The following is a 230,686-nucleotide window of genomic DNA, read 5'->3' as shown; positions in this document are numbered from 1 at the left end:
GACGCCCGCTTTTGCATCAGTTTTGCTATCTCAATGAATTCATTATAAAGAGTGCGGGAAAAGGGATCTTGGCCTGCAAAGATATATTTTCTCTCAGGCGCGCACTGATTATAGGTAGCGATAAAAACCCCATTTTTCAACAGTCCGGCACTGGCGAATAAAACAGCAATCGTGATATAGTTCACAAATCTTATGTAACGAAAAAGCTCTGTTTCATTCAGTTCGTCTGTTTTGTAGAGGATGGGTTTTATGGCAACCATTACTACCAGCATGGTTCTTCTGCGCTGGCCTTTGTTGAGTGCGGTGCTGATGTTTTTAGCCAGCACGCTGAACATCCAGTTTCGTAAATCTGACTACGCGGGCCTTGCTGTTATCAGCACGCTGTTGGGGCTGGGTGCGGCCTGCTGGTTTGCCACGGGTCTGCTTGGCATTACCCTGCTGGATATGACCGCCGTCTGGGAAAATATCAAAGTAGTGATGGTTGAGGCGATGAGCCATACGCCACCGGACTGGCCGATGGTCATTACCTGATCCCTTCTGGCATAAAAAAACCCAGACCATAGTCTGGGTTTTTTGTTTTTACGCGCTGGATATCAGAACGGAATGTCGTCGTCGAAATCCATTGGCGGTTCGTTAGATGGGGCCGGAGCCGACTGCTGCTGCGGACGAGACTGCGCGCCGCCGCTGAACTGGTTGCCGCCCTGTGGCTGCTGAGGCTGACCCCAACCGCCCTGCTGCTGGCCGCCACCTGCTGGTGCCGCGCCACCGCCCTGACGGCCACCCAGCATCTGCATGGTGCCGCCGACGTTAACCACGACTTCAGTGGTGTACTTCTCAGCGCCGGACTGATCGGTCCATTTGCGGGTACGCAGCTGGCCTTCGATATAGACCTGAGAACCTTTACGCAGATATTCACCGGCCACTTCCGCCAGTTTGCCAAACAGCACAACGCGGTGCCATTCGGTCTGCTCTTTCATCTCACCGGTCGCTTTATCACGCCAGGATTCGGAAGTAGCCAGCGTAATGTTGGCAACTGCGCCACCACTCGGCATGTAGCGTACTTCCGGGTCCTGGCCCAGATTACCGACGAGAATCACCTTGTTTACGCCTCTGCTGGCCATGTTCGTGTCTCCTGAATACGTTTCTTAATAGTGTAAACGCGCGAGTGTACCATTTCCACGCGTCAATTTGCATAGTTGCGTAGCAGGTTCAGAAATCTCCCGCGAACTCGACATTGTTACACAGCCAATCGGAAAATGCATTCCAATACTGTATATTCAAACAGGTCAAATTGTGTCATAATTAGCCGTTTCTGACAGCCGTTTGTCCTTCAAACAAACCAGGCAATCCGTGTTCCAACCGGGAAAGGTGAATGGATAAGATCGAAGTTCGGGGCGCCCGCACCCACAATCTCAAGAATATCAACCTCATAATCCCTCGCGACAAACTCATTGTCGTGACCGGGCTTTCGGGGTCAGGCAAATCCTCACTGGCTTTCGACACTTTGTATGCCGAAGGACAGCGTCGTTACGTTGAATCACTCTCTGCGTACGCGCGTCAGTTCCTGTCGCTGATGGAAAAACCGGATGTCGACCACATTGAAGGGTTGTCCCCTGCGATCTCTATTGAGCAGAAGTCCACCTCGCACAACCCGCGTTCAACGGTCGGTACCATCACCGAAATTCATGACTACCTGCGTCTGCTGTATGCCCGCGTGGGCGAGCCGCGCTGCCCGGACCACGACGTCCCGCTGGCAGCACAGACCGTGAGCCAGATGGTGGATAACGTGCTGTCGCAGCCGGAAGGCAAACGCCTGATGCTGCTGGCACCGATCATTAAAGAGCGTAAGGGCGAGCACACCAAAACGCTGGAAAACCTGGCAAGCCAGGGCTATATCCGCGCCCGTATCGACGGCGAGGTGTGTGACCTGTCCGATCCGCCAAAGCTGGAGCTGCAGAAGAAGCACACTATTGAAGTGGTGATTGACCGCTTTAAGGTGCGTGACGATCTCGCCACGCGTCTGGCGGAATCCTTCGAGACGGCGCTGGAACTCTCCGGCGGCACGGCCGTGGTCTCCGACATGGACGACCCGAAAGCGGAAGAGCTGCTCTTCTCCGCCAACTTTGCCTGCCCGATTTGCGGCTACAGCATGCGCGAGCTGGAACCGCGCCTGTTCTCGTTCAACAACCCGGCGGGCGCCTGCCCGACGTGTGACGGCCTGGGCGTTCAACAATATTTCGACCCGGACCGCGTGATCCAGAACCCGGAGCTGTCGCTGGCGGGCGGTGCCATTCGCGGCTGGGATAAGCGTAACTTCTACTACTTCCAGATGCTGAAATCTCTGGCGGAGCACTATAAGTTCGACGTGGAAGCCCCGTGGGCCAGCCTGAGCCCGAACGTGCACAAAGTGATTCTGTTCGGTTCCGGCAAAGAGAACATCGAGTTCAAGTACATGAACGATCGCGGCGATACCTCCGTGCGTCGTCACCCGTTCGAAGGGGTGCTGCACAATATGGAGCGCCGCTACAAAGAGACCGAATCCAGCGCGGTGCGCGAAGAGCTGGCGAAATTCATCAGCAACCGCTCCTGCGCCACCTGCGAGGGCACGCGTCTGCGTCGCGAAGCGCGCCACGTGTTTGTGGAAAACACGGCGCTGCCGACCATCTCAGACATGAGCATCGGCCACGCGATGGACTTCTTCAATAACCTGAAGCTGTCCGGTCAGCGCGCCAAAATTGCCGAAAAAGTGCTGAAAGAGATTGGCGACCGCCTGAAGTTCCTGGTTAACGTCGGCCTGAACTACCTGACGCTTTCCCGTTCGGCAGAGACCCTCTCCGGCGGTGAAGCCCAGCGTATCCGTCTGGCAAGCCAGATTGGCGCGGGCCTGGTGGGCGTCATGTACGTGCTGGATGAGCCGTCCATCGGCCTGCACCAGCGCGACAACGAGCGTCTGCTCGGCACCCTGGTTCACCTGCGTAACCTCGGTAACACGGTGATTGTGGTCGAGCACGATGAAGATGCGATCCGCGCGGCTGATCACGTCATCGACATCGGCCCAGGCGCTGGCGTGCACGGCGGCCAGGTCGTTGCTGAAGGTACGCTGAAAGACATTATGGCGGTGCCTGAATCCCTCACCGGCCAGTACATGAGCGGCAAGCGCAAAATTGAGGTACCGAAGCAGCGCGTAGCGGCAGATCCGGAAAAAGTGCTTAAGCTGACCGGGGCGCGAGGCAACAACCTGAAAGACGTCACCCTGACGCTGCCGGTTGGCCTGTTTACCTGTATTACCGGCGTGTCCGGTTCAGGTAAATCGACGCTGATCAACGATACCCTGTTCCCGATTGCGCAGACGGCGCTCAACGGCGCAACGCTCGCCGAACCGGCACCGTACCGCGACATTCAGGGGCTGGAGCATTTCGATAAGGTTATCGACATTGACCAGAGCCCGATTGGCCGTACTCCGCGCTCTAACCCGGCGACCTATACCGGCGTCTTTACGCCCGTACGTGAACTCTTTGCTGGCGTACCGGAATCACGTTCACGCGGGTACACGCCTGGACGTTTCAGCTTCAACGTGCGTGGCGGACGCTGTGAGGCCTGCCAGGGTGATGGCGTGATCAAGGTGGAGATGCACTTCCTGCCGGATATCTACGTGCCGTGCGACCAGTGCAAAGGCAAGCGCTATAACCGTGAAACGCTGGAGATTAAGTACAAAGGCAAGACCATTCACGAAGTGCTGGACATGACCATCGAAGAGGCGCGCGAGTTCTTTGACGCCGTCCCTGCGCTGGCGCGCAAGCTGCAGACGCTGATGGACGTCGGTCTGACCTACATTCGCCTGGGCCAGTCCGCCACAACGCTGTCAGGCGGTGAAGCGCAGCGCGTGAAGCTGGCGCGTGAGCTCTCCAAACGCGGCACCGGCCAGACGCTGTATATTCTGGATGAGCCGACCACCGGTCTGCACTTTGCCGATATTCAGCAGCTGCTTGAGGTGCTGCATCAGCTCCGCGATCAGGGCAATACCATCGTGGTCATCGAACACAACCTGGACGTGATTAAAACCGCGGACTGGATTGTCGATCTCGGCCCGGAAGGCGGTAGCGGCGGCGGTGAAATCCTCGTCTCCGGTACGCCAGAGACCGTTGCAGAGTGCGAAGCCTCGCACACTGCACGCTTCCTCAAACCGTTGCTGTAACGTCACACGGAGAGTTGCTGTCGGGTCACTTCCGGCAGCAACTCAACCGCCTGCTTATAAGATGCATCGACCAGATAGTAAATTTGCGAGCCTGGCAGCGACCCGTCAAGATAGACGGTGCTCCAGTGGGCTTTATTGAGATGCTGGCTTGGCCGGACGTCATGGTGCTGCTGGCGTAACAAATCGGCCAGTTCCGGGCTGGTTTTCAGCGACGCCGCCGGACGCCCCTCAACCTCTTTCACCATCGCAAACAGCACGTCCCCCACTTTAATCTGCGTGGCCTTCCAGTCGCTATGAACGCTCTGCTCCGCGCCCGGTTTACTCATGCAGTACTGAAGTAGCTCCGAAATTGTCATCTTTATTCCCCTTGTAGCGTGGCAATAATTTTACGCGAACCACCGTGAATGCGATGCTCTCCCAGCCAGATCCCCTGCCATGTTCCCAGCATTAGCTGCCCATTGCGTACCGGCAGCATCAGCGATACGCCCAGCAGAGAAGATTTGATGTGCGAAGGCATGTCATCGTCGCCCTCATAATCATGCTCGTAAGGTGCATTGTCCGGGACGGCCTTCAGAAAATGGTGCTCCATGTCAGACCGGACGGTGGGATCGCAATTTTCATTAAGCGTGAGAGAGGCAGACGTGTGCTGAAGCAGCAGATGCAGCAAACCCGTTTTAACCCGCGACAGGTCGCGGATCTGCCCGATGACTTCATCCGTCACCAGGTGAAATCCGCGTGGTTTAGCGCTTAAGGTCAGGGTCTGTTGATACCACATGTGCTGCTCCGTAATGAAAGATGAATCTTTCTAAGTGTGCAGCAAGAAGGCGAAAGGTAAAACCCGCCGCGACGAGATTTGCTTAAAAAAGAGTCAAACCCGCCGCCTGCGGTTTAATACTCAGAGTTCACAATGACCTCTTCGCCAAACTTTCCGGCCATCGGCAGCGGGCGATACGTCGAGTTAGAGGCGCGTAACACTCTGATCCCTCTCACACCCACATCATGCGCGGCGGTGATGTCATTATCTGAATCGCCGTAGAACACTTTGATATTTTTCTTTTCCAGCCACTGGGTTTTGGTGTTTTGACCTTCTTTGTCACCCGCAAAAATCACCGGATTCATGCTGGTCGCCGGGATGAGAAAATCATCCTGCAGCGTTTTAGAGACGGTTTCGGTTTTGGTCTCGCTGCGTCCGGTAACGAAGTAAATGCTGTCGCCGCGCTTCACGTGCATGGCGATAAGCGCGCGGGCCACCTCTTTCGGGATGCTGAATTCGTCCCAGCCGTTGTTCATTTTTTCCCAGAATTCCGGGTTCTTCAGATACGCTTCGCTGTCGGGCGAATACATTTTTTTGCCGCGCCAGAAGCCCGGGCTGGAGAAGAGAACGGTATCGTCAATGTCGAAGCCCACGGCCATTGGCGGGCGTCCCATCAGGCTGTTTTCGATTTGGGCCACGGAAACCCAGTGAATGGGAGCCTGCTCGGCAAGGATCGCGGCGGTGGTGCCGGTGTAAAGCGGCGTGGGTGCAGAAGCACGCGCCACGACAGCACTGTTAAGCGAGAACAATAAGCAGGCGGCGCTGAGCGCCAGTGTGATCTTGCGCATATTTTCCCCTGAATATTCAGTTTGTTATCGTTTTATTTTGAGCGATTGGTCAAAAAACTCTCCGACCATAACCCCAGCGGGAGATGAAGGGAAGGAGTTTTTACTTATGAGGCTGAATAAAAAGAATAAGATCACAAAGCGCAGAAGAAACGTGTAGGCCCGGTAAGCGAAGCGCCACCGGGCAATGATTGGCACCGGTGCTAACAAAGAAGCCGGGTGGCGGCTGCGCCTTACCCGGCCTACATATAACACGCAAGTAAGTGAGTGCTTACATTACAGCGGCAAACGCCTGCGCCACGCGATGAACGTTGCTGGCATTCAGGCCCGCCACGCACATACGTCCGCTGGCAATCAGGTAGACGCCGAACTCTTCACGCAGGCGATCGACCTGGGCGGCGCTGAGGCCAGTGTAGCTGAACATCCCGCGCTGCTTAAGCAGGTAGTCGAAATTGTGCCCCGGCACGGCCTCTTTCAGTACGTTAACCAGTTCCTGACGCATCGACAGAATGCGCTTGCGCATGGATTCCACTTCGGCAAGCCAGCTGGCTTTCAGCTGTTCATCACCAAGAACCGTGGCCACCACCTGCGCACCAAAGTTTGGCGGGCTGGAGTAGATGCGGCGCACCGTCGCCTTCAGCTGACCCAGCACGCGGCCGGCGGCTTCGGCGTCCTCACACACCACGGACAGGCCCCCAACGCGTTCACCGTACAGGGAGAAGATTTTAGAGAAAGAGTTACTCACCAGTACAGGGAGACCGGCGCTGGCAACGGCGCGAATCGCGTAGGCATCTTCTTCCATACCCGCGCCAAAGCCCTGATAGGCGATGTCGAGGAATGGGATCAGGTTGCGCGCCTTCAGTACCTCGATCACGGCATCCCACTGGGCATTCGTGAGGTCCGCACCGGTCGGGTTATGGCAGCACGGATGCAGCAGGACAATGCTGCGCTCCGGCAGGGTGTTCAGTTTTTCCAGCAGCGCTTCAACGCGCACGCCGTTGGTTTCGCTGTCGAACCATGGATAGGTCGCCACCTTAAAGCCTGCGCCTTCAAAAATCGCAACGTGGTTTTCCCACGTTGGGTCGCTGACCCACACGCCCGAATCCGGGAAATATTTTTTCAGGAAGTCGGCCCCCACTTTCAGCGCACCCGAGCCACCCAGCGTCTGGATAGTCGCCACGCGTTTTTGCGCCAGCACCGCGTGATCGGCGCCAAACAGCAGAGGTGCAATGGTGCTGCGGTAAGAATTTAACCCTTCCATCGGCAGGTACAGCGATGCGCCGTGTGGAGCGGCGTTCAGACGCGTTTCTGCTTCAGCTACGGCTTTCAACTGAGGAATAATGCCGTCCTCGTTGTAATACAGACCAATGCTGAGGTTCACTTTGTCGCTGCGAGGATCTTCTTTGAAACGCTCCATTAAGGAGAGAATAGGGTCGCCGGCATAGGCGTCAACTTTCTGAAACACGCGATGGTTCTCCGGAATTCGATGAGGCAGGAATTTCAACAATAAACCGGAAGCGGGAGAAGGTCGAGAGCGATATCAGCCCGGCCACGAGATATGTTGGCAAATTTGCTCTATGCGCCCAGACAACGAACCCCGTATGCGCAAAAAGGGGATCTTTCGCTGCGTTAGCTCTGCTTCATACCATGCCTGCTGTCGACGGCGAAACGCCTCGCCTTGCCGTGTGCCATCCTGCACAAAAGGAAATTCATCGCCGCAGAGTACGACCAGAGCGTAGTCTCGTTCGGCTAACGCCATGAGCTCCTGCGGTGCGCTGCCGAACTGGTCGAGCGTATAGAACAGGGTGGTTAAAGGCGAGGTATCACACACCAGGTACGGAGCGGTGCAGGCTAATTCCTCTCTGCGCACCTGCTCCCGGGCGATATGCAGCAGATCGTCCTTCTCCAGCACGCCGTTCTTCGCCTCCCAGTGTTCACGGCCAAACTCTGCAACGTACGGAACGTTCAAGGTCTGTGAGAGGGCCCGGGAAAGCGTGCTTTTGCCCGTCGATTCGCCGCCTAATAAGCAGATACGAAATACAAAGCTGCGATAAACCTCCGGGGACATCATCTGACGGTAGCGGTGAACATCAGAGCGTATGCGTGTTCCCGACGGGGCTTCCGGCCCCTGTGGCCGCTGAAGACGTATGTGTGTAACCGGCAGCCCGAAACGCTGGCTCAACACTGCGGCAAAGCCGTCACCGTAGTCTTCGGCGGTAAATACCGCCCGTGGCTGACAATGCAGAACGTCTTCACACAGCGTGGCAACGTAATGACGATGCAGATCGGCGTCAGCGTCGTTCGGTGGGGGCGGCGCAATAGCGTAAGACGCCATCACCTGCGGAGAAAGCACAAGATGGCGGCATTGTGGGAAGCGCATCTGTAGCCAGTGAAGCCGTTTTTCGGGCTCGTAACCGCGTATTTCCGGCACCGAATAGCTAATGACAAAGACCGTCTCGCACTGCTCAAGAGCCGCATTGATAAGCGCTTCATGACCTGAATGCAAAGGTGCGAATTTGCCCACAACCAGGCCGCTGGCATAACGCTTCACTGCGCGCGGATCTCCTTACGCCATTGATACAGTCCATGCCAGGCATTAAACCAAAACAGCAGATATAACCCGGCGGTCAGATGCAGGTCCCGCATCGCATACAGCGGTACCGCCAGCGTGTTGACGGCAATCCAGACGTACCAGTTTTCCAGTCGTCGTCCCATCAGCATAAACTGAGCAAGAACGCTGAATGTTAAAATGATGGAGTCCAGCCAGGGAGCCCAGGCATTGGTGTAGAGATGCAGTATCAGTCCGTACACCGCCGCCACGCTCATGGCGCAGGCCAGGAGAATAAAAAAATGCCCCGGTCTGGTACGCCGAACGGGCAATACGTCCCCGCGATTGCCTCTAAGCCAGTGCAGCCAACCGGTTATGCTCGTGATAATGAAGAAGAACTGAAGCGTAACGTCAGCGTAAAGCTGCACTGAATAAAAGACCCACGCGTAAAGCCCGCAGCCTATGATGCCAACCCACCACGTGTGGATGTTATTTCTGGCGGCCAGCCAGACGGAGAGCGCGTAGGCCAGACAGGCGGCGATTTCTGAAGGGGACATTATCCTTCCCTGGAATAAAATGTTAGTCGATGTACTTCATCGCCACCCGTGACGTCAGGCGCGTGATAAGTTCGTAAGCACTCACTTTCGTGATTTCAGCAATGCGTTCAACAGGCAAACCCTCGCCCCACAGCACTACATCGTCGCCGGGCTTATCCTGGGCTTCAGGTCCCAGATCGACGCAAATCATGTCCATCGCCACGCGGCCAACAATCTTCACCTCGCGACCGTTGACCAGAACCGGCGTACCCGACGGCGCTGCGCGCGGATAACCGTCGCCATAGCCCATCGCCACGACGCCGAGACGGGTATCGCGCTCGCTGGTCCAGGTACCGCCGTAACCCACCGGCTCACCCGCTTTGTGTTCACGCACGGCAATCAGGTTAGAAACAAGGGACATTACCGGCTTGAAGCCCAGGTCAGGTCCCCAGGGCTTGTTCTCCAGGGGCGACACGCCGTAAAGAATGATGCCCGGGCGAGCCCAGTCAAAGTGCGACTGGGGCCACAGTAAAATACCGCCGGATGCCGCCAGAGACCGCCTCCCCGGCTTGCCTTCGCAGAAGGTAGTAAAGATATCCAGCTGCCGCTCGGTCTCGCCGCACTCGGGCTCGTCGGCGCGGGCAAAGTGGCTGACAATATTCACCGGCTGGCGCACGTTTTTGCACTGGCACAAACGCTGATAAAACGCCTCCGCGTTTTCCGGTCGCACGCCCAGACGGTGCATGCCCGTATCGAGCTTCATCCACACGGTTACCGGCTCGCTCAGCTCCGCGGTTTCGAGCGCGGCGAGCTGCTCTTCGTTATGCACCGCCGTGTGAAGATGCTGGTCAGCAATGGTCGGCAGATCCGTGGCTTCGAAAAAGCCTTCCAGCAGCAAAATAGGTTGAGTAATTCCCCCCGCGCGCAGGCGGAGAGCTTCTTCAAGACGGGCGACGCCAAAGGCGTCGGCATCGGGGAGCGTTCGCGCGGTCTCAAGAAGACCGTGTCCGTAAGCGTTCGCTTTCACGACTGCAACGAGCTTGCTGGCGGGTGCCAGTTCACGCAGACGTTGCAGGTTGTGTCGCAGAGCGCGGCGGTTAATAACAACAGTTGCCGCTTGCATTTGAATTCCTTAGAAATTACTCATCATCATATTGAGGACCGGCATAGTTGTCGAAACGCGACCACTGTCCGTTAAAGGTCAGACGTACCGTCCCGATCGGGCCGTTACGTTGTTTACCAATAATAATCTCGGCGATCCCTTTCAGGTCACTGTTCTCGTGATAAACCTCATCACGGTAGATAAACATGATTAAGTCGGCATCCTGCTCGATGGAGCCGGATTCACGCAGGTCGGAGTTGACCGGACGCTTGTCGGCACGTTGTTCCAGGGAGCGGTTAAGCTGCGACAGCGCTACCACCGGCACGTGCAGCTCTTTGGCTAAGGCCTTGAGCGAGCGTGAAATCTCCGCAATTTCCAGCGTACGGTTGTCGGAAAGCGACGGGACGCGCATCAGCTGAAGGTAGTCGATCATGATAAGGCCGATGCCGCCGTGTTCACGAGCGATACGACGCGCGCGGGAACGGACTTCCGTCGGCGTCAGGCCGGAGGAGTCATCAATATAGATGTTACGTTTTTCCAGCAGAATGCCCATGGTGCCGGAGATGCGCGCCCAGTCTTCATCGTCGAGCTGGCCGGTACGGATGCGTGTCTGATCCACGCGGGACAACGACGCCAGAGAACGCATCATAATCTGCTCGGAGGGCATCTCTAGACTGAAGATGAGCACCGGCTTATCCTGCAACATCGCCGCGTTTTCCACGAGGTTCATCGCAAATGTCGTTTTACCCATCGACGGACGCGCCGCGACGATAATCAAATCCGACGGCTGCAGGCCAGCGGTTTTCTTGTTGAGATCGTCATAGCCGGTGTTTACCCCGGTCACACCGTCGTGCGGCTGCTGGAACAGCTGTTCGATACGGGCAACGGTGGCATCGAGGACATCAGCGATGTTTTTCGGGCCTTCGTCTTTGTTCGCGCGGCTTTCGGCGATTTTAAAGACGCGAGACTCGGCAAGGTCGAGCAGGTCTTCGCTGGTACGCCCCTGCGGATCGAACCCGGCTTCGGCGATCTCGTTCGCCACCGAGATCATTTCGCGGACGACGGCACGTTCGCGCACGATGTCCGCATAAGCGCTGATGTTCGCCGCACTAGGCGTATTTTTTGACAGTTCCGCCAGATAGGCAAATCCGCCGCAGCTGTCGAGTTGCCCCAGACGCTCCAGCGATTCCGCGAGCGTGATCAGGTCGATTGGGCTGCCCGACTCCTGCAGACGCGCCATTTCGGTAAAGATGTGGCGGTGCGGACGGGTGTAGAAATCTTCCGCCACGACGCGCTCGGCGACGTCGTCCCAGCGTTCGTTATCCAGCATTAAACCGCCCAACACCGACTGTTCCGCTTCAATCGAGTGCGGCGGGACTTTTAACCCTGCGACCTGGAAATCACGCTCGCGAGGTTCAGTCTGTTTGTTGAAGGGTTTGTTTCCTGCCATAGTGAATGGAGTTACCGAGATAAAGAAGTGGGTCGAAAGATTACCATATTTTTCTTACGGAGGGAGCATGGCAACGCGCATTGAATTCCAGAAACACGGTGGGCCAGACGTACTGAAAGCGGTGGAGTTCACCCCTGCCGCGCCTGGCGAAAATGAAGTTCAGGTTGAAAACAAAGCCATCGGTATAAACTACATCGACACCTATATTCGCGGCGGCCTCTACCCGCCTCCGTCAATGCCGAGCGGGCTGGGTACCGAGGCGGCCGGTATCGTCATCAACGTGGGCAGCGCGGTTAAGCATATTAAAGAAGGCGATCGCGTGGTGTATGCGCAATCTGCGCTGGGCGCTTACAGCTCCGTCCACAACGTCCCGGCGGATAAGGCCGCCCTGCTGCCCAACGCCATCTCCTTTGAGCAGGCGGCGGCCTCGTTCCTGAAGGGTTTGACCGTTTACTACCTGCTGCGCAAAACCTATGAAATTAAACCCGACGAGCAGTTCCTGTTTCACGCCGCGGCGGGTGGCGTCGGGCTTATCGCCTGTCAGTGGGCAAAAGCGCTGGGCGCGAAGCTGATCGGTACCGTGGGCAATGCGCAAAAAGCGCAGCGCGCGCTGCAGGCGGGCGCCTGGCAGGTGATTAACTACCGTGAAGAGAGCATTGTTGAACGGCTGAAAGAGATCACTAACGGCAAAAAAGTCCGCGTCGTGTATGACTCGGTAGGGAAAGACACCTGGGAAGCGTCGCTAGACTGTCTGCAGCGTCGAGGGCTGATGGTAAGTTTCGGGAATGCCTCAGGCGCCGTGACCGGCGTCAATCTCGGGATCCTGAACCAGAAAGGCTCGCTGTACGTGACGCGCCCTTCCCTGCAGGGTTATATCACCAGCCGGGAAGAACTTGAGGAAGCCAGCAACGAGCTGTTCTCGCTGATCGCCAGCGGGGTCATAAAAGTGGATGTGGCAGACGCGCAGAAATACGCGCTAACCGATGCGCAGCGCGCGCATGAGGTACTGGAGAGCCGGGCAACGCAGGGGTCGAGCCTGTTGATTCCCTGATCCCCAAAAAGAAATTGGGCTTCCCGTGGGAAGCCCTTTCTTTTTTTAGTTCGGCTGTATGTAGGGTACAGCTCGATGAATTCTTTAACGACAGCCATAGTGACAGATTCGATAAGCAAATCCTATTCTGTTCTAAGCCCCGCCGCCGGAAAAGTTACAAGTATGTGACGAACCCCTCAATACCTTAGTAACGAAAGCGGTTATTGCGCTGATAACTGGGCACTTTTGGCGCTTTAATCGCCCGAATCACCCACACCACCGCAATGGCCAGCAGTAACCACGGCAGCAGTTTGATCGTCAGGGCAAATAATCCGCCAATAAACATAACCACCGTCGCCACAACGATAGCCGCCAGAATGCCGAGCAGCGAAACGCCCGTCGCTAGCAGCATGACAAAAAAGCCAATCACAAAAAGTAGTTCCAGCATGGTGCTCTCCCACGAGTTCCCGAATAATGCAGTAAGCATTACAAAATTCATGCCAAAGCTAACATGCTGTTCTTAAAGCAAAACGCCCCGCGAGAATTCGCAGGGCGTGGTGAATTTGACGACTTTTTAGCGTAACTTATCGTTTATCCGCGACCAGATGCAGCGCGTGCTCCAGCACCTCAATATCGGCCCCGGCCTTGTGTGCGTTTTCGCTGAGATAGCGACGCCACTGGCGCGCCCCGGGGATCCCCTGGAACAGGCCGAGCATATGGCGTGTGATATGGCCGAGATACGTACCGTTACTCAACTCGCGTTCGATGTACGGGTACATCGCTCTCACCACCGCAACCGGATCGCTGTCTGCCCCTTCAACGCCAAAGATTTCGCGATCGACCGTCGCCAGAATGCCCGGGTTTTGGTACGCCTCGCGCCCGACCATGACGCCATCCATATGCGCCAGATGCGCGTTGGCCTCTTCCAGCGATTTGATGCCGCCGTTAATCGACATCGTCAGATGCGGGAAATCACGCTTCAGCTGGTACACGCGAGGGTAATCCAGCGGCGGAATTTCACGGTTCTCTTTCGGGCTCAGGCCAGAAAGCCAGGCTTTACGCGCGTGGATGATAAACATCTCGCATTCACCCTTGCCGGAAACCGTATTGATAAAATCGCACAGGAATTCGTAGCTGTCCTGGTCGTCAATGCCGATGCGGGTTTTAACCGTCACCGGAATGGAGACCACGTCGCGCATCGCCTTGATACAGTCCGCCACCAGCTGCGCGTTCCCCATCAGGCAAGCACCGAACATGCCGTTTTGCACGCGGTCGGACGGACAACCCACATTAAGGTTGATCTCGTCGTAGCCGCGCGCTTCTGCCAGCTTCGCACACTGCGCCAGCGCGGCCGGATCGCTGCCGCCCAGCTGCAGGGCAACCGGATGCTCTTCTTCGCTATAGGCCAGGTAGTCGCCCTTCCCGTGGATGATTGCGCCCGTGGTCACCATTTCGGTGTACAGCAGCGTGTGGCGGGAGAGCTGACGCAGGAAGTAGCGGCAGTGTCTGTCCGTCCAGTCGAGCATCGGCGCAATGGAAAAACGGTGTGCGGGAAAAGCAGTCTGTAATTCTGACGACATGGCGAAGTTTTAAGCATCTGGTGGAAAAGGGGCGCTACTATAGCACAAAGAAAAGCCGGAGGCGCAGCGCCTCCGGTGGACTTTAGAACGTCATGCTCAGTTGAGCCCCTGCGCCCCAGGTTTCGTCTTCGCCGTACAGCCCCATCAGGTCAACGTGAACGGTGCTAAACGGCGCGAAACCGACACCGCCGGTAAAGACATTGCTGTCGTTACCCTTCACGTCCGCGCGATAACCCGCACGCACGGCCAGCCAGCTCAGCGGCGTAACCTCGGCACCGACGCCAACGTACTGTGAGTTATCTTCGCTCTTGAAGCCTTTGGTTTCCGTCAGATCGCCATCGGCAGTCAGCGTCACCAGATCGTTGTGCCAGGCGGCCCCGGCGGTCACCAGCGGACGGATCTGGTAGGTATCTTTATAGCTCACCACTTCCCCGGTACGCCCGTTGCGGATACGGATATCTTTGGTGTCGATATCACGCGACATCAGGTTTTGTCCGCTCACGCCAACCGTCCAGTTTTCGCCGAAATCAGCCGCAATACCGGCATCAACGTTAAAGCCCGTATCGTCTGTACGGTAGCGGCTATCGTTCCACTTATTACTGTCGTAATCGTAGATTGAGGTGGTGTAGTTATAGACCCAGGTTTTTTGCAGTTTTGGCGTCACGCCCACGGATACCGGGACACCGCCGAGATCGAACTGGCGCGCAACGGCAACGCCGTAGTCGGACACAATTGCCGCCCGGCCAGAAGCCGTAGAGTTGAGGTTTTTGGTGATTTGATCCGTGCCGTTCAGGGCAGCATCCAGCGCGACACCGGCCGCTACCGCATCGCTTTTTTGAATACCGCGCAGATAATCAATGTCCTGTTGATCGATAGACGAGCTTACCCGACCATGGGCGTAGCCTTTCGCCATAAAGGCCACGGAGAGCACGTCGTTAGGGATACTCACTGCAATGCCAGCCCCTGCCGTCGCGCGTGCGGTTTTGCCCTTGAGATAGTCCAGCTCGTCGGCAAGATCTTTTGCCGCGCCCTGGAACTGGTTAATAGAACCCAGCGGATTGGTGATAATTTCAATCGGCGTAAGATTATCCACCACGTCTTTATAGTGGTTAATTTTGTCGTTGATATTATCAATCTCATCCTGAAGATTGTCTTTATCTGTGATCTGCGCGCCGACCGAAGGCAAGATAACCGTCACATCATCGTCCGGTTTTGCCTTTGCCAGCAGCGCGGGGTTGATTAACGCCCCACTGCCATAGCTGCCAGAGGCAACGCCAGTGCCACCCATTGCGTCGCTACGTGATTCTGTCCAGGTATTGGCTGCTCCCGCCTGATTTGCCATAAACAAGGAGACAGCGATACTCACCACCGAAAATTTAAAATTTTTTTTCACAGGATGCCCGTTATAGTCTGTTATGAAATAACCCCTGTCTGTTATCACCCAAACAGGAACGAACTATTGCTGTGAATAAGTAGTAAAAGACCCGCTATTTCTTTCCCTAAGTAAAATTCCCTTACGGCCTGTTATATTTTGTGACGGCCCTCAATATTTATAGAAGAGGAAATTATTTTTTCCCAGGTTTTCCATCGTGCGGTCCAAAAAACTGTGGAGGATGGTCGACCCAGCGATCTTCACGCGTGGCGGCATACACGGGGTTGAGCGGGTAGTAGATGCGGTTGTGCTTCTTGTTGGCCTCGCCAACGACCAGTAGCCGAACCTCTTCATCCGTGTTGTTGATAAAGGTATGGCAGATACCGGTTCCGGCGGGGAACCCCACGCTGTCGCCCGGTTCAAGCTTCCACAAATAGCCATTAATCCAGGCCTCCGGGTAGCCTTCGAGCACGTAGATAAACTCTTCTTCGTCGCTTTCCGCATGGGGATAAGACGTCCTGCGTCCCGGCGGCAACCGTTCATGATGAATGCCAATGCGCCCGAGCCCGAGCCTGCGAGCCAGCGGTGCACCGATAGAAAACAGCTCATCACTCCCTGGATAGGTCGAATCATCCGCACCTTCAACGTCGCGCCAGTGCCGAATACAGTCAGGTCTTTTCATTGTTTATTTCCCGGTTTGCGATGGGTCAGGTATAGCACAGACTGGCGGATCTCGGTGTTTTTACCAGAACATGATAAAGTGAGGGTTTTCCGTCCTATAACATCCGGGGTGCTACATGGATAAGTCCACAAAAGAGCTGTTAGCGCAGGCCGAAAAGCTGTGCGCGCAACGCAATGTGCGCCTGACTCCGCAGCGCCTTGAAGTATTACGTCTGATGAGCCTGCAGCAGGGTGCAATCAGCGCCTACGATCTGCTCGACCTGCTCCGCGAAAGCGAGCCGCAGGCGAAACCGCCGACGGTCTACCGCGCGCTGGATTTCCTGCTGGAACAAGGATTCGTGCATAAAGTAGAGTCCACAAACAGCTATGTGCTGTGCCATCTGTTCGATCAGCCAACGCATACATCGGCGATGTTTATCTGTGATCGCTGTGGGGTTGTGAAAGAAGAAGGCGCGGAAGGCGTGGAAGACATTATGCATTCGCTGGCCGCTAAAATGGGCTTTGCCCTGCGTCATAACGTGATTGAAGCGCACGGGCTGTGTTCAGCGTGCGTTGAAGTGGAAGCCTGTCGTCATCAGGACGCGTGCCAGCATGACCACTCTATACTCGTGAAGAAAAAGCCGCGTTAGCGACAAAAGAAAAGGCGGCTTAGAGCCGCCTCGTGGGTTATTCAGCGTTACCAGCGGTAGTCGTTACGGGTTTCCCAGTCTTTGACTTCGTTTTCCGCCTGATCTTTCGCGTAGCCGTAACGTTCCTGAATTTTACCGACAAGCTGATCGCGTTTACCTTCAATGACGGTCATATCGTCATCAGTCAGCTTACCCCACTGTTCTTTCGCTTTACCTTTGAACTGCTTCCAGTTGCCGCCGATTTCGTCTTTATTCATCATCGTGTCCTCTTAGTTAAGCGTCGGGTCGTAACGTCCGTTACGTTCTTTTCTGCTGGACGTGATAATTATTGTAGTTAAGGATTCGGCTGTTGGTTTCATATTCGGAATCTTTAACCGTCACGATATATCGTGACGCGAGGGGAACCAGGTATTGTCCCGCCAGTGGCGCCGCCAGATAAAAGCCAGCGATAACCCCCGCAGCGAGAGGAAGACGGCAAGGGCCAGCCATAAACCGTGGTTGCCAAGCCACGGTAGCGTCAACAGCGTCAGGCCAAATCCGGCCGCCGCGACAGCCATGCTGTTACGCATTTCGGCTCCGCGCGTCGCACCGATAAACATGCCGTCCAGGAGATAACACCAGACGCCGACCACCGGTAAAATCACCTGCCAGATAAGGTAATGGCCCGCCAGCTCGCGCAGTGAAGAAAGAGAGGTGAGTAACGCCACAATCTGCTCGCCAAAACAGGCATAAACCAGACCAAACGCCAGCGCGACCAGTCCCGACTGACGGCAGGCTGCCCGCCAGACATCCTGTAGCTGCCCGCTTTCGCGCGCGCCATACGCCTGCCCAGAATGCGCTTCAACCGCATAGGCAAAGCCGTCCAGCGCGTAGGCGGTAAAGGTCAGAAGCGTCATCAATACCGCGTTGACCGCGACGATTTCGGGCCCCAGCCGGGCCCCGAAAACCGTCAGCGCGCCGAAACAGAGCTGAAGAAGCAGCGAGCGCAGCATGATGTCACGGTTGAGCGCCAGCAGCTTACGGATATTCCCGCGCCAGGCGGTTTTAAGCAGCGCAAGGGAGATCCCGCGCATCGCCAGAACGCGCCAGACCATCCACAAACCAATAATAAAGGTTCCGTATTCTGCAATCGCGGTCGCCAGTGCCGCACCCTGCACGTTCATATGCAGACCCATCACCAGCCAGATATCCAGCACGATGTTGAGAAGGTTACCCACTACCAGCAAAATCACCGGTGCACGGGCGTACTGTACGCCCAGGAGCCAGCCCAGCAGAACCAGGTTAGCCAGCGAGGCGGGCGCGCTGAGCCAGCGGATTTCAAGAAAACGTCGCGCCTGCTCCAGTACCGCTTCGCTGCCGCCAACGATATGAAGCGCAAGGTCAATCAGGGGAGCGCGCAGTAAAACGATTAACGCCCCCGCGCCAAGCGCAAGTATCAGCGGCTGCACCAGCGCGCGAGCCAGACGCAGCGGATCTTTTGCGCCATAAGCCTGTGCGGTCAGTCCGGTGGTGCTCATGCGCAAAAAGAGCAGCAGCATAAACAGGAAGCTGGTTGCCGTCGCGCCAATCGCCACGCCGCCAAGATAAACAGGCGAATCAAGATGACCAATAACGGCAGTATCGACCAGACCCAGCAAGGGCACGGTGATATTGGAGAAAATCATTGGCAGAGCAAGACGCCACAATGCCTTATCGGATGCCGTCAGCAGTGACATGAAAAATACCGGGAGCAGAAAATGAATCAGGCTACAGCGGAGCCGTAGCCTGTCAGGAAGAGATTAAAGCCATTCACCGTTGCGAATAACCCCAACCGCCAGTCCTTCGATAGAGAAGTTATGTTCACGGAGATCCACCACAATCGGGGAGAACTCGTTGTTTTCAGGCAACAGCTGGACGGTGTTACCCTGCTTTTTAAGGCGCTTGACGGTGACTTCGTCATCGATGCGTGCGACCACGACCTGGCCGTTGCGCACATCCTGCGTTTTGTGAACCGCAAGCAGATCGCCGTCAAGAATACCGATGTCTTTCATCGACATACCGCTTACACGCAGCAGGAAATCAGCGCTCGGTTTGAACATGGCTGGATCGACCTGATAGTGGCCTTCAATATGCTGCTGTGCCAGTAAAGGCTCACCCGCAGCAACGCGCCCCACCAGCGGAATGCCCGTCTCTTCTTCCACCAGCAGGCGGATACCACGTGACGCGCCCGAAACAATCTCAATCACGCCCTTACGTGCCAGCGCTTTCAGGTGTTCTTCGGCAGCATTCGGAGAACGGAAGCCCAGACGCTGCGCGATTTCCGCACGCGTGGGTGGCATACCCGTCTGGCCGATATGATCCCGGATGAGATCAAACACCTCTTGCTGCCTGGTCGTTAACGCTTTCATTCCGCCCCCTGGGTGTATATACAGTTATGCTGTGAGTATATACAGTCAAAGGCGATTTTGGAACCAAAAACTGCACAAAAAACCAGGGACTTAATTATTCCTCGAGGCTCATCGGAAATGTGACCAAAGCAGCGTGACCCAGGTGATAACGGCAGTGATAATCGCCAGCAGCACGGCAGCAGAGCCCATGTCTTTTGCCCGGCCAGAGAGTTCGTGGAAATCAGAGCCGATACGGTCAACAACAGCCTCAATAGCGCTATTAAGAATTTCCACTATCATCACCAGAAGCACGGAGCCGATCAGAAGAACACGTGTTATTGCATCAACATCAAGGAAACAGGCGATAATCACCGTGATGATAGCGGCGACGCCCTCCTGGCGAAAAGCGGCTTCATTGATCCATGCGGCGCGGAAACCTTTCCAGGAATAGCCGGCGGCTTTGATGATTCGGGTTAACCCAGTGGTATTATTGGCCATTAAAAGAACCTTTTATTGGAAATAGCGTCAGTAACTATAGCTGTAGCGCGTTTCGCTACAGCCTGAAGTATGACGGGTAACAACAGAAATTTTGCGCGCTTTCTGTTATCCTTGCGGCGCAATTGCATTATTAACCAGAGGCTTTACATCGTTTATGTCCGGCTGGCCACGAATTTACTACAAATTACTTAATTTACCATTAAGCATCCTGGTAAAAAGCAAGTCTATCCCAGCAGAACCCGCGCTGGAATTGGGGCTCGATACGTCGCGTCCTATTATGTACGTTTTGCCTTATAACTCGAAGGCAGACTTACTGACGCTTCGCGCCCAGTGTCTGGCGCATGACCTACCTGATCCGCTTGAACCACTGGAAGTTGACGGCACCCTACTACCGCGCTACGTGTTCATTCACGGCGGACCTCGCGTGTTTACCTATTACACGCCAAAAGAAGAGTCCATCAAGCTGTTCCACGACTATCTCGACCTGCACCGCAGCAATCCTGATCTGGATGTGCAGATGGTGCCGGTATCGGTGATGTTTGGTCGCCGTCCAGGCCGTGAAAAAGGTGAAGAGAATCCACCGCTGCGCATGCTTAACGGCATCCAGAAGTTCTTCGCGGTCTCCTGGCTGGGACGCGACAGCTTTGTGCGCTTCTCGCCTTCCGTTTCGCTGCGCCGCATGGCGGACGAGCACGGCACCGACAAGATCATCGCGCAAAAACTGGCGCGCGTGGCGCGTATGCACTTCGCCCGTCAGCGCCTGGCGGCCGTAGGGCCTCGCCTCCCGGCGCGTCAGGACCTGTTCAACAAGCTGCTGGCCTCCAAAGCGATTGCCCGCGCCGTTGAAGACGAAGCGCGCAGCAAGAAAATTTCGCATGAGAAAGCTCAGCAGAACGCCATTGCGCTAATGGAAGAGATTGCAGCGAACTTCTCTTACGAGATGATCCGCCTTTCCGATCGTATTCTCGGCTTTACCTGGAACCGCCTCTACCAGGGCATCAACGTTCATAATGCCGAGCGCGTACGCCAGCTGGCGCACGATGGCCATGAAATTGTCTATGTTCCCTGCCACCGCAGCCACATGGACTACCTGCTTCTTTCCTATGTCCTCTATCACCAGGGGCTGGTACCGCCGCACATCGCTGCCGGTATCAACCTGAATTTCTGGCCAGCAGGTCCGATTTTCCGCCGCCTGGGCGCCTTCTTTATCCGGCGTACCTTCAAGGGCAACAAGCTCTACTCCACCGTGTTCCGCGAGTATCTGGGCGAGCTGTTCAGCCGCGGCTATTCCGTGGAGTACTTCGTGGAGGGCGGTCGTTCCCGTACCGGACGTCTGCTCGATCCTAAGACCGGCACGCTGTCGATGACCATTCAGGCCATGCTGCGCGGAGGAACCCGTCCCATCACGCTGGTGCCAATCTACATTGGCTATGAGCACGTGATGGAGGTGGGCACTTACGCCAAAGAGCTGCGCGGCGCGACCAAAGAGAAAGAGAGCCTGCCGCAGATGCTGCGCGGCCTGAGCAAGTTACGCAACCTGGGCCAGGGCTACGTGAACTTTGGCGAGCCGATGCCGCTGATGACGTATCTGAACCATCACGTTCCGGAGTGGCGCGAGTCCATCGATCCTATCGAAGCGATCCGTCCGGCCTGGCTGACGCCAACGGTGAACGGCATTGCGTCCGAGCTGATGGTGCGCATTAACAACGCCGGGGCGGCTAACGCCATGAACCTGTGCTGTACGGCGCTTCTGGCTTCGCGCCAGCGCTCGCTGACCCGTGAACAGCTGACGGAACAGCTGGATTGCTATCTGGATATGATGCGCAACGTGCCGTATTCGGTTGATTCAACCGTGCCTTCTGCGACCGCCAGTGAGCTTATCGATCACGCGCTGCAGATGAACAAGTTTGAAGTTGAAAAAGACACGATCGGCGACATCATCATTCTGCCGCGCGAGCAGGCAGTGCTGATGACGTACTACCGCAACAACATCACCCATATGCTGATGCTGCCGTCGCTCATGGCGGCCATCATCACCCAGCATCGCCGCATCTCGCGTCAGGAGCTGTTGCGTCACGTTGATACGCTCTACCCGATGCTGAAAGCGGAGCTGTTCCTGCGCTGGAGCAAAGATGAGCTGGCGGGCGAGCTGGACAAACTGACGGAAGAACTGCGTCGTCAGGGGCTGATCACCGTCACGAATGACGAGCTGCATATCAATCCGTCACGCTCCCGCACCCTGCAGCTGCTGGCGGCCGGTGCGCGCGAAACGCTGCAGCGCTACGCCATTACCTTCTGGCTGCTGAGCGCGAACCCGTCTATCAACCGCGGTACGCTGGAAAAAGAGAGCCGGACGCTGGCACAGCGCTTGTCTGTTCTGCACGGCATTAACGCGCCTGAATTCTTCGACAAAGCGGTCTTCAGTTCCCTGGTGCTGACGCTGCGTGACGAAGGCTTTATCAGCGATACGGGCGATGCCGAGCCGGAAGAGACGCTGAAGGTATACCAGATGCTGGCAGAGTTGATCACCTCTGACGTGCGTTTGACGATTGAGAGCGCCACGCAGGGCGAGTGATATGAAAAAGCCGGGCGGTGGTCTCACCTTTCCCGGCCTGGTGTTCTGCATAATAAAAAGGCCCGGTAAGCTCTAGCGCTACCGGGCCTTATTTTTAAGCCGTTTTAAATCACCGCATTTAGCTCAGCATCGTAAAGGCAATCATCCCGACAATCGCACCCGTCGTGCCGAGGATGGTTTCCATCAGCGTCCAGGTTTTCAGGGTCTGTGCTTCGGTGGCGCCGGTGAACTTACCGAACAGCCAGAAGCCTGCGTCGTTAACGTGGGAGACCACAATCGAACCGCCTGCGATACAGATAGACAGCGCGGCCATCTGCGCACCGGAGTAGTTCAGCTGTTCAATTACCGGCATCACCAGACCGACGGCGGTTAAACACGCCACGGTCGCAGAGCCCTGGATGATACGCACCGCCGCGGCCAGCACAAAGCAGGTTACCGCAATCGGCAGGCCCATTCCGGTCAGCGCTTCACCCAGAGCCGGGCCTACGCCAGAATCCACCAGCACCTGCTTGAACACGCCGCCTGCACCGATCACCAGCAGGATAATACCCGCAGGCTGCAGCGCGGCACCGCAGATCTCCATCACCCGGTCTTTCGGCATCCCCTGACGCATCGCCAGGCCGTAAATCGCCACCAGACAGGCCACCAGGATCGCCGTGAACGGGTGGCCGATGAACTCAAACCACTCGTAGGCGGAAGACCCTACCGGCACAAAGCGCGCGGCGATGGTTTTCAGCCCCACGAGAACCAGCGGCAGCAGGATCAGCGACAGGCTAAAGCCGAAGGACGGCATTTTGCCTTCGCCCAGGTGCGGCTCGGTGATGTCGTCAGGAATGTGCAGCTCAACGTAACGGCTGATGAAGTTGCCCCACAGCGGGCCGGCAATAATCATCCCCGGAATTGCCGCGCACAGGCCAATCAGAATCATCCAGCCAAAGTCAGCGTGCATCTGGGAGGCCAGCAGCATCGGCGCGGGTCCGGGCAGCAGAAACGCTGCGGCCGCCGCCACGCCCGCAAACAGCGGAATAACCAGCTTCACGAGGTTAGTGCCGGTATGGCGAGCCATGGAGAACGCCACGCTAATCAGCAGCACCACGGCGACTTCGAAGAACAGCGGCAGCGCGCAAATCAGCCCCGCCAGGCCTATCGCGTATTGCGCGCGGCTGTGGCCAAAGGATTTCAGCATTTTGACGGCAATCTGGTCGACCGCGCCCGTCTCGTGCAAAATCTTGCCAAACATCGCGCCAAGCGCGACCACAATAGCCAGGAAGCCCAGCGTGCCGCCCATCCCTTTTTCCATCGTCGCGGCGATCTTGTCGAGCGGCATACCGGAAAAGAGACCAGCACCAATAGAAACCACCATCAAAGCAACAAAGGCGTGCATACGCGCCTTCATCACCAAAAACAGCAGCAGCAATACGGAACCCACTGCTGTCAAAACTAGCGTTAATGTACTCAAAACTTACTGCCTTTTATTAATGACCTCGATGGTGCTGGCAACAACACCTTCCAGTGACTGATCGATATCAACCACTAAGACGTCTTTCTCGTCTTCACCCGGCTCCTGCAGCGCTTCGAACTGCGTCACCAGCATCTGAGTTTTGAAGAAGTGACCTTTACGCGCCTTCAGGCGACTTTCAATCACCTCGAAGTCTCCTTTCAGGTAGATGAAAGAGAGGTTCGGGTTGCCGTCACGCAGCAGGTCGCGATAGGTTTTTTTCAGCGCGGAGCAGACGATCAGAGAAACTTTATTGGTGCGCTGCATGGCGAACGCGGCGTCATTCAGCGCCTGCAACCACGGTTTGCGGTCGTCGTCGTTCAGCGGCTCGCCGGAGGCCATCTTCATGATATTGCTGCGCGGATGGAGGAAGTCACCATCCAGAAATGCAGCCTGGAGTTGATGCGCCACTTCGCTGGCCACGGCTGATTTCCCGCTACCGGAAACGCCCATCAGGACGTAGACGTGGTGATCATGATTAGTCGTGCTCAAAGGGTGTCCCTCAGTCAATTGTTACGGGTAACAGTTATCGGTAACATTGTCCTGCCGGGGCAAAAGAGAAGCAATATCCAAACGTGCGCGAAGTGAATAAGTGTGAGCTACTTCAAATTTGTCAGTTCAAATAGATCCACCCGGTGACAAGGTGAAACCTAAATCTAACATTTTTGGAGTAACCGTCTCGCCACGAATGCGCGCCAGCAGGCGTTCTGCGCCAATGCGGCCCATACGTTCACGCGGGGTCAGGACGCTCGCCAGACGCGGCTCCATCACCTGGCCGATGTCGTGGCCGTGAAAGCCGGCGATCGCCATATCATCAGGGATCTTCAGCCCCAGACGCTGACACTCAAACGCCGCGCCGACCGCAAGGTCATCGTTGGTACAGAAAATACCGTCCAGTTGCGGATACTCACGTCGCGCCTGACGCATCAGCTCAATACCCGACGTATAGGAAGAGGACTGCTCCACCATCACGCTGTAAGGGGTTAAGTTCGCGTCGAGCATCGCCTGCTCGTATCCCTTCTGTTTGATGATAGTACGTTCATCAAGTCGCGCCCCCAGATAGGCAATATGACGATGCCCGCGAGCGATAATTGCCGCCGTCATCTGACGCGCCGCTTCGAAGTTATCAAAGCCCACGGCGATGTCGAGGCACGGCGACTGGCTGTCCATCAGTTCCACCACCGGAATGCCGGCGACTTCAATCATTTTGAGCGTGCGGGCTGTGTGGGTACGTTCGGTTAAAATCAGGCCGTCAATGTTCCAGGAAAGCATCGATTCCAGACGTTCCTCTTCCAGTTCCGGCTTGTAACCGTAGTGGGCGAGCATGGTCTGGTAACCAAAAGCATCGGTGACGCTTTCAATGCCGCGCAGAACTTCGGCGAACACCTGGTTGGTTAAGGACGGCAGAAGGACGCCCACCGCGCGGCTGGTCGCATTCGAGAGAATATCGGGTGCGCGGTTGGGGATATAACCCAGTTCATCAAGGGCAGCGGCAATCTTGCCACGCAACGCCACGGAAACCTGTTCCGGGTTACGTAAAAAACGGCTGACCGTCATTTTGGTCACACCGACGCGATCGGCGACATCCTGAAGTACGGGGCGTTTCTTTTTCATCGTCCTGAGAAATCTTGAAGTGAGAGATTTTCTCAGTTTATCACGGACAAAGCCCATCCTTCCCCTGTCATAGGGAAGGATGGGCATTTATTTATGATTTATTACACCGGCGGCAGGTCAAACAGCAGAATTTCACTTTCGCTGTCGGCATGCACGGAGAGCGCCTGCTCGTCCCAGATTGCCAGACCATCGGCGGTTGTCGCTTTAGTGCCGTTGATGGACACTTCACCTTTCACCACCTGGATCCAGACGCGGCGGTTAGCGGCAATCTGATGCACAGACTGTTCATCTTTCGCCAGCGCCCAGCGGTACAACTCCATATCCTGATGCACTTTCAGGGAACCTTCACGCGCGTCCGGGGACAGTACCAGCTGTTTGCCCTGTTTCGCGTCAAAGCGGCGCTGCTCGTAGCGCGGCGTGATGCCGGTTTCTTCTGGAATGATCCAGATTTGATACAGGTGCAGTTTTTCCGTTTTGCTCGGGTTGTACTCGGAGTGACGTACCCCGGTACCCGCGCTCATAATCTGGAACTCGCCCGCCGGAACCTGCTCTTTGTTGCCCATGCTGTCCTGGTGCTCAACCGCGCCTTCCAGCACATAGGTCAGGATTTCCATGTCTTTGTGCGGGTGGGTACCAAAGCCCTGGCCTGCGTCAATCACGTCGTCATTAATCACGCGCAGTGCGGAGAAGCCCATGAAGTTCGGGTCGTAGTAGTCGGCAAACGAGAATGAATGCCATGAGTCCAGCCAGCCATGATTCGCGTGACCACGTTCGTTTGCTTTGCGTAAGTAGATCATTGTTTTCACCCTCAGTTCGTTTCGATGGAGTAAGTGTGGACGCAAACGGTCTGGGATCATAGAGGGTGAAAATTGACTCCTCTGTTCAAAAATTATGAACAAGCGCAGAGGAGCCGTTTTTGCCTATTTTGCGAGGGTTACCGTGGCAGGAGAGGCCTGTTCGAAGGCCCGCTCAAGGATTTCCAGGTTGGTCAGAACGTCAGATTCCTTGACGTAATTCGGCGTGCCGTTGGCGAGGGTCTCAAACAGCGCATCGTACACGCGGCCGTAGTCACCCGCTTCGGGTTTGAGTTCTTCCCTGACCGTCACGCCCTCGTCGTTCACATACTCCAGCACGCCAACGGAATCATCCGCCGCAAATCCCGGCTCACCGGGCATAACGTTGGCCTTCAGGCTGGTCTCCTGCTGGTCAATGCCGTACTTAATAAACGAGCCTCGGGTCCCGTGAACGATAAATTTCGGATAGTCGATTTTCACCAGATGGCTGGTCTTGACGATGGCTTTGAGGTCGCCATAAAACAGCTGCGCTTCAAAGGTATCGTCCGGGTTAGCTTTATTCCGCAGGCTGCGGATGTCATAAGTGACATGGTCCGGGCGGCCAAACAACGAGATGATCTGGTCCATGGTATGGACGCCCAAACCATAGAAGGAGCCATCCTGCGGCAGCCCGGGCTGGGTTTCCGCCACCGGGCGGTAGTAGTCGAAGTGGCTTTCAATTTCCACAATGTCGCCGAGCTTGCCGCTATCAATCGCCTTTTTCGCCGTCAGGAAGCAGCTGTCGAAGCGACGGTTCTGATACGGCGTAACGGTCAGGCCTTTGCTTTTCGCCAGCGCGAACAGTTCCTTCGCTTCGGCGATGGTCGGGGTGAAGGGCTTTTCTACCAGCACGTTTTTGCCCGCTTCCAGCGCGCGCTTCGCGTAGTCGAAGTGGCTGTCGGCGTGGGTACAGACGATGACCAGTTTAACCTGCGGGTCGCCCAGTACCTCGTCGAGATCGCTGGTGAAATGAATATGGGAATACTGCGGGGATTGCTCTTCCGGCTTCGCGCGGCGGCGATAGATATGGGCCACGTGCCAGGTATCTTTACGGTGAAGAACATACGGAAGGTGGTAACGCGTGGTGCTTTTGCCAAATCCAATAAATGCGCAATGTAGTGTCATGGCTCAGTCCTTTTTAAGGTTACTGAGTCTAACCATAACAAAAAAAAAGCCAGCGAGAAGCTGGCTAAAGTAATACTGGAAGCAATGTGAGCAATGTCGTGCTTTCAGGTTCCCGTAGCGGTCTTCCTGAATGCAGAGCAATAATAATCATTCTCATTCGCACTTGTCCAATACTTTTTGCAAAAATTAGCGGTTGACTCAAATTTTAAAGTCATTGATGTTGGAAGGGACGTTTAACTGACTGAGGAATAAGGAATGAGTGAGATAGTGATACGCCACATCGAACCCAGCGATGCAGAAGCTTTGCGTGACATCATGTCGCATCCTGATGTGTATCACGACACGCTACAGCTCCCTCATCCCTCAATGGAAATGTGGCACGAACGCGTTGCGACAAAACCAGGCCGACGCCATCTTGTTGCCTGTCTGGAACAGCGCGTTATCGGGCATATGGCGCTGGACGTGATGGAAAACCCACGTCGCAGCCACGTTGCCACATTCGGCATAAGCGTGGCTGCGGATATGCAGGGGCGCGGCGTAGGCCGCAGGCTCATGAGCGAAATGATTAACCTGTGCGACAACTGGCTGCGCATTGAACGCATAGAACTGACGGTCTTTGCCGATAACCCGGCGGCAGTCGCGCTCTATAAAAATTTTGGCTTTGAAATCGAAGGGACCGGCAGGAAATTTGCCCTGCGCAACGGCGAGTATGTGGACGCGTATTATATGGCGCGGATGAAGTAGTTTATTGCCCTCACCCTAACCCTCTCCCACAGGGGTGAGGAATCCCCAGTAATTTTTTTACCGAAAGCGATGAATGTTGCTTCAGAAAAAATTAATGGCTTACAGCGATGCCCTGGTCCGGCTGTAAATCGCCGAGGCGTTTCCGTAGGGCCGGGGCGAGGCGCAGGGATGCGCCGAGAGGGCGTGGCCTGCAGGGATGCAGGCTCATGCCCGACCCGATAGCCTGAAGGAATAAGCTGAGGGAACCCCGAAGCGGCGATTTACCGCCGGGAGCCCGGGTCGCCAGGGTGGTGGCGATTGAGCCACCCTGGCACGTTCACAGGTATTGTCGTTAAAGAGTAGCAAGGAACATAAAGTGAACGGAACAACCTCCGCAGCCGTATGTTCCCCCTCACCCCAGCCCTCTCCCTCAAGGGAGAGGGGGCCGTCAGTGCAGACATTATTTTATGGGGATCCCTCAGCCCACAGGGAGAGGGAATGAAAAACCCAGGCCGGGTAAGGCGAAGCCGCCACCCGGCAACAACACATCAATACCCCGCCGATAAATCATCCACCGACCGCGGGTCCGACGCGCCAAACAATGCCCCGTCTGGACCCACCATAATGCTCTGGGTGCTGCCCATCGCCTCTTTCACCGCTACCTTCTGCCCGCGCTGCTCCAGCAGTTTAATCGTATCCGGGCTAAAGCCCTTCTCGACGCGCAGCTCGTCCGGCAGCCACTGGTGGTGGAAACGCGGGGCGTTGGTCGCTTCGGCGACGTTCATTCCAAAGTCGATGCTGTTCACTACCATCTGCAGCACGGTAGTGATAATACGGCTACCGCCCGGGCTACCGGTCACCAGCCAGGTTTTACCGTCTTTCACCACGATAGTCGGCGACATGGACGACAGCGGGCGTTTCTTCGGCCCTACCGCATTCGCATCGCCGCCCACCAGCCCGTAGACGTTCGGCACGCCCGGCTTGGCGGAGAAGTCATCCATCTCGTTGTTCAGCAGAATGCCGCTGTTGCCCGCCACAATTCCGGTACCAAACGTGGTATTGAGCGTGTAGGTCACCGCTACCGCGTTACCGTCTTTATCCACCACCGAGAAGTGGGTGGTCTGGTTGCTTTCATATGGCGCCAGCTTGCCTGGGCGGATCTCGCTCGACTGCTTGGCCTTGTTGATATCAATCTGATCGGCAATGGATTTGGCATACGCCTTGTTGGTCAGCGCCTGCCACGGCACCTTCACGAAGTCCGGATCGCCGAGATATTCCGACCGGTCGGCGTAGGCGCGTTTTTCCGCTTCCGCCATCACCTGCATGGCATCCGCACTGCCGAAGCCGAACTTGTGCATATCGAAGTTTTCGAGAATGTTGAGGATCTGCACGATGTGAATGCCCCCGGAAGACGGCGGCGGCATGGAGAACACCTCGTAGCCGCGGTAGGTTCCGCTAATCGGCTCGCGCTCCACCGCCCTGTATTCCGCCAGATCGGCTTTGGTGATGAGCCCGCCGTTCTTTTGCATCTCTTCAGCAATCTGGTCAGCAATCGCCCCTTTGTAGAAGGCGTCCGGACCTTGCTCCGCAATCAGCTCCAGGCTTTTGGCGAGGTTCTTCTGCACCAGCCTGTCGCCCTTCTTCAGCGGCTCGCCGTCTTTCCAGAAGATCGCTTTGCTGTTTTCATGATTCGGAATGACTTCGCTGCCGTAGGTTTTGAGATCGTCCGCCAGCGCATCGTTAACCACAAAGCCGTCGCGCGCCAGCTTGATGGCAGGCTGCACCACTTTATTCAGCGGCAGGGTGCCGTATTTTTCCAGCGCCAGCGAGAAGCCTGCAACGGTGCCCGGCGTGCCGGAGGCGAGGTGCGACGTCAGAGATTTTTTGCTGTCAGGATTACCCTGATCGTCGAGGAACATATCGCGGGACGCCTGAGCAGGCGCCATCTCGCGGAAGTCGATGGCCGTCGTTTTGCCGTCTTTGGTGCGCAGCATCATAAAGCCGCCGCCGCCCAGGTTCCCCGCCTGCGGGTGCGTCACCGCCAGCGCATAGCCGACGGCGACCGCTGCATCCACCGCGTTACCGCCCTGCTTGAGAATATCGACACCCACTTTTGTTGCCAGCGCATCCACCGACGCCACCATGCCATGGGTTGCCCGCACGGGATGAAAAACATCCTCCTCCACGCCGTAAGAAACAGGAGGAGCCGCTGGCGGGTTGGCCGCCACGCTAAATGTGCCGCCGGCCATCAGCGCAGCGATCGCTACCCAGCGCAAAAACGTTGGTTTCATCATTATTGTTCTCCAGGTGAAGGGATCCATATTCCCCGCTTAAGCCTGGTTCACAACTCCTAAAAAATCATCGTCATGGTGAAATCAGGGTAAACTTAAGAGAGACCTCAAAAGGAGGAAATGACAATGAAACGCTTACTGATTCTTACGGCGCTGATCCCGTTTGCCGCGCTCGCACAGCCACTGAACACCATGAATAACCCGAACCAGCAGGGTTATGTTATCCCGAGCCAGCAGCGCATGCAGACCGAGATGATGAGCCAGCAGCAACAGCAGAAAGGGATGCTGAATCAGCAGCTGAAAACGCAGACCCAGATGCAGCAGCAGAGCCTGCAAAATCAGATGAATACCAACACGCAGCGCGTGCAGCAGGGACAGGTACGTGAACAGCCGCTGCCCAATAAAAACGGCGGGATGTTAGGCGGCATGACGTCGTCAGGCAGCGGACAGCAGCATATGCTGCCGCCGCAGTCGAACGGCAGTATGCTTAAGCCGCAGAACTAAAGTTCGGGCCGATGATGTCAATCGCATCGGTACAGATGCTGTCGACGCCCCAGCGCAGCAGCTCGGCCGCGCGCTGGGGCTTGTTGACCGTATAAACCAGAATATGCAGACCCGCCGCTTTCAACATTTTCACCCGCGCCTCATCCAGCAGCCTGTGGTTGAGATGAATAGAGACACACGCTAAGCGGGTCGTCAGCTCGCGCCAGTCTTCGCGCCACTCGTCCAGCAGCAGCCCGCGCGGCAGTTCCGGCACGGCCGCCTGTGCCGCTTCCAGGGCGTCAACTTCAAACGAGGAGAGCAGCGGCGGCGTCATGCCTTCCCACAGCTCACGCGCGGCCAGCGCGATAACCTTGCCCGTCAGCGGCCCGGTGCCGGTGGTCGGTTTGATTTCAATATTGGCCATCATGCCGTGCTGGCGACAGCGATCAGCCACTTCCGCCAGCAGCGGCAGCGGCTCGCCTTTGAATTCACCGCTGTACCAGCTTCCGGCGTCCACTTTCAGCAGATCGCGCCACGGCAGTTCACCCGCCACGCCCCAGCCGTTGCTGGTGCGCTCAAGGTTATCGTCGTGCAGCAGAAAAATTTCGCCGTCTTTCGACAGCTTGGCGTCGAACTCGATCATCGTGTGACCGTAGCGCGCGCCCGCGTCGATGGCCGCCAGGGTGTTCTCCGGCGCCAGCTTACCGCCGCCCCTGTGGGCGACGACGTGGGGATAAGGCCAGTTGCTCATACTCGTTGTCCTGTTTCACCGTCAAAGAAGTGCAGGTGATTTTCCGGCAGGTGCAGCCACAGCGTGCTGCCTGCTTTAGGGCGCTCCTGATGCGGCAGACGCACCACTATTTTTTGCTCACCCCAGCGTCCGTGCGCCAGGTTATCTGCACCCAACATCTCCAGCGTGTCCATCACCAGCGGCACGCCGCCGTCCGCCTGAGAGGTTAAACCAATATGCTCCGGGCGGATACCGAGCGTCATCTTACGCCCGGCGTAGCCACGATAGTACCAGTTGATCGGCAGTGCCATCCCGCTTTCCAGCTCAAAGTGCGTGCCCGCGCTGCTGATGCGCCCCTCCAGCAGGTTCATTGCCGGGCTGCCGATAAAGCTCGCCACAAAGCGGGTCGCCGGTTTTTCATAGACTTCCACCGGGGTGCCAATCTGCTCGGCGATGCCTTTGTTCATCACCATCACGCGCTGGGCGAGGGTCATGGCTTCGACCTGATCGTGGGTGACGTAGAGTGACGTTGTTTTCAGACGACGGTGCAGCTGCTGCAGTTCGAGCCGCATCTGCACGCGCAGCTTGGCGTCGAGGTTAGAGAGCGGCTCGTCGAACAGGAACACCGCCGGATCGCGCACGATGGCGCGCCCCATCGCCACGCGCTGGCGCTGGCCGCCGGAGAGCTCGCGCGGGCGGCGCTTCAGCAGGCCGTCCAGCTCCAGAATGCGTGCCGCCTCTTTCACGCGCTCCTCGATATGGCCTTTTCCCATGCCGCGGATTTTCAGCCCCCAGGCCATGTTCTCTTCCACGCTCATGTGCGGATAAAGCGCGTAGTTCTGGAACACCATCGAGATGCCGCGATCTTTGGGCTCCATCTCGGTAACGCGCTGGCGGTCAATCCAGATATCTCCGGACGTCACGCGCTCCAGCCCCGCCACCATGCGCAGCAGGGTGGATTTGCCGCAGCCGGACGGGCCGACCATGACGATGAATTCCCCGTCCGCCACGTCGAGCGTCAGCGGCTGAATCACCTGGGTTTTACCGTCCCAGCTTTTGGTTACTGCCTGAAGTTTTAAACCTGCCATCTTATTTCTCGCTATCGACCAGGCCGCGGACAAACGCACGCTGCATGGCTAAAACAATGACTACGGGTGGGATAAGGGTGAGCAGCATCGCCGCCATCACCTGGTTCCAGAGGGTAGTGCCTTCGCCGGTGGCGATCATGCCTTTGATGCCCGCGACGGCGGTGCCGAGGTTGACGTCCTGAATAATCAGCAGCGGCCACAGGTACTGGTTCCAGCCGTAGATAAAGGTGATCACAAACAGCGCCGCGAGGTTGGTTTTCGACAGCGGCAGCACAATGTCGCGGAAGAAGCGCATCGGCGAGGCGCCGTCGATGCGGGCGGCTTCAATCAGCTCGTCCGGCAGGGTCATAAAGAACTGGCGGAACAGGAAGGTGGCGGTCGCCGAGGCCATCAGCGGCAGGGTTAAGCCCGCGTAGCTGTCGAGCATCTTCAGGTTGGCGATCACCTCCACCGTCGGGAAGATACGCACCTCCACCGGCAGCATCAGGGTGATGAAAATCATCCAGAAGAACAGGTTACGCAGCGGAAAGCGGAACCAGACGATGGCGAACGCCGAAAGCATCGACACCGTGATTTTGCCGACGGTGATGCCAAACGCCATGATGAAGCTGTTGAGCATCATCAGCCAGAACGGCGCGCTGTTGGCCCCCACGCCCTGGGTCCAGATGGTTTTCATGTTCTCGAACAGATGGGTGCCGGGGATCAGCGTCATCGGCGTGTCGAACACCGCTTTGGTGTCCAGCGTGGCGGCGACAAACGCCACGTACAGCGGGAACAGGATGACGATAATCCCTAAAATCAGCATGGTATGGCTGAAAATCGTCAGCCCGCGACGGTTCTCGATCATTGGTAGCGCACCTTACTTTCGACATAGCGGAACTGCACCACCGTGAGGATGATAACGAGGAACATCAGCACGACCGACTGCGCGGCGGAGGCTGAAAGATCCAGACCGGCGAAGCCTTCGCGGTAGATCTTATAAATCAGCGTGGTGGTGGCCTGTACCGGGCCGCCCGCGGTGGCCGCGTCGATCACCGGGAAGGTGTCGAAGAAGGCGTACACGAGGTTGACCACCAGCAGGAAAAAACTCACCGGGGCGATCAGCGGCAGCGACAGCCTGAAGAAGCGACGAATAGGCCCTGCGCCGTCAATCGCCGCCGCTTCCACCAGCGAGCGCGGGATGGACTGCAGCGCGGCAAAAAAGAACAGGAAGTTGTAGCTGATCTGCTTCCACACAGAGGCGAACACCACCAGGAACATTGCCTGACCGCTGTTCTGGGCATGGTTCCAGTCGTAGCCCAGTTCGGCCAGGAAGTGGGTAATCAACCCGCGCCCCGGGTTAAACAGGAAGATCCACAGCACGGCGGCGACGGCGGGGGCCACGGCGTACGGCAGCAGCATCAGCGTTTGATAAATACGGCTGCCGCGCACCACGTAATCCACCAGCGCGGCAAAGAACAGCGAGGCGACAAGGCCGCTCACGGTGACCAGCGCGCTGAACTTCATCGTCGTCCAGAAGGAGTCCAGGTAGTAGCTGTCATGCCACAGGGCAGCGAAGTTATCCAGGCCAACAAACTGGCTGGAAAGCCCGAACGGATCGACGCTTTGTACCGAGTACCACAGCGCTTCGCCCGCAGGCCAGATAAAGAAGATAACGGTGATGGCCAGCTGCGGCGCGACCAGCAGGTACGGCAGCCAGCGGGAACGGAACACCGGACGGGATGATGACATGGAGATTTGGTTCCTGAACAATGCCGGGTGGCGGCTACGCCTTACCCGGCCTACATGGGGCACATCGTAGGCCCGGTAAGCAAAGCGCCACCGGGCATTTTTTTACGATTTGGTCGACTGCTCAAAGCGGCGCAGCAGCTGATTCCCGCGCTCTACCGCTGAATCCAGCGCCTGCTGTGGCGTTTTCTTCCCGGTCCACACGCTTTCCAGCTCTTCATCAACGATGGTGCGGATCTGCGGCATGTTGCCCAGGCGCAGGCCTTTGGTGAACGGCAACGGCGGCTTGTTCAGCATCTGGCGCGTCGCAATGTCCGCGCCCGGGTTCTTGCTGTAGAAGCCCTGCTCGCGGGTCAGGTCATACGCGGCTTTGGTGATCGGCAGGTAGCCGGTCTTCTGGTGCCATTCGGCCGCGTTTTCCGGCTTCGCAAGGAAGTCGAGGAACTCGGCTACGCCTTTGTAGGTGCCTTTGTCCTTGCCCTGCATCACCCACAGGCTCGCCCCGCCGATAATGGCGTTCTGCGGCGCGCCCTTCACGTCAGCGTCATACGGCATCATGCCCACGCCGTAGTTGAATTTGGCGTAGTGACGGATATCGGCCAGCGAGCCGGACGAGGCGGTGGTAATGGCGCAGTCACCGTTGTAGAACTTCTCGGTAGATTCGTCTTTACGCCCGAAGTAGCTGAAGTCGCCCTTCTTGTTGAGTTCTTCCAGCAGCGCGATGTGCTTCACCTGCTCCGGCTTGTTGAATTCCAGCACCGCATCGGTGCCGTCGAAGCCGTTGTTTTTTGTCGCAACCGGCAGGCCGTGCCAGGCGCTGAAGTTTTCAATCTGGATCCAGCCCTGCCAGCCGCTGGCGTAACCGCACTTCATCCCCGCCGCTTTCAGCTTCGCGGTGTATTCGGCCAGGTCTTGCCAGGTTTTTGGCGGCTGCTCCGGGTCTAAACCGGCTTTTTTGAAGGCATCTTTGTTGTAGTACAGCACCGGCGTAGAGCTGTTAAACGGCTGGGACAGCAGATGCCCGGTTTTGGAATCGGTGTAATAACCCGCCACGGTTGGCACGAACTGGGATTCGTCGAAGTTGATACCCGCGTCTTTGAACACTTCATATACCGGCTTAATGGCTTTGGAGGCCATCATGGTCGCGGTACCCACTTCATAAACCTGTAACAGCGCGGGTGCGTTACCGGTACGGAAGGCGGCGATGCCCGCGCTCAGGCTCTGCTCGTAGTTGCCTTTGTACACCGGCACAATTTTGTAATCCGGATGGGTGTCGTTGAAACGCTGCGCCAGGGAGTCAACTTCTTTACCCAACTCCCCTTCCATGGAATGCCAGAACGGAATGGTCGTCACAGCCATTGCGTTCGTCGCAAAAGCCAGACCCAGTGCCAGACCCAAAGCTGTGTGTCGTAACGATGTCATTGTCATCTCTCTTATTGTGCCGGATGCGCGATATCACGCGTTTTATGCTCGCGAGGTAACATGACATGCTCGAATGACAGAAAAATAACTGTTTGTTTACAGATAAGTGACAGCCAGGCGTCAGGGGGATGATGGTTGTGTGAAGGGGCTGGGTGCATGATTGGGTGCGGTCTGATGCCCTCACCCCGGCCCTCTCCCACAGGGAGAGGGAGAAAAACCTGTAGGCCCGGTAAGCGTAGCGCCACCGGGCGATACAGACGGCTCAGCCGCCCAAATACGCGCTCCGCACCGCCTCGTTCGCCAGCAGCGCGTCGCCGGTATCGGAGAGCACCACGCGGCCGTTCTCCAGCACGTAGCCACGATCGGCGAGCTTCAGGGCCTGGTTGGCGTTCTGCTCGACGAGGAAGATGGTCATCCCCTCTTTACGCAGTTGCTCAATGGTGTCGAAAATCTGCTGGATGATGATCGGCGCCAGACCGAGCGACGGTTCGTCCAGCAGCAGCAGGCGCGGCTGGCTCATCAGCGCGCGGCCAATCGCCAGCATCTGCTGCTCGCCGCCGGACATGGTGCCCGCACGCTGAATGCGGCGCTCCCACAGGCGCGGGAAGAGTTCATACACCCACTTAATGCGGGTCTGGTATTCATCGCGGTGGGCGAAGAACCCGCCCATCGCCAGGTTCTCTTCCACCGTCATGCGGGAAAACACGCGACGTCCTTCCGGAACAATCGCCACCGCCTCGCGCATAATTTTGGCCGTCTGCCAGTCGGTAATGTCTTTGCCATCAAACACAATCCGCCCGCTGCTGGCGCGCGGGTCGCCGCACAGGGTGCCGAGCAGCGTGGTTTTGCCCGCGCCGTTGGCCCCGATCAGGGTGACGATTTCACCCTGATTGATATGCAGGCTGACGTCATGCAGTGCCTGGATCTTGCCGTAGTGCGCATTGACCTTGTCGAACGTTAACATCGCTTTTTCCATCTTATGCCTCACCAAGGTATGCGCGGATCACGTCCGGGTTGTTGCGGATCTCTTCCGGCGTGCCGTTTGCCAGCGGCGTGCCCTGGTTGACCACGTAGATACGGTCAGAAATGCCCATCACCAGCTTCATGTCATGCTCAATCAGCAGAATGGTGGTGTCGTGATGGTCGCGCAGCTCGGCAATCAGCTCGTCCAGCTCTTTAGTCTCTTTCGGGTTGAGCCCTGCCGCCGGTTCGTCGAGCATAAGGATCTCCGGCTGCGTCACCATGCAGCGCACGATTTCAAGGCGACGCTGGTCGCCGTAGGCCAGGTTGCTCGCCTGACGGTTGGCGTGCTGCAGCAGGCCAATTCGGTCAAGCCAGGTGGCGGCGCGGTCGAGCGCTTCATCCTGCGCGCGGCGGAAGGCCGGGGTCTTCAGCAGGCCGGAGAACAGCCCGGTTTTCAGCTGCTGATGCTGTGCCACCAGCAGGTTCTCAATCACCGTCATCTCGCGGAACAGACGCACGTGCTGGAAGGTACGCACCACGCCCATGCGGGCAATCTGCTGGCCCGGTAATCCTTCAAGATGCTGGTCGCGCAGCATGATGGTGCCCCCCGTCGGCTTGTAGAAGCCGGTCAGGCAGTTGAAGACCGTGGTTTTCCCCGCGCCGTTCGGGCCAATCAGGGAGACAATCTCTTTCTTGTGCAGATCCAGATTCACGTTGTTGACCGCCAGCAGGCCGCCAAAGCGCATCATCAGGCCGTTAACGGATAATAATGGCTGACTCATGCCTGCTCTCCTTTCGCTTGCCCGTTCTTCAGCTTCAGCTGTGGACGGGTCATCGGCAGCAGGCCCTGCGGACGCCAGATCATCATCAGCACCATCAAACCACCCAGCATCAGCATGCTGTATTCGTTAAAGTCGCGCATCAGCTCGCGCGAGACCACCAGCAGGATGGCCGCGAGGATAACGGCAAACTGCGAGCCCATCCCGCCGAGTACCACAATCGCCAGCACGAAGGCCGATTCGGCAAAGGTGAAGGATTCCGGGCTAACGAAGCCCTGGCGCGCGGCAAACAGCGTCCCGGCGAAACCGGCAAACGCGGCGCTAATGGTGAACGCGGTCAGCTTGATGCGGGTCGGGTTCAGGCCCAGCGAGCGGCAGGCGATTTCATCTTCGCGCAGCGCTTCCCACGCGCGGCCCAGCGGCATGCGCAGCAGGCGGTTAATCACGAACAGGGTAATCACCACCAGCAGCAGCGCCACCAGATAGAGCCAAATCACGCGGTCGGACGGGTCGTATTTCACGCCGAAGAAGTTGCTGAAAGTGTCCCAGCCGCCTTCGCGGGCGGTACGGCTGAACTCCAGGCCGAAGAAGGTCGGTTTCGGGATCTGGCTGATGCCGTTCGGGCCGCCGGTCACTTCAGTATTATTCAGCAGCAGGATACGGACGATTTCGCCGAAGCCTAAGGTCACAATCGCCAGGTAGTCGCCGCGCAGGCGCAGCACCGGGAAGCCAAGCAGGAAACCGGCGGCGGCAGAGACCAGCCCCGCCAGCGGCAGGCAGGTCCAGAAGCCGAGGCCGTAATAGTGGTTCAGCAGCGCAAAGGTATAGGCGCCGATGGCGTAGAAGCCGCCGTAGCCCAGCACCAGCAGGCCGGAGAGCCCCACCACCACGTTCAGACCGAGACCGAGAATCACGTAGATCATGGTCAGGGTGGCGATATCTACGGTTCCGCGCGAGACCACAAACGGCCACGCCACGGCGGCGACCAGCAGCGCCACGAGGAACAGCTTCTGCTTAACGGTAGAACCGTCGATTGCCGGCAGGACGAATTTCGGCCCGGAGACGTTTTTCAGCGTCTTCTGGAAGAGCGGACGCAGCAGCTGGAACAGGAATACCACGGCAGTGCCGATAAACACCCACTGCCAGCGGATGTCGGGGGCGGTATCCACCACCAGCTTCGTGCCGTCCAGACCTAACTGGACGCCCATAAAGACGCCCGCCAGTACGAAGAACATGGCGGCAGAGAGCAGCGCCATTGCAAAATGCATCGGTTTCATACTTTCTCTACCTCCGGACGGCCCAGAATACCGGTAGGCATTACCAGCAGAACCAGAATCAGCAGGGCAAACGACACCACATCTTTATATTCCGTACTCAGGTACGCCGAAGAGAGCGCTTCCGCCACGCCCAGGATCAGGCCGCCGATCATCGCGCCCGGAATACTGCCAATACCGCCCAGCACCGCTGCGGTGAAGGCTTTCATCCCGGCCATAAAGCCGATGTACGGGTTGATCACGCCGTAGAACTGGCCGAGCAGGACGCCTGCGACGGCCGCCATCGCGGCGCCAATCACGAAGGTCAGGGCAATCACGCGGTCGGTGTTAATGCCGAGCAGACTCGCCATCTTCAGGTCTTCCGCGCAGGCGCGGCAGGCACGCCCCATGCGGGAGTAGCGAATGAACAGGGTCAGGGCGAGCATCGCAATAAAGGTCACCACCCAGATAACCAGCTGCATGGTGGTGATAGAGGCAGAGAAGTTTTCGCTGGCCCCCACAATCCACTGGCCGTTAAACAGGCTTGGCAGCGCCACGTCGCGCGAGCCTTCGGTCAGGCTGACGTAGTTTTGCAGGAAGATGGACATACCAATCGCGGAGATGAGCGCAATCAGGCGCTTGGAGCTGCGCACCGGCCGGTAGGCCACGCGCTCGATGCTCCAGCCGTAGGCGCTGGCAATCACAATCGCGCCGACAAACCCGGCGGCGACCAGCAGCCAGCTGCTGTCGATGCCCATCATCATCAGCGCGGCGATGATCATAAAGGAGACATAGCTACCGATCATGTAAACCTCGCCGTGGGCGAAGTTGATCATGCCGATAATGCCGTAAACCATCGTATAGCCGATGGCAATCAGCGCGTAGGTGCTTCCCAGCGTGACGCCGTTAAACATCTGCTGCAAGAAATAGAGAAACTGCTCGGACATATGCAAACCTTTTTATACCCGCCCGTCAGTCCGGGCGGTGGGATAATTATTTGGCGGCCGAGGACGAACCGTCGGCGTGCCACTTAAAGACACCAAACTCAAATCCCTTCAGATCGCCTTTCTCATCCCAGTTCAGCGGCCCAATCACGGTGTTCGCCCCGTGTGCTTTTAAATCTTTCACCAGATCCAGCGGTTCTTTGCTGCCGGTACGGTCCAGCGCGGTGGCCAGAGACTGTACGGCCGCGTAGGTGATCCAGACGTACGGACCGCTCGGATCTTTCTTCTGCGCCTTGAGCGCATCAACGATAGCCTTGTTGGCCGGATCCTGGTCATAGCGTTTTGGCATCGTCACCAGCATGCCTTCGGCAGAATCCCCGGCGATGTTTGACAGGGAGGCGTTACCCACGCCCTCAGGCCCCATAAACTGGGTTTTCAGACCGGTCGCGCGCGCCTGACGCAGCATCTGCCCCATTTCCGGGTAGTAGCCGCCGTAATAAACGAAGTCGATGTTCTCTTTTTGCAGACGGGCGATCAGCGCGGAGAAGTCTTTCTCACCGGCGGTAATGCCGTCGAAGAAGACGATGTTCGCGCCGCCTTTTTTCAGGCCGTCCTGAACGGAGCGCGCCAGGCCTTCGCCGTACTGCTGTTTGTCATGAATGATGGCAATGCGCTGCGGTTTAACCGTCTCGAGGATGTATTTCGCCGCGGTTGGACCCTGGGAGGAGTCCAGACCGGCGGTACGCATAATGTGCTGGTAGCCGCGCTGGGTCAGCTCCGGATTGGTGGCGCCCGGAGTGATCATCAGAATGCCTTCGTCTTCGTAGATATCAGAAGCGGGCTGGGTGGAGGATGAGCACAGGTGGCCGATTACGTACTGGATGCCATCGTTAACGATTTTGTTGGCGACCGCGACGGCCTGTTTAGGATCGCAGGCGTCGTCATATTCCACGCCCACCAGCTTGTCGCCTTTGATGCCGCCTTTAGCATTGATGTCTTTGATGGCCTGGCGCGCGCCGTTGAACTCCATGTCACCCCACTGGGCAACAGGGCCGGACATTGCACCCACTACCGCAACTTTAATGTCCTCCGCCATAGCGGCATGCGAGATCGACAGTGCGACCATCCCCGCGATTAACGTCTTCGCGTTCCTTTTCATCTCTGAATCCCCATTCGTGATGTCGTGTTTATATTTTGTTTTATTATGGTTAAAAAGCATTCTGTACTTTTAATGAACAACGCTATTTTTACCAGTGCCTTTAATGGTTTAGCGCAGTTTTTTATCAAAAACCAGACTAAAATCTCTATTTTTCAGGCGATTAAGCAAAGATAATATTCTGAAATCAGGCAGAGATAAACAAATAAAAGTGCAGTTTGCAGCATAAAATAACGGTACAAAGCGCCGAATAAATCACTACCATTCAGGTTAAAATTCTGCTTATTTTTCGATCCGTGTGTTTTCAAACTGCCCATTGCGTTGTCAAAAAACTAATCACCTGGCGAATGGGAATAAAAAGAGGAAGCCGCTGAGTGGATAAATTGAGTACACTGCCCTTACTCAATTTGATTTGGACAAGTAGCTAATGAAACTGACTATCGTGCGTCTGGTGACCTTTAGCGACCAGGATCATATCGACCTGGGCAAAATCTGGCCGGAATATTCCCCTTCGTCGCTTCGCGTCGATGAGACCCACCGCATTTATGCCGCGCGTTTTAACGAGCGCCTGCTGGCTGCGGTTCGCGTGACCCTGAGCGGCACAGAAGGAGCGCTGGACTCGCTGCGCGTGCGTGACGTCACCCGTCGGCGCGGCGTGGGCCAGTATTTAATTGAAGAAGTAATCCGTGAAAACCCGAGCGTGACCTCCTGGTGGATGGCAGACGTGGGCGTGGAAGACCGCGGCGTGATGGCGGCGTTTATGCAGGCGTTAGGGTTTACGGCGCAGGAGAGCGGGTGGGAGAAGCGCCAGAGTTGACGTGTGCAGCCTGATCTGTGCGGCCTGATGCCCTCTCCCACGGGGAGAGGGTGCAAACACTAAAATGGCAACCTTACGGTTGCCATTTGCGTTTATTTTGCGTCAGTAGCAGTACCGTTGGCATGCCAGTCAAACACGCCAAACTCGAAGCCCTTCAGGTCGCCCTTCGCATCCCAGGAAAGTGGCCCCATGACGGTCTCGACGGTATTCGCTTTCAGCCAGGTGGCAATCTCAGCCGGATCGGCTGACTGGTTCAGACCCGCCTGCAGAGACTGCAGCGCAGCGTAGGTCGTCCAGACGAACGCACCGCTTGGATCCTGTTTCTTCGCCTTGATGGCATCTACGATAGGTTTGTTTGCAGGCACCTGGTCGTAGTTCTTCGGCTTGGTTACCAGCAGGCCTTCCGCAGACTCACCCGCGATGTTAGACAGGGAAACGTTCGCCACACCTTCTGGCCCCATAAACTGGGTTTTCAGGCCCGCAGCACGCGCCTGACGCAGGATCTGGCCCATTTCCGGGTGATAACCGCCGTAGTAAACGAAATCAATATTCTCTTTCTTCAGGCGCGCCACCAGCGTGGAGAAGTCTTTCTCACCGGCGGTGATCCCGTCGAAGAACACGATATCAGCCTTCGCTTTTTTGAGGTTGTCCTGCACCGAACGCGCCAGGCCTTCACCGTACTGCTGCTTGTCGTGAACGATGGCGATGCGCTTCGGCTTCACTTTTTCAACAATGTATTTAGCCGCGGTTGGGCCCTGGTCAGAGTCCAGACCGGTGGTGCGCAGGGTCAGCTTATAGCCGCGCGCGGTCAGCTCCGGTGCGGTCGCTGCCGGGGTGATCATCAGAATACCTTCGTCTTCGTAGATGTCAGACGCTGGCTGAGTAGAGGAAGAGCACAGGTGACCGATAACGTATTTGATTCCGTCGTTCACCACTTTGTTCGCGACCGCGACCGCTTGTTTCGGGTCACAGGCATCATCATATTTTACGATCTGCAGCTTTTCGCCTTTGATACCGCCCTTAGCATTAATGTCTGCAACCGCCTGTTCTGCGCCGGTAAACTCCTGGTCGCCGTACTGCGCTACCGGACCGGACATTGCGCCAACAACAGCCACTTTGATGTCTGCCTGAGCCATGGTGCTGAATGCCAACGCGATACATCCTGCCAGTAACGCTTTACCCTTCATGTTCATCCTGAGATTCCCCATTATTATGGTTATTACGATTGTTGTGATGTTGTTGTGCAGCGCTTTATTTCAGTTATAGGTGTGCTGTTCGCGCTTTTTCAGCATACTCTGCTAAAACATACCCGATTTTTATTATTTTGGAATAGCTAATTTGAAATGAAAATATGATAAGCCCGGCAGGAATTTCCGCCGGGCGTGTGGCTTTAACGTGTCAGCGACGCGGAGATAATGTCCAGCGCCTGACGGAACTGCGCTTCGGGGATAGTCAGCGGATAGAGGAAACGAATAACGTTGCCGTAGACGCCGCAGCTCAGCAGCAGCAAACCTTCCTGCAACGCGCGATCCTGTACCTGCCGGGTAAATTCCGGCGAAGGGTGCCCCGTCTGCGGGTCGTTAAACTCCACCGCCACCATCGAGCCCTGCGCGCGAATATCAGCGATATACGGGCAGTGTTCCTTCGCTTTGTTCAGCACTTCCACCAGGTGATGCCCAAGGTGCGCCGAGCGCGTACAGAGATCCTCTTCATCAATCACGTCCAGCACGGCGTGCGCGGCCGCAATCGCCAGCGGGTTACCCGCGTAGGTGCCGCCCAGCCCGCCCGGTGCAGGGGCGTCCATCACCTCTGCACGGCCCGACACCGCCGAAAGCGGCATCCCACCCGCCAGGCTTTTCGCCATGGTGATAAGGTCCGGCTTCACACAGTGGTTTTCCATCGAGAACAGCTTGCCGGTGCGGGCGAAACCGCTTTGCACTTCGTCGGCAATAAGCAAAATACCGTGGGTATCGCACAGGGCGCGCAGCGCCTGCATAAAATCAGCAGGGGCGATGTTAAACCCGCCCTCTCCCTGAACCGGTTCGAGAATAATCGCCGCGACCTGGTCAGGCGCAATATCCGCCTTAAAGATGCGCTCCAGGCTCTTTAGCGCTTCCGCCGTGCTGACGCCGTGCAGTTCATTCGGGTACTGGGCGTGATACACCGAGCCGGGGAAGGGACCGAAGCCAAGCTTGTACGGCGCGACTTTGCCGGTCAGCGCCATGGTCATAAAGGTGCGGCCGTGGAACGCGCCGCCGAAGGTGATAAGGCCAGGACGTTTGGTAAAGGCGCGGGCAATTTTTACGGCGTTTTCGACCGCCTCTGCGCCCGTAGAGAAGAATGCCGTTTTCGCCGGGCCGTCAATTGGCACGCGTGCGTTGAGGCGTTCGGCAAGCGACACATAGCCTTCGTACGGCACAATCTGGTAGGCCGTATGGGTAAAGGCGTGGAGTTGTTTTTCGATAGCGGAAATGATTTTTGGATGGCGATGGCCGGTATTCAGGACCGCGATCCCCGCGGCGAAGTCGATGTACTCGTTACCCTCGACGTCCCACACCGTGGCGTTTTCGGCTTTATCGGCATAGAAGTTACACATCACGCCGATGCCGCGCGGCGTCGCCTGTAAACGCCGGTCGTGCAGTTCGTTATTTTTCACCCTGTCCCCCTGAGAAATTCACCTGCTTAGCGCATCTGTAAGTGTTTGCCAGGGGGAGGGAATTCGCCAGAGCGGGAGATAAAAAAACAAAACCCCCGAATTTGCATTCGAGGGTTATCGGGGACTTCGCGGAAATTACGCTTCGATAGCGGCGCGAAGTTTTTTCATCGCGTTCTTTTCAAGCTGACGGACACGTTCCGCAGAAACGCCGTAGCGGTCGGCCAGCTCCTGCAGCGTGGACTTGTTATCTTCGTCCAGCCAGCGGGCACGGATGATGTCCTGGCTACGCTCGTCGAGGCCTTCCATCGCAAAGGTCAGCTTGTTCGCCGCCTGGTCTTCCCAGTTATCTTCTTCAATGCCATCAGCAAAGTTAGAAGTCTTATCCTGCAGGTACAGTACCGGGGCCATCGGCTGGCTGTCGGATGCGTCGTCGTCGGAAGACATGTCAAAGGTCATGTCCTGCGCGGCCATACGGGATTCCATCTCACGAACGTCTTTGCTGGATACGCCCAGCTCGCGCGCCACCATTTCGACTTCATCCTGATTGAACCAGCCCAGACGCTGCTTGGTTTTACGCAGGTTGAAGAACAGTTTGCGTTGCGCTTTTGTCGTGGCAACTTTCACAATACGCCAGTTACGCAGCACGTATTCATGAATTTCTGCTTTGATCCAGTGCACGGCGAAAGAGACCAGTCGCACACCCACTTCCGGGTTAAAGCGACGTACAGCCTTCATCAGGCCGATGTTACCTTCCTGAATCAAGTCCGCCTGCGGCAGGCCGTAGCCCGAGTAGTTGCGAGCAACGTGAACAACAAAGCGCAGGTGAGACAGGATCAGCGTCTTAGCTGCTTCCAGATCGCCCTGGTAATGCAGCTTTTCAGCAAGCTCCTTTTCTTCCTCGGCCGTTAACATCGGCCAGGTGTTCGCAGCCCGGATGTAAGATTCCAGGTTACCAACAGGGGCTAAAGCTAAAGTTTGCATTTCTTTGGTCATTCATTCCTCTCAATGTTTCTTCTGGTCCAGGCTGTCCCCGTCAGGCAACAGCCATGCCAAAGCGTTTGAGCAACGAGATTAGCATTCACTCTTTTATCAGACAGTGATTTTATCCACAAGTTCCAGGTGCAACGGTGAATAAATTACGCACAAATTGTGACATGGAGATGATAACAGGGGAAGAGACAACAGGGACGCTTTCCCTGCAGAGCGAACATCTCGGTGCAGGGAAAGATTATATCACGCTTTTATTAGTCGGGAGTAAAGTGACGTAAATGTTGAACGGTTGCCAGCCAGGCTGCCACCCACCCAATCATTGAGCAAACCAGCAGCAGTAACAGGCACTCATCGAACCCTAAGCCGCTGATATCAAACTTCGTTCCGAAAACCTGCGCCACTTCAGTTACGGCAGACGAAAGCCGCATCACCAAAATTTCTGACAATATCAGTGAAAGAAATGCGCCGGAAAAACCGAGCAATGCACCGCCGTAGAGGAACGGTCGAAGGATGAAGCCATCCGTCGCACCAATCAGCTTCTGCACGTTGATGGTATCGCGACGGGCGAAGATGCTCAGGCGCACGCTGTTACCGATGACGAGGAAGACCGCCGCCACCATAAGCACGCCAATCATCGCCGCGACGCGTCCTACCAGCCCGGTCAGGGCCGCAAGGCGTGCGAACCAGCTGTCATCCATGCGCACTTCATCAATGCCTTTAATGCGTGTGATGCGATCGCGCAGAGTGTTAAGCGAATCGGTCCCCTGGAAATCCAGCTTCGGGATCACCACCGCCACGGCGGGCAGCGGGTTCTCTTCGAGCATATCCAGCGCACCGCCAAAGCCTGACCAGTTACGGAACTCGCCCAGCGCGTCTTCACGTGAGAGATAATTAACCTTCTCCACGCCCTGCTCGGCCTGAATTTGCCCGACCACCTGCGCCGCGGCGTTATCGTCGAGCGCTTTATCCAGATAGACCGTGATCTGCGGGGACGGATAATACTGCGAGGCCGCCTGGTTGACGTTTTTATAGACCATATAGCAGACGCTTGGCAGCGTGAGGGAGATGGCAATCACCATCACCGTCAGGAACGTCGCCAGCGGTTTGCTTTTCAGGTCCTGCAGGGCGCCGTGGAACGCGTAGCGCACCTGCTCGTTAAACACGTTGGTTTTGCGGGAGGCCGGCTTTGGCGCAGCCTTCTGGCGCTTCGGCGCATTACGATTGCCGTCACCGCCGCCCTGCGGCTTACGGAAGCGGTCAAACCGGTTCCCGAACTGCCGAATCTGGTTTATTGCATCACGCTTATTCACCGTGGCCTCCGTGCAAATGACCGTCGCTCAGGGTCAGCATGCGGTACGAACGACGGGAAATGAGCCCGATGTCGTGCGTCGCCATCAGTACGGTGACCCCCACGCGGTTAAACTCCTCAAACAGACGCAAAATCCCTTCTGACAGGGCATCGTCCAGGTTACCGGTCGGTTCATCCGCCAGCAGCACCGCAGGCTTATTCACCACCGCACGGGCAATGCCCACGCGCTGCTGTTCACCGCCGGAGAGCTGGATCGGGAAGTTCTTCGCTTTGTCCAGCAGCCCGACCTTATCCAGCGCCGCAGAGACGCGGCGGCGGATATCATCATAGCTGGCACCGGCAATAATCAGCGGAATGGCCACGTTATCGAAAACGGTGCGATCCATCAGCAGGTGGTGGTCCTGGAAAATCATGCCGATCTGACGACGCAGGAACGGCACTTCGCGGTTTTTCAGGCGGCTGATCTCATGGCCGCCGAAAAAGATTTTCCCGGCGCTTGGCCGCTCAATCCCACAGATAAGCTTGAGCAGGGTACTTTTCCCCGCGCCGGAATGGCCGGTCAGGAATGCCATCTCGCCCGGCTGCAGGTGAAATGTCACCCCCTGCAGCGCTTGTCTCCCACCGAGATAGGCCTTGCTGACGTGTTCAAAGCGAATCATTGTTAGTCCTCTCGGGCAAATAATGCCTCAATAAAGTCGTCCGCTTTAAACGGACGTAAATCCTCAATACGCTCGCCCACACCGATGTAACGGATAGGAATGCCGAACTGGTCGGCCACGGAGAAGATCACCCCGCCTTTCGCGGTACCGTCCAGTTTGGTCAGCGCGATACCCGTCAGTCCTACCGCTTCATTGAACAGCTTCGCCTGGCTGATGGCGTTCTGTCCGGTGCTGGCATCAATGGTCAGCATAATTTCATGCGGCGCGTCTTCGTCCAGCTTCTTCATGACGCGAACGATTTTCTTCAACTCTTCCATCAGGTGCGATTTGTTCTGCAAACGCCCTGCGGTATCGGCAATCAGCACGTCCACGTTTCGCGCCTTCGCCGCCTGGATGGCGTCGAAGATCACGGACGCGGAATCCGCGCCGGTATGCTGGGCAATCACCGGAATGTTGTTGCGCTGGCCCCACACCTGGAGCTGCTCAACCGCCGCCGCACGGAAGGTATCGCCCGCCGCCAGCATCACCGATTTGCCCTGCTGCTCGAACTGACGCGCCAGCTTGCCGATGGTGGTGGTTTTACCCACGCCGTTCACGCCGACCATCAGAATAACAAATGGCGTTTTGCCTTCAATATTAAGCGGTTCGTCAACTTTTGCGAGAATTTCGCCCATCTCGTCTTTCAGCAGGCCGTACAGCGCCTCGGCGTCGCGCAACTGCTTGCGGCTCGCCCCTTCGGTCAGGTTGGCGATGATCTTCCGGGTGGTTTCCACGCCGACGTCCGCAATCAGCAGCTGCTCTTCCAGCTCTTCAAACAGATCGTCGTCGATCTTCTTGCCGCGGAAAAGACTGATAAATCCGGAACCTAAGTTTTCTTTGGTTTTAAGCAGGCTGCGCTTCAGGCGGGCGAAGAAACCTTCTTTGGTCGGTTTTTCCTGTTCCTGAACGATCTCTTCTTCGGTCTGCTCTGGCTCTTCCACCGGCACGACGATAACCGCTTCTTCAGCCGCTTCCGCCGCCAGCGCCTGGGCTTCCAGCTCTTCGTCGGTCAGCTCTGGCTCAAGTGCCGCTTCTTCTTCCACCGCTTCAACAATTTCAACGGTTTCCGCCTCGGCCTGCCACTCTTCGGCAGAAACCGCGTCGGCGTTCACCTCTTCCGGCAGCGGCAGCTCTTCACGTTCGATAACGGCCTGCGGCGCTTCGGGGATCTCTTCAACCACAACCGGTTCTGGCTTGTCGCTCTCCTGAACCTGTTCAGTGATCTCAACCACCTCTTCAGCAAAGGTTTCAATCTCTTCTTTGCTGTGCGCCGTCTCTTCCGCTTCGACAACCGCGGCGGTTTCTACAGGCGTTTCAGGCTGCGACTGCTCTTCAACGGCTTGTTGCTCTTCGGTTTTCTGTTCTGTTTCTTGCTCTTTTTCACCGAAGCCCAGCCAGGAAAAGAAGCCACGTTTTTTTTGTTTTGCCATCTGCGACTACACTCCTCGCGGCGCTATATACATGGAAGCTAAAAAAATGATGAAATAGTCTAACACTTTACTTAATTGACATCACCGCCCGCAATCGCAGGCCAATTGTTAACAGAGCTTTCCTGAGATGAAGAAACCCAACCGCGCCCCGGCCGGTCAAATTCGTATTATCGGCGGTCAGTGGCGAGGCCGGAAATTACCGGTGCCGGACAGCCCCGGTTTGCGCCCTACCACCGACCGCGTGCGCGAAACGCTGTTTAACTGGCTGGCCCCGTCAATGGTAGACGCCCACTGCCTCGACTGCTTCGCCGGAAGCGGCGCACTCGGGCTGGAAGCGCTGTCGCGCTATGCCGCCAGCGCCACCCTGCTGGAGATGGAGCGCGGCGTTGCGCAGACCCTGCAGCAAAATCTGGCGACGCTGAAAGCGAGCAACGCAAAAGTCGTGAACACCAACACGCTGAGTTTTCTTGCACAGAAGGGCACGCCGCATAACGTGGTGTTTGTCGATCCGCCGTTCCGCAAGGGTCTGCTGGAAGAGACGCTTTCCCTGCTGGAGCAGAATGGCTGGCTGGCGGATGACGCATTGATTTACGTTGAAAGCGAAGTGGAAAACGGTCTGCCGCCGGTTCCCGCTCACTGGGATCTGCACCGCGAAAAAGTCGCAGGTCAGGTCGCTTATCGTCTGTATCACCGTCAGGCTCAAGGAGAATCCGATGCCGGTACTGATTAATCTGGGACGTTTGTTGATGCTGGGCGTCTGGGCGTTTTTAATTCTCAACCTGGTGCACCCGTTCCCGCGTCCGATGAATATTTTTGTTAACGTCGCGCTGATTTTCACGTCGTTCATGCACGCCCTGCAGATGGTGATGCTGAAAAACGGTCTGCCTAAAGACGGCCCGCAGATGACGGGCTGGCAGCAGCTTCGCGTCTTTATTTTCGGCGTGTTTGAACTGCTGGTGTGGATGAAAAAGTTTAAGGCGCAGGTGAAGAAGTAAGGTGCGGCCTGATGCCCTCACCCTACCCCTCTCCCACGGGGAGAGGGGACCGTTCGTGCATTATTCCGTCCTGAACCCTTCAAACCGCGATCCTTTGTAACTGAGCGTCCCTTTCTCCCCCACCGTCAGCTGATGGTACTGCAGCGCCTCCAGGCGGAAGGTCATCTCCAGGCCGCCCGTTTCCGGCTTAAAGCTCGCTTCATAGCGCATTGCTGTGCCCGCAGGCGTCACCTGCTGCTGGCGCGAGCGGCGGTCGTTGAGCGGTTTCTCACGTTTGTTCGTCACCACCACGCGCTTTTGCATCAGCGGCGCGGCATCGTTATCCGCTCTCTCGCGGCGCTGCTGCACGAAACGGAACGAAGCGGCAATGACGATAATCGCCACCACGATAATGAAAAACAGCGGCATCTTGCTCATTCTAAAATCCCATAAGATTATGCGGAAATCAGGATACCTTGCCTTCCCCGCCATTGCCAAACGCCCGCTCGCGTCACTACACTGGATCAGAAACTGATTATTCAGACTTAACAGATACAGGGAGTTAATATGCTTTGGTCATTTATCGCTGTCTGTTTTTCCGCATGGCTTTACGTCGATGCGTCGTACCGCGGTCCCACCTGGCAGCGCTGGCTGTTTAAACCCGTCACGCTACTGCTGCTCCTGCTGCTTGCCTGGCAAGCGCCGATGTTTAACGCCGTAAGCTACCTGGTCCTCGCCGGGCTGTGCGCATCTCTGATTGGCGATGCCCTGACCCTGCTGCCGCGCCAGCGTCTGCTGTATGCCGTAGGGGCATTTTTCCTGTCGCATCTGCTGTATACGATCTACTTCGCCAGCCAGATGACGCTCTCGTTCTTCTGGCCGCTGCCGCTGGTGCTGCTGGTGATTGGCGCCCTGCTGATTGCGGTGATCTGGTCACGTCTGGAAGAGATGCGGTTGCCGGTCTGCACGTTTATTGCCATGACGCTGGTGATGGTATGGCTGGCAGGTGAACTGTGGTTCTTCCGCCCAACGGCCCCGGCGATGTCCGCATTCTTCGGTGCAGCGCTGCTGTTGATCGGGAATATCGTGTGGCTGGGCAGCCACTATCGCCGCCGTTTCCGGGCGGATAACGCGATCGCCGCGGCCTGTTACTTCGCTGGGCACTTCCTGATTGTGCGTTCGCTGTATATCTAAATAACGCTTGACTCTGGAGTCGACTCCAGAGTGTATGCTTCAGTTAATGAGAAAATTATCATTAACCGGAGACTGCCATGTCGACTCCAGAAACACCCAAAAAAGTTCCTCAATTCTCGGCACTTAAGCTCAGCCCGGTTCCGTCCAAAGACGACTGCTGCTGCGAAGGCGCGTGCGAAACGCAAACTCAACCGCTTCCTGAAAGCGGCAGCCGCTACATCTGGGTGGTCAACGGTATGGACTGCGCGGCCTGCGCCCGTAAAGTTGAAAATGCGGTAAAACAGGTGCCGGGCGTCAGTCACGTACAGGTGCTGTTTGCCACCGAAAAGCTGCTGGTCAGCGCCGATAACGACGTCAGCAAACAGGTGGAAGCCGCAGTGAGCAAGGCGGGCTACAGCCTGCGCAGCGAAACCGCGCCCGCGGAAAAAACGTCATCCCTGCAAGAAAATCTGCCGCTTATCACCCTCATCATCATGATGGCCCTGAGCTGGGGGCTGGAACAGATTAACCACCCGTTCGGCAATCTGGCGTTTATCGCCACGACCCTGGTCGGTCTGTTCCCGATTGCCCGACAGGCGCTGCGTCTGATGAAAAGCGGCAGCTGGTTCGCCATCGAAACGCTGATGAGCGTGGCCGCCATCGGCGCGCTGTTTATTGGCGCAACGGCAGAAGCGGCGATGGTGCTGCTGCTGTTCTTAATCGGTGAACGCCTTGAGGGCTGGGCTGCCAGCCGCGCGCGTAAAGGGGTCAGCGCGTTAATGGCCCTGAAACCGGAAACCGCCACGCGCGTGGTAAACGGCACGCGTGAAACGGTCGCTATCAGTACGCTCCGCCCCGGCGACGTGATTGAAGTGTCCGCAGGGGGGCGTCTGCCCGCGGACGGTGAGTTGCTCACCGCCACGGCAAGCTTCGATGAAAGCGCCCTCACCGGGGAGTCCATTCCGGTAGAGCGCGCAGTGGGCGAAAAAGTGCCTGCGGGCGCCACCAGCGTCGACCGTCTGGTGCAGCTTAAGGTCCTGTCCGAACCGGGTGACAGCGCCATTGACCGCATCCTGAAGCTGATTGAAGAGGCCGAAGAACGCCGCGCGCCGGTTGAACGCTTTATCGACCGCTTCAGCCGGATCTACACGCCCGCCATTATGCTGGTTGCCCTGCTGGTTACCATCGTGCCGCCGCTGTTCTTCGGCGCGCAGTGGGAGGGCTGGATTTATAAAGGGCTGACGCTGCTGCTGATTGGCTGCCCGTGCGCGCTGGTCATCTCCACCCCGGCGGCCATTACGTCCGGGCTGGCGGCAGCGGCACGTCGCGGCGCGCTGATTAAGGGCGGCGCGGCGCTGGAGCAGCTGAGCCAGGTCCAGCAAATCGCCTTCGATAAAACCGGCACGTTGACCGTCGGCAAGCCGCAGGTGACCGGCGTTTATCCGCAGGGTATCAGTGAAAACGAACTGCTGACGCTGGCCGCCGCCGTCGAACAGGGGTCAACCCACCCGCTGGCGCAGGCGATCGTGCGTGAAGCGCAGGCGAGAGGGTTAGCGATCCCGGCGGCGACGGCGCAGCGAGCGCTGGTAGGGTCAGGGATTGAGGCCAGCGTCGAAGGCAAAAACGTGCTGATTGTCGCAGCGGGCCACGCCGCCGATCCACAGGTCGAGGCGTTAGAGAAGGCCGGACAGACGGTCGTTGCCGTCATGCAGGACGGCGTCATGAAAGGCATTCTGGCGCTGCGCGATACCCTGCGTGAGGATGCAAAAGAGGCCGTAGCGGCGCTGCATCAGCTGGGGGTGCAGGGTGTGATTTTGACCGGGGATAACCCTCGCGCGGCGGCGGCCATTGCTGGCGAACTGGGGCTTGAGTATAAAGCCGGATTGTTGCCCGCCGACAAGGTCAGCGCGGTGACGGAGTTGAACAGGCACGCCCCGCTGGCGATGGTTGGTGACGGCATTAACGATGCCCCAGCGATGAAGGCATCAACCATTGGCATCGCGATGGGCAGCGGTACCGACGTGGCGCTGGAGACCGCCGACGCGGCATTAACGCATAACCGTCTGACGGGGCTGGCGCAGACCATCGCGCTTGCGCGCGCGACGCGGGCCAATATTCGGCAGAACATCGGCATCGCGCTGGGGCTGAAGGGGATTTTCCTGGTGACCACGCTGCTGGGCATGACCGGGCTGTGGCTGGCGGTGCTGGCGGATACCGGGGCAACGGTGCTGGTTACGGCGAACGCGCTTCGGCTGCTGCGTCGCCGGTAAAAAAAAGCCCGGTGGCGCTAACACCTACCGGGCCTGCATTTTCTGCTAACGCGTAGGTCGGGTAAGGCGAAGCCGCCACCCGACTTTTTTTATAAGAAATAGCCCATCGCCAGGCCTAAAAACAGCACCAGGCCAACGTAGTTATTGTTCATAAACGCTTTAAAACAGGCGTCACGTTCGCGCTTAGCGATCAGCTTCTGCTGATAGGCAAACAGCAGTCCCGCCACCAGCACTGACCAGTAAAACTCCCAGTTCAGCCCGTTCAGGCGGCCGATCGCGACCATCAAGGCCAGCACAGCGACCTGCAGAATACCGATAATCAGCTTGTCCTGACGGCCAAAAAGGATGGCGGTTGATTTGATGCCAATCTTCAGGTCGTCGTCGCGGTCAACCATCGCGTACTGGGTGTCGTAGGCCACGGCCCAGAGAATGTTCGCCAGGAACATCAGCCAGCAGCTGAGCGGTAACGACTCGCTGACGGCGGCAAACGCCATCGGAATCGACCAGCCAAACGCCGCGCCCAGCACCACCTGCGGCAGGTGGGTGTAGCGCTTCATAAACGGGTAAACCCAGGCCAGCGCCAGCGCTGCCACGGAAAGCAGAATGGTCATGGTGTTCAGGGTTAACACCAGCAGGAAGGAGAGCAGCACCAGAACGATGAACAGCACGCGGGCTTCTTTTCCGGTGACCTGCCCGCTGGGCAACGGACGACCGGCAGTCCGTTTGACATGGCCGTCAAATTTGCGGTCGGCATAGTCATTGACCACGCAGCCCGCCGCACGCATCAGCCAGACGCCGGCAACAAACACGCCGAGGATCCACAGCGGCGGCACGCCCGGCGTTGCAACCCACAGCGCCCACAGGGTCGGCCACAGCAACAGTAGCGCGCCAATAGGTTTATCGGTACGCATTAAGCGGTGATAAGCCAACAGCTTACTCTGCGTCAGGCTCCACTCCATTTTTTCTTCCTCTTAGTACAACGGCGATGCCGGTAAAAAAAGCTCCGTCAGAATTAACGGCTTACCGCTCAGGCGAAGGCGGGAACGACGCCCCCACAGTTCGGCATCACGACCAATTTCAATAAAATCCCGGGTAAGTTCAGACGAGGTGAAGAGGTAACGCCCCAGCGGCGTTTTCCCCAGGCGCTGCAGCGCCAGCTCGGGTCCGGAAAGGGTGGACTCAGGCACCACCGTCCGCCCGGCAAGCCATGGCTCACCGTCAGCACAGAGTAAAATTTCACGCAGCCAGTAGCGTGGCTCCTGCGGCAGCAGCGGCAGCTCGCTGGCGATCTCATCGCCGGAGACAAACCCTTCCTGAATCAGGGTCACCGTAACCGTTTTACCCTGCTGCTCAAAACGTTTCGTCATGGAATCTTCCAGCAACAGCCAGTCAAGCTGCTGCGGATCAAGCGCAGGTATTTGGTCGAAATAGCGCAGCGCACGCAGTTGCGTTAGCGCGGGGTGTGACATGCCAGACTCTCCGATACATAACGTAATGGCATTGTATCGCAGAAACGCGGATTGAGGGGGGCCAAACGTTATTTAACGATCGTTATCGCAACAAGGGCGCAACAAGGCGGGAGAAATGTTCGTGGCAGCAACAGCAGAACTTGATTTTGGTTAAGTATCGCACGGATAAATTGTGAGCTAATGCGGCTCTCGGGAAGGAATATCAGGAACTTAATACATGGATGACAATAAAAATAGCCCCCCTAATCGGTCTTATCATCGTCCCATCTGGGATGACGATGGCACGTTTCATTATCAGGTTGTTGCTCAGCCAAAAGACAAAAACCACATCTCGGTTTGTCTCAAGCCCCCTTCAAAAGTGATCCCGGTGATCTTTATTCCTGGAGTGATGGGGTCAAACTTAAAAAATGAGGATGGTGAAGTCTGGCAGTTCAGTGCAACTTCGCTCGTGAAATTGCCATTAGCCAATGCAAAAAAAAGAAAACAACTGCTTGATCCAAAGACCACCGTCGTTGATGACTCCGGGGAAATTTTAAACGACGGTGCGGATGGCAAAAAATTCCCGTCCCGTCGCGCCCGCGGATGGGGAAGTGCGTTTTACATGAGCTACGGTGAGGCGCTTGACCGGCTGCAATATCTGCTCAGCGACGACGATATTCTGATGGATAATTACTTTCGGGAGACACAGTTGCAAACGGCACGGCAGCGTTTTATCGGCGTCAGAATCGGTGACGAGCCTCAGGAGCAGGTGCTAATCGAAGAAGAAGTTGCTCACGGGCACAAGTTCTTATTCCCTCTGCACGTTTTTGGTTACAACTGGCTGCAATCGAATGCGGACTCTGCGGCGTTGCTGGGCGAATATATCCGTAAGGTGCTGAGTACGTATCACGGACGCCTGGCAGTCAACAAGGTCATCCTGATCACCCATTCGATGGGCGGACTGGTCGCCCGCCATTACTCGGAAAATATGGGCGGGCAGGACTCAATCCTGGGCATCGTACACGGCGTCATGCCGGATCTCGGCTCACCTGCAGCTTATCGCCGCATGAAGATTGGTGAGCGTGGCATCACTGGAATGATTATCGGAGACAGTGCAGAAAAGCTGATGCCGGTGCTGGCACAGTCTCCCGGTCCGTTACAGCTTCTGCCGGGCATGGCTTATGGTCCGGGATGGCTGAAAATCAACAGTAAAGAGACTCAACTCTCCCTCCCGGTGGCCGATCCGTATGAGGAAATTTATCTAAACAAAACAGCGTGGTGGCGGCTATGTGAGCAGGATTTGTTGCTGGATGATACTGGCAGAGAATGGGATGCTTTTGTTAAGCGGATGAAAGACTCCGTTTATAAATTCATCGAAAAACTGAATGGACAGTACCATCCCCAGACATGGTTATTTTACGGTGCCAGCGAGAGTAACCCTTCCGATGGGTTCCTGACATGGGAAGAGCAGATCCCCCAGAGCGTTAAGGAAGCGCAGAGGTGCAGGGAAAATGCAGCTAACCCTTTTGAACTGTCCCCGTTAAGGGCTCATCAATTAATTTCATCCGCAAGCCCTGGTGATGGGACCGTGCCGACCACCTCCGTCCGCACCTACTCTTCCCGTATACAGGGCGTCATGGCGACAGATGTCGATCATGAAGGAGCTTATGCTGTCGATCCTGTCGATCGCTCCCGCTCGGTATACAGCGATCTCTCCGACGCACTGGTGTTCACGGTTCGCTCGGTGGTGAAAATTGTGCAGCAGGTTCCCGCCCCATGAAAAAAGACACATCCCCCCTGATTGTCACGCTGACGCTCCTGCTGCTGGCGGCAGGATATTACATCCATAACTATGTGACATTCGTGCATGCGCCCCCGGCGTTAACGGACAAGGAAAAACGTATGGTTAATACTCTTTTTGCCACCACCAAATCCCAGTGCGTGGGGCGCTATGTGTTTGACGTTCCGGCCTCATTCGAAAACACCCTGACTGACCGGGCACAGATTAATGAGATCCGCATCAGCAGCAAGCGGCTCTACCGTCCGGCGTTTGAGCAGCGTATCCGGTTGCGGGAACAGAAACTGAAAAACAGCGCTACCGTGGACCCTGTAGATCAGCCTTTTCTCAAGCAGGTATACAAGCTGAGTGATAATGCGATGATTTTTGACCGCAATGAAAATGAGAGTGTGGCGGGATTTGGGCGCATTCTGGAAGGCCATCTCTACGTTGACGGAGTGGCGTTTATCCTCACGCAGGAAATTACCGATTATTCTGATCCGCGCTTCGCTAAAGAGCGAGCGTTTTATCTGCGCAAGGAGGCGGGAAGACCTGACTGGATGGCGAATGATAAACCCCAGAAACTGGCAGAATTACAGGACCTCATGTCCCGGCTGAGCGGACGGTATAACGAGGATATTCCTTCCGTGCCCGGCACCTGTATTCCGCAAGGGTTTATCCGCGACGGAAACGGAAAGCCTAAGGAAGATATTACCTTTGTATATCCACATAACCCGGTCTTTTCCCTGTCGGTTTCCACTAATACTTATCTTGGCGATCCAGCGAGTATGCTGGAGCGAAGTGATGAGATTCAGCCCTACCTGGCCCGGATCAATGCGAAGACACTGCGTAAGGCAAAAACACAGATTGCAGGATTTGAGGCTGATGAATGGCTCAATACCGCTCCATCAGAAAAATCACCGGACACCCCGTCCGGGCAGCTGCTTTTTAACGTGATAGCTAATGAAAAAGTGGTCGATTTTCGGCATCCAATTATCGATGTGACATTGAGCAATCATACCCTGCCCCCCCCAGCCTACAGCGATGCTGAACTGGTGGAAATCTGGGATCGCATCATTCGTTCTTTCCGCGTCAGGGAAAATGCGTTCTGAACCGGGTATCACAACAAAAGGAAAATGTAGTGATAAAGATTGTGCAGCAGGCTCCCGCCCCATGAAAAAAGACACATCCCCTCTGATTGTCACGGTGACGCTCCTGCTGCTGGCGGCAGGATATTACATCCATAACTATGTGACATTCGTGCATGCGCCCCCGGCGTTAACGGACAAGGAAAAACGTATGGTTAATACTCTCTTTGCCACCACCAAATCCCAGTGCGTGGGGCGCTATGTGTTTGACGTTCCGGCCTCATTCGAAAACACCCTGACTGACCGGGCACAGATTAATGAGATCCGCATCAGCAGCAAGCGGCTCTACCGTCCGGCGTTTGAGCAGCGTATCCGGTTGCGGGAACAGAAACTGAAAAACAGCGCTACCGTGGACCCTGTAGATCAGCCTTTTCTCAAGCAGGTATACAAGCTGAGTGATAATGCGATGATTTTTGACCGCAATGAAAATGAGAGTGTGGCGGGGTTCGGGCGCATTCTGGAGGGCCATCTCTACGTTGACGGAGTGGCGTTTATCCTGACGCAGGAAATTATCGATTATTCTGATCCGCGCTTCGCTAAAGAGCGAGCGTTTTATCTGCGCAAGGAGGCGGGAAGACCTGACTGGATGGCGAATGATAAACCCCAAAAACTGGCAGAATTACAGGGCCTCATGTCCCGGCTCAGCGGACGGCGTGACGAGGATATTCCTTCCGTGCCCGGGACCTGCATTCCGCAAGGGTTTATCCGCGACGGAAACGGAAAGGCTAAGGAAGATATTACCTTTGTTTACCCGCATAGTTCGGTGTTTTCTTTTTCAGTCTGGAGCAATAACGCCCTCAAGGAAAGCACAACCATGCTGGAGCGCAGCGGAGAAATTCAGTCTTACATCAACAGCATAGACGGAAGCACGCTGCGAAAAGGAGAAGCACGCATTGCCGGTTTTGATGCCAGTGAATGGCTAATCACCGCCCCGCCAGACAAATCATCCGATAATTCGCCAAAACAACTAATCTTTACCGCCGTAGCCAATGAAACCAACGCTGATTTTGCACACCCCAGCCTTGATCTGACATTAAGCAATGAAATCTTACCTGAAGGAAGTGATGTCTCATCCCCACCGGCCTACAGCGATGCTGAACTGGTGGAAATCTGGGATCGCATCATTCGTTCTTTCCGCGTCAGGGAAAATGCGTTCTGAACTGATTGCCTTTGATCAGCGACAAAAAAAGTGCGCCCACTCAGGCGCACCAAACGACTAACAAATCAGCACTGTGGGGAAACGGTTACCCCTTGCCTTTTACACTGCTGATAAAGGTGGAACGGGCAGTGGTTGAACCTAAACGTTCGGCTTCATCAAGCAGTTTCAGCGCTTTATCGACATCGCCGCGCTTCACCGCCTGCTTAATGGCGTTGTTGAAGTATTCTTCGGTGTCGTTCAGTACCGGCTCAGCTTTCTTCGCCGGGGCCGGCGCTGCGGTCGCGGTCGCTGCCGGTGCGGCCGCCGTGGCAGCTGGCGCGGTATAAGCAGGTGCAGCGGTATTCCCCACGGTCACCGGGCCTGGGCCAGACGAGCCAAACAGTGGGCCAACGAGTACGCTGGAGGCGCTGTTGGTGGAAACTTTCAGTTTGATCAGGCCATCAGTGGTGTGGCGGGCAATCGGGTCCGGGATATCTGGTGCGGCATTACCTACGCCTTTGGCATAGGCCTTCGCAGGGTCAAGCAACGTGGTGGTTTGCTGCAAATCTTTTTCCGTGGTGAAAACGAGAACGTAAATTTTCTGCTGACCCAGCGCAGGCGTCAGTCGCATCACCCCTTCCAGGCGGTCCGCACTCATGACACCCGGTGCCTGATAGTTAAAGTATTCGCTCGGGAAGAACGCAGAAGGCGTCATATTTTGGTCAAGGATGAGCACATTCGGCGCAAATACGCTGGTCTGTTTATTGACTTCACTTGTGAGCGTCAACGTCAGTTCCCCAATATTTGCAGGCACACTGTATGCAACAACCGGACCACTGATACCCGGGACATTAAGCGGCTGCCCGCCCGTCGACAGCTGGGTTGTTTGGGCTTTAGATTGATCGACAGGCGTCCAGACCAGCTGTTGCAACGCAGCTGACGGAATGGCTGGCGCGGATGTTGTGTTTTGCGGAACGAAATTCACATTAGCGAGCGTTACAGCAGGCGCGCTGGCCAGTAGCCCTGCGGATAAACAAAGGGCAAGGAGAGTTTTGTTCATTTTCATTGTTATCACCTCAAAATGCACAGGTCAGCGGTAGCCAGGCAATAGCGCGCCGTCCCAAGGATTGAGGGGCTTTCGCCCCTCAGTTTGGTCATTACGTCAGATTAAGACGGGATTACCACCAGATTTCCATCTGGGCGCCGAAGGACCACTCATCGTTGTCACCACGGCTGTAGGTTGTGGCTTTGGTATCGCTTTTTGCGATGCCGTTGTCATAACCCCATTTCTCATCCCACTTCGCATAAGTTGCGAAGACACGGATCGCTGGACGAGACCAGATGCTGTTACCTGCCTGCCATTGCTGTGCAAGGGTAATTTTGTATTGGTTGTTGGTATCGTCAGTTTTCTGCGACTTAACGTTGTCGTAGCCAACTTCCAGCAAGGTGCTCATGATTGGCGTCCATTTGTACATTGGGCGCACACCCACGGTGTACCAGGTCGTACCGTTATTGTCGTCACGATCGATATCCTGATACATACCGACGTACATCAGATCCCAGCTGTCACCCAGAGAGATGGCACCATGGTCGAGAATACGTACCAGTGAGCCGTTGTTATTAATCTTGTTGTCTACAACACCAATTTCAGTGTCTTTGTCATAGTCGTTGCCGGTGAAGGAACCCTGCGGAATACCTTTGCCCTGAGTGGTCATTGCATCGGTAGCGTACTGGACAACAAACTTGTTGTAGCCTTTCAGCATGCTCTGGGTATGTTCAGCAGTGAACATCCAGCCATCTTTAGATGCGCCGTCCGCGAAGCTGTAACCGTCAGTTTTGTTAGCACGACCATAGTCAGCACCCAGTTCCAGCGTACCGCCCGGGTTGATTTCCATCTGCGCTAAACGCACATCAAAGACGTCGTTAGCGGTATCTTTGAAGTTATGATAGATATCGTTGCTGGTGAAGATGTAAGAGCCGCCAGCTTCCTGAGAACGGGTCGCGGCCAGAGACAGTTTACCGAAGCCCAGGTCGATGTTTTCAATACCCGCACCAGGACCAGAGATATCCCAGTAGTAGAAATCGATCATGTGGACGTCATGACGCTGATAGAAGCGCTTACCGGCCCAGATAGTAGATCCAGGCAACCACTCAATCAGGTTTTTACCCTGCACGTTGGCTTCACGGAACGCCGGGTCAGTGGCTTCCCAGTCGTTCTGCTGCGCCACGGAGTACGCTACGTTGGTGTCGAAGTAGAAGCTTTTATCGCCCTCTTTCCACACTTCCTGGCCCAGTTTCAATTCAGCATAGGTTTCACATTCGTTACCGAGACGGTATTTACTTTGTGCACCTGTTGCCTGGAAGCATTGTTGTTCACCGCCACTCCCCGTCCAGCCGATACCGGAACGAGCATAACCATGGAAATCCACGGCAAGTGCCTGAGCAGACATTACGCCCGCTGCGACGGCAACTGCCAGAGGAAGTTTGCGCAGAGTAATCATCATTCTATCTCCTGAGATCATTGCTTTTCTTTGAACACTTCACCTGTCGGTTTCGTGTCTTCTTTTGGGATTGCTTAAACGCCTGGCTCTTTGTGCAACCGACGACATGCAGTGCCATCCTCACGGAACAGATGGCAACGCTCTGGCGGCAAGCCGATAGCGAATTTGGCACCCTCTTCTACCAACACCACGTCATTCTGGCGGTAGACCAGGTTCTGACGGATGGCGGGGATCTGGATATGAATCTGTGTTTCGTGACCAAGCTGTTCGACGACCTGAACGTCACCTTCCAGGGTCACATCGGCGATGTGGCTCGGGAGTAAATGTTCAGGACGAATACCCAGGGACATGTTTGCCCCGACCTGTACGTTGGCGCTGTCGACCGGCAGCCAGACCTGCTGACGGTTTGGCAGCTCCACCTGTACCTGTTCAATAGCTGTCGCGGTCACTTTAACGGGCAGGAAGTTCATCTTTGGCGAGCCAATGAAGCCCGCAACAAAGCGGTCTGCCGGGTAGTGATACAGCTCCAGCGGTTTACCCACCTGCGCCACGCGACCGGCATCCAGCACCACGATTTTGTCCGCCAGGGTCATCGCTTCGACCTGATCGTGGGTGACGTAAATCATCGTGCGGCCAAGGCGTTTGTGCAGACGGGAGATTTCAATGCGCATCTGGACGCGCAGGGCGGCATCCAGGTTGGAAAGCGGTTCATCGAGCAGGAACACGCGCGGCTCGGCGACAAGGGTACGACCAATCGCCACGCGCTGACGCTGTCCACCGGAAAGCGCTTTTGGTTTACGCTCCAGCAGGTGCGCCAGCTGTAACACTTCCGCCACCTGCGTGACGCGCTGGTTAATGACCTCTTTTTTCGCGCCGGCCAGCTTCAGGCCAAAGGACATGTTCTCGGCAACGGAAAGATGGGGATAGAGTGCATAAGACTGGAACACCATGCCGACGCCACGTTCGGCAGGTGGGATGTCGTTCATTCGGGTATCACCGATCAGCAAGTCGCCGCTGGTGATGGTTTCAAGACCGGCAATCATACGCAGCAGAGTAGATTTACCACAGCCTGATGGGCCAACAAACACCACGAATTCACCTTCGTTGATGTCCAGATTGATGTCTTTCGACACCACAACGTCACCCCAGGCTTTCGTTACATTACGCAGCTGTACGCTCGCCATGCCCTTCTCCCTTCGTTACAACCTGTCACCGACAGAAACATTCAAGATAAGTTCACTATGGGGTATCCATTACTTTCCTGAATCCTCCACCCCCCGGCTTTTTTATGGGGGAGGAGGCGGGAGGATGAGAGAGCAGGCTCTGCGACCGCCGCTGGCGGGCTGAGGCGAAATTCGTGAAGCGGCCTGCAAAATTGGGTGTGTTTTTATGTGCGCCAGCACTCATAACTTAAATTTATGCAACGGAGATCACACAAACCGGGGGTGGGGCGTAGGGGTTGGGAGGATGGAAAGAGGATGTCAAATAAGGAGACTGAGTCACGTTGAACCACTGAAGTCATACCACGAGACATCACCAAAAGGATGGCAGATATGAATATCAAGACTGGCGCACGCGTTTTCGCATTGTCCGCCCTTGCAGCAATGATGATTTCCGCACCGGCGCTCGCCAAAATTGAAGAAGGCAAGCTGGTTATCTGGATTAACGGCGACAAAGGCTATAACGGCCTGGCCGAAGTGGGCAAAAAATTCGAGAAAGACACCGGTATCAAAGTTACCGTAGAGCACCCGGACAAGCTGGAAGAGAAATTCCCGCAGGTTGCCGCAACCGGCGACGGCCCGGACATTATCTTCTGGGCACATGACCGTTTCGGCGGTTACGCGCAGTCTGGTCTGCTGGCTGAAGTCACCCCGGACAAAGCGTTCCAGGACAAACTGTTCCCGTTCACCTGGGATGCCGTTCGCTATAACGGCAAACTGATTGCTTACCCAATCGCGGTTGAAGCCCTGTCCCTGATTTACAACAAAGACCTGGTACCAAACCCGCCGAAGACCTGGGAAGAGATCCCGAAACTGGATAAAGAGCTGAAGGCGAAAGGTAAATCTGCGCTGATGTTCAACCTGCAGGAACCGTACTTCACCTGGCCGCTGATTGCTGCCGACGGCGGTTACGCGTTCAAGTTTGAAAACGGCAAATACGACGTGAAAGACGTGGGCGTAGACAACGCTGGCGCGAAAGCAGGCCTGACCTTCCTGGTTGACCTCATCAAGAATAAACACATGAACGCGGATACCGATTACTCCATCGCGGAAGCGGCGTTCAACAAAGGCGAAACCGCGATGACCATCAACGGTCCGTGGGCCTGGACCAACATCGATAAGAGCAAAATCAACTACGGCGTCACGCTGCTGCCAACCTTCAACGGCAAGCCGTCTAAACCGTTCGTGGGCGTGCTGAGCGCTGGTATCAACGCCGCCAGCCCGAACAAAGAGCTGGCGAAAGAGTTCCTGGAAAACTACCTGCTGACCGATCAGGGTCTGGACGAAGTGAACAAGGACAAACCGCTGGGCGCCGTTGCGCTGAAATCCTTCCAGGATCATCTGGCGAAAGATCCACGCATCGCAGCGACCATGGATAACGCCCAGAAAGGCGAAATCATGCCGAACATCCCACAGATGGCCGCGTTCTGGTACGCCACGCGTACAGCCGTCATCAACGCCGCAAGCGGTCGTCAGACTGTCGATGCCGCGCTGAAAGATGCTCAGGGTCGTATTACTAAGTAAGTCTGAAAAACGGCGGGTGGCGCATGCGCTTACCCGCCCTACGACTACGGCACGATCCGTAGGTCAGGTAAGCGAAGCGCCACCTGACGATAAGTTTCCACCGTTGTAGAGGAAGAACCCCATGGATGTCATTAAAAAGAAGCACTGGTGGCAAAGCGACGCGCTGAAGTGGTCAGTGATAGGTCTGCTGTGCCTGCTGGTGGGTTACCTTGTTGTTTTAATGTACGTACAAGGGGAATATCTGTTTGCCATCATGACGCTGATTTTAAGCTCTGCTGGCCTGTATATTTTCGCCAACCGTAAAGCCTACGCCTGGCGCTATGTCTACCCTGGCGTGGCCGGAATGGGGCTGTTTGTTCTCTTCCCGCTGATCTGTACCATCGCCATTGCGTTCACCAACTACAGCAGCACTAACCAGCTCGCGCAAGAACGCGCAACGCAGGTGCTTCTGGATCGCTCTTATCAGGCCGGTAAGACCTTTAACTTCGGCCTGTATCCTGCTGGTAACGAGTGGAAGTTAGCGCTTACTGACGAAGCAAGCAGCAAATACTATGTCTCCGACGCGTTCAAATTTGGCGGCGAGCAGAAGCTGACCCTAAAAGAGGCCGCAGCGCTGCCGGAAGGTGAACGTGCCAACCTGCGCGTCATTACCCAGAACCGCCAGGCGCTGACCCAGCTCACCGCCGTGCTGCCAGATGAAAGCAAAGTGACCATGAGCTCGCTGCGCCAGTTCTCCGGCACACAGCCACTCTACACCCTGGCGGATGACGGTACGCTGACCAACAACCAGAGCGGCGTGAAATATCGTCCGAACAACGACATTGGTTTCTATCAATCCATTACTGCCGACGGCAAATGGGGTGATGACAAACTCAGCCCGGGCTATACCGTGACCATCGGCTGGGATAACTTTACCCGCGTATTCACCGATGAAGGCATTCAGAAACCGTTCTTCGCCATCTTCGTCTGGACGGTCGTCTTCTCGGTGCTGACCGTGATCCTGACCGTTGCCGTGGGCATGGTGCTGGCCTGCCTCGTCCAGTGGGAATCCCTGAAAGGCAAAGCGATTTACCGCGTGCTGCTGATCCTGCCCTATGCCGTACCGTCGTTTATCTCGATTCTGATTTTCAAAGGGCTGTTCAACCAGAGCTTCGGTGAAATCAACATGATGCTGAGCGCCCTGTTCGGCATCAAACCGGCCTGGTTCAGCGACCCGACCACCGCCCGCTCGATGATTATCATCGTGAATACCTGGCTGGGTTATCCGTACATGATGATTCTGTGCATGGGGCTGCTGAAGGCCATCCCGGACGACCTGTACGAAGCCTCGGCGATGGACGGCGCGGGTCCGTTCCAGAACTTCTTCAAAATTACGCTGCCGCTGCTCATCAAGCCGCTGACCCCGCTGATGATTGCCAGCTTCGCCTTTAACTTTAACAACTTCGTGCTGATTCAGCTGTTGACCAACGGTGGCCCGGACCGCCTTGGCACCACGACGCCGGCAGGCTATACCGACCTGCTCGTGAGCTACACCTACCGTATCGCCTTCGAAGGCGGCGGCGGTCAGGACTTCGGTCTGGCGGCGGCAATAGCCACCCTGATCTTCCTGCTGGTCGGCGCCCTGGCGATTGTGAACCTGAAAGCCACACGTATGAAATTTGACTAAGGAGGGCATTGATCATGGCTATGGTACAACCCAAATCTCAGAAGTTGCGCCTCCTGGCGACGCACTTAGGCCTGCTGATTTTTATTGCGGCGATCATGTTCCCGCTGCTGATGGTTATCGCCATCTCCCTGCGTTCGGGTAACTTCGCCACCGGGAGCCTGATCCCGGACGAAATCTCCTGGGAGCACTGGAAGCTCGCGCTGGGCTTCAGCGTGGAACACGCGGATGGCCGCGTCACGCCGCCGCCGTTCCCGGTCCTGCTGTGGCTGTGGAACTCGGTCAAAGTGGCGACAATCACCGCTATCGGCATCGTGACGCTCTCCACGACCTGTGCTTACGCCTTCGCCCGTATGCGTTTCCCTGGCAAAGCGACGCTGCTGAAAGGGATGCTGATTTTCCAGATGTTCCCGGCGGTGCTGTCGCTGGTGGCGCTGTATGCCCTGTTTGACCGCCTGGGCCAGTACGTGCCGTTTATCGGTCTGAATACCCACGGCGGCGTGATCTTCGCCTACCTTGGCGGTATCGCGCTGCACGTGTGGACCATTAAAGGCTATTTCGAAACCATCGATGGCTCGCTGGAAGAAGCGGCCGCGCTGGATGGCGCAACCCCGTGGCAGGCGTTCCGTCTGGTTCTGCTGCCGCTGTCGGTGCCTATCCTGGCGGTGGTGTTTATCCTGTCGTTTATCGCCGCCATCACCGAAGTGCCGGTTGCGTCGCTGCTGCTGCGCGATGTAAACAGCTACACCCTGGCCGTCGGTATGCAGCAATACCTCAACCCGCAAAACTACCTGTGGGGCGACTTTGCCGCGGCGGCCGTACTCTCCGCCATCCCGATTACCGTGGTGTTCCTGCTGGCACAGCGCTGGCTGGTCAACGGCCTGACGGCGGGCGGTGTGAAAGGTTAAGTTTCATTTTGTTATGCCACTGCAACCCTCAACTTTAGACGTATTGTATTGACCCAACTTGTGACTGTTGTTAGGCGCTCTTCGGAGCGCCATTTTTTTATTCTCGCTTCAGCCGCTTCGAATTACACAGCCAGAGGGTGATCACCAGCAGCAGGATCGCCGCGGAGTAGATCAGCACATCAAGGGGAGATTTATGATCGACGATGATCAGCCGCACTATCGCGGTGATCCCAATGTAGACAAAATAACGTAGCGGGAAGTGAAAGCCTGACTGAAAATACTTCACAATCAGGGCGATAAATTCAAAGTAGAGAAAGTAGACCACCAGTCCTTCCACCAGCGCATATTTGCTGGTTTGCTCGGGGGCGAACAGTACATCCGCCAGATGCACCGTCTCTTTACCCAAAAAGACGACCAGTATCAGGCCAAGGCTCAACAGACCGAGGTTCAGTACGGTCTGGAGGACTGTTGAGATAAACTCAACGCGCGGACGAGTCAGGGATGTCATACAGCACCTCATTCTCCAGGGCGAGGTTCCTGTATAACGCAAAAATGTGACGTGGATCTATATTTTTTAATTATGTTTTATGTACGGAGGTAACCGATGGAACGTAAACCTACCGGGGTTCGCAACGTAACCTGCGGTGAAAATGTCACCCTTTACGAACCCGCCAATCTTTATGACTGCGTGCTCGGCAACGGCGTATTCATCGGCCCGTTTGTTGAAATCCAGGGCAATACGTACATTGGCGACGACAGCAAAATTCAGTCGCACACCTTCATTTGCGAGTACGTCACCGTAGGCAAACGCTGCTTTATTGGCCATGGGGTAATGTTTGCCAACGATATGTTCCGCGAAGGCAAACCCAACGCTGACCGGAACAGCTGGGGACGCATTACCGTGGGGAATGATGTCTCGATAGGCAGCGGTGCCACCATTCTGGCGGTCTCCATCTGCGATGGCGCGGTGATTGGGGCGGGAAGCGTGGTGACGAAATCGATCGTCGAGAAAGGTGTCTATGCCGGGAACCCAGCGAGGCTACTGCGCCGCTTGTGATTCGCCCGGTGGCGCTGCGCTTACCGGGCCTACAAAATAGTAGGCCGGGCAAACGCAGTGCCGCCCGGCGTGAAGCATCAGCGGAAGTTAATGTTCTTATCGCTGGTCATATCATACAGCTGGAACTTACGACCCAGCTGCTGGCCGCCGTCACGCGTCAGCGGCGTCCAGCCAATAGCCGCGCGGCTGCGGGTTGGGCCTGACGAGAACAGATCCAGCGGAATCGACACATAGACCCCTTTGGTGAAGTCCCCTTCCCCGTACTCGTCCGGCGAGACGTTGGTGATCGTCGCGTAACCGCCTACCACCACGCCGCTGTCGAAGTGTTTAGAAATATCCAGCGTACCGCCCTTATCGCCTGCCAGGTACTGGCCCACGCTGGCTTTCACCAGCACGTCAGGTGCGAACGACGGTGTCCAGTAGGCGGTCAGATGGCCCGTTTTGACGCTGTAGTCGGTGAACTTCATCATGTCCTGCGCGCTGCGCCAGTCGCGCTGCTTGACGTAGTTGGCATCAACACCAAACGCCCAGTTGCTGTCTACCGGACGATACAGCACCTCTGCCCCCGCCCCGCCGTACATGGTTTCCAGATACCCGCCGTAGACCTGGCCGTAGAAGCCGTTGCCGAAGTACTGGAAGTAGTTGGCCTGCAGGTTATTCACGTAGGCATCGTTCTGCACGTATTCACGCACACGGGTACGCACGCGCGGCAGTTTCGAGTCTTTAGGCGGGTTGGTGTAGTTGAACTTGTCGTAGTTGTTGGCGATGTTGCCGAACAGGCTGCCGGTGGTCAGCAGGTGGTCGGTGAGCCACAGATCCGCCGTCGCCATGACGCCCAGCTGATACATGTAGAAGTTTTCAGGCCCGCCGACGGACTGGTTCAGCACCGGATCGATATGGAAATCAAAGCGCGATTTATCGATATACCAGCCCTGTTCGGTGGTGTCCGGCACCACCGGCTCAACGCGTTTTTGCACCAGCTCGGTTTCATGCCCGAGCGGTTCGCCTTCCAGATGGCGCTTGAGGCTGGCGACGTCCGTTTCGGTTGTAACCTGCGGCAGGTTGAGGCGGTTCTCCGTCACGCGGATCGTGCGGATCCCCTCCGGCAGATCGTTCATAACGATCCGATTGGCGCGCTCGATCCCTTCCCGCGAGTCGCGGTATTTCACCTGCTCGCCGGTGACGTAAAGCGTATCGCCCTTGGTCTGAATCTTCGGATCCGCCAGACCGGCATTGTATTTCAGCAGCGTCAGCTGGTTTGCCACCACGGAGTGCTGCAGGATCGCATCCTGCGGCTCCGGCTGATAGGCAGGCCGCGCGTTATCATTGTAGTGCGGGCGCATGTCGTTGAAGTTGGTGCGCAGCGTGAAGCCAAACATCACCGTATTGCCACGCTCGTAGCTGAGGTTAACGTCGGCCCAGTCAGTGACGCGATAAATGGCGCCGACGTTAAACTTGCTCTTCTGCTCAATCTTCCCGGCGAAGTCCTGCGAGTAGTCATTCCCTTCATACTCCAGCTTCAGGCGCAATGGCTGCCAGGGCGTCTGATATTCAACGCCGCCAAACAGCGACGCCGGACCGTGGAACATCTGGTCGCCGTTGATAGAGCCCGCTTTCTGATAGCTGTTATCGCGGTAGCAGTATTTATCGCTGTAGGAGCAAAACGGGTTTTTCACGTTGCCGCTGGTGCCCAGATAGCCCCACCCCAGGCCGAGCGAGAAGTCGAACGGCCCCCAGGCTTTGCTGGCCACGACGTATTCCGCATCAAACAGACCGGTACCGCCGATATCTTTCGCACCCACGGACACCTGCGGCATCCAGTAGCTCTCTTCCCACAGGCGCAGTTTGACGTCGAAGGCTTTATCCTTGTAGGTCTGATCGCCGGAGAACGCCTCTACGCTGCTGTACCGTTTAGTACGCACGTCGGTATAGCGCAGCGTGGTTTCAAGCCACGGGAACAGCTGCACCGACGCCGAGTAGTAGCGATACTGGTCGTTATCGCGGTAGTTAAGGCTAATTTCCCCTTCCCGCGCCATCCGCGCGGTAGGCGTTTGCAGTAAACCGACGCCGCCGAAGTCTGACTGAGACGGGCCAATGGGTGCCGGATACGTTTCTGCATGGCAGGCGGCACTCACGCAGAGCGCCAGCATGCTGTAGAGATGGATTCTTTTCATTATTCCGGTATCCGCTGAATCAGGGAGTGAAGGATATCGGCGTTAAGCCCGTCATATGCCTTCGTCCAGAAATGGTCGGCAAAACCGACAAAAATAATGCTGCCTGGCATGGGTTCGATATGGCGCTTGTTCCAGTAAGCAACCGGCGCTTTTTGCGTGTGCCCGTCAGGGTAAACGACCCAGGCGTAGCTGTTATCCGCCCCGCTCAGCAGGCTCTGCTCGTCGAGGTAGCTCGCCACATCGCGGCCAGGCATAAAGGGCTTTTTACCCGGGCTGCTGATAAGCCCGAAAACGGTAATGGTGGAAGGCTGGGCAGGTAGCCAGAGGGTGTAATCCCCTTCAAGCGTAGGGTTGCCCTTTTCCGTAACGCGCACTTCATCTGGGTCAAGGTTCACTTTCTGGCGACCTGTCACCTTCAGCGCCTGCAGCTGCTGGCGAACGTGGTTAATGGCTGCGACATCGTCGCCGTCTTCCTGCTCCGCCAAACCCGTCAGGCGAGCCAGCAGCGCAAGATGCTCTTGCTCCGCCTTAACCGTTGCCTGACGCTCGCCGATCACCGCCCCTTGCCACCAGCTGTTGGCAAGCCTGGGCTGCCCGACGAGATCGAGCAGATGATCTGCGTTAGTTAAGGTCTTGGGTTTTTCACTGTCCGGCGTGTAGACCTGTACCGTCCCGGCGGACCATGCCAGCGGCGCGGCAAGACTGGCGAGAAGCGCAACCTGGATAAGCATTTTCATGATTTCGCCGCCTTGATCAGAGTGCTCTTCACCGGGAAGAAATTGGCGCCGAGATACTGCAGGGACTGGCGGATCTGCCCGTCTTCGTCAATCCAGAAGCGGTTATGCCAGGTGGCCTGGTCAGTGACGACTTCTTCATCCAGCACGCGAACACGGGTTTCGTCGCTGCCCACGCTGACGCTGTCCGTGCCGTCCCATCGGAAGGTAGAGCGCGCCGTGGCGTAACGCACCTGCTTATGTTCGGTCCAGCCCATCGTGCGCGTCCAGCTTGCGCCGTCGGTAACCTGGTTAGGTTTGATCAGCGGGTCGGCAGCGAGGTTATTTACCTCAAGCAGGTTATCGCCGCCCAACAGGGTTTTTACGATACGACCGTGCTGCGTCACGATGGTGGCCTGATCCTGCGTCACCCATTTCTGCTGCCCGTTTTCATCGAAAGCGAGCACCACAAACAGCTGCGGGCCATCGTTAAGCTGCATGTACTGACTGGCATAAGGCATGTTCTGCAGTTCGTCATCGGTCAGATGCACGCCCGGCGTGCCGAACATGCTGTCCCACAGTGAGTTTCCCAGCCCTTTGGTGGTGGCCGAGCACGCCTGCAAAAGCAGGCAAATCAGGATGATCCCAGGTCGCTTCACGACTCTTCTCCGCATTATTGCCGGGTGGCGCTGCGCTTACCCGGCCTACAGGTCCCGAAGGCTACTGAAAAGCCAGAATAACCACACCGAAGTGTGGTTATGATTAAAACACCCGCTATTACTGGGTGCTGGTTGTCGTAGTGGTCGTGGTTCCGGTATTGGAGCCATCACCGCCACCGGTTGCCGCCAGCGCGACACCCACGGCTGAACTTACGGTGCTGGCGCTGGCCGCGGTAGAACTCCCCGCAGACGCAGACGTCGCAGCCGAACCTGCCGCTTCCCCGACCTGAACCGGAGCAGCATAGACAGATGTCGCCGCAAGCGCAGATATGGCAAAAATGCCATACAGTACTTTCTTCATAAGAATTTCCCTTCATTTAATGAATGGAGATTTGCCCAAAAAGAATTTCAGGCGGATTCGAGTATACACAACTCCCGCCGCGGGTTTGCCGTAAGGGGAAATAGGAAAGGGGTTTTCAGACTAATGGATAAAATTGAAATATAAGGAGAATTAACGGAATATAAAAAACAAGCAAATCAGTGATATAGAATTAAATAAAGGTCATTGCATTATCCGTATATTCCGAAAGTAAACCGCAGTGATTAACGGGTTAACGGCTTTTTTCAGATAAAACTCAGTAAAGGAATTAGAGCTAAATAACAGACATCAGGAATTATCCGATAAAAAAATGCCGGCATTTCGCCGGCACGTTTTCATGACGTTTTAATTACGCGCGCCATGCTTTATAGCGGTTGATCAAACCATTTGTCGAGCTGTCATGGCTGGCAATCGCCTTATCGTCACCCAGCTCTGGCAGGATACGGTTTGCCAGCTGTTTGCCCAGCTCAACGCCCCACTGGTCAAAGGTGAAGATGTTCAGGATCGCGCCCTGCGTGAAGATTTTATGCTCATAAAGGGCAATCAGCGCACCCAGGCTAAACGGCGTGATTTCGCGCAGCAGGATGGAGTTGGTTGGGCGGTTGCCTTCGAATACTTTGAACGGAACAACGTGGTCCAGGGTTGCCGGGTCTTTACCCTGATCGCGGTATTCCTGCTCAACCACCTCGCGGGATTTACCGAACGCCAGCGCTTCGGTCTGGGCGAAGAAGTTCGACAGCAGCTTCGGATGGTGGTCGGACAGCGGATTATGGGTGATAGCCGGAGCGATGAAATCGCACGGTACCATTTTGGTGCCCTGGTGGATCAGCTGGTAGAACGCGTGCTGACCGTTGGTGCCCGGCTCGCCCCAGATGATTGGGCCGGTCTGGTAATCCACCGCGTTGCCGTTACGGTCAACGTATTTACCGTTGGATTCCATGTTGCCCTGCTGGAAGTAGGCTGCAAAGCGGTGCATGTACTGGTCGTACGGCAGGATGGCTTCGGTTTCAGCACCGAAGAAGTTGTTGTACCAGATACCGATCAGCGCCAGCAGTACCGGCAGGTTTTTCTCAGGAGCGGTCGTGGAGAAATGTTTATCCATCGCGTGCGCGCCGGAGAGCAGCTCAACGAAGTTGTCGAAGCCCACGGAGAGAATGATGGACAGACCGATCGCGGACCACAGAGAGTAACGACCGCCGACCCAGTCCCAGAACTCAAACATGTTCGCGGTGTCGATGCCGAACTCGCTGACCGCTTTACCGTTGGTGGACAGCGCCGCGAAGTGTTTCGCCACGTGCTTGTTGTCGCCCGCGGTTTTCAGGAACCAGTCGCGCGCGCTGTGGGCGTTGGTCATGGTTTCCTGGGTGGTGAAGGTTTTGGACGCCACCAGGAACAGCGTGGTTTCCGGGTTCACGTTCTTCAGCACTTCGGCGATGTGGGTACCATCAACGTTAGAGACGAAGTGCATGTTGAGGTGGTTTTTGTAAGGGCGCAGCGCTTCGGTCACCATGAACGGGCCGAGGTCAGAACCGCCGATACCGATGTTAACCACGTCGGTGATCGGTTTGCCGGTGTAGCCTTTCCAGCTTCCGGAGATGATTGCTTCAGAGAAGGCTTTCATCTTTTCCAGCACCGCGTTGACTTCCGGCATGACGTCTTTGCCGTCAACGATGATTGGCGTATTGCTACGGTTACGCAGGGCTACGTGCAGCACGGCACGGTCTTCGGTGCGGTTGATCTTCTCACCGGAGAACATGGATTTGATGGCGTCAGCAAGCTCGGTCTCTTTCGCCAGATCCTGCAGTTTTGCCAGCGTCTCTTCGGTAATGCGGTTTTTGGAGAAATCCACCAGCATCAGGTCGTCGAAGGTCGCGGAGAACTTACTGAAACGATCGGCATCTTTCGCGAACAGGTCCGCGATGGTGACGTCTTTCATTTCATCAAAATGTTTCTGGAGTGCCTGCCAGGCAGCGGTCTGCGTTGGGTTGATGTTTTTCATTAGCAATACTCTTCTGATTTGAGAATTGTGACTGCGGTCGATTGTAGCGCCTGCAAATAAAAATTGTGATGGTTTTTATGCCATTGCCCTGGCCTGCATCAAACGCAGGTGAAAAGACCCGAAAAGTATAGCTGCTGAAGAGCCCTCCCGGGGCGGCGAAATGTCGGTCAAAATACCCTAAAACGGAGCATAAAATCTGGTGCTGTTATAAGTCCTGTTTCTCAGGGGTACCCCCCCATAAAAAATCCGCATAATCCCAGCATTGACAGGACCTCCCCCGCATTTTATTTATAGGGCCGTATTTTGCGCCTGCACCTGTTTTCGTTTCACTCTTGTGCCATGGTCGCTTATTCATTCCCTGACACGAGGTTGTTATGACGAGTTTTGTGGTCGCCAAATTTGGCGGCACCAGTGTGGCCGATTACGATGCCATGAACCGCAGCGCCGATGTGGTGCTGGCCGATCCGAATACCCGCCTGGTGGTGCTTTCCGCCTCTGCCGGCGTGACGAACCTGCTGGTTTCTCTGTCTGAAGGACTGGAAGCGACCGAACGTTTCGTGAAGCTGGATGCACTGCGCAAAATTCAGTTCGACATTCTTGAACGTCTGCAGAACCCGAACGTCATCCGCGAAGAAGTGGAACGTCTGCTGGAAAACATCACCACCCTGGCAGAAGCTGCTTCTCTGGCAACCTCCACCGCCCTGACTGACGAACTGGTCAGCCACGGTGAACTGATGTCCACGCTGCTGTTTGTGGAGATCATGCGCGAACGTAACATTCAGGCGCAGTGGTTTGACGTGCGTAAAGTGATGCGTACCAGCGATCGCTTCGGCCGCGCCGAGCCGGACGTTGAAGCGCTGGCCGAGCTGACCACTCAGCAGCTAGCACCGCGTCTGGCAGAGGGTATCGTGATCACCCAGGGCTTTATCGGCAGTGAAGCAAAAGGGCGTACGACAACGCTTGGCCGTGGCGGCAGCGACTATACCGCCGCTCTGCTGGGCGAAGCCCTGCATGCCACCCGCGTCGATATCTGGACTGACGTTCCGGGCATTTACACCACCGACCCGCGCGTCGTTTCCGCGGCGAAACGTATTGATGTGATCGCGTTTGAAGAAGCGGCGGAAATGGCCACCTTCGGCGCGAAAGTGCTGCACCCTGCTACGCTGCTGCCCGCCGTACGCAGCGATATTCCGGTCTTCGTCGGCTCCAGTAAAGATCCAAAAGCGGGCGGTACGCTGGTGTGCAAGAAAACGGAAAACCCACCGCTGTTCCGCGCGCTGGCCCTGCGCCGTCGCCAGACGCTGGTGACGCTCCACAGCCACAATATGCTGCACTCCCGCGGTTTCCTGGCGGAGGTGTTTGGCATTCTGGCGCGGCACAATATCTCCGTGGATCTGATCACCACCTCTGAAGTGAGCATTGCGCTGACGCTGGACACTACCGGCTCCACCTCCACGGGCGATACCCTGCTGACGCAGTCGCTGCTGATTGAGCTGTCTGAGCTGTGCCGCGTGGAAGTGGAAGAAGACCTGGCGCTGGTTGCCATCATCGGTAACAAACTGTCGCGCGCCTGCGGCGTCGGCAAAGAAGTGTTCGGCGTACTCGACCCGTTCAGCATTCGTATGATTTGCTACGGCGCATCCAGCTATAACCTCTGCTTCCTGGTGCCAGCCGATCAGGCCGAGCAGGTGGTGCAGAAACTTCATCAGAATTTGTTTGAATAAAATTCGTTAGCACGATAAACATTATCTACAAGCCGGGCACAGACCCGGCTTTTTCATAACTAAACAACACGACAATACTGCAAGGAAACCACTATGTTATCCGCCATCACGCGGCTGTTCCCGTTATGGGCGCTGCTGCTCTCCGTACTCGCGTATTATACCCCCACCACGTTCACCGGTATTGGCCCGTGGGTCACCACCCTGCTGATGCTCATTATGCTGGGCATGGGCGTGCATCTGAAAATCGACGACTTTAAGCGCGTGCTGTCCCGCCCGGCTCCGGTTGCCGCAGGGATCTTCCTCCACTACCTGGTGATGCCTCTTGCGGCGTGGCTGCTGGCGATGGCCTTTAAGATGCCGCCTGACCTCTCCGCCGGGATGGTGCTGGTAGGTAGCGTAGCCAGCGGCACAGCGTCCAACGTGATGATCTTTCTTGCGAAAGGCGACGTGGCGCTCTCCGTCACTATCTCTTCCGTCTCAACGCTGGTTGGCGTGATTGCCACACCGCTGTTGACCCGCCTGTACGTGGACGCGCATATTCAGGTGGACGTGATGGGCATGCTGCTGAGCATTCTGCAAATCGTGGTGATCCCGATTGCGCTGGGCCTGGTGATTCACCATCTTTTCCCACGCGTGGTGAAAGCGGTTGAGCCGTATCTGCCTGCGTTTTCGATGGTCTGTATTCTGGCCATCATCAGCGCCGTGGTGGCGGGTTCCGCGTCACACATTGCTTCCGTAGGATTTGTGGTGATTGTCGCGGTGGTACTGCATAACACCATCGGCCTGCTGGGCGGCTACTGGGGCGGGAAGCTGTTTGGCTTTGACGAGTCGACCTGCCGCACGCTGGCAATCGAGGTGGGCATGCAGAACTCCGGCCTGGCGGCGGCGCTCGGGAAAATCTACTTCTCACCGCTCGCGGCACTGCCGGGGGCCCTGTTCTCCGTCTGGCATAATCTGTCCGGTTCGCTGCTGGCGGGCTACTGGTCCGGCAAACCGATTGATGGGCAAACGAAAAAAGATGCGGTGAAACAGGGTTAATTGGCGGTACTTGCTTTACACTGAAGCCTCTCTCTCAGGAGGCTTCAGCAATGGCTACACCACGATTGACCCAGAAAGACATGACGGAAGCCGAGCAGCGCGAACTTAAAACGCTTCTCGACCGTGCACGCATCGCACATGGCCGTACGCTGACGAACGCCGAAACCAATCAGGTGAAAAAAGAGTACATCGATAAACTGATGGCTCAGCGTGACGCCGAGGCGAAGAAAGCCCGCAAACTGAAAAAGCAGCAGGCCTATAAGCCGGATACAGAAACGACCTTCTCCTGGTCGGCCACGACCTCTACCCGTGGAAGGCGCTAACTAGCGCCCTTTCTTTTTACGGCCAGGCTGGACAAAGCGCTTCCCGTTGGCCGGTTTGCCACGTCCTTTCTCTTCCGCCTGCGGCGCCTTCACCACCGGGCGCTTAATCGCCTGGGTTTTCGGTTTTGCTTTAGCCTTCGGCTTCGCTTCGGACGAGGAATTCTCGATGAGCTTGAACAGCTCAATCAGCTCGTCGCCGGTTAAATCACGCCACTCCCCCAGCGGGATACCGGACAGGCTGACGTTCATAATGCGCGTGCGCTCGAGCTTCGTCACCTCATAGCCAAAGTATTCGCACATACGGCGGATCTGACGGTTTAAGCCCTGCACCAGGGTAATGCGGAACGCGAACGGTGCTTCTTTCTTCACCTTACACTTTTTCGTGACGGTACCGAGGATTGGCACACCGGCGCCCATGCCGCGAATAAACTCGTCCGTGACCGGCTTATTCACCGTCACGATGTACTCTTTCTCGTGATCGTTACCGGCACGCAGAATTTTGTTGACCAGATCGCCATGGTTGGTGAGGAAAATCAGCCCCTGAGAGTCTTTATCCAGACGGCCAATCGGGAAGATACGGCTGCTGTGGTTCACGAAATCAACGATGTTGTCCCGCTCACCGTCTTCCGTGGTGCTGACAATCCCAACCGGTTTATTCAACGCGATAAACACCAGGTCTTCAGCATCGCGCGGCTCGATGAGCTGACCATTCACTTTGACCACGTCGCCAGGCATCACCTGGTCACCAATCGTGGCGCGTTTGCCGTTGAGGAACACGTTACCCTGTTCAATGTAACGGTCCGCCTCGCGACGTGAGCAGATCCCGCTCTCGCTAATGTATTTGTTTAATCGGGTTGATTGAGTTGGCAGCATAGTTTCTCCTGTGAAGGGCGAAATATACCTTACCTTGCGGCTGACAAAAAAGTGTTAGTAACCGTTGATCAAAAAATCGAGTGCATCCCGCAATGAAGCCCGGTTTTGCGTAAGATCGGCGACACGCTCGCCTAACTCTTTTGGCGATATGCCTGCCATCATATGCACCATGACCACGCAAGGCTTACCCGCTATCTCAACGACAGGGCACACTTTCGCAGGCGGTTGAATGCCTCCCAGGTGTCTAAGCTCAACTGCGGGAGCAACCAGGACATGTTTCATCACATTGGCCACCGGATGCTGCATATTGATTAGCCAAGGATAGGCAGTTTTCCCCTTACCTTCATTCTCATAAGCAAAATATTGCTCCATCAGAACGACCTCTGAAAGTCACTAAAGGAGCCGTTTTCATCAACCCATTGGTTAATGGCCTCGATAGAAGCTTTATTTTCTGCTAACCACTCTGCACGCTGATGCGCACGAAACTGCTCCTGCAGTGCAGCCGTGAGCACGGCAGAGAGATTAAGTTTAAGCCGTCTCGCCTCTTCCAGGATTTCTGGCGCTAACGACACATTGACTGATTTTTTGATGCCATGCGTAGTGCGCATGAAAACCCCCATAGGAATGCGCATGAATTGGCGAAGTGTAGCGTAATAAACGAGCATTTTCTATTCCCTTAAAAATGTAAGGTCTGAAGAGTAAATGGCGCGTTATAAGATGTCACGCCTCGCGAAACGGTTTTGCGAGGCGCTTTCAGAAATTAATACTCATCCCGCTCGTCATCTTCATCCGGTTGTTCCATCACGCTGTAGGCCACCGCGCAGAACAACGAGTTGAGGCGTTTCATATCGCCCAGCAGCCCCAGGTGGAGCGAGCTGGTTTCGATGCTCTGCACGTTCTGCTGGTGCAGACGCTCAACGTGGGCGTGCGAGTAGCGACGGTTAAGAATGCGGAAGCGATGCTTGTTGCGGCGCAGGCGGCGCGCGCTCGGCACGTCGCTGGAGAAGAAGACCGACATGGCCAGCTTCAGGTTGCTCACCAGCTGTTCGTGCAGCGCCTCCAGCTCCTTCAGGCCTTCACCTGAAAACGCCCGACGCGCGGCAAGGGATTTGTCGGCGATCTCGCTGCCCATGCGCTCAACGATATCTGAGGCCTGCTCAAGGTTAAGCGACATCTCAATGATTTCCGCCCATCGGCGGGACTCCTCTTCCGCCAGCTCATCCTGCGGCATACGCGCCAGGTAAAGCTTGATGGCGGTATAAAGCACGTTGATATCGTCCGCCAGCCTGCGCAGTTCTTTCTCTTCTCGCGGCTCGCCGTGCATCACCTTTTGCAGGCCTTCGAGCATGGTTTCCATGGCGTCGCCCATGCGCAGCGTCTCGCGAGCGGCATTCGCCAGCGCCAGCGCCGGGGTATCTAGCGCGGAGGTATCCAGATGCTTCGGTTTCAGGCGCGCGTCCAGCTCCGGTTCATCCTGAATAAGGCGTTCGCAGAATCGGGCCATCGGCTCAGCGAAAGGTACCATCGCCAGGCAGCGCACCAAGTTATAGAAAACGTGGAAATAGATCACCAGCTCCGCCTTCGGCAGCGGGAGGTTGTCCATCAGGTTCGCCAGGGGATGGATAAAGGGCAGGATAAGCAGGCTACCCACCAGCTTAAACAGCAGGCTGCCGAGGGCCACGCGACGCGCGGCAGCGTTGGCGGCGCTGTTATTGAGCATCGCCAGCAGGCCAGAGCCGAGGTTAGCCCCGATCACCAGGCACAGCGCCACCGGGAAGGAGATCGCCCCCGCAGCGGTGAGCGTTGCGGTCAGCAGCACGGCGGCCAGGCTGGAGTAGCTGACGATGGCAAACACCGCGCCGATCAGCGCGTCCAGCATGATGTCACCGGTCAGGGAGGCAAAGATGACCTGCACGCCGTTGGCCTCGGTGATAGGCGTGACCGCCTGCACAATCAGCTCCAGCGCCAGCAGGATCAGCCCCAGGCCAATCCCCACGCGCCCAAGCTGTCCGGCCCGCGTCTGCTTGCGGCCGAGGAAGAAGATAACGCCGACAAAAATCAGCAGCGGAGACAGCCAGGAGAGATCGAACGTCAGGATACGCGCCATCAGCGCGGTACCCACGTCGGCACCCAGCACAATAACCAGTGCCGGAGCCAGTGCCACCAGATCCTGCGCCACAAAGGAGGTGACCAGCAGGGTTGTGGCGTTACTGCTCTGAACCAGCGCCGTTACGCCAATGCCCGCGCAGAAGGCGAGCGGCTTCTTCTCAACGCTGCTGCTGAGAACGGTACGTAAACGGGCACCAAAGACCCGCATCACGCCGGTACGGACGATATGGGTGCCCCAGACGAGCAGTGCGACTGCAGAGAGCAGATGTAACAGGGTCAGCACGGAAGGTTTTCCTCCTTATCGTTATTCGTTTTCCTTAGGTTCAGTATAAGGGTTTAAACGTAAGAAAGAGACAGGGCGCCCAATGAGCGCCCTGTTTGTTGTAAGGAAAAGTGACCTCAGTCCGCGTCGTAGCCTAAATTCGGCGCTAGCCAGCGCTCAACCTCAGCAACGCTCATTCCTTTGCGCAGGGCATAATCTTCGATCTGATCGCGCTGCAGCTGCGCGACGGCGAAGTATTTGCTGTCCGGATGGCTAAAGTACCAGCCGGAGACGGACGCGCCCGGCCACATGGCGAACGACTCGGTGAGCTTCATGCCGGTATGCGCTTCTACGTCCAGTAACGTCCAGATGGTGCCCTTTTCAGTGTGTTCCGGACAGGCCGGGTAGCCCGGTGCCGGGCGAATGCCCTGGTAGTTTTCGCGGATCAGATCCTCGTTGCTGAGGTTCTCATTGGCCGCGTAGCCCCAGTGCACCTTGCGCACCCGCTCGTGCAGGTACTCGGCGAAGGCTTCCGCCAGGCGGTCGGCAATCGCTTTCACCATGATTTTATTGTAATCGTCGTGCTGCGCTTCGAACGCGTCCGCCAGCGCATCTTCTTCCAGACCGCCGGTTACCGCAAAGGCACCGATATAGTCGGCTTTACCACTTAACTTCGGTGCGACGAAATCGGCCAGGCAGTAGTTGGCAAAACCCACTTTTTCTGTTTGCTGGCGCAGATGGCGGCTGACCGCCAGCACGTGGGTGCGGGTTTCATCACGATAAATTTCGATATCGTCGCCCACGCGGTTCGCCGGGAACAGGCCGACCACGCCGCGCGGATTAAGGGTTTGCTCCGCACTCAGCTTATCAAGCATGTCGTTAGCGTCTTTAAACAGGCGCTTCGCCTCTTCACCGACAACCTCATCTTCCAGAATGCGCGGATATTTGCCTGCCAGCGACCAGGTCATAAAGAACGGCGTCCAGTCGATGTAGTTGCGCAGCGTTTCGATGCTGGCGGTTACCTCCTGCACGCCCAAACGATGCGCGACCGGGGGCGTATAGCTCGACCAGTCAAAGGCCAGATCGTTATCGCGCGCCGCCTGCAGCGTGACGGGCGGCGTGCGCGGTTTCTTGCGCCCGTGCTGGATGCGAACGGTTTCGTACTCTTTACGGGTGCGCGCCACAAAGTCATCGCACTGGGTGTCGGAGAGCAGCGCGGAGACCACGCCGACCGTGCGCGAGGCGTTCTGCACGTACACCGTCGGGCCGCTGTAGTTTTGTTCGATTTTCACCGCCGTGTGCGCTTTCGAGGTGGTCGCCCCGCCAATCAGCAGCGGAATGGTGAAGCCCTGACGCTCCATCTCTTTTGCCACGTTGACCATTTCGTCCAGCGACGGCGTGATCAGCCCGGAGAGGCCAATCAGGTCGGCATTCACTTCGCGCGCGGTCTTGAGGATTTTATCCGCCGGGACCATCACGCCAAGGTCGATAATTTCGTAGTTATTACACTGCAGCACTACGCCGACGATGTTCTTGCCGATGTCGTGCACGTCGCCCTTCACGGTGGCGATGACCATTTTACCGTTGCTGGAGCCTTTCTCTTTGCTGGCTTCGATATAGGGCTCGAGATACGCCACTGCCTGCTTCATCACGCGAGCGGATTTCACCACCTGCGGCAGGAACATTTTGCCCTCGCCGAACAGATCGCCGACCACGTTCATGCCGTCCATCAGCGGGCCTTCAATCACTTCAATCGGGCGGGAGGCCTGCTGTCGCGCCTCTTCGGTGTCGAGTTCAATAAATTCGGTGATGCCTTTGACCAGCGAATATTCCAGACGTTTTTTCACGTCCCAGGAACGCCACTCCGCCTGCTGAACGTTGGCCGCCTCGTCAGATTTGCTGCCGCGGTATTTCTCCGCCAGGTCCAGCATGCGTTCGGTCGCGTCGTCTCGGCGGTTAAGGATCACGTCTTCCACCGCGTCGCGCAGCTCCGCTGGCAGGTCGTCGTAAATCGCCAGCTGGCCGGCGTTAACGATCCCCATGTCCATCCCGTTGCGGATGGCGTAGTAGAGGAACACGGCGTGGATCGCTTCGCGCACCGGGTCATTGCCGCGGAACGAGAACGAGACGTTCGACACGCCGCCGGAGATAAGCGCATGCGGCAGCTCGCGCTTAATGTCTTCACACGCGCCGATAAAGTCCTGCGCGTAGTTGTTGTGCTCTTCAATCCCGGTCGCGACGGCGAAGATGTTCGGGTCGAAAATAATGTCTTCCGGCGGGAAGCCCACCTCTTCGGTCAAAATTTTGTACGCGCGGCGGCAAATCTCAATTTTGCGCTCGCGGGTATCCGCCTGGCCCACTTCGTCGAAGGCCATCACCACCACGGCGGCACCGTAGCGGCGGACCATCTTCGCGTGGTGGATAAAGATATCAACCCCCTCTTTCATCGAGATGGAGTTGACGATGCCTTTGCCCTGGATGCACTTCAGCCCTTTTTCGATGACCTCCCATTTGGAGGAGTCAATCATGATCGGCACGCGGGCAATGTCCGGCTCACCGGCAATCAGGTTGAGGAAACGCACCATCGCCGCTTCGGCGTCGAGCATCCCCTCATCCATGTTGATATCGATAATCTGCGCGCCGCTTTCCACCTGCTGGCGGGCAACGTCCAGCGCTTCGCTGTACTTCTCTTCTTTGATCAGGCGCTTAAACTTCGCCGAGCCGGTAACGTTAGTTCGCTCACCCACGTTCACAAACAGGCTGTCGTCGCCGATGGTCAACGGCTCCAGGCCGGAAAGACGACAGGCAACGGGAAGCTCAGGCAGCTTGCGCGGCGGCAACCCGGCCACGGCGTTGCTCATGGCGGCGATGTGCTCCGGCGTGGTGCCGCAGCAGCCGCCGACGATATTCAGGAAGCCGGACTCGGCCCACTCGCGGATTTGCGCCGCCATGGTGTCGGCATCCAGATCGTACTCACCAAACGCATTCGGCAGACCGGCGTTCGGGTGGGCCGTAACGTAGCATTCCGCGATGCGCGACAGCTCCTGGACGTACTGGCGCAGTTCATCCGGCCCCAGCGCGCAGTTCAGGCCGAAGGAGAGCGCCTCCGCGTGGCGCAGAGAGTTGTAAAACGCTTCGGTTGTCTGGCCGGACAGCGTACGGCCCGAGGCGTCGGTGATGGTGCCGGAAATCATGATCGGCAGGTCAACGCCCAGCGCCTCGAACTCCTCTTTCACCGCGTAAATCGCGGCTTTGGCGTTGAGGGTATCGAACACCGTTTCAATCAGGATCAGATCGGAACCGCCTTCCACCAGCGCTCTGGTCGATTCACGGTAGGCCGCAACCAGCTGGTCAAAGGTGATGTTACGAAATGCCGGGTCGTTCACGTCCGGTGAAATCGATGCAGTGCGGTTGGTAGGGCCAAGCACCCCAGCCACGTAGCGCGGTTTTTCCGGCGTGCGGACCGTCCACTCGTCTGCACAGGCGCGCGCCAGCTTCGCGGCTTCATAGTTGATTTCCGCCGACAGGGATTCCATCTGGTAATCCGCCATGGCGATGGTTGTCGAGTTAAAGGTGTTGGTTTCAACGATATCCGCACCCGCTTCGAAGTACGCGTTATGGATATCCTTAATCACGGACGGCTTGCTGAGCACCAGCAGGTCGTTGTTCCCTTTCAGATCGCATGGCCAGTCAGCGAAGCGTTCGCCGCGGAAATCGTCTTCGCTCAGGCGATAGCCCTGGATCATGGTGCCCATGCCGCCGTCCAGCACCAGAATTCGTTCATTTAACTGCGCACGCAGTTGCTCTACTTTGCTGCTCACACTTGCTCCCGACAACGCTCAACATGGCCAAAAGGCTGCGTTCCATACTGGCATAATCTCGCAGGGTGGAAAAGCCGCTCAGGGGTAACATGAGACATGTTCACCATCACTCCTCCGATCAGTCAGGATAACGGTTGCAAATTCACCAAATAAAACGAAAATGATTTCCACGATACAGAAAAAGGAGATCGTCATGGTCGCGACCGTTCCCGCTAAACGCGGCAGAAAGCCTGCTGCCACCACCGCCGCACAACAGGGCGGACAGGTTCAATCGCTCACGCGCGGTCTGAAGCTGCTGGAGTGGATAGCCGAGTCGCACAGCAGCGTGGCCCTGACGGAGCTGGCGCAGCAGGCGGGCCTGCCGAACTCCACTACGCACCGGCTGCTGACCACCATGCAGCAGCTGGGCTTTGTCCGCCAGGTTGGCGAACTGGGGCACTGGGCGGTGGGCGCGCATGCGTTTATCGTCGGCAGCAGCTTCCTGCAGAGTCGCAACCTGCTGGCGATTGTGCATCCGATTCTGCGCAAGCTGATGGAAGACTCCGGCGAGACGGTCAACCTGGCGGTGCTGGACCAGAGCGACCACCAGGCGATTATTATCGACCAGGTGCAGTGCACGCAGCTGATGCGCATGTCCGCGCCGATCGGCGGCAAGCTGCCGATGCACGCCTCCGGGGCGGGTAAAGCGTTTCTGTCGCAGCTGAGCGAGGAGCAGGTGACGGGGCTACTACACCGTAAAGGGCTCCCCGCCTATACCCACGCCACCCTGGTGTCGCCGGTGCATCTGAAAGAAGATTTGGCCCTGACCCGCAAGCGCGGCTATTCGTTTGATGATGAAGAACATGCCCTGGGGCTGCGCTGCCTGGCGGCCTGTATTTTCGACGAGCACCGCGAGCCGTTTGCGGCCATATCTATCTCCGGGCCGATTTCGCGGATGACCGATGACCGCGTGACCGAACTGGGTGCGCTGGTGATCAAGGCGGCGAAAGAGGTGACGCTGGCGTACGGTGGGATCCGTTAAGATTGAGTGCGGCCTGATGCCCTCACCCCGGCCCTCTCCCACAGGGAGAGGGAGAAAACATGTTGACCTCACCCTGAGGGAGAGGGAGAAAATCGGACACTAAACCGCTGCTTGCGTCGGTAAGCGTACACATCTTCCACATGCCCATTTTTGATCCGCGTTTGCAGCCCGCGCCAGTAGCTGGCGCGGAACAGATCCTCATGCATCTCTTCAAATAACGGCCCGATGCGCGGGTCGGCGCACAGCCAGTGGCGAAACTCTTCGGGAAACACGTCCCCCGGCGATACGCTGTACCACGGTTCACCGGAAAGCTCATCTTCCGGGTAGCGGGGCGGCGGGATATCGCGGAAATTCACCTCGGTCATGTAGCAAATTTCGTCATAATCGTAGAACACCACTCGCCCGTGGCGGGTGACGCCGAAGTTTTTAAACAGCATATCGCCCGGGAAGATATTGGCGGCGGCAAGCTGGCGAATTGCGTTCCCGTACTCTTCAATGGCATCACGCAGCGCCTGGCCGTCGGACTGTTCCAGCCAGATATTGAGCGGCACCATGCGGCGTTCTATGTAGAGATGGCTTATCACGATTTTGTCGCCAAGATCGGTGATTTTGCCGGAGGCTTCCTGCAGTAAAAGCGTCATGAGCGCCGGATCGATCTGCTGCTTATCCAGCACAAAGTTTTCGAATTCCTGGGTATCCGCCATGCGTCCGACGCGATCGTGCTCTTTAACCAGCTGGTAGCAGGCGCGAACATGGGCTGCGGTCATCTCTTTCTGTGGCGCAAACCTGTCTTTAATCACCTTAAATACGCGGTCAAAGCCCGGAAGCGTAAACACCAGCATTACCATGCCGCGAATGCCGGGCGCTTCGATGAACTGCTCATCCGCCGTGGTGACATAGCGCAGGTACTCCCGGTAGCTTTCCGTTTTGGCGTGCTTCTGGCAGCCAATCGCCATATACAGCTCGGCGGTGGTTTTGCCCGGCAGGATCTCGCGTAGCCACTCCACCAGAGCGGCTGGCAGCGGGGCGTACACCATGAAATAGGAGCGGGCGAAGCCAAATACGATGCTGGCTTCGGCGCCGGTGGTCAGGCAGGTATCGACAAACAGTTCCCCGTCGTCGGTACGGTGAATCGGCAGCAGAAACGGCACAATAGCGGTTGGCGTAACCAGTTTGCCCACCAGCCATGCGGCTTTATTGCGGTAGAAAAGCTCGTTGGCGACCTGCAAATGACTGCGGCTGAGCACCTCCGCGCCGAAGATTTCGTTGAGATGCGCGTGGATATAACCGATATCCCGGGTTTTATTTTCCCAGGGCAAGCGCAGCGGCAAATCCGTTAAGACGCGGTGCAGGAGCTTTTCCCAGCCGCGCTCGGGAAAGAAATCTTTCGCCAGCGGACGCGGGATGGTTCGAAAGCGTCGCTCAGGCTGGGAGCTGAAAATAAATAACCGCTCAGGAGATAATGAGCGGTGGTCAAATAACCGGCAATAGACGGAGTTAAAAAAGCTCTCCGCAATCTCGAAGCGCGGGTAGTCGGGTAACAAATGGGTGTAATGCTCTTTGACGCTCAGTAAAAATTCCGCATCCGGACTTTTACCGTCAGTGATACAGCGCAACTGCTCCACCACCAGCCCCACGTGGTGGTCGTAGAGATGGATACGCTGCTTCATCGCCTGCTGAACCGCATGCCAGTCAGCGTGTTCGAAGCGCTGCTGCGCGCCGGAGGTCACTTCCAGAAAACGACCATACTGGGCATCAAAGCCCTGCAAAATGGTTTGGGCAATCAGCAATTCCAGGCCACGCGACATATATTCCCCTTACCCACCCCTCTCCCCAGAGGGGAGAGGGGGAAAAGATTAGAACTGTGCTTCTTCGGTTGATCCCGTTAATGCCGTGACGGAGGAGGTGCCGCCCTGAATGATGGTCGTCACATTATCAAAGTAACCGGTTCCCACCTCCTGCTGGTGAGAGACGAAGGTATAACCGTCTTTGCCCGCCGCAAATTCCGGCTGCTGCACCTTCTCAACATAGTGCTTCATGCCTTCGCCCTGTGCATACGCATGAGCCAGGTCGAACATGTTGAACCACATGCTGTGGATGCCTGCCAGGGTAATGAACTGGTATTTGTAGCCCATGTCGGACAGCTGCTGCTGGAAGCTGGCGATGGTTTTGTCATCCAGCTTTTTCTGCCAGTTGAAGGACGGCGAGCAGTTGTAGGCCAGCAGCTTGCCCGGGTATTTCGCGTGGATGGCGTCGGCAAAGCGTTTTGCCAGCGCCAGATCCGGCGTGGAGGTTTCACACCACACCAGATCCGCGTACGGCGCGTACGCCAGGCCACGGCTGATCGCCTGCTCAATGCCCGCATGGGTGCGATAGAACCCTTCGCTGGTACGCTCGCCGGTAATAAACTCGCTGTCGTACGGGTCGCAGTCAGAGGTGATCAGATCCGCCGCGTCAGCATCGGTACGGGCAATCACCAGCGTCGGCACGCCGAGCACGTCAGCCGCCAGACGGGCCGCAACCAGCTTCTGAATCGCTTCCTGGGTTGGGACAAGAACTTTCCCGCCCATGTGTCCGCACTTCTTCACGGACGCCAGCTGATCTTCGAAGTGAACGGCCGCTGCACCGGCCTCAATCATCGATTTCATCAGCTCGAAGGCGTTCAGCACGCCACCAAAACCCGCTTCTGCATCCGCGACGATCGGCAGGAAGTAGTCAATAAAGCGCGGATCGTTTGGCTCAATACCTGCGGCCCACTGGATCTGATCCGCACGGCGGAAGGTGTTGTTGATCCGATCCACGACCGATGGCACGGAGTTAGCCGGATAGAGCGACTGATCCGGATACATGCTGGACGCCAGGTTGGCATCCGCCGCGACCTGCCAGCCGGAGAGATAAATAGCTTCAATGCCCGCCTTCGCCTGCTGCAGCGCCTGACCGCCGGTCAGCGCACCGAGGCTGTTGATATAGCCCTTTTTGGAACCACCGTGCAACAGCTTCCACATTTTCGCCGCACCGTTCTGGGCCAGCGTGCATTCCGGGTTGACCGAGCCGCGTAATTTCACCACTTCCTCCGCGCTGTAAGGACGGCGGATGCCTTCCCAGCGAGGCTGTGTCCACTCTTTCTTTAAGTCTTCGATTTGTTGGGTACGGGTTTTCATGTGCAGATGCTCCATATTGTTATGCGGTGAGTTACGCCAGGAAGCGGTAGCCCGGCAGGGTCAGGAAGTCGATTAAGTCATCAGATGTGGTGATTTGCTCCATCAGGCGCGCGGCGTCGTCAAAACGTCCGCTGCTGAAGCGGTGTTCGCCCAGCTCGTCCTGGATCACCCGCATCTCTTCAGCCAGCATCTGGCGGAACAGGGATTTGGTCACCGGCTTGCCGTTGCTGAGCGTTTTTTGATGGTGGATCCACTGCCAGATTGAGGTGCGTGAGATCTCTGCCGTCGCGGCATCTTCCATCAGGCCGTAGATCGGTACGCAGCCGTTACCGGAGATCCACGCTTCGATGTACTGCACGGCAACGCGAATATTTGCGCGCATGCCCTCTTCGGTACGTTCACCTGCACACGGTGCCAGCAGCTGTTCTTCAGCCGTCGGGGCATCGTCTTCGCGCGTGACGAACAGCTGGTTTTTATTGTCACCGAGTACGCGGTTAAAGACTTCCATTGCCGTATCCGCCAGACCCGGATGCGCGATCCACGTCCCGTCATGGCCGTTACGTGCTTCAAGCTCTTTATCGGCTTTCACCTTGTTGAGCACCTGATTGTTACGCTCAGCATCTTTGCTCGGGATAAAGGCCGCCATGCCGCCCATCGCAAAGGCGCCGCGCTTGTGGCAGGTTTTGATCAGCAGACGCGAGTAGGCGCTCAGGAACGGTTTATCCATGGTAACGACCTGGCGATCGGGCAGCACACGATCGGGATAATTTTTCAGGGTCTTGATGTAGCTGAAAATATAATCCCAGCGCCCGCAGTTCAGGCCGACGATATGGTCGCGCAGGGCATGCAGAATTTCGTTCATCTGGAACACGGCAGGCAGCGTTTCAATCAGCAGCGTGGCTTTGATGGTTCCGCGCGGCAGGTTGAAACGATCTTCCGCGTAGCTGAACACCTCACTCCACCAGGCCGCTTCCTGCCAGGATTGGGTCTTCGGCAGGTAGAAATAAGGGCCGCTACCTTTTGCCAGCAGGTTTTTATGGTTGTGGAAGAAATAGAGCGCAAAATCAAACAGGCTCCCCGGAATGGCTTCCCCACGCCAGGTGACATGTTTTTCGGGCAGATGCAGCCCGCGAACGCGGCAGATCAGAACCGCCGGGTTCGGTTTAAGCTGGTAAATTTTACCGGCTTCGTTGGTATAGCTGATGGTGCCGTTTACAGCGTCGCGCAGGTTGATCTGCCCCTCGATGACCTTACGCCAGTCCGGCGCCAGCGAGTCTTCGAAATCGGCCATAAAGACTTTAACATTCGCGTTCATGGCGTTGATCACCATTTTACGCTCTACCGGACCGGTGATCTCAACGCGACGATCCTGTAAATCTTCAGGAATGCCGCGAATTTTCCACTCACCACGGCGAATGGAAGCGGTTTCCGAAATGAAACCAGGCAACTTGCCATCGTCAATTTCCTGCTGCTGATGAATACGTGCCGCCAGCAGCTTATTACGCTGTGGCGTAAAGCGGGTCACCAGCTCAGTCAGAAATTCTACCGCTTCTGGCGTCAAAACCTGCTGTTCTTGCTCGCCATACGGCTGGGTAAAGGCCAGTTCATCGACCGTCGTTGCCTGTTGAGTCATTACTCTGCTCCTCATCAAAGATCCAAAATCACGCCCCCGATGCGAACGAAAGATCGTTGGGTAGTTTTCGCTCAGCAGAATTAAGACTATCTATATTTTTTCCAAAATCAAAAACAATTTCCATTTTAATTTTTAATTGCAATTAATTTGTTGATTTTATTGAGATTAAAGTTTGATCTAATGGTGAGTGGCATTTCGGAAATAAAAAAGGCACCCGAAGGTGCCTGATTTGAATAGCTGAAACGCTTTAGGATCGTTTAATGCAGAAGATTACTCCAGCGTCGGATTCATGTGACGCAGATCGTATGGCGTTATCTGGTAGACGTAATAGTTGAGCCAGTTGGTAAAAAGTAAATTCCCGTGGCTGCGCCAGGTCGCTCTCGGTTTGTTTTGTGGATCGTTTTTCGGGAAATAGTTGTACGGCACATCCGGATTAAGACCCGCTTCGACATCACGGAAATACTCTGACGCGAGAGTATGCGGATCGTATTCAGGATGCCCGGTCACAAAAGCAATACGTTTATCCTTGCTGGCAAACAGATAAGCATCTCCATCTTCCGTTTCGGCCAGGATCTCCAGATCGGTGTAATCACGAATCAGCTGGGCCGGGAAATCGGCGTAGCGAGAATGTGGTGCCAGGAAAGAGTCATCGAAACCACGTGTCAGCAACGCATGTGGATGAAGAATGTGGTGTTCGTATACGCCGGAGAGTTTTTCAGTGCGGGTTTGCTTAGGGATGCCATAAAGAATATTCAGTGCGGCTTGTACCGCCCAACAGACAAACAATGTGGACGTGACGTGATCTTTTGCCCACTCCAGGACCTGTTTGATCTGTGGCCAGTAGGCGACATCGTTAAATTCAACCAGGCCCAGCGGGGCGCCGGTCACAATCAGTCCGTCGAAGTTTTCACCCTGAATGTCATCGAAGTTGCAGTAGAAGTTGTTTAGGTGCTCAGAAGGCGTGTTACGTGACTCACGGGCATCGATTCGCAGCAATTGAATATCGACCTGCAGCGGGGAGTTAGAAAGCAAACGCAGGAACTGGTTCTCTGTTTCGATCTTTTTCGGCATCAAATTGAGAATGAGTACCTTCAGCGGGCGAATTTCCTGACCTGTCGCACGCGAAGCCGTCATAACGAAGACGTTTTCTTCACGTAAGAAATTGACGGCTGGTAGCTCGTCCTGCACCCGAATCGGCATAACCTGACTTCCTCACAATATACGTATAAACGTTTAGACATCCAGACAGCTAACGATACCGAGAAACGATCGGAATGTCGAGTCTGCAAGTCGAAGGTGAGAAAGTTTCAGGGAGAGGAGAGGAGAAAACAAAAGCAAAAAACCCCGCACCTTTCGGTACGGGGTTCTTCTAATTGATGCCTGGCAGTTCCCTACTCTCACATGGGGAGACCCCACACTACCATCGGCGCTACGGCGTTTCACTTCTGAGTTCGGCATGGGGTCAGGTGGGACCACCGCGCTAAAGCCGCCAGGCAAATTCTGTTAATCTGTATCAGAGCTGAAAATATCGTGTCTCTTCGCCAAAACACCTTCGGCGTTGTAAGGTTAAGCCTCACGGTTCATTAGTATCGGTTAGCTCAACGCATCGCTGCGCTTACACACCCGACCTATCAACGTCGTAGTCTTCAACGTTCCTTCAGGACCCTTAAAGGGTCAGGGAGAACTCATCTCGGGGCAAGTTTCGTGCTTAGATGCTTTCAGCACTTATCTTTTCCGCATTTAGCTACCGGGCAGTGCCATTGGCATGACAACCCGAACACCAGTGATGCGTCCACTCCGGTCCTCTCGTACTAGGAGCAGCCCCCCTCAATTCTCCAGCGCCCACGGCAGATAGGGACCGAACTGTCTCACGACGTTCTAAACCCAGCTCGCGTACCACTTTAAATGGCGAACAGCCATACCCTTGGGACCTACTTCAGCCCCAGGATGTGATGAGCCGACATCGAGGTGCCAAACACCGCCGTCGATATGAACTCTTGGGCGGTATCAGCCTGTTATCCCCGGAGTACCTTTTATCCGTTGAGCGATGGCCCTTCCATTCAGAACCACCGGATCACTATGACCTGCTTTCGCACCTGCTCGAGCCGTCACTCTCGCAGTCAAGCTAGCTTATGCCATTGCACTAACCTCCTGATGTCCGACCAGGATTAGCTAACCTTCGTGCTCCTCCGTTACTCTTTGGGAGGAGACCGCCCCAGTCAAACTACCCACCAGACACTGTCCGCAACCCGGATCACGGGTCTACGTTAGAACACCAGCCATTAAAGGGTGGTATTTCAAGGGCGGCTCCACGCAGACTGGCGTCCACGCTTCAAAGCCTCCCACCTATCCTACACATCAAGGACCAGTGTTCAGTGTCAAGCTATAGTAAAGGTTCACGGGGTCTTTCCGTCTTGCCGCGGGTACACTGCATCTTCACAGCGAGTTCAATTTCACTGAGTCTCGGGTGGAGACAGCCTGGCCATCATTACGCCATTCGTGCAGGTCGGAACTTACCCGACAAGGAATTTCGCTACCTTAGGACCGTTATAGTTACGGCCGCCGTTTACCGGGGCTTCGATCAAGAGCTTCGCGTTGCCGCTAACCCCATCAATTAACCTTCCGGCACCGGGCAGGCGTCACACCGTATACGTCCACTTTCGTGTTTGCACAGTGCTGTGTTTTTAATAAACAGTTGCAGCCAGCTGGTATCTTCGACTGATTTCAGCTCCACCCGCAGGGGCTTCACCTACATATCAGCGTGCCTTCTCCCGAAGTTACGGCACCATTTTGCCTAGTTCCTTCACCCGAGTTCTCTCAAGCGCCTTGGTATTCTCTACCTGACCACCTGTGTCGGTTTGGGGTACGATTTGATGTTACCTGATGCTTAGAGGCTTTTCCTGGAAGCAGGGCATTTGTTACTTCAGCACCGTAGTGCCTCGTCATCACACCTCAGCGTTAATAAACGACCGGATTTACCTAATCGTTCCGCCTACATGCTTAAACCGGGACAACCGTCGCCCGGCTAACATAGCCTTCTCCGTCCCCCCTTCGCAGTAACACCAAGTACAGGAATATTAACCTGTTTCCCATCGACTACGCCTTTCGGCCTCGCCTTAGGGGTCGACTCACCCTGCCCCGATTAACGTTGGACAGGAACCCTTGGTCTTCCGGCGAGCGGGCTTTTCACCCGCTTTATCGTTACTTATGTCAGCATTCGCACTTCTGATACCTCCAGCATGCCTCGCAGCACACCTTCAACGGCTTACAGAACGCTCCCCTACCCAACAACGCATAAGCGTCGCTGCCGCAGCTTCGGTGCATGGTTTAGCCCCGTTACATCTTCCGCGCAGGCCGACTCGACCAGTGAGCTATTACGCTTTCTTTAAATGATGGCTGCTTCTAAGCCAACATCCTGGCTGTCTGTGCCTTCCCACATCGTTTCCCACTTAACCATGACTTTGGGACCTTAGCTGGCGGTCTGGGTTGTTTCCCTCTTCACGACGGACGTTAGCACCCGCCGTGTGTCTCCCGTGATAACATTCTTCGGTATTCGTAGTTTGCATCGGGTTGGTAAGCCGGGATGGCCCCCTAGCCGAAACAGTGCTCTACCCCCGAAGATGAATTCACGAGGCGCTACCTAAATAGCTTTCGGGGAGAACCAGCTATCTCCCGGTTTGATTGGCCTTTCACCCCCAGCCACAAGTCATCCGCTAATTTTTCAACATTAGTCGGTTCGGTCCTCCAGTTAGTGTTACCCAACCTTCAACCTGCCCATGGCTAGATCACCGGGTTTCGGGTCTATACCCTGCAACTTAACGCCCAGTTAAGACTCGGTTTCCCTTCGGCTCCCCTATACGGTTAACCTTGCTACAGAATATAAGTCGCTGACCCATTATACAAAAGGTACGCAGTCACACCACGAAGGTGCTCCCACTGCTTGTACGTACACGGTTTCAGGTTCTTTTTCACTCCCCTCGCCGGGGTTCTTTTCGCCTTTCCCTCACGGTACTGGTTCACTATCGGTCAGTCAGGAGTATTTAGCCTTGGAGGATGGTCCCCCCATATTCAGACAGGATACCACGTGTCCCGCCCTACTCTTCGAGTTCACAACCTGTGTGCTTTCGTGTACGGGACTGTCACCCTGTACCGTGCGACTTTCCAGACGCTTCCACTAACACACAAGCTGATTCAGACTCTGGGCTGCTCCCCGTTCGCTCGCCGCTACTGGGGGAATCTCGGTTGATTTCTTTTCCTCGGGGTACTTAGATGTTTCAGTTCCCCCGGTTCGCCTCGTTAACCTATGTATTCAGTTAACGATAGTGTGACGAATCACACTGGGTTTCCCCATTCGGACATCGCCGGGTCAAAGGTTCATATCACCTCGCCGGCGCTTTTCGCAGATTAGCACGTCCTTCATCGCCTCTGACTGCCAGGGCATCCACCGTGTACGCTTAGTCGCTTAACCTCACAACCCGAAGATGTTTCTTTCGATTCATCATCAAATTGCGAAAATTTGAGAGACTCGAACACACATAACATGTGTGTCGTTTCAATTTTCAGCTTGATCCAGATTTTTAAAGAGCAAAACTTCTTAATGCACTCAAAAGTACATTCAGAAGTTCATCATTCATCAGACAATCTGTGTGAGCACTACAAAGGCAGGTTCTTTAAGGTAAGGAGGTGATCCAACCGCAGGTTCCCCTACGGTTACCTTGTTACGACTTCACCCCAGTCATGAATCACAAAGTGGTAAGCGCCCTCCCGAAGGTTAAGCTACCTACTTCTTTTGCAACCCACTCCCATGGTGTGACGGGCGGTGTGTACAAGGCCCGGGAACGTATTCACCGTAGCATTCTGATCTACGATTACTAGCGATTCCGACTTCATGGAGTCGAGTTGCAGACTCCAATCCGGACTACGACGCACTTTATGAGGTCCGCTTGCTCTCGCGAGGTCGCTTCTCTTTGTATGCGCCATTGTAGCACGTGTGTAGCCCTACTCGTAAGGGCCATGATGACTTGACGTCATCCCCACCTTCCTCCAGTTTATCACTGGCAGTCTCCTTTGAGTTCCCGGCCGGACCGCTGGCAACAAAGGATAAGGGTTGCGCTCGTTGCGGGACTTAACCCAACATTTCACAACACGAGCTGACGACAGCCATGCAGCACCTGTCTCAGAGTTCCCGAAGGCACCAATCCATCTCTGGAAAGTTCTCTGGATGTCAAGAGTAGGTAAGGTTCTTCGCGTTGCATCGAATTAAACCACATGCTCCACCGCTTGTGCGGGCCCCCGTCAATTCATTTGAGTTTTAACCTTGCGGCCGTACTCCCCAGGCGGTCGACTTAACGCGTTAGCTCCGGAAGCCACGCCTCAAGGGCACAACCTCCAAGTCGACATCGTTTACGGCGTGGACTACCAGGGTATCTAATCCTGTTTGCTCCCCACGCTTTCGCACCTGAGCGTCAGTCTTTGTCCAGGGGGCCGCCTTCGCCACCGGTATTCCTCCAGATCTCTACGCATTTCACCGCTACACCTGGAATTCTACCCCCCTCTACAAGACTCTAGCCTGCCAGTTTCGAATGCAGTTCCCAGGTTGAGCCCGGGGATTTCACATCCGACTTGACAGACCGCCTGCGTGCGCTTTACGCCCAGTAATTCCGATTAACGCTTGCACCCTCCGTATTACCGCGGCTGCTGGCACGGAGTTAGCCGGTGCTTCTTCTGCGGGTAACGTCAATCGACAAGGTTATTAACCTTATCGCCTTCCTCCCCGCTGAAAGTACTTTACAACCCGAAGGCCTTCTTCATACACGCGGCATGGCTGCATCAGGCTTGCGCCCATTGTGCAATATTCCCCACTGCTGCCTCCCGTAGGAGTCTGGACCGTGTCTCAGTTCCAGTGTGGCTGGTCATCCTCTCAGACCAGCTAGGGATCGTCGCCTAGGTGAGCCGTTACCCCACCTACTAGCTAATCCCATCTGGGCACATCTGATGGCAAGAGGCCCGAAGGTCCCCCTCTTTGGTCTTGCGACGTTATGCGGTATTAGCTACCGTTTCCAGTAGTTATCCCCCTCCATCAGGCAGTTTCCCAGACATTACTCACCCGTCCGCCGCTCGTCACCCAGGAGCAAGCTCCCTGTGTTACCGCTCGACTTGCATGTGTTAGGCCTGCCGCCAGCGTTCAATCTGAGCCATGATCAAACTCTTCAATTTAAGTTTGATGCTCGTGAATTAAACTTCGTAATGAATTACGTATGTTCACTCAGAGACTTGGTATTCATTTATTGTCCGAAGACATTAAGAATCCATGTCACTTTGAGTGCCCACACAGATTGTCTGATAAATTGTTAAAGAGCAGTTGCAACGCGGCTTTCGCTCACCGTTGCGAGGTGGCGTATATTACGCTTTCCTCTTTCAGAGTCAACCCGTTATTTCAGGATTTTTTCTCTTCAACCGAACCGCTTGTTGTGTGAAGTGATTCACATCCGCCGTGTCGATGGAGGCGCATTATAGGGAGTTCTCAGCAGGCCGCAACCGCTAAATGACAGAAAAATGACTGACTGCTGCATTCCACAGCAAAACCCCGCCTTATACCTTTTTACACACAGACTTATCCACAATGATACGAAAAAGTGAAAATGTGCGAGCGTTGCGCAAACGTTTTCGTTAAAATGCTCGCGCTTCACAAGGATGCCTCGTCAGGTGTGTTAGATGAGTTTTTCGCAGGAAAATTCATCTAACGCTCTCTGTAATCGTGAAATCCAGGGGATTTACCATGCAACAACGTCGTCCAGTCCGCCGCGCTCTGCTCAGTGTTTCTGATAAAGCCGGTATCGTCGAATTCGCTCAGGCACTTTCTGCACGCGGTGTGGAGCTGCTTTCTACAGGCGGTACCGCTCGCCTGTTAGCAGATAAAGGTCTGCCGGTAACCGAAGTGTCCGATTACACCGGTTTCCCGGAAATGATGGATGGACGCGTCAAAACCCTGCATCCAAAAGTCCACGGCGGTATTCTTGGCCGTCGCGGTCAGGACGATGCCATCATGGAACAGCATGACATCGCGCCAATCGACATGGTGGTCGTTAACCTCTACCCGTTCGCCCAGACCGTTGCCCGCGAAGGATGCTCTCTTGAAGATGCCGTAGAGAATATTGATATCGGCGGCCCGACCATGGTGCGCTCCGCGGCCAAGAACCATAAAGATGTGGTCATTGTCGTAAAGAGCAGCGATTACGAAACCATTATTAATGAGATGGATGCCAACGAAGGGTCACTGAGCCTGGAAACGCGTTTCGACCTCGCCATCAAAGCCTTCGAACACACCGCCGCGTACGACAGCATGATCGCCAACTACTTCGGCAGCCTGGTACCTGCTTACCACGGTGAAAGCAAAGATCCTTCTGGCCGCTTCCCGCGCACCCTGAACCTGAACTTCATTAAGAAGCAGGATATGCGCTACGGCGAGAACAGCCACCAGCAGGCTGCCTTCTATATAGAAGAAGAGGTAAAAGAAGCCTCTGTTGCGACTGCCCAGCAGGTTCAGGGCAAAGCGCTCTCCTATAACAACATTGCCGACACCGACGCCGCGCTGGAATGCGTGAAAGAGTTCAGCGAGCCAGCCTGCGTTATCGTTAAGCACGCCAACCCATGCGGCGTCGCGGTAAGCACCTCTATTCTGGATGCCTACGATCGCGCCTACAAAACCGACCCGACCTCCGCATTCGGCGGCATTATCGCCTTCAACCGCGAGCTGGATGCTGAAACCGCACAGGCCATCATCTCCCGTCAGTTCGTTGAAGTGATCATCGCGCCTTCCGCATCCGAAGAAGCGCTGAAAATTACCGCAGCAAAACAGAACGTACGCGTACTGGTTTGCGGCCAGTGGGCAGAACGCGTGCCGGGCCTGGACTTCAAGCGCGTGAACGGCGGTCTGCTGGTTCAGGATCGCGATCTGGGTATGGTGACAGAAGCCGACCTGCGCGTGGTGACCAAGCGTCAGCCGAGCGAGCAGGAACTGCGTGACGCGCTGTTCTGCTGGAAGGTCGCGAAGTTCGTCAAATCCAATGCCATCGTCTACGCGAAAGAGAACATGACCATCGGGATAGGTGCTGGCCAGATGAGCCGCGTCTACTCTGCGAAAATCGCGGGTATTAAAGCAGGCGACGAAGGACTGGAAGTAAAAGGCTCCGCCATGGCTTCTGACGCCTTCTTCCCGTTCCGGGACGGTATCGACGCGGCTGCTGCTGTCGGCATCACCTGCGTGATCCAGCCTGGCGGCTCAATCCGCGACGACGAAGTGATTGCCGCCGCCGACGAGCACGGGATTGCGATGATCTTCACCGACATGCGTCACTTCCGCCATTAATTCCCGGAGCAGAAAATGAAAGTATTAGTGATTGGTAACGGCGGACGCGAACACGCTCTGGCGTGGAAAGCGGCTCAGTCTCCGCTGGTAAAAACGGTCTTCGTGGCACCGGGCAACGCCGGTACCGCACTGGAACCCGCGCTGCAGAACGTGGCCATCGGCGTGACCGACATTCCGGCGCTGTTGAGCTTTGCCCAAAGCGAGAAAATCGACCTGACCATCGTCGGCCCGGAAGCACCGCTGGTGATTGGCGTGGTTGATGCGTTCCGCGCGGCGGGCCTGAAAATCTTCGGCCCAACGGAAGGCGCTGCGCAGCTGGAAGGCTCCAAAGCTTTCACCAAAGATTTCCTCGCACGTCACAATATCCCGACGGCGGAATACCAGAACTTCACAGAGGTGGAACCCGCTCTGGCTTACCTGCGTGAAAAAGGTGCACCGATTGTCATTAAGGCCGACGGCCTGGCTGCCGGTAAAGGCGTGATCGTGGCGATGACCCTCGAAGAAGCCGAAGCCGCAGTTAAGGATATGCTGGCGGGTAACGCTTTTGGCGATGCGGGCCACCGCATCGTGATCGAAGAGTTCCTCGACGGCGAAGAAGCGAGCTTTATCGTGATGGTCGACGGCGAGCACGTTCTGCCGATGGCCACCAGCCAGGACCATAAGCGCGTGGGCAATGGTGATTCCGGCCCGAATACCGGCGGGATGGGTGCCTACTCTCCTGCTCCGGTCGTGACTGACGAAGTACATCAGCGCACGATGGATCGCATTATCTGGCCAACCGTGAAAGGCATGGCGGCGGAAGGCAACACCTACACCGGTTTCCTTTACGCAGGTCTGATGATCGACAAGCAGGGCAACCCGAAGGTTATTGAATTTAACTGCCGCTTTGGCGATCCGGAAACGCAGCCCATCATGCTGCGCATGAAATCCGATCTGGTGGATCTGTGTCTGGCGGCCTGCGAAGGCAAGCTCGACGAGAAAACCTCAGAGTGGGACGAGCGCGCGTCCCTGGGCGTGGTGATTGCTGCGGGTGGCTACCCTGGCAACTACAACACCGGGGATGAGATCCACGGCTTACCGCTGGAAGAGATTGAAGGCGCGAAGGTATTCCACGCCGGAACGAAGCTGGCTGATGATGACCGCGTACTGACCAACGGCGGACGCGTGCTGTGTGCGACCGCGCTGGGCCATACCGTTGCAGAAGCGCAGAAGCGTGCCTATACGCTGATGGCGGATATCCACTGGAACGGTAGCTTTAGCCGTCAGGATATCGGCTATCGCGCGATTGCGCGTGAGCAGGGCGAGTAATTTCACACCCTCACCCTAACCCTCTCCCACAGGGAGAGGGGATCGTTCGTAGGCCGGATAAGCGTTAGCGCCATCCGGCTTAATCCTCAGAACTCAGAAACTCTTCTCTGTCGGCTGCCAGTTACAGAAGTCTTCGTTCGCCACCAGCAGCAGCTGAGAGCCTTCCGGCGCCTCCAGCCACGCCACACTCACTTCCATTGATGAATGACGCTGACGGCGTTGAATGTGCTCGATTGCCCAGGATTCGAGCTCAGGCTTGACCGTCTGCCCTTCACAGGTCGTGACCGTCCCATCGTCATGCCAGCGCCCCTGTCGCAGCACGACGCGTCCCTGACGCAGCGCATCGCTGGTCTGGCGGATTTGTTCGGCACGATAGCGGTAGAGGGCGATTTGATCGCTGGAAAGCTGCTGTTTTTGACCGCTGACTTCACGCTGCATAAAGCTCAGCTCGCCGTGGTCGTCAAAACGCACTTTCACATGTTCGGGGGTCTTGCTGTAGACGTTCAGTTCAATCAGCGTCAGGTCATCGCCCTGCCAGCGATATTCCGCGGTCGACGTATTCCCGTTATGCCACGGGCTGAAGGCTGAAAGCAGATGAACTTCATCACCTGAATCTTTGCGCCAGATCCTGACCGCGCCCTGGTTGTCCGCGTAACCGCTGGCGGTAAACGGCGGCAGAGAGGTATCGTGGCTACAGGCTGACAGCAACAGCATGCCTGCCAGCGCGAGCGTTCCACGCCAGAAAGACAAAAGGGGCGTTGCCGCCCCTTCGCTAAAACTGTTCACTGCCACGCGTCTTACTTAACAGCGTCTTTCAGTGCTTTACCAGAAACAAATGCCGGCACGTTAGCTGCGGCGATTTTGATTTCTTTACCGGTCTGCGGGTTGCGGCCAGTGCGCTCAGCGCGGTGGTTCACTTTGAAGGTACCGAAACCAACCAGTTGTACAGCATCACCTTCTTTCAGAGACTCAGTAATAGCAGCCAGGGTAGATTCCAGAGCAGCTTTAGCCTGCACTTTAGACAGATCAGCCTTGTCCGCAATTACATCAATCAGTTGAGTCTTGTTCATAAGTTATCCTTTCAATGTGTTTATCGCTTGCTAAGCATCGAGTGCGACGAAAATGCCAAAAAAGCACTCTCCTGCATACACGCACCGATAGCCACTTTTTTTCGCCCCCCAAATGTAGACCAGACAAGGGTCGAAAGGGAAGAGTCGAGGAGCGACAAAACGGGCGTTATCTCAAGATTTATTGTCTCATTGGTTAAAAATTATACCAATATTGCTCTCGCCGGCCTCACGTAAGTCCGCGCGCAGCCCTTTTATCAGCTCAATATCGCGTTCTTCACACTCTGCCAGCAGGCGGAAAATTTCCCACTGAATATCCCATTCTTGCTCAACGGCCGGGTTTGCACGGAGCTCTTCGTCGGTCATTTCGCGTCCTTCCTGGGTCATTTCCAGCATCGCCACGGTAGTGATAGATGCCTTACTGACTTCGATAGCATGCTCCAGCGTTTCGCCGCTCAGACGGGAGTGAAGCAGCTCGCTTAACGCTACGCAGGCATCAATCGCCGGGTAGACGCCATAGAGGTCAAAATCATCCGCAGCCGGAATCGCCTCTTCCAGCTTTTCCAGCTGAGAGTCGAAATTCACCTTCGCGTCTTTCACCGTCAGCGTTTCCCAGATCAGGTCCAGAATTCGGCGATAAAGATGCCCATCGCCAAAGCCCGTTTCCTTGCAGAACGCGGCATAGTTGGGATACATGCGCTCGCACAGGCAAGCCATAAAGGTGACGTGCTGCCAGCTTTCCAGCTTTTCAAGGCGCAGGTGAATCGGGTTTTGTAGCATGATGATCTCTCGAATCGAAAATTAGGCGCAGTTTACCTGAATCATCTCTGAATTTCCTGCCAACGAACAAAAGCCGGACGCGATGAAGCCACGGCGTCTGCCCAGCGCGTCGGCTCCGGCAAGCGGTAGCCCCTCATACAACGCTGCACCCACGCCAGGGCGCTGTCCATGCTTACCCGATGCCCGGTAGCGATAAACAGCGGGTTACAGCGGGCTTTGCTGCGCCAGACCCACGCCAGCTGCTCGCCTTTATGAATGAGGGGCGCCAGCGCGCCCGGCTCCGCGGAAAGGGGTTCAAACGCGCCACACAGGCGTTTCTTGGCGACGCCAATGGTCGGCACATCCACCAGCAGCCCAAAGTGGCTGGCAACGCCTAAACGGCGCGGGTGTGAGATACCATGTCCATCGACAAACAGCAGGTCAGGTTTTTGCGAGAGCTGCTCCCACGCTGCCAGCAGCGCGGGGTATTCGCGGAAGGAGAGAAAGCCGGGGATATAGGGCATGGTGGTGGCGATACGCGCCACCTTGTATTCCACCAGCTCAAGCGAAGGGTATTTCAGGACCACCATCGCCGCTCGCGTTACTTCGCCCCCCTGCTCGAATCCGACGTCTGCTCCGCCAATGTACTGCGGAGGATCCTTATCCAGACGATCCTCGCGGATCACAGATGAAGCCAGTTCGATTTGCTGAGCGCGTAGCGACGCGAGATCCATAACCACTCCTTACTTGTGATACTGGGCAGAAAGCCGATGCACCGCCTCCACAAAGACGCCAGCGTGTTCTGGCGGCACATCCTGATGAATGCCGTGGCCGAGGTTAAAGACGTGGCCTTCACCCTGGCCGAAACCAGACAGTATAGTCGACACTTCCTCTTCAATGCGGGCAGGCTGAGCATAGAGCATGGAGGGATCCATGTTTCCCTGCAGCGCCACTTTGTCACCCACGCGGCGGCGGGCATCAGCGATATCGGTGGTCCAGTCGAGACCCAGCGCGTCGCAGCCGGTTGCCGCCATGGCTTCCAGCCACTGACCGCCACCTTTGGTAAACAGCGTTACCGGCACGCGGCGACCTTCGTTCTCGCGCAGCAGACCGTCGACAATTTTATGCATGTAGTACAGGGAGAACTGCTGATAATCGCGCCCGGTCAGCACTCCACCCCAGGTATCGAAAATCATGACCGACTGTGCACCCGCTTTAATTTGCGCGTTGAGGTAGAGCGTGACGCTCTTCGCCAGCTTGTCGAGAAGCGCATGCAGGGCCAGGGGCTCGGCGTACATCATCTTTTTAACCATGGTGAAGGCTTTGCTGCTGCCGCCTTCCACCATATAGGTCGCCAGCGTCCACGGGCTGCCGGAGAAACCAATCAGCGGCACTTCGCCTTTCAGCTCGCGGCGAATGGTGCGCACGGCGTTCATCACGTAGCCCAGTTCACCTTCCGGATCGGGGATCGGCAACTTATCTACATCCGCTTTGCTTTTGATTGGGGAGGTGAAGCGCGGGCCTTCACCGGTTTCGAAATAGAGACCGAGGCCCATGGCATCCGGAATGGTCAGAATGTCCGAAAAGAGAATGGCGGCATCCAGCGGGAAGCGGCGCAGCGGCTGGAGCGTGACTTCGCAGGCCAGCTCGGCGTTTTTGCACAGCGACATAAAATCACCCGCCTGAGCGCGCGTGGCTTTGTACTCTGGCAGATAGCGTCCCGCCTGGCGCATCATCCACACCGGGGTGACATCAACGGGCTGGCGCAGCAGCGCACGCAGATAACGATCGTTCTTCAGTTCGGTCATTTTTGCAGTTCCTTAAGCGTCATGGCCTCAGTGTAACACTACTCATACTCGGCCCGACACATCGCCACGGTATCTTCTATCAGCCGACGCGCTACGGTGCCCGGTGGGGGTAACAGCGGCAAATCGTCATAGCGATACCAGTTCGCATCCAGCAGTTCTTTCTGGTCGATAACAATCTCCCCGCTGTCGTAGTCGGCCATAAAGGCCGTCATCAGCGACTGCGGGAACGGCCACGGCTGAGAGGTGACGTAGCGCAGGTTTTTGACCTTAATCCCGCTCTCCTCCATCACTTCTCGCGCCACCGCCTGTTCCAGCGTTTCGCCCACCTCGACGAAGCCGGCCAGCACGGTGTGAATGCCGTTGCGATGACGGGTGTGCTGCGCCAGCAGGATGGAATCCTCCCGGCGGATAGCGACGATAATGCACGGCGCAATCTGAGGATAGTAGCGCTCGCGGCAGTGGCTGCAGAGCATCGCCCACTCGGTTTTGCTCCGGTGCATGGTATGACCGCAGTAGCCGCAGTATTTATGCGAGCGGTAAAACTCCGCCAGCTGCACGCCGCGCCCCGCCAGCTGGAACAGACCCACGTCCAGATCCAGTACCTGACGAACCGATCCCATATCCTGGCGGCGGGGCTGTTGGATCAACCACACAGCTTCCCCCTGCCATTCGCCGATCTTCAGCGCAGGCTGCCCCACTAGATCGAACACCTCTGCTGCGCCATAAGGGATCTCTCCGCCAGGAAGCCATAATTTTTGTTCGTGACTGACGATCCACCAACCCAGATCTGATTTTTCAATAATACGATCCATATCTATTGCACTACCTTCGCTTCACTGACATGTTGTTAGCATTGTGGTTACATTTTGGATAAGCAGATTCAATCCTAAACCTTGCGGAGTCGACCATGTTAAACCAGCTGGAAAGCCTGACTGAGCGCGTTAGAGGAAGTAACAAACTGGTGGATCGCTGGCTACACGTGCGCAAGCATCTACTCGTGGCTTATTACAATCTGGTCGGTATTAAGCCTGGCAAAGAATCGTTTATGCGACTGAATGAAAAATCGCTGGATGATTTTTGTCAGGGCCTGGTCGACTATCTGTCCGACGGCCATTTCAATATTTATGAACGCATTATCCGCGAAATGGAAGGGACAACGCCGTATTTAGCGGCCAGCAAACTCTATCCGCTGCTGGAAGCAAACACCCAGCAGATTATGGACTACTACGATTCCACGCTTGAGAACGCCATCGATCACGACAACTATCTTGAGTTCCAGCGGGCGCTTTCCGACCTTGGCGAAGCGCTGGAAGAGCGATTCACGCTGGAAGATAAGTTGATCGCCCTCGCTCTGGATAACGGCCTGGATGTCAGCCACGAAGATAACATCGCGCGCCCTGCTTGAGTTATTAATCGTTAACGAGTAATTTACAACCATTCGCCCCTCTCACGAGGGGGATTTTTCTTGTCGGAGTGCCCAGTGTGAAAGCACGGGCTGAGACCGTTAATTCGGGATCCGCGGAACCTGATCAGGCTAATACCTGCGAAGGGAACAAGAGTCACACTGCTGTTGTATCGCCCCCGGGCGATCCTCTCTTGCTTCATCCGTCGTCTGACAAGCCATGTCCTTCACTTTTGGAATGAGCTATGTCTACTGCAAAACTGACCCGCCGCGAACAGCGCGCACAGGCCCAACGCTTCATTGATACCCTGGAAGGCACCGCTTTCCCGAGCTCTAAACGCATCTACATTTCCGGCTCGCAGGCCGATATCCGCGTCCCGATGCGTGAAATCCAGCTTAGCCCGACGCTTATCGGCGGCAGCAAAGATAACCCGCAGTTTGAAGACAACGAAGCCGTACCGGTGTATGACACCTCCGGCCCGTACGGCGATCCCTCTGTGACTATCAACGTTCAGCAGGGTCTGGCGAAGCTGCGCCAGCCGTGGATTGACGCGCGTAACGACTGTGAAGAACTGAGCGTACGTAGCTCTGCGTATACCAAAGAACGCCTGGCCGACGATGGTCTGGACGAGCTGCGCTTCGCCGGGCTGCTGACGCCGAAACGCGCCAGAGCGGGCAAACGCGTGACCCAACTGCACTATGCGCGTCAGGGGATCGTCACGCCGGAGATGGAGTTCATCGCCATCCGTGAAAACATGGGCCGTGAGCGCATCCGCAGTGAAATACTGCGCCACCAGCATCCGGGCGAGGGCTTTGGCGCTCGCCTGCCGGAGAACATCACGCCGGAGTTTGTGCGTGATGAAGTGGCCGCCGGCCGCGCGATTATCCCCGCCAACATCAACCACCCGGAATCCGAGCCGATGATTATCGGCCGCAACTTCCTGGTGAAGGTCAACGCTAACATCGGCAACTCGGCCGTTACCTCCTCCATCGAAGAAGAGGTGGAAAAGCTGGTCTGGTCAACGCGCTGGGGCGCGGACACGGTGATGGACCTCTCCACTGGCCGCTATATTCACGAAACCCGCGAGTGGATCCTGCGTAACAGCCCGGTACCGATTGGCACCGTCCCGATTTATCAGGCGCTGGAAAAGGTCAACGGTATTGCCGAAGACCTCACCTGGGAAGCCTTCCGCGACACGCTGCTGGAGCAGGCTGAACAGGGCGTAGACTACTTCACCATTCACGCGGGCGTGCTGCTGCGCTACGTGCCGATGACGGCGAAGCGTCTGACCGGTATTGTCTCGCGCGGCGGCTCCATCATGGCGAAGTGGTGCCTCTCCCATCACCAGGAAAACTTCCTCTACGAACACTTCCGCGAGATTTGCGAAATCTGTGCCGCGTACGATGTCTCTCTGTCGCTGGGCGATGGTCTGCGTCCGGGCTCCATTCGCGATGCCAACGATGAGGCGCAGTTTGCCGAGCTGCACACGCTGGGTGAGCTGACCAAAATCGCCTGGGAGTATGACGTGCAGGTGATGATTGAAGGCCCGGGACACGTGCCGATGCAGATGATCCGCCGCAACATGACGGAAGAGCTGGAGCACTGCCACGAAGCGCCGTTCTATACCCTGGGGCCGCTGACCACCGATATTGCGCCAGGCTATGACCACTTCACGTCCGGGATTGGTGCGGCGATGATCGGCTGGTTCGGCTGTGCCATGCTCTGCTACGTGACGCCGAAAGAGCACCTCGGCCTGCCAAACAAAGAGGATGTAAAGCAGGGGCTGATTACCTACAAAATTGCCGCCCATGCCGCCGATCTGGCGAAAGGCCATCCGGGCGCGCAAATCCGCGATAACGCCATGTCGAAGGCGCGTTTTGAATTCCGCTGGGAAGACCAGTTCAACCTGGCGCTGGACCCGTTCACCGCCCGCGCCTATCACGATGAGACCCTGCCGCAGGAATCGGGCAAAGTCGCACACTTCTGCTCCATGTGCGGGCCAAAATTCTGCTCGATGAAAATCAGCCAGGAGGTGCGCGACTACGCCGCCGCGCAAACCATTGAAGTGGGGATGGCGGACATGTCTGAAACCTTCCGCGCCAAAGGCGGCGAAATCTACCTCAAAAAAGAGGAGGCGTAATGTACCAGCCCGATTTCCCGCCCGTTCCCTACCGTTTAGGACTCTATCCGGTAGTGGACAGCGTAGCGTGGATCGAACGCCTGCTGGAGGCTGGCGTTCGCACGATCCAGCTGCGCATCAAGGATAAACGCGACGACGAGGTGGAAACTGATGTCGTCGCCGCCATTGCGCTGGGGCGTCGGTATAACGCCCGTCTGTTTATCAACGACTACTGGCGACTGGCCGTTAAGCACCGGGCCTACGGCGTGCATTTGGGCCAGGAGGACCTGGAAACAACCGATCTGAATGCCATCCGCGCCGCCGGCCTGCGCCTGGGCGTGTCCACGCACGACGACATGGAGATCGACGTGGCGCTGGCAGCCCATCCCTCTTACATCGCGCTGGGCCACGTTTTCCCGACGCAGACCAAGCAGATGCCCTCCGCACCGCAGGGACTGACGCAGCTGGCGAGTCACGTCAAACGCCTTGCCGATTACCCCACCGTCGCCATCGGTGGCATCAGCCTGGAACGGGCTCCGGCCGTGCTGGAGACGGGCGTCGGCAGCATCGCCGTCGTCAGCGCCATCACCCAGGCCGCAGACTGGCAGTCTGCCACCCAACAGCTGTTACAGCTGGCAGGAGCTGGCGATGAACGATCGTGATTTCATGCGCTACAGCCGCCAGATCCTGCTGGAGGATATCGCCATCGACGGGCAGCAAAAACTGCTCGCCAGCCGGGTGCTGATTGTCGGTCTGGGCGGATTAGGCGCACCTGCGGCGCTGTATCTGGCAGGTGCAGGTATCGGCACGCTGGTGCTGGCCGATGATGACGACGTTCATCTCAGCAACCTGCAGCGACAAATCCTCTTTACCACCGGCGATATCAACCAGCCTAAAGCGCACATCACCCGGCAGCGGCTACACCAGCTTAATCCGGACATCGAGCTGATTGCGCGACAGGAACGTCTTTGCGGCGAGAGCCTGCACCGTGAAGTCACGCTTGCCGACGTGGTGCTGGACTGCACCGACAACATGGCGACGCGCCAGGCGATTAACGCCGCCTGCGTGGCAACTAATACCCCGCTGATTACCGCCAGCGCGGTGGGGTTCGGCGGGCAGATGATGGTCCTGACGCCACCATGGGCGCAGGGCTGCTATCGCTGCCTGTGGCCGGATGATGCCGAGCCGACGCGCAACTGCCGCACGGCGGGCATTCTTGGTCCGGTGGTCGGCGTGATGGGCACGATGCAGGCGCTGGAGGCCATCAAGCTGCTCAGCGGCATGGAGACGGAACGCAATACGCTGCGGCTGTTTGATGCTCGCTCCAGCGGCTGGCGCCATCTGGCGTTACGCCGCGCCAGCCGTTGTCCGGTATGTGGAGGCTGCGATGCGCATTCTATTTAACGACGAGCCGATGAGATGCGACGACGGGCTCACCGTTGCCGTACTGCTCGACAAGCTGCGCCAGCTCAAGCCGGGAACGGCACTGGCGCTCAATCAACAGATCCTGCCGCGCGAGCAGTGGGAACATCAGCAGGTCAACGAAGGCGACCAGATCCTGCTGTTTCAGGTTATCGCAGGGGGCTGAGATGTTACGTATTGCCGATAAAGTTTTTGACTCGCACTTGTTTACCGGAACCGGAAAATTCGCCTCGCCGCAGCTGATGGTGGATGCCATTCGTGAAAGCGGCAGCCAGCTGGTGACGCTGGCGCTCAAGCGCGTGGATCTGCGCCACCACAGCGACGCTATTCTGGCTCCCTTACTGGAAGCGGGCGTCACGCTACTGCCCAACACCTCCGGCGCGAAAACGGCCGAAGAGGCGATTTTCGCCGCGCAGCTGGCCCGGGAGGCGCTCGGCACGCGCTGGCTGAAGCTGGAAATACATCCGGATGCCCGCTGGCTGCTGCCTGACCCCATCGAAACGCTGAAGGCCGCTGAAAAGCTGGTGCAGCAAGGGTTTACCGTCCTGCCTTACTGCGGCGCCGACCCGGTCCTGTGTAAACGGCTGGAAGAGGTCGGCTGCGCCGCCGTCATGCCGCTGGGGGCCCCCATCGGCTCCAACCAGGGGCTGGAGACCAGGGCGATGCTGGAAATCATCATCGAACAGGCCAACGTACCGGTGGTGGTGGATGCGGGCATTGGCGTGCCAAGCCATGCCGCGCAGGCGCTGGAGATGGGTGCCGACGCGGTGCTGGTGAACACGGCTATCGCGGTTGCCGACGATCCGGTCATGATGGCGCGTGCGTTCCGCATGGGCGTTGAGGCCGGCTTGCTGGCAAGGGTTTCCGGCCCCGGCTCGCGCAGTTTTCAGGCGCAGGCCACCAGCCCGTTGACCGGTTTCCTGGAGGCAATCTCATGAGGACATTTACCGAGCGCTGGCGGGAGCTAAACTGGGACGACATTGCCCTGCGCATCAACAGCAAAACGGCTGCCGACGTGGAGCGCGCGCTGCATGCCCGTCATCTGACCCGCGAGGATCTGATGGCCCTGCTCTCCCCGGCGGCCAGCGCGTACCTCGAACCGATGGCCCAGAGGGCCCAGAGGCTTACCCGTCGGCGCTTTGGCAACACGGTGAGCTTCTACGTCCCGCTCTATCTCTCAAATCTTTGCGCCAATGACTGCACCTACTGCGGTTTCTCCATGAGCAACCGCATCAAGAGAAAAACGCTCGATGAGGCTGAGATTGCCCACGAGTGTGCGGCCATACGCGAGATGGGCTTTGAGCATCTTCTGCTGGTTACGGGCGAACATCAGGGAAAGGTGGGAATGGACTATTTCCGTCAGCATCTTCCCGCCATTCGCCGTCAGTTTGCGTCTTTGCAGATGGAAGTGCAGCCCCTGTCGCAGGACGAATACGCGGAGCTAAAAACCCTCGGGCTGGACGGGGTCATGGTCTATCAGGAAACCTATCACGAGGCGACGTACGCCCGACACCACCTGAAGGGCAAGAAACAAGACTTCTTTTTCCGGCTGGAAACGCCGGACAGGCTGGGTCGCGCGGGCATCGACAAAATCGGTCTGGGTGCGCTGATCGGGCTCTCCGACAGCTGGCGGGTGGATTGTTACATGGTGGCGGAACATTTGCTGTGGCTCCAGCAGCACTACTGGCAGAGCCGTTATTCCATCTCTTTCCCCCGCCTGCGGCCTTGCGCGGGAGGCATTGAACCAGCCTCGCTGATGGACGAACGCCAGCTGGTGCAGACCATCTGCGCATTTCGCCTGCTTGCCCCGGAGGTTGAATTATCCCTCTCAACGCGTGAGTCCCCGGCGTTTCGCGATCGCGTGATCCCGCTTGCGATTAACAACGTCAGCGCGTTTTCCAAAACGCAGCCTGGCGGCTACGCCGACGATCGTCCGGAGCTGGAGCAGTTTGTCCCGCATGATGGACGGCGTCCGGAAGCGGTCGCCGCAGCCCTGACGGCACAGGGCCTTCAGCCTGTATGGAAAGACTGGGACAGCTGGCTGGGAAGAGCCTCGCAATAACGCTGAAACGCACTGCAACCCGGTAAAAAAATGTCGAGGGGCTACGTAGAGTCACAACCGGATGATTGCCAGCCCTCATCCGGTTTTTTATTGTCACCGCGTTAGCAAAGGATGCTGACCAGGGCGAAAAGCTTCTTCCTCGTTTCGCCCTGCCTCTGAAAGCGACCGCTCATTTAATAAGTATTTTCTTAGCGATCCTTAAGATAAATCATCCCATCAGACATCGTGTTCCGTATAATTCACCGCTAACCGCAGGACAGCGACTATGCTGAGAGGATATCGGCAGACGAAAAGCATTCACCATCAGGAACGATGTACAGCTCATGGCACTTCACAGCAAAAAGCTCTCTTTTACCCGGCCAATCATGCTCAGCTTCGCGGGGATCCTCTGCAGTTTTGCGGTGATCGCTATCGCCGTGACGCTTTCACAGAGAAAGGATTTTCTTGAGGATTATCATAAAATTAATAGTAACTTCACGCACAACCTGGCGGTAAACTACACCGAGTCTATCCTGCGTGAAAACGACTATATCCTTGGCCGCTCTGCCATGTATTTTGCGCGCAACGACAGGCTTAACGAGACGCTCAACGTCAACCCGACGCAGGGGCTGCAGATGATCATGCATCTGCAGAACCTGATGCCGACCGTATCCTCCATCTCGCTGGCCGACACGCAGGGGCATTATCTCCGCGCACCGGAAGTGCTCCCGACTGAGAAAAGTAAAACCTTCGATCCCCGAACGCGGCCGTGGTTTGTCGCCCAGGCGGAAGCCAGCATCTTCAGCCACTATACCCGTCCCTACATGGACTACTTCACCGGTCATCCGACGGTCACGCTTTATAAGCCTTTGATTTCTCCTGAAGGCAGACTGAAGGGAACGATCGCGTTTCATCTCGATTTGACCTCAATGGGCTACACCCTGCGTCAGATGGTGGCGCCCGTTCAGGGGGAATTCTTTGTCGTCGAACGCGACGGTGCCGTCGTGCTGCACCCTGATACAGGCGCGCTCTTCAAACAGTTCGTGAGCGAAGCGCTGATGGACAAAATGACCAGCGGCGAAGGTCATCTCTACGACAAGAAAAACAACGCCTGGTATTACTATTACTCGTTTACCAACCCAGACTGGTTTGTCATATACCGGGTATCCGGCACGACGCTCACCGACATTACCCGCCACGAAACGACGATCGTTGGCTGGGGGTTCGCGCTGGCGGCCATCATCATCATTCTCTTCGGCTTATACCTCCGCCACGCCTCGCGTAGCGTGTTGATGCACATTATCAATGCCATCAAAACCGGTGATGTCAGCGAGGCTCCACGTCTTGAAGCGATGCTGAGCCACACCATTCAGTCCAATAAAGAGCGCGAAATGGCGTATGTGCGCCAGGCAACTCACGATGCGCTGACGGGCTGTAAAAATCGTCGCGCGTTCGATAGCGACGTCGCTGAGCTGCTGAATGCCCAACAGCCTTTTGCGATGGCGCTGGTGGATATTGATAACTTTAAATCAATTAACGACACGCTGGGCCACCTGACAGGTGATATCGTCCTGCGCAACGTGGCCCGCGAAGGGATCCAGATAATGCAGCCACATCACGTCTCGGTTTACCGTTACGGCGGAGAAGAGTTCGCGGTGGTCTTCCTGGCTGAGCAGATTCCTTCCGCGCTCTCATTGCTGGAAGCGTGGCGTAACGCCGTTGAAAAACGCGTCTGGCGTGAAGAGAACCTGCGGGTGACGTTCAGCGGCGGTCTTGGTGAGTGGCATTTCGAACCGCTGGAGCAATTTGTGGGAAGCGTTGATAACGCCCTCTACAGCGCGAAGCAGCAGGGAAAAAACCGCATTATACGCACGTCCATCAGCTAACCCGCCCTCTTGCACCCTGCCCGTTTCGACGAGACGGGCACGCGCTAATACAAAATTGTAACCGGTTTCAGAAAATCATCGGTTTCTTTGTGATGCCTGACACACAATCGCGGTAAAGCGGTTGTTGAAGCGTTCTGCACGGGATAATTATCAGTAAACACATGTAGATCGAGGCTGATTATGAAGAACATCGTTTTATGCTGTGCCGCGGGAATGTCAACCAGCATGCTGGTTCAACGTATGAAAGACGCCGCACAGAAAAAAGGAGTTGAAGTCACCATTAAAGCCGTTCCGGTTGCGGAGTTTAAAGACAACATCGCGACGGCCGACATCGTATTGCTGGGGCCACAGGTTAAATACGAGCAGGCGAAACTGCAGGCACAGGCCGACCCGCTGGGTAAAAAGGTCGCGGTGATCGACATGATGGATTACGGCATGATGAAAGGCGATGCCGTACTGGAAAAAGCGCTTAAACTTCTGGAGTGACCCGTGGAAGATTTAGAAACAACGATCATGGAACTGCTGGTCAACGCGGGGGCGGCGCGCAGTGCTGCCCTCACCGCGTTGCAGATGGCGCGTAAAGGTGACTTTACCGAAGCCGAAAAGGCGATGGAAGAGTCGCGCGAATACGTGAAGCATGCCCACACCATACAGACGCAACTCATTGGGATTGATGAAGGCACCGGGAAACTTCCGGTTAACCTGATCACCGTTCACTCTCAGGATCACCTGATGAACGCAATGGTCATTCAGGATCTGGCGGGCGATATGATTGAACTTTATCGACGGATCCCGTTGGTAAACTAATAACATACAGATGTAAAAAAACCCGCCGAGGCGGGTTTTTTATTGTCGGGTGGCGCTACGCTTACCCGACCTACGAGACATATGCCCGGTAATGTTTATTACCGGGCATCAACGATTACTCGTTGTCGGAACCACCCAGACCTGCGTTCAGCAGTTCTGCCAGGCTCGCGGATGCATCTTCAGCAGTAACCTGCGGTGCAGCTGGCAGTTCGCCTGCAGCACGACGACGCATACGATCCTGGTGGTACGCATAACCGGTACCCGCCGGGATCAGACGACCCACGATGACGTTCTCTTTCAGACCGCGCAGTTCATCACGTTTACCTGCAACAGCGGCTTCGGTCAGGACACGCGTGGTTTCCTGGAACGATGCTGCAGAGATGAAGGACTCGGTTGCCAGAGACGCTTTGGTGATACCCAGCAGATCGCGCGAGAAGGTCGCACCGATTTTGCCGTTCGCTTCCAGTTCGCGGTTAGCGATCTTGACGCGAGAGTATTCAACCTGTTCGCCTTCCAGGAACTCGGAGCTGCCTGCGTTTTCGATGGTTGCTTTACGCAGCATCTGACGAACGATAACTTCGATGTGCTTATCGTTAATCTTAACGCCCTGCAGACGGTAAACGTCCTGTACTTCGTTGGTGATGTAACGCGTTACCGCGTGTACGCCACGAAGACGCAGAATGTCGTGCGGTGCTTCTGGACCATCGGAAACCACGTCACCACGTTCTACACGTTCACCTTCGAACACGTTGAGCTGACGCCACTTAGGAATCATCTCTTCGTACGGCTCGCTGCCATCTACTGGAGTGATAACCAGACGGCGTTTACCTTTGGTCTCTTTACCGAAGGAGATGATACCGCTGATTTCAGCCAGGATTGCAGGCTCTTTCGGACGACGTGCTTCGAACAGGTCAGCAACGCGTGGCAGACCACCGGTGATGTCCTTGGTACCGCTGGATTCCTGAGGAATACGCGCCAGTGCATCACCCGCACCGATCTGAATACCATCTTCCAGCTGAACGATCGCTTTACCCGGCAGGAAGTACTGCGCAGGCATGTCGGTACCCGGGATCAGAACGTCGTTACCCTGAGCATCAACGATTTTCAGTGCAGGACGCAGATCTTTACCACCCGCAGTACGCTCTGCAGAATCCAGAACCACCAGAGAAGACAGACCGGTCAGCTCGTCGGTCTGACGAGTAATGGTCTGGCCGTCGATCATGTCAGTGAAGCGGATGAAACCACTCACTTCGGTGATAACCGGCATGGTGTGTGGATCCCAGTTTGCTACGGTTTCACCGCCGGCAACCTGCTCGCCATCACCTTTCGCCATAACAGCACCGTAAGGCACTTTATAGCTCTCTTTGGTACGACCGAATTCGTCGATCAGCTTCAGCTCGGTGTTACGAGAGGTCACAACCAGCTTGCCAGCGGAGTTAACAACAGACTTCGCGTTGCTGAGCTTGATGCTACCTTTGTTTTTCACCTGGATGCTGGATTCAGCAGCCGCACGAGATGCCGCACCACCGATGTGGAACGTACGCATCGTCAGCTGTGTACCCGGCTCACCGATGGACTGTGCCGCGATAACGCCGATAGCTTCACCTTTGTTGATGATGTGGCCACGCGCCAGGTCACGACCATAGCAGTGCGCACATACACCAAAGTCGGTGTCACAAGATACAACGGAACGTACTTTCACGGAGTCAACAGAGTTCGCTTCCAGCAGGTCACACCAGTGTTCGTGCAGCAGCGTGTTGCGTGGAACCAGAATGTCTGCAGTACCCGGCTTCAGAATGTCTTCCGCGGTAACACGACCCAGTACGCGATCGCGCAGTGGCTCTTTAACATCACCACCCTCGATAACCGGGGTCATGGTGATACCTTCGAGGGTGCCACAATCGTCTTCGGTCACAACCAGATCCTGCGCAACGTCAACCAGACGACGCGTCAGATAACCGGAGTTCGCTGTCTTCAGTGCGGTATCCGCCAGACCTTTACGCGCACCGTGCGTGGAGATGAAGTACTGGAGTACGTTCAGACCTTCACGGAAGTTCGCGGTGATTGGCGTTTCGATGATGGAGCCATCTGGCTTCGCCATCAGACCACGCATACCTGCCAGCTGACGAATCTGTGCTGCGGAACCACGCGCACCGGAGTCGGCCATCATGTAGATGCTGTTGAAGGAAACCTGCTGCTCTTCTACGCCGTCACGGTTAATCACGGTTTCGGTCTGCAGGTTATCCATCATCGCTTTGGATACACGATCGTTCGCCGCTGCCCAGATATCGATAACTTTGTTATAGCGTTCGCCCGCGGTAACCAGACCAGACTGGAACTGCTCCTGGATCTCAGCAACTTCGGCTTCCGCTTCAGAGATGATCTCGTGTTTCTTCTCTGGGATGACCATGTCATCGATACCAACAGATGCACCTGAACGCGCTGCATAAGCAAAGCCGGTGTACATTGTCTGGTCAGCGAAGATAACGGTCGGCTTCAGGCCCAGAATGCGGTAACAGGTGTTCAGCATTTTGGAGATAGCCTTCTTGCCCAGCGCCTGGTTGACGATGGAGAAAGGCAGACCTTTCGGTACGATCATCCACAGAATGGCGCGGCCAACGGTCGTGTCTTTCAGGCTGGTTTTCGCAACGAATTCGCCGTTTGCATCTTTTTCGTATTCGGTGATACGCACTTTAACGCGCGCATGCAGAGAGGCCAGGCCAGCGCGATAAATACGCTCAGCTTCTTTCGGGCCAGTCAGCACCATGCCTTCGCCTTTGGCGTTAACACAGTCACGGGTCATGTAGTACAGACCCAATACAACGTCCTGAGAAGGAACGATAATTGGTTCACCGTTCGCTGGAGACAGGATGTTGTTGGTAGACATCATCAGCGCACGCGCTTCGAGCTGGGCTTCCAGCGTCAGCGGTACGTGAACAGCCATCTGGTCACCATCGAAGTCGGCGTTATATGCCGCACAAACCAGCGGGTGCAGCTGGATAGCTTTACCTTCAATCAGGACTGGCTCAAATGCCTGGATACCCAGACGGTGCAGGGTTGGTGCACGGTTCAGCAGTACCGGGTGTTCGCGGATAACTTCGTCCAGGATATCCCAAACGACAGCTTCTTCACGCTCAACCATTTTCTTAGCGGCTTTGATGGTGGTGGCCAGGCCACGCAGTTCCAGCTTGCCGTAGATGAACGGTTTGAACAGCTCCAGTGCCATTTTCTTCGGCAGACCGCACTGATGCAGACGCAGGTATGGACCTACGGTGATTACAGAACGACCGGAGTAGTCAACACGCTTACCGAGCAGGTTCTGACGGAAACGACCCTGCTTACCTTTGATCATGTCGGCCAAAGATTTCAGAGGACGTTTGTTAGAACCGGTGATCGCACGACCGCGACGACCGTTATCCAGCAGGGCATCTACCGCTTCCTGCAGCATACGTTTTTCGTTGCGTACGATGATGTCCGGCGCAGCCAGATCCAGCAGACGTTTCAAACGGTTGTTACGGTTGATAACGCGACGATACAGATCGTTCAGATCGGACGTTGCGAAACGACCACCATCCAGCGGAACCAGCGGACGCAGATCTGGCGGCAGAACCGGCAGAACGGTCAGGATCATCCACTCTGGTTTGTTACCAGACTGAACGAACGCTTCCAGCAGTTTGATACGCTTGGTCAGCTTTTTACGCTTGGTTTCGGAGTTAGTTTCGTTCAGCTCTTCACGCAGCTGCTCGCACTCTTGCTCCAGGTCCATGCTCTTCAGCAGGGCCTGAATAGCTTCCGCACCCATCTTCGCGTCGAATTCGTCACCGAACTCTTCCAGCGCGTCCAGATACTGCTCTTCAGTCAGGATCTGGTGACGTTCCAGGTTCGTCATCCCGCCTTCGATAACCACATAAGATTCGAAGTACAGAACACGTTCGATATCGCGCAGCGGCATATCCAGCAGCAGACCGATACGGGACGGCAGAGATTTCAGGAACCAGATGTGCGCGGTAGGAGACGCCAGCTCGATGTGGCCCATGCGTTCACGACGCACTTTGGTCTGGGTCACTTCAACGCCGCACTTCTCACAGATCACACCACGGTGTTTCAGGCGCTTGTACTTACCGCACAGGCACTCGTAATCTTTTACTGGCCCGAAAATACGCGCACAGAAAAGGCCGTCACGCTCAGGTTTGAACGTACGGTAGTTGATGGTTTCCGGCTTTTTAACTTCACCGAAAGACCATGAACGGATCATGTCTGGCGAAGCCAGAGCAATTTTGATCGCATCAAACTCTTCGGTTTTAGTCTGCGCTTTCAGAAACTTTAATAAATCTTTCACGGATTTGCTCCCGTCGGAGTTAGCACAATCTGGTGCCGGGGGTTAACCCGGCACCAGTGACCTGTTTGAGCGAGAATTACTCGTCTTCCAGTTCGATGTTGATACCCAGCGAACGAATCTCTTTCAACAGTACGTTGAAGGATTCAGGCATGCCCGGTTCCATCTGATGGTTGCCGTCCACGATGTTCTTATACATCTTGGTACGACCGTTCACGTCATCAGACTTAACGGTGAGCATTTCCTGCAGGGTGTATGCCGCGCCGTATGCTTCCAGCGCCCACACTTCCATCTCCCCGAAGCGCTGACCACCGAACTGTGCCTTACCACCCAGCGGCTGCTGAGTAACCAGGCTGTAAGAACCGGTAGAACGAGCGTGCATCTTGTCGTCGACCAGGTGGTTCAGTTTCAGCATGTACATGTAACCTACGGTTACCGGACGCTCGAACTGTTCACCGGTACGGCCGTCAAACAGCGTAATCTGACCAGACGTTGGCAGACCACCCAGTTGCAGCAGCTCTTTAATTTCAGCTTCTTTCGCACCATCGAATACTGGCGTTGCGATTGGCATACCTTTTTTCAGGTTCTCAGCCAGACGCAGCACTTCTTCATCGCTGAAGGTGTTCAGGTCGACTTTCTGACGCACATCGGTACCCAGATCGTAGGCACGCTGGATGAATTCGCGCAGTTTCGCGACTTCTTCCTGCTGCTTCAGCATGGCGTTAATCTTGTCGCCGATACCTTTCGCAGCCATACCCAGGTGGGTTTCCAGAATCTGACCGATGTTCATACGAGACGGTACGCCCAGTGGGTTCAGTACGATATCTACCGGCGTACCGTTAGCATCGTGCGGCATATCTTCGATCGGGTTGATCTTAGAGATAACACCCTTGTTACCGTGACGACCTGCCATCTTATCACCAGGCTGGATCTGACGTTTAACAGCCAGATACACCTTAACAATCTTCAGCACACCTGGTGCCAGATCGTCGCCCTGAGTGATTTTACGGCGTTTCGCTTCGAGTTTTTTCTCGAACTCGTGTTTCAGTTCGTCATACTGCTCAGCCAGTTGTTCCAGCTGATTCTGTTTCTCTTCGTCAGTCAGGCCCAGTTCCAGCCAGCGATCGCGTGGCAGTTTGTCGAGCTTCTCAGCTTCAACGCCACCGGCAACCAGCACCGCATAAATACGGCTGAACAGACCCGCTTCGAGGATCTGCAGTTCTTCAGACAGGTCTTTCTTAGCCTGTTTGAGCTGCATCTCTTCGATTTCCAGCGCACGTTTATCTTTTTCAACGCCGTCACGGGTAAAGACCTGAACGTCGATAACCGTACCGGAAACACCGTTAGGTACGCGCAGAGAAGAGTCCTTAACGTCAGACGCTTTCTCACCGAAGATGGCACGCAGCAGTTTTTCTTCTGGCGTCAGCTGGGTTTCACCTTTCGGCGTTACCTTACCAACCAGAATGTCGCCGCCGGTCACTTCCGCACCGATGTAAACGATACCGGATTCATCCAGCTTGGAGAGCGCAGCTTCACCCACGTTAGGGATGTCAGCGGTGATCTCTTCTGGCCCCAGCTTGGTGTCACGGGACACACATGCCAGTTCCTGAATGTGGATGGTGGTGAAACGATCTTCCTGAACAACACGCTCGGAGACGAGGATGGAGTCTTCGAAGTTGTAACCGTTCCACGGCATGAACGCTACGCGCATGTTCTGACCGAGCGCCAGTTCACCGAGGTCGGTAGACGGACCGTCTGCCAGCACGTCGCCGCGCTCAACTGGCTCACCCAGAGACACACATGGCATCTGGTTGATACAGGTGTTCTGGTTAGAACGGGTGTATTTAGTCAGGTTATAAATGTCGATACCTGCTTCGCCCGGGTACATCTCGTCTTCGTTAACTTTGATAACGATACGGGATGCATCCACGTACTGAACAGTACCGCCACGTTTAGCAACCGCAGTAACACCGGAGTCAACGGCAACAGCACGTTCCATACCGGTACCAACCAGCGGCTTATCAGCGCGCAGAGTTGGAACGGCCTGACGTTGCATGTTCGCACCCATCAATGCACGGTTGGCGTCATCGTGTTCTAGGAACGGGATCAGGGACGCACCGACGGATACCACCTGCTGGGTGGAAACGTCCATGTAGTCAACCTGATCGCGGCTGAACAAGCTTGATTCGCCTTTGCTACGGCAGGTAACCAGATCTTCTACAAAGTGGCCTTCGTCATCCAGGTTGGAGTTCGCCTGAGCGATAACGTAGTTGCCTTCTTCGATAGCAGACAGGTAATGAATTTCGTCGGTTACAACACCGTCGGTCACTTTACGATACGGGGTCTCGAGGAAACCGTATTCGTTTGTCTGTGCGTACACGGACAGGGAGTTGATCAGACCGATGTTTGGACCTTCAGGCGTTTCGATTGGACATACGCGACCGTAGTGCGTCGGGTGTACGTCTCGAACTTCGAAGCCTGCACGTTCACGGGTCAGACCGCCTGGGCCGAGTGCAGAGATACGACGTTTGTGCGTAATCTCAGACAGCGGGTTGTTCTGGTCCATGAACTGAGACAGCTGGCTGGAACCGAAGAACTCTTTCACTGCTGCAGAAATCGGCTTGGCGTTGATCATATCCTGAGGCATCAGGGTATCCAGATCGCCCAGAGACAGACGCTCTTTCACCGCACGCTCTACACGTACCAGGCCAACGCGGAACTGGTTTTCCGCCATTTCGCCTACGGAACGGATACGACGGTTGCCGAGGTGGTCGATATCGTCCACTTCGCCTTTACCGTTACGGATATCGATGAGCTTCTTCATCACTTCGATGATGTCGTCTTTGCTCAGGATACCGGAACCTTCGATCTCATCACGCAGCAGAGAACGGTTGAACTTCATACGACCAACCGCAGACAGATCGTAGCGGTCTTCAGAGAAGAACAGGTTTTCGAACAGGCTTTCAGCCGCTTCGCGAGTTGGTGGCTCACCAGGACGCATCATGCGGTAGATTTCAACCAGCGCACTCAGACGATCGGTCGTTGGGTCGACGCGGATAGTCTCAGAGATATAAGGGCCGTGGTCCAGATCGTTGGTGAACAGCGTTTCGATACGTTTGTGGCCAGACTGACTCAGCTTAGCCAGCAGATCCAGGCTCAGCTCCATGTTCGCCGGGCAGATCAGCTCGCCAGTTGATTCATCAACGTAATCTTTCGCGGCTACTTTTCCTGCAATGTATTCAACCGGAACTTCGATGTGTTTGATATCATCTTTTTCCAGCTGACGGATGTGACGCGCAGTGATACGGCGACCTTTTTCCACATACACTTTGCCGTCGGCTTCGATGTCGAACGACGCGGTCTCACCACGCAGACGTTCCGGCACCAGCTCCATCTGCAGCTTGTTGTCGCGGATTTCAAAGATCACTTTCTCAAAGAACAGATCGAGGATCTGCTCAGTGGTATATTGCAGCGCACGCAGAATGATGGTTGCTGGCAGTTTGCGACGACGGTCGATACGGACAAACAGGTTGTCTTTTGGATCGAACTCGAAGTCCAGCCATGAACCACGGTAAGGAATGATGCGCGCGTTATACAGTACTTTACCGGAAGAGTGTGTTTTACCTTTATCGCTGTCGAAGAAGACGCCCGGGCTACGATGCAGCTGGGAAACGATAACACGCTCAGTACCGTTGATAACGAAAGTACCGTTGTCTGTCATGAGTGGAATTTCACCCATGTAGACTTCTTGTTCTTTAATGTCTTTTACGGTGCCTTCTGGCGCTTCGCGCTCGTAGATCACCAGACGCAGTTTTACGCGCAGCGGTGCGGAATAGGTCACGCCACGGATCTGACATTCCTGAACGTCAAACACCGGCTCGCCAAGGCGATAGCTGACGTACTGCAGCTCGGAATTACCGCTGTAGCTCTGAATCGGGAACACGGAACGGAAGGCTGCTTCCAGACCGTACTGCCCTTCAGGATCTTGCTCGATAAACTTCTGGAACGAGTCAAGCTGGATAGAAAGGAGATATGGAATGTCCAGAACTTGTGGACGTTTACCAAAATCCTTACGAATACGTTTTTTCTCGGTATAGGAGTAAACCATAGGGTTCCTCAGCTCGCTGACAAGTCGACCCATCTGTCCGACGAAGGGACAGTTTGTGCAACACCATTTTGTGGACCGGAAAATTGAATACTTTCCGCAATACCTGTTGCTATCACGCTTAAACCATTTCGTCGCGATTTACACAGAGCGAGCACCCTGTCGCAATATATTAAGTCGTCGATAGAAACATGCATTGTCAGGACAATCAGCAGTCAAACAGTGTGAAATGCTACTGATGCCTTACAGCGCAAAAAGGCTGGTGACTAAAAAGTCACCAGCCATCAGCCTAATTACTTAGGCTGCAACCAGAAAAGTTGGCTTATTTAACTTCAACTTCAGCGCCAGCTTCTTCCAGAGATTTTTTCAGTGCTTCTGCGTCGTCTTTGCTCACGCCTTCTTTCAGCGCAGCTGGAGCAGATTCTACCAGGTCTTTAGCTTCTTTCAGACCCAGGCCAGTTGCGCCACGTACTGCTTTGATAACAGCAACTTTGTTAGCGCCAGCAGCTTTCAGAATTACGTCGAATTCAGTTTTTTCTTCAGCAGCTTCAGCCGGGCCAGCAGCTACAGCTACAGCAGCAGCAGCAGAAACACCGAATTTTTCTTCCATTGCAGAAATCAGTTCTACAACGTCCATTACGGACATAGCTGCAACTGCTTCAATGATTTGATCTTTAGTGATAGACATTTAAATTGTTCCTGAAAATCAGAATAAGTTTATACGTAAGCGAATGCTTTATAAAGATAACTGCGATTAAGCAGCTTCTTTCGCATCGCGAACAGCAGCCAGAGTGCGAACCAGTTTGCCAGCCGAAGCTTCTTTCATGGTTGCCATCAGGCGTGCAATTGCTTCTTCGTAGGTCGGCAGGGTTGCCAGGCGATCGATTTGCGATGCCGGGATCAACTCACCTTCAAAGGCTGCAGCTTTGACCTCAAATTTTGCATTCGCTTTCGCGAACTCTTTGAACAGACGAGCAGCAGCGCCCGGGTGTTCCATAGAGTATGCAATCAGGGTCGGACCAACAAACGTGTCTTTCAGGCACTCGAACTGAGTACCTTCAACTACGCGACGCAGCAGGGTGTTACGAACAACACGCATGTATACGCCAGCTTCACGACCTGCTTTACGCAGTTCAGTCATTTTGTCTACAGTAACGCCACGGGAATCCGCAACTACTGCAGACAGCGCGCCTTTGGCTACTTCGCTGACTTCAGCAACAATCGCTTGTTTGTCTTGAAGATTTAAAGCCATTAGCTTTGCTCCTGGATGTTTGCCGGAACTCATGTTCCGGAACTCACTTCACTCAACCCAACGGGAAGAGCGTCTTAATACGGTGAGCAGAAACAAGCCAGAGTATCCAAAAATAATCTTAGCGTTCTGTCACCGTCTACGCAGGGGATTAAGTCTCTTGCGAAACACCTGCGGTCTTCGACGGAGGCCTGGATTAGGCCAGGCTCCAACGAACAAATCTTTTAGCCGCTAACTTTTGTTAGCAAACGTGGGGGTAAGATTGTAGACAAAATCACCGCCCACGTAAAGGCATTAGTTTGCAGCAGCGCTCAGGCCAGCCTGGTCAACTGCAACACCTGCACCCATGGTGGTGGAGATGCTAACTTTCTTGATGTACACGCCTTTCGCCTGAGTTGGTTTTGCTTTTTTCAGCGCAACCAGCAGAGCTTCCAGGTTTTCTTTCAGTTTGTCAGCGTCAAAGTCCACTTTACCGATGGTGGTGTGGATGATGCCGTTTTTGTCGTTACGATAACGAACCTGACCTGCTTTAGCGTTTTTAACCGCTTCAGCAACGTTAGGCGTTACAGTACCAACTTTCGGGTTAGGCATCAGGCCGCGTGGACCCAGAACCTGGCCCAGCTGGCCAACAACGCGCATTGCATCTGGAGAAGCAATAACAACGTCAAAGTTCATTTCGCCTTTCTTGATCTGATCAGCCAGATCTTCCATACCTACCAGTTCAGCGCCGGCAGCTTTAGCAGCTTCAGCGTTTGCACCCTGAGCAAATACAGCTACGCGAACGGAACGGCCAGTACCGTGTGGCAGTACAGTTGCGCCACGAACGTTCTGATCGGATTTACGCGCGTCGATGCCGAGGTTCACGGCAACGTCAACGCTTTCAACGAACTTAGCAGTTGCCAGTTCTTTCAGCAGAGCGATAGCTTCGTTGATGTCGTACTGTTTGGTCGCATCAACTTTGTCACGGATCACGGACATGCGCTTGGTCAGTTTAGCCATTTCTTAGTCCTCCACTACCAGGCCCATGGAACGTGCAGTACCTTCGATTGAGCGAGTCATCGCTTCAATGTCGGCACCAGTCATGTCGGCAGCTTTGGTCTGCGCGATTTCCTGCAGCTGAGCGCGGGAAATTTTACCCACTTTGTCTTTGTTCGGTTTACCGGAACCAGACTTGATACCAGCCGCTTTCTTCAGCAGAACTGCTGCTGGAGGGGTTTTGGTAACGAAAGTGAAAGAACGGTCAGCGTAAACAGTGATTACGACTGGGATTGGCAGACCTTTTTCCAGGGATTCAGTTTTTGCGTTGAACGCTTTACAGAATTCCATGATGTTCACACCCTGCTGACCCAGAGCTGGACCAACTGGTGGACTTGGGTTCGCCATACCAGCTGCAACCTGCAGCTTGACGTAGGCTTGTACTTTCTTAGCCATTCTAAAATCCTCTGATTGGGTAATAACGCCTCAGGAAGGCTCCCCGTGAATAAAATTCGTTTTACGGGCCGGGCCCATAAAAACAAAAGGCGCGAAATTGTATTCCAATCTCGCGCCTTGTGCAACGATTAAATCGTCGCTTTTTTGATCGCTGTTTAGGCTTTTTCTACCTGAGCAAAGTCCAGTTCTACCGGGGTCGCACGACCGAAGATAGAAACAGAAACTTTCAGGCGGGACTTCTCGTAGTCCACTTCTTCAACCACGCCGTTAAAGTCAGCAAACGGACCGTCGCTAACACGAACCATCTCACCCGGTTCAAACAGCGTTTTCGGACGCGGCTTATCACCTACCTGCTGCAGGCGGTTCATAATCGCATCAACTTCTTTATCGCTGATTGGTGCCGGACGGTCAGACGTGCCGCCGATAAAACCCATCACGCGCGGTACGCTGCGCACCAGGTGCCAGCTCGCGTCGTTCATCACCATCTGAACCAGCACGTAACCCGGGAAGAATTTGCGCTCGCTTTTGCGACGCTGGCCGCCACGGATCTCGACCACTTCTTCGGTCGGGACCATAACTTCGCCAAACAACTCTTCCATATTATGTAATTTGATATGCTCACGCAGCGACGTTGCTACGCGGCCTTCAAAACCGGAAAACGCCTGAACGACGTACCAACGCTTTTTAGGGGCTTCAGACATCTTAGAACCTCAGGCCAGTGATAAAGGAAACCAGGCGAACCAGAATACCATCCAGTCCCCACAGGATCAGTGACATTACCGCAGTCACAGCAGCCACAATCAGAGTGGTGTGCAGTGTTTCCTGGCGAGTTGGCCAAATCACCTTGCGGACTTCGGTACGCGCTTCACGTGCAAAAGCAACGGTTGCCTTACCTTTAGTCGTTAACAGCGCGACACCGCCCGCTGCAGCAATCAGAATCACCACTGCCAGCGCGCGGAGCGGCAGCATCATGTCACGATAAAGATAGTTGCCAACGATTGCCACAATCAGCAGCACGGCAACAGCGACCCACTTCATCGCTTCCAGGCCGCGCCCGCTCCCTTGAGCTTCGGTATTCGCACTCATAAACCAACCTGTCAGAAGAATTCTACAAATAATTTCACCCCGCGATTGCGAGGCGAGCCAAATCGATACGCTTAATCCCTTTACGGATTATACGCTCTCTGCAGAGCCTGTCTCAGCAATGATTATGACAAAAATAATCACTGATGAGCCAGGTTCTGATGTGAAAGCGTGCAAAAAGGGCATCAAATGATGCCCTTTTCATGCGCATTGCGTCAAATGTTATCAGCAATTAGCCGAGAACTTTAGCAACCACGCCAGCACCAACGGTACGACCACCTTCACGGATTGCGAAACGCAGACCGTCGTCCATCGCGATTGGGTGGATCAGAGTCACAACCATCTTGATGTTGTCGCCTGGCATTACCATCTCAACGCCTTCTGGCAGTTCGATGGTACCGGTCACGTCAGTTGTACGGAAGTAGAACTGTGGACGGTAGCCTTTGAAGAACGGAGTATGACGGCCGCCTTCGTCTTTGGACAGGATGTACACTTCAGATTCGAACTTGGTGTGTGGCTTGATTGAGCCTGGCTTCGCCAGTACCTGACCACGTTCGATTTCTTCACGTTTGATACCACGCAGCAGAACACCAACGTTCTCACCAGCACGGCCTTCGTCCAGCAGTTTGCGGAACATTTCAACGCCAGTACAGGTAGACTTCGCAGTCTCTTTGATACCAACGATTTCAACTTCTTCGCCAACTTTGATGATACCGCGCTCTACACGACCGGTAACGACGGTACCACGACCGGAGATGGAGAATACGTCTTCGATTGGCAGCAGGAATGGCTTGTCAATCGCACGCTCTGGTTCTGGGATGTAAGAATCCAGGAAGCCAGCCAGTTCGATGATTTTCGCTTCCCACTCTGCGTCGCCTTCCAGCGCTTTCAGAGCAGAACCACGAACGATTGGGGTATCGTCGCCTGGGAAATCGTACTGAGACAGCAGTTCACGAACTTCCATCTCTACCAGTTCCAGCAGCTCTTCGTCATCAACCATGTCGCATTTGTTCAGGAACACGATGATGAAAGGAACGCCTACCTGACGACCCAGCAGGATGTGCTCACGAGTCTGAGGCATAGGGCCGTCAGTCGCAGCAACAACCAGGATCGCGCCGTCCATCTGCGCAGCACCGGTGATCATGTTTTTAACATAGTCGGCGTGGCCTGGGCAGTCTACGTGTGCGTAGTGGCGAGTCGGGGTGTCGTATTCAACGTGGGAAGTGTTGATGGTGATACCACGAGCTTTTTCTTCTGGTGCGTTATCGATCTGGTCGAATGCACGAGCAGAACCACCGTAGGTTTTTGCCAGAACGGTAGTGATTGCAGCGGTCAGCGTTGTTTTACCATGGTCAACGTGGCCGATAGTACCGACGTTAACGTGCGGTTTTGTACGTTCAAACTTTTCTTTAGACATCGATTGTCCCTCTAAGACACGGATAAATCGGTGATATCACCACATCAACCAGGCGAAATGCCTGAATTGTTGAATACAGTAAAATTGAAACAGAGAGAAACGGGAAGGAGAAGTGAAGTGGTGCTGATACCCAGAGTCGAACTGGGGACCTCACCCTTACCAAGGGTGCGCTCTACCAACTGAGCCATATCAGCACGTATTGGAGCGGGCAGCGGGAATCGAACCCGCATCATCAGCTTGGAAGGCTGAGGTAATAGCCATTATACGATGCCCGCATCCTGAAACTCGGCTACCCAGTTCTTTCTGTAACAAAAAAAGAGATTTCTCTCTTTTTCAGTTTGAGCTGGCTAATTTTTCCAACCAGCTCCGGCGGCATTTACGCTGCCAGAAAGTGGTGGTGGGGGAAGGATTCGAACCTTCGAAGTCTGTGACGGCAGATTTACAGTCTGCTCCCTTTGGCCGCTCGGGAACCCCACCGGACTTGATGGTGCCGACTACCGGAATCGAACTGGTGACCTACTGATTACAAGTCAGTTGCTCTACCTACTGAGCTAAGTCGGCATCAAGTAGCGCGCATTCTATGGATACCTGCGCGGTCATGCAACTAAAAAATTGCATAAAACGTTCTTTCGCTCACATTTTATGCGAACAACGTGCCGAACGCTGTAAAAGTAGTCATTCACGGTCAAATATTCAACATATTAGCGTGATTTGCACCGTATACACCGTAGCGTGACGGCTTCCGCGTAACGCAGCGCTATCCATCTTTTTTCTTATTATTCCTGTCATCTGGTGTTAACCTCCTGCCCATTGTCCAAAATTAACTGTGTGATGAGCCATGATCCGGCAGTGTGATGCTGGCTCACTGAAGCATGCTTATGAGCAAAAAAGAGCAAACGTTAATGACGCCTTATCTTCACTTTAACCGCAGCCAGTGGGCTGCCCTGCGTGATTCCGTCCCTATGACGCTGACGGAAGGTGAAATCGCACGGTTAAAAGGGATAAACGAAGATCTGTCCCTGGAAGAGGTGGCAGAGATTTATCTTCCCCTCTCTCGCTTGCTTAACTTCTATATCAGCTCCAACCTGCGCCGCCAGGCTGTGCTGGAGCAGTTCCTCGGGACGAACGGTCAACGCATTCCTTATATCATTAGTATTGCCGGCAGCGTGGCCGTGGGTAAAAGCACCACCGCGCGTGTCCTGCAGGCGCTGTTGAGCCGCTGGCCGGAACATCGCAGCGTGGAACTGATTACGACTGACGGCTTCCTGCACCCGAACGAGGTGTTAAAAGAACGCGGGCTGATGAAGAAGAAGGGCTTCCCGCTTTCTTATGATATGCACCGTCTGGTGAAATTTGTCTCCGACCTGAAATCTGGCGTGCCTCACGTGACTGCGCCGGTCTATTCGCACCTGATCTACGATCGCATCCCGGACGGGGATAAAACGGTAGTCCAGCCGGATATCCTGATTCTGGAAGGCCTGAACGTCCTGCAAAGCGGGATGGACTATCCTCACGACCCGCATCACGTATTTGTCTCGGATTTCGTCGATTTCTCTATTTATGTCGATGCGCCGGAAGACCTGCTGCAGAACTGGTACATCAACCGCTTCCTGAAGTTCCGCGAAGGGGCGTTCACTGACCCGGATTCCTATTTCCATCACTATGCTCAGCTTTCTGAAGAAGAGGCGATTAACGTGGCGACGGGACTCTGGAATGAGATCAACTACGTGAACCTCAAAGAGAACATCCTGCCGACGCGCGAGCGCGCGAGCCTGATCCTCACCAAGAGCGAGAAGCACGCCGTGGACCAGATTCGCTTGCGGAAATAACAACGCAGACATAAAAAAACCGGCTTAGCGCCGGTTTTTTACTTTATGCCTGTGGCTTCTCGCCATTTTCATCCTGATCGACCGCGAAGCAGGCGACCAGTTGACCACCATAATCCTTCAACTGAGGCTGTAGCTGGGTGCAAGGACCAAAGCGGCGACTGCAGCGGGCGTTGAATGCACACCCCGGAGGTGGATTCAGCGGGCTTGGCAGCTCACCCGTCAGCTTAATGCGCTCACGACGATCGTCAGGGTTCAGTCGCGGCGTCGCAGACAGCAGCGCCTGGGTATACGGGTGACGAGGATTATTAAAGATCTGATCTTTGCTCCCCTTCTCCACGCAGCGCCCCAGATACATCACCATCACCTCATCGGCAATATGCTCCACCACCGACAGGTCGTGGGAAATGAACACATAAGACAGCCCCAGCTCCTGCTGCAGATCCATCATCAGGTTCAGCACCTGCGCACGGACGGAAACGTCGAGCGCCGAAACCGGCTCATCGGCAATCACCACGTCCGGATCGAGCATCAGCCCCCGCGCGATAGCAATACGCTGACGCTGCCCGCCTGAGAACATATGCGGATAACGGTCATAATGCTCGGTTTTAAGGCCGACCTTCGCCATCATCGCCAGGGCTTTTTCACGGCGCTGCTCTTTGCTCAGATTGCTGTTAATCAGCAGCGGCTCTTCCAGAATCTGCCCCACTTTTTTACGCGGGTTCAAAGAACCATACGGGTTCTGAAACACAATCTGGATTTTCTGGCGACGCAGTTTCTGCGCCTGCGGATCGTGCTTGAGCAGATCCTGCCCCTGGTAATAAAGCTCACCGCCGGTCGGCACTTCAATCATCGTCAGCAGACGGCCCAGCGTGGATTTACCGCAGCCTGACTCCCCCACCACCGCCAGCGTTTTACCGCGTTCGAGATTAAAGGAGACGCCGTCCAGCGCTTTCACCAGGCGCTCAGGGGCAAACAGCCCCTTCTTCACCGGGTAGTATTTTTTCAGGTCGATGGCCTGCAGCAGCGGCTGTTGCGTGGTGGCCTGTTGCGTACTCATAGTGTTGGCCTCCCGGCATCATCGAGTGGGTAGTGGCATTTCGACTGACGGCCGTCAGCAAGCTGATTCAGCTCTGGCTCTTCTGCCCGGCATTTATCTGTCGCATACGGACAGCGCGGATTAAGCAGACAACCTTGCGGACGGTCATACTTACCCGGAACCACGCCCGGCAGCGACGCCAGACGCGCTTTGTCCTGGGCAAACTCCGGCAGCGCACGTAAAAGCGCCTGGGTATACGGATGGCGCGGCGCGCGGAAGATATCGTGCGAACTCCCGGTCTCGACCACCTGGCCGGCGTACATCACGATGATTTTGTGCGCCGCTTCGGCCACCAGCGCCAGGTCGTGCGTAATCAGCACCAGCGCCATATTCTCTTTCTGCTGCAGCTCCAGCAGCAGTTCGATGATTTGCGCCTGAATGGTTACATCCAGCGCCGTCGTCGGCTCATCGGCAATCAGCAGTTTTGGTCGACAGGCAATCGCCATCGCGATCATCACGCGCTGGCTCATCCCACCGGAAAGCTGGTGCGGGTACACGTCCAGACGCGATGCCGGGTCAGGGATCCCCACCTGGTTCAGCAGATCGATCGCGCGCTGGCGACGGGTTTTCTTATTCCCGCCCTGATGCACCTTAATCGCTTCCATAATCTGGAAACCAACGGTGTAGCACGGGTTCAGGCTGGTCATCGGGTCCTGGAAAATCATCGCCACTTCCGCACCCACCAGCTGGCGGCGCTGTTTTTCAGAAATGCGCTTCAGGTCCTGACCGTTGAACTGCAGGTTTTCCGCCATCACGCGGCCCGGGTAATCAATCAGCCCCATGATCGCCAGTGAACTGACCGATTTACCGGAACCGGACTCCCCGACAATGCCAACCACTTCGCCCTGATTGACGCTGTAGCTGATGCGGTCCACGGCGCGAAACGGAGTGCCTTCATCCCCGAAGTGCACCGATAATTTATCTACATTTAATAACGCCATCTCGTGCCTCTTACTGCTTCAGTTTGGGATCAAGTGCATCACGCAGACCATCACCCATCAGGTTAAATGCCAGCACCGTCAGCAGGATTGCCAGACCCGGGAAGGTGACAACCCACCAGGCGCTTTGTGCGAACTGCAACACGTCGGAGAGCATGGTGCCCCACTCCGGTGTTGGCGGCTGCGCACCCATGCCCAGGAAGCCAAGAGCGGCCATATCAAGAATGGCGTTAGAGAAACCGAGCGACGCCTGAACAATCAGCGGCGCAAGGCAGTTAGGGAAGATATTGACAAACATCTGGCGCATCGCGCCCGCACCCGCCACGCGAGATGCCGTGACGTAATCGCGGTTTACTTCTACCAGCACCGCCGCACGTGTTAAGCGTACGTAGTGAGGGAGCGCCACGAAGGTCAACGCCAGCGCGGCGTTACCAATTGACGGGCCGAAGATTGCCACCAGCACCAGCGCCAGCAGCAGGCTTGGCAGCGCCAGCATGATATCGACGATACGCATGATGATGTTATCAACGATACCGCCAAAATAACCGGCAACCAGACCGAGCACGATCCCCATAATCAGGGACAACACCACCACCAGGCAGCCGACCAGCAGCGACAGACGCGCGCCGTACATCAGACGCGACAGCACATCGCGGCCTACGTCATCGGTACCTAACAGGTGCGTCAGGCTACCGCCGTCCTGCCACGCAGGAGGGGCCAGCAGCGCATCGCGGAACTGGTCCGCCGGGTTATACGGTGCCAGGACGTTCGCAAACACCGCGATCAGAATCATGATGACGACATATACCAGCCCGACTACCGCACCTTTATTGCGTTTGAAGTAGTGCCAGAATTCCTGCAGCGGCGTCATTGGCACCGGCGCTGCGACCACTTTATTTTGAGTTACTTGTGACATGATGGCCCCTTACTTCTTATGACGAATACGCGGGTTCACCACGCCGTAAAGCAAATCGACCAGCAGGTTGACGAGGATAATCATCGTCGCGACCAGCAGTACACCGCCCTGCACAACCGGATAATCACGGCGTTGCAGCGCGTCAATCAGCCAGCGACCCAGGCCCGGCCAGGAGAAGATGGTTTCGGTCAGGATCGCCCCCGCCAGAAGCGTGCCCACCTGCAGACCAATAACGGTCACCACCGGCAGCATGGCGTTACGCAGCGCATGAACGATGATGACGCGCATACGGGTCAGGCCCTTGGCGCGCGCGGTACGGATATAATCCTCGCCCAGCACTTCCAGCATGGAAGAACGGGTCATACGCACGATCACCGCCAGAGGAATGGTACCCAGCACCATGGCAGGCAGGATCATATGCGCGACGGCATCAATGAAGTTGCCCTCTTCACCCCAGATAGCCGTATCAATCAACATAAATCCGGTGAGCGGGTTGGAGTCATCCAGGAAGACCATATCGCTGACGCGCCCGGAGACCGGTGTCAGGTTAAGCTGCACCGAGACCAGCATGATCAGCATCATGCCCCACCAGAAGATAGGCATGGAGTAGCCGGTCAGCGCCAGGCCCACCGCAGTATGGTCAAAAATAGAGCCACGCTTAACGGCAGCCAGCACCCCAACAGGAATGCCCACCGCAGTGGCGAAAATCATGGCGCAGACGCCAAGCTCCAGTGTCGCTTTAAAACGCGGCACGAACTCGTCCCACACCGGAAGACGGCTTTTCAACGAAATGCCTAAGTCGCCGTGCATGACGCCCCAAATATAATGGAGGTACTGCTGCCACATCGGCTTATCGAGGCCGAGTTCGGCCAGCAGCTGTGCATGGCGCTCAGGGGAAATACCACGCTCACCCGCCATAATCATTACCGGGTCGCCGGGGATCATATGGACGAAGGCAAAAGTGAGAAGGGTGATACCGATAAACGTGGGGATAACAAGTCCCAGACGTCGGAGGATGAACTGCAACATAACCCGGATTCTCTCTGATGACGCACAACCAATGGCGTGGCGTCTGTATTGCTCACAAATGTAAATTCCCTCTCCCTGTGGGAGAGGGTTAGGGTGAGGAGATGCATGCACGCCCCTCACCCCTGCCCTCTCCCACAGGGAGAGGGAGAACACCCTACTGATTATTCAACAGATACGTTTTCGAAGTGGTGTTTGCCCAGTGGATCAACCACGTAGCCCTTCACTTCTTTACGCACTGGCTCGTACACGGTGGAGTGAGCAACAATCAGCGCCGGAGCCTGATCGTGCATAACAACCTGAGCCTGCTTGTACAGTTCAATACGTTTGTTGTGATCGTCGGTTGCACGCGCCGGCTGGATCAGGTCTTCAAACGGCTTGTAGCACCAGCGAGAGTAGTTAGAACCGTCTTTCGCAGCAGCACAGCTGAACAGGGTGGCGAAGAAGTTGTCCGGATCCCCGTTATCACCGGTCCAGCCCATCATTACCGCCTGGTGTTCACCCGCTTTGGCACGCTTCAGATACTCGCCCCACTCGTAGGTCACAATCTTGGCCTGAACGCCGATCTTCGCCCAGTCGGCCTGAACCATTTCTGCCATACGGCGTGCGTTCGGGTTGTATGGACGCTGAACAGGCATCGCCCACAGCTCAACGGTAAAGCCTTTATCCTGGCCCGCTTCTTTCAGCAGCGCTTTCGCTTTCTCAGGATCGTAGCTGTAGTCTTTAACGTCGTCGTTATAGCCCCACATGGTTGGTGGGATCAGGTTTTTAGCTGCAACGCCAGCGCCCTGGTAAACCGCCTTGATGATCGCTTCTTTGTTCACCGCGTAGGTCAGCGCCTGACGCACTTTCACGTCATCAAACGGTTTCTTCTCGGTGTTGAAGGAGAGGTAGCCCACGTTCAGGCCCGCCTGCTCCAGCAGGTTGATATTCTTATCCTGCTTCATGCGAGCGATGTCAGCCGGGTTCGGGTATGGCATAACCTGGCATTCGTTTTTCTGCAGTTTTGCATAACGCACTGACGCATCAGGCGTGATGGAGAAGACCAGACGGTCGATCTTCGGCTTGGTGCCCCAGAAGCCTTCGAACGCTTTGTAAAGAATACGGGAGTCTTTCTGGTACTGCAGCAGCTGGAATGGACCGGTACCGATTGGGTTCAGGTCGACTTTCTCCGGCGTACCGGCTTTCAGCATGTTGTCCGCGTACTCTTTGGACAGAATAGAGGCGAAGTCCATGGCCAGGTCAGCCAGGAATGGCGCTTCCGGGCGAGTCAGTACGAACTGAACGGTTTTATCGTCAACTTTTTTCACTTCAGAGATCAGGTCGGGAAGACCCATCCCTTCGAAGTATTCATAGCTGCCGCCAGACACTTTGTGGTACGGGTTCTGGGCGTTTTTCTGACGATCGAAGGAGAACACAACGTCGTCGGCGTTAAGGTCGCGCGTTGGTTTGAAATCTTTGTTGTCCTGCCACTTCACGCCCTGGCGCAGGTGGAAGGTATAGGTTTTACCGTCTTCGCTGACTTCCCACTTCTCGGCCAGACCCGGAATCACTTCCGTGGTACCGGTTTTGAATTCAACCAGACGGTTATAGATCGGTACAGAGCTTGCGTCGTAAGTCGTACCAGAGGTAAAGAGCTGTGGGTTAAAGCCTTCCGGCGAGCCTTCAGAACAGTAAACCAGGGTTTTTGCCTGTACGCTTGCTGCCACGGTCATAGCCACCAGGCTCAGACCAAGCTTCAGCATCCCTGACTTCTTCAAGGAAATACTCATTATTCTGCTCCAATGTGATGTTTTGCTTTGTTGTGTTACGCCGCCAGACCTTTATTTATTTTTTACCCGGTCCGGTCGGTGATGCCCGAAGGCTTTAAAGGGATGGAGAATCCTTTCAGAAGAGCGTTTGAGTTGCAGCGCAGATCGTCCCTGAAATGCCCCTCATGCCCTACAATCTGTCAACAGAATGTGAAAACGTCAATACAGGTGACGGGGATTTACGCTGAGTGTGAGAAACCGCAAACAAAGATTAAAAAAACTATGTACGCCAGTTTTCAGCAGGGAAATTTATGCTACTCGCCATCTTGCAGCACAAACCCCTTCATATTTCGCAACAATCAGTGATTAACTTTTATTCAGAATGGGTAAATTTTCTTGCAGAATGGTGATTATCTGAGCACTAAATACCGCGAACGTTAAAGCGCACAGCGAAAAATGCTGAGGTTATCCATAAGCAACGCGAAAAAAGATCAATCTATATATAAAAAAATACAATGGATTATGTCACAAAATCGTTAACAGGCAGGGTGAAGCAGGTCTAAGGGGTATTTTGATGACTCTGGCGGGCTAAGGTCATAATGCAAAAAGGGCTAACCTTGCGGTTAGCCCTTTTCAGAATGTGGTCGGCGAGAGAGGATTCGAACCTCCGACCCACTGGTCCCAAACCAGTTGCGCTACCAAGCTGCGCTACTCGCCGAATGCGGAGCGCATCTTACTGCTGGGGTGCGCCCCCGTCAATCCCTTATTTTCAAAAAGCCATTCAACTGGCGATATTCTCGCCAGGCGAGCTATTGCGCGGCTTTCTGGCTGCTTTCAGGCAGTTTGCACCAGTTGTTATTTTCGTTAAGACCCCCGTCCGGAGAGGTAAAGCCCAAGCAGCCTAAAATGGTGTCGTACAGCTCAACGTGACGACGCGGCACCTTCATATCCGCCTCTTTCTTCAGGTGAGCAAACATCTTCGCTTTCTCAGGGTCTTCCAGATACTTGTCAGACATCCACACCATCATAGGGACACGGAACTGCTCCGGTGGCGCCATCTTACGTGGGGTACCGTGCAGATGCTCGAATTCATTGATGGATTCCCCGTGGTCTGCCGCATAGAACACAATCGCTTTCTTATCACGAACCTGATCAATCACCGAATCAATAAAGTGATCCACATACGTCACGGAGTTATCGTAGGAGTTAATCAGCTGCTCTTTGGTGCAATCTTTATCCACTCCGACACATTCCGGCGTCCATTTCGCAAAGCTACGCGGGTAGCGTTGCGTGTAGTTAAAGTGCGACCCTTTAGTATGCAGGATGATCATGTGCTTACCATCCGGGTTACCGTTGAGAGACAATTTCATCTCATCAATCAGCAGCATGTCATCGACAGGCTTACCGCGGTTACGCGCCTCCGCGCCAATCTGCTCGCGGTAGGCGATGTTCTGCGCCATGGTGTTGCTGTAGAACCACATCTCGCTCTGCATCGCATACAGGTCAGACGTAAATCCAAGCTGATGAAGCACTGAGAAGACGTTTTGCTCTTTCAGCGTACGCTGTGGGTTATCGCTCGCCCCCCCTTCACGTACGAACATGCAGCGTAAGGAGAGCTTGGTGGCGGTATCACAGGAGTAGCCGCGATAGGCAATCAGGTTTTTCTCTTGCGCCAGCTTTGGCGTTGTATCGCGGTCATAGCCAAGAATACCCATATGATCCCAGCGCGTGGTTTCCCCGATAATAAAGACGATGTAGGTATCGTCGAGATCTTTTGGCGGAACATAGGTAAACTTCTTCGCCGGGTTCATCAGCGATTTATTATCAGAAGACTCATCCACCTGCGCCCAAGCATACAGCCCCAGCGCGGAGATCCAGTTAGACGGTAAATACGAGTTGGCAACCACGCCGCCGTAGCTTGGCATATCCACGCCGGAGGTGCGCTCATCATTCTTCTGCTTCACCTCCAGCAGACGAATTGGCCCCCAGACCATCAGACCGGCCAGCAGCACCACCGCGACGCTTCTGAAACGTTTTCCCGGCGTGCGAATCTGGTGAACCAGCGTGTACCGGCAGCGGTTACTCCAGATGAGCAGCAGCGGTAAAGCGCTGACCGCCACCACCCAGAGAATAAAGTGCAACCCCACGACCTCTTTAGAGAGATCGATATCCGTGGTCATCACCGAGGCAATAATGCCGTAGCCAATGACAACGTTCATAAAGGTCATGTAATAGCTGGCCCCCGCCGAGCACAGCACGATAAACGTTGCCAGCACTCGCCACACGCGACGGCCAAACAGAGTAAGAATACGGAATAAAAAGAAGGTGACCAGTACCGCGGCGACCAATTCGACAACCGCTGCAATTCCTTTCCAGACGGTAAAATCTTGCGCATAACCGTCAAACCGACGGAAAAAAACTGCGCCATTCATAAACAGGCCGATGTACAACGCCAGCAAAAAGCAGAGCTTTTGTTGCGCCATCGATTTAATGTATTTCATGCAAGCTACCCGGAAAAAGGGACAGTACCGCCACCCACCTCGATTAAAAAGTGGGCAGATTAGACATACGCTCAGGGGATCGTTCAATGAAACGTCTACAGGCGTGGTAAGTAGACCACAGGGAAGGGAAAAAGTGGCAGAAGAGAATGTGATCGGTACAGTTATTTACAAAAAAGCAAATCCTAAAACAGACAATATTGCTTTATTTCCAGTCTTCAGAAAATGAAAAGGCCGGATTACCGGCCTTTCTCGTCGTCATTATGCATGAACTTCTTTGAAAACTTCGCGTTGCGGCTGGCGAATCGTGGTAGAGAGCGCCAGAGAGATAATCAGCAAGGCAAATATCACGCAGAAAGTGACATAGAACCCACCGAACAGGGAAGCTATCAGCGAACCGCAGATACTGCCAATCCCGAAGCCCAGATAGATAACGCCGTAGTTTTTCGCCAGATTATTCAGGCCAAAGAACTCGCTCACCAGTGACGGGAAGACGGTAATGGTGCCGCCGAAGTTAAAGGCTACGCAGGCAATCGCCGCAAAGAAGGTCGCTTCGTTCAGCGGGGCAAACAGCAGGGCCGCCATACCGACCAGAGACACCACCTGCCCAATCGTAATCACACGGATACGGGCGATTTTGTCAGAGAGAATACCAAGTACCAGACGACCGGAGAGGTTGGCAATGGAAATCACGGTCACCGCATTGGCCGCCGTGGCCGCATCCAGTTTCACCATCCCCTGGGCGATATCTTTCGCCACGCCGATAACATACAGACCGCTCATGCAGGCCGTCAGGAACATCACCGCCAGCATCCAGTACTGCGGTTTACGCATGGACTGCGCGAGGGTGAAGTCGTTCTCCACCACACCGTTCACGGACTTGACCTCCTGCTGCGGCGCATCTTTCATCAGCGTGGCACCGAAGAGAATCATCACCAGAACGATTGCGCCCCAGATCATAAAGGTTTTTTCGAGGCCTACGGACGCCAGCAGGTGGGAGTCGATAAATTTGAAACCGAGGCTGCCCAGACCATAAGAACCAATCGCAAACGCAGAGATCAGGCCTTTACGCTCCGGGAACCACTTCACGCAGTTCGACAGGGTCAGCAGGTAACCTGCACCATCGGCCAGCCCCACCAGCACACCGGCGCTTAGCCACAGCATCATCAGGTTGCTGGAGTGCGCCGTCAGGAAAAAGCCTATACCCAGCAGAATGCCGGACGCCATGGTCACCCGCTTCACGCCAAAACGCTCCTGCAGCTTGCCCGCAACGGAAGACGAAATCGCCAGGCCCAGGCTCAGCAGACCAAAGGAGAACGCGACCTGGCTGACCGGTGCGCCGAGTTTGTCGGAAAGCGCGCTGTTAAACAGGCTCCAGGTATAGACCGAACCCAGCGCAAACTGGGTGACGATGGTGCCAAAGAGCGTAAGCCAGCGCGTGCGGTTATAAGTTGATGTGTTCATGGCAGTTGTCCTGCAGAGAAATTAAGAAAGTTCGCTGAGGACAACGATAAACAAAACCTTAATACGCCTGGGGTAAAACGGCATGAAATGCAGGCGGAACGGAATGAAATGCCTGGAATCGGGAATGAATGACCTGGCGCGGGAATAAAGCGACAGTGTGTTAGTGCCCGCTATCGCTGTAACCCCTGCGGTTGTTGTATTCAGGATGTTATCGTAACGTTTAAAAAAGTAACAACTCTAAAAATTTGCACTGACGCCCAGGGTGTACAAAAACTCCTCACCGGTGGCGGCATGTTCCCCCTGAGAGAGCGACGCATAAGCGGCAACATGGGTGGTAAACGGCATATCCGTTCCAACGGTCACATCCATCCAGCTACCGTTTTGCGCAGGGGCTGGCGTTTGCGGCATGCCAAACTGCGATTTCCACTGGTTTTCACCAAACTGCTGGTTGTAGCTAATCTGCGCCCAGGGACGAAGATCGCCGTACTGGGTATTCATTCGCCATCCCAGCGTGCTGACGCTGGCATGCCAGAGCGGGTCAGCGAGCGCTTGCGTCGTCACGCTATCACCAAACTCGTTGATCATCATGGGAGCCGTACCGTCATAACGCCACGCCACCACCGGGCCGGTGGTGATACGCGCTGAAACCGGAAAATTCCAGCCCACGCTCATCGCACCGTCCATCGTCGTGCCAGACGGTACATTCAGGGCAAGGCCTGGCGCATTTTGTGAAGACTGGATACGCTCCGCAAGAATATCCTCATAACGCGGTTGGTGATCCGCGTCCCATGTATAGCGTTCCGCCGTATTATTTTGGGCGTCTGAAACGATATATTCCTGTTGCCAGGCAGACGCGGGATTACACATAAACAGGCAGGCTGAAATCCCCACCAGGCCAGAAATAGCATGGCGACCACTGATTTTTTTTATCATCATCAACGCGACCCCAGAGAGAGCCGAATTCGGCGATATTTGTCGTTATTCAGGAAGAGCTTATAGCCCTGTATTAACTATTGTCTTTATAGTAAACACGTCAAGCCAGTCAGGATGAAAATTTTGCGAAATCAGTATCAATAAGGGAGATTACGGATGGAACGTTGCGGTTGGGTAAGCCAGGATCAGCTTTATATCGACTATCACGATCGGGAATGGGGCGTGCCGGAAACCGATGGCAAAAAACTCTTTGAGATGATCTGCCTGGAGGGTCAGCAGGCGGGCCTGTCATGGATTACGGTACTGAAGAAACGCGAAAACTATCGCAACGCCTTTCACCAGTTCGATCCTGTCGCTGTCGCCGCCATGACCGATGAGGACGTGGAACGGCTGGTGCAGGATGCCGGCATCATCCGCCATCGCGGTAAGATCCAGGCCATCATCGGTAACGCACGCGCTTACCTGGCAATGGAACAAAACGGCGAACCGTTCTCAGACTTTGTCTGGACGTTTGTGAATAACGATCCGCAAATCACGCAGGCCGCCACGCTCGCGGAAATTCCCGCCTCCACACCGGCCTCGGATGCGCTCTCGAAAGCGCTCAAAAAACGCGGCTTTAAGTTTGTCGGCTCCACCATCTGCTACGCCTTTATGCAGGCCTGTGGCCTGGTCAACGACCATGTTACCGGCTGCTTCTGTCATCCGGGAGACCACCATGATCCGCAAATGGCAAAGTGAGAATACCGCGCCGCTTCTGCGCCTATGGCTTGAAAGCACTACAGAAGCGCATCCGTTTATTGAGGCGAGCTACTGGAAAGAGAATGAAGCGATGGTGCGGGACGTTTACCTGCCTTCGGCTGAAACCTGGGTCTGGGAACAGGATGGCGAACCTTACGGGTTTATCAGCGTGATGCAGTCTCAGTTTGTCGGCGCACTGTTTGTCGCACCGGCGTATATCGGCAAAGGAATCGGGCGCGCGCTGCTGAACCACGTTCAACAGCGCTTCCCGCACTTAAGCCTGGAGGTGTATCAGAAAAATATCCGGGCGGTGAATTTCTACCACGCTCAGGGCTTTCGTATTGAAGACAGCGCCTGGCAGGATGATACCCAGCACCCGACCTGGATCATGAGCTGGCAGGCGGATCAAACGCCGTTAAGGTAAGCTCGGGACCCTCATATTTCTCGACCCAGGCCAGCGCCGTATTCCCTGCGCAACCATTCCCCAGCTTCGAGCTGGGGAGATCTTTGGTCAGCACGTTAACCGCCCCGTTTTTACAGATCCCGCCTTCGGTTGGCTCCAGGTCAGGCCACGCGCCCTGGTGAATACAGACAACACCCGGTTTAATCCCGTCGCTGACCACCGCCCCTGCCAGCACCTGTCCGCGATGGTTCCAGACGCGCACCACGTCACCGTCGACAATCCCGCGGGCTTTTGCATCGAGGGTATTTAGCGTAATCGGCTCTCGCCCTGCAACCGCATACTGCTCACGCAGTGACGTGTAGTTAAGCTGGCTGTGCAGACGATGCGCGGGATGGGCTGACAACACCTGCAGCTGCTCCGGCTGGGCGTTACCGTGCCACTCGTCCGGCTCGAGCCACATAGGATGCGGCGGGCAGTCGGCATAGCCAAAGCTGGCAATGCGCTCACTGTAGATCACCATCTTTCCGCTCTCGGTTTTCAGCGGGTGATTTTCCGGGTCGCGGCGGAAATCGGCAAAACGGACAAACTGCGCGTTCTGTTCGCTCTCCGGCATCTCGACGATCTGGTTCGCCTCCCAAAACTCAGCGAATGGCGGAAGCGTTACGCCCTGCGCCGCGCCGCGCTGCCCGGCAATCTGATAGAAGGTTTCCAGCCATTCGAGATCAGTTTTCCCCTCGGTGAAACGCTCGCGCCCGCCCGCTTCCCACAGCTCGCTCAGCTCAGCAAACACGTCGAAATCATCTCGCGCTTCATCACGCGGCGCCACGACGCGCTTCATCGGGACCATGTGCTGGTTGCTGTAGTCGCCGGTCATGGTGAGATCGTTACGCTCAAACGAGGTGGTCGCCGGCAGCACAATATCTGCATGCTTAGCCGAGCCGGTCCAGAAGCACTCTGAGATCACCACCAGCTCCGGCTTTTGCCAGGCACGGATCAGGCGATTGGTATCCTGATGGTGAGTGAAGTTCGACCCGCCCGCCCACCAGACAAACTTAATATCCGGAAAGTGGCGGTCCAGACCATTGTGCTGATAAAAACCACCCGGATTTTCCAGAGCTTCAACAATACGCGCCACCGGGATTTTATCCACGGCATCCACGCCGCCCTGCACCGAACCTTGCAGAGAAGCCAACACGGCGGCTTTACGAGTGGGGTTACCGCCGTTCGCGAAGTGATAGGAAAGCCCAAAACCCCCGCCCGGCGTACCGATCTGCCCAAGCATCGCGGCAAGCGTCACCAGCATCCAGTGTTTTTGCTCGCCAAACTGCTGGCGCTGCATCCCCCAACCGGACATTAACATCGTGGTATTTTTATGGAACAACGCCGCCAGTTCGCGGAGTTTGTACGCAGGAACGCCGCAAATCCCGGCCGCCCACTCTGCTGTTTTCGCCACCCCATCGGATTGCCCCGTCAGATATTCAGCGAATTTATCGAAGCCGGTGGTACAGCGCGTAAGAAATTCGACATCATGCCAGCCGTTTTCGACCAGCGTATGGGCGATACCCAGCATCATCGCCACGTCGGTGCCCATATGCGGGGCAATCCACTCGGCGCTGTCGCCGAAGAACTCCATGGTTTCAGAACGCATCGGGTCAATGCAGATGATGCGCTTGCCGCTTTTGCGCAGCGCGTCGAAATAGGGAATGCCCTGTTCGTCGCTGGCATTCCAGGCAATTTTCAGCGTATTCAGCGGGTTGGCACTCCACAGCACCACCACGTCTGTATGCTCCAGCACCAGCAGCCAGCTAGTCTGCTGCTGGTACACTTCGTTCCCCCCCACCACGTACGGCATGATCGCCTGCGCCGCCCCCGTGGAGTAATCCCCCAGATGACCGGTATAGCCTCCCGCCAGGCTCATATAGCGCTGTAGCAGCGTCGAGGCCTTGTGCAGCACGCCGTTAGAACGCCAGCCGTAGGACCCGGCGAAAATGGAGGACGGACCGTAACTGTCGCGAATACGCCTGTGCTGGCTGTGGATCAGCGCCAGCGCGTCATCCCAGCTCACGCGAATAAACTCATCCTGACCACGAATACCCTGCGGGTTGTCCGGCGAGGCCAGAAAACCTTTACGCACCATCGGCCAGCGCACGCGCGTTTTGCTGTGCACCTGATCGCGAACGACGGTCTGTAAAGAGTTGGGATGTTGGGTTGGCAATGCCCCGCGAGACGACAGGACATTTTCGCCGTCGGTTTCGACCAGCATCGGCCCCCAGTGGGCGGCGGTCAGAATGGTTTTCGTTGAGGTGCTCAAGCGTGCGCTCCTGGTTGCGTGCAGGTTTTACGGCCTTCTTATTGAGGCAGTTTATGGTTTGTCACAAATTTCAGAGTTATACCCGGAATTTTCTCCGTATCTGGACGTCATAATCAACTGCCACGCTCGCCGTGGCAAAGAATAAAAAGGATTAAGGAAAGAAGATGAAAAAACGCGTACTCGTTATTGCCGCTCTGGTGAGCGGCGCACTGGCTGTTTCTGGCTGCACAACCAACCCTTACACCGGCGAACGCGAAGCGGGTAAATCCGGTATCGGCGCAGGTATCGGCTCGCTGGTAGGCGCAGGCGTTGGGGCGCTCTCCTCCTCCAAGAAAGACCGCGGCAAAGGCGCGCTGATTGGCGCAGCGGCAGGCGCAGCGCTGGGCGGCGGCGTGGGTTATTACATGGACGTGCAGGAAGCGAAGCTGCGCGACAAAATGAAGGGCACCGGCGTGAGCGTAACGCGCAGCGGCGATAACATCATCCTGAACATGCCAAACAACGTGACCTTTGACAGCAGCAGCGCGACGCTGAAACCGGCCGGCGCGAACACCCTGACCGGCGTGGCGATGGTGCTCAAAGAGTACAACAAGACCGCCGTGAACGTGACGGGCTATACCGACAGCACCGGCAGCCAGGATCTGAACATGCGTCTGTCCCAGCAGCGCGCCGATTCCGTGGCCAGCTCGCTGATTACCCAGGGCGTTGAAGCGAACCGCATCCGCACCAGCGGAATGGGCCCAGCTAACCCTATCGCCAGCAACAGTACGGCGGAAGGCAAAGCGCAGAACCGTCGCGTTGAAATTACGTTAAGTCCAATTCAGTAGGTAAAAGCAAAACGGCAACGCTCGTTGCCGTTTTTAGTGGTTGCACCCTCTCCCGTGGGAGAGGGTTGGGGTGAGGGCACCAGACCGCACCCCAGGTAAGCGCAGCGCCACCGGGCAAATTACTTGATTCGCCAGATTTTCCCGCTAAGGTATTCTCACTAAATTCAGGGAAATCAGCGATGAGCAAACCAGCCCGGGCCACCATCAGCGACGTGGCGAAAGCCGCCAAAACCGGTAAAACCAGTATTTCGCGCTACCTTAACGGCGAGAAACACCTGCTGTCCGATGCATTGCTGGCGCGTATTGAACAGGCGATTGCCGACCTCGACTATCGTCCCAGCCTCATGGCGCGCGGGCTCAAACGCGGCCGCACCCGCCTTATTGGCCTTATCATCGCCGATATCACCAACCCCTATTCCGTTAACGTGCTCAGTGGTATCGAAGCGGCCTGTCGCGAGAAGGGCTTCACGCCGCTGGTCTGTAACACCAATAACGAAGTCGACCAGGAGCTGCATTACCTCGATCTGCTGCGCAGCTACCAGGTGGAAGGAATTGTGGTTAACGCAGTGGGCATGCGTGAAGAGGGTTTAAACCGCCTGCAGCAGTCCTCCCTGCCTATGGTCCTCATCGACCGTAAAATTCCGGAATTTGCCTGCGATGTGGTCGGGCTGGATAACGTTCAGGCCGCCACAACCGCCACCGAACATCTGATTGAACAAGGCTTCGAAGCGATTCTCTTTCTGAGCGAGCCGCTGGGGATGGTTAACACCCGTCGCGAACGTCTGGGCGCGTTTCGCGCCACGCTGGAGCGTTATCCCGGCGTGATCGCCGAAAATGCCGAAACCCCGCTTCACGAAGCCGACCAGCTCGACAACACTCTGCGTCAGTTCCACACTCGCCATCGCGGGATGCGCAAAGCCGTTATCTCCGCCAACGGGGCGCTAACCCTTCAGGTCGCCCGCTCGCTCAAGCGCATTGGCCTGCACTGGGGCAGCGACATCGGTCTGCTGGGGTTTGATGAACTGGAGTGGGCGGAACTGGCCGGCGTCGGCATTACCACCCTTAAACAACCCACCTGGCAAATTGGCTATGCTGCTGTAGAACAAGTGGTTCGTCGTATTGAAGGCACCAGCGATGCCGTTCGCGAGCAGGTCTTCTCCGGCGAGCTGATCGTTCGCGGCTCCACCGCGCGTTAATTTTCCCTTGTGATACCGATCATAAATTCAGCATCCTGACCTTTTCTTTGGAACCGGTTCCATCTAGCGTAATAGTATTGATAGGTTGCGATGGAGTCCAACGATGGACAGGAAAATTATGGTGGTCACCGCCGCGTATGGGGCGGAACAGGTGCGACAGGCAGGCGGTCAGCGGGCGATGCTTCCCGTCATTGCCGGCGCCGGGGCAGACGGCGTGGAGATCCGCCGCGAACTGTTTAACAGCGAAGAGCTGCTGGCACTGCCTGCGCTGGGGGAATCCATTGAGCTGCTGGGCCTGCTGGCGTGCTACTCCGCCCCTGCGGCCCTGTTTATGCCGGACGGCACCCTCAACCCGGACCTGCCCCGCTACCTCTCTGAGGCCAACACCCTGAACGCGCTGTGGCTCAAGGTTTCCCTGGGCCATTTTAGCGATGCGCAGCCTCTCGAAGCTCTGCGTACGCTACTGAACGCAAGCGGCATGGCGCTGGTCGTGGAGAACGATCAGACCGACTGCGGCCAGCTCGCGCCTATGCAGCGCTTCCAGACCGCCTGCCGGGAAATGGCGCTCCCCGTCACGCTGACCTTCGACATGGGTAACTGGCTGTGGGTTGGCGATTCGCCTGAAGAGGCCGCACGCCATCTGGCCCCTGCCGTGAGCTATATCCACGTGAAAGCCGCAGTGCCGCATAAAGATAACTTCCGCGCCGTCGCACCGGACCACGCCGATGCGCGCTGGCTGGATCTGCTTAGCCAGCTGCCAGCCGATGCCCCGCGCGGTATCGAGTTCCCGCTGGAAGGGGCGGATTTAACCGCCGTTACCCGCCATTACGTCAACCTGCTGCGCGAGGAGTAAACCATGCACAAGACGCTGGATGTCATCACAATCGGCGAGGCCATGGCGATGTTCGTCGCCACCGAAACGGGCGAGCTGAGCGCGGTGGAGCACTTTATCAAACGCGTGGCAGGCGCAGAGCTGAACGTCGCGACGGGACTTGCGCGCCTTGGTCTGAACGTCGGCTGGGTCAGCCGCGTGGGGGACGACAGCTTTGGCCACTTCGTTCTCGATTCGCTGAAAAAAGAGGGCATTGATGCTGCAGGCGTTACCCTCGACGGGCGCTTCGCCACAGGCTTTCAGCTTAAATCGAAAGTCGAAAATGGAACCGATCCCATCGTGGAGTATTTCCGTAAAGGATCGGCAGCGAGCCATCTCTCCGTGGCGGATTACCACGCCGACTATTTCGCCTCCGCGCGCCATCTGCACCTGAGCGGCGTGGCGGCAGCGCTCTCTGCCAGCTCGTATGAACTGCTGGATCATGCCGCAACGACAATGAAGGCCCAGGGCAAAACGATCTCTTTCGATCCTAACCTGCGCCCGGTGCTGTGGAAAAGCGAAGCGGAAATGGTCGAGAAGCTCAACCGTCTGGCATTCAGGGCGGACTGGGTTCTGCCGGGCCTGAAAGAAGGAATGATCCTGACCGGCGAAAGCACGCCGGAGGGCATTGCCGACTTTTACCTGAACAAAGGAGTAAAAGCCGTGGTGCTGAAAACCGGTGCCGATGGCGCATGGTTTAAAACGGCAGACGGCGAACAGGGCGCGGTCGCTGCGGTGAAGGTTGAAAACGTTGTCGACACCGTCGGCGCGGGCGATGGTTTTGCCGTGGGCGTCATTAGCGCTCTGCTGGAAGGCAAAACGCTGCAGCAGGCCGTAGCGCGAGGCAACAAGATTGGCTCGCTGGCCATTCAGGTGCAGGGCGATAGCGAAGGATTACCAACGCGAGCAGAGCTCGGCGTTTAAATTCCCTCTCCCTGTGGGAGAGGGCCAGGGTGAGGACAGCAAGCCGCACCACATAATTAAGCCACCGTGTACCCTACAAACAACGGCGGTAACAACCTCAACAACAGAGGCAAGCCTATGAACAGTTCGACCAATGCAGTAAAACGCTGGTGGTACATCATGCCAATCGTGTTTATCACGTATAGCCTGGCGTACCTCGATCGTGCCAACTTCAGCTTCGCGTCCGCGGCAGGGATCACCGAAGACCTTGGGATCACCAAAGGTATCTCCTCCCTGCTGGGTGCCCTTTTCTTCCTGGGCTACTTCTTCTTCCAGATCCCCGGCGCTATCTATGCGGAACGCCGCAGCGTGCGTAAGCTGATCTTCATCTGCCTGATCCTGTGGGGCGCCTGCGCGTCACTGACCGGCGTGGTGAACAATATTCCTGCCCTGGCCGCCATTCGCTTTATCCTTGGCGTGGTTGAGGCGGCGGTCATGCCCGCGATGCTGATCTACATCAGCAACTGGTTTACTAAATCTGAACGCTCGCGCGCGAATACCTTCCTGATCCTCGGTAACCCGGTCACGGTACTGTGGATGTCGGTGGTGTCTGGCTACCTGATCCAGTCCTTCGGCTGGCGCGAAATGTTTATCATCGAAGGGGTGCCGGCAGTGATCTGGGCATTCTGCTGGTGGGTGCTGGTGAAAGATAAACCGGCACAGGCCAAATGGCTTTCCGAAGATGAAAAAGCGGCGCTGCAGGCGCAGCTGGATAAAGAACAGCAAGGCCTGAAGGCGGTACGCAACTACGGCGAAGCCTTCCGCTCCCGCAACGTTATTCTGCTCTGCGCGCAGTACTTTACCTGGAGCATTGGCGTGTACGGCTTTGTGCTGTGGCTGCCGTCGATTATCCGCAGCGGCGGCGAAAACCTCGGTATGGTACAGGTAGGCTGGCTCTCTTCCGTACCGTATCTGGCGGCAACCATCGCTATGATCGTCGCATCGTGGGCATCGGACAAGCTGCAGAACCGTAAGCTGTTTGTCTGGCCGCTGCTGCTGATCGCTGCCTTTGCGTTCATTGGCTCCTGGGCCGTGGGTGCGAATCACTTCTGGGCCTCTTACGCCCTGCTGGTCATTGCCGGTGCCGCTATGTACGCTCCATATGGTCCGTTCTTTGCCATCATCCCTGAAATGCTGCCGCGTAACGTGGCAGGTGGCGCGATGGCGCTGATTAACAGTATGGGCGCGCTGGGTTCGTTCTGCGGCTCCTGGTTCGTCGGTTACCTGAACGGTGCTACCGGCAGTCCGTCAGCCTCGTACATCTTTATGGGGGTGGCGCTTTTCGCTTCCGTGTGGCTTACTCTGATTGTTAAGCCTGCTAATAATCAACAACACCCTGTCGGCGCTCGCCACGCCTGAATCCTTAAAAATCAACGGAGATTAGCATGAAGCCGTCCGTCATTTTGTATAAAGCCCTGCCGGAAGATCTGCAGAAACGCCTGGAAGAACACTTCACCGTCACGCAGGTGAAAAATCTGAGCCCGGAGACCGTGGCACAGCACGCCGAGGCGTTCGCCAGCGCCGAAGGCCTGCTGGGTTCAAGCGAAAAAGTGGATGTCGCCCTGCTGGAGAAAATGCCGAAGCTTCGTGCTACCTCTACCGTTTCCGTAGGTTATGACAACTTCGATGTAGATGCCCTGAACGCCCGCAAGATCCTGCTGATGCACACGCCACATGCCCTGACGGAAACCGTGGCCGACACGCTGATGGCGCTGATGCTTACAACGGCCCGTCGCGTGGTGGAAGTGGCTGAGCGCGTGAAAGCGGGCGAATGGACAAAAAGCATTGGTCCGGACTGGTTCGGCGTGGACGTTCACGGTAAAACGCTGGGCATTGTGGGCATGGGGCGTATCGGGCTGGCGCTGGCGCAGCGCGCGCATTTTGGTTTTAACATGCCAGTTCTGTATAACGCGCGTCGTCATCACAGTGAAGCCGAAGAACGTTTCAACGCCCGTTACTGCGAGCTGGATACCCTGCTGCAGGAAGCCGATTTTGTCTGCCTGGTCCTGCCGCTGACGGACGAAACGCGTCATATGATTGGTAAAGAGGCGTTTGAGAAAATGAAGAAGTCAGCCATTTTCATCAACGCGGGTCGTGGCCCGGTAGTGGATGAGAAGGCGCTGATTGAAGCCCTGCAAAACGGTGAGATCCACGCCACAGGTCTGGACGTATTCGAGCAGGAGCCGCTGCCGGTAGATTCTCCGCTGCTAACGCTACCCAACGTGGTCGCCCTGCCCCACATCGGCTCAGCCACCCATGAGACGCGCTACAACATGGCGGCCACGGCGGTAGATAACCTCATCTCTGCCCTCAGCGGCAAGGTAGAGATAAATTGCGTGAACCCGCAAGTGCAACGATAGAAACGAAAAAACCCGCCAGAAGGCGGGTTTTTGAATTTTGTGCTACTGGGTTGGAAGCTTACAGGCTTACAACGTTACCAGCTGCTGGGCCTTTAGCGCCGCTTTCGATGGTGAAGGACACTTTCTGACCTTCGTCCAGAGATTTGTAGCCATCGTTCTGGATAGCAGAGAAGTGTACGAACACGTCTTTAGAGCCATCGTCAGGAGTGATGAAGCCGAAACCTTTATCAGCGTTGAACCATTTTACCAGACCAGTCATTTTACCAGACATAGAAATTACCTTATTAAAAATATATTGAGCCTTCCGGCTTGATGGATTGCGTTACAGATTTCTAAGCGATGAAGGAAGGGTCACAACGAAGGGTATCTATGGATAACAATCTGGACTGCTTTACTAAACTGCTTTAGGTCTGTGTAACAAACCGACGGGGATAGTTATACCGATGTGGTAGAAGAATGACAAGCGTTATTTTCGATATGCATAAAAAAACCCCGCCAGGAGCGGGGTTTTTTCGGTTTATTCTGTGGCCGTGACTGCGGCACTCCAGGCCTGGCTAAAGGCCTGATGCTGGGAGGCCAGCGGCCCAATCAGCGTATTGTACTGGCTTGCCTGCTGCGAGGTCGGGAACTGAATGCCATTGGCAACAAAGCTCACCTGAGTCTCCTGCTGGGCGATAAAGTCCCCCACCTGAACCAGTTGCTGCGTGAAGATTTGCGCGGCTGGAATCAACGGTTGCAGTGCTTCAGAAGGTTTGGTCACCACTTTCTCATACACTTTGTCGAAGACCGGTTTGAGATCGTCGCCCTGCTTCAGTGCAGAACGTGACGCATCAGCCTGCATTTTCGCATTTTGCAGCTGCTGGCTCAGCACGCCAAGCGCACCGTTAGACTGGCGTAGCGGTTCACGCTGCGTCACATAATCCTGTGGAACGCGGATGGCGTTCACGCTATCCACCACGGGACGGATACCGGAATCCATCGCCTGGCTCACCTGCTGTGAATAACCATAAAGAATGGCGTAATCGGACACGAAGGGGCCAAACTGTTTTTTCTGATCCGCAGTCAGCGTCGGCAACCGCTCGCCGCTGCGCATCACTGTATTCTGCAGAAAATCGATAAACGCTTTGCGCTGATCGCCTTCTTTATCAAAACACCCACTCAGGCTAACAACCATCAACAACGCCGCAATAGGCGCAAACCAGCGAGAGCAGGACTTTCCTGTCGCCATTTTATTACTCCTTTCACCCAAAAAAGCGCACACCGGCACACGCGTGCCCGACGCTGACAAGGATAGTCCAGGTCAGCCTTGCAAGATACTCTTTTCATGCAAAACGGCTATTGCCGATTTATTTCTTACCATTTACAAAAAAATACCTGGCGAAGCCGACATATGACTAATCAGGTAATTAGCATAACTATCCATATCGCTGAATCGCGTAAAGCGATCGTTACCGCACGATTAATCACAACCGTGACGATCCTGGGTTGGTATTAGGGACTATTCTTAACTGGCTCTCTGATGTTCTTGATCACGATGTGAGATTTAAGAGGAGTCCTCAATGGAATATAAAGATCCTGAGTTTGAGCTGCTGAGCAGCCTGGAACAGATCATTTTTAAAGATGTACCGCAGACGATTACCCTGCAACAAAAATCCAATCCCTTTACAGAATATGAGCAATTGCGCAAAGGGACAGGACTGAAAACCGAAGAATTCGCCAGAGCGATGGGTGTCAGCGTGGCTATGGTGCAGGAGTGGGAGTCAAAACGTGAAAAACCCACCCCAACCGAGTTAAGGCTGATGCGCCTGATTCAGGCCAACCCTGCACTCAGCAAACAGATAGCGTAGTGAAGTTTGAATGCCCCCGCCTTTGCGGGGGCTTGTGTTTTAAAGGCTATCACAACGCCAGCCCGCCTCTTCCCACACCCATTCATGCGTTAACGTTAAGCCTCTTAAAAAAGCCTCATCGTGTGATACCACCAGCAGCGCTCCGGGAAAACCGGCCAGCGCCGCTTCAATCGCCTGTACCGAAGCCAGATCAAGATGGTTGGTCGGTTCATCCAGCAGCAGAAGCTGCGTAGCTTCGGCGCGCCATAACACGCAGGCCAGCGCAGCCTTAAGGCGCTCGCCGCCGCTGAGTTCCGCCAGCGGGAGCGTGACTTTGTCGGCATCCAGCTGCAGCTGCGCTAAACGGGTTCGCAATACCCCCTCTTCCAGAGGCGTATGGCTCAAATTGAGGTGCGTCATGACCGATTGTGAAAGATCGAGCTGTGACAAATGCTGGTCGAGATAGGCGCAACTGACGGAAACCTTACAGGTACCTGAACGTGGGGCGATCTTACCGAGTATGGTTTTTAACAGCGTCGATTTCCCGCAGCCGTTTGGCCCCTTTAACGCTATGCGCATCGGTCCGTCCATCCGAAAGGTGATGGGTGGAACGGGCACATGCGGCAATACCAGATCCTCCAGTACCAGCACCTGTTTGCCTTCCGGGATCTGACTTCCCGGTAGGGTAAACATCACCGGATTATCGTCTTCAACCCGTTCACGAGCCTTGTTGACCGCGGCGTTCAGGGCTTCATTTTGCTCGCTGTGCTGTTTTTTCCATGCGCCGATCCGTTCCTTTGCCGCGCCTTTGTATTTGACCCGCTCAAACGAGGCGATGTTCAGGGTATCGACGGTGCGTAATGTCTTTGCCGACCGCCGCAGGCTGTCGTCATGCTCTTTTTGCATCCGTGCCCGAGTTCGTCTGCGCTCGGTTGCTGCATGCTCCAGCGCCGCACGGGCAGCCTGCTGCTCAGCATCGCGCTGGGTTTGATAATCCGCATAATTCCCGCCGTAGCTGCGCAGGCCCGAGGAGCTTAGTTCAAGAATGCGCGGCACCTGCTCCAGAAGTTCGCGGTCATGGGAGGCCACCAGCACGCCGCCCTGATACCGTCTAAGCTGGTCGTAGAACCACGCCCGGCCCTGTCGGTCCAGATGGTTAGTGGGTTCGTCCAGCAGCAGGAAATCTGCATCCGCCGTAAACGCACCGCACAGCAGGGCGCGAATGCGCTCGCCGCCGCTGAGCTCAGCGGCAGGCTTATCCGGATCAAACGGTGGCAGTTGGGCATTGATAAACGCCTCGCTCAGACGCTCGGCGACATCCCAGTGGCCGTCGAGCTTGTCCAGATCGTCAGGCTGGTAATCGCCGCTATCAATGCGCTTACGCGCCGCAAATATCGCGTCGTACCCGAGCAGTTCCGCAACCGTCGTCTGCGGAGAAATAGCGTGCTGCTGCGCCACATAGAAATGTGAGCCAAAGCGCTCAATATGACCAGCAGCCGGTTGATCCAGCCCCGCCAGCAAGCGCAGCAGACGCGTTTTCCCGCTGCCGTTGCGGCCAACCAGCGCGCACAGGGAGGGTTCCAGCGTAAGATTCAGCGGACCAAAAAGGATATCGCCCGTCGGAAACTGACAGGTGACCTGATGCAAAATAAAAGAAGGGGACTGCGCAAAATGAGCCATAAGCACTCCTGAATGAAATCAAAACATCCCCTGCCGACGCGGTGGCGTTTAGCAAGGATCGAAATTCATCAGTCGTGTTTGTTCATTTTTGGGGGGCGCTCCAGAGCGAGAAAGTTAACGCGGATAAGGATAGCGGTAATGTGTTGAATATTTCAAGGTTAAATTTTGGACGACTTATACTCCCTCTCCCTTTGGGCTGAGGGATCCCCACCAAATATTGCCTGCACAGACGGCCCCCTCTCCCTTGAGGGAGAGGGCTGGGGTGAGGGGAAGCATACGGCTCTGGTGGTCATTCCGTTCACTTTATGTTCCTTGCTACTCTGTAACGACAATACCCGTGAACGTGCCAGGGTGGCTCAGTCGCCACCACCCTGGCTACCCGGGCTCCCGGCGGTAAATCGCCGCTACGCGGTACCTTCGGCTTATTCCTTCCGGCTTATCGGGGACGGGCGGAGGTAACATCCCTGTAAAGCCCGCCCTCTCGGCGCATCCATGCGCCTCGCCCCGGCCTGCAGGAAACGCCTCAGCGATTTACAGCCGGACCATAGCGTCGCTGTAAGACCTCTGCCCGCAGTATGCTTTTCATTGCGGTAATTTTGCGAGTCTCTTTCCAGAAATGGTAATATCCTCAGTGGCATAGCTCAAATCTATTGCCGCCTGTTTTGATGAGCAGTAAGTTCTCTTTGCACCTGCAAAATCAGGTGCCGGGTTTAGCATCCTGGCTTATCTTATCGGCGGCACATTATGTGCAGCATGCTTTGCTACATCTCAATGGTGGGCTGAGCAGGGGCATCGAAAGATGCGCCGGTATCCGATAAGGCCGGTAATGCTAACTCTGTTCAGTCCACCACCAGCGAAGTTAGCATTTCCGGTGGTGGAAGCTTTATCACTTGTCGGAGGCTGCCAATATGGCTACTACCCCAACCCAAGCTCATTCTTTATTCACCCTTCCCTTCAACCACGCCACCGACTTCACCGAACTGGCGGATAACTGCGAACGTTTTACCGACACACTGTTAGATTGCGAAGAACCCGCCCCAAAAATGGCGCTTTACGGCAGACTCTATGCTTGTCTGAATCTTCTGTAACCCACGCTTCTGGATCCTGTTCCGGAATATTTAAAAGCCAGCCTGACCGTGGAGGAACTCCCGTCACGTCTTCCGGCTTTCGAACCCGAATGCGATCAGCTGGGGCGCTACTGTCAGGAGATTACGCAGTTGCTGATGAACGGCTCACTGCCGCGACAATCTGCAATCGTGATGGAAGATTTGCTGTGCGAACTGGTCAGCTACTTTGCCGATACGCTGAAGGCACCACGCTGGCTGAAAACGGATGAAGGCACAGTCGCGATCGGCTAAACCTGCCGGATGACGCTGCGCTTATCCGGCCTACGAAAGCTCCATAAAAAAACCCGCCGAAGCGGGTTTTTAGCATTTGTAACGACGGGCACATTACTGCAACAGCGAAATATCCGCCACGCGCAGGAACAGCTCGCGCAGTTTCTCGAGCATCGAGAGACGGTTAATACGCAGCTCTTTATCTTCTACGTTCACCATCACCTTCTCGAAGAAGGCGTCGATAACGTCACGCAGTTCAGCCAGCTCCACCAGCGCTTCCTGGTAGCGACCTTCCGCGAAGAACGGCTCGAGCTTGTCGCGCAGCACCACAACCTGCATCGCGAGAGCAATCTCTTCCGGCTCTTTCAGCGTCGCGGCATTCACGCGCTCGTTCAGCGTTTCATCAGACTTCGCCAGGATGTTGGATACACGCTTGTTGGCCGCAGCCAGGGCTGATGCCGCTTCCAGCGTACGGAAGTGGGAAACGGCCTTCATGCGCGCATCGAAATCAGCCGGACGGGTCGGACGACGCGCCAGCACCGCCTGAATGGTGTCAACGGTGTAACCTTCGTCCTGATACCACGCGCGGAAACGACCGAGCATAAAGTCGATCACGTCATCCACAACGTTCGCGTTGGTCAGCTTATCGCCGTACAGACGCACCGCTTCTTCGGTCAGAGTCTGCAGATCCAGGTTCAGGTTCTTCTCAACGATGATACGCAGCACGCCCAGCGCAGCACGACGCAGCGCAAACGGGTCTTTGTCGCCTTTTGGATGCTGGCCAATACCAAAGATACCCGCCAGGGTGTCCATCTTATCGGCAATCGCCACCGCACAGGCAACCGGGTTGGACGGCAGTTCGTCACCCGCAAAGCGCGGCTGATACTGCTCGTTCAGGGCTACAGCCACGTCTTCCGCTTCGCCATCGTGACGCGCGTAGTGCATGCCCATCACGCCCTGAGTGTCGGTAAATTCGAACACCATGTTGGTCATCAGGTCGCACTTGGACAGCAGGCCCGCACGCGTCGCGTGGTTGACGTCCGCGCCGATTTCACGGGCGATCCAGCCGGACAGCTCCGCGATGCGGTCGGTCTTGTCGCGCAGCGTTCCCAGCTGCTGCTGGAACAGCACGGTCTGCAGGCGCGGGAGATGATCTTCCAGACGTTTTTTACGGTCGGTATTGAAGAAGAACTCGGCATCCGCCAGACGCGGGCGCACCACTTTTTCGTTACCGGAGATAATCTGGATCGGATCTTTCGATTCGATGTTCGCCACGAAGATGAAGTTTGGCAGCAGTTTGCCGTCGTTAGCGTAAACCGGGAAGTACTTCTGGTCACCCTTCATGGTGTACACCAGCGCTTCAGCCGGAACGGCCAGGAATTTCTCTTCGAACTTCGCGGTCAGCACTACCGGCCATTCCACCAGCGAGGTCACTTCTTCCAGCAGGCTGTCGCTCAGATCGGCATTACCGCCAATCTTGCGCGCCGCGTCTTCAGCGTCCGCTTTAATTTTGGCTTTACGCTGCTCGTAGTCGGCAATAACTTTACCGCGCTCCAGCAGGATTTGCGGGTACTGGTCGGCATTGTCGATGGTGAACTCTGGTTCGCCCATGAAGCGATGGCCGCGGATCACGCGATCGGACGCCACGCCCAGAATGGTTGCCGGAATAACGGTATCGCCCAGCAGCAGGGTCACGGTGTGAACCGGACGCACGAAGTGCACGTCGGACGCGCCCCAGCGCATCAGCTTAGGAATTGGCAGCTTGGCCAGCGAGGTCGCGATCATGTTTGGCAGCAGCGCTTCTGCACTCTCGCCCTTCACAAGGGCGCGATACAGCAGCCACTCGCCTTTGTCGGTGGTCAGACGCTCAGCCTGGTCAACGGTGATGCCGCAACCGCGCGCCCAGCCTTCAGCCGCTTTGCTCGGCTTGCCTTCTGCGTCAAACGCCTGGGCAATCGCCGGGCCACGTTTTTCGACTTCACGATCCGGCTGAGACGCCGCCAGATTTGCCACTTTCAGCGCCAGACGACGCGGGGCGGCAAACCACTCAATTTTACCGTGTGCCAGGCCAGCGTTATCCAGCTCGGCGGTCACGTTCGCAGCGAAAGATTCAGCCAGGCTGCGCAGGGCTTTTGGTGGCAGCTCTTCGGTGCCGATTTCCACCAGGAAAGTTTTCTCAGACATGGCCGCCTCTTATTTGTTTCGGTTGCACATCGGGAAGCCAAGGGCTTCACGGGACGCATAGTAAGCTTCTGCAACGGCTTTGGTCAGGGTACGAATACGCAGAATGTAGCGCTGACGTTCAGTCACGGAGATGGCTTTGCGGGCGTCCAGCAGGTTGAAGCTGTGGGCGGCCTTCAGAATACGCTCGTAAGCAGGCAGCGGCAGCGGAGTCTCCAGCGCCAGCAGCTGCTGCGCTTCTTTCTCGTACTGCTCGAAGCAGGTGAACAGGAAGTCCACGTCCGCGTATTCGAAGTTATAGGTGGATTGCTCCACTTCGTTCTGATGGAACACGTCGCCGTAGGTGGTTTTACCCAGCGGGCCGTCGCTCCAGACCAGGTCGTAAACGCTGTCTACGCCCTGAATGTACATGGCCAGACGTTCCAGACCGTAGGTGATTTCACCCGTGATCGGTTTACATTCCAGACCGCCAACCTGTTGGAAGTAAGTGAACTGGGTCACTTCCATTCCGTTCAGCCACACTTCCCAACCCAGACCCCAGGCACCCAGCGTTGGGTTTTCCCAGTTATCTTCCACGAAACGGATGTCGTGAATGGTTGGATCCATACCCAGCTCTTTAAGCGACCCGAGGTACAGTTCCTGAATATTGTCTGGTGATGGCTTAATCACCACCTGGAACTGATAGTAATGCTGCAGACGGTTCGGGTTCTCACCGTAACGACCATCGGTCGGACGACGGGAAGGCTGCACATACGCGGTAGCCATTGGCTCTGGCCCCAACGCGCGCAGGCTGGTCATCGGGTGTGAAGTGCCGGCGCCGACTTCCATGTCCAAAGGTTGAACAATGGTACAGCCCTGACGAGCCCAGTAATCCTGTAAGGTCAGGATCAGGCCCTGGAAGGTCTTGGTATCAAACTTTTGCATAGTATTTCGTGCTGGATACGTGTGGTTTTAAATGGAAGGGACCAGTATACCCGCTGGCTGCAAGATATACAGTACGAAACGGGGTTGTTTAGGGAAAATTGGGAAATAAGCAGTTAAGCCAGAACGTTGTGGGCGTCTGGCTGTTGATTATACGAGCAGGCTAGCGCATGGAGAGGTGTAAAAACTGGCCGTCCGCATCAAACGAGCAGACAAAGCCCTCTTTACGTGACGTATGGCCCCGCAGCTCATAGCTTCCCTGAAAACGCACAAAGCCGGTGACATCAATGTTCTGAACGTCCGAGTTATAGCGTCGGGCAGCGCTATCTTTGCAGAGCGCTTCCATATTCAGTGAACGTTCCGGGCTCATTTTACCCTGCTGCGCTTTTTGCACAGGGGCTTCTTGTGGGGCACTGCATCCCGCGAGGATTACCAGCAGAAAGAGTGACGCCGCACGCTTCATCATCATTTTTATTACCGCCCTGGTCAGTGGCTGTTATTTTTAGTATCAAAGCTTTTATAGATTAAGGTCCGGCATTCTGCGAATCTCGCGGCCTCCCTACAAGCCTGCTGAATAAAACTCAGAATTTTCCAAACGAAGACTTTTGGACAATGGTAGTCACACTCAATTTACAGGGAATACGAGGATCTGATGCAGTCAAAAATTAACTGGATTGATAACCTGCGAGGAATAGCGTGTCTGATGGTGGTCATGATCCACACGACGACCTGGTATATCACCAATGCGCACAGCATCAGCCCCGTTAACTGGGATATCGCCAATATACTCAACTCAGCTTCACGCGTCAGCGTGCCGCTGTTCTTTATGATTTCCGGCTTTCTCTTTTTTGGCGAGCGTAGCGCGCAGCCGAGGCACTTCATTCGCATCGCGGCCTGCCTGGGATTCTATAGCGCCATAGCCTTACTCTATATTAGCCTGTTCACCTCAATTAACGCCGGGCTATCGCTGAAATACGTGCTGCAAAAACCGGTGTTCTACCACCTGTGGTTCTTCTTCGCCATTATCGTTATCTATCTGGTCTCCCCCCTCATCCAGGTGAAAAACGTCAGCGAAAAAATGCTTTTGGCCCTGATGGTGGTGATTGGCATTATTGCCAACCCGAATACCGTCTCACAGAAAATCAACGGATTTGAATGGTTGCCGGTTAACCTTTATATCAACGGCGATACCTTTTACTACGTGCTTTACGGCATGCTGGGGCGCGCTATCGGCATGATGGACACGCAAAAACGCGGTCTGAACTGGCTCTGCGCGGTGCTGTTTATCGCTGGCGTGGCGGTGATAGCGCGCGGGACGCTGCATGAGCTGCAGTGGCGCGGCAATTTTGCCGATACCTGGTATCTGTATTGTGGCCCAATGGTCTTTATTTGTGCCGTTTCGCTGCTCACGCTCGTCAAAAACACCCTGAACGCGCGTCCCCTGCCCGTACTGAGTATGATCTCGCGGCACTCTCTCGGAATTTACGGTTTTCACGCGCTGGTGATCCACGCCCTGCGGACGAGGGGCGTTGAGCTAAAAAGCTGGCCGGTGCTGGATATTATATGGATTTTTGCCGCCACGCTGGTTATCAGCCTGCTGCTGTCGATGCTGCTGCAAAAAATAGACACGCGCCGCTTCGTCAGTTAACGCTTCGCTGCCGGGCGCGATGGTACTGGCGCGGGGAGGAAAACCCTGCCGCCAGTGAAGCCTGCTCCACGCCGCGCCCCTGCAAAAGCCACTGCTCCGCCACCGCCAGACGCAGCTGCTCGAGGTAATCGCGAACGCTAATCCCTAAATGTGACTGGAAAAGCCGGGTAAGGTGACGCGGGCTGACGTGCGCCAGCCCGGCGATATCTGGCACGCTCCAGGCTTTTTGCGGCTCGGCGGTAAGCGCATCCTGCGCCCGATGGATGGCCGGATGAAGATGATTGCGGTAGCGTAGCCATGGAGAAAGCTGAGGATCGTCACCGGAACGGCGGAACCAGACCACCATCTCACGCGCCACGGTTAGCGCCTTTTCGGGGCCGCACAGGCGGTTAATCATATGCAGCGCCAGATCGATGCCCGACGTGATCCCTGCGCTGGTCCAGATATTCTCATCCTGCACAAATATCCGGTTTTCTTTAATCGTCGCCGTGGGAGCCGCGGTGCGCAGACGGCTAATAACGTCATGGTGGGTTGTGCACTGTCTGTTGTTCAGCAGGCCCGAGTTCGCCGCCAGCAGCGCCCCTGAACAGACGCACATCACGGTGATATCCTGGCGCTGGATCTGCGGCTGCAGGCGCATCAGCCAGTGCTGAATCTGCTGCGCCTGCGGCGTGGAGAATTGAGAGCGGGAGTCGCTCACCCCCGGCAGCACCAGCAGGCTGCCGGGAGGCAGGCTTTCAGGCAGCGGCTCAATGCCGCTCATCGTCAGGCCTATCGACGTCGGAACCTCAGGCTGCGGGCCAATGTAGTGCAGGCGAAACGCGTCGCCTGCCAGCACAAAGGTCTCAGCCGGGCCGGTCAAATCTAACGACAGCACCCCGGGCATCATCACGAACCAGACGTCGATGCGCATTACAGTGACTCCAGCGTCTCCGCTACCGTTTTAATCTCGGCAAAACGCCCATTCAGTACCGTTTCGGTACGATGGCGAATTTCCGCTGCGCTAAGGGTAATACCCTTGTACGTCATAGGAAACGTCAGCGTTGCCTCGCTCACAAAGGTCACAGCATAACCCAAGTCGGATGCCACCCGTGCGGTGGTTTCACAGCATTGTTCAGTGCGAATGCCGCACACGATCAGCTGGTTGATATCGCGCTCGCGCAGCCAGCGGTCAAGCCCGGTATCCGTGAAGGCATTATGGACGTGTTTCTGGAAAACCACATCCGGCTGATGACGCAAAAAGGCCATCGGTTTGACATAGCCGCTTTGCAGCGTGAAGGGACCGTCTTCATCAACATGAAAAATATCAACGACCGGAATACCGCGCGCTTTACAGCCGTCAATCAGCCCCAGCATTGCCTGCTGAAAGGCTGGAATATCGTCTTCCTGCCAGTAATTGCGATGATGAAATGACTGCTGAGTATCGATATTGATTAATGCGATGCGTGACATGATGGTTCTCCTCGCCAGTGGGTGTGACACCATACTGGCAAGGAAATGAAGGCACGCACAGACCAAAAAAGGACATCATCGTGCCTCTGCCGGACAAGCGTGTTTACGACATCAGCGGCAGCAGCTGCTGATAGATTTTGCGGAACACATCGCGCCTTTCCGCGTAACGCGCATGGCGTGCTGCGTCAGGCAAATGCGCCTGTTCAAGCGTAAGCTGTGGCAACAGTTGCGAAAGCGGTTTTTCCGGGTTCATGGCTATCTGCGCCAGTCGCGCTGCGCCGAGCGCGGGCCCGACATCGCCACCGGTGCGAAAATCCAGCTGTAATCCGCTGATATCCGCCAGCATCTGCCGCCAGTACGGGCTTCGCGCGCCGCCGCCAATCAGGGTGACGCTTGCCGGTTTCAGGCCGCAATCATGCACCACGTCCATCCCGTCGGCCAGCGCATACCCCACGCCTTCCAGAACCGCACGCGCCAGTTCAGCCGGGCCATGTTGATGGGTTAAGCCAAAGAACACCCCTTTCGCTTCCGGGTTGTTATGCGGCGTACGCTCGCCGGAAAGATACGGTAAAAACCAGACGGTACCCGTATCGTCATCCGCCTGCTGAGCCGCGGAAATGAGCGCCGGAACGTCGACCATGCCGGTGAGCTTTGCCGCCCAGTCCAGGCAGGACGCCGCGCTGAGCATCACCGACATCAAATGCCATTTCCCCGGAAGGGCATGGCAGAAACTGTGCACAGCGCTTTCAGGATTGCTGCGATACCCGTCGCTGACGGCAAAATAGACGCCAGACGTTCCCAGCGAAAGCATGGCCTGCCCTGCCTCAACCATACCGACACCGACAGCCCCTGCCGCGTTGTCACCGCCCCCGGCAACCACCGGTACGGCAGGCATGTTCCAGCGTTCGGCAACCGCTGGCAGCAATGTGCCCGTCACCTCACTGCCTTCAAACAGCGCGGGCATATGCTCACGGGTCAGATGGCAGGCATCCAGCATTGCCTCGCTCCAGTCACGCTTCGCCACGTCCAGCCACATCGTGCCGGCGGCATCCGACATATCACTGACAAAATCGCCCGTCATGCGAAAGCGCAGATAATCTTTTGGCAGCAAGACTTTCGCCACCTGACGGAAAATGTCCGGTTCGTGGCGCTGAACCCACAGCAATTTAGGCGCTGTAAAGCCGGGCATCATCAGGTTGCCGGTAATCTCGCGAGAAGCAGGAACACGCGCCTCAAGCAGCGCACACTCTTCTGCACAGCGGCCGTCATTCCAGAGAATAGCGGGACGCAGCACACGATACTGACTGTCCAGCAGCGTAGCGCCGTGCATTTGGCCGGCAATCCCGAGCGCTTTAACGTCACGCAGGCTGTGTTGTTCACCTAAGGCCTGTATTGCACGATCCGTCGCCTGCCACCACTGTTCCGGATCCTGTTCCGACCACAGAGGATGCGGACGTGAAACCTGCAGCTTTTCCGTCTGCGTTGCTAACACGTCGCCCTGCTCGCTTAACAGGATGGCTTTCACACCCGATGTGCCAAGATCGATCCCGATATACATTGTGGTGGCTCCTTTGACAGAAATGCCCGGTGGCGCTGCCGCTTACCGGGCCTACGTTTTTACTTGTCGAACAAATAGTGATTGACCAGATTTTCCAGCAGTTCCTGGTGGCCGCTCTGGTGCTGCGGTGCCAGCTGATGTTGTTCAGCGTACTTCGCAATTTCCGCCAGCGATAACTGACCTTTCAGGATTTGCTGGCCCAGCTCACTGTTCCAGCCGCTATAACGCTTCGCTACGCGTTTATCCAGCTCACCGTCTTCAATCATGCGCGCGGCCACTTTCAGCGCCAGCGCCATCGTGTCCATCGCGCCAATGTGGCCGTAGAACAGATCGTATTTATCGGTGCTCTGGCGACGCACTTTGGCGTCAAAGTTCAGGCCGCCGGTGGTGAAGCCGCCCGCTTTGATGATTTCGTACATCACCAGCGCATTCTCTTCCACGCTGTTCGGGAACTGGTCTGTATCCCAGCCCAGCTGCGCATCGCCACGGTTAGCATCAACGGAGCCGAAGATACCCAGCGCAATCGCAGACGCAATCTCGTGATGGAAAGAGTGGCCCGCCAGAGTGGCATGGTTGGCTTCAATGTTAACTTTAATCTCTTTTTCCAGGCCGAACTGCTTCAGGAAGCCATACACCGTCGCCACGTCGTAATCATACTGGTGCTTCGTCGGTTCCTGCGGTTTCGGCTCGATCAGCAGCGTGCCGCGGAAACCGATTTTGTGCTTATGGTCGACAACCATCTGCATAAAGCGGCCAATCTGCTCGCGCTCCTGACGCAGGTCGGTATTCAGCAGGGTTTCATAGCCTTCGCGGCCGCCCCACAGGACATAGTTTTCGCCGCCCAGCTGATGCGTGGCGTTCATTGCCGTCACCACCTGCGTGGCCGCCCAGCTAAACACTTCCGGATCCGGGTTGGTTGCCGCTCCCGCGCCGTAGCGAGGGTTCGTGAAGCAGTTTGCCGTACCCCACAGCAGCTTCACGCCGCTCTGCTGCTGTTTCGCCGCCAGCACATCCACCATCTGCGCGAAATTGTTCAGGTACTCTTTCAGCGACGCGCCTTCTGGCGACACGTCAACGTCATGGAAGCAGTAGTACGGCACGTTCAGCTTGTGGAAGAACTCAAACGCGACATCGGCTTTACGTTTCGCCAGCTCGATGGCCTCACCCGGCTGTTGCCACGGACGGTCAAAGGAACCCACGCCGAACATATCGGCGCCGTTCCAGCAGAAGGTATGCCAGTAACAGGCGGCAAAGCGCAAATGATCTTCCATGCGCTTACCCAGCACCAGCTCATCCGGGTTGTAGTGACGAAATGCTAAAGGATTGGTCGTTTTTGGACCTTCGTAACGAACGCGATCGAGTTGGTCGAAATAAGCTTGCATATTGAGCTCCATAATCAGGGTATGCGGCGAGTCGTTGATACAGGAGTAATAGTGAATAGACATTTTGGGTTGCTCAATTACGTTATTTCACACTGCTATTGAGAGAATGCGCAACTGTGCGCTGGCTCGCAAAATAATGCGCAGACAAACTATTTTTCGGTGCACATTCCAGAATCAAATGTAATTAAGACGTTACGTATTTTAAAATCCGATCGCGGTCATAAATTCAGAAATAAACCAAATATCATAATGGGAAGATAAAAATCTGTAATTGCCAGCCCGCCTTTCCGCGTTAAAAATTTGCTGCGTCTCAGCAGTGAATGTTTCTTTTATCTCAGCAACACATACCCCTACAAAAGGCCTAATAATTATGAAGATAAAGAATCTGACCCTAACGCTCTGTACTACGCTCCTCCTTGCCAGTTTTGCCGGTCATGCCAAAGAGGTCAAAATTGGCATGGCGATTGACGACCTTCGCCTGGAGCGCTGGCAAAAAGATCGCGATATTTTTGTTAAAAAAGCAGAATCACTTGGCGCAAGCGTGTTTGTTCAGTCGGCTAACGGCAACGAAGAAACACAAATGTCGCAAATTGAGAATATGATCAACCGCGGCGTTGATGTCCTGGTCATTATCCCCTATAACGGCCAGGTATTAAGTAACGTGGTGAAAGAAGCCAAACAAGAAGGCATAAAAGTTCTGGCCTATGACCGCATGATTAATAATGCGGATATTGATTATTATATTTCGTTCGACAATGAAAAAGTCGGGGAATTACAGGCGCAAAGCCTGATCGACAAAGTGCCTCAGGGCAATTATTTCCTGATGGGCGGTTCGCCGGTGGATAACAACGCGAAGCTGTTCCGCGAAGGGCAAATGAAAGTCCTTAAGCCGTACATCGACGACGGAAAAATTAAAGTGGTTGGCGATCAGTGGGCCGATGGTTGGCTGCCAGAAAACGCGCTGAAGATTATGGAAAACGCGCTGACGGCCAACAATAACAAAATTGATGCGGTCGTGGCCTCCAACGATGCCACCGCTGGCGGTGCGATTCAGGCTCTGAGCGCCCAGGGGCTGGCCGGGAAAGTCGCCATCTCAGGGCAGGACGCCGATCTGGCCGGGGTAAAACGCATCATTGCAGGCACCCAAACCATGACGGTCTACAAACCGATTACCCAGCTTGCCAATACGGCGGCGGAAATCGCCGTGGATCTGGGCAATGGTAAGCAACCTAAAGCAGACGCAACGCTGAATAACGGGCTTAAAGACGTCCCGGCTCGTCTGCTTACGCCAATTGAAGTCAATAAAGAGAACATTGACGCCACCGTCATCAAAGATGGTTTCCACAAGAAGAGCGAACTGTAATCCAGCGCGGCCCCTGCACTGCGGGGGCGCATCACGTTGTACTGTTCTTCCCTCGGGTTATGTGGAGCAGTTATGCCTTATTTACTTGAAATGAAAAGCATCACCAAGCGCTTTGGCACGGTGAAAGCCGTCGACAACGTCAGTCTCCGGCTGAACCCCGGCGAAGTGGTTTCGCTGTGTGGCGAGAACGGTTCGGGCAAGTCAACGCTGATGAAAGTGCTGTGCGGGATCTACCCACACGGCAGCTACGAAGGCGAAATCGTCTTTGCCGGTGAAGTTATCCAGGCGACACACATTCGCGATACCGAACGCAAAGGCATCGCCATCATTCACCAGGAGCTGGCGCTGGTGAAGCACCTCACCGTGCTGGAAAATATCTTCCTTGGGGCCGAAATTTCCCGCCACGGCGTGCTGGATTACGACACCATGACGCTCCGCTGTGAAAAGCTGCTGGCGCAGGTGAGCCTCAACATTTCACCGGATACCCGCGTGGGGGATCTGGGCCTCGGGCAACAGCAGCTGGTCGAAATAGCGAAAGCGCTTAATAAACAGGTCAGGCTGCTGATCCTTGACGAGCCAACGGCCTCGCTCACCGAACAGGAGACCGCGGTTCTCCTCAATATCATCCGCGATCTGCAAAACCACGGCATCGCCTGCATCTACATTTCGCACAAGCTGAACGAGGTTAAAGCCATTTCGGACACCATTTGCGTGATCCGCGACGGGCAACACATCGGCACGCGTGAAGCCGCAGGCATGAGTGAAGATGACATCATCACCATGATGGTGGGCCGCGAGCTGACGGCGCTTTACCCGAATGAGCCCCACGAAACGGGTGATGAAGTATTACGCGTGGAAAACCTGACGGCGTGGCACCCCGTTAACCGCCACATCAAGCGCGTCAATAACGTCTCGTTTTCTCTTCACAGCGGCGAAATCCTCGGCATTGCTGGACTCGTCGGCGCCGGGCGTACCGAAGCCGTACAGTGCCTGTTTGGCGTGTGGCCGGGGCGCTGGGAGGGCACGATTTATATCGACGGCCAGCCGGTGAAAATCGACAGCTGCCAGCAGGCAATAGCCCGCGGCATTGCCATGGTGCCGGAAGATCGTAAAAAAGACGGCATCGTGCCGGTCATGGCGGTAGGTAAAAACATTACGCTTGCGGCACTCGATCGGTTCTCCGGCGCGCTGAGCAGCCTGGACGATGCCGCAGAGCAGCAGTGCATTCTTCAGTCGCTTGCCAGACTGAAGGTAAAAACATCCTCACCGGAACTGGCCATTGGCCGTCTGAGCGGCGGCAACCAGCAGAAGGCGATTCTGGCGCGCTGCCTGCTTCTTAATCCACGCATATTAATCCTTGATGAGCCAACGCGCGGGATCGATATCGGTGCCAAATATGAAATCTACAAACTGATTAATCAGCTTGTACAGCAAGGGATTGCCGTCATTGTCATCTCGTCTGAGTTACCCGAAGTGCTCGGCCTGAGCGACCGCGTGCTGGTCATGCACGAGGGAAAACTCAAAGCCAACCTGATTAACCAGAACCTGACGCAGGAGCAGGTGATGGAAGCCGCTTTAAGGAGCGAACGTCATGTCGAAAAGCAATCCGTCTGATATCAAAGTCGCTGTTCCGACGCCCGGTGCGTTCGCGGGGTTAAAAGCGCTGAACCTGCAGGTTTTCGTGATGATCGCCGCAATTATCGTCATCATGCTGTTCTTTACCTGGATGACCGATGGCTCTTACCTAAGCGCGCGTAACGTCTCTAACCTGCTCCGCCAGACTGCTATCACCGGCATTCTGGCCGTGGGCATGGTGTTCGTGATTATCTCTGCGGAAATCGACCTGTCGGTCGGTTCGATGATGGGGCTACTCGGCGGCGTGGCGGCCATTTTTGACGTCTGGCTCGGCTGGCCGCTGCCGCTGACCGTGGCAGTCACGCTGGTTTTGGGGTTGGTCCTGGGAGCCTGGAACGGCTGGTGGGTCGCCTACCGTAAAGTGCCGTCGTTCATTGTCACCCTGGCGGGGATGCTGGCCTTCCGTGGGATCTTAATCGGCATCACCAACGGTACCACCGTCTCCCCCACCAGCGCGGCCATGTCGCAGATTGGTCAGAGTTACCTCTCAGATAGCATAGGCTTTACGATCGGTGTGATTGGGTTGCTGGCGTTTGTCGCGTGGCAGTGGCGTGGACGTATGCGCCGTCAGGCGCTGGGGCTGGCTTCTCCGGCATCAACGTCGGTAGTGGGGCGTCAGGCGCTCACGGCAGTCATTGTGCTGGGCGCAATCTGGCTTCTTAACGACTATCGCGGTGTCCCGACACCCGTGCTGCTGCTGGCGCTTCTGCTGCTGGGCGGCATGTTTATGGCCACGCGCACCGCGTTTGGCCGCCGTATTTATGCGATTGGCGGCAACCTTGAGGCTGCCCGTCTGTCGGGTATCAACGTCGAACGCACCAAACTCGCGGTCTTTGCTATTAACGGCCTGATGGTCGCCATCGCCGGGTTGATCCTCAGTTCGCGTCTGGGGGCCGGCTCTCCCTCCGCCGGTAACATTGCCGAGCTGGATGCTATCGCCGCCTGCGTGATTGGCGGCACCAGCCTTGCAGGAGGTATCGGCAGCGTGGCGGGAGCGGTCATGGGGGCGTTTATTATGGCTTCGCTGGATAACGGGATGAGTATGATGGACGTCCCGACGTTTTGGCAGTATATCGTCAAGGGGGCCATTCTTTTACTGGCAGTCTGGATGGACTCGGCAACCAAGCGACGGGCCTGATAACGGTATTGTGATTAATTGGGAAGTGAGCCATGTTTGAAAAGCGTCACCGCATTACGTTGTTATTCAATGCCAATAAAGCCTACGACCGTCAGGTGGTGGAGGGCGTTGGTGAATATTTGCAGGCGTCGCAATCCGAGTGGGATATCTTTATTGAAGAAGATTTCCGCACCCGTCTGGAGAACATCAAAGACTGGCTGGGCGATGGCGTCATCGCCGACTATGACGATCCCGTCATTGAGCAACTGCTGACCGACGTCGATGTGCCGATAGTGGGCGTCGGCGGCTCCTACCATTCGCCCGAAAACTACCCGCCGGTCCACTATATAGCCACCGATAACCATGCCCTGGTCGAGGCCGCCTTTCTCCATTTAAAAGAGAAAGGCGTTCATCGCTTCGCGTTTTATGGCCTACCCGCCACCAGCGGCAAGCGCTGGGCCGTGGAGCGCGAACACGCGTTTTGCCAGCTGGTCGCCCAGGAGAAGTATCGCGGCGTGGTCTATCAGGGGCTGGAAACCGCGCCGGAAAACTGGCAGCACGCGCAAAACCGCCTGGCGGATTGGCTGCAAACGCTGCCGCCGCAAACCGGAATTATCGCCGTGACGGATGCCCGAGCGCGTCACGTGCTGCAGGTCTGCGAACATTTACACATCCCGGTGCCTGAAAAACTGTGCGTTATTGGCATTGATAATGAAGAACTGACCCGCTATCTGTCTCGCGTGGCGCTCTCCTCCGTTGCACAAGGAACGCGTCAGATGGGCTACCAGGCCGCGAAGCTGCTGCATCGTCTGCTGGATAACGAATCCTTGTCGCTTCAGCGCCTGCTCGTGCCCCCTGTCCGCGTCGTGGAACGTCGCTCAACCGACTATCGCTCCTTAAGCGACCCTGCCGTTATTCAGGCCATGCACTATATTCGCAACCACGCCTGCAAAGGGATTAAGGTCGATCAGGTTCTGGATTCGGTAGGCATTTCGCGTTCGAATCTGGAGAAGCGGTTCAAAGAAGAAGTGGGCGAGACCATTCATGCCGTCATCCACGCTGAGAAGCTGGAAAAAGCCCGTAGCCTGCTCATTTCCACGTCACTGTCGATCAACGAAATCTCGCAGATGTGCGGTTACCCGTCCCTGCAATATTTCTATTCGGTGTTTCGCAAAGAGTATGACACCACGCCAAAAGAGTATCGGGATCGCCACAGCGAGGTGCTGATATAGAAAAGAAAACGCCTTCCAGAGGAAGGCGTTTTTTTGAGATTACATGTGGGCGGCAATTAAGCGCTGGTTATCCTGGTACATGGCGAACAGATAGTTGTTATAGCTCTGTCCCTTCGTCGAATAACCTTTCAGCTTGTGGATCATCGTGCTGGCCGTCACTTCCTGATCCGCTTTACGCAACTGCGCGCGTGATTTACGGAATGAGGAGTAGGCCGGGTGCGTGTTCAGGTTCACCACGTAGGCACTCACGGAATCTTTCACGGATTCAAACTGAGAATAGCCTTTCACCTTGCCAGGCGCATTATTACAACGACCTTTCCCACACTTCATACCGAAAAGGTTGTTGTTGCTGCGCGCCAGCTTTGAAGTACCCCAGCCGCTTTCGGCAGCAGCCATGGTCGCAACCATGCTACCCGGGATGATATCTACACGCTCAAGGAGAGAATTCCACGGCACACGACGCGTGTTACCGTTCCAGCTCAGCTTGTAGCGCTTCGTGATATCTTTCAGACGCGCGCGTTCTGACGGCGACCAGCGGCTATCGTACTGTTTGGAAATTAGCCAGTTACGATCCGCAGTAATCGCGGCATTTTGACTCGTGATGTAAGGCATTACCGTCCGGAGAAACGCTTTTTTCCTTGGTGTTCCGGAAGGGTATTTTCGCAAATCAGGAAGTGAACTACTCTTTGCACTATTGCGAGAATACTCTTGTTTACTGCTAACCTTACTACTTGTCGTCTTTATTACGTGGGCTTTCTTACTCGTTGTATCCGTGTGCGTCTTCGCAAGCACCTCACCCGAAAATGCCGTGGTGAGTAACATGAGTATCGCAGCCCCATATCGTCGAATGGGAGTCGATATCATTAGGTCTCCTGGTCGGATGTAATCATCCCAACACCTTATTTTTTTCACAAATTTGAGAGCGGAATCTCAAATCATAGCAAAAATAGACTTCAAGAGCACGTATAGAAATAGTCCAATTCCGAAACTATGTCATCTAAAACTTGCTCACAAAAACACCATTTCCGAAAAAATGTGTGCGGTATCGCAGTTAACAGCTTAATTTTGCGCGAGATCACTCATCCTCACGCATCATCCTGGCAGAAAGCGATGGGGGATGAGTTTTTACCCTTCGCCTGATGGCAAACTGGTTAAAAATGCCGCGACAGGAAAATGGAATGAAACGCACCGCAATAGCCTTTCTGATGTTACCCGCACTGGCACATGCAGACTGGTCATCACCAGGATTTACTGCATTCAGCCCCGAAGGCACGGGGATTTTCACCAGCCAGGCAAAGCTTGCGAAGGGTACGCGTCCTTTGACCGTGAGTTTTGACAACACGTGCTGGCAGCCCTCAGAAGCGATAAAACTCAATGAGATGCTGTCGCTCAAACCCTGTGACGCCACGCCACCGCAGTGGCGCCTTTTCCGCGACGGTGAATACCAGATGCGGATTGATACCCGCTCCGGCACGCCCACCCTGCTGCTGACCATCCAGAGCGCCGCAGAACAGCCGGTAGCAAACGTTATCCGCCAGTGCCCGAAGTGGGACGGTAAACCGCTGGCGCTGGACGTCAGTCATACCTTCCCGGAAGGCTCCGCGGTGCGCGACTACTACAGTAAACAGACGGCGACGGTGCAGAATGGAAAAATCACCCTGCAGCCAGCCGCCAACAGTAACGGCCTGCTGCTGCTTGAGCGCGCCGAAACCGACAAACCTGCGCCGTTTAGCTGGCAAAACGCCACCGTCTATTTCGTGCTGACCGACCGTTATGTCAATGGCGATCCTGGCAACGACAACAGCTATGGCCGTCATAAAGACGGTATGCAGGAGATCGGCACATTCCACGGTGGCGATCTTAAGGGACTTGCCGGCAAGCTCGATTATTTACAGCAGCTGGGCGTGAACGCCCTCTGGATAAGCTCTCCGCTTGAGCAGATCCACGGCTGGGTTGGTGGTGGAACCAAAGGGGATTTCCCGCACTACGCCTATCACGGCTATTACACTCAGGACTGGACGACGCTCGACGCCAATATGGGGACCGAAGAGGATTTACGCCATCTTGTTGACGAAGCGCATAAACGCGGCATCCGCATCCTGTTTGACATCGTGATGAACCACACGGGCTACGCAACGCTTGCGGACATGCAGGAGTATCAGTTTGGCGCCTTGTACCTGCAGGGCGATGAGCTCAAAAAAACGCTGGGAGAACGCTGGACGGACTGGAAGCCGGGCGCAGGCCAAAGCTGGCACAGCTTTAACGACTACATTAACTTTAGCGACAAAGCCGCATGGGAAAAATGGTGGGGTAAAAAGTGGATCCGCACCGACATTGGCGATTACGACAACCCGGGCTTCGATGATTTAACCATGTCGCTGGCATTCTTACCCGATCTCAAAACGGAATCCACCGCGCCTTCCGGGTTACCTAACTTCTATCATCACAAGTCCGATTCCCATGCGAAAGTTATTCCGGGATATACCCCGCGCGATTACCTGACCCACTGGCTCAGCCAGTGGGTACGTGACTACGGCATCGACGGTTTCCGGGTAGATACCGCGAAGCACGTTGAGCTTGCGGCATGGCAGCAGTTAAAAGACCAGGCAAGCCAGGCGCTCGCCGCCTGGAAAGGTGCGAACCCGGACAAAAAGCTCGATAACGCGCCATTCTGGATGACCGGCGAATCCTGGGGCCACGGGGTCATGCAGAGCGATTATTACCGCCACGGTTTTGATGCGATGATCAACTTTGACTATCAGGAGCAGGCGGCAAAAGCGGTCAATTGCCTGGCCGATATCGACCTCACGTGGCAGCAGATGGCGGAAAAGCTGCAAAGCTTCAACGTCCTGAGCTACCTCTCTTCGCATGACACGCGCCTGTTCCGCGAAGGCGGCCAGCGCGCGGCCGAGCTGCTTCTGTTAGCGCCGGGTAGCGTACAAATCTATTACGGGGATGAATCTGAACGCCCGTTCGGCCCGACGGGGTCCGACCCGCTGCAGGGCACCCGCTCGGATATGAACTGGCAGGACGTGACGGGCAAACAGGCCTTAACTGTCGCCCACTGGCAGACGCTGGGTCAGTTCCGCGCCCGACATCCCGCGATAGGTGAAGGCAAACAAACTACGCTGTCGCTGAAAGAGGGGTATGGCTTCGTGCGCGAGCACAATGGCGATAAGGTGATGGTGGTATGGGCAGGTAATCAATAGACCACACCCCTCACCCCGGCCCTCTCCCCAAAGGGGCGAGGGAGAGAAGACGGCTCCGTGCTGTCCCTCTCCCCTGTGGGGAGAGGGTTAGGGTGAGGGGAAAATACACCAGAACAATTCACTGAATAAACCCTTTCCCACCCTATAAAACGACAAATCCGACCACACCACCCGATTTGCACCAACACGGTGCTAGCGTTATGGTTACCCACTTTCAAAATAAGCTCGACAGATCACCTGCTATGACGTTTTCACTTTTCGGCGACAAATTTACCCGCCATTCAGGCATTACTCGCCTGATGGAGGACCTCAACGACGGGCTGCGCACACCGGGCGCAATCATGCTCGGCGGCGGAAACCCGGCTCAAATCCCGGAGATGAATACCTATTTCCAGACCCTGCTCGCTCAGATGCTGGAAAGCGGCAAAGCAACCGATGCGCTTTGCAACTACGACGGCCCGCAGGGTAAAACCGAACTGCTGGCACTCCTCGCCGAAATGCTGCGTAAAGAGCTGGGCTGGGATATCGAACCACAGAATATTGCACTGACAAACGGCAGCCAGAGCGCGTTTTTCTACTTGTTTAATCTGTTCGCTGGACGTCGCGCCGACGGCACCACCAAAAAAGTGCTGTTCCCGCTGGCCCCGGAGTATATCGGCTATGCCGATTCCGGCCTGGAAGAGGATCTGTTCGTCTCCGCGCGCCCGAATATTGAGCTGCTGCCGGAAGGGCAGTTCAAATATCACGTCGATTTTGAACACCTGCATATTGGTGAAGAGACGGGTATGATCTGCGTATCACGACCGACGAACCCAACGGGCAACGTGATCACCGACGACGAGCTAATGAAGCTGGATGCGCTGGCGAATCAGCACGGCATTCCGCTGGTGATCGATAACGCCTACGGCGTGCCGTTCCCGGGCATTATCTTCAGCGAAGCACGCCCGCTGTGGAACCCGAACATTGTCCTGTGCATGAGCCTCTCTAAGCTGGGTCTGCCGGGCAGCCGCTGCGGCATCATCATCGCCAATGAGAAAATCATCACCGCCATTACCAATATGAACGGCATTATCAGCCTTTCACCGGGCGGCATTGGCCCGGCGATGATGTGCGAAATGATCAAACGCAACGACCTGCTGCGTCTGTCGAATGACGTGATTAAACCTTTCTATTACCAGCGCGTTCAGGAGACGATTGCGACACTTCGCCGCTACTTACCGGAAGAACGCTGCCTGATCCACAAACCTGAAGGGGCGATTTTCCTGTGGCTGTGGTTTAAGGATTTGCCTATCACCACCGAACTGCTCTACCAGCGCCTGAAAAAGCGCGGCGTGCTGATGGTGCCGGGCGACTACTTCTTCCCGGGTCTGGATAAGCCGTGGCCGCATACACACCAGTGCATGCGCATGAACTACGTGCCCGATCCGGAAAAAATCGAAGCGGGCGTCAAAATTCTGGCTGAAGAAATCGAGAAAGCCTGGCGCGAAGACGGTTAGTAAAGCCTTACGCCAGATGTCGTTGCCGCTCGGCGCGTAGTCTGGCGGGGTCAACACAGCGCAACGCGTGGGTTGGGCAGGCTTCCACACAGGCCGGTCCGCCTTCGCGATGCATGCACAAATCACATTTCAGCGCGTGCGCCCTGTTTCCCTCCAGCCGAACCTGCATTGCCCCAAACGGACACGCCACCATACAGCTTTTGCACCCAATACAGCGCGCCTGCTCAACGAGCCAGGCGCCTGCCGTGCGGCGAATGGCATGGGTTGGGCAAACGTTGGCACACGGCGCATCCTCGCACTGATGGCAACCCACTGCCGTCGTGTATGAACTTCCCTTAACCACCCGAAGGCGGGGCGTAAAGGCATTTGCGGAGACGGCATCCTGATGCGACACCGCACAGGCCACTTCACAGGTGCGGCACCCTATGCATTTTTCCGCCTCCGCCATGATAAATCGGTTCATGTGTTACGCCTCGCGCACGTTAAAACCCAGCTCTTTTGAGATAGCCTCTGCCGTTTCGCGCAGCGGCTTGAGTAAGTTTTTCTCACCCACCTGCTTCATGCGCGACGTTGATAGCGATATAGAGATCGCATACGGCACGCGGCCGTGGATATCAAAGACCGGCACGGCAATGCAGGAGACGCCCAGCTCGTTCTCTTCTTTGTCCATCGCCATGCTGCGATCGCGAATTTCCGCCAGCTCATCGTACATGGCGCTCAGCTCAGTGATGGTGTTGCGCGTCAAAGGTTGGATCTGTTCCTGATGGCTTTCCCAGTAGCTCGCCACATAATCTTGATGACCAAACGCCATGTAGATTTTGCCCATCGCAGAGCAGTAGAGCGGCATATGCTGACCGATATAGGCACGCGTGCGCAGCATACCGGTTGTCGGTTCAAGCTTATAAATCAGGATGGCGTGGTCGTCTTCCCGGCTGGAAAAGTTCACCGTTTCGCCAGTGGCAATATTCAGCGCTTCAAGGTGCGGTGCCGCCACGTGGATGATATTGAGCGACGACAGCGCCTTTTGCCCGACGGCGATAAATTTGGTGGTCAGGCGATAGCTACCCGCCGCGGGTGCCGGCGTAACGTACCCGCACGACTGCAATCCCTGCAACAGCCGGTGCACGGTGCTCTTATTCAGCCCCGCCAGTTCCGATAAATGCGCAAGCGGACACCCGTTCGGATAGTTACTGAGGATCTCAATCAGCATCAGGCCGCGAAACAAGCTCTGGCTACCTGCTGGCCTCTCTTTTTCTTGCGTCATTTCGCTCTCTTTCATGCTCATTAAATGGCTCCTTTTTATCGCGCCCTGATGGTAGCGCAAAGTGTGGTTCAGTTCACGATCTCAACAGAAAAAACACAACCGTTTGATTTTAATCGATTTTGAAAAACATGAATGTCGTTGATCTGGCAAAATTTGATCGCTATATTTGAAATCAGATTTCGCATAGTGAAATTTAGCGATAAAAAAGCACTCGCACTTGCCCTTAAAAGAACAGGAGAACAGGGATGAAAGTGACCTTCGAAGAGTTGAAAGCGGCGTTCAATCGGGTTCTGCTCGATCGCGGCGTCAACGCGGATACCGCAGATGCCTGCGCGGAAATGTTTGCCCGCACCACGGAATCCGGCGTCTATTCACATGGCGTCAACCGCTTCCCGCGCTTTATTCAGCAGCTTGATGCCGGCGATATCATTCCTGACGCCCAGCCCAAACGGGTGACGACATTAGGGGCTATCGAACAGTGGGACGCCCAGCGATCCATTGGCAACCTGACGGCGAAAAAGATGATGGATCGCGCCACCGAGCTGGCCTCCGATCACGGCATTGGTCTGGTGGCACTGCGTAACGCTAACCACTGGATGCGCGGCGGCAGCTACGGCTGGCAGGCGGCGGAGAAGGGCTACATCGGCATTTGCTGGACCAACTCCATTGCCGTCATGCCCGCGTGGGGATCAAAAGAGTGCTGCATCGGCACCAACCCGCTGATCGTCGCCATTCCCACCAGCCCGATCACCATGGTCGATATGTCGATGTCGATGTTCTCCTACGGCATGCTGGAAGTGAATCGCCTGGCCGGGCGCGAGCTGCCGGTAGACGGCGGCTTTGACGACGAAGGCAATCTCACCAGAGAGCCCGGCGTGATTGAGAAAAACCGCCGGATTCTGCCAATGGGTTACTGGAAAGGTTCAGGTTTATCCATCGTGCTCGACATGATCGCCACCCTGCTTTCCAACGGCGCTTCCGTCGCGGAAGTCACGCAGGACAACAGTGACGAATACGGCGTATCTCAGATCTTTATCGCCATCGAGGTCGATCGCCTGATCGACGCCCCGACCCGCGATGCCAAACTGCAGCGCATCATGGACTTCATCACCACCGCCGAACGCGCTGATGACAATGTCGCCGTTCGTCTGCCGGGGCATGAGTTCACCCGTTTGCTTGAAGAGAACCGCCGCAACGGCATCACGGTTGATGACAGCGTGTGGGCGAAAATCCAGTCTCTGTAAGGAGTAGGCCATGATATTCGGACATATTTCACAGCCAAATCCGTGTCGCCTGCCGCGGGCGATTGAAAAAGCGTTAGATTTTCTGCGTACCACGGATTTCAGCATGCTCAAGCCGGGTGTCGTTGAAATTGAGGGACGCAACATCTTTGCCCAGGTGCTGGATCTCACCACCCGGGAACAGCACGAGAATCGCCCGGAAGTGCATCGCCGTTATCTGGATATACAGTTTCTGGCCTGGGGTGAAGAAAAAATCGGTATCGCCATTGATACCGGCAATAACGAAATCAGCGAATCATTACTGGAACAGCGGGATATTATTTTTTATCACGACAGCGAACGCGAATCGTTTATCGAAATGATACCCGGCAGTTATGCCATATTTTTCCCGCAGGATGTACACCGTCCTGCCTGTATTAAAAACAAGGAAACCACAATTCGTAAAATTGTGGTGAAAGTGGCAATCAGCGAATTAGATTAATTTTCTGATATACCCTAAATAATTCAAGTTGCAGGAAGGCGGCAAGAGAGTGAATCTCCAGGAGCTTACATAAGTAAGTGACTGGGGTGAACGAGCGCAGCCAACGCACATGCAACTTGAAGTATGACGGGTATAAATACAGGAACGCGAAATGACCAATACCGGTTTTATTATTGGTGCGTACCCCTGCGCACCCTCGTTTCACCAGAAAGGGGAACAAGAAGAACAAACCTTCTGGCGGGAACTTTCTGACACGCCACACATTCGCGGGCTGGAACAACCCTGCCTTGAACATCTCCATCCTTATGGTGATGAATGGCTGTTCCGCCATACGCCGGGTGAATGGCAAATCGTGGTAACCGCCGTGATGGAAACCATGCGCCGCCGCGGCACAAACGGTGCGTTTGGCCTGGCCTCCGCCGATGAAGATCAGCGTAAAGCCAGCGTCGAATTTTACCGCCATCTGCATCAGAAGATTGCTGCCGTTAACGCCCGTTTTCCCGGGAAAGTCATTGCCCTGGAGATGCAGGCCGCGCCGCAGGCGGACAATGCTTCAGTTGAGCAGGCTACCGAGGCGTTCGCCCGTTCCATCCGTGAAATCGCGGGCTGGGACTGGTCCTGCGATCTGGTGCTGGAACACTGCGACGCCATGACGGGATCCGCGCCGCGTAAGGGATTTTTACCCCTGGAGCAGGTGCTGGAGGTGGTGAAAGGAACGGATATCAGCGTCTGCATCAACTGGGCGCGCTCGGCCATTGAAGGGCGTAATACCACCCTCCCGCTTGAACATGTTCAGGCCGCGCTCAACGCCGGAAAGCTGGGGGCCTTGATGTTTTCGGGTACGACCACCAGCGGCGAATACGGAGAATGGCAGGATCTGCACGCGCCGTTTTCTTCGTTCTGCACTGACAGTTTGATGTCCACTGAACATGCAAAATCACTCTTTACTGCGGCGAGCGCCGCAACATTGAAATTCTCCGGTATTAAGTTACTGGAAATAAATGCTAATGCTGACGTCAGCCACCGCATCGCTATTTTGCGCGACGGCATTAGCGCCATGAAAAAAGCAACACAATAACAATAAAAAAACCTTATTCCGGTTACCTACACTGAGAAATTAAATATGAATACGTCTACTCAAGCCTTACATGCGGATATTCCGCGTCAGCGCTGGCTAAGAATCATTCCTCCCATTCTTATTGCCTGCATTATTTCATATATGGACCGCGTGAATATCGCGTTTGCGATGCCGGGTGGTATGGATGAGGAATTAGGTATTACCGCGACGATGGCAGGCCTGGCGGGTGGCATATTCTTTATCGGCTATCTGTTCCTGCAGGTTCCCGGCGGCAAGATTGCCGTGCACGGCAGCGGCAAGAAGTTTATCGGCTGGTCGCTGGTCGCCTGGGCGGTGATCTCGGTGCTGACCGGGCTTGTCACTAATCAGTATCAGCTTCTGGTGCTGCGTTTTTTGCTCGGCGTGGCGGAAGGCGGGATGCTGCCCGTTGTGCTCACGATGATCAGCAACTGGTTCCCGGACGCCGAGCGCGGCCGCGCCAACGCCATCGTGATCATGTTTGTGCCCATCGCAGGGATCATCACCGCCCCGCTGTCGGGCTGGATTATTACCGCACTCGACTGGCGCTGGCTGTTCATTATTGAAGGGCTGATGTCCGTTGTGGTGCTGGTGCTCTGGGCATTCACCGTTTATGACCGTCCGCAGGAAGCCCGCTGGATCTCAGACGCCGAGAAAAACTATCTGGTGCAAACGCTGGCGGAGGAACAGCAGGCCATCGCCGGAAAAGAGGTGAAAAATGCCTCGCTCAGCGCAGTGCTGTCTGACAAAACCATGTGGCAGCTGATCGCCCTGAACTTCTTCTATCAGACCGGGATTTACGGTTACACCCTTTGGCTGCCCACCATCCTGAAGGAACTGACGCATACCAGCATCGGCCAGGTGGGTATGCTCGCCATTCTGCCTTACATCGGCGCCATTGCGGGCATGTTCCTGTTCTCCACGCTCTCTGACCGCACCGGCAAGCGCAAGCTGTTTGTCTCCCTGCCGTTGATTGGCTTCGCGCTCTGCATGTTCCTCTCCGTGGCGCTGAAAGCCAACACCTGGCTGGCCTATGCCGCACTGGTGGGCTGCGGCTTCTTCCTGCAATCCGCCGCGGGCGTGTTCTGGACCATTCCGGCGCGTCTGTTCAGCGCCGAAATGGCGGGCGGTGCGCGCGGCGTGATCAACGCCCTGGGGAACCTCGGTGGGTTCTGTGGCCCTTATGCCGTAGGCGTGCTGATCACCCTGTACAGCAAAGATGCGGGCGTTTACTGCCTGGCGGTCTCTCTGGCGCTGGCGTCGCTGCTGGCCCTGCTATTGCCGGCAAAATGCGATGCCGGCGCAGAGCCTAATCCCACGGTGACCCCACACAAGCGTGCGGCCTGATGCCCTCACCTACCCCACTAAACCAAACCGTAGGCCGGGTAAGCGAAGCGCCACCCGGCGAATAAGCGAGAAGAAGATGAGTGAAAAAGAGCCCTACTGGCTGGGTATCGATTGTGGCGGTACTTATCTGAAAGCCGGTTTATACAACAGCCAGGGCAAAGAGGTCAGTATCGAACGCCGCTCCGTTGCCACGCTCAGCCCGCGAGCGGGCTACGCCGAGCGGGATATGCATCAGCTATGGCAGCACTGCCACGCGACCGTCGCCTTGCTGCTCAAAAATTCAGGGGTAAACGGAAAACAGATCAAAGGTGTCGGTATTTCAGCTCAGGGCAAAGGACTGTTTCTGCTTGATAAACAGGACCAACCGCTGGGCAACGCCATCCTCTCCTCTGACCGCCGGGCACTGGACATTGTGCAGCGCTGGCAGCAGGACGGTATCCCCGAAAAACTCTACCCGCATACGCGCCAGACGCTTTGGACCGGGCATCCGGCCTCGCTTCTGCGCTGGGTCAAAGAGAACGAGCCGCAGCGTTATCAGCACATTGGCTGCGTGATGATGGCGCACGACTATCTGCGCTGGTGTCTGACCGGCGTGAAGGGCTGCGAAGAGAGCAACATCTCCGAGTCCAATCTCTACAACATGAATACCGGCCAGTATGACCCGCAGCTTACGCGCTGGCTCGGTATCAGCGAGATTGATGACGCACTGTCGCCGATTGTCGGTTCAGCAGAAATCTGCGGGGAAATCACCGCTCAGGCAGCCGCGCTTACCGGTCTCGCGGCGGGTACGCCTGTCGTTGGCGGACTGTTTGATGTGGTTTCCACCGCGATCTGTGCCGGACTGCACGACGAACATACGCTGAACGCCGTGATGGGCACCTGGGCCGTCACCAGCGGGATTGCCAATGCACTTCGGGACAACGAACCGTTTCCGTATGTCTATGGACGTTACGTTCACCCGCAGCAGTACATCGTCCACGAAGCCAGCCCCACCTCTTCCGGCAACCTTGAATGGCTGACCGCGCAGTGGGGCGACATGCCGTTCAGCGAAATCAACCGCGCCGTGGCCAGCCTGCCGAAAGCCGAAAGCGATCTGCTCTTCCTGCCGTTCCTCTACGGCAGCAACGCCGGGCTGGAGATGACCAGCGGTTTCTACGGCATGCAGGCGCTGCATACCCGCGCGCACCTGCTGCAGGCGGTTTATGAGGGCGTGGTATTTAGCCATATGACCCACCTCAACCGCATGCTTGAACGTTTTACCCACGTTCATACCCTGCGCGTGACGGGTGGCCCAACCCATTCTGACGTGTGGATGCAAATGCTCGCAGACGTCAGCGGGCTGGCCATTGAACTGCCGCAGGTGGAAGAGACGGGCTGTTCCGGCGCCGCGCTGGCCGCGATGGTTGGCACCGGCGCTTTCACCGACTTCCACGCGGCGCAGCGCGCGCTTAAGCATGACATCCGGGTCATCGAGCCCGATATGCGCGCCCATGCGGCCTATCAGCGCAAATATCACCGCTACCAGTTACTGATTTCAGCATTGCAGGGCTACCACGCCCGTATTAAGGAGTACGACCTATGAGCAGACCATTACTGCAGCTGGCGCTCGACCACACCTCGCTTCAGGCCGCCCAGCGCGATGTCGCGACGCTTTCAGAACACGTCGATATCGTCGAAGCGGGCACCATTTTGTGCCTGACCGAAGGGCTGAACGCCGTGCGCGCCCTGCGCGAGCAGTGCCCGGATAAGATCGTCGTGGCGGACTGGAAAGTCGCCGATGCCGGAGAAACGCTGGCTGAACAGGCATTTGGCGCAGGCGCGAACTGGATGACCATCATCTGCGCCGCGCCGCTGGCCACCGTGGAACGAGGCCACGAGGTGGCGCTGCGCTGCGGGGGTGAAATCCAGATGGAGCTCTTTGGCAACTGGACGCTGGACGACGCGCGTGACTGGCACCGCATCGGCGTGAAGCAGGCCATTTATCACCGCGGGCGCGATGCGCAGGCCAGCGGTCAGCAGTGGGGTGAGGCGGATCTCGCGAAAATGAAAGCGCTCTCCGACATCGGTTTGCAGCTCTCGGTGACCGGTGGCATCACTCCCGCCGACCTGCCGCTGTTTAAGCAGATCAACGTTAAAGCCTTCATTGCCGGACGCGCGCTGGCAGGAGCCGCCAACCCACCGCAGGTGGCACAGGCATTCCACGCGCAAATCTGCGACATCTGGGGAGCGTAATCATGCGTCAGCATCCGTTAGGTATCTATGAAAAAGCGCTGCCAAAAGATCTCTCCTGGCCCGAGCGCCTGGTTCTGGCGAAAAGCTGCGGGTTCGATTTTGTTGAGATGTCTGTCGACGAGACCGACGATCGCTTATCGCGCCTCGAGTGGAGCACCACGCAGCGCGCTTCGCTGGTTGAAGCGATGCTGGAGACCGGTGTGGCAATCCCCTCCATGTGTTTATCTGCCCACCGTCGCTTCCCGTTTGGCAGCCGGGATGAAACCGTGCGCGAGCGCGCCCGCGAGATCATGACGAAGGCCATTAAGCTGGCGCGTGATTTAGGCATTCGCACCATTCAGCTTGCGGGTTATGACGTGTACTACGAAGAGCACGACGAGGGCACGCAGCTGCGCTTTGCCGAAGGGCTGGCGTGGGCCGTCGAGCAAGCCGCTGCCGCGCAGGTGATGCTGGCGGTGGAGATCATGGATACCGCGTTTATGAACTCCATCAGCAAATGGAAAAAGTGGGACGACATGCTCGCCTCGCCGTGGTTCAGCGTTTACCCGGACGTCGGCAACCTGAGCGCGTGGGGCAACGACGTCACCGCCGAGCTGACGCTGGGCATTGACCGCATCGCCGCGATCCACCTGAAAGATACCCAACCCGTGACCGAGCAAAGCCCCGGCCAGTTCCGCGACGTGCCGTTTGGCGAGGGCTGCGTCGATTTTGTTGGCGTGTTTAACACGCTCAATCAGCTGAACTATCGCGGCGCGTTTCTGATTGAAATGTGGACTGAAAAAGCAAAAGAGCCGGTGCTGGAGATTATCCAGGCGCGCCGATGGATTGAAGCCCGTATGCAGGAAGGAGGCATGACGTGTTAGAAGAACTCAAAGACGAGGTGCTGGCGGCAAACCTGGCGCTGCCTGCCCACCAGCTGGTGACGTTTACCTGGGGCAACGTCAGCGCGGTCGACCGGGAAAGCGGCATGATGGTCATCAAGCCCTCCGGCGTGGAATACGAGGTGATGACGGCAAAGGATATGGTGGTGGTGAATATCGCCACCGGTGAGGTGGTCGAAGGCAGCAAGAAACCCTCATCAGACACGCCGACCCACCTTGCACTGTACCGCCGTTACCCGGAGATTGGCGGCATCGTACACACCCATTCCCGCCACGCCACTATCTGGTCGCAGGCGGGGCTGGATTTACCGGCGTGGGGCACTACGCACGCCGACTATTTCTACGGGCCAATACCCTGCACGCGCCTGATGACCACGACCGAGATTGCAGGGGAGTACGAATACCAGACGGGTGAAGTCATCATCAAAACCTTCGAGGAGCGCGATCTCAGTCCGATGCAAATCCCGGCGGTGCTGGTTCACTCTCACGGCCCGTTCGCCTGGGGTAAAGACGCTGCCGATGCGGTCCACAATGCCGTCGTGCTGGAAGAGTGCGCCTATATGGGCCTGTTCTCTCGCCAGCTCGCGCCACAGCTTCCGGTTATGCAGCAGGAGCTGCTCGACAAGCATTATCTGCGCAAGCACGGGGCAAATGCCTACTACGGCCAGTGATGCACTTTACAGATCGTAGGCCGGGTAAGGCGAAGCCGCCACCCGGCTTTACCCCATCAGAAGCGCCAGGTCAGGCCGGTCATCAGCGCGAAGCTGTCGTCACGGTCGATCATCGGGCTGTTCTTCACGTCGTCAGGTAATACGGTATAGACCGCGCTGGCGTTAAGGTACAGCTTCTGGGTTAACTGATATTTGGCGGCCAGGCCAACGTATGGCGTCCAGCTGTCGCCGGCGGTGTATTCATCCATACCCGAGCGGCGAGACTCGCTGCCGGATACGCCGTAGTAGTAGTCGTTATAGCTTTCGTCGCTGTAGAAAATCCCGACCGATGGCGTCAGGGTCAGGCGTTCCATCCTGATTGGACGGAAGTACGATACTTCGCCCATCACGCCGCCGCTTTCATCCATCGCGTCGCCAGAGACGGCCACTTTCAGAGAGCCCCAGCTTTCGTGGCGGTAGTAGGCGCCGCCGAGGAAGGCAGACGCTTTGCGCTCGTCCAGCTGCTTCATCTGATGGTCGTCGTTATCATCAGGATCAAAATGCAGCGGCATCCACGATGCGGTCAGGCTGAACTCATTTTTTGCGTCTTTCCACAGGATCCATCCGCCCGTGGTCTGGCGAACATAGAATCTGTCGCCTTCGTAGCTAATTAACGGTACTGCACTGGTATTTTCATTATATCCTTTGTAAGGAGACTCATTAAATACTGCCCCCGCTCCAAGTGAAAAGTCACCGGCCATTGCAGAGGATGTTGCAAATAACGTGGCAGCGATGAGTAAATTGTATTTAATAGTCATTACATGTAATCCATTTAAATGCCAAACAAGCGAGGCGAATAATAATGGTTACAAATTTGCCAATGCAACGCTGCGGTTTATATAATATTATATATAAAATCATATAGATGGGTGCGCATGATGAGTAAATTACAGCTAAAGCCACGCGAATTAAAAATTATTTCCGTCATCGCCGCAACCCACAGCATTGGTGATGCTGCCGCCCTGCTGGGCATGGCGCAGGCCAACGTCAGTAAATATCTGTCTGATTTTGAAACGCGGGTTGGGCTCAAGGTATTCGAGCGTACCACTCGCCAGCTGGCCCTTACCCAGTTTGGCGAAGCGTTACTCCCTTACGTGAATGCCACGCTGGATAAGAACAGTCAACTTGTTAATTTTATTGCGGATTATAAGCATGAAAAGCGTGGAAAAGTCACGATCTACGCCCCAACAGGTATCGTGACCTATCTTGCCCGACACGTGATCCATCAGATTGAGGACATTGGCGACATTCGCATCTCCCTGAAAACCTACAACCTGGACCGTAATGAATTTTCAGAAGGTGTTTCCTTTCCGGACGACTGCGATATTTTAATTACCTATGCACAGCCGAAAGATGAAAGCCTGGTTGCCAGCGTGTTGACAAAATATTCCGTCACGGCATTTGCAACCGTTGAGTATTTAAATAAACATCCTTTAACAGGACCTGAAGATTTAATTAACCACTCATGTATCCTCATTGATTCCATGCTGGTCGATGAGGCAAACATCTGGCGCTTCCGCGTGCACGGCAGTGATAACGTTTATGATTACCGGGTAACCGGGAATTATATTTGCGACAATACGCAGACCGCCCTTGAGCTGGCAAGAAATCATCTTGGAATTGTATTTGCGCCCAAAGAGAGTCTGAAAAAAGAATTAACAAAAGGCATGCTGGTCCCCTGCTTCCCGCATCAGGAGGAGTGGTGGCTCGATCTGACCGCCATCTTCCGCAAACGGGAATATCAGCCCTGGCGCGTGCAATACGTCCTGGATGGCGTACTGAACTGCCTGCGCCAGCAAATTGCTCAGGCCGCCCATGGACGGCCTGAGCTGGGCGATTAGAACAGCCCCAGCGGTTTATCAGAGTAGCTGACCAGCAGACATTTCGTCTGCTGGTAATGCTCCAGCATCATCTTGTGGGTTTCACGCCCGATGCCCGACTGCTTATAACCCCCAAATGCCGCGTGCGCCGGATAGGCGTGGTAGCAGTTGGTCCAGACGCGTCCGGCCTGTATGCCCCTTCCCATTTTATAGGCCAGATTACCGTTGCGGCTCCAGACGCCCGCCCCCAGGCCATACGGCGTGTCGTTGGCAATTTCCAGCGCCTCCTCCATCGTTTTGAAGGTGGTCACAGCCAGCACCGGTCCGAAAATTTCCTCCTGGAAAACGCGCATGTTGTTCTGACCGAACAGGATCGTCGGCTCAAGGTAGTACCCTTCCTGCAGATCCCCTCCCAGCACTTTACGGCGACCGCCGGTCAGAATATCCGCGCCCTCTTTCTTGCCGATGTCGATGTAGTTGAGGATAGTCTCCAGCTGTCCGTGCGAGACCTGCGCGCCCATCTGCGTGACGTTATCGAGCGGATTACCGCTGCGGATAGACTCCACGCGGCGAATGGCGCGCTCCATAAAGCGCTCATAGATGGACTCCTGCACCAGCGCGCGGCTTGGGCAGGTACAGACTTCGCCCTGGTTAAACGCAAACAGCGCAAACCCTTCCAGCGCTTTATCGAAGAAGGCATCCTCTTCCTCCATTACGTCCGCGAAGAAGATGTTCGGGGATTTCCCCCCCAGCTCCAGGGTCACCGGAATAATGTTCTGCGTGGCGTACTGCATGATCTGCTGACCCACTTCCGTCGAGCCGGTAAACGCCACTTTGGCGATACGTTTTGAGGTGGCCAGATATTCGCCTATCTCACCGCCCGCGCCGTTGACCACGTTAATCACGCCCGGGGGCAGCAGATCGCCGACGATTTCCATCAGCAGCAGAACCGAGAGCGGAGTCAGACGGGCCGGTTTAAGCACAATACAGTTTCCGGCGGCCAGCGCCGGCGCCATTTTCCAGCTCGCCATCAGCAGCGGGAAGTTCCACGGAATAATTTGCCCGACGACGCCCAGCGGTTCATGGAAGTGATACGCCACGGTGTCGCTGTCTACCTCGCTGATCCCGCCCTCCTGAGCGCGAATGCAGGAGGCAAAATAGCGGAAATGGTCAATAGCCAGCGGCACGTCTGCCGCCATCGTTTCCCGGATCGGCTTGCCGTTATCCCAGGTTTCTGCCGTTGCCAGCAGCTCCAGATTTTGCTCCATCCGGTCGGCAATTTTGAACAAAATGGCCGCGCGGTCCTGAACGGAGGTATGGGCCCATTTATCTTTCGCTTTGTGCGCAGCATCCAGCGCGAGGTCGATATCACGCTTGCCGGAACTGGCTATTTCACACAGCGGCTGGCCGGTAACGGGGGTCAGGTTGGAATAGTATCCGCCGTCGACGGGCGCGACCCAGTCGCCGCCAATAAAGTTGTCATAACGGGGCTTCAGCTTGAGGGGAAAACCATACTCGCCGGGCTGGATACGCGATGAGGGAGGATTGTTTGTCATGACCGTCTCCTTGCTGTTGATGTACAACAAGGGTAGTTCCGGCTGGCGATTTTCTCGCCAGCCGGTAACGGTGTTTACGACGGGGGTCACGGAGTTTCAGGAAATAACAGCGAATCTCGCAGGACATGATCGTTACCGCGACGGCGGGTAAAGCCGATGCGGTTGAAATACTCCAGGATCTGAATTGCCAGCTTGCGGCCCACGTTCAGCCGGTCGCGGAAATCGGCGGCGCAGGTAGAGCCCCGCGCCTGATCCAGTTCGCGGATCAGGTTCGCAAACGCAACAATCCGATCGTTACGGTAATAACGATCTTTCACGATCGCGACTATCAGCCCCTGCTGCGCCGCATGGCGCAGAACCTGACGCATTACCTGCTCGTCGGCGTTCGTTTCGCGAGCCAGATCGCGAACCCACCACGGCTCATCGCCAAACAGCGGGGCCACTTTTTGCCATACAGCCTCTTGCTCTGCGGTGAACCCGGCCTTGTGATCCGGCAGATGCAGCCAGCCGTGGTGGCTTTTGATCGCCCCGCTTTCGCGCATGTTCTCAATCAGCAGCAGCACCAGCGCATCGTCTTCCATCGGCAGCGCCATGCGTCGCAGACGTTCACGACCCGGGCCAGGCTCATCCTGATGCTGTTCATGGTAGGTTGCGAGCGTGTTCAGTATTTTGCGCTGCCAGTTTGCCGCAACCGGGGCATTGAGCAGGCTGTTGCCGGCCTGAATAAAGCCCGGCTGCTGGGTCAGCTGGCGTAAGCCTTCCCCGCTCAGCTGGCGTGCCCATGCAAAATCCTTAAGACTCACCGCACCGCGCTCAAGATGCACCCGCAGCGCGACGCTATCTTCTCTGGCCTGCGCCAGCTCCGCCAGCCACTGCAGATATTCAGGTTTACGCTTGCCGCGCCGCGGTGGGTTAAGCACCACCACCCGCGCCCCGGCCAGCGTTTCGCGCGCTGAAATATCACGCAGTACCAGACGATCGTTGTCTGCCAGCCAGAGCGGCGAATCGAAAACCAGTTCGGCAAGGTCGTTCTCCAGCAGCGACACCCGCCCGGTGATATGGCTGGCCGCGTGGTGGATATGCAGCGGCTGCCACTGGGTCAGCGGCGCGTGCGTCTGCAGGGAGACAATGACGCGTTCAGACGGTTCGGGTGGCGCATCGGCCAGCAGCCAGTCGCCGCGGCTAAGCTGCTCTTTTTCCGCATCCCCGGCAATGTTAAGCGCGATTCGCTGCCCGGCGTGGGCCTGCTCCGCGGGCTGGTTTTGCGCATGCAGGCCGCGCACGCGCATCGGTTTGTTAACGCCCGTCAGCCATAAGCTATCGCCGACCTTCACTTCGCCGCTGAGCGCCGTACCGGTGACCACCAGGCCCGAACCTTTCACGGTAAAGGCCCGGTCAATGGCCAGACGGAAACGGTGATGGCTGGCGTGGTCACGTGATGAAAGCTGCTGTAAATGGTGGCGAAGTTCGTCGATACCTCGCCCTTCTGTCGCCACGGTGACAAAAAGCGTAGCATCGGCAAAGCCATATTCCCGCAAGGTTGCCTGTACCGTTTCGCGCACCTCGCTGACGCGCGCGTCATCCACGCGATCGGCTTTGGTTAGCGCCACGGTCAGCTGCGGGTTGCCGGTCAGCTGCAGGATCGCAAGATGCTCGCGGGTTTGCGCCATGACGCCATCATCACAGGCCACCACCAGCAGGGCATGATCGATTCCGCCCACACCCGCCAGCATGTTGGACAGAAACTTTTCATGCCCCGGTACATCAATAAAACCCAGAACGCGGCCATCGGGCTGGGGCCAGTAGGCATAGCCCAGATCGATGGTCATGCCGCGCTTTTTTTCTTCCGGCAGGCGGTCGGCGTTTACGCCGGTAATCGCCTGCAGCAACGTGGTTTTTCCGTGGTCGACGTGACCGGCGGTGGCAATAATCATTTCAACAACATCTCCAGAAATCGCTCTTCATCTTCAAGGCAGCGCAGATCCAGCCACATTCGGCCGTCGTAAATCCGCCCGATAACCGGCGTCGGCAGACCACGCCAGCGTGACGACAGGGCATCAAGGCGGCTGCCGCGCCCGTCGCGCGGGGTGAACGTAAGCGCCTCGCTCGGCAGCCTGTCCACCGGCAGCGAACCGCTGCCAATCTGCGACTGGCAAGGTTCAATGCGCACGTCAAAATCGGGGTAATGCGGGGCTACGTGCGGCAGCAGTAACTCGGCTTGGGCGCGAATCGAGGCGGCATCGCGGGTTAACAGGCGCAGCGTGGGCAGGCTCTCGGCCAGCTTCTCCGGATGCAGATAGATACGCAGCGTCGCGTCCAGCGCGGCAAGGGTCATTTTATCGGCACGCAGGGCGCGCTTGAGCGGGTGCTGCTGCAGCTTCGCAATCAGCTCGCGCTTGCCTACGATAATCCCGGCCTGCGGCCCGCCCAGCAGTTTGTCGCCGGAAAAGCTCACCAGGCTGACGCCCGCCGCAATCATCTCTTGCGGCATCGGCTCTTTTGGCAGCCCGTAAAGGCTCAAATCGACCAGCGAACCGCTGCCGAGATCGGCAATCACCGGTACATTAAGCTCGCGCCCAATCGCCGCCAGCTCGGCCTCTTCAACCGTTTTGGTGAAGCCTTCAATATGGTAATTGCTGGTGTGGACCTTCATCAGCAGGGCGGTATTTTCATTCACCGCCGCGCGATAATCTTTCGCATGCGTACGGTTAGTGGTGCCCACTTCATGCAGCGTGCAGCCCGCCTGGCGCATCACGTCCGGGATGCGAAACGCCCCGCCAATCTCCACCAGCTCGCCGCGGGAAACCACCACCTCTTTGCCGCTAGCGGTAGCCGCCAGCATCAGCAGCACTGCCGCAGCGTTGTTATTTACAATGCAGGCATCTTCCGCGCCGGTCAGCTGGCACAGCAGCTCCGCCAGCGCGCGATCGCGGTGCCCGCGCCCGGCACCGTCCAGATCGTACTCCAGCGTCACAGGCGAGCGCATGGCCTGCCCGACCGCCGCGATAGCCTCTTCCGCCTGCTGCGCGCGGCCCAGGTTGGTATGCAGGACGGTTCCCGTCAGGTTAATCACCTGGCGTAACGCGCTTTGCGCTTTCTCACCCAGCCGGTGCTCAACTTCCTGCTCCCACGCTGCGCACCAGTCGGGCAAAGCGTTTTCTGACTGAATCGCGCATCGGGCTTCGTCCTGAAGCAGACGTAGCATCTCAACCGTCGCGGTATGACCGAAACGCTCAACGGCAGCATGAATGCGGGGCTCGCGAAGGAGACGGTCGGTCGCGGGGATCTGGCTGTACAGCGAATGATGAGTAGTCATGAAAGCGCCTGGCGAGTAAATATCTTCCCCCCTCCCGACGGGAGAGGGAGTTAACATGTAGAGAGATTGTACCGCCTCCCGCAGCGAAGTGTTATAACCCGCATCAAGCCTTTGGCGGTTCTGTACGGGCAAAGCTCTCGCGGCTAAATAGCGTGTCGGCAAGTTTTACCAGCAGCGGACGATCAACGCACCAGCCGGGGGAAACGCGGCGGAAGTTGAGATAGCCAATAGCGCAGGCGATGGCGATCGTCGCCAGGTTCAGGTCGTCGGTTTGGATCTTTCCGTCCCGGATAAGCTGTTCGCACCGGTCCAGGCTGCGGCTGATTTTTTCCCGCTGGCGCAGCAGTTCGTTTTCTGACTGCTGGGCGGCGGGCCTTGCCTGTTCGCGCACCGAGGTGAGAGCCGCATCCATAATGCCATCGGCCAGGGCTTCAATTTGCTTCACCGCCAGCGCCGCTTTGGGGTCAGCCGGAAGCATTGCCGGGGCAACGCCCAGCAGCTCGATATACTCCGCAATAATCGGGGAATCGAACCAATATTCACCCTCGTCCGTCACCAGCGCCGGGACTTTCCCCAGCGGGTTGTACTGCGCGACGCCGTTTTCGGCGTTGTAAGGCTGTTCATTGATGAATTCAAATTCAATCCCTTTCTCCAGCAGGAGAATTGAGATCTTTCGCACGAAGGGACTGGTATAGCTACCGATGAGTTTCATTGCCTGATCCTTGATGCCGGAAAAAAGTCAGTATGGATCAAGCGATGAAAAAAGGGCAGGTATGCGCGTCGCATTCCTGCCCTGGAGGGATTAGTGATCGAGATAGAGGTAGTGCATCCAGCTGGTCATACGCAGCAACACTTTACGCATGACCGACACGTGGGCGAAATGGTCCGAATAGACGGCCACCTGGGCGTAAATACCGTCTGGCAGCGCATCGACGTCGGCGTTAGGCTCCAGCTCAATCAGCGCCTGTACGCCATCAGTACCCGGCACGACCGTCAGTGCCTGCAGCGCACCCTGTGCCTGATACGACCCGCCTGGCACCACCGGCAGAACGCTGGTGAGCTTGCCGGTGAACACCTGGCCCGGCAGCGCGTTGAACACCACTTCCGCTTCATCGCCCGGCTTCAGGCGCAGCAGCGAGTTCTGACGGAACTGAGCCACGATCTGGCGCTTCTGCTCAGGAATAAAGACCATCACCGGACGCAGGGGCAGCGCGGCGGCATAGGTCCCCGGACGAATCAGCACCTGGGTGATATAGCCATTGCTGGGCGCACGCACCACGGTCTGATCCAGGTTGTATTTGGCTTCAGCAAGCTGGGCGCGCAGGGAGGCAATCTGCGACTGTTCGCCGTTCACCATGCTGTCTAACTGGCTTTGAATCTGCACCTGTTCAGCAACGGAGCCTTTCACCAGCGCATCCTGTGCCAGGTAATTCTGCCGCGCGTTGTCGATATCGCTTTCAGAGAACGGATTCACCTTCGCCTGGCTGCCTTTCAGGTAGCGCTGATAATCTTTGTACAGGCGATCGCGCTCGGCGGAGACGCGCGTGGTATTGGCGACGGCTTCCACCAGCTGCGCTTTCAGATTATCGATGTTGTGCGTCGCGGTCACCAGGTCGGCCTGGAGTCTGTCGACGCGCGCCTGGTAGCGGCCTGGATCCAATTTAAATAACACTTCGCCTTTTTTAATGAGCTGGTTATTTTTATCGGTCACTTCACTGACCACGCCAGTCACCTGCGGCGTAATCGGAATAGAAATAACCGCTTTTTGCGCCGTAAAGGTATACGGGTGGTTATAGTTCATGAGCAGAATAAGTCCGGCAACAATAAACACGCCGCCTAAAGTCGCGGTGGCAAGCGTCCACTGGTTTACCGGAATACGGAATATTTTAAAAATCACCCAGGCAAATGCCACATAGGTCAAAATAATCAACAGATCCATGATTAGCGCTCCAGCGTGTTCTTATCAGCAGCTGGCTGTGCTGCCGCCAGCTTTTGTTCGAGTTCCGCCACGCGTTTGGCGAGCGCATCCATGCCCGGAACCTCGTCAGGCTTTGTGATGTGGTTCTGCATGCCCCAGCCGCGGTCTTCACGGTACAGCGTGGCCCAAATCCACAGGAACGGCCAGATGGCATGGAGCGTAAACAGGCTAATCCACCCTGCCGTATGAATCGCATCGGCATGTGGGTGGTTACGCTTTTTGGCCATATTGTAAGGGATGTCATGAATGGCGATGATTCCGTAAAAAAGAACCAGAAATACAAAAATCAATACGCCCAGCGCGAAATAGTTGAGAAACATATTCTCCTCACTTAAACAACGTCAACTCATTAAATTAATAAAACGGTACGCAACCTAATTAATTTTTATAAACACAGGGAGGTGCTTATTATTTCCAGAGCCGGGGAGTATGGGTTTTTATAATATCTCCATGCAAGTTTATAAGCGTGTCAAAATATATCCTGAATAATAATAGACTTAACCTTACAATATGAGCGTAATCCACCTTTTAGCTTTTCGCCATACCACACATCAAAAGTGGTTTTTTAGCTTTACGTGTCGCGCTTTGCCATCCTGATGCCGATCGCAGTCAGAGAAATCTGCATAAAAATATTTTGTGAAATCAGTCACAATCCAGAAACAAACACACGAAAGCAAAATGTGATGTCAATCACAGAAAGGGGTGTTTTTTGCGTCATTTTTCGCCATCGTCTTTTTTTTGCGCACCATTTTTGTGATTCAGATCACCTCATTGAATGCCTCACCCCCTATCTTTACGTGATGTACATCACACAAATTTTCGCTATCTGGACAGTTGAACGATTCAGTGCCAGATTTCACAGCATCAGAACAGGGCCCGGCTACCTCTGCCGCCGCACATTAACGATAAACCTCGGGCCGCAAGCCTAAGCAAAACAGAAGAAGGGGTGTTTTATGTCATCCGATTTCAAGATCAAAGTTCAAAGCTTTGGTCGTTTCCTCAGCAACATGGTGATGCCAAATATCGGCGCGTTTATCGCGTGGGGTATCATCACCGCATTGTTCATTCCGACAGGGTGGTTGCCTAACGAAACGCTGGCGAAACTCGTTGGCCCAATGATTACCTATCTCCTGCCGCTGCTCATCGGTTTTACCGGTGGTCGTCTGGTGGGCGGTGACCGTGGTGGCGTTGTGGGTGCCATCACCACGATGGGGGTTATCGTCGGTGCGGATATGCCGATGTTCCTCGGTGCGATGATTGCCGGTCCTTTGGGCGGCTGGGCGATCAAGAAATTCGACGTCTGGGTTGACGGTAAGATCAAATCCGGCTTCGAAATGCTGGTGAACAACTTCTCTGCGGGCATCATCGGGATGATCCTCGCGATTCTGGCGTTCCTCGGTATTGGCCCTGCGGTTGAAGTGCTGTCCAAAATTCTGGCGGCAGGCGTTAACTTTATGGTGGCGCACGACATGCTGCCGCTGGCGTCTATCTTCGTTGAACCGGCGAAAATCCTGTTCCTGAACAACGCCATTAACCACGGCATCTTCTCGCCGCTGGGTATTCAGCAGTCTCACGATCTCGGCAAGTCCATCTTCTTCCTGATTGAAGCGAACCCGGGTCCGGGTATGGGCGTTCTGCTGGCGTACATGTTCTTTGGCCGCGGCAGCGCGAAGCAGTCTGCTGGCGGCGCGGCTATCATCCACTTCCTGGGCGGTATCCACGAAATTTACTTCCCGTACGTGCTGATGAACCCGCGTCTGATCCTGGCCGTTATCCTCGGCGGTATGACCGGCGTGTTCACCCTGAGCGTGCTGGGCGGCGGTCTGGTTTCTCCTGCTTCTCCGGGTTCTATCCTGGCGGTGCTGGCGATGACGCCAAAAGGGGCTTACTTCGCGAACATTGCGGCCATCTGTGCGGCCATGGCCGTCTCCTTCGTGGTCTCTTCCATCCTGCTGAAAACCAGCAAAGTGAAAGAAGACGACGATATCGAAGCGGCAACCCGTCGTATGCACGACATGAAAGCGGAATCCAAAGGCGCTACCCCGCTGGCCGCTGGCGATGTCTCTAACGACCTGAGCCACGTGCGTAAAATCATCGTTGCCTGTGACGCCGGTATGGGTTCCAGCGCAATGGGTGCAGGCGTGCTGCGTAAGAAAGTGCAGGATGCGGGCCTGACTAACATTTCCGTGACCAACAGCGCCATTAACAGCCTGCCGCCGGATGTTGACCTTGTCATCACGCACCGCGACCTGACCGAACGCGCCATGCGCCAGGTACCGCAGGCGCAGCACATCTCGCTGACCAACTTCCTCGACAGCGGCCTGTACACCAGCCTGACCGAACGTCTGGTTGCCGCGCAGCGTCATGAAGATAACGAAGTGAAAGTGCGCTCCAGCCTGCAGGACAGCTTTGACGAGAGCAACGCTCACCTGTTCAAACTGGGTGCGGAGAACATCTTCCTCGGCCGCACTGCGGCGACCAAAGAAGAAGCGATTCGCTTTGCCGGTGAGCAGTTGGTAAAAGGCGGCTACGTTCAGCCTGAATACGTCGACGCGATGCTGGAACGCGAAAAACTGACGCCAACCTACCTGGGCGAATCCATCGCGGTGCCGCACGGTACGGTTGAAGCGAAAGATCGCGTCCTGAAGACCGGCGTCGTATTCTGTCAGTACCCGCAGGGCGTGCGCTTCGGTGAAGAAGAAGACGACATCGCCCGCCTGGTGATTGGTATCGCCGCTCGCAACAACGAGCACATTCAGGTGATTACCAGCCTGACCAACGCGCTGGATGATGAGTCTGTCATTGAGCGTTTGGCCAATACCACCAGCGTGGAAGAAGTGCTGGCTCTGCTGAACAAATAAGTTCTCTTCCCTCTCCCCTCCGGGGAGAGGGCTAGGGTGAGGGGAAACGTTCCTCACCCCAGCCCTCTCGGGTAAAAACATTGATGAAGGTTAACACTATGAAAGCATTACATTTTGGCGCAGGTAATATCGGTCGTGGTTTTATCGGTAAACTGCTGGCAGACGCGGGCATTACGCTGACATTCGCCGATGTGAATCAGGTCGTCCTGGATGCCCTGAATGCCCGTCATAGCTATCAGGTACACGTGGTGGGCGAAAACGAGCAGGTTGAGACGGTGTCTGGCGTCAACGCGGTAAGCAGCATTGGCGAAGACGTTATTGACCTGATCGCCAGCGTCGATCTGGTGACCACCGCCGTGGGCCCGGTCGTGCTGGAACGCATCGCCCCTGCGGTCGCGAAAGGCCTGGCAAAACGCAAAGCGCAGGGCATCGACACCCCGCTGAACATCATCGCCTGTGAAAACATGGTGCGCGGCACCACGCAGCTGAAAGGCCACGTGCTCAACGCCGTTGCAGACGAAGATAAAGCCTGGGTTGAAGCGCACGTGGGTTTTGTGGATTCCGCCGTGGACCGCATCGTTCCGCCGTCTGAATCCGCCACCAACGACCCGCTGGAAGTCACCGTCGAAACCTTCAGCGAGTGGATCGTCGATAAAACCCAGTTTAAGGGCGCGCTGCCGACCATTCCGGGCATGGAATTAACCGATAACCTGATGGCATTTGTCGAACGCAAACTCTTCACGCTGAACACCGGGCATGCTATAACCGCGTACCTCGGAAAATTGGCCGGTCATCAGACCATTCGTGACGCGATCCTCGATGAGAAGATCCGTGCGGTGGTAAAAGGGGCAATGGAAGAGAGCGGCGCGGTGCTGATCAAACGCTACGGTTTTGATGCTGAGAAACACGCAGCATACATCCAGAAAATCCTCGGTCGCTTTGAAAACCCGTATCTGAAAGATGACGTTGAGCGCGTAGGCCGTCAACCGCTGCGTAAACTGAGCGCCGGCGACCGCCTGATTAAGCCGCTGCTCGGCACGCTGGAATACGGTCTGCCACACGCCAACCTGGTGAAAGGGATTGCCGCCGCGATGCACTACCGCAGCGAGCAGGACCCGCAGGCGATTGAGCTGGCTCAGCTGATTGATGACAAAGGCGCGCAGGCTGCGCTGGCGCAGATTTCCGGTCTGGACGCCAACAGCGACGTGGTTGTGGAGGCGGTTAACGCATACAACGCAACCAAATGATGCAGAATGCGGCGCAGGTTAGCCTGCGCCCAGATAACAGATTGTCAGATATGCAGGCAATAATGGAACAAACCCAGGCCTTTGAAAATCGTGTGCTTGAGCGTCTGAATGCTGGCAAAACCGTACGAAGTTTCCTGATTGCCGCCGTCGAGCTGTTAACCGAGGCGGTGAATATCCTGGTGCTTCAGGTGTTTCGCAAAGACGACTACGCGGTAAAATATGCTGTAGAACCGTTACTGGACGGAGACGGACCGCTGGGCGATCTCTCCGTGCGTCTGAAGCTGATTTATGGTCTTGGCGTGCTGAACCGGCAAGAGTATGAAGATGCGGAGCTGTTAATGGCGCTGCGCGAAGAGCTCAATCATGACGGTAACGAGTACACCTTTACCGACGATGAGATACTGGGGCCCTTCGGCGAGCTGCACTGCGTCACCGCGCTGCCCCCTGCTCCCCATTTTGATAACAGCGATCCTGAGCTCTACGCGATGCAAAAGCTGCGTTATCAACAGGTTGTCCGTTCTACAATGGTTCTCTCCCTGACTGAGCTGATTTCACGAATCAGCTTAAAAAAAGCGTTTCAGAAGTAAGCCTGCTCACATTGGTGTATCCTTCCCTGTAAATTCCCCGTTTTCAGAGTTATTTGTCATGAAAGAAGTCGAAAAGAACGAAATTAAACGCCTGAGCGACCGCCTGGATCTGATCCGCCACCAGATGGCGGGTCTGTCACTGGTCGAGTCCGCCGAGAAGTACGCCGAGCTGGAAAAAGAGGCCGCCACGCTGGAGACAGAGATCGAGCGTCTGCGCGAAGTCAAAGGTCAGAAGCTGAGCAAAGAAGCGCAGAAGCTGATGGACATGCCGCACCGCCGTGCGATCACCAAAAAAGAACAGGCCGATATGGGCAAGCTGAAGAAAAGCGTCCGTGGTCTGGTGGTCGTGCACCCGATGACCGAACTTGGCCGCGAAATGGGCCTGAAAGAGATGACGGGCTTTTGTAAGACCGCGTTCTGATGGCTTTCCCCTGCCGTCATGGCAGGGGGAACTCAGTTGTAAATCAGGTTAAAGGTCGCCATCGCGTCCGCTTTTCCCGCCGTGATCTTATCTTCCGTCTGGATATAGTGCGCATCAAACCAGAATATCTGCGTCTGATTGTCGCCCACCTGCCCCATTACCGGCACCTGCGGCGTATTCCACTGAACCGTTTGCCCCTGAACCGAACCGGTATTATCGCCATAAACCAGCTCAATCCCGACGCCGCTGGCGCCATCCTGCTGTTTGGTGAGTGCCAGCGCTTGCGTATTGGCGGGTGCGGTATCACCGAAGAAGCCTATCTTAACCGCCGTATTATTTTCGCAGGTGACCGGGATGCTGAAGTGTCCGCCCCCCGCTCGTGAGCCGATGCCGTGAAACTCATTTTGGCTTACGGTACCCATAGGAACAAGAATGCTGCGCGTGCCAACCGTGCAGCTGGTGCGCCTGACCGTGAAACTGGCAAGATGGATCTGCACCGGCGTGGCCACGTTGGCCGCGCTGGCCTCGCTGTCTCCCGCCTGCAGCACCAGCGATCCGACCGGTTGTTCCTGTGAATTAGCATTGTCGTCGGGCATGGCGCCGGTCGTCGGAATTTTGTAAAACACAATGTAGAACTGCAGTTTGTACGATGAGGCGCTGGCAAAAGCGGGGTTTTGTGACGCATCGCAAATGCGCCGCGACTCATTGCCGCTCACCGGACTGGTGCCGTCAATATAGCGCACCGCGTCCGCGCCACAATATTGTTGCTCGCGAAATCCCAGCGCGTAGCCGATGCCGTCGATCTGGGTTTTATAGACGTGGCGTGGCGCACCGTCTTCACCAACCACAGTACCGACGGCGTTATCCATTTCGACAAATCCAATGCTGCGCCATGCATCACTCCCGCCATCGCAGCTGTAAAAATCTTCCCCGGTGGACTGTATTGGCGCAGAGACAGGCGTCCAGTCCGCCGTGCCGGGGGCAAATCCAATGGCATAAGGTACCTGAACAACCCACTGATCGCGCGTGGTGCGGCAGGATGACGTGTCTGCATGAGCGTGAAAACTCAGCATGCCAAACAGCGAAAGCAGGCCGAGATAGATAAACCATTTCATCATATGACGCATGATATTCCTCTAATGACACTCAAGAGAGAGCGTAGCGATGCCGGGGGCCATGTGCGCAGCTCCCAGTTTGAAAGGCGTCTGGCATTGATGCTGCTCCCCGTCTTCATACCAGCTCACGCGCAGCGTGCCGCGCTCCGGCACCCCACTCAGGTATGCCTGACCGCCGTCAGCGACCATGCTGCGGTTTGCAGAGCGGCGATTCTGCTCCACCACCTCGGCCTGAGCGCCAAACGGCAGCGGTCCGCCGCGATAGCGCAGGGAAAACAGCACGCGGTAGCCGATATGGGTTTTGTAATTTCCCAGCACCACCGCGCCGCTGGTGGGGATGAGCGTTAGCCCGCTCTGCTCGACGTCCACGTTTTCCCCAAGCGTTGCCGTGTTGAGATTGACGGTGTTTTTGCGATAGGCCGAAAGCGTCGGCATAACCGCATAGCCTCGGCTATCGGTGTGAATGCCGCTGTATCCTTCCGGCTCAACGTTCGCAGCACCAGGCACCCTTATCAGCGCGACGGTATCACCGAGAGGCTGGCTGAGGGTGATGCCATACCGCGTGGCGAGTACGCCCCCGGCTAACCCAAGAGTTGCGTTGCTATTGCTACGGCTGTGGTCATAGCCGAGGCTGACGTTGCCGTAGCCGCCGTTGTATTGCATCGCCATGCTGGTGCTGTCGGTCTGCCCGCCGCTGGCAATACTCTGCTGGACGCTATAGTTGAGGTTTCGGTTTGCCAGTGCGCTTCCGTTGAGCGACAGCTGCTGCGTCGACATCCCGCGGTTATTGTGGTTGGTAAAGTAGCTGACCGAACTGTTCGGCAGCCAGCGGCCAAACGGGATATTGACGTTAAACGACACGGTGCGCTCGGGGTGCTGCTCAAGGGCGGAATCGGTGTAATAGTAGCCCGCTCCCCAGGAAATTCCCCGCCAGCTGGAGTACCAGCCAATATGGATGGTTTTATCCTGGCCCGAGGTGTGCCAGTAATCCTGCATCCATGCAGAAATATTAAGGCTGCCTAGCTGGCCCAACGTCTGGGTGAAGGTAATCTGCGAACGGCTACGGCGATTATTGAGCTGCAGCTGATGGCTGTCGGACTGGTTCAGTTCGCCAAATTCGTAGTAGTTGCGTGAGGCATAGCGATAGCTTGCCAGGTTGAACGCGCTGCCGGTGGTGCTGAAATTCTTTTGATACTGAATGCGCCACGCCTGCCCCATCGCGCGTTCGCCATTGGGCAAACGACTTTTTGCCAGGGTATCGTCAATGCCAAGCGAGCCAAACGCACCAAAGCCCCGGCCGATGCCAAGCGCAGCGGCCTGATAATTATCCGCTGCGCGAACACCCCCATACACCGTCATCTGGGAGGGGAGACCGTAAAAGAAAGCACCTTCAACAAAACCCGGTGCCTGCGCCTCGTCAGAGCCAGAATGAAAACGCCCGGCGTTGAGGCTGTATTTGAGACTGCCCTGGCGTCGCATAAACGGTACCGCAGAATAAGGTTGGGTAAAGATGCGCTTCGTGCCGTCGCTTTCCGTCACCGTAATCTGCAAATCACCGCTCTGCGCACCGGGAAAAAGATCGTTAATGACAAACGGCCCTGCAGAAATCCAGGTTTCATAAATCACATAGCCATTCTGCGCCACAGAGACTTTGGCAAAGCTGTGCGCGACGCCGCGAATTGTTGGCGCGAAGCCGCGCTGGCTGTCGGGTAACATGCTTTCGCTGGAGGCGAGCTGAACGCCACGAAACGCCACGCTGTCGAACACATCCCCTGCGGTCCAGGCATCGCCCACACGCAATTGGCTGCTCAGGCTCCGGATATCCCGCATCAACCAGGTACTTTGTGACTGAAAACGATCGCCGCCTTCGTCGCTGTGGCTCCAGGCGGAAGTATTGCGTACCCGCCACGGTCCCAGATTCACGCCGTTGCGTAGGCTGAGATAGCTGGAAGTTGTATCCCCACTTTGGCGATGAGCCATTGCTCCCGACAGGCTGTAATCAACAAATGCCGCCGGAATACCGTCATCCCACTGCGAGGTGGGGACGTAGCCGCGGCTACGGTTTTTCATCGCCGCCTGCGGCAGGCTGAGAAAAAGGCGTTGCTGGTTAAAATCATAGGAAGCACGCGCTGCGGGTATAAAATCGCCGAGGCGTGTGAATGTTTCCCCATCCTGAAGCCGTGAGAATGCCGGTATTGCGCCTACGTTCACCCCGAGCTCGTCCAGCAGCGCCACGGTAAAAACGGGCTGCAGTCTGCCCTCTTCACTCACGAAGGCGATCTCCTGCGACCGTTCCTCACGCCCGTTAATCTCCAGCGTTACAGTCCATGTGCCCGGCATTTGGCCGCCTTTTTCGGAGAAATAGTGCAAATCAGCCGTTTTCTGCTCGGAAGAGGACAGTTCCAGCGCGGCGGGATCAAAATAATCCTCAGCCAACCCCGTACGGCTGAACCCGAGCAGGAGTACAGGGATTGGCGCATAGCGAAGCAGGCGAAAAGCCATGAGATTAAAGCGGTTGTGACTGGGTGGAGGTAATGGCACCAAAATCATTAATCGCCGACCAGATGACGCTGCCGGAGGCGGCCACCGGCCATTCACGGGTTTCCCCCGGGCCGATCATGCCCGGCTGATCAATCTTATGCCCTGCCACGCTCAGCTGGAAAAACGAAACATAGTACGGTGTCGGATTAACGGCCTTGAGCCCTTTGTCCGTGCGTGAAAACGTGACTTTCTGCCAGGCGGTTGCTGCATCACCCTTCAGATTGGAAGGGCGATAAAAAATTTTAAACTTCGATTTGACGTTAATTTGTAATTCGTTGCTGCTCTCTTTTGGCTTTGGCGAAATAGCTTTTATATTCAACCAAAATACAGACTCACGATCGGCGGGCAGCGGCGCACCGGTATATTGAATACGCAGCGTATTAGTTTGGTCAGGATCGATCCTGAACAGCGGTGGCGTAACGATAAAAGGCGTCGCGTGATTCTTGGCTTGTATATCACCTTCAACCCACGATTGAATAAGATAAGGGGTCGCACTTTCCTTATTTGCAACAGAAAATGCCACCTCCTTACTATTTTGTGGGTATACGATCCGTGTACCGCCCATGACCACGCCTGCAGAAGCTGACGCAGAGCTAAACATTAATGCAGTGAGCATAATATACGACAAACGCTTCATCACTATTATCTCTGGAGGTGGCTAAAAATGATATCAGTTATAAACCATCAGGAAGTTGGAAACGGCATTAACATCACCGGCCGCAATGTCAGTTCCATCTTTAGTCAGGGAGGCATAGAAGGTTAATTCTGCATTGCCTTCATCATCTGGTTTAGTTGTTTCTGATACCGTACCCGGCTTAATAGACGTGCTGCGATTGCTGTTGTACAGCTTAACGCCAACCCCCGTCGCCATGCCGTCACCGGGAGTGACCTGCAGCAGGGTATCGTTAGACGTATCTTTTGTACCGTCAAACAGTACCGCAACGGATTGAACCGCAGGCGGACAATTTTCTACGTTGATTTTGAATTCACGCGGCGTCGTTTCGCTATGCTCGTCGAAGTAGTTTGCCGCCCATGCACCGAGGTCTACCGTTTTGCTTTTGGATGCCGGAGTAATATCACAAGAAATAAGGGTAATCTTTCCGGTGAAATTGATTACGCCACCGGTACTTTGCGAACCAGCATCGGTATTCAGCGAGGTATCAACTCCTGAATCACCGTTTGCCAGAACCGGCTGGGCAGATAAAAGCAGGCCCGTCGCTGCAAGGGCCAACGCCGCTTTTTTAAGTTTCATTTGAAATGACTTTTCCTCTGTAAATTAAACAGATACAGGCATATTACACCAGATATGAAAATTACTATGAAGTTCGCAGGACACCACCCGAAGGGGGATTAATAGAATTGGTGACGCGACCTCATTGTATTAAATGGGGTCCATCCCAGCGTGACAATCCGTATATTTTATTCATCCGCACAGCAAGATATGAGCACCCATTAAAAGGGGCACATCTTTAGGAAAAAAGAATAATCCACACATCATAATTAAATAATTCAACAACATTCCATCTGGATAAATAGTAAAACAATTACCTTTTAACGTCTACGCTCTGAAGGTGAACAGGCAAGCCTGACAAAGTCACAACATTAACAGATAAATAACAAATTTAACGCTTTTTACGTAGCTCAGAAAATAATTAACTTCCTCCTAATTTCTTTACGAAATTACAATAAGAAAGAATTGATCAAACATTGATCAATTTTTTTAAACTCATCCCCAGAATAAACGATCAAACTTAATGCATGAACCTTTAGTTTATTCTAAAAAGATAACAAAATTCAGAATAATTACTCATTGATCAGCAATTGATCGTTTGTAATACGCTGTTAAAAGCTATATGTGAAATTTACCTTAATTAAAATTTTTTGCTACATCTTAGAATTCGCACTTTTAACCAAAAAAAAATTATTTTTAGGAAAATAATTTGACTTTCTCACATATAAGATACTTAGCAAAAACAAAAAACAAACATAAATCAAACCTCCAATTAACTTAAAGCAAAAAATCTCTTCCTGAATTATATTTTCTACTCCCTCCATTTATTACAGCACGCTTCATTTTTGCCCGAATGATGCCCACTGCCGACAGAGATCCTCATTGAGCACCCTTCACGATTTGGTCCTACCAATTAGCATTAAAACTCGTCCAGCGTTCACACTTCAGAAGCTTTACTTCACAAAAGCATTGCCTTAATGCAACACCTGATTAACCATTTGTTGTCATTACCCCTACAACACAACATTGGCAGGACCACTTTTACACAGACTGTGACGCAGAGATGAGCGGAGACTCGCCCGCAGCGCAGGCTGTCTGGTCCCCAGGAGACCTGCATGAGCCTCTGGCAACAAAACTACGACCCGGCCGGCAATATCTGGCTGTCGAGCCTGATCGCATCGCTTCCGATCCTGTTCTTCTTCTTTGCGCTGATTAAGCTCAAGCTGAAGGGCTACCTCGCCGCGACATATACCGTTGCCATCGCCCTGATGGTGGCGCTGTTCTTCTACAAAATGCCGGCCGATCGCGCGCTGGCCTCTGTCGTTTATGGTTTCTTCTACGGCCTGTGGCCGATTGCGTGGATCATCATCGCCGCGGTGTTTGTCTATAAAATCTCGGTGAAAACCGGGCAGTTCGACATCATTCGCTCGTCAATCCTCTCCATCACGCCGGACCAGCGCCTGCAGATGCTGATCGTTGGCTTCTCCTTCGGCGCGTTCCTGGAAGGGGCGGCAGGTTTTGGCGCACCGGTGGCGATCACCGCCGCGCTGCTGGTTGGCCTGGGCTTTAACCCGCTGTATGCCGCGGGCCTGTGCCTGATTGTGAACACCGCGCCGGTGGCGTTTGGCGCGATGGGTATTCCGATTCTGGTCGCGGGCCAGGTGACCGGCCTGGACAGCTTTGAAATTGGTCAGATGGTTGGCCGCCAGCTGCCGTTCCTGACCATTATCGTCCTGTTCTGGATCATGGCGATTATGGACGGCTGGCGCGGCGTGAAGGAGACCTGGCCTGCGGTGATGGTGGCGGGCGGTTCGTTCGCTATCGCCCAGTACCTCAGCTCGAACTTCCTTGGCCCGGAGCTGCCGGACATTATCTCTTCGCTGGTCTCTCTGGTCTGTCTGACCCTGTTCCTGAAGCGCTGGCAGCCGGTACGTATTTTCCGCTTCGCCGATATGGGCGCCTCACAGGTCGATCAAACTCTGGCGCGTACAGGCTATACCGCAGGCCAGGTCATCCGCGCCTGGTCGCCATTCCTGTTCCTGACCGCCACCGTGACGCTGTGGAGCATCCCGCCGTTTAAAGCCCTGTTCGCCCCGGGCGGCGCGCTGTACGACATGGTGATTAATATCTCTGTGCCGTTCCTCGACAAGATGGTCGCCCGTATGCCGCCGGTGGTGCACGCCGCCACACCGTATGCCGCGGTCTATAAATTCGACTGGTTCTCTGCCACCGGTACCGCCATCCTGTTCGCCGCACTCCTTTCCGTGGTGTGGCTGCGCATGAAGCCTGCGGCTGCGGTGCAGACCTTTGCGGCGACCATTAAAGAGCTGCTGCTGCCGATTTACTCCATCGGCATGGTGCTGGCGTTCGCGTTTATCTCGAACTACTCCGGCCTGTCATCGACGCTGGCACTGGCGCTGGCCCATACCAGCCACGCCTTCACCTTCTTCTCGCCGTTCCTCGGCTGGCTGGGGGTGTTCCTGACCGGGTCAGATACCTCGTCCAATGCCCTGTTTGCCGCGCTGCAGGCAACGGCAGCCCAACAAATTGGCGTGTCGGACGTCCTGCTGGTGGCCGCGAATACCACCGGCGGCGTGACCGGGAAAATGATCTCCCCGCAGTCTATCGCCATTGCCTGTGCGGCGGTGGGACTGGTCGGTAAAGAGTCGGATCTGTTCCGCTTTACCGTGAAACACAGCCTGATATTTACCTGCATGGTCGGGGTGATCACCACCCTGCAGGCCTATGTCTTAACCTGGATGATCCCATGATAGTGATGCCCAGACGCCTGTCCGACGAGATTGCCTCTCGCGTGCGGGCGCTGATTGAAGAACAACAGCTGGAAGCGGGCATGAAGTTGCCCGCCGAACGCCAGCTCGCCGCCCAGCTTGGCGTATCACGCAACTCGCTTCGTGAAGCCCTGGCCACGCTGGTCAGCGAAGGGGTACTGGTGAGCCGTCGCGGCGGCGGCACCTTTGTACGCTGGCAGCATGACGACTGGTCCGAGCAAAACATCGTTCAGCCGCTGAAAACGCTGATGGAGAACGACCCGGACTACAGCTTCGACATCCTTGAAGCGCGCCACGCCATCGAAACCAGTACCGCCTGGCACGCGGCCATGCGGGCAACCGAGGCCGACAAAGAGAAGCTCAAAGCCTGCTTTGAGGCCACGCAAAGCAGCGACCCGGATATCGCCTCCCAGGCGGATGTGCGCTTTCACCTGGCGATTGCCGAGGCGTCGCACAACGTGGTCCTGCTCCAGACCATGCGCGGGTTCTTCGACCTGCTGCAATCCTCCGTGAAGCAGAGCCGCCAGCGCATGTATCTGGTCCCGCCGGTGTTTGCCCAGCTCACAGAACAACACGAGGCGGTGCTCAACGCCATTCTGGCCGGTGATGCCGAGGCCGCGCGCAAAGCGATGATGGCGCACCTGGGCTTCGTGCACACCACGATTAAACGATTCGATGAAGACCAGGCCCGACAGGCGCGTATTACCCGCCTGCCTGGCGACAGTGATATTTCCAGGGAGAACAAAGCATGATCATTTCAGCAGCCAGTGACTATCGCGCCGCGGCGCAGCGCATTTTGCCGCCGTTCCTGTTCCACTATATCGACGGCGGGGCGTATGCCGAATACACCCTGCGCCGCAATGTGGAAGACCTGTCAGAGGTGGCTCTGCGCCAGCGTGTGCTGAAGAATATGTCTGACCTGAGCCTTGAGACAAAACTGTTTAACGAGACGCTCTCCATGCCCGTGGCCCTTGCGCCCGTCGGCCTGTGCGGCATGTATGCCCGCCGGGGCGAAGTCCAGGCAGCCGCGGCGGCGGATGCCAAAGGCATTCCGTTTACCCTCTCTACCGTCTCCGTCTGCCCGATCGAAGAGGTCGCCCCGACCATCAAGCGCCCAATGTGGTTCCAGCTGTACGTCCTGCGCGATCGCGGGTTTATGCGTAACGCGCTGGAGCGCGCCAAAGCGGCAGGCTGCTCCACGCTGGTCTTTACCGTCGATATGCCAACCCCCGGCGCGCGCTACCGCGATGCCCACTCCGGCATGAGCGGCCCGAATGCTGCGATCCGTCGTTACTGGCAGGCAGTGACCCACCCGCAGTGGGCCTGGGATGTCGGCCTGAACGGTCGTCCTCACGATCTCGGGAATATCTCGGCCTACCTCGGTAAACCGACCGGGCTTGAGGATTACATCGGCTGGCTGGCGAACAACTTCGATCCGTCCATTTCCTGGAAAGACCTGGAGTGGATCCGCGAGTTCTGGGACGGCCCGATGGTGATCAAAGGGATCCTCGACCCGGAAGATGCCCGCGACGCGGTACGCTTTGGGGCAGACGGGATTGTGGTTTCTAACCACGGCGGACGCCAGCTTGACGGCGTGCTCTCTTCCGCGCGCGCCCTGCCGGCGATAGCCGATGCGGTGAAAGGCGATATCGCCATCCTGGCCGACAGCGGCATCCGCAACGGGCTGGACGTGGTGCGCATGATTGCGCTCGGTGCTGACACCGTGCTGCTGGGACGTGCGTATTTGTATGCCCTGGCCACCAGCGGCCAGGCCGGCGTAGCGAACCTGCTTAACCTGATCGAGAAAGAGATGAAGGTCGCGATGACGCTGACCGGCGCGAAAACAATCGGTGAAATCAGCAAAGACTCTCTGGTGCAGGAATTACGACAGTTACCGGCGGCGCTGGCTCCGCTTGCTCAGGGTAACGCAGCCTGAGTCTCCCCCCCTTAACACCTCTTTTTCACGCGCCCGATTCCCCCTCGGGCGCTTTTTTTACGTCGAAAATAACATCCAGGTAACATATTGGATAAGAAAATTTGACATCCCCCTGCCGTCCGCAATTGTATAGACAAGCAAATACAAGAACACAAAAACAACATCACATCAGAGGGGAGCGTATGACGTATTCAGGTAAGGTGGATCTTCAGCAGGTGATCGATGAAAGTCGCTTTTCAGGATTTCACTGGCTTCTTATTGTGCTGGGCTTTCTGGTTCTGGCGATCGATGGTTTCGATACGGCGGCAATGGGCTACATCGCGCCCACGCTGTCGGCAGAATGGGGGATCCATAAACAGGATCTGGGCCCGGTACTGAGCGCGGCGCTGCTGGGGCTGTCGCTGGGCGCGCTGATTGCAGGTCCGGTATCGGACCGGGTGGGACGCAAGCGCGTGCTGGTCTTCTCCTGCCTGTTCTTCGGCCTCGCGAGCCTGGGGACGGCCTGGGCGCAAAGCCTGAATACCCTGACGCTGTGGCGCTTTCTGACAGGCCTGGGGCTGGGTGCCGCCATGCCGAACGCCATTACGCTTATCTCCGAGTTTGCCCCCCAGCGCTGCCGCGCCATGGCGATTAATACCATGTACTGCGGCTTCCCCCTCGGTGCGGCAGGCGGCGGCGCGATCTCTTCATGGCTTATCCCCCACCACGGCTGGCGAAGCGTGCTGTTGACCGGCGCAATTGCTCCGCTGATTTTAACCCTGCTGCTGGCGCTGCTTTTACCGGAGTCGGTGAAGTTTCTGGTGCAGCGCGGGAAAGACGTTATGCAGATCCGCCGTATCGCCAGCCGGTTCTCCCGCAGCACGCTGGAGAGCGTCTCGGGCTTTTTCCTGGCGGAGGAGAAAACCGCGTCTAAAAAGGGGAGCGTGTCACAGCTGTTTTCCATGCCCTGGCTGCCCGGCACCCTGATGCTGTGGGTGACCTATTTTATGGGGCTGGTGATTTATTACGTCCTGCTGAGCTGGATGCCGACGCTGATGCAGGGGATGGGCTATGCCCTGGCGGAATCCGCATGGCTGACTTCGCTGTTCACCTTCGGCGGTACCGCAGGCATTCTGCTTGCAGGCTGGATGATGGACCGCTGGGAAGCGCACACGGTGGTCGCGGGCGGGTTTGTCCTGACGATGGGGCTGATCCTGCTGCTCGGTATGGAGCATAATCATATCGCCCTGTTTGGCGGGCTGATCTTCCTGATGGGGATCGCGATGAACGGCGCGCAATCGGGCATGCAAACCCTGGCCGCCACCTTTTACCCTACCGAGTGCCGTGCGACGGGCATCGCCTGGATGCAGGGGATCGGCCGCTTTGGCGGCGTGGCGGGAACCATGACCAGCGCCCAGCTTCTTTCCATGCAGTGGCAGGCAGACAGTATTTTAATGATCCTCAGCGTGCCCGCCCTGGTCGCCGCTGCGGCAACCGTCTACAAAATGCTGTACAGCCGCTCGCAGGAACCCGGCGTCGCGTAGTCCCTCTCTTTTCTGCTATTCTGCCCCCGCAATTAAGGGGGCAGCATGCTTAACATCGTTTTATTCGAACCAGAAATTCCGCCGAATACCGGCAATATCATCCGCCTGTGCGCTAACACCGGTTTTCGCCTGCATATCATTGAGCCGATGGGCTTTACGTGGGACGACAAGCGCCTGCGCCGCGCGGGGCTGGATTATCATGAATTTACCGCCGTGGTTCGCCATCACGACTACGCCGCGTTTCTGGAAACCGAAAAGCCGCAGCGCATGTTCGCCCTGACCACCAAAGGTACGCCAGCGCACAGCGCCGTGAGCTATCAGGAAGGTGACTATCTGATGTTTGGTCCGGAAACGCGCGGCCTGCCCGCCACGATTCTGGATGCCCTGCCCGCTGAGCAGAAAATCCGTATTCCGATGATGCCGGACAGCCGCAGCATGAACCTGTCGAATGCGGTGTCGGTGGTGGTGTATGAAGCCTGGCGCCAGCTGGGGTATGCGGGCGCCATATTACGGTAGGCCCGGTAAGCGCAGCGCCACCGGGCAAAATCTCAGATGCCGTCACCATACTCAAAGGTATGGTGGATGCCGTTGAAGTGCTGATCCATATCCATGGACGGTTTATCGCTGTCGGGTTTACCGACGATGCGCGCCGGCACGCCAGCGGCAGTGGTATGCGGCGGCACAGGCTGGAGCACAACCGAACCCGCGCCAATCTTCGCACCACGCCCGACTTCGATGTTGCCGAGGATTTTGGCACCCGCGCCGATCATCACCCCTTCACGAATTTTCGGATGGCGATCGCCGCTGGTTTTACCGGTACCGCCCAGGGTAACCGACTGCAGGATCGAGACGTCATCTTCAATGACCGCCGTTTCACCGACAACAATCCCGGTGGCGTGGTCGAGCATGATCCCGCGGCCAATTTTCGCGGCCGGGTGAATATCGACCTGGAAGGTCACGGAGACCTGGTTTTGCAGGAAAATAGCCAGCGCGCGGCGGCCTTCGTTCCATAACCAGTGGCCGATGCGGTAAGCCTGCAGGGCGTGGAAGCCTTTCAGGTACAGCAGCGGCGTAGAATATTTATCGACTGCCGGGTCACGCGTGCGCACGGCCTGAATATCACAGGCGGCAGAGGCGATCATTTCCGGGTCTGCGGCGTAAGCCTCTTCGACCACTTCACGAATGGCGATAGCAGGCATGATCGAGGAAGCCAGCTTGTTGGCAAGCATGTAGCTGAGCGCGCTGCCCAGGTTTTCATGCTTGAGTAACGTTGCGTGGTAAAAACTGGCCAGCATAGGCTCGCAGTCGGCCAACGCCCGGGCTTCGGCTTTAATATTATTCCAGACGATATCCAGTTCTTCACACGGCATTGCTAACTCCAGACGATAGTATAATGACCAGCCAGTTCTGCGCTGGCTGGGTCATTCAGGTGATAACGGTTCCGACTAGTTACTGCTGCGCTCGTCCTTGCGCGCACGGCCTAATAAGGTCAATGCTGCCTCGCGCGCATTTTTTCCGCAATACAATACCTGATAAATTTCCTCGGTTATTGGCATTTCGACACCAAACCGGTGCGCCAACTCGCGAACTTCTTTGGTATTGCGGTAGCCTTCAACCACCTGACCAATCTTCTCCTGCGCGCCTTTTACATCGCTGCCCTGTCCGAGCATCATGCCAAAACGGCGGTTACGAGACTGGTTGTCGGTACAGGTCAGCACCAGGTCGCCCAGGCCCGCCATCCCCATAAAGGTGGCTGGATCGGCGCCCAGCGCTTCGCCAAGGCGGGACATCTCGGTCAGCCCTCGGGTGATCAGCGCGGTACGCGCGTTGGCACCGAAGCCAATGCCGTCGGACATCCCGGCACCAATCGCAATCACGTTCTTCACCGCACCGCCCAGCTGTACGCCGATAAAATCGGGGTTGCTGTAGACGCGGAAGCTCTTGCCGCAGTGCAGCAGCTGTTGCAGATCGTCGGAGAAGGTCTGATCGGTTGATGCCAGCGAAATCGCCGTTGGCAGGCCAGCGGCCAGCTCTTTGGCAAAGGTCGGGCCGGAGATGACCGCCAGCGGGATATCATTACCCAGCGCTTCGCGGGCAACATCCTGCAGCAGGCGTCCGGTCTCGGCTTCCAGCCCTTTTGTCGCCCAGACAATGCGCGCATCCGGGCGCATCAGCGGCTTAATCTGACGCAGCACGTCGCCAAATACATGGCTCGGGACCACAATCAGAATGTTGCGGCTGGCCGCCAGCGCGGTCGCAAGGTCGCTTTCAAGGTGCAGGGAGTCGGGGAACGGAACGTCCGGGAGGAACGCCACGTTGCAACGGTCGCGCTGCAGCGTGGCGATATGTTTTGGATCGTGGCCCCAGAGAACCACTTCGTGACCATTTCTTGCCAGCGTGATGGCAAGAGCGGTGCCGTATGAGCCGGCACCGATCACAGTCATTGACGCATTAACAGTGCTCATCAGGCATCCTGATGTTGTTCAGCACCTTCGCCAGCCTGCTGCTGCAGATAGTTCATGAACAGCGCATCAAAGTTAACTGGCGCAAGGTTCAGTTGCGGGAATGTACCGCGAGAAACCAGGCTGGTGATGCATTCACGCGCGTACGGGAACAGAATGTTCGGGCAGTACGCACCCAGGCAATGCGCCATCTGGTTGCCTTCGATACCGCCGATAGAGAAGATGCCGCCCTGCTGTACTTCACACAGGAATGCAGTTTCTTCGCCCAGAGACGCGGTAACGGTCACACGCAGTACGACTTCATACACGTCATCTGCCAGCTGGGTAGATGCGGTATCCAGATCAAGTTTAACCTCTGGCTGCCAGTCTTTCTGGAAAACATGTGGCGCATTTGGCGCTTCATAAGAAACATCTTTGGTGTAGATGCGCTGGATCTGGAAAGTCATTTCGGTATTGTTTTGTTCTGACATGGAAAAACCCTTTTTAATTGTCCTAAAGTCTCTTAGCTCAGCAGCGGATCGAGTCCACCACGGGCGTCGAGCGCATACAAGTCATCACAGCCGCCAATGTGCTGCGCATCAATAAAAATCTGCGGAACCGTCGTACGACCGCTACGTTTGATCATCTCTTCGCGTTTGATCGCGTCACCGTCGATCGGCAGTTCCAGGAACGTGACGCCTTTGCTGTTCAGCAGCGCTTTCGCGCGATGACAGAACGGGCACGTCGCTTTGGTGTAGATCTCAATATTGGCCATGACTGAACTCCTTATTTACCGCGAACCAAAGGAAGATTCTCCCCGCTCCAGCCGGAAATACCTTCTTTCAGCACCGTTACGTTTTCGAAGCCCGCTTTATGAAGCGCGCTGGCAGATTCCTGTGCCTGCATGCCGGTCGCATCAACAACGATAATCGGCTGGGCTTTGTGTTTCTCAAGCTCACCGACGTTGTTCGCTTTGATTTCAGCTGGCAACAGGTTAATTGCACCCGCAATGTGACCTTTACGGAAATCGTCACGCTGACGCAGATCGACAACGACGGCATCTTCTTTGTTAATCAGACGCGTCGCTTCACCACGGGTGATAACCTTAATCTTAGACGTCAGGCTCTTAAATGTGGTGAACAGCACAGCAGCCAGCAGGCCAATCCACGCGATGCTCAGTACCGGATGGCGGCTAACGAATTGCATAATTTCTTGCATGGAGGGTAACTACTCCCGACTAAGTGATAAAAAAACCAGGACAGGAGTATACCTGTGCGTTCTGGCAAATACAGCCAGCGACCATAACCTAATCCATTTTCTGCGGCATGCCACCTAAAAAAATGCCTCAAAATGGTCTGGTCACCCCCTTGCCCCTGCGCTTTCTTTGATCTTCTGCGGCTATTTGATCGATTCAGCTGTAGTAAAATTACGCAAATTTTGACTCTTGAGCATGAGGTTGTCGCAATGTCGGTTTCTAAAAAACCTATGGTACTGGTGATTCTGGATGGCTATGGCTACCGTGAAGACAGCCAGGATAACGCTATTTTCAACGCCAAAACCCCGGTCATGGATGCGCTGTGGGCAAAACGTCCGCATACGCTGATTGACGCGTCTGGCCTGGAAGTGGGCCTGCCGGACCGCCAGATGGGCAACTCCGAAGTCGGTCACGTTAACCTGGGCGCCGGGCGTATCGTGTATCAGGATCTGACGCGTCTGGACGTTGAAATTAAAGAACGTACCTTCTTCTCCAACCCAACGCTGTCTGGCGCGGTTGATAAAGCCGTTGCCGCTGGCAAGGCCGTACACATCATGGGCCTGCTCTCTGCAGGCGGCGTTCACAGCCACGAAGATCACATCATGGCGATGGTTGAGCTGGCCGCTGAGCGCGGTGCGGAAAAAATCTATCTGCACGCCTTCCTGGACGGTCGCGATACGCCACCGCGCAGCGCAAAAGGCTCCCTGACAGCCTTCGAAGACAAATTCGCCGCGCTGGGTAAAGGCCGCGTTGCGTCCATCATTGGCCGCTACTACGCCATGGACCGCGACAACCGCTGGGATCGCGTAGAACAGGCCTATGACCTGATGACCCTGGCAAAAGGTGAATTCCAGTTCGCGACAGCCGTGGAAGCGCTGGAAGCCGCTTACGCACGCGATGAAAACGACGAATTCGTGAAAGCGTCCGTGATTCGCGCTGAAGGCCAGGCGGATGCCGCGATGGAAGATGGCGACGCGCTGATCTTCATGAACTTCCGCGCTGACCGCGCGCGCGAAATTACCCGCGCGTTCGTCAACAGCGACTTCGACGGCTTCGCCCGTAAGAAAGTGGTGAATCTCGACTTCATCCAGTTGACCGAATACGCCGCCGATATCAAAGCCCCATGCGCTTACCCGCCGGCCTCGCTGGCAAACACTTTCGGTGAGTGGATGGCGAAGAACGATAAGACACAGCTGCGCATCTCTGAAACCGAGAAATATGCGCACGTGACCTTCTTCTTTAACGGCGGCGTTGAAGAGCCGTTCAAAGGCGAAGACCGTATTCTGATTAACTCGCCGAAAGTCGCCACTTACGATCTGCAGCCAGAAATGAGTTCTGCCGAGCTGACTGAAAAACTGGTTGCGGCCATCGAGAGTGGCAAATACGACACCATCATCTGTAACTACCCGAATGGCGACATGGTCGGTCATACCGGGGTGATGGAAGCGGCGGTGAAAGCGGTTGAAGCGCTGGATAGCTGCGTTGAGCAGGTAGCAAAAGCCGTTGAATCCGTTGGCGGCCAGCTGCTGATCACCGCTGACCACGGCAACGCTGAACAGATGCGCGACCCGGCGACCGGCCAGGCGCACACGGCCCATACCAACCTGCCTGTTCCGCTGATTTATGTTGGCGATAAATCACTGAAAGCAGTGGAAGGCGGCAAGCTTTCTGACATCGCGCCAACCATGTTGTCGCTGATGGGTATGCCGATCCCTGAAGAGATGACTGGTAAGCCGCTGTTCATCGTGGAATAATCGCTCCCCATGAGGGGAAAGGCGATTTTTTCAATCACATGGGTCGTGAAGCCGCTTAGGTTATCAGTCAGACCTTTGCTTTGCGCCAGCGCACTCAGCGCTGGCGTATTGCTGTGCGCCGCATCCGCCCACGCGGATGACCGCGACCAGCTGAAATCCATTCAGGCCGATATCGCCGCTAAAGAGCGTGCGGTTCGCCAGCAGCAGCAGCAGCGCGCCACCCTGCTCGCCCAGCTTAAGCAGCAGGAAGAGGCCATCTCCGCCGCCGCACGTCAATTACGTGAAACGCAAAACACCCTCACCCAGTTGAATAAACAGATTGACGAGATGAACGCGTCGATTGCCAAACTGGAACGCCAGCGTGATGCACAAGAGCGCAATCTTGCGGCTCAGCTTGATGCCGCATTCCGCCAGGGTGAACATACCGGACTGCAGCTGATCCTCAGCGGTGAAGAGAGCCAGCGCGGCCAGCGCCTGCAGGCCTACTTTGGCTATCTGAACCAGGCGCGTCAGGAAACGATCGCGCAGCTGAAGCAGACGCGCGAAGAGGTCACCACGCAAAAAGCCGAGCTTGAAGAGAAGCAGAGCCAGCAGCAGACGCTGCTCTACGATCAGCAGGCCCAGCAGGCCCAGCTTGAGCAGGCGCGCAACGAGCGTAAGAAAACCCTTTCCCGCCTTGAGTCCTCCATTCAGGAAGGTCAGAGCCAGCTTGGCGAAATGCGCGCCAACGAATCCAAACTGCGTAACAGCATCGCCCGTGCGGAAGCCGCGGCGAAAGCGCGTGCCGAAAAAGAGGCGCGCGAGGCGCAGGTCGTTCGCGACAAGCAGCAGGAAGCGTCCCGCAAAGGGACCACCTACAAGCCAAGCGAAAGCGAACGTTCCCTGATGTCGCGTACCGGCGGCTTAGGCTCTCCTCGCGGTCAGGCTTTCTGGCCCGTTCGCGGCTCAATTCTGCATCGCTATGGCGAACAGCTGCAGGGTGAGCTACGTTGGAAAGGGATAGTTATCGGTGCGTCTGAAGGTAGCGAAGTGAAAGCCATCGCCGATGGCCGCGTAATTCTGGCCGACTGGCTGCAGGGCTACGGACTGGTGGTGGTGGTCGAACACGGTAAAGGTGATATGAGCCTTTACGGCTACAACCAGAGCGCGCTGGTCAGCGTCGGCACGCAGGTGCGCGCGGGCCAACCCATCGCCCTTGTGGGCAGCAGTGGCGGTCAGGGCCGCCCGTCACTCTATTTCGAAATTCGTCGCCAGGGTCAGGCGGTCAATCCACAGCCGTGGTTGGGAAGATAAGTTTTGCTTCAGTTTCGTCGAATGGTTTTCTCCGTCGTCAGCGCGCTGGCGCTGGCTGCTCCGGTATACGCAGGTAAGCTCGCTATCGTGATTGATGACTTCGGTTATCGTCCACACTATGAAAACCAGGTGCTGGCGATGCCGTCAGCCATCTCGGTCGCCGTCCTTCCGAATGCCCCCCACGCGCGTGAGATGGCGACCAAAGCCCACAATACCGGGCATCAGGTTCTTATCCATTTGCCAATGGCACCGCTCAGCAAGCAGCCGCTGGAAAAAGATACCCTCCGCCCGGATATGAGCAGCGATGAGATCGAGCGCATCATCCGCGACGCATACAACAAAGTGCCGTATGCCGTAGGGCTGAACAACCATATGGGCAGCGCGATGACATCGAGCCTGTACGGGATGCTGAAAGTGATGCAGGCGCTGGAGCGCTACAACCTCTATTTTCTCGACAGCATGACCATCGGCAACAGCCAGGCGATGCGTGCCGCTCAGGGAACGGGCGTAAAAGTCATTAAGCGCAAGGTGTTCCTGGATGATACCCAGAACGACGCCGATATTCGCGTGCAGTTTAATCGCGCGGTACAGCTGGCCCGCCGCAACGGCTCGGCCATTGCCATCGGTCACCCGCACCCGTCTACCGTTCGCGTCCTGCAGCAGATGCTGCCGACCTTGCCTTCCGATATCACTCTGGTTCGCCCGAGCGATCTTCTGAACGAGCCGCAGGTGGATACCTCTACACCGAATTCTGCACAGCCTGCACCGACAGCGCCGCGTAATCCGTTCCGCGGCGTGAAGCACTGCGTACCGAAGCAACCGCTTGAGCCGGTCTACGCGACCCGCTTCTTCTCTGTCATTGGCGACAGCATCAGCAACAGTACGCTGGTGAAATACGTCCAGCAGCAGTGGCAGGGATGGGGTAAGAAAGCGTGATGAGAAAAAAGCCACCATGACGGTGGCTTTTTTATTACTAAAGGTGGAAAGAACCCTCGAGGATCTGACTGTATATCGTCGGCAGGCCGTTATCTGTAGTTCGATATTGCTCTTTGTGTGAGAGCTTATAAATGCCCACGGGATCATTATTTAGCGTCATCAATGCCGCCAAATCAGGTTTTTCTGAGATGAACTGGCGAATCAAAAAACGATTATTCCCGGTGACCGGTTGTTGATCCATGACCTGACGAAACTGCGGATAGCGCTCGCGCGCATATAAGAAACTGTAATCGATCAGGAAGTACTCAATTAGAGTATCGTGGTGCTGCCAGTAGCAATACAGAATATCCCGTATCATCTTCACCAGTGAGCTTCCCTTTTGGGCGGCTAGAAAATAGGCCGTCCAGTAGCCCTGGCTCAATGCGTTTTCAGACGAATCAAAACGCAGCGATGAAAAACTATTCTCAAAAAATGTTTCCGGTACCGGCTTCGTCATGAACACCGTCGCATCCATCCAGATCCCGCCGTATTGATACAGCAGCGAACAGCGAACAATATCCGAGTATTGCGCCTTACTGATAAGCCCGGCGTGGTATTTCGTTTTGATGTGTTCAGGGAGAATAAGGTAGTCCGGGATATTCTCATCCGTCAGGATGATGACCTGCGCATCAGGCGTGTTACGTTGTACGGAGGCAATGCAGCGTTTCACCAACTCAGGTGCGCTATCCAGTCCCTGGAACCAGCAGATCCAGATAATGCGTGATTGCATCGGTTCCGTTGCGTACGAATCGTCAGGCTGAACCTTCAGGTCATCAATAACGCTAAAAATCGTCTCTTTTTTCTTCCGCTCAAAATGGCTGGCCGCACGCTGGAAGAGAGAGAAACCCGTTTTTTTGTGCCAGCGTCGGGTTTTCTTGATGAGCTTATTCGTTACATTGAGATTCATCATTTCACCTTATTCATTTCAGAATAGCTCTTTAAGCGTACGGCGAAACAGTTTCATTTTTAACTTAGCATCTTTTTTACGCCCACGTAAAAGGCAATTCATGCGCGTTGATTTAAAACCACGAAACGACATAAGCTGGAATAAATTATTGCTGCGAGTCACTTCAGACATATGCTGACGATATTTAAAATAGAGCTTACGGTACGCATTGTATTTTTTAACTTGTGACGTAATCCGATCGCTCCCGTGTTCAGCATCCACCATCGCCGTACTGAAACTGTATTTGATACCTGGGCCATATTTCAGAATTAATTTAATCCAGACATCGCGATCTTGTTGCTGTTTAATTTCAGGAGAAAACCCGCCTACGCCTAACAGTTTTTCTTTAGTGGTCAATACCTGATTGCCCACCACGTTCTCGCACAAAATATCCTGTAGCTCAATGATCCTTTTATCATCAGTATCCGGATAGGTGCGGTGGGTTTTGTCCAGCCTGGCGGGGGTATCCGTCACAAAGGCATACTTATCATCATACCGCTCAGCGAGTTTCGTCAGACGTTCTGGCAGGAAATAATCGTCGTCATCCAGTCCCGTGACAAACACACCGTGTGAAAGCGCATAGCCCCGGTTACGACTGAAGTTAGAACCGCTATTCTTTTCATTACGTTCGTAGATGAAATGCTCAAAACGCGCTTCACACTCTGCGCGCATGCGCTCTATCAGTTGAGCTGTTTTCTCATTAGAGCAATCATCAACAATAACCAGTTCTACCGCAGGATATGTCTGAGCAATAACTGAACGAATTGCGCGTTCCAGCAACGCCTCTCTGTTGAAGGTTGTGATGATGACTGAAATCAGTTCGTTCATGGCGGGCTCGTCTGGTAAAAGGTATTTCTCCATCGGGAGAATACCTTTTTCCCGATGGAGAATCAAAACGATTACTTAATGACCGTACGATGTTTGTTCTGTTCCAGGAAAACAACCGACATTATCAGCGTTAACATCCAGGCAACAGGGGTTGTTTTTGAATAGAACATCACGCCACCCACGCCGAACATAACAATCGAGACCAGGAAAGCGAATAGAATAATACTTTTTCTTTTACGCAGTGCATACCAACCAAGTGATATTACAAACAGAATATAAAGAATAAGACCTGAAGGGCCTTTTACAGAAAGCGTTTCAACGATTTCATTATGAAGATGTCCGCGAATGAAGCCCAGCGCGCCTGACAGGCTTGGATCCTTTTTTATTTCTTCCCGGATTATGATGTTACGCTCGTCTGTAGACTGCCATAAATAATTATTTTTAGACGCAATCAGCCCCGTCTTCCACATCGCTAAACGGGCACCAACCGAAGTCACACTGTTCGCTTTATCATAGGAAACAATATCATGGTTAAAGTCATTATAACGCTTTATCAGATTGTCTTTCATCATAAATGCGCCAGCCAGCAAAGCAATCAGGAAAACAGAAACCCCCTTCCACGGAATATGCTTTTCCTTGTACAGCTTCACCACCAGCAAGCCGAAGAAAATAACCGGATAGGTGAGAATGGCTGCCCGCGTTTCTGTTGCCACCAGTATCAGGAAGGTAATAAAAAAGTGCCCGAGTATAAAAAGCTCTTTCCATCTGCTTGAACTGTGTTGAAGCACCAGAATCGTGTAAAACGAGATAAATGCTATGGTATAGGCAGCCCCAGTCGCATCAGCCCCACCGGCAAGAGAGAGCGTTACCCTTTGCTTTTCAAGAAACAGGTGCTGGTATCCCGCGTAGCCAATAATCATCACCTGCAGTGCAATAATCAGCAGCATATGAATCTTATTGCTGCCAATTTTGAGCTGGTGCCTGCTCACAAACACAAAAATGGAGAATGCCCCAAACAGGCAGATCTTCCCGACTTCAAGATAAGCGCGATAGGAGTTGATCGCGGCACTATCAATCTTATACATCCGGTACCAGATCAGATCGCAAACCCCGATGATCAGCAGCACCAGACAAAGCCAGAATGCATCATTCTTTCTGAAGTTTTTAATATCCAACATGAAAATAACGAATGCGGTAATACCCGCCAGGCCCAAAATCTTAGCAGACAGATTAGGAGAAATAACTACGCAGCCAAAAGCAATTGCACACAGTCCAAAGAGTAATTGCATCAAAACAAACTGGACCTTATTTCGCTCTATATTAATCATCATCATTCCATTTCTAAAAAACAAAGCAGGCTAGCACCCTGATAAAACATATTTATCGCACCTGCGTTAACGAATATTCCGCCATTCATAGGACTTTCCGGTCGTGTCCAGCACGGTGACGTTCTTATTGTAACCGGCAAGCCAGGAGTGTACAGACTGGACAGGTTCTCCCTCCCGATGGATCCCAAGCCAAAGCTCAGCTAGCGTATTAATATCATCAGCTGACCAGACGGTATTGTAATCTCCGGTGTACTGCTTATCGGAGTCTACCTGCTGTCCATACCAGATAAACACTGGGATTTGCAGGGCCTCCCGTGGAGGATTAACGTTACCGTGGGAGTATGCTACAGCACGCTTCGGATCGCGAATCAGGCCATGATCGGAGAAATACATGACTGATGAACGCGAGTTTTCCAGCAGGCTAAAGACCTTGCCCATCAACGTATCCGTATATCGCACAGAGTTGTCATAACAGTCATCAGCTTCATTATCACCGTGCAACACCGCCTGGCTGGCCGGGAAGCGTCGGCAGGAAGGTTCATGGCTTCCGTACAAATGCAGAACGATCAATTTTTTGCCTGACGTTTTTAGCGCATTCTGCAACAGCGGCAGAAGGTCTTCGTCATAACCCCCGTCAATCCATTCATGCTGTTTCGTGTTCAGGGCAATTCCGGTAATGACGTTATTATGCGCCCCTCCTTTGCCCTGGCGACTAAACCAGTAAGTGTTATATCCCGCTTTGTTAGCGATATTGACGACGTTATCGCCATATTTGCGCGGATCGCGTGCATTCACGGTATCCGCAGTCATCGCCAGCGGTACCGCCATAATTGTGACCGGTGCAGGCGTCACGGCATTGCGGAACAGTAAAAGTTGTGATCTATATTTCTCCAGTTCAGGAGTCGTATCTCGTTGATAACCATAGATACTCATATTTGCCGTACGCTCTGACTCTCCAATAATCAACACATAATTCTCGATGCCAGTATCGGATAGCGTGATTTTATAATCAGGAATGTTTTTACCGATGTTAGCCACCACGGCATTATCTTCGATGGCCTGCATAAAGACTTTTGACGTGCTGACAGGCGTCGCCTGAACTACGCGCTGCGCCAGGCTTTCGACACTGCTTTTCCTGAGTTGATGCTGTAAAGCCTGACCATAAAAAGCCAGCAGCGTGACGGCAAGCGCAATGACGGGCCAGCGACGGAAACGCTGCGCGACAGGCCACATGCCGGTATTGGCGGTATAAATGAACAACGCAGACAGGGCGATAAAAATCAGGCAATCGCGCCAGTATAGACCGAGCATCGAACTTGCTTCACCTGGTGTCGTATTCAGTACGCTCAGTGCAAACCCATAACTAAACGCAGAATTGAAATTACTCCATGCATATAACTGTAAAGTAATATCTGCCGCAACCGGAATTAATAAAATAATCGCCAGTACATTCCTGATTAATTTATTGTTTATACATTTTAACGTCAGCAATATTAGCACGAAGACCAGCGTACGATTAATCACAGCATTATATTTAGCATGAATAATATTAACGCCAATGACTATTAGCAGAGAAATAACCACTGTAAAGAAAGCGGTAAATCGCGAAGGAGTGTCAACCAACTTCTGTGAAAACAGTGTGGACATAATGACCTGATTAGCCTGGCAATATCTTTCCTGACGTAATCATTTTGACTGCCAGAATGAACGTGCGGAGAAGACAGAATGGAGAAAATTTCGCCAAAAGTTAACAAGTAACTTCTGGAAAGTCAAACCGCTAAGGGAAAGTGCTGGCACCCGTAAAAGCGATGCCAGCAGGCAGATTTAATCCCAGCTCAGAATTACTTTCCCGGACTGCCCTGAACGCATTGCGTCAAAGCCTTTCTGGAACTCATCAATGGAGAAACGATGAGTGATAATAGGTGATAGATCCAGACCAGACTGAATCAGCGCCGCCATCTTGTACCAGGTCTCGAACATCTCACGGCCATAGATGCCTTTGATGAACAGTCCTTTAAAGATGACTTTGTTCCAGTCGATAGACATATCTGACGGCGGAATACCCAGCATTGCGATGCGGCCACCGTGGTTCATGGTATCCAGCATCGTGCGGAACGCCGGCGGCGCACCGGACATCTCCAGACCCACGTCAAAACCTTCGGTCATGCCCAGCTCTTCCATCACGTCGGTCAGGCTCTCTTTCGAGACATCCACCGCGCGGGTCACGCCCATTTTGCGCGCCAGCGACAGGCGATACTCATTCACATCGGTGATCACGACGTTACGCGCACCCACGTGCTTTGCCACCGCTGCGGCCATAATGCCGATGGGGCCCGCGCCGGAGACCAGCACGTCTTCGCCGACCAGATCGAAAGAGAGCGCCGTGTGTACCGCGTTGCCGAACGGGTCGAAGATGGAGGCCAGATCGTCAGAAATGTTGTCCGGAATTTTGAACGCGTTAAACGCGGGGATCACCAGGTATTCTGCGAAGCAGCCCGGACGGTTCACGCCCACGCCAACGGTGTTACGGCACAGGTGAGTACGCCCGCCGCGGCAGTTACGGCAGTGGCCGCAGGTGATATGACCTTCACCGGAGACGCGGTCGCCAATTTTGAAGCCTTTCACTTCCTGGCCGATACCGACCACTTCGCCCACGTACTCGTGACCGACAACCATCGGTACCGGAATGGTTTTCTGCGACCACTGGTCCCAGTTATAGATGTGAACGTCAGTACCGCAGATAGCCGTTTTACGAATTTTGATCAGCAGATCGTTATGACCGACTTCCGGTTCCGGCACGTCGGTCATCCAAATCCCTTCTTCCGCTTTCAGTTTGGATAACGCTTTCATCACACGTCCTCAGGCAATGACGCCCAGCTGTTTGCCGATGCGGGTAAAGGCTTCCACCGCACGTTCAATTTGTTCAGGCGTATGCGCCGCAGACATCTGGGTGCGGATACGCGCCTGACCTTTTGGCACCACCGGGAAGAAGAACCCGGTGACGTAAATACCTTCTTTTTGCAGTTCGCGGGCAAAGTTCTGCGCGATAACCGCATCGCCCAGCATCACCGGAATAATGGCGTGGTCAGCACCGGCAAGTGTGAACCCTGCTGCGCTCATTTTTTCGCGGAACAGGCGCGCGTTGGACCACAGGCGGTCGCGCAGCTCAGCGCCGGACTCCACCATCTCCAGCACTTTGATGGAGGCAGACACAATGGCTGGCGCCAGGGAGTTGGAGAACAGGTACGGACGGGAGCGCTGACGTAGCCACTCAACCACCTCTTTACGCGCGGCGGTATAGCCGCCGGACGCGCCGCCGAGCGCTTTGCCCAGCGTACCGGTGATGATGTCCACGCGGCCCATCACGTCGCAGTATTCGTGCGAGCCGCGGCCGTTTTCGCCGACAAAGCCGACCGCGTGAGAGTCATCGACCATCACCAGCGCGTCGTACTTGTCTGCCAGGTCGCACACGCCCTTCAGGTTAGCGATCACGCCGTCCATGGAGAACACGCCGTCGGTGGCGATCAGCACGTGGCGAGCGCCCGCTTCACGCGCCTCTCTCAGGCGAGCTTCAAGCTCAACCATGTCGTTGTTGGCGTAGCGGAAACGCTTCGCTTTACACAGGCGCACGCCGTCAATGATAGAGGCGTGGTTCAGGGCGTCGGAGATAATTGCGTCTTCGGCTCCAAGCAGGGTCTCAAACAGACCGCCGTTGGCATCGAAGCAGGAGGAGTACAGAATGGCGTCTTCCATTCCTAAGAAGTTCGCCAGCTTTTGTTCAAGCTGCTTGTGGCTGTCCTGGGTACCGCAGATAAAGCGTACGGAGGCCATACCGAAACCGTGGGTGTCCATGCCGTTTTTCGCCGCGGCAATCAGCTCAGGGTGATTCGCAAGACCTAAATAGTTGTTCGCACAAAAGTTGATCACGTGGCTGCCGTCGGCAACGGTGATGTCCGCCTGCTGAGCAGACGTGATAATACGCTCTTCCTTGAACAACCCTTCCGCACGTGCGGTGTCGAGGTCGCTGTTTAACTGTTTGTAAAAATCACCACGCATTGCAATTCTCCAGACTCGGCAAATTTCGGGACATATTACCCAAACCTATAGTTCATGACGAGATGACACATTATCTCTTGTCGTTTTTGCAGCATAAATCACGTGTACCCCTGCTGCATATCGGTGAATGGCTGAAGACCGGGCATTGTAATGATATGATAAAGACATTAGCGTCCGGGATTGTCCCCGGGCTCAACACTTCAAAGGTTACAGTTATGATCATCGTTACCGGCGGCGCGGGCTTTATCGGCAGCAATATTGTTAAGGCTCTTAATGACAAAGGCATCACCGACATCCTGGTGGTTGACAACCTGAAAGACGGCACCAAGTTCGTCAACCTGGTGGATCTGAACATCGCTGACTACATGGATAAAGAAGACTTTCTTATCCAGATTATGGCAGGCGAGGAGTTCGGCGAGATCGAAGCTATCTTCCATGAAGGTGCCTGCTCTTCCACCACAGAGTGGGACGGCAAGTACATGATGGACAACAACTATCAGTACTCCAAAGAGATCCTGCACTACTGCCTGGAGCGTGAAATCCCCTTCCTGTACGCTTCCTCCGCGGCAACCTACGGCGGGCGCACCTCGGACTTTATCGAGTCCCGCGAATATGAGCAGCCGCTGAACGTCTACGGTTACTCCAAATTCCTGTTCGACGAGTACGTGCGTCAGGTTCTGCCAGAAGCGAACTCCCAGATTGTGGGCTTCCGCTACTTCAACGTTTACGGGCCGCGCGAAGGTCACAAAGGCAGCATGGCAAGCGTAGCATTCCACCTGAATACCCAGCTGAATAATGGCGAAAGCCCGAAACTGTTCGAAGGCAGCGACGGCTTTAAGCGCGACTTCGTTTATGTGGGCGACGTTGCCGCAGTAAACCTGTGGTTCTGGGAAAACGGCGTATCCGGCATCTTCAACCTGGGTACCGGCCGCGCGGAATCCTTCCAGGCGGTGGCTGACGCCACTCTGGCGTACCACAAAAAAGGCAGCATCGAGTACATTCCGTTCCCGGACAAGCTGAAAGGCCGCTACCAGGCGTTCACTCAGGCCGATCTGACCAACCTGCGCGCAGCGGGTTATGACAAGCCGTTCAAGACCGTTGCCGAAGGCGTAACGGAGTATATGGCCTGGCTGAACCGCGACGCGTAAGTATGAGAATTCTGGTGATCGGCCCGTCATGGGTGGGCGACATGATGATGTCGCAAAGTCTCTATCGCACGCTCAAGGCGCGCTATCCCCAGGCGATAATCGACGTGATGGCACCCGCATGGTGCCGTCCGCTGTTATCGCGTATGCCGGAAGTGAATGAAGCTATCCCGATGCCGCTTGGCCACGGGGCGCTGGAAATTGGCGAACGCCGCAAGCTCGGCCATAGCCTGCGCGAGAAGCGCTATGACCGCGCGTATGTCCTGCCAAACTCCTTTAAATCTGCCCTGGTGCCCTTCTTTGCCGGCATCCCACACCGTACTGGCTGGCGCGGTGAAATGCGCTACGGCCTGCTGAACGATGCGCGCGTGCTGGATAAAGAAGCCTGGCCGCTGATGGTGGAGCGTTACGTGGCGCTGGCCTATGACAAAGGCGTGATGCGCAGCGCGAAAGACCTGCCGCAGCCGCTGCTCTGGCCACAGCTTCAGGTTAACGAGGGTGAAAAATCCCACACCTGCAACGCGTTTGGACTATCGTCTGAACGCCCGATGATTGGCTTCTGCCCTGGCGCCGAGTTCGGCCCGGCAAAACGCTGGCCGCACTATCACTATGCGGAGCTGGCGAAACAGCTGATTGACGAAGGCTACCAAATAGTTCTGTTCGGTTCGGCAAAAGACCACGAGGCAGGCAATGAAATCCTCGCGACGCTCAGTAACGAACAGCAGGCATGGTGCCGCAACCTGGCGGGAGAAACCCAGCTTGAGCAGGCGGTTATCCTGATTGCCGCCTGTAAAGCCGTGGTTACCAACGACTCAGGCCTGATGCACGTCGCCGCTGCGCTCGACCGCCCGCTGGTTGCGCTGTATGGCCCAAGCAGCCCGGACTTCACGCCTCCGCTTTCCCATAAAGCGCGCGTCATTCGCCTCATCACCGGTTACCACAAAGTGCGCAAAGGCGATGCCGCAGAAGGCTATCACCAGAGCCTGATCGACATTACCCCGCAGCGCGTTCTGGAAGAGCTTAACGAACTGCTGTTGAGCGAAGAAGGATAACGGATGCGGGTATTGATCGTTAAAACCTCGTCAATGGGCGATGTTCTGCATACGCTGCCGTCGCTAACGGACGCCATGCAGGCCATTCCCGGCATTCGTTTTGACTGGGTAGTAGAAGAGGGCTTCGCGCAAATCCCCACCTGGCATGAAGCGGTCGACCGCGCGATCCCGGTGGCGATTCGCCGCTGGCGCAAAGCGTGGTTCTCTGCTCCGATTAAAGCCGAACGCAAAGCCTTCCGCGAGGCGGTGCAGGCGCAACGCTACGATGCCATCATCGACGCGCAGGGGCTGGTCAAAAGTGCCGCGCTGGTGACGCGTCTGGCGCATGGCGTAAAGCACGGCATGGACTGGCAAACCGCCCGCGAACCGCTGGCGAGCCTGTTCTATAACCGCCGACACCACATCGCGAAGCAACAGCACGCGGTGGAACGTACCCGCGAGCTGTTTGCAAAGAGTCTTGGCTATGCCAAGCCCGAAACGCAGGGCGATTACGCCATTTCGCAGCATTTTTTGCACAGTTCGCAACAGAAAGGCGCGCCTTATCTGATTTTTCTTCATGCGACGACCCGCGATGACAAACACTGGCCGGAGGCGCACTGGCGCGAACTGATCGGCCTGCTGGGAAATGCGGGGCTGCGTATTAAACTTCCGTGGGGCGCACCACATGAAGAAGCACGCGCCAGGCGTCTGGCGGCAGGGTTTGATTACGTTGACGTTCTGCCGCGCATGAAACTTGATGGCGTAGCCCAGGAGTTGGCCGGCGCTGCAGCAGTGGTCTCCGTGGATACGGGCCTCAGCCACCTGACGGCGGCGCTGGATCGACCTAATATTACGCTTTACGGCCCAACGGACCCGGGTCTTATCGGCGGCTATGGAAAAAATCAATATATCTGCCGCCCGGAATACTCATCGCAGCTGAACGACCTCAGTGCCGCTGCGGTATTTGCGCAATTAGAGCCTTTGCTGGCAGCAGAGAGAGCCTATGTCTGATTTTTTCTCAGCGGAGCGTCCACCAAAGCGCGTGCTGATCGTTAAGCTGCGTCACCACGGTGACGTTCTGCTTACTTCGCCGGTGTTCACCGTGCTCAAGAAGAACTGGCCGAACGTGGAGGTCGACGCGCTGGTCTATGACGACACGCAGGCGATGCTGACCAGCCACCCTCATATCGACCAGGTCCATACCATCGGGCGCAACTGGCGTAAAAAAGGGTGGTTTGAACAATTCCGCCTCTACCGCGCGCTGCTCAATATCCTGAAAGGCCGTCAGTATGACGTGCTGATTAACCTGACCGAACACTGGCACGGCGCGCGTCTGGCGCGTCGCCTGAAGCCCCGCGTCTCCGTCGGCTTTAAGCCGGATAAACGCGGGGGCCTGGCGCGTCGTCGCTGGGTGAAATCGTTCACCACGCTCTACCCGGCGATTCAGGACAACAGCCGCCATATGGTGGAGGTCAATCTGGACGCCCTGCGCCGGATCGGGATTCATCCGCAGTCCGACGAAGACAAACATACCCTCTTTGTACCTGGCGATGCGGCAGAAGCCTCTGTTGCCGAAAAACTGGCCGGGTTTGGGCTCACGAGTAAATCCTATATCCTGGTTCACCCGACCTCACGCTGGATGTTTAAGGCCTGGGATATCAAAAAGCTGGCTGCGACCATTGATAACCTGGCGGCGCGCGGCCTGCCGATTATCCTCTCCGCCGCACCGTCAAAAGAAGAGAAGGCCTACATGGATGAGCTGCGCGCTGCCCTCACCCAGCCGGTCTTTGATTTAAGCGGTCAGTTGAACCTGAAAGAGCTGGGCGCGCTCATGAAGCACGCGCGGGTGTACTTCGGTGTGGACTCCATGCCGATGCACCTTGCAAGCGCCGTCGGTACGCCGACTGTCGCCATATTTGGTCCTACTGGCGCCATCAAATGGGCGCCGTGGGGGGTAAATTACCGTGTGATTGTGGCCGGGTTTACCTGCCAGCCGTGCGGGAAAGCGGGCTGCGGAGACAGCGGTGTCTCAGACTGCATCACCGCTATCACGCCGCAGCAGGTGCTGAGCGCCATTGATACAATGCTTCTGGAAACGGAAACCCCTGCATGAAGCTGGCGATTGTTCGACAGACCTACAACCCCAACGGTGGCGCTGAGCGTTTTGTCTCACGTGCGCTTAACGTGCTGGCACAGGATACCTCGCTTGACGTCACGCTGATTGCCCGCCAGTGGGAAGATGCCGCTGGCTGGAAAACGCTGACGGTCAATCCGCCGTTTCGCAATCGCATCGCTCGTGAATCCGGTTTTGCCGCCGAAGCTGCCGCGCATTTTGCGCAGTTCGATATTGTGCAAAGCCACGAGCGCATACCGGGAGCCACCATTTTCCGGGCGGGCGACGGGGTTCACGCCACCTGGCTTGAGCAATATGCTCGTATTCTGTCGCCGCTGGCGCGCTGGGCGCAACCTCTGAGCCGCTATCACCGCTACATTCTGCAGGCTGAGACGCAGATGTTTACCCATCCGCAGCTGCGCAAGGTGATATGCAATTCGAAGATGGTGCGCGACGATATCGCCCGTCGCTTCGGGCTGTCGGATGACAAGCTGACGGTGATCTATAACGGCGTCGACACGGACCAGTTCAGCCCTGACGTGCGCTCCCTTTCGCAGCGTGAAGCGCTGGGAATTCCCCCTGCCGCGCCGGTGCTGGCGTACGTTGGGTCAGGTTTCAGCCGTAAAGGTGTTGCCACCGCGCTGCGCGCCATTGTGGCGCATCCTGACGTCTGGCTGTTGATTGCCGGGCGCGATAAACATGCGCGGAAGTTCGAAAAACTGGCGCAAGCGCTGGGGGTTTCCTCACGCGTGAAGTTCCTTGGACCCGTTGCCAACGTCCGCGAAGTGTATGGCACGGCTGATGCACTTATCCTGCCGACGCTCTACGATCCCTTCCCGAACGTCTGCGTGGAAGCGCTGGCCTGCGGTTTGCCGCTGCTCACCAGCCACGGCTGCGGCGCGGCGGAGTGGATAACAGAGGGTCAAAACGGCTGGGTACGCGATGCGCTGGACAGCGAAGGTTACCAGCGGGCCATCTCTCTGTGGCTAAAAGGCCGAGAACAGGGGGTCGATTACTCCGCTGCTGCACGTGCAACTGCGGAGCCTTTCACCCTGGACAAAATGGCGCGCGAGCTACAAGCGCTTTATCGCGACTTGCTGCGCTGAGCGGCATCGGAGAAGACCTTCTCCATCGCGTCCAGCATACATTCACGGGTAAAGTGCGTGCTCAGGTAGTCATACCCCTGTTGCGCGAGCGTCTCGCGAAGGGCTGAGTCGTCATAGAGCTTCATTATGGAATCGTGCAGTGCGTTTTCATCGCGCTGCGCGATTAACAACCCCGTCTGGCCGTTAATCACCGCGTCTCCCGTTCCACCAGCATCCGTTGCAATGGTTGCAATCCGGGAGGCTAACGATTGCAGCACGCCCTGCGGAACACCTTCCATATCGTGCGAAGGGCTCAGCGCAATATCAAACGCCGGGAACCAGCGTTCCGGATCGGTTTGATGTCCCGCCATAACCACCCGCTGCTGTAACCCCAGCGCGGTAATTTCCTGTTCCAGCGTCGCTTTGTGCGGGCCTTCGCCGACAATCGCCAGCTTGATCTGCGGATTGTCGATTTTCGCCAGGGCTCGCAGCAGTACGCTGTGACCTTTGTTCGGGCGCAAATGCGACACCACGCCCAGCCAGAAATCTGACTCCGATAAGCCACAATGCGCGCGGGCTTCGTGCTTATCTCCCGGGTGAAATCGCTGCGTATCGACACCGCTTGGCACCGACGTACTCTGGGACATCGGCACGCCAATATTTGCCACCTGATGACGTAGCGCCTCTCCCGTAGTCACAATATGCGTGCAGGCCGTGCGAAACAGCCAGCGGGTCGTCCAGTTGTTGCGCGGTACGCCTGACGCATGACGGGTGCGGACCAGCGGCACGGGGTTAGCGAGTGTCAGATTCGCCAGCGCCACCAGCCAGGTATCGGCGGAGTTATGACTATTGATGACGTCAATCGACCGGCGGTTATCCTTTAACCAGCGACGCAGCAGCTGCAAGTTTTTAAGGTTTTTACGCTTCAACGGCATCGTGACAACCGTCAACCCCGCATTGCGCGCCAGCGCGTGCAGCGGCGCCGTTTCCGGGCAAAGGATAGTTACCTGATGGCCACGCTGAATCATCCCTAGCGATTCGTTGATAATGCGCAGAGGCTGTCCGCCTTTGCCGCCGTCTGCTTCAGTGTGAACAATATGCATACATTTCCCGTTAAGAATCTCGCCCGCGTGACGCTAATTTTCCGCCTGAAAGGATCTTTGTCCCGCCAGGCATATGTTTTTAGTATCCACCAGATATAATACAGCACGAATGGTATCACCATATTGGGTGGCCTGCCCTGAACACAACGGAGAAAGCATGTCCGACAAACCTTTATTGAGCCTTGTAGTCGCCGTCTATAACGGTGAAAAATTCCTCAGTGCATTTTTCGACAGCATCAAAGCTCAACATCTGGACAGTCTGGAACTGGTCGTTGTGAACGACGGGTCAAGCGACAGCTCCTCCGCCATCATTGCGCAGTACGCCGATGAATTCCCGTTCTACAAGGTTATTGACCAGGCTAATCAGGGCGTCTCAGCAGCCCGTAATACGGGTCTCGCGCAAGCAACCGGCGAATACGTTGCCTTCCCGGATATTGATGACGTCATTTACCCGGGTATGTATCCGCGCCTGCTTGAGATGGCCAAAAAGAACGATCTCGATGTAGCGACCTGCAACGGCACGTATATCTACGATGATGGCAGGCCGTCGAAGAAAATCTTTCCGTCCGACAAACTGCAGACCACAGACGTGCTGGATGGCCCAACGTGGCTACAGCGCGCGCTGGCGTCGCGTAAATTTCTGCACGTGACCTGGCTGAATATTTATCGCCACGCGTTCATTAAAGAGCAGGGTTTCACCTTTGAACATGGCCTGCGCCACCAGGATATCCCGTGGACTACCGAAGTGCTGCTGACGGCCAAACGCGTGCAGTACACTGACGAAACCTTCTATGACTACCTTATTCATTCCGCCTCCGTATCGCACACGCCAGGGACGGATGACACGCGCATGCGTAACGCGCGTCATTACATGAAAATCCTGGAAATGCTGGATGTTATCAACCAGCGTTACCCGGAAGCCGTACGCCGGGTGCCAGCCTGCCGGTGGCAGATTGCAAAAGAGGGACTGGGCATTCTGCACGCCATTAACAACATCGGCGATCTCAGCAAAAAACGTGAAATCATTCGCGAACTGTTCGACCGCGGTATCTGGGCACTCATATGGAAAAATGCCCGTGGCCTGCGCCAGCACTGGCGACTGGGCCGCCGTTACTTCCGCTTAAAGCGGTATCTGGCATAAGAGATAGCTTTACCTGGCTTAAATGCTTAGAATTTGCCCGCCGAAACTAAAAAAACGGATAATCGCTTGGAATTGTTGTATACCGCTCTGCTCTACATCATTCAGCCACTGGTGTGGCTGAGACTGTTGCTTCGTAGCCGTAAAGCGCCTGCGTATCGTAAACGCTGGGCTGAGCGCTATGGCTTCTGCCGCAATAAAGTCGTACCGGACGGTATTTTGCTGCATTCCGTTTCTGTTGGTGAAACGCTGGCGGCGATCCCGCTGGTTCGCGCCCTGCGTCACCGCTATCCGTCGCTGCCGATCACCGTCACGACGATGACGCCGACCGGCTCGGAGCGCGCGTTATCCGCTTTTGGCAAAGACGTGCAACACGTCTATCTCCCTTACGATCTGCCCTGCGCCATGAATCGTTTCCTGAATACCGTTCGCCCGAAACTGGTGATTGTGATGGAAACCGAACTGTGGCCGAACATGATTTCCGCCCTGCATGCCCGTAAAATTCCGCTGGTGATTGCCAACGCGCGCCTGTCAGAGCGCTCGGCGAAAGGTTACGGCAAGCTGGGTAAATTTATGCGCCGCCTGCTCAGCAAAATCACGCTGATTGCCGCGCAAAACGAAGAAGACGCAGCGCGCTTTGTCTCTCTCGGTCTCAAACGCAACCAGCTTGCGGTAACGGGCAGCCTGAAATTTGATATTTCGGTTACCCCTGAACTCGCCGCCCGCGCGATCACGCTGCGTCGCCAGTGGGCTCCGCGTCGTCAGGTCTGGATTGCGACCAGTACCCACGATGGCGAAGAAGCAATTATCCTGCAGGCTCACCGCCAGCTGCTGGAAAAATTCCCTGATTTACTGCTGATCCTCGTGCCTCGCCATCCGGAGCGTTTTAAAGATGCCCGCGACATGGTGCAGAAAGGCGGTTTCAGCTACACCCTGCGCAGCAGCGGTGAAATTCCTTCCGGCAGCACCCAGGTGGTGATTGGCGATACGATGGGCGAACTGATGCTGCTGTACGGCATTGCTGACCTCGCATTTGTCGGTGGTAGCCTGGTCGAACGCGGCGGTCATAACCCGCTGGAGCCGGCAGCCCACGCCATTCCGGTGCTGATGGGGCCACACACGTTTAACTTCAAAGATATCTGCGCGAAATTGCAGCAGGCCGATGGCTTAATTACCGTGACCGATGCGGATTCGGTGGTCAAAGAGGTCTCGACCCTTCTGACTGACGAAGATTATCGTCTCTGGTACGGGCGTCATGCCGTCGAAGTGCTGCATCAGAACCAGGGCGCACTGACCCGTCTGCTGCAACTTCTGCAACCTTATCTGCCTCAGCGGAGCCACTAATGTCAACGCGTCTGTCGGTCGTGATGATCGCCAAAAACGCCGCCGACCTGCTTCCGGACTGCCTGGCCTCCATCGCCTGGGCTGACGAAATCGTCGTGCTCGATTCCGGCAGCACGGACAATACGGTGGACGTTGCCCGCGCAGCGGGTGCAAAGGTCTTTATCAACACCGACTGGCAAGGCTATGGCATCCAGCGCCAGCGCGCGCAGGGATACGCCACAGGCGATTATGTCCTGATGCTCGATACCGACGAGCGCGTCACGCCAGAACTTCAGCAGGCTATTCAGGCAGTGCTATCCTTGCCCCAGCCTGGCGCGGTATACAGCATTGCGCGCCGCAACTACTTCCTCGGCCGTTTTATGCGCCACAGCGGCTGGTATCCAGACCGCGTGATGCGTCTCTACGAGCGCGAGCGGTATCAGTACAACGACAGCCTGGTCCATGAATCCCTGGCCTGCGACAGCGCCCAGGTGATTCCCCTGACGGGCGACCTGCTGCACCTGACCTGCCGGGATTTCGCCAGCTTCCAGC

Annotated in this window: 202 protein-coding genes, 5 tRNA genes, 3 rRNA genes, 2 pseudogenes and 1 riboswitch (2 of these 213 cut by a window edge); of the genes and pseudogenes, 83 read left to right on the top strand and 129 right to left on the bottom strand. The window is 55.8% G+C overall.

Annotation, left to right across the window (positions count from 1 at the left end; translation table 11 throughout):
* Positions 1-272, bottom strand: the 5' portion of a protein-coding gene (locus ACWHWP_RS01910) for a hypothetical protein (protein WP_145975139.1). The gene continues 70 nt to the left of window position 1, outside the view; only the first 272 of its 342 coding nucleotides appear in the window; its start codon is at positions 270-272; the stop codon falls past the left edge of the window.
* Between ACWHWP_RS01910 and ACWHWP_RS01905 the strand changes: the two genes are divergently transcribed.
* On the top strand, positions 250-531 hold the full coding sequence (locus ACWHWP_RS01905) for a YjcB family protein (protein ID WP_059312936.1): 282 nt from the start codon (positions 250-252) through the stop codon (positions 529-531). The two genes, ACWHWP_RS01910 and ACWHWP_RS01905, sit on opposite strands and share 23 nt — an antisense overlap.
* A gap of 62 nt (positions 532-593) precedes the next feature.
* Here the strand turns inward: ACWHWP_RS01905 and ssb1 are convergent, their stop codons facing one another.
* Positions 594-1,121, bottom strand: coding sequence for a single-stranded DNA-binding protein SSB1 (ssb1, locus tag ACWHWP_RS01900; RefSeq protein WP_047345589.1), 528 nt, complete (start codon positions 1,119-1,121; stop codon positions 594-596).
* Between the two features lie 251 nt (positions 1,122-1,372).
* Here ssb1 and uvrA point away from each other — a divergent pair, with 251 nt between their 5' ends.
* Complete coding sequence (gene uvrA, locus ACWHWP_RS01895; protein ID WP_047345590.1) at positions 1,373-4,195, top strand: excinuclease ABC subunit UvrA; 2,823 nt, start codon at positions 1,373-1,375, stop codon at positions 4,193-4,195.
* A gap of 2 nt (positions 4,196-4,197) precedes the next feature.
* On the opposite strand, the gene ACWHWP_RS01890 is transcribed toward uvrA, so the two are convergent.
* The 8 genes from ACWHWP_RS01890 to dnaB all read right to left on the bottom strand — a co-directional run bounded on the left by ACWHWP_RS01890 (position 4,198) and on the right by dnaB (position 11,430).
* Entirely contained in the window at positions 4,198-4,551 is a 354-nt protein-coding gene (locus ACWHWP_RS01890) for an MmcQ/YjbR family DNA-binding protein (protein ID WP_059312938.1), read from the bottom strand.
* 2 nt (positions 4,552-4,553) lie between these two features.
* Positions 4,554-4,970 carry a secondary thiamine-phosphate synthase enzyme YjbQ gene (locus tag ACWHWP_RS01885; RefSeq protein ID WP_059312939.1) on the bottom strand — a complete coding sequence of 139 codons (417 nt, stop codon included), beginning with the start codon at positions 4,968-4,970 and terminating at the stop codon, positions 4,554-4,556.
* 113 nt (positions 4,971-5,083) lie between these two features.
* Positions 5,084-5,797: an acid phosphatase AphA gene (gene aphA, locus ACWHWP_RS01880; protein ID WP_047345593.1), complete on the bottom strand. Its 714-nt coding sequence runs from the start codon at positions 5,795-5,797 to the stop codon at positions 5,084-5,086.
* Positions 5,798-6,065: 268 nt separating this feature from the next.
* On the bottom strand, positions 6,066-7,259 hold the full coding sequence (gene tyrB / locus ACWHWP_RS01875; protein ID WP_059312940.1) for an aromatic amino acid transaminase: 1,194 nt from the start codon (positions 7,257-7,259) through the stop codon (positions 6,066-6,068).
* Between the two features lie 75 nt (positions 7,260-7,334).
* Positions 7,335-8,345, bottom strand: coding sequence for an AAA family ATPase (locus ACWHWP_RS01870; protein WP_059312941.1), 1,011 nt, complete (start codon positions 8,343-8,345; stop codon positions 7,335-7,337).
* Complete coding sequence (pnuC, locus tag ACWHWP_RS01865; protein WP_447854956.1) at positions 8,342-8,899, bottom strand: nicotinamide riboside transporter PnuC; 558 nt, start codon at positions 8,897-8,899, stop codon at positions 8,342-8,344. The genes ACWHWP_RS01870 and pnuC overlap by 4 nt, the downstream gene beginning before the upstream one ends.
* A 22-nt stretch (positions 8,900-8,921) precedes the next feature.
* Positions 8,922-10,001 (bottom strand): alanine racemase, encoded by a 1,080-nt coding sequence (gene alr / locus ACWHWP_RS01860; RefSeq protein ID WP_447854955.1) that lies wholly within the window; start codon positions 9,999-10,001, stop codon positions 8,922-8,924.
* Between the two features lie 16 nt (positions 10,002-10,017).
* Entirely contained in the window at positions 10,018-11,430 is a 1,413-nt protein-coding gene (dnaB, locus tag ACWHWP_RS01855) for a replicative DNA helicase (RefSeq protein WP_023310046.1), read from the bottom strand.
* Positions 11,431-11,497: 67 nt separating this feature from the next.
* Here dnaB and ACWHWP_RS01850 point away from each other — a divergent pair, with 67 nt between their 5' ends.
* A complete protein-coding gene (locus tag ACWHWP_RS01850) occupies positions 11,498-12,481 on the top strand; it encodes a quinone oxidoreductase (protein ID WP_059312943.1) in 984 nt (327 codons plus the stop codon).
* Positions 12,482-12,665: 184 nt separating this feature from the next.
* Here the strand turns inward: ACWHWP_RS01850 and pspG are convergent, their stop codons facing one another.
* The 4 genes from pspG to ACWHWP_RS01830 form a co-directional block, all read right to left on the bottom strand.
* Positions 12,666-12,908 (bottom strand): envelope stress response protein PspG, encoded by a 243-nt coding sequence (pspG, locus tag ACWHWP_RS01845; protein ID WP_023310044.1) that lies wholly within the window; start codon positions 12,906-12,908, stop codon positions 12,666-12,668.
* Positions 12,909-13,044: 136 nt separating this feature from the next.
* Positions 13,045-14,040, bottom strand: coding sequence for a tRNA dihydrouridine(20/20a) synthase DusA (gene dusA, locus ACWHWP_RS01840; RefSeq protein ID WP_447854954.1), 996 nt, complete (start codon positions 14,038-14,040; stop codon positions 13,045-13,047).
* Between the two features lie 82 nt (positions 14,041-14,122).
* Positions 14,123-15,433: a conjugal transfer protein TraF gene (gene traF / locus ACWHWP_RS01835; RefSeq protein ID WP_047345600.1), complete on the bottom strand. Its 1,311-nt coding sequence runs from the start codon at positions 15,431-15,433 to the stop codon at positions 14,123-14,125.
* Between the two features lie 172 nt (positions 15,434-15,605).
* Positions 15,606-16,094 carry a cupin domain-containing protein gene (locus ACWHWP_RS01830; protein WP_059312944.1) on the bottom strand — a complete coding sequence of 163 codons (489 nt, stop codon included), beginning with the start codon at positions 16,092-16,094 and terminating at the stop codon, positions 15,606-15,608.
* A 115-nt stretch (positions 16,095-16,209) separates the two neighbouring features.
* Here ACWHWP_RS01830 and zur point away from each other — a divergent pair, with 115 nt between their 5' ends.
* On the top strand, positions 16,210-16,722 hold the full coding sequence (gene zur, locus ACWHWP_RS01825; protein ID WP_047345602.1) for a zinc uptake transcriptional repressor Zur: 513 nt from the start codon (positions 16,210-16,212) through the stop codon (positions 16,720-16,722).
* Positions 16,723-16,769: 47 nt separating this feature from the next.
* Here the strand turns inward: zur and ACWHWP_RS01820 are convergent, their stop codons facing one another.
* The 4 genes from ACWHWP_RS01820 to ACWHWP_RS01805 form a co-directional block, all read right to left on the bottom strand.
* Positions 16,770-16,979: a CsbD family protein gene (locus ACWHWP_RS01820; RefSeq protein ID WP_014882139.1), complete on the bottom strand. Its 210-nt coding sequence runs from the start codon at positions 16,977-16,979 to the stop codon at positions 16,770-16,772.
* A gap of 120 nt (positions 16,980-17,099) precedes the next feature.
* On the bottom strand, positions 17,100-18,437 hold the full coding sequence (gene dinF / locus ACWHWP_RS01815; RefSeq protein ID WP_059312945.1) for an MATE family efflux transporter DinF: 1,338 nt from the start codon (positions 18,435-18,437) through the stop codon (positions 17,100-17,102).
* Positions 18,438-18,500: 63 nt separating this feature from the next.
* Positions 18,501-19,109 (bottom strand): transcriptional repressor LexA, encoded by a 609-nt coding sequence (gene lexA / locus ACWHWP_RS01810; RefSeq protein ID WP_024906710.1) that lies wholly within the window; start codon positions 19,107-19,109, stop codon positions 18,501-18,503.
* Positions 19,110-19,217: 108 nt separating this feature from the next.
* Positions 19,218-19,586 (bottom strand): diacylglycerol kinase, encoded by a 369-nt coding sequence (locus ACWHWP_RS01805; protein WP_447854953.1) that lies wholly within the window; start codon positions 19,584-19,586, stop codon positions 19,218-19,220.
* Between the two features lie 154 nt (positions 19,587-19,740).
* Between ACWHWP_RS01805 and plsB the strand changes: the two genes are divergently transcribed.
* The gene (plsB, locus tag ACWHWP_RS01800) at positions 19,741-22,161 is read left to right on the top strand and encodes a glycerol-3-phosphate 1-O-acyltransferase PlsB (protein ID WP_047345604.1); all 2,421 of its coding nucleotides are present in this window, start codon (positions 19,741-19,743) and stop codon (positions 22,159-22,161) included.
* A gap of 118 nt (positions 22,162-22,279) precedes the next feature.
* Here the strand turns inward: plsB and gntU are convergent, their stop codons facing one another.
* The 5 genes from gntU to ACWHWP_RS01775 all read right to left on the bottom strand — a co-directional run bounded on the left by gntU (position 22,280) and on the right by ACWHWP_RS01775 (position 27,231).
* On the bottom strand, positions 22,280-23,620 hold the full coding sequence (gene gntU, locus ACWHWP_RS01795) for a gluconate transporter (protein WP_447854952.1): 1,341 nt from the start codon (positions 23,618-23,620) through the stop codon (positions 22,280-22,282).
* Positions 23,621-23,623: 3 nt separating this feature from the next.
* Positions 23,624-24,151, bottom strand: a complete 528-nt coding sequence (gntK, locus tag ACWHWP_RS01790) for a gluconokinase (RefSeq protein ID WP_008503362.1) — start codon at positions 24,149-24,151, stop codon at positions 23,624-23,626.
* Between the two features lie 126 nt (positions 24,152-24,277).
* Positions 24,278-25,273 carry a gluconate operon transcriptional repressor GntR gene (gntR, locus tag ACWHWP_RS01785; protein ID WP_021242747.1) on the bottom strand — a complete coding sequence of 332 codons (996 nt, stop codon included), beginning with the start codon at positions 25,271-25,273 and terminating at the stop codon, positions 24,278-24,280.
* A 101-nt stretch (positions 25,274-25,374) separates the two neighbouring features.
* The gene (locus ACWHWP_RS01780) at positions 25,375-26,070 is read right to left on the bottom strand and encodes a pirin family protein (protein ID WP_000639796.1); all 696 of its coding nucleotides are present in this window, start codon (positions 26,068-26,070) and stop codon (positions 25,375-25,377) included.
* A 123-nt stretch (positions 26,071-26,193) separates the two neighbouring features.
* Positions 26,194-27,231 carry an oxidoreductase gene (locus tag ACWHWP_RS01775; RefSeq protein ID WP_059312947.1) on the bottom strand — a complete coding sequence of 346 codons (1,038 nt, stop codon included), beginning with the start codon at positions 27,229-27,231 and terminating at the stop codon, positions 26,194-26,196.
* A gap of 255 nt (positions 27,232-27,486) precedes the next feature.
* Here ACWHWP_RS01775 and yhhY point away from each other — a divergent pair, with 255 nt between their 5' ends.
* Complete coding sequence (yhhY, locus tag ACWHWP_RS01770; RefSeq protein ID WP_047345606.1) at positions 27,487-27,975, top strand: N-acetyltransferase; 489 nt, start codon at positions 27,487-27,489, stop codon at positions 27,973-27,975.
* Between the two features lie 527 nt (positions 27,976-28,502).
* Here yhhY and ggt read toward each other — a convergent pair.
* The gene (ggt, locus tag ACWHWP_RS01765; protein ID WP_447854951.1) at positions 28,503-30,248 is read right to left on the bottom strand and encodes a gamma-glutamyltransferase; all 1,746 of its coding nucleotides are present in this window, start codon (positions 30,246-30,248) and stop codon (positions 28,503-28,505) included.
* Between the two features lie 123 nt (positions 30,249-30,371).
* On the opposite strand from ggt, the gene ACWHWP_RS01760 reads away from it, so the two are divergent.
* Positions 30,372-30,749: a DUF2756 family protein gene (locus ACWHWP_RS01760; protein WP_059312948.1), complete on the top strand. Its 378-nt coding sequence runs from the start codon at positions 30,372-30,374 to the stop codon at positions 30,747-30,749.
* Here the strand turns inward: ACWHWP_RS01760 and ugpQ are convergent.
* The 10 genes from ugpQ to livK all read right to left on the bottom strand — a co-directional run bounded on the left by ugpQ (position 30,733) and on the right by livK (position 40,794).
* Positions 30,733-31,479 carry a glycerophosphodiester phosphodiesterase gene (ugpQ, locus tag ACWHWP_RS01755; protein ID WP_447854950.1) on the bottom strand — a complete coding sequence of 249 codons (747 nt, stop codon included), beginning with the start codon at positions 31,477-31,479 and terminating at the stop codon, positions 30,733-30,735. The genes ACWHWP_RS01760 and ugpQ overlap by 17 nt on opposite strands.
* Complete coding sequence (locus ACWHWP_RS01750; RefSeq protein ID WP_447854949.1) at positions 31,476-32,546, bottom strand: sn-glycerol-3-phosphate import ATP-binding protein UgpC; 1,071 nt, start codon at positions 32,544-32,546, stop codon at positions 31,476-31,478. Before ACWHWP_RS01750 ends, ugpQ begins: the two co-directional genes overlap by 4 nt.
* Position 32,547: 1 nt before the next feature.
* Positions 32,548-33,393, bottom strand: coding sequence for a sn-glycerol-3-phosphate ABC transporter permease UgpE (gene ugpE / locus ACWHWP_RS01745; RefSeq protein ID WP_013099125.1), 846 nt, complete (start codon positions 33,391-33,393; stop codon positions 32,548-32,550).
* The gene (ugpA, locus tag ACWHWP_RS01740) at positions 33,390-34,277 is read right to left on the bottom strand and encodes a sn-glycerol-3-phosphate ABC transporter permease UgpA (protein ID WP_063430757.1); all 888 of its coding nucleotides are present in this window, start codon (positions 34,275-34,277) and stop codon (positions 33,390-33,392) included. Before ugpA ends, ugpE begins: the two co-directional genes overlap by 4 nt.
* Positions 34,278-34,379: 102 nt before the next feature.
* Entirely contained in the window at positions 34,380-35,696 is a 1,317-nt protein-coding gene (gene ugpB / locus ACWHWP_RS01735) for a sn-glycerol-3-phosphate ABC transporter substrate-binding protein UgpB (RefSeq protein ID WP_301512242.1), read from the bottom strand.
* A 262-nt stretch (positions 35,697-35,958) separates the two neighbouring features.
* The gene (gene livF, locus ACWHWP_RS01730; protein WP_047345613.1) at positions 35,959-36,672 is read right to left on the bottom strand and encodes a high-affinity branched-chain amino acid ABC transporter ATP-binding protein LivF; all 714 of its coding nucleotides are present in this window, start codon (positions 36,670-36,672) and stop codon (positions 35,959-35,961) included.
* A 1-nt stretch (position 36,673) separates the two neighbouring features.
* Positions 36,674-37,441 (bottom strand): high-affinity branched-chain amino acid ABC transporter ATP-binding protein LivG, encoded by a 768-nt coding sequence (livG, locus tag ACWHWP_RS01725; protein WP_008500101.1) that lies wholly within the window; start codon positions 37,439-37,441, stop codon positions 36,674-36,676.
* Positions 37,438-38,715 carry a branched chain amino acid ABC transporter permease LivM gene (gene livM / locus ACWHWP_RS01720; protein WP_047345614.1) on the bottom strand — a complete coding sequence of 426 codons (1,278 nt, stop codon included), beginning with the start codon at positions 38,713-38,715 and terminating at the stop codon, positions 37,438-37,440. The genes livG and livM overlap by 4 nt, the downstream gene beginning before the upstream one ends.
* The gene (gene livH, locus ACWHWP_RS01715) at positions 38,712-39,638 is read right to left on the bottom strand and encodes a high-affinity branched-chain amino acid ABC transporter permease LivH (RefSeq protein WP_013099131.1); all 927 of its coding nucleotides are present in this window, start codon (positions 39,636-39,638) and stop codon (positions 38,712-38,714) included. The genes livM and livH overlap by 4 nt, the downstream gene beginning before the upstream one ends.
* 46 nt (positions 39,639-39,684) lie before the next feature.
* Positions 39,685-40,794: a high-affinity branched-chain amino acid ABC transporter substrate-binding protein LivK gene (livK, locus tag ACWHWP_RS01710; RefSeq protein ID WP_008500098.1), complete on the bottom strand. Its 1,110-nt coding sequence runs from the start codon at positions 40,792-40,794 to the stop codon at positions 39,685-39,687.
* A gap of 424 nt (positions 40,795-41,218) precedes the next feature.
* Between livK and panM the strand changes: the two genes are divergently transcribed.
* The gene (gene panM, locus ACWHWP_RS01705) at positions 41,219-41,608 is read left to right on the top strand and encodes an aspartate 1-decarboxylase autocleavage activator PanM (RefSeq protein WP_047345615.1); all 390 of its coding nucleotides are present in this window, start codon (positions 41,219-41,221) and stop codon (positions 41,606-41,608) included.
* A 92-nt stretch (positions 41,609-41,700) separates the two neighbouring features.
* Here panM and livJ read toward each other — a convergent pair whose 3' ends face one another.
* The 6 genes from livJ to ftsY form a co-directional block, all read right to left on the bottom strand.
* Positions 41,701-42,801 carry a branched chain amino acid ABC transporter substrate-binding protein LivJ gene (livJ, locus tag ACWHWP_RS01700; RefSeq protein WP_072250764.1) on the bottom strand — a complete coding sequence of 367 codons (1,101 nt, stop codon included), beginning with the start codon at positions 42,799-42,801 and terminating at the stop codon, positions 41,701-41,703.
* Between the two features lie 197 nt (positions 42,802-42,998).
* Entirely contained in the window at positions 42,999-44,264 is a 1,266-nt protein-coding gene (locus ACWHWP_RS01695; protein ID WP_063430755.1) for a 4-aminobutyrate--2-oxoglutarate transaminase, read from the bottom strand.
* Between the two features lie 135 nt (positions 44,265-44,399).
* Complete coding sequence (gene rpoH / locus ACWHWP_RS01690; protein ID WP_010436497.1) at positions 44,400-45,257, bottom strand: RNA polymerase sigma factor RpoH; 858 nt, start codon at positions 45,255-45,257, stop codon at positions 44,400-44,402.
* Between the two features lie 251 nt (positions 45,258-45,508).
* On the bottom strand, positions 45,509-46,564 hold the full coding sequence (gene ftsX / locus ACWHWP_RS01685) for a permease-like cell division protein FtsX (protein WP_023326488.1): 1,056 nt from the start codon (positions 46,562-46,564) through the stop codon (positions 45,509-45,511).
* Entirely contained in the window at positions 46,557-47,222 is a 666-nt protein-coding gene (ftsE, locus tag ACWHWP_RS01680) for a cell division ATP-binding protein FtsE (protein WP_025758973.1), read from the bottom strand. Before ftsE ends, ftsX begins: the two co-directional genes overlap by 8 nt.
* A 2-nt stretch (positions 47,223-47,224) precedes the next feature.
* Positions 47,225-48,691, bottom strand: a complete 1,467-nt coding sequence (gene ftsY / locus ACWHWP_RS01675) for a signal recognition particle-docking protein FtsY (protein WP_447854948.1) — start codon at positions 48,689-48,691, stop codon at positions 47,225-47,227.
* A gap of 127 nt (positions 48,692-48,818) precedes the next feature.
* Here ftsY and rsmD point away from each other — a divergent pair, with 127 nt between their 5' ends.
* Together rsmD and ACWHWP_RS01665 are read left to right on the top strand one after the other, a co-directional pair.
* Positions 48,819-49,421, top strand: a complete 603-nt coding sequence (rsmD, locus tag ACWHWP_RS01670) for a 16S rRNA (guanine(966)-N(2))-methyltransferase (RefSeq protein WP_237996020.1) — start codon at positions 48,819-48,821, stop codon at positions 49,419-49,421.
* Complete coding sequence (locus tag ACWHWP_RS01665; RefSeq protein WP_010436509.1) at positions 49,405-49,686, top strand: DUF1145 family protein; 282 nt, start codon at positions 49,405-49,407, stop codon at positions 49,684-49,686. The genes rsmD and ACWHWP_RS01665 overlap by 17 nt, the downstream gene beginning before the upstream one ends.
* 60 nt (positions 49,687-49,746) lie before the next feature.
* Here the strand turns inward: ACWHWP_RS01665 and ACWHWP_RS01660 are convergent, their stop codons facing one another.
* A complete protein-coding gene (locus ACWHWP_RS01660) occupies positions 49,747-50,103 on the bottom strand; it encodes a DUF2500 domain-containing protein (protein ID WP_447854947.1) in 357 nt (118 codons plus the stop codon).
* A 129-nt stretch (positions 50,104-50,232) separates the two neighbouring features.
* Between ACWHWP_RS01660 and ACWHWP_RS01655 the strand changes: the two genes are divergently transcribed.
* Together ACWHWP_RS01655 and zntA are read left to right on the top strand one after the other, a co-directional pair.
* Positions 50,233-50,859 carry a lysoplasmalogenase gene (locus ACWHWP_RS01655; RefSeq protein WP_045909154.1) on the top strand — a complete coding sequence of 209 codons (627 nt, stop codon included), beginning with the start codon at positions 50,233-50,235 and terminating at the stop codon, positions 50,857-50,859.
* A gap of 77 nt (positions 50,860-50,936) precedes the next feature.
* The gene (gene zntA, locus ACWHWP_RS01650) at positions 50,937-53,108 is read left to right on the top strand and encodes a Zn(II)/Cd(II)/Pb(II) translocating P-type ATPase ZntA (protein ID WP_063958091.1); all 2,172 of its coding nucleotides are present in this window, start codon (positions 50,937-50,939) and stop codon (positions 53,106-53,108) included.
* An 89-nt stretch (positions 53,109-53,197) separates the two neighbouring features.
* Here the strand turns inward: zntA and ubiA are convergent, their stop codons facing one another.
* Positions 53,198-54,067 carry a 4-hydroxybenzoate octaprenyltransferase gene (ubiA, locus tag ACWHWP_RS01645; protein WP_047345622.1) on the bottom strand — a complete coding sequence of 290 codons (870 nt, stop codon included), beginning with the start codon at positions 54,065-54,067 and terminating at the stop codon, positions 53,198-53,200.
* Between the two features lie 12 nt (positions 54,068-54,079).
* Positions 54,080-54,577 (bottom strand): chorismate lyase, encoded by a 498-nt coding sequence (ubiC, locus tag ACWHWP_RS01640; protein ID WP_023334136.1) that lies wholly within the window; start codon positions 54,575-54,577, stop codon positions 54,080-54,082.
* A gap of 217 nt (positions 54,578-54,794) precedes the next feature.
* Here ubiC and ACWHWP_RS01635 point away from each other — a divergent pair, with 217 nt between their 5' ends.
* The 3 genes from ACWHWP_RS01635 to ACWHWP_RS01625 all read left to right on the top strand — a co-directional run bounded on the left by ACWHWP_RS01635 (position 54,795) and on the right by ACWHWP_RS01625 (position 58,640).
* A complete protein-coding gene (locus tag ACWHWP_RS01635) occupies positions 54,795-56,336 on the top strand; it encodes a PGAP1-like alpha/beta domain-containing protein (protein ID WP_447854946.1) in 1,542 nt (513 codons plus the stop codon).
* The gene (locus tag ACWHWP_RS01630) at positions 56,333-57,445 is read left to right on the top strand and encodes a T6SS immunity protein Tli4 family protein (RefSeq protein ID WP_447854945.1); all 1,113 of its coding nucleotides are present in this window, start codon (positions 56,333-56,335) and stop codon (positions 57,443-57,445) included. Before ACWHWP_RS01635 ends, ACWHWP_RS01630 begins: the two co-directional genes overlap by 4 nt.
* A gap of 61 nt (positions 57,446-57,506) precedes the next feature.
* Complete coding sequence (locus ACWHWP_RS01625; RefSeq protein WP_447854944.1) at positions 57,507-58,640, top strand: T6SS immunity protein Tli4 family protein; 1,134 nt, start codon at positions 57,507-57,509, stop codon at positions 58,638-58,640.
* A gap of 85 nt (positions 58,641-58,725) precedes the next feature.
* On the opposite strand, the gene malM is transcribed toward ACWHWP_RS01625, so the two are convergent.
* The 3 genes from malM to malK form a co-directional block, all read right to left on the bottom strand.
* On the bottom strand, positions 58,726-59,685 hold the full coding sequence (gene malM, locus ACWHWP_RS01620; protein WP_447854943.1) for a maltose operon protein MalM: 960 nt from the start codon (positions 59,683-59,685) through the stop codon (positions 58,726-58,728).
* Between the two features lie 112 nt (positions 59,686-59,797).
* Complete coding sequence (locus ACWHWP_RS01615; protein ID WP_072250765.1) at positions 59,798-61,123, bottom strand: maltoporin; 1,326 nt, start codon at positions 61,121-61,123, stop codon at positions 59,798-59,800.
* Between the two features lie 71 nt (positions 61,124-61,194).
* The gene (malK, locus tag ACWHWP_RS01610) at positions 61,195-62,304 is read right to left on the bottom strand and encodes a maltose/maltodextrin ABC transporter ATP-binding protein MalK (RefSeq protein ID WP_059312961.1); all 1,110 of its coding nucleotides are present in this window, start codon (positions 62,302-62,304) and stop codon (positions 61,195-61,197) included.
* A 369-nt stretch (positions 62,305-62,673) separates the two neighbouring features.
* Here malK and malE point away from each other — a divergent pair, with 369 nt between their 5' ends.
* The 3 genes from malE to malG all read left to right on the top strand — a co-directional run bounded on the left by malE (position 62,674) and on the right by malG (position 66,435).
* A complete protein-coding gene (gene malE / locus ACWHWP_RS01605; protein ID WP_059312962.1) occupies positions 62,674-63,864 on the top strand; it encodes a maltose/maltodextrin ABC transporter substrate-binding protein MalE in 1,191 nt (396 codons plus the stop codon).
* Between the two features lie 121 nt (positions 63,865-63,985).
* A complete protein-coding gene (malF, locus tag ACWHWP_RS01600; RefSeq protein WP_059312963.1) occupies positions 63,986-65,530 on the top strand; it encodes a maltose ABC transporter permease MalF in 1,545 nt (514 codons plus the stop codon).
* 14 nt (positions 65,531-65,544) lie between these two features.
* Complete coding sequence (gene malG / locus ACWHWP_RS01595) at positions 65,545-66,435, top strand: maltose ABC transporter permease MalG (RefSeq protein ID WP_003860332.1); 891 nt, start codon at positions 65,545-65,547, stop codon at positions 66,433-66,435.
* 97 nt (positions 66,436-66,532) lie between these two features.
* On the opposite strand, the gene psiE is transcribed toward malG, so the two are convergent.
* Complete coding sequence (gene psiE, locus ACWHWP_RS01590; RefSeq protein ID WP_021242727.1) at positions 66,533-66,943, bottom strand: phosphate-starvation-inducible protein PsiE; 411 nt, start codon at positions 66,941-66,943, stop codon at positions 66,533-66,535.
* 96 nt (positions 66,944-67,039) lie between these two features.
* On the opposite strand from psiE, the gene ACWHWP_RS01585 reads away from it, so the two are divergent.
* Positions 67,040-67,492 carry an acyltransferase gene (locus ACWHWP_RS01585; RefSeq protein ID WP_059312964.1) on the top strand — a complete coding sequence of 151 codons (453 nt, stop codon included), beginning with the start codon at positions 67,040-67,042 and terminating at the stop codon, positions 67,490-67,492.
* 77 nt (positions 67,493-67,569) lie between these two features.
* Here ACWHWP_RS01585 and ACWHWP_RS01580 read toward each other — a convergent pair whose 3' ends face one another.
* From ACWHWP_RS01580 to pgi, 5 genes are all read right to left on the bottom strand, one after another.
* Entirely contained in the window at positions 67,570-69,666 is a 2,097-nt protein-coding gene (locus ACWHWP_RS01580) for a YjbH domain-containing protein (RefSeq protein WP_059312965.1), read from the bottom strand.
* The gene (locus ACWHWP_RS01575; RefSeq protein WP_074170392.1) at positions 69,666-70,403 is read right to left on the bottom strand and encodes a capsule biosynthesis GfcC family protein; all 738 of its coding nucleotides are present in this window, start codon (positions 70,401-70,403) and stop codon (positions 69,666-69,668) included. The genes ACWHWP_RS01580 and ACWHWP_RS01575 overlap by 1 nt, the downstream gene beginning before the upstream one ends.
* Entirely contained in the window at positions 70,400-71,038 is a 639-nt protein-coding gene (locus tag ACWHWP_RS01570; RefSeq protein ID WP_063432020.1) for a YjbF family lipoprotein, read from the bottom strand. The genes ACWHWP_RS01575 and ACWHWP_RS01570 overlap by 4 nt, the downstream gene beginning before the upstream one ends.
* A 118-nt stretch (positions 71,039-71,156) precedes the next feature.
* Complete coding sequence (yjbE, locus tag ACWHWP_RS01565) at positions 71,157-71,399, bottom strand: exopolysaccharide production protein YjbE (RefSeq protein WP_008503423.1); 243 nt, start codon at positions 71,397-71,399, stop codon at positions 71,157-71,159.
* Between the two features lie 367 nt (positions 71,400-71,766).
* On the bottom strand, positions 71,767-73,416 hold the full coding sequence (gene pgi, locus ACWHWP_RS01560) for a glucose-6-phosphate isomerase (protein WP_047345632.1): 1,650 nt from the start codon (positions 73,414-73,416) through the stop codon (positions 71,767-71,769).
* A gap of 374 nt (positions 73,417-73,790) precedes the next feature.
* Here pgi and lysC point away from each other — a divergent pair, with 374 nt between their 5' ends.
* The 3 genes from lysC to ACWHWP_RS01545 all read left to right on the top strand — a co-directional run bounded on the left by lysC (position 73,791) and on the right by ACWHWP_RS01545 (position 76,501).
* Complete coding sequence (lysC, locus tag ACWHWP_RS01555; protein WP_047345633.1) at positions 73,791-75,140, top strand: lysine-sensitive aspartokinase 3; 1,350 nt, start codon at positions 73,791-73,793, stop codon at positions 75,138-75,140.
* Between the two features lie 93 nt (positions 75,141-75,233).
* Positions 75,234-76,178, top strand: a complete 945-nt coding sequence (panS, locus tag ACWHWP_RS01550) for a ketopantoate/pantoate/pantothenate transporter PanS (RefSeq protein ID WP_059312968.1) — start codon at positions 75,234-75,236, stop codon at positions 76,176-76,178.
* Positions 76,179-76,228: 50 nt separating this feature from the next.
* Positions 76,229-76,501, top strand: coding sequence for a DUF3811 domain-containing protein (locus tag ACWHWP_RS01545; RefSeq protein ID WP_059312969.1), 273 nt, complete (start codon positions 76,229-76,231; stop codon positions 76,499-76,501).
* Here ACWHWP_RS01545 and rluF read toward each other — a convergent pair whose 3' ends face one another.
* The 5 genes from rluF to metH form a co-directional block, all read right to left on the bottom strand.
* Positions 76,502-77,374 (bottom strand): 23S rRNA pseudouridine(2604) synthase RluF, encoded by an 873-nt coding sequence (gene rluF, locus ACWHWP_RS01540; protein WP_047345636.1) that lies wholly within the window; start codon positions 77,372-77,374, stop codon positions 76,502-76,504.
* Between the two features lie 54 nt (positions 77,375-77,428).
* On the bottom strand, positions 77,429-77,746 hold the full coding sequence (locus ACWHWP_RS01535; protein WP_059312970.1) for a CcdB family protein: 318 nt from the start codon (positions 77,744-77,746) through the stop codon (positions 77,429-77,431).
* Positions 77,746-78,039 carry a type II toxin-antitoxin system CcdA family antitoxin gene (locus tag ACWHWP_RS01530; RefSeq protein ID WP_059312971.1) on the bottom strand — a complete coding sequence of 98 codons (294 nt, stop codon included), beginning with the start codon at positions 78,037-78,039 and terminating at the stop codon, positions 77,746-77,748. Before ACWHWP_RS01530 ends, ACWHWP_RS01535 begins: the two co-directional genes overlap by 1 nt.
* Before the next feature lie 95 nt (positions 78,040-78,134).
* Positions 78,135-79,766, bottom strand: coding sequence for a Na/Pi cotransporter family protein (locus tag ACWHWP_RS01525; protein WP_059312972.1), 1,632 nt, complete (start codon positions 79,764-79,766; stop codon positions 78,135-78,137).
* A gap of 116 nt (positions 79,767-79,882) precedes the next feature.
* Entirely contained in the window at positions 79,883-83,566 is a 3,684-nt protein-coding gene (gene metH / locus ACWHWP_RS01520; protein ID WP_447854941.1) for a methionine synthase, read from the bottom strand.
* Positions 83,567-83,759: 193 nt separating this feature from the next.
* Here metH and iclR point away from each other — a divergent pair, with 193 nt between their 5' ends.
* Positions 83,760-84,587, top strand: a complete 828-nt coding sequence (iclR, locus tag ACWHWP_RS01515) for a glyoxylate bypass operon transcriptional repressor IclR (RefSeq protein WP_074164757.1) — start codon at positions 83,760-83,762, stop codon at positions 84,585-84,587.
* Between the two features lie 68 nt (positions 84,588-84,655).
* Here iclR and aceK read toward each other — a convergent pair whose 3' ends face one another.
* The 7 genes from aceK to ACWHWP_RS01480 form a co-directional block, all read right to left on the bottom strand.
* Entirely contained in the window at positions 84,656-86,395 is a 1,740-nt protein-coding gene (gene aceK / locus ACWHWP_RS01510) for a bifunctional isocitrate dehydrogenase kinase/phosphatase (RefSeq protein WP_447854939.1), read from the bottom strand.
* 48 nt (positions 86,396-86,443) lie between these two features.
* The gene (aceA, locus tag ACWHWP_RS01505) at positions 86,444-87,748 is read right to left on the bottom strand and encodes an isocitrate lyase (protein WP_059312976.1); all 1,305 of its coding nucleotides are present in this window, start codon (positions 87,746-87,748) and stop codon (positions 86,444-86,446) included.
* Between the two features lie 31 nt (positions 87,749-87,779).
* Positions 87,780-89,381, bottom strand: coding sequence for a malate synthase A (gene aceB, locus ACWHWP_RS01500; protein ID WP_059312977.1), 1,602 nt, complete (start codon positions 89,379-89,381; stop codon positions 87,780-87,782).
* Positions 89,382-89,651: 270 nt separating this feature from the next.
* On the bottom strand, positions 89,652-90,581 hold the full coding sequence (metA, locus tag ACWHWP_RS01495) for a homoserine O-acetyltransferase MetA (RefSeq protein WP_023334115.1): 930 nt from the start codon (positions 90,579-90,581) through the stop codon (positions 89,652-89,654).
* Between the two features lie 178 nt (positions 90,582-90,759).
* A 5S ribosomal RNA gene (rrf, locus tag ACWHWP_RS01490) occupies positions 90,760-90,875 on the bottom strand.
* A 68-nt stretch (positions 90,876-90,943) separates the two neighbouring features.
* A 23S ribosomal RNA gene (locus ACWHWP_RS01485) occupies positions 90,944-93,849 on the bottom strand.
* A gap of 208 nt (positions 93,850-94,057) precedes the next feature.
* Positions 94,058-95,597 (bottom strand): 16S ribosomal RNA (locus tag ACWHWP_RS01480).
* Together the 16S, 23S and 5S rRNA genes form the textbook arrangement of a ribosomal RNA operon.
* A gap of 562 nt (positions 95,598-96,159) precedes the next feature.
* Between ACWHWP_RS01480 and purH the strand changes: the two genes are divergently transcribed.
* The gene (gene purH / locus ACWHWP_RS01475; protein ID WP_447854938.1) at positions 96,160-97,749 is read left to right on the top strand and encodes a bifunctional phosphoribosylaminoimidazolecarboxamide formyltransferase/IMP cyclohydrolase; all 1,590 of its coding nucleotides are present in this window, start codon (positions 96,160-96,162) and stop codon (positions 97,747-97,749) included.
* Positions 97,750-97,764: 15 nt separating this feature from the next.
* A complete protein-coding gene (gene purD, locus ACWHWP_RS01470) occupies positions 97,765-99,057 on the top strand; it encodes a phosphoribosylamine--glycine ligase (protein WP_447854937.1) in 1,293 nt (430 codons plus the stop codon).
* A gap of 93 nt (positions 99,058-99,150) precedes the next feature.
* Here purD and ACWHWP_RS01465 read toward each other — a convergent pair whose 3' ends face one another.
* The 6 genes from ACWHWP_RS01465 to nudC form a co-directional block, all read right to left on the bottom strand.
* Positions 99,151-99,843 (bottom strand): DUF1481 domain-containing protein, encoded by a 693-nt coding sequence (locus ACWHWP_RS01465; RefSeq protein ID WP_447856615.1) that lies wholly within the window; start codon positions 99,841-99,843, stop codon positions 99,151-99,153.
* An 11-nt stretch (positions 99,844-99,854) separates the two neighbouring features.
* Positions 99,855-100,127, bottom strand: a complete 273-nt coding sequence (hupA, locus tag ACWHWP_RS01460; RefSeq protein WP_002445246.1) for a nucleoid-associated protein HU-alpha — start codon at positions 100,125-100,127, stop codon at positions 99,855-99,857.
* Between the two features lie 186 nt (positions 100,128-100,313).
* Entirely contained in the window at positions 100,314-100,904 is a 591-nt protein-coding gene (locus tag ACWHWP_RS01455; RefSeq protein WP_063431673.1) for a YjaG family protein, read from the bottom strand.
* Between the two features lie 41 nt (positions 100,905-100,945).
* Positions 100,946-101,617 (bottom strand): deoxyribonuclease V, encoded by a 672-nt coding sequence (nfi, locus tag ACWHWP_RS01450; protein WP_063431671.1) that lies wholly within the window; start codon positions 101,615-101,617, stop codon positions 100,946-100,948.
* A 9-nt stretch (positions 101,618-101,626) separates the two neighbouring features.
* Positions 101,627-102,691 (bottom strand): uroporphyrinogen decarboxylase, encoded by a 1,065-nt coding sequence (hemE, locus tag ACWHWP_RS01445; protein ID WP_063431669.1) that lies wholly within the window; start codon positions 102,689-102,691, stop codon positions 101,627-101,629.
* 38 nt (positions 102,692-102,729) lie between these two features.
* Positions 102,730-103,503 carry an NAD(+) diphosphatase gene (gene nudC / locus ACWHWP_RS01440; RefSeq protein WP_063431667.1) on the bottom strand — a complete coding sequence of 258 codons (774 nt, stop codon included), beginning with the start codon at positions 103,501-103,503 and terminating at the stop codon, positions 102,730-102,732.
* 95 nt (positions 103,504-103,598) lie between these two features.
* Between nudC and ACWHWP_RS01435 the strand changes: the two genes are divergently transcribed.
* The 10 genes from ACWHWP_RS01435 (at position 103,599) to ACWHWP_RS01390 (ending at position 112,369) form a co-directional block, all read left to right on the top strand.
* On the top strand, positions 103,599-104,096 hold the full coding sequence (locus ACWHWP_RS01435) for an Rsd/AlgQ family anti-sigma factor (RefSeq protein ID WP_059312256.1): 498 nt from the start codon (positions 103,599-103,601) through the stop codon (positions 104,094-104,096).
* A 54-nt stretch (positions 104,097-104,150) separates the two neighbouring features.
* Positions 104,151-104,260: riboswitch (TPP riboswitch) on the top strand.
* A gap of 78 nt (positions 104,261-104,338) precedes the next feature.
* Entirely contained in the window at positions 104,339-106,234 is a 1,896-nt protein-coding gene (gene thiC, locus ACWHWP_RS01430) for a phosphomethylpyrimidine synthase ThiC (protein WP_059312257.1), read from the top strand.
* Positions 106,234-106,875 carry a thiamine phosphate synthase gene (gene thiE, locus ACWHWP_RS01425; protein ID WP_059312258.1) on the top strand — a complete coding sequence of 214 codons (642 nt, stop codon included), beginning with the start codon at positions 106,234-106,236 and terminating at the stop codon, positions 106,873-106,875. The genes thiC and thiE overlap by 1 nt, the downstream gene beginning before the upstream one ends.
* Positions 106,862-107,617: a HesA/MoeB/ThiF family protein gene (locus tag ACWHWP_RS01420; protein WP_447854936.1), complete on the top strand. Its 756-nt coding sequence runs from the start codon at positions 106,862-106,864 to the stop codon at positions 107,615-107,617. Before thiE ends, ACWHWP_RS01420 begins: the two co-directional genes overlap by 14 nt.
* Positions 107,601-107,801 carry a sulfur carrier protein ThiS gene (gene thiS / locus ACWHWP_RS01415; protein WP_059312260.1) on the top strand — a complete coding sequence of 67 codons (201 nt, stop codon included), beginning with the start codon at positions 107,601-107,603 and terminating at the stop codon, positions 107,799-107,801. Before ACWHWP_RS01420 ends, thiS begins: the two co-directional genes overlap by 17 nt.
* A gap of 1 nt (position 107,802) precedes the next feature.
* Complete coding sequence (thiG, locus tag ACWHWP_RS01410) at positions 107,803-108,573, top strand: thiazole synthase (protein WP_447854935.1); 771 nt, start codon at positions 107,803-107,805, stop codon at positions 108,571-108,573.
* Positions 108,570-109,697, top strand: a complete 1,128-nt coding sequence (thiH, locus tag ACWHWP_RS01405; protein ID WP_447854933.1) for a 2-iminoacetate synthase ThiH — start codon at positions 108,570-108,572, stop codon at positions 109,695-109,697. The genes thiG and thiH overlap by 4 nt, the downstream gene beginning before the upstream one ends.
* 323 nt (positions 109,698-110,020) lie before the next feature.
* Positions 110,021-111,562 carry a sensor domain-containing diguanylate cyclase gene (locus ACWHWP_RS01400; protein WP_059312263.1) on the top strand — a complete coding sequence of 514 codons (1,542 nt, stop codon included), beginning with the start codon at positions 110,021-110,023 and terminating at the stop codon, positions 111,560-111,562.
* Between the two features lie 180 nt (positions 111,563-111,742).
* Positions 111,743-112,048 (top strand): PTS sugar transporter subunit IIB, encoded by a 306-nt coding sequence (locus ACWHWP_RS01395; RefSeq protein WP_014882067.1) that lies wholly within the window; start codon positions 111,743-111,745, stop codon positions 112,046-112,048.
* 3 nt (positions 112,049-112,051) lie between these two features.
* The gene (locus ACWHWP_RS01390; protein WP_059312264.1) at positions 112,052-112,369 is read left to right on the top strand and encodes a PTS lactose/cellobiose transporter subunit IIA; all 318 of its coding nucleotides are present in this window, start codon (positions 112,052-112,054) and stop codon (positions 112,367-112,369) included.
* A gap of 115 nt (positions 112,370-112,484) precedes the next feature.
* Here ACWHWP_RS01390 and rpoC read toward each other — a convergent pair whose 3' ends face one another.
* From rpoC to ACWHWP_RS01325, 13 genes are all read right to left on the bottom strand, one after another.
* A complete protein-coding gene (gene rpoC / locus ACWHWP_RS01385) occupies positions 112,485-116,708 on the bottom strand; it encodes a DNA-directed RNA polymerase subunit beta' (protein WP_047345342.1) in 4,224 nt (1,407 codons plus the stop codon).
* 76 nt (positions 116,709-116,784) lie between these two features.
* On the bottom strand, positions 116,785-120,813 hold the full coding sequence (gene rpoB / locus ACWHWP_RS01380; RefSeq protein ID WP_047345341.1) for a DNA-directed RNA polymerase subunit beta: 4,029 nt from the start codon (positions 120,811-120,813) through the stop codon (positions 116,785-116,787).
* Between the two features lie 319 nt (positions 120,814-121,132).
* A complete protein-coding gene (gene rplL / locus ACWHWP_RS01375; protein ID WP_006176746.1) occupies positions 121,133-121,498 on the bottom strand; it encodes a 50S ribosomal protein L7/L12 in 366 nt (121 codons plus the stop codon).
* 66 nt (positions 121,499-121,564) lie between these two features.
* A complete protein-coding gene (gene rplJ, locus ACWHWP_RS01370; RefSeq protein WP_001207203.1) occupies positions 121,565-122,062 on the bottom strand; it encodes a 50S ribosomal protein L10 in 498 nt (165 codons plus the stop codon).
* 291 nt (positions 122,063-122,353) lie between these two features.
* Positions 122,354-123,058, bottom strand: coding sequence for a 50S ribosomal protein L1 (gene rplA / locus ACWHWP_RS01365; protein ID WP_006810530.1), 705 nt, complete (start codon positions 123,056-123,058; stop codon positions 122,354-122,356).
* A gap of 3 nt (positions 123,059-123,061) precedes the next feature.
* Entirely contained in the window at positions 123,062-123,490 is a 429-nt protein-coding gene (gene rplK / locus ACWHWP_RS01360) for a 50S ribosomal protein L11 (protein ID WP_008503452.1), read from the bottom strand.
* A gap of 155 nt (positions 123,491-123,645) precedes the next feature.
* Entirely contained in the window at positions 123,646-124,191 is a 546-nt protein-coding gene (gene nusG / locus ACWHWP_RS01355; RefSeq protein ID WP_002438628.1) for a transcription termination/antitermination protein NusG, read from the bottom strand.
* 1 nt (position 124,192) lies between these two features.
* Entirely contained in the window at positions 124,193-124,576 is a 384-nt protein-coding gene (gene secE / locus ACWHWP_RS01350) for a preprotein translocase subunit SecE (RefSeq protein ID WP_014068449.1), read from the bottom strand.
* A 229-nt stretch (positions 124,577-124,805) separates the two neighbouring features.
* Positions 124,806-125,990: an elongation factor Tu gene (gene tuf, locus ACWHWP_RS01345; protein WP_023309456.1), complete on the bottom strand. Its 1,185-nt coding sequence runs from the start codon at positions 125,988-125,990 to the stop codon at positions 124,806-124,808.
* Between the two features lie 118 nt (positions 125,991-126,108).
* Positions 126,109-126,184: transfer RNA gene (locus tag ACWHWP_RS01340), tRNA-Thr, on the bottom strand.
* Between the two features lie 6 nt (positions 126,185-126,190).
* Positions 126,191-126,265: transfer RNA gene (locus ACWHWP_RS01335), tRNA-Gly, on the bottom strand.
* Positions 126,266-126,382: 117 nt separating this feature from the next.
* A tRNA-Tyr gene (locus ACWHWP_RS01330) sits at positions 126,383-126,467 on the bottom strand.
* An 8-nt stretch (positions 126,468-126,475) separates the two neighbouring features.
* Positions 126,476-126,551: transfer RNA gene (locus ACWHWP_RS01325), tRNA-Thr, on the bottom strand.
* 317 nt (positions 126,552-126,868) lie between these two features.
* On the opposite strand from ACWHWP_RS01325, the gene coaA reads away from it, so the two are divergent.
* A complete protein-coding gene (coaA, locus tag ACWHWP_RS01320; protein WP_032654569.1) occupies positions 126,869-127,819 on the top strand; it encodes a type I pantothenate kinase in 951 nt (316 codons plus the stop codon).
* A 43-nt stretch (positions 127,820-127,862) separates the two neighbouring features.
* Here coaA and dppF read toward each other — a convergent pair whose 3' ends face one another.
* The 9 genes from dppF to ACWHWP_RS01275 all read right to left on the bottom strand — a co-directional run bounded on the left by dppF (position 127,863) and on the right by ACWHWP_RS01275 (position 138,444).
* On the bottom strand, positions 127,863-128,876 hold the full coding sequence (gene dppF / locus ACWHWP_RS01315) for a dipeptide ABC transporter ATP-binding subunit DppF (RefSeq protein WP_047347647.1): 1,014 nt from the start codon (positions 128,874-128,876) through the stop codon (positions 127,863-127,865).
* Positions 128,873-129,856, bottom strand: coding sequence for a dipeptide ABC transporter ATP-binding protein (gene dppD / locus ACWHWP_RS01310; RefSeq protein ID WP_013094994.1), 984 nt, complete (start codon positions 129,854-129,856; stop codon positions 128,873-128,875). Before dppD ends, dppF begins: the two co-directional genes overlap by 4 nt.
* 10 nt (positions 129,857-129,866) lie before the next feature.
* Positions 129,867-130,769, bottom strand: coding sequence for a dipeptide ABC transporter permease DppC (gene dppC, locus ACWHWP_RS01305; RefSeq protein WP_047347645.1), 903 nt, complete (start codon positions 130,767-130,769; stop codon positions 129,867-129,869).
* 9 nt (positions 130,770-130,778) lie between these two features.
* The gene (dppB, locus tag ACWHWP_RS01300; protein ID WP_045285992.1) at positions 130,779-131,798 is read right to left on the bottom strand and encodes a dipeptide ABC transporter permease DppB; all 1,020 of its coding nucleotides are present in this window, start codon (positions 131,796-131,798) and stop codon (positions 130,779-130,781) included.
* 161 nt (positions 131,799-131,959) lie between these two features.
* Positions 131,960-133,567: a dipeptide ABC transporter periplasmic-binding protein DppA gene (gene dppA, locus ACWHWP_RS01295; protein WP_059312269.1), complete on the bottom strand. Its 1,608-nt coding sequence runs from the start codon at positions 133,565-133,567 to the stop codon at positions 131,960-131,962.
* 620 nt (positions 133,568-134,187) lie between these two features.
* Positions 134,188-134,264: transfer RNA gene (locus tag ACWHWP_RS01290), tRNA-Pro, on the bottom strand.
* A gap of 91 nt (positions 134,265-134,355) precedes the next feature.
* On the bottom strand, positions 134,356-136,047 hold the full coding sequence (gene eptB, locus ACWHWP_RS01285; protein ID WP_063957893.1) for a kdo(2)-lipid A phosphoethanolamine 7''-transferase: 1,692 nt from the start codon (positions 136,045-136,047) through the stop codon (positions 134,356-134,358).
* Between the two features lie 258 nt (positions 136,048-136,305).
* Positions 136,306-137,508, bottom strand: coding sequence for an L-lactate MFS transporter (locus ACWHWP_RS01280; RefSeq protein ID WP_059312270.1), 1,203 nt, complete (start codon positions 137,506-137,508; stop codon positions 136,306-136,308).
* A 237-nt stretch (positions 137,509-137,745) separates the two neighbouring features.
* Positions 137,746-138,444 carry an autotransporter domain-containing protein gene (locus ACWHWP_RS01275; RefSeq protein WP_059312271.1) on the bottom strand — a complete coding sequence of 233 codons (699 nt, stop codon included), beginning with the start codon at positions 138,442-138,444 and terminating at the stop codon, positions 137,746-137,748.
* A gap of 153 nt (positions 138,445-138,597) precedes the next feature.
* Between ACWHWP_RS01275 and tag the strand changes: the two genes are divergently transcribed.
* Positions 138,598-139,179: a DNA-3-methyladenine glycosylase I gene (gene tag / locus ACWHWP_RS01270; protein ID WP_047347640.1), complete on the top strand. Its 582-nt coding sequence runs from the start codon at positions 138,598-138,600 to the stop codon at positions 139,177-139,179.
* A complete protein-coding gene (locus ACWHWP_RS01265; RefSeq protein WP_059312272.1) occupies positions 139,157-139,603 on the top strand; it encodes an N-acetyltransferase in 447 nt (148 codons plus the stop codon). The genes tag and ACWHWP_RS01265 overlap by 23 nt, the downstream gene beginning before the upstream one ends.
* On the opposite strand, the gene ACWHWP_RS01260 is transcribed toward ACWHWP_RS01265, so the two are convergent.
* Positions 139,566-141,845 carry a molybdopterin guanine dinucleotide-containing S/N-oxide reductase gene (locus ACWHWP_RS01260; RefSeq protein ID WP_063957997.1) on the bottom strand — a complete coding sequence of 760 codons (2,280 nt, stop codon included), beginning with the start codon at positions 141,843-141,845 and terminating at the stop codon, positions 139,566-139,568. The two genes, ACWHWP_RS01265 and ACWHWP_RS01260, sit on opposite strands and share 38 nt — an antisense overlap.
* A 212-nt stretch (positions 141,846-142,057) precedes the next feature.
* Here ACWHWP_RS01260 and ACWHWP_RS01255 point away from each other — a divergent pair, with 212 nt between their 5' ends.
* The 6 genes from ACWHWP_RS01255 to ghrB all read left to right on the top strand — a co-directional run bounded on the left by ACWHWP_RS01255 (position 142,058) and on the right by ghrB (position 148,110).
* Positions 142,058-142,720: an OmpA family lipoprotein gene (locus ACWHWP_RS01255; protein ID WP_059311801.1), complete on the top strand. Its 663-nt coding sequence runs from the start codon at positions 142,058-142,060 to the stop codon at positions 142,718-142,720.
* A gap of 179 nt (positions 142,721-142,899) precedes the next feature.
* On the top strand, positions 142,900-143,916 hold the full coding sequence (locus tag ACWHWP_RS01250; RefSeq protein WP_063429477.1) for a LacI family DNA-binding transcriptional regulator: 1,017 nt from the start codon (positions 142,900-142,902) through the stop codon (positions 143,914-143,916).
* Positions 143,917-144,019: 103 nt separating this feature from the next.
* Positions 144,020-144,769 (top strand): sugar phosphate isomerase/epimerase family protein, encoded by a 750-nt coding sequence (locus ACWHWP_RS01245; protein WP_059311802.1) that lies wholly within the window; start codon positions 144,020-144,022, stop codon positions 144,767-144,769.
* Between the two features lie 3 nt (positions 144,770-144,772).
* Entirely contained in the window at positions 144,773-145,711 is a 939-nt protein-coding gene (locus ACWHWP_RS01240; RefSeq protein WP_447854932.1) for a sugar kinase, read from the top strand.
* Positions 145,712-145,828: 117 nt separating this feature from the next.
* Positions 145,829-147,109, top strand: a complete 1,281-nt coding sequence (locus tag ACWHWP_RS01235; protein WP_047347634.1) for an MFS transporter — start codon at positions 145,829-145,831, stop codon at positions 147,107-147,109.
* 26 nt (positions 147,110-147,135) lie between these two features.
* A complete protein-coding gene (gene ghrB, locus ACWHWP_RS01230) occupies positions 147,136-148,110 on the top strand; it encodes a glyoxylate/hydroxypyruvate reductase GhrB (RefSeq protein ID WP_447854931.1) in 975 nt (324 codons plus the stop codon).
* 58 nt (positions 148,111-148,168) lie between these two features.
* Here the strand turns inward: ghrB and cspE are convergent, their stop codons facing one another.
* Entirely contained in the window at positions 148,169-148,381 is a 213-nt protein-coding gene (gene cspE, locus ACWHWP_RS01225) for a transcription antiterminator/RNA stability regulator CspE (RefSeq protein ID WP_032615822.1), read from the bottom strand.
* Between the two features lie 246 nt (positions 148,382-148,627).
* Positions 148,628-149,338, bottom strand: a complete 711-nt coding sequence (locus ACWHWP_RS01220; RefSeq protein WP_047347632.1) for a DUF3053 domain-containing protein — start codon at positions 149,336-149,338, stop codon at positions 148,628-148,630.
* Positions 149,339-149,669: 331 nt separating this feature from the next.
* Here ACWHWP_RS01220 and ACWHWP_RS01215 point away from each other — a divergent pair, with 331 nt between their 5' ends.
* Positions 149,670-149,957: an HTH-type transcriptional regulator gene (locus ACWHWP_RS01215; protein ID WP_008502755.1), complete on the top strand. Its 288-nt coding sequence runs from the start codon at positions 149,670-149,672 to the stop codon at positions 149,955-149,957.
* A 39-nt stretch (positions 149,958-149,996) separates the two neighbouring features.
* On the opposite strand, the gene ACWHWP_RS01210 is transcribed toward ACWHWP_RS01215, so the two are convergent.
* Entirely contained in the window at positions 149,997-151,616 is a 1,620-nt protein-coding gene (locus ACWHWP_RS01210) for an ABC-F family ATP-binding cassette domain-containing protein (RefSeq protein ID WP_447854929.1), read from the bottom strand.
* A 795-nt stretch (positions 151,617-152,411) separates the two neighbouring features.
* On the opposite strand from ACWHWP_RS01210, the pseudogene ACWHWP_RS01205 reads away from it, so the two are divergent.
* Both ACWHWP_RS01205 and ACWHWP_RS01200 read left to right on the top strand, forming a co-directional pair.
* A pseudogene (locus ACWHWP_RS01205) lies at positions 152,412-152,636 on the top strand (hypothetical protein); the annotation flags it as partial.
* Positions 152,597-152,974, top strand: a pseudogene (locus ACWHWP_RS01200) (hypothetical protein). The pseudogenes ACWHWP_RS01205 and ACWHWP_RS01200, both read left to right, overlap by 40 nt.
* Positions 152,975-153,067: 93 nt before the next feature.
* Here the strand turns inward: ACWHWP_RS01200 and glyS are convergent.
* The 3 genes from glyS to ACWHWP_RS01185 all read right to left on the bottom strand — a co-directional run bounded on the left by glyS (position 153,068) and on the right by ACWHWP_RS01185 (position 156,524).
* Positions 153,068-155,137 (bottom strand): glycine--tRNA ligase subunit beta, encoded by a 2,070-nt coding sequence (glyS, locus tag ACWHWP_RS01195; protein WP_447854927.1) that lies wholly within the window; start codon positions 155,135-155,137, stop codon positions 153,068-153,070.
* A gap of 9 nt (positions 155,138-155,146) precedes the next feature.
* Complete coding sequence (glyQ, locus tag ACWHWP_RS01190; protein ID WP_003860141.1) at positions 155,147-156,058, bottom strand: glycine--tRNA ligase subunit alpha; 912 nt, start codon at positions 156,056-156,058, stop codon at positions 155,147-155,149.
* Between the two features lie 160 nt (positions 156,059-156,218).
* Positions 156,219-156,524 (bottom strand): YsaB family lipoprotein, encoded by a 306-nt coding sequence (locus ACWHWP_RS01185; protein ID WP_063429467.1) that lies wholly within the window; start codon positions 156,522-156,524, stop codon positions 156,219-156,221.
* Between the two features lie 183 nt (positions 156,525-156,707).
* On the opposite strand from ACWHWP_RS01185, the gene ACWHWP_RS01180 reads away from it, so the two are divergent.
* A complete protein-coding gene (locus ACWHWP_RS01180) occupies positions 156,708-157,703 on the top strand; it encodes an acyltransferase (RefSeq protein ID WP_447854926.1) in 996 nt (331 codons plus the stop codon).
* On the opposite strand, the gene ACWHWP_RS01175 is transcribed toward ACWHWP_RS01180, so the two are convergent.
* The 4 genes from ACWHWP_RS01175 to xylA all read right to left on the bottom strand — a co-directional run bounded on the left by ACWHWP_RS01175 (position 157,696) and on the right by xylA (position 162,095).
* Positions 157,696-158,616: a GlxA family transcriptional regulator gene (locus ACWHWP_RS01175; RefSeq protein ID WP_063429465.1), complete on the bottom strand. Its 921-nt coding sequence runs from the start codon at positions 158,614-158,616 to the stop codon at positions 157,696-157,698. The genes ACWHWP_RS01180 and ACWHWP_RS01175 overlap by 8 nt on opposite strands.
* Positions 158,616-159,155 (bottom strand): cysteine hydrolase family protein, encoded by a 540-nt coding sequence (locus ACWHWP_RS01170; RefSeq protein ID WP_063429463.1) that lies wholly within the window; start codon positions 159,153-159,155, stop codon positions 158,616-158,618. Before ACWHWP_RS01170 ends, ACWHWP_RS01175 begins: the two co-directional genes overlap by 1 nt.
* A 103-nt stretch (positions 159,156-159,258) precedes the next feature.
* Complete coding sequence (gene xylB, locus ACWHWP_RS01165; RefSeq protein ID WP_447854925.1) at positions 159,259-160,713, bottom strand: xylulokinase; 1,455 nt, start codon at positions 160,711-160,713, stop codon at positions 159,259-159,261.
* A gap of 59 nt (positions 160,714-160,772) precedes the next feature.
* Entirely contained in the window at positions 160,773-162,095 is a 1,323-nt protein-coding gene (gene xylA, locus ACWHWP_RS01160; protein ID WP_123138914.1) for a xylose isomerase, read from the bottom strand.
* 370 nt (positions 162,096-162,465) lie between these two features.
* Between xylA and xylF the strand changes: the two genes are divergently transcribed.
* The 4 genes from xylF to xylR all read left to right on the top strand — a co-directional run bounded on the left by xylF (position 162,466) and on the right by xylR (position 167,442).
* A complete protein-coding gene (gene xylF, locus ACWHWP_RS01155; RefSeq protein ID WP_059311812.1) occupies positions 162,466-163,458 on the top strand; it encodes a D-xylose ABC transporter substrate-binding protein in 993 nt (330 codons plus the stop codon).
* 72 nt (positions 163,459-163,530) lie between these two features.
* Entirely contained in the window at positions 163,531-165,072 is a 1,542-nt protein-coding gene (locus tag ACWHWP_RS01150) for a xylose ABC transporter ATP-binding protein (RefSeq protein ID WP_429055579.1), read from the top strand.
* The gene (gene xylH / locus ACWHWP_RS01145) at positions 165,050-166,231 is read left to right on the top strand and encodes a xylose ABC transporter permease XylH (protein ID WP_025759156.1); all 1,182 of its coding nucleotides are present in this window, start codon (positions 165,050-165,052) and stop codon (positions 166,229-166,231) included. The genes ACWHWP_RS01150 and xylH overlap by 23 nt, the downstream gene beginning before the upstream one ends.
* 32 nt (positions 166,232-166,263) lie before the next feature.
* Positions 166,264-167,442: a D-xylose utilization transcriptional activator XylR gene (gene xylR, locus ACWHWP_RS01140; RefSeq protein ID WP_063429457.1), complete on the top strand. Its 1,179-nt coding sequence runs from the start codon at positions 166,264-166,266 to the stop codon at positions 167,440-167,442.
* 39 nt (positions 167,443-167,481) lie between these two features.
* Here the strand turns inward: xylR and ACWHWP_RS01135 are convergent, their stop codons facing one another.
* Positions 167,482-168,306 carry a protein bax gene (locus ACWHWP_RS01135; RefSeq protein ID WP_047347620.1) on the bottom strand — a complete coding sequence of 275 codons (825 nt, stop codon included), beginning with the start codon at positions 168,304-168,306 and terminating at the stop codon, positions 167,482-167,484.
* Positions 168,307-168,620: 314 nt separating this feature from the next.
* On the opposite strand from ACWHWP_RS01135, the gene ACWHWP_RS01130 reads away from it, so the two are divergent.
* Both ACWHWP_RS01130 and avtA read left to right on the top strand, forming a co-directional pair.
* Positions 168,621-170,651, top strand: a complete 2,031-nt coding sequence (locus ACWHWP_RS01130) for an alpha-amylase (protein ID WP_447854924.1) — start codon at positions 168,621-168,623, stop codon at positions 170,649-170,651.
* A 242-nt stretch (positions 170,652-170,893) separates the two neighbouring features.
* Positions 170,894-172,147, top strand: a complete 1,254-nt coding sequence (avtA, locus tag ACWHWP_RS01125; RefSeq protein WP_047347618.1) for a valine--pyruvate transaminase — start codon at positions 170,894-170,896, stop codon at positions 172,145-172,147.
* Between the two features lie 7 nt (positions 172,148-172,154).
* Here the strand turns inward: avtA and ACWHWP_RS01120 are convergent, their stop codons facing one another.
* Both ACWHWP_RS01120 and yiaJ read right to left on the bottom strand, forming a co-directional pair.
* Complete coding sequence (locus tag ACWHWP_RS01120; protein ID WP_447854923.1) at positions 172,155-172,610, bottom strand: 4Fe-4S dicluster domain-containing protein; 456 nt, start codon at positions 172,608-172,610, stop codon at positions 172,155-172,157.
* Positions 172,611-172,613: 3 nt separating this feature from the next.
* Positions 172,614-173,432: an IclR family transcriptional regulator YiaJ gene (yiaJ, locus tag ACWHWP_RS01115; protein ID WP_021242452.1), complete on the bottom strand. Its 819-nt coding sequence runs from the start codon at positions 173,430-173,432 to the stop codon at positions 172,614-172,616.
* 224 nt (positions 173,433-173,656) lie between these two features.
* On the opposite strand from yiaJ, the gene yiaK reads away from it, so the two are divergent.
* The 8 genes from yiaK to araD all read left to right on the top strand — a co-directional run bounded on the left by yiaK (position 173,657) and on the right by araD (position 181,360).
* Entirely contained in the window at positions 173,657-174,655 is a 999-nt protein-coding gene (gene yiaK, locus ACWHWP_RS01110) for a 3-dehydro-L-gulonate 2-dehydrogenase (protein ID WP_047347617.1), read from the top strand.
* Positions 174,656-174,665: 10 nt separating this feature from the next.
* Positions 174,666-175,133: a YhcH/YjgK/YiaL family protein gene (locus tag ACWHWP_RS01105; RefSeq protein ID WP_059311816.1), complete on the top strand. Its 468-nt coding sequence runs from the start codon at positions 174,666-174,668 to the stop codon at positions 175,131-175,133.
* Between the two features lie 151 nt (positions 175,134-175,284).
* Positions 175,285-176,211 carry a DUF4862 family protein gene (locus ACWHWP_RS01100; protein ID WP_447854922.1) on the top strand — a complete coding sequence of 309 codons (927 nt, stop codon included), beginning with the start codon at positions 175,285-175,287 and terminating at the stop codon, positions 176,209-176,211.
* A 45-nt stretch (positions 176,212-176,256) separates the two neighbouring features.
* Complete coding sequence (locus ACWHWP_RS01095; protein ID WP_447854921.1) at positions 176,257-177,576, top strand: MFS transporter; 1,320 nt, start codon at positions 176,257-176,259, stop codon at positions 177,574-177,576.
* A 76-nt stretch (positions 177,577-177,652) separates the two neighbouring features.
* Positions 177,653-179,158 (top strand): FGGY-family carbohydrate kinase, encoded by a 1,506-nt coding sequence (locus ACWHWP_RS01090; RefSeq protein WP_059311818.1) that lies wholly within the window; start codon positions 177,653-177,655, stop codon positions 179,156-179,158.
* Positions 179,155-179,808 carry a 3-keto-L-gulonate-6-phosphate decarboxylase UlaD gene (gene ulaD, locus ACWHWP_RS01085; RefSeq protein WP_447854920.1) on the top strand — a complete coding sequence of 218 codons (654 nt, stop codon included), beginning with the start codon at positions 179,155-179,157 and terminating at the stop codon, positions 179,806-179,808. The genes ACWHWP_RS01090 and ulaD overlap by 4 nt, the downstream gene beginning before the upstream one ends.
* Before the next feature lie 2 nt (positions 179,809-179,810).
* Complete coding sequence (locus ACWHWP_RS01080) at positions 179,811-180,671, top strand: L-ribulose-5-phosphate 3-epimerase (RefSeq protein ID WP_447854919.1); 861 nt, start codon at positions 179,811-179,813, stop codon at positions 180,669-180,671.
* Positions 180,665-181,360 (top strand): L-ribulose-5-phosphate 4-epimerase, encoded by a 696-nt coding sequence (gene araD, locus ACWHWP_RS01075; RefSeq protein ID WP_063957905.1) that lies wholly within the window; start codon positions 180,665-180,667, stop codon positions 181,358-181,360. Before ACWHWP_RS01080 ends, araD begins: the two co-directional genes overlap by 7 nt.
* Before the next feature lie 56 nt (positions 181,361-181,416).
* Here araD and ACWHWP_RS01070 read toward each other — a convergent pair whose 3' ends face one another.
* Positions 181,417-182,157, bottom strand: a complete 741-nt coding sequence (locus ACWHWP_RS01070; protein WP_063957906.1) for a MipA/OmpV family protein — start codon at positions 182,155-182,157, stop codon at positions 181,417-181,419.
* A gap of 117 nt (positions 182,158-182,274) precedes the next feature.
* Here ACWHWP_RS01070 and ACWHWP_RS01065 point away from each other — a divergent pair, with 117 nt between their 5' ends.
* Positions 182,275-183,240 (top strand): LysR family transcriptional regulator, encoded by a 966-nt coding sequence (locus ACWHWP_RS01065; protein WP_059311826.1) that lies wholly within the window; start codon positions 182,275-182,277, stop codon positions 183,238-183,240.
* On the opposite strand, the gene aldB is transcribed toward ACWHWP_RS01065, so the two are convergent.
* The 6 genes from aldB to ACWHWP_RS01035 form a co-directional block, all read right to left on the bottom strand.
* Positions 183,237-184,775, bottom strand: coding sequence for an aldehyde dehydrogenase AldB (gene aldB, locus ACWHWP_RS01060; protein ID WP_063957907.1), 1,539 nt, complete (start codon positions 184,773-184,775; stop codon positions 183,237-183,239). The two genes, ACWHWP_RS01065 and aldB, sit on opposite strands and share 4 nt — an antisense overlap.
* An 86-nt stretch (positions 184,776-184,861) precedes the next feature.
* Positions 184,862-186,709, bottom strand: coding sequence for a selenocysteine-specific translation elongation factor (gene selB, locus ACWHWP_RS01055; RefSeq protein ID WP_063957908.1), 1,848 nt, complete (start codon positions 186,707-186,709; stop codon positions 184,862-184,864).
* Positions 186,706-188,091 (bottom strand): L-seryl-tRNA(Sec) selenium transferase, encoded by a 1,386-nt coding sequence (gene selA / locus ACWHWP_RS01050; protein ID WP_063957909.1) that lies wholly within the window; start codon positions 188,089-188,091, stop codon positions 186,706-186,708. Before selA ends, selB begins: the two co-directional genes overlap by 4 nt.
* 103 nt (positions 188,092-188,194) lie before the next feature.
* A complete protein-coding gene (locus tag ACWHWP_RS01045; RefSeq protein WP_059311829.1) occupies positions 188,195-188,803 on the bottom strand; it encodes a glutathione S-transferase in 609 nt (202 codons plus the stop codon).
* Between the two features lie 90 nt (positions 188,804-188,893).
* Positions 188,894-190,030, bottom strand: coding sequence for an HlyD family secretion protein (locus tag ACWHWP_RS01040; RefSeq protein ID WP_063957910.1), 1,137 nt, complete (start codon positions 190,028-190,030; stop codon positions 188,894-188,896).
* 2 nt (positions 190,031-190,032) lie between these two features.
* The gene (locus ACWHWP_RS01035) at positions 190,033-190,389 is read right to left on the bottom strand and encodes a DUF3302 domain-containing protein (RefSeq protein WP_032644441.1); all 357 of its coding nucleotides are present in this window, start codon (positions 190,387-190,389) and stop codon (positions 190,033-190,035) included.
* Between the two features lie 633 nt (positions 190,390-191,022).
* On the opposite strand from ACWHWP_RS01035, the gene ACWHWP_RS01030 reads away from it, so the two are divergent.
* The 4 genes from ACWHWP_RS01030 (at position 191,023) to ACWHWP_RS01015 (ending at position 195,185) form a co-directional block, all read left to right on the top strand.
* Positions 191,023-192,930: a PTS mannitol transporter subunit IICBA gene (locus ACWHWP_RS01030; protein ID WP_063957911.1), complete on the top strand. Its 1,908-nt coding sequence runs from the start codon at positions 191,023-191,025 to the stop codon at positions 192,928-192,930.
* Between the two features lie 98 nt (positions 192,931-193,028).
* The gene (gene mtlD / locus ACWHWP_RS01025) at positions 193,029-194,177 is read left to right on the top strand and encodes a mannitol-1-phosphate 5-dehydrogenase (RefSeq protein WP_063957912.1); all 1,149 of its coding nucleotides are present in this window, start codon (positions 193,029-193,031) and stop codon (positions 194,175-194,177) included.
* Positions 194,174-194,764: a mannitol operon repressor MtlR gene (mtlR, locus tag ACWHWP_RS01020; protein WP_047347596.1), complete on the top strand. Its 591-nt coding sequence runs from the start codon at positions 194,174-194,176 to the stop codon at positions 194,762-194,764. Before mtlD ends, mtlR begins: the two co-directional genes overlap by 4 nt.
* A gap of 58 nt (positions 194,765-194,822) precedes the next feature.
* Complete coding sequence (locus ACWHWP_RS01015; RefSeq protein ID WP_029742228.1) at positions 194,823-195,185, top strand: YibL family ribosome-associated protein; 363 nt, start codon at positions 194,823-194,825, stop codon at positions 195,183-195,185.
* Between the two features lie 32 nt (positions 195,186-195,217).
* Here the strand turns inward: ACWHWP_RS01015 and ACWHWP_RS01010 are convergent, their stop codons facing one another.
* The 4 genes from ACWHWP_RS01010 to ACWHWP_RS00995 are packed head-to-tail and all read right to left on the bottom strand — an operon-like array spanning position 195,218 to position 200,093.
* Positions 195,218-196,312, bottom strand: coding sequence for a fimbrial protein (locus ACWHWP_RS01010; RefSeq protein ID WP_063429433.1), 1,095 nt, complete (start codon positions 196,310-196,312; stop codon positions 195,218-195,220).
* A gap of 9 nt (positions 196,313-196,321) precedes the next feature.
* Positions 196,322-198,802 (bottom strand): fimbria/pilus outer membrane usher protein, encoded by a 2,481-nt coding sequence (locus tag ACWHWP_RS01005; protein WP_063957913.1) that lies wholly within the window; start codon positions 198,800-198,802, stop codon positions 196,322-196,324.
* Between the two features lie 4 nt (positions 198,803-198,806).
* On the bottom strand, positions 198,807-199,481 hold the full coding sequence (locus tag ACWHWP_RS01000; protein WP_063429429.1) for a fimbrial biogenesis chaperone: 675 nt from the start codon (positions 199,479-199,481) through the stop codon (positions 198,807-198,809).
* Positions 199,482-199,511: 30 nt separating this feature from the next.
* Positions 199,512-200,093, bottom strand: coding sequence for a fimbrial protein (locus ACWHWP_RS00995; RefSeq protein WP_063957914.1), 582 nt, complete (start codon positions 200,091-200,093; stop codon positions 199,512-199,514).
* A 1,094-nt stretch (positions 200,094-201,187) separates the two neighbouring features.
* Between ACWHWP_RS00995 and lldP the strand changes: the two genes are divergently transcribed.
* The 5 genes from lldP to trmL all read left to right on the top strand — a co-directional run bounded on the left by lldP (position 201,188) and on the right by trmL (position 206,836).
* On the top strand, positions 201,188-202,843 hold the full coding sequence (gene lldP / locus ACWHWP_RS00990; protein WP_063957915.1) for an L-lactate permease: 1,656 nt from the start codon (positions 201,188-201,190) through the stop codon (positions 202,841-202,843).
* Entirely contained in the window at positions 202,840-203,613 is a 774-nt protein-coding gene (lldR, locus tag ACWHWP_RS00985) for a transcriptional regulator LldR (RefSeq protein ID WP_014882013.1), read from the top strand. The genes lldP and lldR overlap by 4 nt, the downstream gene beginning before the upstream one ends.
* Positions 203,610-204,797 carry an FMN-dependent L-lactate dehydrogenase LldD gene (lldD, locus tag ACWHWP_RS00980; RefSeq protein WP_063431722.1) on the top strand — a complete coding sequence of 396 codons (1,188 nt, stop codon included), beginning with the start codon at positions 203,610-203,612 and terminating at the stop codon, positions 204,795-204,797. Before lldR ends, lldD begins: the two co-directional genes overlap by 4 nt.
* 182 nt (positions 204,798-204,979) lie before the next feature.
* Positions 204,980-206,320 carry an MFS transporter gene (locus ACWHWP_RS00975; protein ID WP_447854918.1) on the top strand — a complete coding sequence of 447 codons (1,341 nt, stop codon included), beginning with the start codon at positions 204,980-204,982 and terminating at the stop codon, positions 206,318-206,320.
* A 45-nt stretch (positions 206,321-206,365) separates the two neighbouring features.
* Positions 206,366-206,836, top strand: a complete 471-nt coding sequence (gene trmL, locus ACWHWP_RS00970; protein WP_059312380.1) for a tRNA (uridine(34)/cytosine(34)/5-carboxymethylaminomethyluridine(34)-2'-O)-methyltransferase TrmL — start codon at positions 206,366-206,368, stop codon at positions 206,834-206,836.
* A gap of 32 nt (positions 206,837-206,868) precedes the next feature.
* Here trmL and cysE read toward each other — a convergent pair whose 3' ends face one another.
* The 5 genes from cysE to ACWHWP_RS00945 form a co-directional block, all read right to left on the bottom strand.
* Entirely contained in the window at positions 206,869-207,690 is an 822-nt protein-coding gene (gene cysE / locus ACWHWP_RS00965; RefSeq protein ID WP_008502718.1) for a serine O-acetyltransferase, read from the bottom strand.
* A gap of 75 nt (positions 207,691-207,765) precedes the next feature.
* Entirely contained in the window at positions 207,766-208,785 is a 1,020-nt protein-coding gene (gpsA, locus tag ACWHWP_RS00960; protein ID WP_059312381.1) for an NAD(P)H-dependent glycerol-3-phosphate dehydrogenase, read from the bottom strand.
* Complete coding sequence (gene secB / locus ACWHWP_RS00955) at positions 208,785-209,252, bottom strand: protein-export chaperone SecB (RefSeq protein ID WP_047347582.1); 468 nt, start codon at positions 209,250-209,252, stop codon at positions 208,785-208,787. Before secB ends, gpsA begins: the two co-directional genes overlap by 1 nt.
* Before the next feature lie 32 nt (positions 209,253-209,284).
* Positions 209,285-209,536, bottom strand: coding sequence for a glutaredoxin 3 (gene grxC / locus ACWHWP_RS00950; RefSeq protein WP_447854917.1), 252 nt, complete (start codon positions 209,534-209,536; stop codon positions 209,285-209,287).
* Between the two features lie 11 nt (positions 209,537-209,547).
* Complete coding sequence (locus tag ACWHWP_RS00945; RefSeq protein ID WP_023309913.1) at positions 209,548-209,979, bottom strand: rhodanese-like domain-containing protein; 432 nt, start codon at positions 209,977-209,979, stop codon at positions 209,548-209,550.
* A 246-nt stretch (positions 209,980-210,225) separates the two neighbouring features.
* Between ACWHWP_RS00945 and gpmM the strand changes: the two genes are divergently transcribed.
* Genes gpmM through ACWHWP_RS00930 form a run of 3 tightly spaced genes read left to right on the top strand, consistent with a single transcriptional unit; the run spans position 210,226 to position 213,999 of the window.
* The gene (gene gpmM, locus ACWHWP_RS00940; RefSeq protein WP_063957917.1) at positions 210,226-211,770 is read left to right on the top strand and encodes a 2,3-bisphosphoglycerate-independent phosphoglycerate mutase; all 1,545 of its coding nucleotides are present in this window, start codon (positions 210,226-210,228) and stop codon (positions 211,768-211,770) included.
* A gap of 33 nt (positions 211,771-211,803) precedes the next feature.
* Positions 211,804-213,063, top strand: a complete 1,260-nt coding sequence (gene envC / locus ACWHWP_RS00935) for a murein hydrolase activator EnvC (RefSeq protein ID WP_447856613.1) — start codon at positions 211,804-211,806, stop codon at positions 213,061-213,063.
* Between the two features lie 3 nt (positions 213,064-213,066).
* Complete coding sequence (locus ACWHWP_RS00930; RefSeq protein ID WP_059312384.1) at positions 213,067-213,999, top strand: divergent polysaccharide deacetylase family protein; 933 nt, start codon at positions 213,067-213,069, stop codon at positions 213,997-213,999.
* A gap of 37 nt (positions 214,000-214,036) precedes the next feature.
* Here the strand turns inward: ACWHWP_RS00930 and ACWHWP_RS00925 are convergent, their stop codons facing one another.
* The 6 genes from ACWHWP_RS00925 to kbl all read right to left on the bottom strand — a co-directional run bounded on the left by ACWHWP_RS00925 (position 214,037) and on the right by kbl (position 221,196).
* Positions 214,037-214,948 (bottom strand): capsular polysaccharide synthesis protein, encoded by a 912-nt coding sequence (locus ACWHWP_RS00925; protein ID WP_235836453.1) that lies wholly within the window; start codon positions 214,946-214,948, stop codon positions 214,037-214,039.
* Positions 214,949-214,963: 15 nt separating this feature from the next.
* The gene (locus ACWHWP_RS00920; RefSeq protein WP_063431747.1) at positions 214,964-215,812 is read right to left on the bottom strand and encodes a glycosyltransferase; all 849 of its coding nucleotides are present in this window, start codon (positions 215,810-215,812) and stop codon (positions 214,964-214,966) included.
* 71 nt (positions 215,813-215,883) lie between these two features.
* The gene (locus ACWHWP_RS00915) at positions 215,884-217,146 is read right to left on the bottom strand and encodes an O-antigen ligase family protein (protein WP_321221033.1); all 1,263 of its coding nucleotides are present in this window, start codon (positions 217,144-217,146) and stop codon (positions 215,884-215,886) included.
* Between the two features lie 60 nt (positions 217,147-217,206).
* The gene (locus tag ACWHWP_RS00910) at positions 217,207-218,787 is read right to left on the bottom strand and encodes a sulfatase-like hydrolase/transferase (RefSeq protein ID WP_447854915.1); all 1,581 of its coding nucleotides are present in this window, start codon (positions 218,785-218,787) and stop codon (positions 217,207-217,209) included.
* A gap of 177 nt (positions 218,788-218,964) precedes the next feature.
* The gene (gene tdh / locus ACWHWP_RS00905; RefSeq protein ID WP_447854914.1) at positions 218,965-219,990 is read right to left on the bottom strand and encodes an L-threonine 3-dehydrogenase; all 1,026 of its coding nucleotides are present in this window, start codon (positions 219,988-219,990) and stop codon (positions 218,965-218,967) included.
* A 9-nt stretch (positions 219,991-219,999) separates the two neighbouring features.
* Entirely contained in the window at positions 220,000-221,196 is a 1,197-nt protein-coding gene (kbl, locus tag ACWHWP_RS00900; RefSeq protein WP_447854913.1) for a glycine C-acetyltransferase, read from the bottom strand.
* 215 nt (positions 221,197-221,411) lie between these two features.
* Here kbl and rfaD point away from each other — a divergent pair, with 215 nt between their 5' ends.
* From rfaD to ACWHWP_RS00875, 5 genes are read left to right on the top strand one after another with little or no spacing between them, the layout of a single operon-like run.
* Positions 221,412-222,344 carry an ADP-glyceromanno-heptose 6-epimerase gene (gene rfaD / locus ACWHWP_RS00895; RefSeq protein ID WP_008502707.1) on the top strand — a complete coding sequence of 311 codons (933 nt, stop codon included), beginning with the start codon at positions 221,412-221,414 and terminating at the stop codon, positions 222,342-222,344.
* Between the two features lie 2 nt (positions 222,345-222,346).
* The gene (rfaF, locus tag ACWHWP_RS00890; protein WP_047347573.1) at positions 222,347-223,393 is read left to right on the top strand and encodes an ADP-heptose--LPS heptosyltransferase RfaF; all 1,047 of its coding nucleotides are present in this window, start codon (positions 222,347-222,349) and stop codon (positions 223,391-223,393) included.
* 3 nt (positions 223,394-223,396) lie between these two features.
* Positions 223,397-224,383, top strand: a complete 987-nt coding sequence (gene rfaC / locus ACWHWP_RS00885; RefSeq protein WP_447854912.1) for a lipopolysaccharide heptosyltransferase RfaC — start codon at positions 223,397-223,399, stop codon at positions 224,381-224,383.
* Entirely contained in the window at positions 224,376-225,485 is a 1,110-nt protein-coding gene (gene rfaQ / locus ACWHWP_RS00880; RefSeq protein ID WP_059312388.1) for a putative lipopolysaccharide heptosyltransferase III, read from the top strand. Before rfaC ends, rfaQ begins: the two co-directional genes overlap by 8 nt.
* Positions 225,482-226,591, top strand: a complete 1,110-nt coding sequence (locus tag ACWHWP_RS00875; RefSeq protein WP_447854911.1) for a glycosyltransferase family 4 protein — start codon at positions 225,482-225,484, stop codon at positions 226,589-226,591. Before rfaQ ends, ACWHWP_RS00875 begins: the two co-directional genes overlap by 4 nt.
* On the opposite strand, the gene ACWHWP_RS00870 is transcribed toward ACWHWP_RS00875, so the two are convergent.
* Positions 226,570-227,673 carry a glycosyltransferase family 4 protein gene (locus tag ACWHWP_RS00870; protein WP_447854910.1) on the bottom strand — a complete coding sequence of 368 codons (1,104 nt, stop codon included), beginning with the start codon at positions 227,671-227,673 and terminating at the stop codon, positions 226,570-226,572. The genes ACWHWP_RS00875 and ACWHWP_RS00870 overlap by 22 nt on opposite strands.
* 157 nt (positions 227,674-227,830) lie before the next feature.
* Between ACWHWP_RS00870 and ACWHWP_RS00865 the strand changes: the two genes are divergently transcribed.
* The 3 genes from ACWHWP_RS00865 to ACWHWP_RS00855 all read left to right on the top strand — a co-directional run.
* Positions 227,831-228,814 (top strand): glycosyltransferase, encoded by a 984-nt coding sequence (locus ACWHWP_RS00865; RefSeq protein ID WP_063431745.1) that lies wholly within the window; start codon positions 227,831-227,833, stop codon positions 228,812-228,814.
* A 66-nt stretch (positions 228,815-228,880) separates the two neighbouring features.
* On the top strand, positions 228,881-230,155 hold the full coding sequence (gene waaA, locus ACWHWP_RS00860; protein ID WP_047347567.1) for a lipid IV(A) 3-deoxy-D-manno-octulosonic acid transferase: 1,275 nt from the start codon (positions 228,881-228,883) through the stop codon (positions 230,153-230,155).
* Positions 230,155-230,686, top strand: partial view of a glycosyltransferase family 2 protein gene (locus ACWHWP_RS00855; protein WP_059310372.1) — the 5' portion only. 239 nt of this gene lie beyond the right edge of the window; only the first 532 of its 771 coding nucleotides appear in the window; it begins with the start codon at positions 230,155-230,157; its stop codon lies beyond the right edge, outside the window. The genes waaA and ACWHWP_RS00855 overlap by 1 nt, the downstream gene beginning before the upstream one ends.

The sequence above is a fragment of the Enterobacter sp. WI-ESBL-E8 genome, from assembly GCF_053364895.1.
Note: the sequence above shows the minus strand (reverse complement) of the source record. Positions and strands in the feature narration are given on the sequence as shown.

Bases quoted from the DNA above. Each gene is read 5' to 3' on its own strand.
- ACWHWP_RS01905 (WP_059312936.1), top strand. From the start codon at position 250: ATGGCAACCATTACTACCAGCATGGTTCTTCTGCGCTGGCCTTTGTTG.
- ssb1 (WP_047345589.1), bottom strand. From the start codon at position 1,121: ATGGCCAGCAGAGGCGTAAACAAGGTGATTCTCGTCGGTAATCTGGGC.
- uvrA (WP_047345590.1), top strand. From the start codon at position 1,373: ATGGATAAGATCGAAGTTCGGGGCGCCCGCACCCACAATCTCAAGAAT.
- ACWHWP_RS01890 (WP_059312938.1), bottom strand. From the start codon at position 4,551: ATGACAATTTCGGAGCTACTTCAGTACTGCATGAGTAAACCGGGCGCG.
- ACWHWP_RS01885 (WP_059312939.1), bottom strand. From the start codon at position 4,970: ATGTGGTATCAACAGACCCTGACCTTAAGCGCTAAACCACGCGGATTT.
- aphA (WP_047345593.1), bottom strand. From the start codon at position 5,797: ATGCGCAAGATCACACTGGCGCTCAGCGCCGCCTGCTTATTGTTCTCG.
- pnuC (WP_447854956.1), bottom strand. From the start codon at position 8,899: ATGTCCCCTTCAGAAATCGCCGCCTGTCTGGCCTACGCGCTCTCCGTC.
- alr (WP_447854955.1), bottom strand. From the start codon at position 10,001: ATGCAAGCGGCAACTGTTGTTATTAACCGCCGCGCTCTGCGACACAAC.
- dnaB (WP_023310046.1), bottom strand. From the start codon at position 11,430: ATGGCAGGAAACAAACCCTTCAACAAACAGACTGAACCTCGCGAGCGT.
- ACWHWP_RS01850 (WP_059312943.1), top strand. From the start codon at position 11,498: ATGGCAACGCGCATTGAATTCCAGAAACACGGTGGGCCAGACGTACTG.
- pspG (WP_023310044.1), bottom strand. From the start codon at position 12,908: ATGCTGGAACTACTTTTTGTGATTGGCTTTTTTGTCATGCTGCTAGCG.
- dusA (WP_447854954.1), bottom strand. From the start codon at position 14,040: ATGTCGTCAGAATTACAGACTGCTTTTCCCGCACACCGTTTTTCCATT.
- ACWHWP_RS01830 (WP_059312944.1), bottom strand. From the start codon at position 16,094: ATGAAAAGACCTGACTGTATTCGGCACTGGCGCGACGTTGAAGGTGCG.
- zur (WP_047345602.1), top strand. From the start codon at position 16,210: ATGGATAAGTCCACAAAAGAGCTGTTAGCGCAGGCCGAAAAGCTGTGC.
- ACWHWP_RS01820 (WP_014882139.1), bottom strand. From the start codon at position 16,979: ATGAATAAAGACGAAATCGGCGGCAACTGGAAGCAGTTCAAAGGTAAA.
- dinF (WP_059312945.1), bottom strand. From the start codon at position 18,437: ATGTCACTGCTGACGGCATCCGATAAGGCATTGTGGCGTCTTGCTCTG.
- lexA (WP_024906710.1), bottom strand. From the start codon at position 19,109: ATGAAAGCGTTAACGACCAGGCAGCAAGAGGTGTTTGATCTCATCCGG.
- ACWHWP_RS01805 (WP_447854953.1), bottom strand. From the start codon at position 19,586: ATGGCCAATAATACCACTGGGTTAACCCGAATCATCAAAGCCGCCGGC.
- plsB (WP_047345604.1), top strand. From the start codon at position 19,741: ATGTCCGGCTGGCCACGAATTTACTACAAATTACTTAATTTACCATTA.
- gntR (WP_021242747.1), bottom strand. From the start codon at position 25,273: ATGAAAAAGAAACGCCCCGTACTTCAGGATGTCGCCGATCGCGTCGGT.
- ACWHWP_RS01780 (WP_000639796.1), bottom strand. From the start codon at position 26,070: ATGATCTACTTACGCAAAGCAAACGAACGTGGTCACGCGAATCATGGC.
- ACWHWP_RS01775 (WP_059312947.1), bottom strand. From the start codon at position 27,231: ATGACACTACATTGCGCATTTATTGGATTTGGCAAAAGCACCACGCGT.
- yhhY (WP_047345606.1), top strand. From the start codon at position 27,487: ATGAGTGAGATAGTGATACGCCACATCGAACCCAGCGATGCAGAAGCT.
- ggt (WP_447854951.1), bottom strand. From the start codon at position 30,248: ATGATGAAACCAACGTTTTTGCGCTGGGTAGCGATCGCTGCGCTGATG.
- ACWHWP_RS01760 (WP_059312948.1), top strand. From the start codon at position 30,372: ATGAAACGCTTACTGATTCTTACGGCGCTGATCCCGTTTGCCGCGCTC.
- ugpQ (WP_447854950.1), bottom strand. From the start codon at position 31,479: ATGAGCAACTGGCCTTATCCCCACGTCGTCGCCCACAGGGGCGGCGGT.
- ACWHWP_RS01750 (WP_447854949.1), bottom strand. From the start codon at position 32,546: ATGGCAGGTTTAAAACTTCAGGCAGTAACCAAAAGCTGGGACGGTAAA.
- ugpE (WP_013099125.1), bottom strand. From the start codon at position 33,393: ATGATCGAGAACCGTCGCGGGCTGACGATTTTCAGCCATACCATGCTG.
- ugpA (WP_063430757.1), bottom strand. From the start codon at position 34,277: ATGTCATCATCCCGTCCGGTGTTCCGTTCCCGCTGGCTGCCGTACCTG.
- ugpB (WP_301512242.1), bottom strand. From the start codon at position 35,696: ATGACATCGTTACGACACACAGCTTTGGGTCTGGCACTGGGTCTGGCT.
- livF (WP_047345613.1), bottom strand. From the start codon at position 36,672: ATGGAAAAAGCGATGTTAACGTTCGACAAGGTCAATGCGCACTACGGC.
- livG (WP_008500101.1), bottom strand. From the start codon at position 37,441: ATGAGTCAGCCATTATTATCCGTTAACGGCCTGATGATGCGCTTTGGC.
- livM (WP_047345614.1), bottom strand. From the start codon at position 38,715: ATGAAACCGATGCATTTTGCAATGGCGCTGCTCTCTGCCGCCATGTTC.
- livH (WP_013099131.1), bottom strand. From the start codon at position 39,638: ATGTCCGAGCAGTTTCTCTATTTCTTGCAGCAGATGTTTAACGGCGTC.
- livK (WP_008500098.1), bottom strand. From the start codon at position 40,794: ATGAAAAGGAACGCGAAGACGTTAATCGCGGGGATGGTCGCACTGTCG.
- panM (WP_047345615.1), top strand. From the start codon at position 41,219: ATGAAACTGACTATCGTGCGTCTGGTGACCTTTAGCGACCAGGATCAT.
- livJ (WP_072250764.1), bottom strand. From the start codon at position 42,801: ATGAACATGAAGGGTAAAGCGTTACTGGCAGGATGTATCGCGTTGGCA.
- rpoH (WP_010436497.1), bottom strand. From the start codon at position 45,257: ATGACCAAAGAAATGCAAACTTTAGCTTTAGCCCCTGTTGGTAACCTG.
- ftsE (WP_025758973.1), bottom strand. From the start codon at position 47,222: ATGATTCGCTTTGAACACGTCAGCAAGGCCTATCTCGGTGGGAGACAA.
- ftsY (WP_447854948.1), bottom strand. From the start codon at position 48,691: ATGGCAAAACAAAAAAAACGTGGCTTCTTTTCCTGGCTGGGCTTCGGT.
- rsmD (WP_237996020.1), top strand. From the start codon at position 48,819: ATGAAGAAACCCAACCGCGCCCCGGCCGGTCAAATTCGTATTATCGGC.
- ACWHWP_RS01665 (WP_010436509.1), top strand. From the start codon at position 49,405: ATGCCGGTACTGATTAATCTGGGACGTTTGTTGATGCTGGGCGTCTGG.
- ACWHWP_RS01660 (WP_447854947.1), bottom strand. From the start codon at position 50,103: ATGAGCAAGATGCCGCTGTTTTTCATTATCGTGGTGGCGATTATCGTC.
- ACWHWP_RS01655 (WP_045909154.1), top strand. From the start codon at position 50,233: ATGCTTTGGTCATTTATCGCTGTCTGTTTTTCCGCATGGCTTTACGTC.
- zntA (WP_063958091.1), top strand. From the start codon at position 50,937: ATGTCGACTCCAGAAACACCCAAAAAAGTTCCTCAATTCTCGGCACTT.
- ubiA (WP_047345622.1), bottom strand. From the start codon at position 54,067: ATGGAGTGGAGCCTGACGCAGAGTAAGCTGTTGGCTTATCACCGCTTA.
- ubiC (WP_023334136.1), bottom strand. From the start codon at position 54,577: ATGTCACACCCCGCGCTAACGCAACTGCGTGCGCTGCGCTATTTCGAC.
- ACWHWP_RS01635 (WP_447854946.1), top strand. From the start codon at position 54,795: ATGGATGACAATAAAAATAGCCCCCCTAATCGGTCTTATCATCGTCCC.
- ACWHWP_RS01630 (WP_447854945.1), top strand. From the start codon at position 56,333: ATGAAAAAAGACACATCCCCCCTGATTGTCACGCTGACGCTCCTGCTG.
- ACWHWP_RS01625 (WP_447854944.1), top strand. From the start codon at position 57,507: ATGAAAAAAGACACATCCCCTCTGATTGTCACGGTGACGCTCCTGCTG.
- malM (WP_447854943.1), bottom strand. From the start codon at position 59,685: ATGAAAATGAACAAAACTCTCCTTGCCCTTTGTTTATCCGCAGGGCTA.
- ACWHWP_RS01615 (WP_072250765.1), bottom strand. From the start codon at position 61,123: ATGATGATTACTCTGCGCAAACTTCCTCTGGCAGTTGCCGTCGCAGCG.
- malK (WP_059312961.1), bottom strand. From the start codon at position 62,304: ATGGCGAGCGTACAGCTGCGTAATGTAACGAAAGCCTGGGGTGACGTT.
- malE (WP_059312962.1), top strand. From the start codon at position 62,674: ATGAATATCAAGACTGGCGCACGCGTTTTCGCATTGTCCGCCCTTGCA.
- malF (WP_059312963.1), top strand. From the start codon at position 63,986: ATGGATGTCATTAAAAAGAAGCACTGGTGGCAAAGCGACGCGCTGAAG.
- malG (WP_003860332.1), top strand. From the start codon at position 65,545: ATGGCTATGGTACAACCCAAATCTCAGAAGTTGCGCCTCCTGGCGACG.
- psiE (WP_021242727.1), bottom strand. From the start codon at position 66,943: ATGACATCCCTGACTCGTCCGCGCGTTGAGTTTATCTCAACAGTCCTC.
- ACWHWP_RS01585 (WP_059312964.1), top strand. From the start codon at position 67,040: ATGGAACGTAAACCTACCGGGGTTCGCAACGTAACCTGCGGTGAAAAT.
- ACWHWP_RS01580 (WP_059312965.1), bottom strand. From the start codon at position 69,666: ATGAAAAGAATCCATCTCTACAGCATGCTGGCGCTCTGCGTGAGTGCC.
- ACWHWP_RS01575 (WP_074170392.1), bottom strand. From the start codon at position 70,403: ATGAAAATGCTTATCCAGGTTGCGCTTCTCGCCAGTCTTGCCGCGCCG.
- yjbE (WP_008503423.1), bottom strand. From the start codon at position 71,399: ATGAAGAAAGTACTGTATGGCATTTTTGCCATATCTGCGCTTGCGGCG.
- pgi (WP_047345632.1), bottom strand. From the start codon at position 73,416: ATGAAAAACATCAACCCAACGCAGACCGCTGCCTGGCAGGCACTCCAG.
- lysC (WP_047345633.1), top strand. From the start codon at position 73,791: ATGACGAGTTTTGTGGTCGCCAAATTTGGCGGCACCAGTGTGGCCGAT.
- panS (WP_059312968.1), top strand. From the start codon at position 75,234: ATGTTATCCGCCATCACGCGGCTGTTCCCGTTATGGGCGCTGCTGCTC.
- ACWHWP_RS01545 (WP_059312969.1), top strand. From the start codon at position 76,229: ATGGCTACACCACGATTGACCCAGAAAGACATGACGGAAGCCGAGCAG.
- rluF (WP_047345636.1), bottom strand. From the start codon at position 77,374: ATGCTGCCAACTCAATCAACCCGATTAAACAAATACATTAGCGAGAGC.
- ACWHWP_RS01535 (WP_059312970.1), bottom strand. From the start codon at position 77,746: ATGGAGCAATATTTTGCTTATGAGAATGAAGGTAAGGGGAAAACTGCC.
- ACWHWP_RS01530 (WP_059312971.1), bottom strand. From the start codon at position 78,039: ATGCTCGTTTATTACGCTACACTTCGCCAATTCATGCGCATTCCTATG.
- iclR (WP_074164757.1), top strand. From the start codon at position 83,760: ATGGTCGCGACCGTTCCCGCTAAACGCGGCAGAAAGCCTGCTGCCACC.
- aceK (WP_447854939.1), bottom strand. From the start codon at position 86,395: ATGTCGCGTGGCCTGGAATTGCTGATTGCCCAAACCATTTTGCAGGGC.
- aceA (WP_059312976.1), bottom strand. From the start codon at position 87,748: ATGAAAACCCGTACCCAACAAATCGAAGACTTAAAGAAAGAGTGGACA.
- aceB (WP_059312977.1), bottom strand. From the start codon at position 89,381: ATGACTCAACAGGCAACGACGGTCGATGAACTGGCCTTTACCCAGCCG.
- metA (WP_023334115.1), bottom strand. From the start codon at position 90,581: ATGCCGATTCGGGTGCAGGACGAGCTACCAGCCGTCAATTTCTTACGT.
- purH (WP_447854938.1), top strand. From the start codon at position 96,160: ATGCAACAACGTCGTCCAGTCCGCCGCGCTCTGCTCAGTGTTTCTGAT.
- purD (WP_447854937.1), top strand. From the start codon at position 97,765: ATGAAAGTATTAGTGATTGGTAACGGCGGACGCGAACACGCTCTGGCG.
- hupA (WP_002445246.1), bottom strand. From the start codon at position 100,127: ATGAACAAGACTCAACTGATTGATGTAATTGCGGACAAGGCTGATCTG.
- ACWHWP_RS01455 (WP_063431673.1), bottom strand. From the start codon at position 100,904: ATGCTACAAAACCCGATTCACCTGCGCCTTGAAAAGCTGGAAAGCTGG.
- nfi (WP_063431671.1), bottom strand. From the start codon at position 101,617: ATGGATCTCGCGTCGCTACGCGCTCAGCAAATCGAACTGGCTTCATCT.
- hemE (WP_063431669.1), bottom strand. From the start codon at position 102,691: ATGACCGAACTGAAGAACGATCGTTATCTGCGTGCGCTGCTGCGCCAG.
- nudC (WP_063431667.1), bottom strand. From the start codon at position 103,503: ATGGATCGTATTATTGAAAAATCAGATCTGGGTTGGTGGATCGTCAGT.
- ACWHWP_RS01435 (WP_059312256.1), top strand. From the start codon at position 103,599: ATGTTAAACCAGCTGGAAAGCCTGACTGAGCGCGTTAGAGGAAGTAAC.
- thiC (WP_059312257.1), top strand. From the start codon at position 104,339: ATGTCTACTGCAAAACTGACCCGCCGCGAACAGCGCGCACAGGCCCAA.
- thiE (WP_059312258.1), top strand. From the start codon at position 106,234: ATGTACCAGCCCGATTTCCCGCCCGTTCCCTACCGTTTAGGACTCTAT.
- ACWHWP_RS01420 (WP_447854936.1), top strand. From the start codon at position 106,862: ATGAACGATCGTGATTTCATGCGCTACAGCCGCCAGATCCTGCTGGAG.
- thiS (WP_059312260.1), top strand. From the start codon at position 107,601: ATGCGCATTCTATTTAACGACGAGCCGATGAGATGCGACGACGGGCTC.
- thiG (WP_447854935.1), top strand. From the start codon at position 107,803: ATGTTACGTATTGCCGATAAAGTTTTTGACTCGCACTTGTTTACCGGA.
- thiH (WP_447854933.1), top strand. From the start codon at position 108,570: ATGAGGACATTTACCGAGCGCTGGCGGGAGCTAAACTGGGACGACATT.
- ACWHWP_RS01400 (WP_059312263.1), top strand. From the start codon at position 110,021: ATGGCACTTCACAGCAAAAAGCTCTCTTTTACCCGGCCAATCATGCTC.
- ACWHWP_RS01395 (WP_014882067.1), top strand. From the start codon at position 111,743: ATGAAGAACATCGTTTTATGCTGTGCCGCGGGAATGTCAACCAGCATG.
- rpoB (WP_047345341.1), bottom strand. From the start codon at position 120,813: ATGGTTTACTCCTATACCGAGAAAAAACGTATTCGTAAGGATTTTGGT.
- rplL (WP_006176746.1), bottom strand. From the start codon at position 121,498: ATGTCTATCACTAAAGATCAAATCATTGAAGCAGTTGCAGCTATGTCC.
- rplJ (WP_001207203.1), bottom strand. From the start codon at position 122,062: ATGGCTTTAAATCTTCAAGACAAACAAGCGATTGTTGCTGAAGTCAGC.
- rplA (WP_006810530.1), bottom strand. From the start codon at position 123,058: ATGGCTAAACTGACCAAGCGCATGTCCGTGATCCGTGACAAAGTTGAT.
- rplK (WP_008503452.1), bottom strand. From the start codon at position 123,490: ATGGCTAAGAAAGTACAAGCCTACGTCAAGCTGCAGGTTGCAGCTGGT.
- nusG (WP_002438628.1), bottom strand. From the start codon at position 124,191: ATGTCTGAAGCCCCTAAAAAGCGTTGGTACGTCGTTCAGGCGTTTTCC.
- secE (WP_014068449.1), bottom strand. From the start codon at position 124,576: ATGAGTGCGAATACCGAAGCTCAAGGGAGCGGGCGCGGCCTGGAAGCG.
- tuf (WP_023309456.1), bottom strand. From the start codon at position 125,990: ATGTCTAAAGAAAAGTTTGAACGTACAAAACCGCACGTTAACGTCGGT.
- coaA (WP_032654569.1), top strand. From the start codon at position 126,869: ATGAGCAAAAAAGAGCAAACGTTAATGACGCCTTATCTTCACTTTAAC.
- dppF (WP_047347647.1), bottom strand. From the start codon at position 128,876: ATGAGTACGCAACAGGCCACCACGCAACAGCCGCTGCTGCAGGCCATC.
- dppD (WP_013094994.1), bottom strand. From the start codon at position 129,856: ATGGCGTTATTAAATGTAGATAAATTATCGGTGCACTTCGGGGATGAA.
- dppC (WP_047347645.1), bottom strand. From the start codon at position 130,769: ATGTCACAAGTAACTCAAAATAAAGTGGTCGCAGCGCCGGTGCCAATG.
- dppB (WP_045285992.1), bottom strand. From the start codon at position 131,798: ATGTTGCAGTTCATCCTCCGACGTCTGGGACTTGTTATCCCCACGTTT.
- dppA (WP_059312269.1), bottom strand. From the start codon at position 133,567: ATGAGTATTTCCTTGAAGAAGTCAGGGATGCTGAAGCTTGGTCTGAGC.
- eptB (WP_063957893.1), bottom strand. From the start codon at position 136,047: ATGAAATACATTAAATCGATGGCGCAACAAAAGCTCTGCTTTTTGCTG.
- ACWHWP_RS01280 (WP_059312270.1), bottom strand. From the start codon at position 137,508: ATGAACACATCAACTTATAACCGCACGCGCTGGCTTACGCTCTTTGGC.
- ACWHWP_RS01275 (WP_059312271.1), bottom strand. From the start codon at position 138,444: ATGATGATAAAAAAAATCAGTGGTCGCCATGCTATTTCTGGCCTGGTG.
- tag (WP_047347640.1), top strand. From the start codon at position 138,598: ATGGAACGTTGCGGTTGGGTAAGCCAGGATCAGCTTTATATCGACTAT.
- ACWHWP_RS01265 (WP_059312272.1), top strand. From the start codon at position 139,157: ATGATCCGCAAATGGCAAAGTGAGAATACCGCGCCGCTTCTGCGCCTA.
- ACWHWP_RS01260 (WP_063957997.1), bottom strand. From the start codon at position 141,845: ATGCTGGTCGAAACCGACGGCGAAAATGTCCTGTCGTCTCGCGGGGCA.
- ACWHWP_RS01255 (WP_059311801.1), top strand. From the start codon at position 142,058: ATGAAAAAACGCGTACTCGTTATTGCCGCTCTGGTGAGCGGCGCACTG.
- ACWHWP_RS01250 (WP_063429477.1), top strand. From the start codon at position 142,900: ATGAGCAAACCAGCCCGGGCCACCATCAGCGACGTGGCGAAAGCCGCC.
- ACWHWP_RS01245 (WP_059311802.1), top strand. From the start codon at position 144,020: ATGGACAGGAAAATTATGGTGGTCACCGCCGCGTATGGGGCGGAACAG.
- ACWHWP_RS01240 (WP_447854932.1), top strand. From the start codon at position 144,773: ATGCACAAGACGCTGGATGTCATCACAATCGGCGAGGCCATGGCGATG.
- ACWHWP_RS01235 (WP_047347634.1), top strand. From the start codon at position 145,829: ATGAACAGTTCGACCAATGCAGTAAAACGCTGGTGGTACATCATGCCA.
- ghrB (WP_447854931.1), top strand. From the start codon at position 147,136: ATGAAGCCGTCCGTCATTTTGTATAAAGCCCTGCCGGAAGATCTGCAG.
- cspE (WP_032615822.1), bottom strand. From the start codon at position 148,381: ATGTCTGGTAAAATGACTGGTCTGGTAAAATGGTTCAACGCTGATAAA.
- ACWHWP_RS01220 (WP_047347632.1), bottom strand. From the start codon at position 149,338: ATGGCGACAGGAAAGTCCTGCTCTCGCTGGTTTGCGCCTATTGCGGCG.
- ACWHWP_RS01215 (WP_008502755.1), top strand. From the start codon at position 149,670: ATGGAATATAAAGATCCTGAGTTTGAGCTGCTGAGCAGCCTGGAACAG.
- ACWHWP_RS01210 (WP_447854929.1), bottom strand. From the start codon at position 151,616: ATGGCTCATTTTGCGCAGTCCCCTTCTTTTATTTTGCATCAGGTCACC.
- glyS (WP_447854927.1), bottom strand. From the start codon at position 155,137: ATGTCTGAGAAAACTTTCCTGGTGGAAATCGGCACCGAAGAGCTGCCA.
- glyQ (WP_003860141.1), bottom strand. From the start codon at position 156,058: ATGCAAAAGTTTGATACCAAGACCTTCCAGGGCCTGATCCTGACCTTA.
- ACWHWP_RS01185 (WP_063429467.1), bottom strand. From the start codon at position 156,524: ATGATGATGAAGCGTGCGGCGTCACTCTTTCTGCTGGTAATCCTCGCG.
- ACWHWP_RS01180 (WP_447854926.1), top strand. From the start codon at position 156,708: ATGCAGTCAAAAATTAACTGGATTGATAACCTGCGAGGAATAGCGTGT.
- ACWHWP_RS01175 (WP_063429465.1), bottom strand. From the start codon at position 158,616: ATGCGCATCGACGTCTGGTTCGTGATGATGCCCGGGGTGCTGTCGTTA.
- ACWHWP_RS01170 (WP_063429463.1), bottom strand. From the start codon at position 159,155: ATGTCACGCATCGCATTAATCAATATCGATACTCAGCAGTCATTTCAT.
- xylB (WP_447854925.1), bottom strand. From the start codon at position 160,713: ATGTATATCGGGATCGATCTTGGCACATCGGGTGTGAAAGCCATCCTG.
- xylA (WP_123138914.1), bottom strand. From the start codon at position 162,095: ATGCAAGCTTATTTCGACCAACTCGATCGCGTTCGTTACGAAGGTCCA.
- xylF (WP_059311812.1), top strand. From the start codon at position 162,466: ATGAAGATAAAGAATCTGACCCTAACGCTCTGTACTACGCTCCTCCTT.
- ACWHWP_RS01150 (WP_429055579.1), top strand. From the start codon at position 163,531: ATGCCTTATTTACTTGAAATGAAAAGCATCACCAAGCGCTTTGGCACG.
- xylH (WP_025759156.1), top strand. From the start codon at position 165,050: ATGTCGAAAAGCAATCCGTCTGATATCAAAGTCGCTGTTCCGACGCCC.
- xylR (WP_063429457.1), top strand. From the start codon at position 166,264: ATGTTTGAAAAGCGTCACCGCATTACGTTGTTATTCAATGCCAATAAA.
- ACWHWP_RS01135 (WP_047347620.1), bottom strand. From the start codon at position 168,306: ATGATATCGACTCCCATTCGACGATATGGGGCTGCGATACTCATGTTA.
- ACWHWP_RS01130 (WP_447854924.1), top strand. From the start codon at position 168,621: ATGAAACGCACCGCAATAGCCTTTCTGATGTTACCCGCACTGGCACAT.
- avtA (WP_047347618.1), top strand. From the start codon at position 170,894: ATGACGTTTTCACTTTTCGGCGACAAATTTACCCGCCATTCAGGCATT.
- ACWHWP_RS01120 (WP_447854923.1), bottom strand. From the start codon at position 172,610: ATGAACCGATTTATCATGGCGGAGGCGGAAAAATGCATAGGGTGCCGC.
- yiaJ (WP_021242452.1), bottom strand. From the start codon at position 173,432: ATGAGCATGAAAGAGAGCGAAATGACGCAAGAAAAAGAGAGGCCAGCA.
- yiaK (WP_047347617.1), top strand. From the start codon at position 173,657: ATGAAAGTGACCTTCGAAGAGTTGAAAGCGGCGTTCAATCGGGTTCTG.
- ACWHWP_RS01105 (WP_059311816.1), top strand. From the start codon at position 174,666: ATGATATTCGGACATATTTCACAGCCAAATCCGTGTCGCCTGCCGCGG.
- ACWHWP_RS01100 (WP_447854922.1), top strand. From the start codon at position 175,285: ATGACCAATACCGGTTTTATTATTGGTGCGTACCCCTGCGCACCCTCG.
- ACWHWP_RS01095 (WP_447854921.1), top strand. From the start codon at position 176,257: ATGAATACGTCTACTCAAGCCTTACATGCGGATATTCCGCGTCAGCGC.
- ACWHWP_RS01090 (WP_059311818.1), top strand. From the start codon at position 177,653: ATGAGTGAAAAAGAGCCCTACTGGCTGGGTATCGATTGTGGCGGTACT.
- ulaD (WP_447854920.1), top strand. From the start codon at position 179,155: ATGAGCAGACCATTACTGCAGCTGGCGCTCGACCACACCTCGCTTCAG.
- ACWHWP_RS01080 (WP_447854919.1), top strand. From the start codon at position 179,811: ATGCGTCAGCATCCGTTAGGTATCTATGAAAAAGCGCTGCCAAAAGAT.
- ACWHWP_RS01070 (WP_063957906.1), bottom strand. From the start codon at position 182,157: ATGACTATTAAATACAATTTACTCATCGCTGCCACGTTATTTGCAACA.
- ACWHWP_RS01065 (WP_059311826.1), top strand. From the start codon at position 182,275: ATGATGAGTAAATTACAGCTAAAGCCACGCGAATTAAAAATTATTTCC.
- aldB (WP_063957907.1), bottom strand. From the start codon at position 184,775: ATGACAAACAATCCTCCCTCATCGCGTATCCAGCCCGGCGAGTATGGT.
- selB (WP_063957908.1), bottom strand. From the start codon at position 186,709: ATGATTATTGCCACCGCCGGTCACGTCGACCACGGAAAAACCACGTTG.
- selA (WP_063957909.1), bottom strand. From the start codon at position 188,091: ATGACTACTCATCATTCGCTGTACAGCCAGATCCCCGCGACCGACCGT.
- ACWHWP_RS01045 (WP_059311829.1), bottom strand. From the start codon at position 188,803: ATGAAACTCATCGGTAGCTATACCAGTCCCTTCGTGCGAAAGATCTCA.
- ACWHWP_RS01040 (WP_063957910.1), bottom strand. From the start codon at position 190,030: ATGGATCTGTTGATTATTTTGACCTATGTGGCATTTGCCTGGGTGATT.
- ACWHWP_RS01035 (WP_032644441.1), bottom strand. From the start codon at position 190,389: ATGTTTCTCAACTATTTCGCGCTGGGCGTATTGATTTTTGTATTTCTG.
- ACWHWP_RS01030 (WP_063957911.1), top strand. From the start codon at position 191,023: ATGTCATCCGATTTCAAGATCAAAGTTCAAAGCTTTGGTCGTTTCCTC.
- mtlD (WP_063957912.1), top strand. From the start codon at position 193,029: ATGAAAGCATTACATTTTGGCGCAGGTAATATCGGTCGTGGTTTTATC.
- mtlR (WP_047347596.1), top strand. From the start codon at position 194,174: ATGATGCAGAATGCGGCGCAGGTTAGCCTGCGCCCAGATAACAGATTG.
- ACWHWP_RS01015 (WP_029742228.1), top strand. From the start codon at position 194,823: ATGAAAGAAGTCGAAAAGAACGAAATTAAACGCCTGAGCGACCGCCTG.
- ACWHWP_RS01010 (WP_063429433.1), bottom strand. From the start codon at position 196,312: ATGCGTCATATGATGAAATGGTTTATCTATCTCGGCCTGCTTTCGCTG.
- ACWHWP_RS01005 (WP_063957913.1), bottom strand. From the start codon at position 198,802: ATGGCTTTTCGCCTGCTTCGCTATGCGCCAATCCCTGTACTCCTGCTC.
- ACWHWP_RS00995 (WP_063957914.1), bottom strand. From the start codon at position 200,093: ATGAAACTTAAAAAAGCGGCGTTGGCCCTTGCAGCGACGGGCCTGCTT.
- lldP (WP_063957915.1), top strand. From the start codon at position 201,188: ATGAGCCTCTGGCAACAAAACTACGACCCGGCCGGCAATATCTGGCTG.
- lldR (WP_014882013.1), top strand. From the start codon at position 202,840: ATGATAGTGATGCCCAGACGCCTGTCCGACGAGATTGCCTCTCGCGTG.
- lldD (WP_063431722.1), top strand. From the start codon at position 203,610: ATGATCATTTCAGCAGCCAGTGACTATCGCGCCGCGGCGCAGCGCATT.
- ACWHWP_RS00975 (WP_447854918.1), top strand. From the start codon at position 204,980: ATGACGTATTCAGGTAAGGTGGATCTTCAGCAGGTGATCGATGAAAGT.
- trmL (WP_059312380.1), top strand. From the start codon at position 206,366: ATGCTTAACATCGTTTTATTCGAACCAGAAATTCCGCCGAATACCGGC.
- cysE (WP_008502718.1), bottom strand. From the start codon at position 207,690: ATGCCGTGTGAAGAACTGGATATCGTCTGGAATAATATTAAAGCCGAA.
- gpsA (WP_059312381.1), bottom strand. From the start codon at position 208,785: ATGAGCACTGTTAATGCGTCAATGACTGTGATCGGTGCCGGCTCATAC.
- secB (WP_047347582.1), bottom strand. From the start codon at position 209,252: ATGTCAGAACAAAACAATACCGAAATGACTTTCCAGATCCAGCGCATC.
- grxC (WP_447854917.1), bottom strand. From the start codon at position 209,536: ATGGCCAATATTGAGATCTACACCAAAGCGACGTGCCCGTTCTGTCAT.
- ACWHWP_RS00945 (WP_023309913.1), bottom strand. From the start codon at position 209,979: ATGCAAGAAATTATGCAATTCGTTAGCCGCCATCCGGTACTGAGCATC.
- gpmM (WP_063957917.1), top strand. From the start codon at position 210,226: ATGTCGGTTTCTAAAAAACCTATGGTACTGGTGATTCTGGATGGCTAT.
- ACWHWP_RS00925 (WP_235836453.1), bottom strand. From the start codon at position 214,948: ATGATGAATCTCAATGTAACGAATAAGCTCATCAAGAAAACCCGACGC.
- ACWHWP_RS00920 (WP_063431747.1), bottom strand. From the start codon at position 215,812: ATGAACGAACTGATTTCAGTCATCATCACAACCTTCAACAGAGAGGCG.
- ACWHWP_RS00915 (WP_321221033.1), bottom strand. From the start codon at position 217,146: ATGATGATGATTAATATAGAGCGAAATAAGGTCCAGTTTGTTTTGATG.
- ACWHWP_RS00910 (WP_447854915.1), bottom strand. From the start codon at position 218,787: ATGTCCACACTGTTTTCACAGAAGTTGGTTGACACTCCTTCGCGATTT.
- tdh (WP_447854914.1), bottom strand. From the start codon at position 219,990: ATGAAAGCGTTATCCAAACTGAAAGCGGAAGAAGGGATTTGGATGACC.
- kbl (WP_447854913.1), bottom strand. From the start codon at position 221,196: ATGCGTGGTGATTTTTACAAACAGTTAAACAGCGACCTCGACACCGCA.
- rfaD (WP_008502707.1), top strand. From the start codon at position 221,412: ATGATCATCGTTACCGGCGGCGCGGGCTTTATCGGCAGCAATATTGTT.
- rfaF (WP_047347573.1), top strand. From the start codon at position 222,347: ATGAGAATTCTGGTGATCGGCCCGTCATGGGTGGGCGACATGATGATG.
- rfaC (WP_447854912.1), top strand. From the start codon at position 223,397: ATGCGGGTATTGATCGTTAAAACCTCGTCAATGGGCGATGTTCTGCAT.
- rfaQ (WP_059312388.1), top strand. From the start codon at position 224,376: ATGTCTGATTTTTTCTCAGCGGAGCGTCCACCAAAGCGCGTGCTGATC.
- ACWHWP_RS00875 (WP_447854911.1), top strand. From the start codon at position 225,482: ATGAAGCTGGCGATTGTTCGACAGACCTACAACCCCAACGGTGGCGCT.
- ACWHWP_RS00870 (WP_447854910.1), bottom strand. From the start codon at position 227,673: ATGCATATTGTTCACACTGAAGCAGACGGCGGCAAAGGCGGACAGCCT.
- ACWHWP_RS00865 (WP_063431745.1), top strand. From the start codon at position 227,831: ATGTCCGACAAACCTTTATTGAGCCTTGTAGTCGCCGTCTATAACGGT.